Annotated in this window: 162 protein-coding genes, 2 tRNA genes, 3 rRNA genes, 1 other RNA gene, 1 pseudogene and 1 riboswitch; of the genes and pseudogenes, 83 read left to right on the top strand and 86 right to left on the bottom strand. The window is 64.0% G+C overall.

Translation table 11 applies throughout. The features are described 5' to 3' along the window. Positions 1 to 184: 184 nt before the first annotated feature. The 8 genes from B059_RS0108750 to B059_RS0108715 all read left to right on the top strand — a co-directional run bounded on the left by B059_RS0108750 (position 185) and on the right by B059_RS0108715 (position 7,980). Positions 185 to 1,719: ribosomal RNA gene (locus tag B059_RS0108750) — 16S ribosomal RNA — on the top strand. A gap of 77 nt (positions 1,720 to 1,796) precedes the next feature. Continuing rightward, a tRNA-Ile gene (locus tag B059_RS0108745) sits at positions 1,797 to 1,873 on the top strand. Positions 1,874 to 1,955: 82 nt separating this feature from the next. Next, positions 1,956 to 2,031: transfer RNA gene (locus tag B059_RS0108740), tRNA-Ala, on the top strand. A gap of 284 nt (positions 2,032 to 2,315) precedes the next feature. Beyond that, positions 2,316 to 5,201, top strand: a 23S ribosomal RNA gene (locus B059_RS0108735). Positions 5,202 to 5,397: 196 nt separating this feature from the next. Continuing rightward, positions 5,398 to 5,510, top strand: a 5S ribosomal RNA gene (gene rrf, locus B059_RS0108730). Together the 16S, 23S and 5S rRNA genes with 2 tRNA genes alongside form the textbook arrangement of a ribosomal RNA operon. A 96-nt stretch (positions 5,511 to 5,606) precedes the next feature. Then, on the top strand, positions 5,607 to 6,602 hold the full coding sequence (locus B059_RS0108725) for a biotin--[acetyl-CoA-carboxylase] ligase (protein WP_018077866.1): 996 nt from the start codon (positions 5,607 to 5,609) through the stop codon (positions 6,600 to 6,602). Next, entirely contained in the window at positions 6,599 to 7,333 is a 735-nt protein-coding gene (locus B059_RS0108720; protein WP_018077865.1) for a type III pantothenate kinase, read from the top strand. Before B059_RS0108725 ends, B059_RS0108720 begins: the two co-directional genes overlap by 4 nt. Further along, a complete protein-coding gene (locus B059_RS0108715) occupies positions 7,330 to 7,980 on the top strand; it encodes a hypothetical protein (protein WP_018077864.1) in 651 nt (216 codons plus the stop codon). The genes B059_RS0108720 and B059_RS0108715 overlap by 4 nt, the downstream gene beginning before the upstream one ends. Before the next feature lie 6 nt (positions 7,981 to 7,986). Here B059_RS0108715 and ubiA read toward each other — a convergent pair whose 3' ends face one another. From ubiA to B059_RS0108675, 8 genes are all read right to left on the bottom strand, one after another. Next, positions 7,987 to 8,868, bottom strand: coding sequence for a 4-hydroxybenzoate octaprenyltransferase (ubiA, locus tag B059_RS0108710; protein ID WP_018077863.1), 882 nt, complete (start codon positions 8,866 to 8,868; stop codon positions 7,987 to 7,989). Then, a complete protein-coding gene (locus tag B059_RS0108705) occupies positions 8,865 to 9,398 on the bottom strand; it encodes a chorismate--pyruvate lyase family protein (protein ID WP_018077862.1) in 534 nt (177 codons plus the stop codon). The genes ubiA and B059_RS0108705 overlap by 4 nt, the downstream gene beginning before the upstream one ends. A 63-nt stretch (positions 9,399 to 9,461) precedes the next feature. Further along, positions 9,462 to 11,501: an ATP-dependent DNA helicase RecG gene (gene recG, locus B059_RS0108700; RefSeq protein WP_018077861.1), complete on the bottom strand. Its 2,040-nt coding sequence runs from the start codon at positions 11,499 to 11,501 to the stop codon at positions 9,462 to 9,464. A 9-nt stretch (positions 11,502 to 11,510) separates the two neighbouring features. Next, positions 11,511 to 11,891 (bottom strand): Rid family detoxifying hydrolase, encoded by a 381-nt coding sequence (locus B059_RS0108695; RefSeq protein WP_018077860.1) that lies wholly within the window; start codon positions 11,889 to 11,891, stop codon positions 11,511 to 11,513. A 34-nt stretch (positions 11,892 to 11,925) separates the two neighbouring features. Next, positions 11,926 to 14,070, bottom strand: a complete 2,145-nt coding sequence (locus B059_RS0108690; protein WP_157273655.1) for a RelA/SpoT family protein — start codon at positions 14,068 to 14,070, stop codon at positions 11,926 to 11,928. 46 nt (positions 14,071 to 14,116) lie between these two features. Further along, positions 14,117 to 14,320, bottom strand: a complete 204-nt coding sequence (gene rpoZ, locus B059_RS0108685; RefSeq protein WP_018077858.1) for a DNA-directed RNA polymerase subunit omega — start codon at positions 14,318 to 14,320, stop codon at positions 14,117 to 14,119. A 30-nt stretch (positions 14,321 to 14,350) separates the two neighbouring features. Next, positions 14,351 to 14,980, bottom strand: coding sequence for a guanylate kinase (gene gmk / locus B059_RS0108680; protein ID WP_018077857.1), 630 nt, complete (start codon positions 14,978 to 14,980; stop codon positions 14,351 to 14,353). A gap of 88 nt (positions 14,981 to 15,068) precedes the next feature. After that, positions 15,069 to 15,935, bottom strand: coding sequence for a YicC/YloC family endoribonuclease (locus tag B059_RS0108675; RefSeq protein WP_018077856.1), 867 nt, complete (start codon positions 15,933 to 15,935; stop codon positions 15,069 to 15,071). Between the two features lie 102 nt (positions 15,936 to 16,037). Here B059_RS0108675 and B059_RS0108670 point away from each other — a divergent pair, with 102 nt between their 5' ends. The 5 genes from B059_RS0108670 (at position 16,038) to hemW (ending at position 20,743) form a co-directional block, all read left to right on the top strand. Next, entirely contained in the window at positions 16,038 to 16,982 is a 945-nt protein-coding gene (locus B059_RS0108670) for a serine/threonine protein kinase (RefSeq protein ID WP_018077855.1), read from the top strand. 174 nt (positions 16,983 to 17,156) lie between these two features. Further along, complete coding sequence (locus tag B059_RS0108665) at positions 17,157 to 18,065, top strand: PP2C family protein-serine/threonine phosphatase (RefSeq protein ID WP_018077854.1); 909 nt, start codon at positions 17,157 to 17,159, stop codon at positions 18,063 to 18,065. A gap of 73 nt (positions 18,066 to 18,138) precedes the next feature. Continuing rightward, positions 18,139 to 18,870: a ribonuclease PH gene (gene rph, locus B059_RS0108660; RefSeq protein ID WP_018077853.1), complete on the top strand. Its 732-nt coding sequence runs from the start codon at positions 18,139 to 18,141 to the stop codon at positions 18,868 to 18,870. 111 nt (positions 18,871 to 18,981) lie between these two features. Beyond that, positions 18,982 to 19,572 (top strand): RdgB/HAM1 family non-canonical purine NTP pyrophosphatase, encoded by a 591-nt coding sequence (gene rdgB, locus B059_RS0108655; protein WP_018077852.1) that lies wholly within the window; start codon positions 18,982 to 18,984, stop codon positions 19,570 to 19,572. Beyond that, positions 19,565 to 20,743, top strand: coding sequence for a radical SAM family heme chaperone HemW (hemW, locus tag B059_RS0108650; RefSeq protein ID WP_018077851.1), 1,179 nt, complete (start codon positions 19,565 to 19,567; stop codon positions 20,741 to 20,743). Before rdgB ends, hemW begins: the two co-directional genes overlap by 8 nt. Positions 20,744 to 20,821: 78 nt before the next feature. Here the strand turns inward: hemW and B059_RS0108645 are convergent, their stop codons facing one another. Then, complete coding sequence (locus B059_RS0108645) at positions 20,822 to 21,385, bottom strand: MarR family winged helix-turn-helix transcriptional regulator (protein ID WP_245538758.1); 564 nt, start codon at positions 21,383 to 21,385, stop codon at positions 20,822 to 20,824. A 38-nt stretch (positions 21,386 to 21,423) separates the two neighbouring features. On the opposite strand from B059_RS0108645, the gene B059_RS0108640 reads away from it, so the two are divergent. Both B059_RS0108640 and B059_RS0108635 read left to right on the top strand, forming a co-directional pair. Next, positions 21,424 to 21,993, top strand: coding sequence for a YIP1 family protein (locus B059_RS0108640; RefSeq protein ID WP_018077849.1), 570 nt, complete (start codon positions 21,424 to 21,426; stop codon positions 21,991 to 21,993). Between the two features lie 68 nt (positions 21,994 to 22,061). Next, complete coding sequence (locus tag B059_RS0108635; RefSeq protein ID WP_018077848.1) at positions 22,062 to 22,394, top strand: TusE/DsrC/DsvC family sulfur relay protein; 333 nt, start codon at positions 22,062 to 22,064, stop codon at positions 22,392 to 22,394. Between the two features lie 70 nt (positions 22,395 to 22,464). Here B059_RS0108635 and B059_RS0108630 read toward each other — a convergent pair whose 3' ends face one another. Next, positions 22,465 to 23,268, bottom strand: coding sequence for an rRNA pseudouridine synthase (locus tag B059_RS0108630; protein WP_018077847.1), 804 nt, complete (start codon positions 23,266 to 23,268; stop codon positions 22,465 to 22,467). Positions 23,269 to 23,438: 170 nt separating this feature from the next. Here B059_RS0108630 and B059_RS0108625 point away from each other — a divergent pair, with 170 nt between their 5' ends. The 4 genes from B059_RS0108625 to B059_RS0108610 are packed head-to-tail and all read left to right on the top strand — an operon-like array spanning position 23,439 to position 26,430. Then, positions 23,439 to 24,221: a dienelactone hydrolase family protein gene (locus B059_RS0108625; RefSeq protein WP_018077846.1), complete on the top strand. Its 783-nt coding sequence runs from the start codon at positions 23,439 to 23,441 to the stop codon at positions 24,219 to 24,221. A 1-nt stretch (position 24,222) separates the two neighbouring features. Next, on the top strand, positions 24,223 to 24,867 hold the full coding sequence (gene folE, locus B059_RS0108620) for a GTP cyclohydrolase I FolE (RefSeq protein ID WP_018077845.1): 645 nt from the start codon (positions 24,223 to 24,225) through the stop codon (positions 24,865 to 24,867). A gap of 37 nt (positions 24,868 to 24,904) precedes the next feature. Next, positions 24,905 to 25,375: a methyltransferase family protein gene (locus B059_RS0108615; protein WP_018077844.1), complete on the top strand. Its 471-nt coding sequence runs from the start codon at positions 24,905 to 24,907 to the stop codon at positions 25,373 to 25,375. Next, a complete protein-coding gene (locus tag B059_RS0108610) occupies positions 25,372 to 26,430 on the top strand; it encodes an MBL fold metallo-hydrolase (RefSeq protein WP_018077843.1) in 1,059 nt (352 codons plus the stop codon). Before B059_RS0108615 ends, B059_RS0108610 begins: the two co-directional genes overlap by 4 nt. Here the strand turns inward: B059_RS0108610 and B059_RS0108605 are convergent. The 12 genes from B059_RS0108605 to B059_RS0108550 all read right to left on the bottom strand — a co-directional run bounded on the left by B059_RS0108605 (position 26,420) and on the right by B059_RS0108550 (position 37,328). After that, on the bottom strand, positions 26,420 to 27,235 hold the full coding sequence (locus B059_RS0108605; protein WP_018077842.1) for a TatD family hydrolase: 816 nt from the start codon (positions 27,233 to 27,235) through the stop codon (positions 26,420 to 26,422). The genes B059_RS0108610 and B059_RS0108605 overlap by 11 nt on opposite strands. A 6-nt stretch (positions 27,236 to 27,241) precedes the next feature. Further along, complete coding sequence (locus B059_RS0108600; RefSeq protein ID WP_018077841.1) at positions 27,242 to 27,907, bottom strand: Bax inhibitor-1/YccA family protein; 666 nt, start codon at positions 27,905 to 27,907, stop codon at positions 27,242 to 27,244. 173 nt (positions 27,908 to 28,080) lie between these two features. Continuing rightward, entirely contained in the window at positions 28,081 to 28,839 is a 759-nt protein-coding gene (locus tag B059_RS18880; protein WP_018077840.1) for a slipin family protein, read from the bottom strand. Between the two features lie 2 nt (positions 28,840 to 28,841). Further along, positions 28,842 to 30,212: an NfeD family protein gene (locus B059_RS0108590; RefSeq protein ID WP_018077839.1), complete on the bottom strand. Its 1,371-nt coding sequence runs from the start codon at positions 30,210 to 30,212 to the stop codon at positions 28,842 to 28,844. A 155-nt stretch (positions 30,213 to 30,367) separates the two neighbouring features. Continuing rightward, entirely contained in the window at positions 30,368 to 31,045 is a 678-nt protein-coding gene (locus tag B059_RS21635; RefSeq protein ID WP_018077838.1) for a YiaD family glycine zipper/OmpA-like lipoprotein, read from the bottom strand. 95 nt (positions 31,046 to 31,140) lie between these two features. After that, positions 31,141 to 31,476 carry a Na+/H+ antiporter subunit G gene (locus B059_RS0108580; RefSeq protein ID WP_018077837.1) on the bottom strand — a complete coding sequence of 112 codons (336 nt, stop codon included), beginning with the start codon at positions 31,474 to 31,476 and terminating at the stop codon, positions 31,141 to 31,143. A 9-nt stretch (positions 31,477 to 31,485) separates the two neighbouring features. Further along, the gene (locus B059_RS0108575) at positions 31,486 to 31,755 is read right to left on the bottom strand and encodes a K+/H+ antiporter subunit F (protein ID WP_018077836.1); all 270 of its coding nucleotides are present in this window, start codon (positions 31,753 to 31,755) and stop codon (positions 31,486 to 31,488) included. After that, the gene (locus B059_RS0108570) at positions 31,749 to 32,240 is read right to left on the bottom strand and encodes a Na+/H+ antiporter subunit E (RefSeq protein ID WP_018077835.1); all 492 of its coding nucleotides are present in this window, start codon (positions 32,238 to 32,240) and stop codon (positions 31,749 to 31,751) included. Before B059_RS0108570 ends, B059_RS0108575 begins: the two co-directional genes overlap by 7 nt. After that, complete coding sequence (locus tag B059_RS0108565; protein WP_018077834.1) at positions 32,237 to 33,751, bottom strand: monovalent cation/H+ antiporter subunit D; 1,515 nt, start codon at positions 33,749 to 33,751, stop codon at positions 32,237 to 32,239. Before B059_RS0108565 ends, B059_RS0108570 begins: the two co-directional genes overlap by 4 nt. Then, positions 33,748 to 34,092, bottom strand: a complete 345-nt coding sequence (locus B059_RS0108560) for a Na+/H+ antiporter subunit C (RefSeq protein ID WP_018077833.1) — start codon at positions 34,090 to 34,092, stop codon at positions 33,748 to 33,750. The genes B059_RS0108565 and B059_RS0108560 overlap by 4 nt, the downstream gene beginning before the upstream one ends. Beyond that, positions 34,092 to 36,890, bottom strand: a complete 2,799-nt coding sequence (locus B059_RS0108555; protein WP_018077832.1) for a monovalent cation/H+ antiporter subunit A — start codon at positions 36,888 to 36,890, stop codon at positions 34,092 to 34,094. Before B059_RS0108555 ends, B059_RS0108560 begins: the two co-directional genes overlap by 1 nt. Positions 36,891 to 37,142: 252 nt before the next feature. Beyond that, positions 37,143 to 37,328 carry a hypothetical protein gene (locus tag B059_RS0108550; protein ID WP_018077831.1) on the bottom strand — a complete coding sequence of 62 codons (186 nt, stop codon included), beginning with the start codon at positions 37,326 to 37,328 and terminating at the stop codon, positions 37,143 to 37,145. 150 nt (positions 37,329 to 37,478) lie between these two features. Between B059_RS0108550 and B059_RS0108545 the strand changes: the two genes are divergently transcribed. The 4 genes from B059_RS0108545 to B059_RS0108530 are packed head-to-tail and all read left to right on the top strand — an operon-like array spanning position 37,479 to position 43,907. Then, positions 37,479 to 38,453: a carbohydrate kinase family protein gene (locus B059_RS0108545; protein ID WP_245538757.1), complete on the top strand. Its 975-nt coding sequence runs from the start codon at positions 37,479 to 37,481 to the stop codon at positions 38,451 to 38,453. Continuing rightward, the gene (locus B059_RS0108540; protein ID WP_018077829.1) at positions 38,446 to 40,608 is read left to right on the top strand and encodes an HAD-IIB family hydrolase; all 2,163 of its coding nucleotides are present in this window, start codon (positions 38,446 to 38,448) and stop codon (positions 40,606 to 40,608) included. Before B059_RS0108545 ends, B059_RS0108540 begins: the two co-directional genes overlap by 8 nt. Beyond that, the gene (locus tag B059_RS0108535; protein ID WP_018077828.1) at positions 40,605 to 42,995 is read left to right on the top strand and encodes a sucrose synthase; all 2,391 of its coding nucleotides are present in this window, start codon (positions 40,605 to 40,607) and stop codon (positions 42,993 to 42,995) included. The genes B059_RS0108540 and B059_RS0108535 overlap by 4 nt, the downstream gene beginning before the upstream one ends. 12 nt (positions 42,996 to 43,007) lie before the next feature. Beyond that, on the top strand, positions 43,008 to 43,907 hold the full coding sequence (locus B059_RS0108530) for a mechanosensitive ion channel family protein (RefSeq protein WP_018077827.1): 900 nt from the start codon (positions 43,008 to 43,010) through the stop codon (positions 43,905 to 43,907). 18 nt (positions 43,908 to 43,925) lie between these two features. Here the strand turns inward: B059_RS0108530 and B059_RS0108525 are convergent, their stop codons facing one another. The 5 genes from B059_RS0108525 to glnE form a co-directional block, all read right to left on the bottom strand. Then, positions 43,926 to 44,432, bottom strand: a complete 507-nt coding sequence (locus tag B059_RS0108525) for a MarR family winged helix-turn-helix transcriptional regulator (protein ID WP_018077826.1) — start codon at positions 44,430 to 44,432, stop codon at positions 43,926 to 43,928. Between the two features lie 142 nt (positions 44,433 to 44,574). Beyond that, positions 44,575 to 45,651, bottom strand: coding sequence for a thioredoxin family protein (locus B059_RS18875; protein ID WP_018077825.1), 1,077 nt, complete (start codon positions 45,649 to 45,651; stop codon positions 44,575 to 44,577). 53 nt (positions 45,652 to 45,704) lie between these two features. Next, entirely contained in the window at positions 45,705 to 46,601 is an 897-nt protein-coding gene (locus tag B059_RS0108515; protein WP_018077824.1) for a universal stress protein, read from the bottom strand. Beyond that, positions 46,598 to 49,318: a cation-transporting P-type ATPase gene (locus tag B059_RS0108510; RefSeq protein ID WP_018077823.1), complete on the bottom strand. Its 2,721-nt coding sequence runs from the start codon at positions 49,316 to 49,318 to the stop codon at positions 46,598 to 46,600. The genes B059_RS0108515 and B059_RS0108510 overlap by 4 nt, the downstream gene beginning before the upstream one ends. A 185-nt stretch (positions 49,319 to 49,503) precedes the next feature. Beyond that, positions 49,504 to 52,191: a bifunctional [glutamate--ammonia ligase]-adenylyl-L-tyrosine phosphorylase/[glutamate--ammonia-ligase] adenylyltransferase gene (gene glnE, locus B059_RS0108505; protein ID WP_018077822.1), complete on the bottom strand. Its 2,688-nt coding sequence runs from the start codon at positions 52,189 to 52,191 to the stop codon at positions 49,504 to 49,506. A gap of 68 nt (positions 52,192 to 52,259) precedes the next feature. On the opposite strand from glnE, the gene acs reads away from it, so the two are divergent. After that, the gene (acs, locus tag B059_RS0108500; RefSeq protein WP_018077821.1) at positions 52,260 to 54,227 is read left to right on the top strand and encodes an acetate--CoA ligase; all 1,968 of its coding nucleotides are present in this window, start codon (positions 52,260 to 52,262) and stop codon (positions 54,225 to 54,227) included. On the opposite strand, the pseudogene B059_RS18870 reads toward acs, so the two are convergent. Continuing rightward, positions 54,224 to 54,616, bottom strand: a pseudogene (locus B059_RS18870) (integrase core domain-containing protein); the annotation flags it as partial. The gene acs and the pseudogene B059_RS18870 sit on opposite strands and share 4 nt — an antisense overlap. A gap of 570 nt (positions 54,617 to 55,186) precedes the next feature. Here B059_RS18870 and hemP point away from each other — a divergent pair. The 15 genes from hemP to B059_RS0108425 all read left to right on the top strand — a co-directional run bounded on the left by hemP (position 55,187) and on the right by B059_RS0108425 (position 73,072). Next, entirely contained in the window at positions 55,187 to 55,255 is a 69-nt protein-coding gene (hemP, locus tag B059_RS21630) for a hemin uptake protein HemP (RefSeq protein ID WP_081601599.1), read from the top strand. Positions 55,256 to 55,317: 62 nt separating this feature from the next. After that, entirely contained in the window at positions 55,318 to 55,566 is a 249-nt protein-coding gene (locus tag B059_RS0108490; RefSeq protein WP_018077819.1) for a hypothetical protein, read from the top strand. An 11-nt stretch (positions 55,567 to 55,577) separates the two neighbouring features. Beyond that, a complete protein-coding gene (locus tag B059_RS20300) occupies positions 55,578 to 56,090 on the top strand; it encodes a redoxin domain-containing protein (RefSeq protein WP_018077818.1) in 513 nt (170 codons plus the stop codon). Continuing rightward, complete coding sequence (locus B059_RS0108480; RefSeq protein ID WP_026177399.1) at positions 55,975 to 58,044, top strand: TonB-dependent receptor family protein; 2,070 nt, start codon at positions 55,975 to 55,977, stop codon at positions 58,042 to 58,044. The genes B059_RS20300 and B059_RS0108480 overlap by 116 nt, the downstream gene beginning before the upstream one ends. A gap of 11 nt (positions 58,045 to 58,055) precedes the next feature. Continuing rightward, the gene (locus B059_RS0108475; protein ID WP_018077816.1) at positions 58,056 to 59,264 is read left to right on the top strand and encodes an ATP-grasp domain-containing protein; all 1,209 of its coding nucleotides are present in this window, start codon (positions 58,056 to 58,058) and stop codon (positions 59,262 to 59,264) included. Then, positions 59,246 to 61,111 (top strand): IucA/IucC family protein, encoded by a 1,866-nt coding sequence (locus tag B059_RS0108470; protein ID WP_018077815.1) that lies wholly within the window; start codon positions 59,246 to 59,248, stop codon positions 61,109 to 61,111. Before B059_RS0108475 ends, B059_RS0108470 begins: the two co-directional genes overlap by 19 nt. Beyond that, positions 61,108 to 62,283 (top strand): MFS transporter, encoded by a 1,176-nt coding sequence (locus tag B059_RS0108465; protein WP_018077814.1) that lies wholly within the window; start codon positions 61,108 to 61,110, stop codon positions 62,281 to 62,283. The genes B059_RS0108470 and B059_RS0108465 overlap by 4 nt, the downstream gene beginning before the upstream one ends. Before the next feature lie 13 nt (positions 62,284 to 62,296). Further along, entirely contained in the window at positions 62,297 to 64,129 is a 1,833-nt protein-coding gene (locus B059_RS0108460; RefSeq protein ID WP_018077813.1) for an IucA/IucC family protein, read from the top strand. Then, the gene (locus B059_RS0108455; RefSeq protein ID WP_018077812.1) at positions 64,120 to 65,328 is read left to right on the top strand and encodes a type III PLP-dependent enzyme; all 1,209 of its coding nucleotides are present in this window, start codon (positions 64,120 to 64,122) and stop codon (positions 65,326 to 65,328) included. Before B059_RS0108460 ends, B059_RS0108455 begins: the two co-directional genes overlap by 10 nt. Positions 65,329 to 65,334: 6 nt before the next feature. Continuing rightward, positions 65,335 to 66,096: an HpcH/HpaI aldolase family protein gene (locus B059_RS0108450; protein WP_018077811.1), complete on the top strand. Its 762-nt coding sequence runs from the start codon at positions 65,335 to 65,337 to the stop codon at positions 66,094 to 66,096. Positions 66,097 to 66,325: 229 nt separating this feature from the next. Continuing rightward, complete coding sequence (locus B059_RS0108445; RefSeq protein ID WP_018077810.1) at positions 66,326 to 68,422, top strand: TonB-dependent siderophore receptor; 2,097 nt, start codon at positions 66,326 to 66,328, stop codon at positions 68,420 to 68,422. Positions 68,423 to 68,537: 115 nt separating this feature from the next. Next, on the top strand, positions 68,538 to 69,758 hold the full coding sequence (locus tag B059_RS0108440) for a PepSY-associated TM helix domain-containing protein (protein ID WP_018077809.1): 1,221 nt from the start codon (positions 68,538 to 68,540) through the stop codon (positions 69,756 to 69,758). 38 nt (positions 69,759 to 69,796) lie between these two features. Beyond that, the gene (locus tag B059_RS21390; RefSeq protein ID WP_018077808.1) at positions 69,797 to 69,925 is read left to right on the top strand and encodes a leucine zipper domain-containing protein; all 129 of its coding nucleotides are present in this window, start codon (positions 69,797 to 69,799) and stop codon (positions 69,923 to 69,925) included. A gap of 231 nt (positions 69,926 to 70,156) precedes the next feature. Further along, positions 70,157 to 70,233: riboswitch (cyclic di-GMP riboswitch) on the top strand. A gap of 72 nt (positions 70,234 to 70,305) precedes the next feature. After that, positions 70,306 to 72,144, top strand: a complete 1,839-nt coding sequence (locus B059_RS0108430; RefSeq protein WP_026177398.1) for a S8 family serine peptidase — start codon at positions 70,306 to 70,308, stop codon at positions 72,142 to 72,144. Positions 72,145 to 72,346: 202 nt separating this feature from the next. Then, positions 72,347 to 73,072 (top strand): PEP-CTERM sorting domain-containing protein, encoded by a 726-nt coding sequence (locus B059_RS0108425; RefSeq protein WP_018077806.1) that lies wholly within the window; start codon positions 72,347 to 72,349, stop codon positions 73,070 to 73,072. A 43-nt stretch (positions 73,073 to 73,115) separates the two neighbouring features. Here B059_RS0108425 and B059_RS18860 read toward each other — a convergent pair whose 3' ends face one another. Further along, positions 73,116 to 73,685: an NADPH-dependent FMN reductase gene (locus B059_RS18860; RefSeq protein WP_018077805.1), complete on the bottom strand. Its 570-nt coding sequence runs from the start codon at positions 73,683 to 73,685 to the stop codon at positions 73,116 to 73,118. Between the two features lie 41 nt (positions 73,686 to 73,726). Further along, entirely contained in the window at positions 73,727 to 74,425 is a 699-nt protein-coding gene (locus B059_RS0108415; RefSeq protein WP_018077804.1) for a pirin family protein, read from the bottom strand. A 112-nt stretch (positions 74,426 to 74,537) separates the two neighbouring features. Between B059_RS0108415 and B059_RS20775 the strand changes: the two genes are divergently transcribed. From B059_RS20775 to tldD, 5 genes are all read left to right on the top strand, one after another. Beyond that, entirely contained in the window at positions 74,538 to 74,675 is a 138-nt protein-coding gene (locus B059_RS20775) for a hypothetical protein (protein WP_018077803.1), read from the top strand. After that, positions 74,665 to 75,063 carry an RNA-binding S4 domain-containing protein gene (locus tag B059_RS0108405; RefSeq protein WP_018077802.1) on the top strand — a complete coding sequence of 133 codons (399 nt, stop codon included), beginning with the start codon at positions 74,665 to 74,667 and terminating at the stop codon, positions 75,061 to 75,063. Before B059_RS20775 ends, B059_RS0108405 begins: the two co-directional genes overlap by 11 nt. A gap of 80 nt (positions 75,064 to 75,143) precedes the next feature. Beyond that, on the top strand, positions 75,144 to 78,974 hold the full coding sequence (locus B059_RS0108400) for a YhdP family protein (protein ID WP_018077801.1): 3,831 nt from the start codon (positions 75,144 to 75,146) through the stop codon (positions 78,972 to 78,974). Between the two features lie 15 nt (positions 78,975 to 78,989). Beyond that, positions 78,990 to 79,955: a carbon-nitrogen hydrolase family protein gene (locus B059_RS0108395; protein ID WP_018077800.1), complete on the top strand. Its 966-nt coding sequence runs from the start codon at positions 78,990 to 78,992 to the stop codon at positions 79,953 to 79,955. A gap of 17 nt (positions 79,956 to 79,972) precedes the next feature. Next, complete coding sequence (gene tldD / locus B059_RS0108390) at positions 79,973 to 81,445, top strand: metalloprotease TldD (protein ID WP_018077799.1); 1,473 nt, start codon at positions 79,973 to 79,975, stop codon at positions 81,443 to 81,445. A 263-nt stretch (positions 81,446 to 81,708) separates the two neighbouring features. On the opposite strand, the gene B059_RS0108385 is transcribed toward tldD, so the two are convergent. After that, on the bottom strand, positions 81,709 to 85,425 hold the full coding sequence (locus tag B059_RS0108385) for a DUF1631 family protein (protein WP_018077798.1): 3,717 nt from the start codon (positions 85,423 to 85,425) through the stop codon (positions 81,709 to 81,711). Between the two features lie 294 nt (positions 85,426 to 85,719). Here B059_RS0108385 and B059_RS0108380 point away from each other — a divergent pair, with 294 nt between their 5' ends. From B059_RS0108380 to B059_RS0108350, 8 genes are all read left to right on the top strand, one after another. After that, positions 85,720 to 86,796 (top strand): 3-deoxy-7-phosphoheptulonate synthase, encoded by a 1,077-nt coding sequence (locus B059_RS0108380; protein ID WP_018077797.1) that lies wholly within the window; start codon positions 85,720 to 85,722, stop codon positions 86,794 to 86,796. A 26-nt stretch (positions 86,797 to 86,822) separates the two neighbouring features. After that, an RNA gene (gene ffs / locus B059_RS20295) (signal recognition particle sRNA small type) lies at positions 86,823 to 86,919 on the top strand. 37 nt (positions 86,920 to 86,956) lie between these two features. Continuing rightward, complete coding sequence (locus tag B059_RS0108375; protein ID WP_018077796.1) at positions 86,957 to 87,502, top strand: acyloxyacyl hydrolase; 546 nt, start codon at positions 86,957 to 86,959, stop codon at positions 87,500 to 87,502. Positions 87,503 to 87,561: 59 nt separating this feature from the next. Further along, positions 87,562 to 89,298 (top strand): DNA polymerase III subunit gamma/tau, encoded by a 1,737-nt coding sequence (dnaX, locus tag B059_RS0108370; protein WP_018077795.1) that lies wholly within the window; start codon positions 87,562 to 87,564, stop codon positions 89,296 to 89,298. Further along, on the top strand, positions 89,298 to 89,621 hold the full coding sequence (locus B059_RS0108365) for a YbaB/EbfC family nucleoid-associated protein (RefSeq protein ID WP_272867458.1): 324 nt from the start codon (positions 89,298 to 89,300) through the stop codon (positions 89,619 to 89,621). Before dnaX ends, B059_RS0108365 begins: the two co-directional genes overlap by 1 nt. 10 nt (positions 89,622 to 89,631) lie before the next feature. Next, positions 89,632 to 90,225, top strand: a complete 594-nt coding sequence (gene recR, locus B059_RS0108360) for a recombination mediator RecR (protein ID WP_018077793.1) — start codon at positions 89,632 to 89,634, stop codon at positions 90,223 to 90,225. A gap of 54 nt (positions 90,226 to 90,279) precedes the next feature. Beyond that, positions 90,280 to 91,650 (top strand): adenylosuccinate lyase, encoded by a 1,371-nt coding sequence (gene purB, locus B059_RS0108355; protein WP_018077792.1) that lies wholly within the window; start codon positions 90,280 to 90,282, stop codon positions 91,648 to 91,650. Positions 91,651 to 91,703: 53 nt separating this feature from the next. Continuing rightward, positions 91,704 to 92,546 (top strand): thioredoxin family protein, encoded by an 843-nt coding sequence (locus B059_RS0108350; RefSeq protein ID WP_018077791.1) that lies wholly within the window; start codon positions 91,704 to 91,706, stop codon positions 92,544 to 92,546. Positions 92,547 to 92,580: 34 nt separating this feature from the next. Here the strand turns inward: B059_RS0108350 and greB are convergent, their stop codons facing one another. After that, a complete protein-coding gene (gene greB, locus B059_RS0108345) occupies positions 92,581 to 93,141 on the bottom strand; it encodes a transcription elongation factor GreB (protein ID WP_018077790.1) in 561 nt (186 codons plus the stop codon). 34 nt (positions 93,142 to 93,175) lie between these two features. Next, positions 93,176 to 93,376, bottom strand: a complete 201-nt coding sequence (locus tag B059_RS0108340; protein WP_018077789.1) for a DUF2905 domain-containing protein — start codon at positions 93,374 to 93,376, stop codon at positions 93,176 to 93,178. 16 nt (positions 93,377 to 93,392) lie between these two features. On the opposite strand from B059_RS0108340, the gene B059_RS0108335 reads away from it, so the two are divergent. Continuing rightward, complete coding sequence (locus B059_RS0108335) at positions 93,393 to 94,124, top strand: tRNA threonylcarbamoyladenosine dehydratase (RefSeq protein ID WP_018077788.1); 732 nt, start codon at positions 93,393 to 93,395, stop codon at positions 94,122 to 94,124. A gap of 7 nt (positions 94,125 to 94,131) precedes the next feature. Here B059_RS0108335 and B059_RS0108330 read toward each other — a convergent pair whose 3' ends face one another. The 16 genes from B059_RS0108330 to B059_RS0108255 form a co-directional block, all read right to left on the bottom strand. Further along, positions 94,132 to 94,338: a hypothetical protein gene (locus B059_RS0108330; RefSeq protein ID WP_018077787.1), complete on the bottom strand. Its 207-nt coding sequence runs from the start codon at positions 94,336 to 94,338 to the stop codon at positions 94,132 to 94,134. Continuing rightward, a complete protein-coding gene (locus B059_RS0108325) occupies positions 94,335 to 94,883 on the bottom strand; it encodes a pyridoxamine 5'-phosphate oxidase family protein (protein ID WP_018077786.1) in 549 nt (182 codons plus the stop codon). Before B059_RS0108325 ends, B059_RS0108330 begins: the two co-directional genes overlap by 4 nt. Further along, on the bottom strand, positions 94,883 to 95,479 hold the full coding sequence (locus tag B059_RS0108320) for an LON peptidase substrate-binding domain-containing protein (RefSeq protein WP_018077785.1): 597 nt from the start codon (positions 95,477 to 95,479) through the stop codon (positions 94,883 to 94,885). Before B059_RS0108320 ends, B059_RS0108325 begins: the two co-directional genes overlap by 1 nt. Then, entirely contained in the window at positions 95,476 to 96,093 is a 618-nt protein-coding gene (locus B059_RS0108315) for a flavin prenyltransferase UbiX (RefSeq protein WP_018077784.1), read from the bottom strand. Before B059_RS0108315 ends, B059_RS0108320 begins: the two co-directional genes overlap by 4 nt. 70 nt (positions 96,094 to 96,163) lie before the next feature. Then, positions 96,164 to 96,727: a Gx transporter family protein gene (locus tag B059_RS18855; RefSeq protein WP_018077783.1), complete on the bottom strand. Its 564-nt coding sequence runs from the start codon at positions 96,725 to 96,727 to the stop codon at positions 96,164 to 96,166. Beyond that, a complete protein-coding gene (locus tag B059_RS0108305; protein WP_018077782.1) occupies positions 96,708 to 97,070 on the bottom strand; it encodes a NusG domain II-containing protein in 363 nt (120 codons plus the stop codon). Before B059_RS0108305 ends, B059_RS18855 begins: the two co-directional genes overlap by 20 nt. Continuing rightward, complete coding sequence (rapZ, locus tag B059_RS0108300; protein ID WP_018077781.1) at positions 97,070 to 97,906, bottom strand: RNase adapter RapZ; 837 nt, start codon at positions 97,904 to 97,906, stop codon at positions 97,070 to 97,072. The genes B059_RS0108305 and rapZ overlap by 1 nt, the downstream gene beginning before the upstream one ends. Position 97,907: 1 nt before the next feature. Continuing rightward, positions 97,908 to 98,858: an HPr(Ser) kinase/phosphatase gene (gene hprK, locus B059_RS0108295; RefSeq protein WP_018077780.1), complete on the bottom strand. Its 951-nt coding sequence runs from the start codon at positions 98,856 to 98,858 to the stop codon at positions 97,908 to 97,910. Continuing rightward, on the bottom strand, positions 98,846 to 99,301 hold the full coding sequence (locus B059_RS0108290) for a PTS sugar transporter subunit IIA (RefSeq protein ID WP_018077779.1): 456 nt from the start codon (positions 99,299 to 99,301) through the stop codon (positions 98,846 to 98,848). The genes hprK and B059_RS0108290 overlap by 13 nt, the downstream gene beginning before the upstream one ends. Positions 99,302 to 99,404: 103 nt before the next feature. Then, complete coding sequence (gene hpf, locus B059_RS0108285) at positions 99,405 to 99,740, bottom strand: ribosome hibernation-promoting factor, HPF/YfiA family (protein WP_018077778.1); 336 nt, start codon at positions 99,738 to 99,740, stop codon at positions 99,405 to 99,407. A gap of 157 nt (positions 99,741 to 99,897) precedes the next feature. After that, a complete protein-coding gene (locus B059_RS0108280; protein ID WP_018077777.1) occupies positions 99,898 to 101,331 on the bottom strand; it encodes an RNA polymerase factor sigma-54 in 1,434 nt (477 codons plus the stop codon). Between the two features lie 71 nt (positions 101,332 to 101,402). After that, positions 101,403 to 102,125 (bottom strand): LPS export ABC transporter ATP-binding protein, encoded by a 723-nt coding sequence (gene lptB, locus B059_RS0108275; protein ID WP_018077776.1) that lies wholly within the window; start codon positions 102,123 to 102,125, stop codon positions 101,403 to 101,405. Continuing rightward, the gene (gene lptA / locus B059_RS0108270) at positions 102,122 to 102,655 is read right to left on the bottom strand and encodes a lipopolysaccharide transport periplasmic protein LptA (protein WP_018077775.1); all 534 of its coding nucleotides are present in this window, start codon (positions 102,653 to 102,655) and stop codon (positions 102,122 to 102,124) included. The genes lptB and lptA overlap by 4 nt, the downstream gene beginning before the upstream one ends. A gap of 4 nt (positions 102,656 to 102,659) precedes the next feature. Continuing rightward, positions 102,660 to 103,244, bottom strand: a complete 585-nt coding sequence (gene lptC / locus B059_RS0108265; RefSeq protein WP_038058437.1) for an LPS export ABC transporter periplasmic protein LptC — start codon at positions 103,242 to 103,244, stop codon at positions 102,660 to 102,662. Between the two features lie 46 nt (positions 103,245 to 103,290). Then, positions 103,291 to 103,833 (bottom strand): KdsC family phosphatase, encoded by a 543-nt coding sequence (locus B059_RS0108260; protein ID WP_018077773.1) that lies wholly within the window; start codon positions 103,831 to 103,833, stop codon positions 103,291 to 103,293. Continuing rightward, a complete protein-coding gene (locus tag B059_RS0108255) occupies positions 103,833 to 104,819 on the bottom strand; it encodes a KpsF/GutQ family sugar-phosphate isomerase (RefSeq protein WP_018077772.1) in 987 nt (328 codons plus the stop codon). The genes B059_RS0108260 and B059_RS0108255 overlap by 1 nt, the downstream gene beginning before the upstream one ends. A 160-nt stretch (positions 104,820 to 104,979) precedes the next feature. On the opposite strand from B059_RS0108255, the gene B059_RS0108250 reads away from it, so the two are divergent. Then, a complete protein-coding gene (locus B059_RS0108250) occupies positions 104,980 to 106,950 on the top strand; it encodes a monovalent cation:proton antiporter family protein (protein ID WP_018077771.1) in 1,971 nt (656 codons plus the stop codon). 18 nt (positions 106,951 to 106,968) lie between these two features. Here B059_RS0108250 and B059_RS0108245 read toward each other — a convergent pair whose 3' ends face one another. Further along, the gene (locus B059_RS0108245; RefSeq protein ID WP_245538755.1) at positions 106,969 to 107,649 is read right to left on the bottom strand and encodes a prepilin-type N-terminal cleavage/methylation domain-containing protein; all 681 of its coding nucleotides are present in this window, start codon (positions 107,647 to 107,649) and stop codon (positions 106,969 to 106,971) included. Positions 107,650 to 107,895: 246 nt separating this feature from the next. Between B059_RS0108245 and B059_RS0108240 the strand changes: the two genes are divergently transcribed. Further along, the gene (locus B059_RS0108240; protein WP_157273644.1) at positions 107,896 to 109,632 is read left to right on the top strand and encodes a sensor histidine kinase; all 1,737 of its coding nucleotides are present in this window, start codon (positions 107,896 to 107,898) and stop codon (positions 109,630 to 109,632) included. On the opposite strand, the gene B059_RS0108235 is transcribed toward B059_RS0108240, so the two are convergent. The 12 genes from B059_RS0108235 to alaS form a co-directional block, all read right to left on the bottom strand. Next, the gene (locus B059_RS0108235; protein ID WP_018077768.1) at positions 109,607 to 110,323 is read right to left on the bottom strand and encodes a type II secretion system protein; all 717 of its coding nucleotides are present in this window, start codon (positions 110,321 to 110,323) and stop codon (positions 109,607 to 109,609) included. The genes B059_RS0108240 and B059_RS0108235 overlap by 26 nt on opposite strands. Then, positions 110,320 to 110,640, bottom strand: a complete 321-nt coding sequence (locus B059_RS0108230) for a hypothetical protein (RefSeq protein ID WP_018077767.1) — start codon at positions 110,638 to 110,640, stop codon at positions 110,320 to 110,322. The genes B059_RS0108235 and B059_RS0108230 overlap by 4 nt, the downstream gene beginning before the upstream one ends. Before the next feature lie 137 nt (positions 110,641 to 110,777). Then, a complete protein-coding gene (locus B059_RS0108225; protein ID WP_018077766.1) occupies positions 110,778 to 111,377 on the bottom strand; it encodes a hypothetical protein in 600 nt (199 codons plus the stop codon). After that, positions 111,374 to 112,873, bottom strand: a complete 1,500-nt coding sequence (locus B059_RS0108220) for a hypothetical protein (RefSeq protein WP_018077765.1) — start codon at positions 112,871 to 112,873, stop codon at positions 111,374 to 111,376. Before B059_RS0108220 ends, B059_RS0108225 begins: the two co-directional genes overlap by 4 nt. Then, positions 112,873 to 114,078 carry a type II secretion system F family protein gene (locus tag B059_RS0108215; RefSeq protein ID WP_018077764.1) on the bottom strand — a complete coding sequence of 402 codons (1,206 nt, stop codon included), beginning with the start codon at positions 114,076 to 114,078 and terminating at the stop codon, positions 112,873 to 112,875. Before B059_RS0108215 ends, B059_RS0108220 begins: the two co-directional genes overlap by 1 nt. Positions 114,079 to 114,080: 2 nt before the next feature. Then, positions 114,081 to 115,778: a GspE/PulE family protein gene (locus tag B059_RS0108210; RefSeq protein WP_018077763.1), complete on the bottom strand. Its 1,698-nt coding sequence runs from the start codon at positions 115,776 to 115,778 to the stop codon at positions 114,081 to 114,083. Between the two features lie 11 nt (positions 115,779 to 115,789). Further along, positions 115,790 to 116,917: a tetratricopeptide repeat protein gene (locus B059_RS0108205; protein WP_018077762.1), complete on the bottom strand. Its 1,128-nt coding sequence runs from the start codon at positions 116,915 to 116,917 to the stop codon at positions 115,790 to 115,792. Further along, complete coding sequence (mshL, locus tag B059_RS0108200) at positions 116,914 to 118,668, bottom strand: pilus (MSHA type) biogenesis protein MshL (protein ID WP_245538762.1); 1,755 nt, start codon at positions 118,666 to 118,668, stop codon at positions 116,914 to 116,916. The genes B059_RS0108205 and mshL overlap by 4 nt, the downstream gene beginning before the upstream one ends. A gap of 17 nt (positions 118,669 to 118,685) precedes the next feature. After that, on the bottom strand, positions 118,686 to 120,014 hold the full coding sequence (locus B059_RS0108195) for an ExeA family protein (protein ID WP_018077760.1): 1,329 nt from the start codon (positions 120,012 to 120,014) through the stop codon (positions 118,686 to 118,688). 267 nt (positions 120,015 to 120,281) lie between these two features. Then, positions 120,282 to 121,712, bottom strand: a complete 1,431-nt coding sequence (locus B059_RS0108190) for a sigma-54-dependent transcriptional regulator (protein WP_026177396.1) — start codon at positions 121,710 to 121,712, stop codon at positions 120,282 to 120,284. A 190-nt stretch (positions 121,713 to 121,902) separates the two neighbouring features. Continuing rightward, a complete protein-coding gene (locus B059_RS0108185) occupies positions 121,903 to 123,600 on the bottom strand; it encodes a hypothetical protein (RefSeq protein ID WP_018077758.1) in 1,698 nt (565 codons plus the stop codon). Between the two features lie 81 nt (positions 123,601 to 123,681). Continuing rightward, complete coding sequence (gene alaS, locus B059_RS0108180) at positions 123,682 to 126,300, bottom strand: alanine--tRNA ligase (protein WP_026177395.1); 2,619 nt, start codon at positions 126,298 to 126,300, stop codon at positions 123,682 to 123,684. Positions 126,301 to 126,390: 90 nt separating this feature from the next. Between alaS and B059_RS0108175 the strand changes: the two genes are divergently transcribed. Beyond that, the gene (locus B059_RS0108175; protein ID WP_018077757.1) at positions 126,391 to 126,945 is read left to right on the top strand and encodes a DUF1415 domain-containing protein; all 555 of its coding nucleotides are present in this window, start codon (positions 126,391 to 126,393) and stop codon (positions 126,943 to 126,945) included. Positions 126,946 to 126,952: 7 nt separating this feature from the next. On the opposite strand, the gene B059_RS0108170 is transcribed toward B059_RS0108175, so the two are convergent. From B059_RS0108170 to B059_RS0108100, 15 genes are all read right to left on the bottom strand, one after another. Beyond that, positions 126,953 to 127,210: a hypothetical protein gene (locus B059_RS0108170; protein ID WP_018077756.1), complete on the bottom strand. Its 258-nt coding sequence runs from the start codon at positions 127,208 to 127,210 to the stop codon at positions 126,953 to 126,955. Between the two features lie 22 nt (positions 127,211 to 127,232). Continuing rightward, on the bottom strand, positions 127,233 to 129,074 hold the full coding sequence (locus B059_RS0108165) for a nitric oxide reductase activation protein NorD (protein WP_018077755.1): 1,842 nt from the start codon (positions 129,072 to 129,074) through the stop codon (positions 127,233 to 127,235). Between the two features lie 2 nt (positions 129,075 to 129,076). Further along, entirely contained in the window at positions 129,077 to 130,117 is a 1,041-nt protein-coding gene (locus B059_RS18850) for a 4Fe-4S binding protein (RefSeq protein WP_018077754.1), read from the bottom strand. After that, positions 130,111 to 130,491, bottom strand: a complete 381-nt coding sequence (locus B059_RS0108155; protein WP_018077753.1) for a magnetosome magnetite crystal formation protein family — start codon at positions 130,489 to 130,491, stop codon at positions 130,111 to 130,113. Before B059_RS0108155 ends, B059_RS18850 begins: the two co-directional genes overlap by 7 nt. 4 nt (positions 130,492 to 130,495) lie before the next feature. Further along, positions 130,496 to 131,311 (bottom strand): CbbQ/NirQ/NorQ/GpvN family protein, encoded by an 816-nt coding sequence (locus B059_RS0108150; RefSeq protein ID WP_018077752.1) that lies wholly within the window; start codon positions 131,309 to 131,311, stop codon positions 130,496 to 130,498. Positions 131,312 to 131,323: 12 nt separating this feature from the next. Beyond that, a complete protein-coding gene (locus tag B059_RS0108145) occupies positions 131,324 to 131,581 on the bottom strand; it encodes a cytochrome C oxidase subunit IV family protein (RefSeq protein ID WP_018077751.1) in 258 nt (85 codons plus the stop codon). A gap of 2 nt (positions 131,582 to 131,583) precedes the next feature. Further along, positions 131,584 to 132,177, bottom strand: a complete 594-nt coding sequence (locus B059_RS0108140; protein ID WP_018077750.1) for a cytochrome c oxidase subunit 3 family protein — start codon at positions 132,175 to 132,177, stop codon at positions 131,584 to 131,586. A 44-nt stretch (positions 132,178 to 132,221) separates the two neighbouring features. Further along, entirely contained in the window at positions 132,222 to 133,601 is a 1,380-nt protein-coding gene (locus B059_RS0108135; protein ID WP_018077749.1) for a cbb3-type cytochrome c oxidase subunit I, read from the bottom strand. Between the two features lie 38 nt (positions 133,602 to 133,639). Then, on the bottom strand, positions 133,640 to 134,065 hold the full coding sequence (locus tag B059_RS0108130) for a c-type cytochrome (RefSeq protein ID WP_018077748.1): 426 nt from the start codon (positions 134,063 to 134,065) through the stop codon (positions 133,640 to 133,642). A gap of 399 nt (positions 134,066 to 134,464) precedes the next feature. Beyond that, entirely contained in the window at positions 134,465 to 136,207 is a 1,743-nt protein-coding gene (gene soxB / locus B059_RS0108125; RefSeq protein WP_018077747.1) for a thiosulfohydrolase SoxB, read from the bottom strand. 152 nt (positions 136,208 to 136,359) lie between these two features. Continuing rightward, positions 136,360 to 137,205 carry a sulfur oxidation c-type cytochrome SoxA gene (gene soxA, locus B059_RS0108120; RefSeq protein ID WP_026177393.1) on the bottom strand — a complete coding sequence of 282 codons (846 nt, stop codon included), beginning with the start codon at positions 137,203 to 137,205 and terminating at the stop codon, positions 136,360 to 136,362. Positions 137,206 to 137,273: 68 nt separating this feature from the next. Continuing rightward, positions 137,274 to 137,588 carry a thiosulfate oxidation carrier complex protein SoxZ gene (gene soxZ, locus B059_RS0108115; RefSeq protein WP_018077745.1) on the bottom strand — a complete coding sequence of 105 codons (315 nt, stop codon included), beginning with the start codon at positions 137,586 to 137,588 and terminating at the stop codon, positions 137,274 to 137,276. Positions 137,589 to 137,647: 59 nt separating this feature from the next. After that, positions 137,648 to 138,115, bottom strand: coding sequence for a thiosulfate oxidation carrier protein SoxY (gene soxY, locus B059_RS0108110; protein WP_018077744.1), 468 nt, complete (start codon positions 138,113 to 138,115; stop codon positions 137,648 to 137,650). A 33-nt stretch (positions 138,116 to 138,148) separates the two neighbouring features. Next, positions 138,149 to 138,514: a sulfur oxidation c-type cytochrome SoxX gene (gene soxX / locus B059_RS0108105; RefSeq protein WP_018077743.1), complete on the bottom strand. Its 366-nt coding sequence runs from the start codon at positions 138,512 to 138,514 to the stop codon at positions 138,149 to 138,151. 204 nt (positions 138,515 to 138,718) lie between these two features. After that, the gene (locus B059_RS0108100; RefSeq protein ID WP_018077742.1) at positions 138,719 to 140,137 is read right to left on the bottom strand and encodes a M48 family metalloprotease; all 1,419 of its coding nucleotides are present in this window, start codon (positions 140,135 to 140,137) and stop codon (positions 138,719 to 138,721) included. 76 nt (positions 140,138 to 140,213) lie between these two features. On the opposite strand from B059_RS0108100, the gene moaC reads away from it, so the two are divergent. The 10 genes from moaC (at position 140,214) to B059_RS0108050 (ending at position 149,781) form a co-directional block, all read left to right on the top strand. Then, the gene (gene moaC / locus B059_RS0108095) at positions 140,214 to 140,705 is read left to right on the top strand and encodes a cyclic pyranopterin monophosphate synthase MoaC (protein WP_018077741.1); all 492 of its coding nucleotides are present in this window, start codon (positions 140,214 to 140,216) and stop codon (positions 140,703 to 140,705) included. A 68-nt stretch (positions 140,706 to 140,773) separates the two neighbouring features. Then, entirely contained in the window at positions 140,774 to 141,475 is a 702-nt protein-coding gene (locus tag B059_RS0108090) for a hypothetical protein (protein WP_038058432.1), read from the top strand. After that, the gene (locus B059_RS0108085) at positions 141,472 to 141,990 is read left to right on the top strand and encodes a TlpA family protein disulfide reductase (protein WP_245538754.1); all 519 of its coding nucleotides are present in this window, start codon (positions 141,472 to 141,474) and stop codon (positions 141,988 to 141,990) included. The genes B059_RS0108090 and B059_RS0108085 overlap by 4 nt, the downstream gene beginning before the upstream one ends. A 266-nt stretch (positions 141,991 to 142,256) precedes the next feature. Then, complete coding sequence (locus B059_RS0108080) at positions 142,257 to 145,133, top strand: molybdopterin oxidoreductase family protein (RefSeq protein WP_018077738.1); 2,877 nt, start codon at positions 142,257 to 142,259, stop codon at positions 145,131 to 145,133. Between the two features lie 46 nt (positions 145,134 to 145,179). Then, positions 145,180 to 145,875 (top strand): 4Fe-4S dicluster domain-containing protein, encoded by a 696-nt coding sequence (locus B059_RS0108075; protein WP_018077737.1) that lies wholly within the window; start codon positions 145,180 to 145,182, stop codon positions 145,873 to 145,875. A gap of 34 nt (positions 145,876 to 145,909) precedes the next feature. Continuing rightward, positions 145,910 to 146,848, top strand: a complete 939-nt coding sequence (locus tag B059_RS0108070; protein WP_018077736.1) for a dimethyl sulfoxide reductase anchor subunit family protein — start codon at positions 145,910 to 145,912, stop codon at positions 146,846 to 146,848. Between the two features lie 159 nt (positions 146,849 to 147,007). Continuing rightward, the gene (locus tag B059_RS0108065; protein WP_018077735.1) at positions 147,008 to 147,337 is read left to right on the top strand and encodes a rhodanese-like domain-containing protein; all 330 of its coding nucleotides are present in this window, start codon (positions 147,008 to 147,010) and stop codon (positions 147,335 to 147,337) included. Positions 147,338 to 147,476: 139 nt separating this feature from the next. Further along, entirely contained in the window at positions 147,477 to 147,704 is a 228-nt protein-coding gene (locus B059_RS0108060) for a sulfurtransferase TusA family protein (RefSeq protein WP_018077734.1), read from the top strand. A gap of 92 nt (positions 147,705 to 147,796) precedes the next feature. Continuing rightward, the gene (gene dsrE2 / locus B059_RS0108055; RefSeq protein WP_018077733.1) at positions 147,797 to 148,306 is read left to right on the top strand and encodes a sulfur carrier protein DsrE2; all 510 of its coding nucleotides are present in this window, start codon (positions 147,797 to 147,799) and stop codon (positions 148,304 to 148,306) included. 194 nt (positions 148,307 to 148,500) lie between these two features. Next, a complete protein-coding gene (locus B059_RS0108050) occupies positions 148,501 to 149,781 on the top strand; it encodes an OmpP1/FadL family transporter (protein WP_018077732.1) in 1,281 nt (426 codons plus the stop codon). A 124-nt stretch (positions 149,782 to 149,905) separates the two neighbouring features. On the opposite strand, the gene B059_RS0108045 is transcribed toward B059_RS0108050, so the two are convergent. The 4 genes from B059_RS0108045 to B059_RS0108030 form a co-directional block, all read right to left on the bottom strand. Further along, on the bottom strand, positions 149,906 to 152,737 hold the full coding sequence (locus B059_RS0108045) for a valine--tRNA ligase (RefSeq protein WP_018077731.1): 2,832 nt from the start codon (positions 152,735 to 152,737) through the stop codon (positions 149,906 to 149,908). A 111-nt stretch (positions 152,738 to 152,848) separates the two neighbouring features. Further along, on the bottom strand, positions 152,849 to 153,334 hold the full coding sequence (locus tag B059_RS0108040; protein WP_026177392.1) for a hypothetical protein: 486 nt from the start codon (positions 153,332 to 153,334) through the stop codon (positions 152,849 to 152,851). 13 nt (positions 153,335 to 153,347) lie between these two features. Next, on the bottom strand, positions 153,348 to 153,776 hold the full coding sequence (locus B059_RS0108035) for a DNA polymerase III subunit chi (RefSeq protein WP_018077729.1): 429 nt from the start codon (positions 153,774 to 153,776) through the stop codon (positions 153,348 to 153,350). A 10-nt stretch (positions 153,777 to 153,786) separates the two neighbouring features. Further along, complete coding sequence (locus tag B059_RS0108030) at positions 153,787 to 155,298, bottom strand: leucyl aminopeptidase (RefSeq protein WP_018077728.1); 1,512 nt, start codon at positions 155,296 to 155,298, stop codon at positions 153,787 to 153,789. Positions 155,299 to 155,403: 105 nt separating this feature from the next. On the opposite strand from B059_RS0108030, the gene lptF reads away from it, so the two are divergent. The 3 genes from lptF to B059_RS0108015 are packed head-to-tail and all read left to right on the top strand — an operon-like array spanning position 155,404 to position 158,344. Further along, positions 155,404 to 156,483, top strand: coding sequence for an LPS export ABC transporter permease LptF (gene lptF / locus B059_RS0108025; RefSeq protein WP_018077727.1), 1,080 nt, complete (start codon positions 155,404 to 155,406; stop codon positions 156,481 to 156,483). After that, entirely contained in the window at positions 156,480 to 157,553 is a 1,074-nt protein-coding gene (gene lptG, locus B059_RS0108020) for an LPS export ABC transporter permease LptG (protein ID WP_018077726.1), read from the top strand. The genes lptF and lptG overlap by 4 nt, the downstream gene beginning before the upstream one ends. A 5-nt stretch (positions 157,554 to 157,558) precedes the next feature. After that, complete coding sequence (locus B059_RS0108015) at positions 157,559 to 158,344, top strand: ferritin-like domain-containing protein (RefSeq protein ID WP_018077725.1); 786 nt, start codon at positions 157,559 to 157,561, stop codon at positions 158,342 to 158,344. Between the two features lie 5 nt (positions 158,345 to 158,349). Here the strand turns inward: B059_RS0108015 and B059_RS0108010 are convergent, their stop codons facing one another. Further along, positions 158,350 to 158,820, bottom strand: coding sequence for a DUF7931 domain-containing protein (locus B059_RS0108010; RefSeq protein WP_018077724.1), 471 nt, complete (start codon positions 158,818 to 158,820; stop codon positions 158,350 to 158,352). Then, positions 158,817 to 159,935 (bottom strand): cupin domain-containing protein, encoded by a 1,119-nt coding sequence (locus B059_RS0108005; protein WP_018077723.1) that lies wholly within the window; start codon positions 159,933 to 159,935, stop codon positions 158,817 to 158,819. Before B059_RS0108005 ends, B059_RS0108010 begins: the two co-directional genes overlap by 4 nt. A gap of 73 nt (positions 159,936 to 160,008) precedes the next feature. Between B059_RS0108005 and B059_RS0108000 the strand changes: the two genes are divergently transcribed. The 4 genes from B059_RS0108000 (at position 160,009) to tilS (ending at position 163,326) form a co-directional block, all read left to right on the top strand. Continuing rightward, a complete protein-coding gene (locus B059_RS0108000; RefSeq protein WP_018077722.1) occupies positions 160,009 to 160,488 on the top strand; it encodes a peroxiredoxin in 480 nt (159 codons plus the stop codon). Continuing rightward, complete coding sequence (locus B059_RS0107995) at positions 160,485 to 160,967, top strand: FKBP-type peptidyl-prolyl cis-trans isomerase (RefSeq protein WP_018077721.1); 483 nt, start codon at positions 160,485 to 160,487, stop codon at positions 160,965 to 160,967. Before B059_RS0108000 ends, B059_RS0107995 begins: the two co-directional genes overlap by 4 nt. A gap of 81 nt (positions 160,968 to 161,048) precedes the next feature. Next, positions 161,049 to 162,017 carry an acetyl-CoA carboxylase carboxyltransferase subunit alpha gene (locus tag B059_RS0107990; RefSeq protein ID WP_018077720.1) on the top strand — a complete coding sequence of 323 codons (969 nt, stop codon included), beginning with the start codon at positions 161,049 to 161,051 and terminating at the stop codon, positions 162,015 to 162,017. Beyond that, a complete protein-coding gene (tilS, locus tag B059_RS0107985; protein WP_245538753.1) occupies positions 161,986 to 163,326 on the top strand; it encodes a tRNA lysidine(34) synthetase TilS in 1,341 nt (446 codons plus the stop codon). The genes B059_RS0107990 and tilS overlap by 32 nt, the downstream gene beginning before the upstream one ends. Here the strand turns inward: tilS and B059_RS0107980 are convergent. Then, positions 163,323 to 164,081 carry a TerC family protein gene (locus tag B059_RS0107980; RefSeq protein ID WP_018077718.1) on the bottom strand — a complete coding sequence of 253 codons (759 nt, stop codon included), beginning with the start codon at positions 164,079 to 164,081 and terminating at the stop codon, positions 163,323 to 163,325. The genes tilS and B059_RS0107980 overlap by 4 nt on opposite strands. 179 nt (positions 164,082 to 164,260) lie before the next feature. Between B059_RS0107980 and ndk the strand changes: the two genes are divergently transcribed. From ndk to B059_RS19895, 10 genes are all read left to right on the top strand, one after another. Beyond that, positions 164,261 to 164,689: a nucleoside-diphosphate kinase gene (gene ndk, locus B059_RS0107975; protein WP_018077717.1), complete on the top strand. Its 429-nt coding sequence runs from the start codon at positions 164,261 to 164,263 to the stop codon at positions 164,687 to 164,689. A 7-nt stretch (positions 164,690 to 164,696) separates the two neighbouring features. Continuing rightward, positions 164,697 to 165,830, top strand: coding sequence for a dual-specificity RNA methyltransferase RlmN (gene rlmN, locus B059_RS0107970; RefSeq protein WP_018077716.1), 1,134 nt, complete (start codon positions 164,697 to 164,699; stop codon positions 165,828 to 165,830). After that, positions 165,827 to 166,597, top strand: coding sequence for a type IV pilus biogenesis/stability protein PilW (gene pilW, locus B059_RS0107965; RefSeq protein WP_018077715.1), 771 nt, complete (start codon positions 165,827 to 165,829; stop codon positions 166,595 to 166,597). Before rlmN ends, pilW begins: the two co-directional genes overlap by 4 nt. Beyond that, entirely contained in the window at positions 166,594 to 167,418 is an 825-nt protein-coding gene (locus tag B059_RS0107960; RefSeq protein WP_018077714.1) for a RodZ domain-containing protein, read from the top strand. The genes pilW and B059_RS0107960 overlap by 4 nt, the downstream gene beginning before the upstream one ends. A 32-nt stretch (positions 167,419 to 167,450) precedes the next feature. Then, the gene (gene ispG, locus B059_RS0107955; RefSeq protein WP_018077713.1) at positions 167,451 to 168,671 is read left to right on the top strand and encodes a flavodoxin-dependent (E)-4-hydroxy-3-methylbut-2-enyl-diphosphate synthase; all 1,221 of its coding nucleotides are present in this window, start codon (positions 167,451 to 167,453) and stop codon (positions 168,669 to 168,671) included. A gap of 118 nt (positions 168,672 to 168,789) precedes the next feature. Beyond that, on the top strand, positions 168,790 to 170,058 hold the full coding sequence (gene hisS / locus B059_RS0107950; protein WP_018077712.1) for a histidine--tRNA ligase: 1,269 nt from the start codon (positions 168,790 to 168,792) through the stop codon (positions 170,056 to 170,058). Positions 170,059 to 170,071: 13 nt separating this feature from the next. Beyond that, on the top strand, positions 170,072 to 170,713 hold the full coding sequence (locus B059_RS0107945) for a YfgM family protein (protein WP_018077711.1): 642 nt from the start codon (positions 170,072 to 170,074) through the stop codon (positions 170,711 to 170,713). After that, positions 170,713 to 171,870, top strand: coding sequence for an outer membrane protein assembly factor BamB (gene bamB, locus B059_RS0107940; protein ID WP_018077710.1), 1,158 nt, complete (start codon positions 170,713 to 170,715; stop codon positions 171,868 to 171,870). The genes B059_RS0107945 and bamB overlap by 1 nt, the downstream gene beginning before the upstream one ends. A 42-nt stretch (positions 171,871 to 171,912) precedes the next feature. Continuing rightward, complete coding sequence (gene der / locus B059_RS0107935; protein ID WP_018077709.1) at positions 171,913 to 173,322, top strand: ribosome biogenesis GTPase Der; 1,410 nt, start codon at positions 171,913 to 171,915, stop codon at positions 173,320 to 173,322. Positions 173,323 to 173,338: 16 nt separating this feature from the next. Continuing rightward, a complete protein-coding gene (locus B059_RS19895) occupies positions 173,339 to 175,339 on the top strand; it encodes a putative bifunctional diguanylate cyclase/phosphodiesterase (protein ID WP_018077708.1) in 2,001 nt (666 codons plus the stop codon). On the opposite strand, the gene B059_RS0107925 is transcribed toward B059_RS19895, so the two are convergent. Continuing rightward, on the bottom strand, positions 175,305 to 175,556 hold the full coding sequence (locus B059_RS0107925; protein ID WP_018077707.1) for a hypothetical protein: 252 nt from the start codon (positions 175,554 to 175,556) through the stop codon (positions 175,305 to 175,307). The genes B059_RS19895 and B059_RS0107925 overlap by 35 nt on opposite strands. A gap of 2 nt (positions 175,557 to 175,558) precedes the next feature. Then, the gene (locus B059_RS0107920) at positions 175,559 to 175,840 is read right to left on the bottom strand and encodes a hypothetical protein (RefSeq protein WP_018077706.1); all 282 of its coding nucleotides are present in this window, start codon (positions 175,838 to 175,840) and stop codon (positions 175,559 to 175,561) included. Positions 175,841 to 175,924 lie beyond the last annotated feature (84 nt).

The raw sequence follows: 175,924 nt of genomic DNA, 5'->3' as shown, positions 1-175,924 counted from the left end.
TGCTAATCGATTGATCTTTAACAATTTACAGCCGATAGGTGTGGGTGTTGATGCGGTAGTTGGACTGGTTTTTTATGGTCTGGCAACTAGCATAGATGCTCACACTTGAATCAAGCTCTGTTATTTATTTAGCGGAGCGAGTTTGAGTTGAGCGACAGAAGTATTTGAAGTAATAGCAGGTATTGAACTGAAGAGTTTGATCCTGGCTCAGATTGAACGCTGGCGGAATGCTTTACACATGCAAGTCGAACGGCAGCACGGGTGCTTGCACCTGGTGGCGAGTGGCGAACGGGTGAGTAATGCGTCGGAACGTACCGAGTAATGGGGGATAACGCGGCGAAAGTCGCGCTAATACCGCATACGCCCTGAGGGGGAAAGTGGGGGATCGCAAGACCTCACGTTATTCGAGCGGCCGACGTCTGATTAGCTAGTTGGTGGGGTAATGGCTCACCAAGGCGACGATCAGTAGCGGGTCTGAGAGGATGATCCGTCACACTGGGACTGAGACACGGCCCAGACTCCTACGGGAGGCAGCAGTGGGGAATTTTGGACAATGGGCGAAAGCCTGATCCAGCCATTCCGCGTGAGTGAAGAAGGCCTTCGGGTTGTAAAGCTCTTTCAGCTGGAACGAAACGGTACGCGCTAACATCGTGTGCTAATGACGGTACCAGCAGAAGAAGCACCGGCTAACTACGTGCCAGCAGCCGCGGTAATACGTAGGGTGCGAGCGTTAATCGGAATTACTGGGCGTAAAGCGTGCGCAGGCGGATTATTAAGCAAGACGTGAAATCCCCGGGCTTAACCTGGGAATGGCGTTTTGAACTGGTAGTCTAGAGTGCGTCAGAGGGGGGTGGAATTCCACGTGTAGCAGTGAAATGCGTAGAGATGTGGAGGAACACCAATGGCGAAGGCAGCCCCCTGGGATGACACTGACGCTCATGTACGAAAGCGTGGGTAGCAAACAGGATTAGATACCCTGGTAGTCCACGCCCTAAACGATGTCAACTGGTTGTTGGGGGAGTGAAATCCCTTAGTAACGAAGCTAACGCGTGAAGTTGACCGCCTGGGGAGTACGGTCGCAAGATTAAAACTCAAAGGAATTGACGGGGACCCGCACAAGCGGTGGATGATGTGGATTAATTCGATGCAACGCGAAAAACCTTACCTACCCTTGACATGTCCAGAACCCTGCAGAGATGCGGGGGTGCCCGAAAGGGAATTGGAACACAGGTGCTGCATGGCTGTCGTCAGCTCGTGTCGTGAGATGTTGGGTTAAGTCCCGCAACGAGCGCAACCCTTATCATTAGTTGCTACGCAAGGGCACTCTAATGAGACTGCCGGTGACAAACCGGAGGAAGGTGGGGATGACGTCAAGTCCTCATGGCCCTTATGGGTAGGGCTTCACACGTCATACAATGGTCGGTACAGAGGGTTGCCAAGCCGCGAGGTGGAGCCAATCCCAGAAAGCCGATCGTAGTCCGGATTGTTCTCTGCAACTCGAGAGCATGAAGTCGGAATCGCTAGTAATCGCGGATCAGCATGTCGCGGTGAATACGTTCCCGGGTCTTGTACACACCGCCCGTCACACCATGGGAGTGGAATCTGGCAGAAGTAGGTAGCCTAACCGCAAGGGGGGCGCTTACCACGCTGGGTTTCATGACTGGGGTGAAGTCGTAACAAGGTAGCCGTAGGGGAACCTGCGGCTGGATCACCTCCTTTCTAGAGAAAGCCGCGTCAACACTCACACCTATCGGTTGTTGTTTAGAAATCGTTTCGATTGACGAAACGGTGAAGCCGGGCTTGTAGCTCAGTTGGTTAGAGCACACGCTTGATAAGCGTGGGGTCGGAAGTTCAAGTCTTCCCAGGCCCACCAGTTGAGGGAAGCAAGATGCAGGATACAAGATGCAAGAGAGTAGGTTCTTGATTCTTGGGCCTTGGGTCTTGAATCTGAAAACGGGGGATTAGCTCAGCTGGGAGAGCACCTGCTTTGCAAGCAGGGGGTCGTCGGTTCGATCCCGTCATCCTCCACCAGTCACTAGGAGTTAGGGTCTAGGGGCCAGGGCTGGGATTTGTGTAGTACCTATCAGTGTGAATCGTAAGCAGTGAAGTCGATGACTTTAGTGCTTACGCTTTATGCGTAACGGCTGATCTTTAAAAATTTGGAAGAAGGTGATGCATTTGTGATGAATGCATCAACATGGGTTGAAATTGTATCGACCATTCTGTTGGGCGCCGAGCCTGGTGGAGTGGAAAGCAAACACACCTGTAATGCGAGACTTGATGTGCGCAAGCGTATTGAGTTCTCAAAATTATAGGGTCAAGCGACTAAGTGCATGTGGTGGATGCCTTGGCGACTACAGGCGATGAAGGACGCGTAAGCCTGCGATAAGCTTCGGGGAGCTGGCAATAGAGCTTTGATCCGGAGATTTCCGAATGGGGGAACCCACCCGTAAGGGTACTCCTGGCTGAATACATAGGTCAGGTAGAGCGAACCGAGTGAACTGAAACATCTAAGTAGCTCGAGGAAAAGAAATCAACCGAGATTCCCATAGTAGTGGCGAGCGAATTGGGAAGAGCCTTCATGATTTAGCATTCTTGTTAGTGGAACAGTCTGGAAAGTCTGGCCATAGTGGGTGATAGCCCCGTACGCGAAAACAAGAGTGTGGAACTAGGCATGAGACAAGTAGGGCGGGACACGTGAAATCCTGTCTGAACATGGGGGGACCATCCTCCAAGGCTAAATACTCGTAGTCGACCGATAGTGAACCAGTACCGTGAGGGAAAGGCGAAAAGAACCCCGGGAGGGGAGTGAAATAGATCCTGAAACCGCATGCATACAAACAGTGGGAGCCTCGCAAGGGGTGACTGCGTACCTTTTGTATAATGGGTCAGCGACTTACGTTCCGTTGCGAGCTTAACCGAATAGGGGAGGCGAAGCGAAAGCGAGTCTTAATAGGGCGCATAGTAGCGGGGCGTAGACCCGAAACCGGATGATCTATCCATGGCCAGGATGAAGGTGCGGTAACACGCACTGGAGGTCCGAACCCACTAATGTTGAAAAATTAGGGGATGAGCTGTGGATAGGGGTGAAAGGCTAAACAAATCCGGAGATAGCTGGTTCTCCTCGAAAGCTATTTAGGTAGCGCCTCATGTATCACTCACGGGGGTAGAGCACTGTAATGTTAGTGGGGGCCATTGCGGCTTACTGCGGCATAGCAAACTCCGAATACCGTGAAGTGCGAGCATGGGAGACAGACATCGGGTGCTAACGTCCGGTGTCAAGAGGGAAACAACCCAGACCGACAGCTAAGGTCCCAAATGACGTGCTAAGTGGAAAACGATGTGGGAAGGCATAGACAGCTAGGAAGTTGGCTTAGAAGCAGCCATCCTTTAAAGAAAGCGTAATAGCTCACTAGTCGAGTCGTCCTGCGCGGAAGATGTAACGGGGCTAAGCACGTAACCGAAGCTTCGGATATGCACTTTGTGCATATGGTAGAGGAGCGTTCTGTAAGTCTGCGAAGGTGTCTGGTAATGGATGCTGGAGATATCAGAAGTGCGAATGCTGACATGAGTAGCGATAAAGGGGGTGAAAAGCCCCCTCGCCGAAAACCCAAGGTTTCCTGCGCAACGTTCATCGGCGCAGGGTGAGTCGGCCCCTAAGGTGAGGCAGAGATGCGTAGCTGATGGGAAACGGGTCAAAATTCCCGTACTTTCGTTTACTGCGATGTGGGGACGGAGAAGGTTAGGTGAGCCGGGTGTTGGATGTCCCGGTTTAAGTGAGTAGGCAGATCCCTTAGGCAAATCCGGGGGGTTAATGTCGAGACACGATGACGGTGCTCCATTGGAGCCGAAGTCACTGATACCAAGCTTCCAAGAAAAGCCACTAAGCTTCAGGTAAACGAGAACCGTACCGCAAACCGACACAGGTGGGTAGGATGAGAATTCTAAGGCGCTTGAGAGAACTCGGGTGAAGGAACTCGGCAAATTAGCACCGTAACTTCGGGATAAGGTGCGCCCCGGTAGGTTGTAGTGATTTACTCGCGAAGGCCGATGGGGTTGCAGTGAAATGGTGGCTGCGACTGTTTAATAAAAACACAGCACTCTGCAAACACGAAAGTGGACGTATAGGGTGTGACGCCTGCCCGGTGCCGGAAGGTTAATTGATGGGGTGCAAGCTCTTGATCGAAGCCCCGGTAAACGGCGGCCGTAACTATAACGGTCCTAAGGTAGCGAAATTCCTTGTCGGGTAAGTTCCGACCCGCACGAATGGCGTAACGATGGCCACACTGTCTCCACCCGAGACTCAGCGAAGTTGAAATGTTTGTGAAGATGCAATCTCCCCGCGGCTAGACGGAAAGACCCCATGAACCTTTACTGTAGCTTTGCATTGGACTGTGACGGGACTTGTGTAGGATAGCTGGGAGCCTGTGAAGCGAGGACGCTAGTTCTCGTGGAGGCGACGTTGAAATACCAGCCTGGTGTCGTTGCGGTTCTAACCTAGGTCCCTTATCGGGATCGGGGACCGTGCATGGTGGGCAGTTTGACTGGGGCGGTCTCCTCCCAAAGTGTAACGGAGGAGTACGAAGGTCTTCTAGGTACGGTCGGACATCGTACTGATAGTGCAATGGCATAAGAAGGCTTGACTGCGAGACTGACACGTCGAGCAGGTGCGAAAGCAGGTCATAGTGATCCGGTGGTTCTGTATGGAAGGGCCATCGCTCAACGGATAAAAGGTACTCTGGGGATAACAGGCTGATTCCTCCCAAGAGTTCATATCGACGGGGGAGTTTGGCACCTCGATGTCGGCTCATCACATCCTGGGGCTGTAGCCGGTCCCAAGGGTATGGCTGTTCGCCATTTAAAGTGGTACGTGAGCTGGGTTTAAAACGTCGTGAGACAGTTTGGTCCCTATCTGCCGTGGGCGCTGGATATTTGACGGGGGCTGCTCCTAGTACGAGAGGACCGGAGTGGACGTGCCTCTGGTGTACCGGTTATGACGCCAGTCGTATCGCCGGGTAGCTAAGCACGGAAGAGATAAACGCTGAAAGCATCTAAGCGTGAAACTTGCCTGAAGATAAGATATCCCTTGCACCTTGAGTGCACTGAAGGGTCGTTGAAGACCACAACGTTGATAGGCGGGGTGTGGAAGCGCAGTAATGCGTTAAGCTAACCCGTACTAATTGCCCGTGAGGCTTGATCCTATAATTTTGAGAAGCATGCAGCGTGTGTATGCGATGCGGTCTCAACCCAACAAAACCTTCTTCCAGACGCACCGCGTGATTTGATTCAAGTCAGCGCGGTGTGAACAAGACAGTCGGCTGAGCGGTCGAAAGATCGCAAGGCACCCCGGACAATTCGAATGCGGGATCCAGGAAAACCTCGATCCCCACCCCTTTGTCTGACGACCATAGCAGAGTGGAACCACCCCTTCCCATCCCGAACAGGACGGTGAAACGCTCCCGCGCCAATGATAGTAGGCATTCGCCTGCGAAAGTAGGTCATCGTCAGACTCCTTATCCGTACCAAAAAGGTACAATAAAACCCCCTCATTCAGAGGGGGTTTTTTATTGGGAATTCGCCAGCTCAAGCCATGTAAAATCCGGCAGGTGAGCACCCGAACCAACAAAGCCCTGTTCCCGATCCTGCGCCGCCTGTCTGACGGCCGATTCCATTCCGGCCAGGCGCTGGCGCACGAATTCAGGCTTTCGCGAGCCAGTATCTACAACGTGCTTAACCAGTCGGAGTCGATGGGCTTGACGATCCACGCGGTGCGCGGGCGTGGCTACCGATTGCCCGATCCCGTGGAGTGGCTGGACGGCGATGTCGTCGCACGCCACCTGGGAACCGTCTCACCAGCTTATACGGTACGCGTATGCGACAGCGTCGATTCCACCAACACGGTTCTGATGTCTGCCGCCCTGAGCGGGGCTGCGGATGGCACGGTGTTGTGTGCCGAACACCAGCAATCCGGCAAAGGTCGACGCGGCCGGAATTGGTGTTCGGCGCTGGGGGGCAGTCTGACGTTTTCGTTGCTGTGGCGTTTCGACAACGGCCTGCAATCGCTGGCGGGACTGAGCCTCGCGGTGGGGTTGGCGATTGCGCGTGCGGTGAACCGCCACAGCCGCCACCCGGCGCGGCTGAAATGGCCGAACGATGTGCTGGTGGACTACCGCAAGCTGGCCGGGATTCTGGTCGAAGTGCAGGGCGACATGCACGGGGCGGCCTTCGCCGTGGTGGGTATCGGATTGAATGTCCGGCTGAGCGAGACGCAACGCGATGCGATCGATCAGGCGGTAGTCGATCTAGCCGAAATGGGAGTGACGACGGGGCGTAATCAATTGCTGGCAGACTGCCTGCATGAACTGCATGCCGTGGCAACCCTGTTCCGCCAGCGCGGCTTCGCGGCCTTGCGCGAGGATTGGCTGGCGCTGGATGCGTATGCCGGCAAGGCGGTAACGTTGCTGTTGCCGGATACCCGTAGCGTTCAGGGGGTGGCATCGGGCGTGGACGAAACGGGGGCATTCCTGCTGCGCGACAGGCAGGCCAACATGAACGCCTATAGTGGCGGCGAGATCAGCCTGCGACTGGATGCCGGGCGATGAGCGGACGCCGTCTGCTGATCGATGCAGGCAATTCGCGACTGAAGTGGGCGGTGAGCGAAGGCGGGCAGTGGCGCGATCAGGGCAATAACGATTACGCCGATTTGTCGGGCTTCATACAGCGCCTTGCGCCAGGAATCGACTGCATCATCGCCAGCGTGGCGCGCGCCACGCACGAGCGGCAGCTTGCTGCGCTGCTCGGGGCATCCGGCATCGTCCCCCGCTGGCTGATGGCTGAAGCCGGTTTTGCCGATGTGAAAAACACTTACATGGATCCTCGGCAACTGGGCGTAGACCGCTGGATGGGCCTGATCGCTGCGCGCCAGCGTACCCGTTCGCCCGTTCTGGTGGTGTCGGTCGGGACGGCGATGACGGTGGATGCCCTGGCGGCGGACGGGATTTTCCTGGGCGGGCTGATCGTGCCCGGCGTGTCCCTGATGCAACAGGCTCTGCAGCAGGGCACCGCGCGCGTGGCGGCATCGGCGGGGGCGTGCTGCGCATTCCCGCGCAACACGGCCGACGCGGTGCAGAGCGGTATCGTCGCCGCACTGTGCGGCGCGATTCAACATCAGTATGCGCACCTGGCTGACGTCGCCGGAGCGCCGCCGCACTGTCTGCTGACAGGCGGCGATGCAGAGAAGGTTTTGCCGCATTTGAAGATATCTGTCGAACATGTGCCCATGCTGGTACTGGAAGGCATCGATCGCGTTGCCAGGGAGGGTTTGCCACGATGAAATGGATAGTCTGGGCCCTGCTGGCCCTCAACCTTGCGGTGGCGGGATTTTTCATCGGGCGCGCCTATTGGCCGCAGGCGGCATCCGCGCAGAATGCACCGATGAACGTAGACCGCCTCAGCCTGCGCAGCCAGTCGACGCCGGCATCGAGCGTGACGCCGCCACAGCAGGCGGTGCGGGCTGAGGCCTTGTGTGTGGAATGGCGCGGGTTGAGCGGGGGGGAATACCCCCAGGCGCGCGAACAGCTCAAGGCGTTGGCGAACGAACGCGTGATGTCGTTTACCGAGGTGCCGCTGAATACCCGCTATTGGGTGATTTTTCCGCCGCTGCCCAGCGCCGAGTCGGCGGACGCCAAGCTGGGCGAACTGGCGGCGGCGGGCGTGCTGGATGTCTTTGTGGTGAGGGACGGTGTCTGGCGCAATGCCATTTCGCTCGGCCTGTACGCCAACGATGAAGCCGCGCGCCGGAGAGTGCGCGAAGTCGAGGGCAAGGGTGTGCTCGGCACGCGCGTCGAATTGCAGCCGCGCCAGGGCACGGAGTACTACTTCGTGATTCGCAGCGACGATCCGGACGCGCTGAAAAGCCTGGGCGGAATCAAGCAGGCCTATCCGAACAGCCAGCAGTCGCGGGTCGCCTGCCCGTTATAAAAGAGGCTACTGGAACAGGCTCTTGCTGCGCAGCAGGTAGTCCAGCGCAATGCCGCCGAATACCGCGGCACCGAGCCAGGTGTTGTGCAGAAAAGCGCGAAAGCATTGCTGCGGATCGCGTTGCCGGATCAGCTTCATATGATAAAGAGCGATCGCCGCCGCCGCCGCCAGCCCGCCGTAGAACGCCATGCCCATTTCCCGCTGTAGCCCGATCCAGGCGAGCAGTCCCAGCATCACCGCATAGCACACGGCAATGGCGGCCAGATCGTAACGGCCGAAGGTGATCGCCGAGGTCTTGATGCCGATCTTGAGATCGTCCGCACGGTCGACCATTGCGTATTGCGTGTCGTAGGCAATCGCCCAGAAGATATTGGCCGTCAGCAACAGCCCGGCCTCCGGCGGGACTTCTCCCCACAGCGCGGCATAGCTCATCGGGATGCCGAAGCCGAATGCGATACCGAGATAAGCCTGCGGAATCGCAAAGAAACGCTTGGTGAACGGATAGCTGGCGGCCAGAAACAGCGCGACGACCGACAGCCCCAGCACCAGATTGTTCAGCGGCAGGATCAGCAGAAACGCCAGCAGGGACAGGCCGGCCGCCAGCAGCAGGGCCTCCTTGGGCGATATTTTGCCGGTTGCCAGCGGGCGCTCGCGGGTACGCGCCACGTGCGGATCGAAATCGCGATCGGCGTAGTCGTTGATGACGCAGCCGGCCGAGCGCATCAGCACCACACCGATGACGAATATCCACAGGATCAGCCAGTCCGGATCGCCGTTGCTGGCGAGCCACTGCGCCCACAGCGTGGGCCACAGCAGCAGCAGGATGCCGATCGGCTTGTCGAGCCGCATCAGTTTCTCATAGTGGGACAGGCGTTCGGTCAGGGTCATAACGCGTAGATGGCGGGCAGAAAGACTTCGGTTACCAGTAGCGGGTGGCTGTTGAGGCAGAAAACGGAACGGCGCGCCCACAGGCTGCGCGCACTCACCATCTGCTGCCTGGCGGTGGCGCGGTACAGCGGATGATCGCGCCGCACGCGGCGGTAAGCCAGGGGCTGGCGCGCGACGCGATGGTCGCTGAACAGAGCTTCGCCGAGCGACCGGCTGCCCAGCTGCGTGATGCCGCTCCAGCCGCCACGCCGGCCGGCCGGCGGCAGTACGCTGTGGGCAAACACCACCGGCACTTCGTTGCACAGCAGCATGACTTCGCGCACATAGGCGCGGCTGCCCGGCGCCATGCCCAGCAGCGCGTATTCGTCGGCGTGGGCGCGCGCCATCCCGGTGGCAAGCGGCACGACGCGAAACGACGCGCAGCACGATTTGAGGCGCTGGGTGAGCGAACCGTGGTCGCTGAGCCAGCTGCGCAGCGAGCGCGGAAGCGAGTGCGGGTGGGCAAGCCAACCCTGCCGGGAATCGAGCACGGCGTGCGGTTCACAAAGCGGAAAGAGGGCATTATGCCGCAGCCGGCGATGAACGCGCGCTAGCTAGATCGACGACAGCGCCTGTCGCTGGCCGATCCAGCGATCCAGGTGGCGTGCGGCGATGTCAGGATGGCCGGCGAGACAGCGCTGAGCCAGATCGCGTGCGGCTTCCAGCAGCGCGACATCGCGTTCCAGATCGGCAAACCGCAGCATCGGCAGGCCGCTCTGGCGATGGCCGAGCAGTTCGCCCGGGCCGCGCAGCAACAAGTCCTGGCGGGCGATTTCGAAACCGTCGGTCAACTCGAAAATCACCTTGAGCCGGGCACGTGCGAGTTCCGACAGCGGCGTCTGATACAGCAGCACGCACACCGATTCGCGGCTGCCGCGCCCCACCCGTCCGCGCAACTGGTGCAACTGCGCCAGCCCCATGCGCTCGGCATGCTCGATCACCATCAGCGCGGCGTTGGGCACGTCGACGCCGACCTCGATCACAGTGGTGGCGACCAGTAGGTCGATTTCGTGCGACTGGAACGCCGCCATCACCGCCTGTTTCTCGTCCGGCTTCAGCCGTCCGTGCACCAGGCCGATGCGCAACTCCGGAAGCTGTGCCGTCAGCGCGACATAGGTGTCCTGCGCGGTCTGCAATTGCAGCTTCTCGGATTCCTCGATCAGCGGGCACACCCAGTAGGCCTGGCCGCCGGCGAGGCAGGCCTCGCGCACCCGGGCCAGCACATCGCCGCGGCGCGCGGCACTGACCAGTTTGGTGACGACTGGCGTGCGCCCCGGCGGCAGCGCATCGATGACGGATACATCGAGGTCGGCAAAAAAACTCATCGCCAGCGTGCGCGGGATCGGCGTTGCGCTCATCATCAGCTGGTGCGGCTCCGTACCCTTTTGCATCAGCGCCAGGCGCTGGCCGACGCCGAAACGGTGCTGCTCGTCGACTACAGCCAGGCCCAGGCGGGCGAAGCTGCCAGCCTCCTGGAACAGTGCGTGGGTGCCGAATGCCAGATCGACTTTACCTGCGGCAATTGCCTGCCACGCTGCGGCACGCTCGGCTTTGCGCTGGCTGCCCGACACCCAGGCGCAGCGCACGCCGAGCGCGGACAACAACGGCGACAATTTGCGGAAATGCTGTTCGGCGAGAATTTCCGTTGGCGCCATGAAGGCGGCTTGCAAGCCGTTTTCGATCGCCTGCAGGCAGGCCAGTGCCGCCACCACGGTTTTGCCGCTGCCGACATCGCCCTGCAGCAGGCGGCGCATCGGGTGCGGCTCGCCGAGGTCGGCGCTGATTTCCTGCCAGGCGCGTGCCTGCGCCGCCGTCAGCGCGAACGGCAGCGTGCCGATGAAGCCGGCGGTCAGCCGTTGCCGTCCCGGCAACGGCTGGGCCGGGCGTGACTGCCGTTGCCGGCGCGCACTGGCCAGCGAGAGCTGTTGCGCCAGCAGTTCGTCGAAGGCCAGCCGCTGCCACGCGGGATGGCGACGCGATTCGAGTTCGTTCAATGCGCATTCGAGTGGAGGCTGGTGCAGCAGGCGGATGCTGGTTTCCAGCCCGGGCAGATTCAGCGCGGCCAGCCACTCGGCGGGAAGGGTATCGGCAATCGGCGCGCTTAATGCGCGCTCGACCAGCTTGCGCAGCGTGGCCTGGCCGAGCCCGGCGGTGGTCGGATACACCGGCGTCAGCTGGTCCGGCAGCGGCGTGTCGTCGCCGGCCCTGGCGAAGCGCGGGTGCACCATTTCCAGACCGAGAAAACCGCCACGCACTTCGCCGATGAAGCGGAAGCTTTCACCCGGCTGGAACAGCTTGAGGTGGCTCGGATAGAAATTGAGGAAGCGGATGCCGAGCACGTCGCCGGCGGTGTCTGCCACCGACACGGTCAGCATACGGCGCGGGCGGTAGGCGACCCTGGCTTCGCGTACCACCGCTTGCACCTGCGCCGTCTGCCCCGGCAACAGGTCGCGGATCGGCGTCACGCGGGTTTCGTCCTCCCAGCGCAACGGCAGATGCAGCACCAGGTCGGCATCGCGGGCGAGACCCAGCTTGGCGAGTTTGGCGGCGAGCGCAGGACTGACGGGAAAGGAAAACGGCGAAGCCGCTTTCAAGGCGGCAATTTATCCGGTCACCATGACCGCGTCAGCCTCGACCAGTGCGCCGCGCGGCAGCGCGGCCACCCCCACCGCGGCACGTGCCGGGTAGGGCTGGCTGAAATAGCCTGCCATGATTTCGTTGACCTTGGGGAAGTGGCCGAGGTCGGTCAGGAATACGTTCAGCTTCACCACATCCGCCAGCGAGCCGCCCGCCGCCGCGGCCACGGCAGCCAGATTCATGAACACCTGATGAATCTGCGGCTCGATGCCGTCCGCCAACTGCATGGAGGCGGGGGAGAGGCCGATCTGGCCGGACAGGTACACGGTATGGCCGACCCGTACGGCCTGCGAATAGGTGCCGATCGCGGCAGGTGCGTCGGCGGTCTGGATGATGCTTTTGTTCATGCTGGGTTTCCTGGTGCCAGTGGTTGAGATGGGCTTATTGAGGAGGGGCGGCACGACCGTCCTTTTTCCCCTTGATGCGGAAAATCCGCACCACGTCGGGCAACGCGCGCAGGCCGCGCATGACGCGTGCAAGGTGCATGCGATTTTCCACCTGCACGGTGAAGAACAGCACGGTGTAGGGACTACCGTCTTCCTCTTCCATCGAGACGTTGCCGATGTTGGAACCGTGCTCGGCGATCGCGGCCGCGACCTTGGCCAGCACGCCGCGCTGGTTGCCGACGACGACCTTGATCGAGACGTCGAACATGTGCCCCGGTTCGGCTTCCCATTCCACATCCAGCCATTTGTCGGGGTCGGTGCGGAAAGCGCGGATCGAAGGGCAGTCGTGGGTATGGATGATGAGTCCGCGATCCTTGTGGATGAAGCCGAGAATCGGGTCGCCGGGAATCGGATGGCAGCATTGCGCCAGTTCGACCGCGATGCCTTCGGTGCCGCGGATGCTGATGGCGTGGGGGTGCGCCGGCTCGCCGGTTTTCTCGCCCTGCACGTGCAATAGCTGATGCGCCACCACCAGCGGTAGCTTGCGACCCAAACCGATTCCCGCCAGCAATTCCTGCCGGGTTTGCAGGCCATAGTCTTTTACCAGCCGTTCCCATACGGCGAAGTCGGGTACGGCCGCTTCGGGATTGAGTGCGGCGAGCGCATTGTTGAGCAGACGTTCGCCCAGTGCCGCCGCCTCTTCTATCCGCGTATTGCGCAGGTAATTGCGGACGTGCGAACGCGCCTTGCCGGTGACAACGAAATTCAGCCAGGCGGCATTGGGGCTGGCGTTGGCAGCGGTGAGAATTTCGACGTGGTCGCCGTTTCGAAGCTGGGTGCGCAGGGGCATCAGTTCGTAATTGATCTTCACCGCCACGCAGTGGCGGCCGACGTCGGTGTGCACGGCAAACGCAAAATCCACCGCCGTGGCGCCGCGCGGCAATGCCATGATCCTGCCCTTGGGAGTGAATACGTAGACCTCATCCGGGAACAGGTCGACCTTGATGTGCTCCAGGAATTCGGGCGAGTCGCCGTGGTCCGCCTGGATATCGAGCAGCGATTGCAGCCAGCGGTGGGTGCGTGTCTGCACGTCGTTCAGTGCGGTATCGGCGGATTTGTACATCCAGTGAGAAGCGACGCCCGACTCGGCCAGGCGGTTCATGTCGGACGTGCGGATCTGGATTTCGATCGGGGTGCCGTTGGGGCCGAACAGAATGGAATGCAGCGACTGGTAGCCGTTGGCCTTGGGTATCGCGATGTAATCCTTGAACTTGCCGGGGATGGGTTTGTACAGCGCGTGCAGTGCGCCGAGCGCAAGGTAGCAGGAGGGCTGGTCGCGTACCACCACGCGAAAGCCGTAGATGTCGAACACTTCGGAGAACGCCAGGTTTTTTTCCTGCATCTTGCGATAGATGCTGTAGAGGTGTTTCTCGCGCCCGCTGATGGCGGCCTCGACCTTGCATTGTTCGAGTTTTTCCTGCAGCGCAATCTTGACCTTGTCGACCAGTTCGCGGCGGTTGCCGCGTGCCGCCTTGACTGCTTTCGACAGTACCTGATAGCGGTTGGGATGACTGTAGCGGAAACCGAGATCTTCCAGTTCCTGGTATACCGAATGCAAGCCCAGGCGGTTGGCGATCGGCGCGTAAATATCCAGCGTTTCGGCGGCGATACGGCGGCGTTTTTCGGCCGGCATCGCACCCATGGTATGCATGTTGTGCAGGCGGTCGGCCAGTTTGACCAGAATGACCCGCACGTCCTGCGCCATCGCCAGCAGCATTTTGCGGAAATTCTCCGCCTGCGCCTGCTGCTCGGATGCAAACGCCAGTTTGTCGAGCTTGGAGACGCCTTCCACCAGCAGCGCGACCGCCTTGCCGAAGCGCGTCTCGATTTCGCTCGCGGTGGCCGGGGTGTCTTCCACCACGTCATGCAGCAGCGCGGCGGCCAGGGTCTGCGCGTCGAGATGCCAGCCAGCCAGGATGCCGGCAACCGCCAGCGGGTGGGAGATATAGGGCTCGCCGCTTTTGCGGAACTGGCCTTCGTGGGCGTTACGGCTGAATTCGTAGGCTTGTTCGATGGTGCCGATTTCGTCCGGCGGCAGATAAACCAGGGCCGGACGCAGCGATTCAAATTCGCGCATCATCGCCGGCGCACGGTTTGCGTGCGCCAGTTGATGAGTGAGCGGATGCTCAGGCGCGGCCCCGGTTGAGGATTTCACGTCCGACTTTGCCGGCCGCAATCTCGCGCAGCGCGGTGACGATGGGTTTGTCCTTCGATTCGACCATGGACTGCGAACCCTGCGCCAGCTGGCGTGCGCGATAGGTCACGGCGAGCGTCAGTTCGAAACGGTTGGGAAACATGTCGATGCAGTCATCAACGGTGATGCGGGCCATAGGGATACTCCTGCTTCAGGCGGTGCGGGTTCAGATACGTCCGAATTCGTCGAACAGCATAGCGTACCGGTCCAGCTGGCGCGCCGCTTCGAGACGAATGCTGCGGGTAATGGCGACCAGGTCCTGCAAGGCGTGGTCGAAATCATCGTTGACAATTATATAGTCGAACGTGCCGGCATGAGCGACGTCATGCGCCGCGGCGGCGAGCCGGCGCTCGATCACCTCCGCGCTGTCCTGCCCGCGCCCGTTGAGGCGGGTGCGTAGCGCGTTGAACGACGGCGGCAGAATGAAAATCGACGCGGATTGCGGGAAATGCGTCTTTACCTGGGCTGCGCCCTGCCAGTCGATTTCCAGCAGAATGTCGTGGCCGGCGTCGAGATCGCGGGCGATGACGCCTTTCGAGGTGCCATAAAAATTGCCGTACACCTCGGCGTGCTCGAGAAACTCACCCTCGGCCAGCATCGCCTCGAAGCGCTCGCGGCTGACGAAATGGTAGTCGCGGCCGTCGGTCTCTCCAGGCCGCGGGACGCGCGTGGTGTAGGACACCGACAGGCGGATCGCCGGGTCGGCTTTCAGCAGCGCCTTGACCAGGCTGGTCTTGCCCGCGCCGGAGGGGGCGCTGACGATATAAAGCACACCGTTGCTGGAGGGGGGGGTCATGATCGTTCCGGATGTCCTGTCATTTCAAAAAAGCCTGTCCGCGAAGGCGCTTCCTGATGGTTTTCGTCGCGTCCTTCGCGGATAAATGTCATTCGATATTCTGCACCTGTTCGCGCATCTGTTCGATCAGCACCTTGAGCTCGAGCGAGACGCGCGAAGTCTCCACTGCCACCGACTTGGAGCCCAGGGTGTTGGCTTCGCGGTGCAGTTCCTGCATCAGAAAATCCAGCCGTTTGCCGATGGCGCCGGCCTGATCGAGCACGCGGCGGACCTCGGAAAAATGGGTGGCGAGGCGGGAAAGCTCTTCGTCGACATCGGCTTTTTGCGCCGCCAGCGCGACTTCCTGCGCCAGCCGTTCGTGCCCCGTTTCGCCCAGCGCATCGCGCAGGCGTTCCGCCAGCTTGTCGCGCTGCGCCGCGGCCAGCGCCGGCAGCAGGGGCTGCAAGCCGGCCACCTGCGCTTCGGCGGCGTCGAGCCGGTCGAGAATGTGCCGTTTCAGCTTGCCGCCTTCGCGCTGGCGGCTCTCGATCAGTTCGTCCAGCGCCGCCTGCATGCCTTCCAGGGTGGCTTCGTTCAGTGCGTCTTGCGACAGCGTGGCGGTTTGCACCGCGCCGGGCCAGCGCAGGATCTCGTTGACGGAGAGGGGCGCGCTGTTCGGCAGACGCTGCAGCACGTCGGCCTGCCAATGCGAAAGACGCTCAAGAATGGCTGGATTCAGGCCGTTATCTAGCGTAGCAGCAGGCAACAGGTTCAGGCTGACGCGGCACTCCACCTTGCCGCGCGCGAGACGACGATTGATCAGGTCGCGCAGTTGCGGCTCCAGCGAGCGGAACTCATCGGCCAGGCGGAAGTGCAGTTCGAGAAAGCGTTGATTGACGCTGCGTAGATCGATGCCGACGCTGGCATGGTCGAGGGTGAGGCTGTGGGCGGCAAACCCGGTCATGCTGGCGGTCATGGATGGCCTGACGTGTGGGTTATGGAACGATTACCGGCGCGGAGCCGGGATGGATTTTTGTGGCATGGCCGGTTAACAGGCAAAGATAATAGACGTTCGACTATGGCGACTCAACCCAATCAAGCGCTGCCCAATGGTTACCGGCTGAACGAATACACCATCGTGCGCAAGATCGGCGGCGGCGGCTTCAGCATGGTGTACCTGGCGCGCGACGACGCCAACCAGTCGGTGGCGATCAAGGAATACCTGCCGGGCGCGCTGGTGCTGCGTACCGAAGGTTCAGTCATCGTGCAGGCCAATTCGTCCGAAAACAGCAACATCTTCCGCCACGGCATGAAGTGTTTTTTCGAGGAGGGCCGGGCGCTGGCACGCATCGATCATCCCAACGTCATCCGCGTGACCAACTTTTTCCGCGCCAACGAAACCGTCTACATGGTGATGCGCTTCGAGCGCGGCAAAACGCTGCAGCAGCACATCCAGGCCAATCGCGGCAGCATCCGCGAAAGCTTCATCCGGCGCGTGTTCGCCCAATTGCTGAACGGCCTGCGCGAGGTGCACACGCACAAGCTGCTGCATCTCGACATCAAGCCGTCCAATCTGTATGTCCGCCTCGACGGCTCGCCGGTACTGATCGATTTCGGTGCGGCACGGCAGACGCTGACCCAGGAAGAAAGCAAGCTGCAGCCGATGTATACGCCCGGTTTCGCTGCGCCCGAGCAGTATCACAACCGCGAACGGCTGGGGCCGTGGACCGACGTCTACAGCGTGGGCGCCAGCCTGTATGCCTGCCTGGCGGGCTATCCGCCACAGGCGGCGGACGCGCGCCTGCTGAACGACAAGCTGGTGCCGGCGACGACGAACTGGCGCGGCGCCTATTCCGACCAGTTGCTGGAAACCATCGATCATTGCCTCAGGCTCAACTACATGGAACGCCCGCAAAGCGTATTCAGCCTGCAGAAAGTACTGATGGACCGCAGCGCGATGGCGCCGCCGCGTACTTCTTTTCTGGCCAGCCTGAAGCGTTCGCTGAGCAAGGAATTGTTCTAGGGGCCTGTCGGACTTATGATGAACCGCCTGCAAATCCGCCTGGGCGGTCCATATTTCGCCGCTTTCCCGATCAATAGGATGACTGTTGACCGGCAAAATCGGCAAAATCCGTTCTCACCCGGCCGAATTTTCGCTTCGATCCCATAAGTCCGACTGACTCCTAGACTGCGCACCATGAAATTCACCATCTACCAGGCATCCCGTCAGGGCGGGCGCAAAAACAACCAGGACCGGGTTGCCTACTCCTACAGCCGCGATGCGCTGCTGATGGTGGTGGCCGACGGCATGGGCGGCCACATGCATGGCGAGATCGCGGCGCAGATTGCAGTGCAGACGCTGACCGAACAGTTCCAGAAAATGGCCAGGCCGCGCCTGGCCGACCCGATGGCTTTCCTGGCCGAGGTGACCACGCGCGCGCATTTCGCCATCAACGATTACGCAGTCGAACAGGATCTGCTGGAAATCCCCCATACCACCTGCGTTGCTGCCGTGGTGCAGGACAACACCGCGTACTGGGCGCATGTGGGCGATTCGCGGCTGTACCTGTTCAGCGACGGCAGTCTGATCGCGCGCACCGAAGACCACACTGCCGTCGCCCAGCTGGTGCGCGACGGCATCATCAGCGAGGAAGAGGCGGGTAACCATCCGGAGCGCAACAAGGTGTCCAACTGCCTGGGCGGCTATGTCGCGCCGCAGGTGGAGTGCAATGCGCCGGTCCCGCTGCACGACGCCGACAGCATGCTGCTGTGCACCGACGGCATCTGGGGCATGATCAGCATCCCCGAAGTGTCGGCCCTGCTGCATGCCTATACGCTCGAAGACGCGGTGCGTCACCTGATGGACCATGCCGAATTCCGTGGCGGCGCGCACGGCGACAATCTCAGCCTGATCGCCATGACCTGGGGCGAGGCGCGCATGCCGAGCAAGGATTCGATCTCCACCCTGGCGCTGCCGGATGGCGGCGTCACCACGCAGATCAACGCGCTACGCCCCGTGCCCGGCACGCCGGCGGTGTCGGATGACGAGATCGAGCGCGCCATTGCCGAAATCCAGCAGGCCATCCAGAAAATTTCCGCCAAATAGGCGGCGCACGCTCCGGGTGGGCGCGGGCACGCGCGCCGCGGTAAAATTGCGCTTTTCGTCCCGATTGTCCGCCATGCCCCCGATTTCCCGCCCCAGCGGTCGTGCGCCCGATGCGCTGCGAGCCCTTTCCTTCACGCGCCGGTTCACCAAGCACGCCGAAGGCTCGGTGCTCGTCGCCATAGGCGACACCCGCGTCCTGTGCACTGCCAGCGTGCTCGACAAGCTGCCGCCGCATAAAAAAGGCAGCGGCGAGGGCTGGGTGACGGCCGAGTACGGCATGCTGCCGCGTTCCACCCACACCCGCAGCGACCGCGAAGCCGCGCGCGGCAAGCAGTCCGGACGCACCCAGGAAATCCAGCGGCTGATCGGGCGCAGCCTGCGCGCGGTGGTCGACCTGAAGAAGCTAGGCGAACGCACCCTGCATATCGACTGCGATGTATTGCAGGCCGACGGCGGTACCCGCTGCGCCAGCGTCTGTGGCGCCTATGTCGCGGTGGCCGATGCCATCGCCGGCTTGCTGCGCGACGGCAAGCTCGCCGAAACCCCGCTTACCGGCAGCATCGCCGCCGTCTCGGTCGGCGTCTATCAGGGCCAGCCGGTGCTCGATCTCGATTACGAGGAAGACTTCGACTGCGACACCGACATGAACGTGGTGATGACCGGCAGCGGCGGCATCGTCGAAGTGCAGGGTACCGCCGAAGGCACGCCGTTTTCGCGAGCCACCCTCGAGGCGCTGCTCGACCTCGCGACCGCCGGCATCGCCCAGATCAGCGCTTCGCAGCAGGCGGCGTTACAAGCGGATTGATCCGCGAATACCCGAAGGGCATAAAGAACGCGAAGAATCGCGAAGAAGAACCTGGTTTTAACTTCGCGTTCCTTCGCGTTCCTTGGCAGATAAAAAACCCAAAGGAAGCCCATGGAAAAAATCGTCATCGCCTCAGGCAACGCCGGCAAGCTGCGCGAGATCGCGCGCATTCTCGAGCCGCTCGACATTTCCGCCGCGCCACAGTCCGATTTCGGCGTCCCCGAATGCCCCGAGCCGCACGTCACCTTCGTCGAGAACTGCCTCGCCAAGGCGCGCCATGCCAGCGCGCACACCGGCCTGCCTGCGCTGGCCGACGACTCCGGCATCTGCGTCGAGGCGCTCAACGGCGCGCCGGGCGTGTATTCCGCACGCTACGCCGGCGAGCCGAAATCCGATGCGCGCAACAATGAAAAGCTCGTCGCCGCCCTCGCGGGCCAGTCCAACCGCCGCGCGCACTATTATTGCGTGATGGTGCTGGTGCGCTACGCTGACGACCCCGAGCCGCTGATCGCCGAGGGCCGCTGGTTCGGAGAAATCATCGACACGCCGCGCGGCGAGAACGGCTTCGGCTACGACCCTTATTTTCTCGTCCCCCAGTTTGGAAAAACCGGCGCCGAGCTCGGCGAGGACGAGAAGAACGCCATGTCGCATCGCGGCCAGGCCTTGCGCGAACTGGCCGACAAGCTGAAGCGGCTTGGCTGAATCCGTCATCCGGTTTGCCGGCAGCGGCCTGAGGGTCCAGCCGCCGCTGTCGCTCTACATTCATTTGCCATGGTGCGTGAAAAAATGCCCGTATTGCGACTTCAATTCGCACGCGGCGCAAGGCATTCCAGAAACCGCATACATCGACGCGCTGCTGCTTGACCTGGAGCGTGCGCTGCCCGATGTCTGGGGACGCAAAATCCACACGGTGTTCTTCGGCGGCGGCACCCCCAGTCTGTTTTCAGCTGAGGGAATCGACCGCATCCTGACCGCCGTGCGCACGCTGATGCCGCTGCTGCCGAACGCGGAAATCACCCTCGAAGCCAATCCCGGCACGGTGGAAGCGGCTCGGTTCGCTGGGTTTCGCGAGGCCGGCGTGACCCGGGTCTCGCTCGGCATCCAGAGTTTCAATCCGCGCCATCTGCAGGCGCTGGGGCGCATTCACGACGGCGATGACGCCCGCCGCGCCGCCGAGCTGGCCGCCATCCATTTCGACACTTTCAATCTCGATCTGATGTTCGCCCTGCCGGGGCAAACGCTGGCCGAGGCCCGGGCCGATCTCGACATCGCGCTCGCCTTCCGCCCGCCGCATCTGTCGGCCTACCACCTCACACTTGAACCCAACACGCCGTTCGGCCATACGCCGCCGCCGAACCTGCCGGACGACGACCTCGCCGCCGACATGCAGCTGGCGATCGAGGCCAGGCTGAATGAGGCCGGCATGGTGCATTACGAAACCTCGGCCTATGCGCGGCCGCATCACGCCAGCCGCCACAATCTTAATTACTGGCAGTTCGGCGACTACCTCGGCATCGGCGCCGGTGCGCATTCCAAGCTGAGTTTTCACGACCGCATCGTGCGCCAGATGCGCACCAGGCATCCGCAGCAGTACATGGACGCGGTCCGGCAGGACCGCCACATTACCGACGTCCGTTCGCTCACGCGCAGCGACCTGCCATTCGAGTTCATGATGAACGCCCTGCGGCTCAATGATGGCGTCCCGGCTGCGCTGTTTGAAGCGCGCACCGGCTTGCCGCTGTTCATTTGCGCGCCTGCGCTCGAACAGGCGCAAGCGCGGGGCTTGATGGAGACCGCTGCGAGCCACCTCAAACCGACCTTGCAGGGCCAGCGTTTCCTGAACGACCTGCTGGAATTGTTTCTGACCGGGTAGCGGGCGGACAACGGCTGCGCGGCAACACCTTCCTGCGCTGCTCCGGGTTCCGCTGGCGTCGTGTGGACGACCGATAGATCAGCGCTGGCTGTTCCTTTCTCCGGCGTCCAGTTCCTCCGCTCCAGGCACACGGAAGATGCCTTGCAGTTTGAGCAACTCGTCGCGGTGCTGGCCTGCGAGTGCATTCAGCACATCGTTTCCCCTGGCGGTCAAGTGCACCTCCACCGCGCGCCGGTCGTTACGCCCCACCTGGCGCTGTACCAGCCCAAGTTTTTCGCACCGCGAGATCAGCGAAACCACACCATGGTGATGGGCCTGCAGACGCTCCGCCAATTCGCCGACGGTAGCCCACTCGCGATCCGGAAATCCGCGTATGTGCAGCAGCAGCTGGTACTGAAGATGGGTGACGCCATGCCGGCGCGTCGCTTCCTCGCTGAAACGCAGGAAGCGCCGGAGCTGATGACGGAAATGGGAGAGCGTCTCGAAGTCGCTTTTGCTGAGGGGAAGGGGGGACATTGGATTTGATTGTGTCTTAAGTGGATTTTTGTTGGCTTTTATATCATGTTGTGATACAAATAAATCGTGATGGTTGCGCGGCATTGTCGCCACTTTCGTTGCGGCGCCGATCGGGAATCCCGTCATGCATGTCCAGAGGCCGCATTCGAAAAGAGGAGATTCACATGAGTATCCTGCCTGTTCACAAATTATTCGTTTCGTCACCCGAAGGATGGAATGCGTTCGCGCGCATACAGCCCTCCGCCATCAAGCTGTTCGTCCTGCTGGTGGTGCCATTTTCGCTGATCCCGCCATTGATGCTGGAGTATGCCGGTCAGCATCTGGGCGCCGCCCTGTTTCCCGATACCACGGGCCAGGCGTGGAGCATCGCCGCGCTCTTCTTCCTGATCGCCGAGCTGGCCAGCGTTCCGTTCATGGCTTGGGCGATCAAGTCGGTGGCCAACAGCAAGGGGATCGACAGTAATTATCACGATGCCTTCATGCTCGCCGCAGTCGCGCCGGTGCCGCTCTGGCTCTCGTCGCTGGTGCTTTTCTCCGATCAGATCATCTTGATCATGGCGATGGTCGCCCTGGGCGTGGTGGGTTCGGTCGTGCTGATTTTCCGCGGGGCGGGCAGCATTCTCAAGATCGGAGAAGAGCTGGTCGCTTTCGACATCGCCTATACGGTTACGGCGCTCGGTCTTGTCGTGTGGGTGATGCTGGTCATGCTGGGACTCGTCCCTGCGCTTGCCTGAGATTCTGAAATCACCCGTTTTCTGGCCTGCCTGGCTTATTGGCCGGGTATTTCCAAGGAGGTTGAACGATGGAAGCAGCAGCAACACTGAACTTGCCGAATCTGGATGAAGAAGGTTACCTGGTCGAGCCCGGCGAATGGAGCGAAGCCCTCGCTGAATATTTCGCGCAAAAAGAGAATGTCAAGCTCACGGACGCGCATTGGGACGTCATCCGCTTCATGCGCGAATTCTACGAAGAGAACCAGATCGCCCCCGATGCCCGTTATGTGATCAAGCACCTGTCGCAGCGCATGGGGGCCGATGCGCGCAATGCGCTTTTCAGGTTGTTCGCTTACGGCTATGTCCAGCAGGCGTGCAAAATCGCGGGAATGAAGCGTCCGCGCGCCTGGAGTACCGGCTGACGGGTTCGCCGGGACGGCTCGTGCAATCGAGACGCGACGCAGCGGCTGCCCAGGCGCCCGCGCGCCGCTCTCAAAACCGCTCGCCGGGGTACAGATAGCGCCACTGGCCGGGCGGCAGTCGCGCCAACGGTACGCGACCGAGGCGGATACGTTTCATCGACACCACACGCAGTCCAACGGTTTCGCACAGGTGCGCGATTTGCCCGATTTGGGCGCCCTTCAACGCCACCCGCAAGCGGTTCTCGTTTTGCCAGCTGACCTTGATGGCAGGCGGGGTGCGGCCATTGAGCGTGGTTGTTGGCATTTTAGCGTCTTTGCAACCACGACCTGCCCCTTGCGGGTGGAAGGGGATGCCCTGATTCAGTCGCTTGAGCCCGTGCGGGATGAGTTCACCCGCGACTTCGACGATGACTTCGTGTTCCAGCGTGGCGGCATCCTCGGTCAGTTTGCGCGCCACGCGCCAGTCCTGGGTGAAGACGACCAGTCCGCTGGCGGCAGTTTCCAGCGGCACACATAAGCTCAGCCCGGCGAAATGCTTTTTCAGCGGGCGGATGCCGGAGGCGTCTTCGGCCCACCAGGCGGCGGCAGTGAGCAGTTGATGCGCGTGCGATGCCGGCGCGGCTTCATCGTCCGTGCCGTCGACTGGGTGCCGATAGCCGGGCGGTTTGTGCAGCAGCAGGGTGACGGCCTGGGTTTGGGTGAAGTCGGCCTGCGGGTCGATTTCGATGCGCTGATCGGCCACCCGGAATTGCGGCTCTTCGATCACGACGCCGTCCACCCGCACCCAGCCACCGGCGATGATTTGTTCGGCTTCGCGGCGCGAGCAGGCGCGAAGCTCGGCGACGCGTTTGGCAAGGCGGATGGGATCGGTCATGGCGGGGCGGTGAGTGAAGAGCCTGCAAGTTTACCGCTGTGCCTGCGAACCAAACCGCAAACCGCAAACCGCAGGCGCACATGGCCGCTGTTCGTGCGCGGTTGTTATTGCATGCGCGAGCGCGGTATGCTTTTGGGTCGATCAACCCATCCCTCGATCCGGAGACGCCCATGAAAACCGCGCTTGCCCTGTCATTATTGTTTTTCACCTCATCCGCTCTCGCCGCCGTGGTCGGCAAGGATGTCAGCTACAAGGCGGGCGATACCGTCATGAAAGGCTATCTGGCGTTTGACGATGCCAATAAAGGCAGGCGCGCCGGCGTGCTGGTGGTGCCGGAGTGGTGGGGCGCCAACGATTACGCCAGGAAGCGCGCACGCATGCTGGCAGCAGAGGGCTACGTCGCACTGGTGGTCGACATGTACGGCAACGGGCAGATTGCCGACAACCCGCAGGAGGCAGGCGCGCTTGCCGGCAGCGTGAACAAGAATCCGCCGCTGGCGCTGGCCCGGTTTCAGGCGGCCGAGAAATTCCTCGACAAGCAGCCCAATGTGAAGAAGGGCGAACTGGCCGCGCTCGGTTACTGCTTTGGCGGCGGCGTGGTGCTCAACATGGCGCGTGCGGGCGAGCCGCTGAAGGCGGTGGTCAGCTACCACGGCGTGCTGGCGACCGACGTGGCAGTCAAGCCGGGCGACATCAAGGCCAAGCTCCGTATCTTCCACGGCGAGGCCGATCCGATCGTACCGCCCGAGCAGGTCGAGGCGTTCAAGACCGAAATGGACAACGCCAAGGCGGATTACATGCTGGTGACCTATCCTGGCGTGAAGCATACTTTCACCAACCGCGAGGCCGACAGTTACGCCGCGCAATTCGGGCTGCCGCTCAAATACGACAACGCGGCCGACAAAGATTCGTGGACGCGGACGCTGGAGTTCCTGAAGGCGACGCTGAAATAAGATGAGCGACGCCTGCGATCACGACAGCCACGCCCCGCACAGCAGCGGCAGCCTCGGCATTCCGCAAGTCGGCGCATTCGATCCGGCCGCGTTCGAGCGCGCGGTGAACGACATGCTCGTCGCCTGCGGGGTCGAGCCGGATTCGGTGCACACCGGACGCACCGCGCAACGTGTGCGCGAGCTGTGGCAGAAGCGGCTGCTCGGCGGCTACGCGATGATTCCCGCCGAGGCGCTGGGCGAAGGCTTTGCCGACGATCGCAACGACATGGTGGTGGTGCGCGGCATCGCGGTGCACGGCGTGTGCCCGCATCACCTGGTGCCGTTCCGTGGCGTCGCGCACGTGGCCTACATTCCCGGTGGCCGGCTGCACGGCTTCGGGCGCATCGCGCGCCTGGTCGATGCCATCGGCCATCGCTTCACCTATCAGGAATGGATGACGCGCGATATCGCCGAGGCGCTGGTGACGCACGGCCAGGCGCAGGGTGCGGCGTGCATCATCGAAGCGGAACAGTTGTGTCTGCTGCTCGGTGAGGACCGGCGCGGCGACGAGCGCGTCGTCACCCAGGCCTTCACCGGCTGCTTCCAGACCAGCGACCAGATGCGCAACGAATTTCTACGCGCGGTGACGCAGCGGGAGCTGCGTTGATCCGCAACGCAGCCGGCTTGCGATAGGACGGATCCACATGGCCCGCCATGCCGACAAACCTGCCACGCGGATACTGCCCCCCGCACCCTACGCCGCTGCCCTGCTCGGCGGCTGGTGGCTGGACCGCCAGGTGCATGCGCTGCCGCTCGGCGGGGGCGCGGTGACGCACGCGCTCGGCTGGCTGCTGGCCGGCATCGGGCTGGCCCTGTTTATCTGGACACTGTGGACATTCCAGCGCCATCGCACCACGGTCAATCCCTATCGGGGCGCGTCCGAACTCTGCATGGACGGGCCGTTCCGCTTCAGTCGCAATCCGATCTACGTCGGCGACTGGTTCATCTTCGCCGGGGTGGCGCTGCTGCTGGAAACCGGGTGGCCGCTGGCGTTCGCGCCGTTGATCTGGGCGATGCTGCGCTATGGCGTGATCCGCCACGAGGAAGCGCATCTGCAGGCGAAATTCGGCGACGAGTACAGCGCCTATAAAGCCCGGGTGCGGCGCTGGCTATGAGGACACATGCGGCCTGGCTGGCGGTCGGCATGCTGGGGCTCGTCATAGGCTGTGCCGGGCCGCAGCAGAATCCCTATTACGACCCGGCCAAACCGCACCATACGCCTGCCGGCTTCCGCAACCCGGGTTCCGGCGCGCAGCAGGCCGGAGGGTTCTGGCGCTGGCAGTGGGAGCGTCGCCTGGCGGGGCTGCCGAAGCCCCCCGGCCCCGCACACCGAGACTGGCGCGTGCCGCCCGATCTGGCGCTACTGACCGCAGCCGCCGGCAACCCGAGTGTGACCTGGATCGGTCACGCCACGTTGCTGGTGCGGCTGGGCGGGCTCAACGTACTGACCGATCCGCACTTTTCCGAGCGCGCTTCACCGGTGGGCTTCGCCGGGCCGAAGCGCTACCAACCGCCTGGGGTGGCGCTGGAAGATCTGCCGGAGATCCATGCCGTGGTGATTTCGCACAGCCACTATGACCACCTCGATGTCGATAGCGTGCAGCAGTTGCATGCGCGCAGCGGCGGCACGCTGCGATTCTTCGTGCCGCTGGGTTTGAAGCCCTGGTTTGCCGGGCTTGGTATCGACAACGTGACCGAGCTCGATTGGTGGGAACACGCCAAGCTGGGCGGGGTACGCTTCACGCTCACCCCGGCGCAGCACTGGAGCGCGCGCGGCCTGTTCGACCGCAACCGCACGCTGTGGGGCGGCTGGGCGATCCAGGCATCCGATTTCAGTTTCTTCTTTGCCGGCGATACGGGTTATTCGTCAGATTTCGTTCAGATCCGCCGCCGACTCGGGCCTTTCGACCTCGCCGCGATTCCCATCGGCGCCTATGAGCCGCGCTGGTTTATGCGGATACAGCACGTCGATCCGACCGAAGCGCTGCGCATCCACCAGGACCTGGGCGCCCGTCAGTCGCTGGGCGTGCACTGGGGTACCTTCGAAATGTCCGACGAGGCGCTTGACGTGCCGCCGCACGAACTGGCGGCGGCACGTCGCGAGGCAGGCATCGACGCGGAAGAATTCGTCGTGCTGCGGGTGGGCGAAACCCGGCTGATCAGCAACTAGCCGGCGCTGGCAGGCCAAACAGCTCGCGTGCGTTGCGCGTGGTGGCCTGCGCCACCATGCCGACGTCGATGCCACGCAGCTCGGCCAGGATCTGCGCGATACGCGGCAATTCCCCCGGCGCGTTGCGGCCGCGGCCGATCCATACCGGCGGAATGTCCGGGCTGTCGGTCTCCAGCACGATGGCATCGAGCGGCAGGTCGACCGCCAGCCGCCGCAGATTGTTGGCGCGCGGCCAGGTGAAGGCGCCGCCAAAGCCGAGCTTGAATCCCAGCTTGATGAATGCGTCAGCCTGTTGCGGACTGCCGTTGAAGGCGTGGGCGATGCCACCGCGCACGCGGATCCTGCGCAAGTGCTTGAGCAATTCGTCGTTCGCCTTGCGGCAGTGCAGCAGCACCGGCAGATCGTGGTCGCGCGCGATCTTCAGCTGCTCGACGTAGAAAAACTCCTGGCTGGCGTAGTCGAGTCCTTTGACAAACAGGTCGAGTCCGATTTCGCCGATCGCCACCGGCCGCTGCGCCTCGATTTGCGCGCGCAGCTCGGCCAGATGCTCCGGACGGTGCACGTGGATGTACATCGGGTGCAGCCCCCAGGCCGGCAGGCAGCCCGGATAACGCGCGCAGGTGGCGGCGACCGCGGCGAAATTGTCGCGGTTGATGGCGGGGACGATCTGGATGGCCACTCCGGCGGCAACGGCGCGCGCGTACTCGGCATCGCGGTCGGCATTGAACTCGATGGCGTCGAGGTGGCAGTGGGTGTCGATAAAAAACGGCGTCCTTGAAGACGCCGTTTCGCTTGCCAATGACATCGGCGATCAGTCGTTGCTGGCGAAGCCCAGCAGATGCAGCAGGCTGGTGAACAGGTTGAAGATCGACACGAACAGGGTGACGGTGGCCATGATGTAGTTGGTCTCGCCGCCGTGGATGATGTTGCTGGTCTCATACAGGATGAGGCCGGACATCAGCAGCACGAACATCGCGGAGACCGCCAGCGACAGGCCGGGCATCTCGAAGAAGATGGCGCCCAGTCCCGCGAGGAAGGCGACCAGGATGCCGACCATGAGGAAGCCGCCCATGAAGCTGAAGTCCTTGCGTGTGGTCATCACGTAGGCCGACAGGCCGAGGAAGATCGCGGCGGTGCCACCCATCGCCATCATCACCACCTGAGTGCCGTTGGGGAGCGCAAGGTAGGCGTTGAGAATCGGGCCGAGCGTGTAGCCCATGAAACCGGTCAGCGCGAACACGAAAGCGATGCCGAGGCCGCTATCGCGGAACTTGGTGGTAAGGAACAAGAGGCCGAAGTAGCCGACCAGCGTGATGATCATGCCGGGATGCGGCAGGTTGAGCGCCATCGATGCGCCGGCGGTGAGCGCGGCAAACGCCAGCGTCATCGACAGCAGCATGTAGGTGTTGCGGACGACCTTGTTGGTCGACATGGCCGCAGACTGGCTGCGGCCTAGGGTGGTGACTTGTGGGTTCATTCAGGTTCCTCCGTGAATTGTGGATTGCATAACCAGGGTGCCCATACAGAGTCGGTTCGACGGGCACAGGTTCCCGAAGCCGTCCGGGATTTGGGGGTGAGCATACCGTGATGCGCGTCCGCTTGCTACCCGCGCCCTTGCGGGCGCTGGGGTTTTCGGTGGGCATGCCCGCGTCATTCGCCCGATTTCGTATTGCGCATCAGCAGATTCATCAGTTCGCCCGGCATCGGGAAGACGATGGTATTGCTCCGGTCGCCGGCGATGTTGGACAAGGTCTGCAGATAGCGCAGCTGCATCGCCTGTGGCCGGCCGGCGAGGATGTCGGCGGCGGCAAGCAGTTTTTCCGAGGCCTGCAGCTCGCCCTCGGCGTGGATCACCTTGGCGCGCCGCTCGCGCTCGGCCTCGGCCTGCTTGGCTATCGCGCGCACCATCGATTCGTCGATGTCGACGTGCTTGATCTCGACGTTGGAAACCTTGATGCCCCAGGCGTCGGTCTGCGCGTCCAGCAACTGCTGCAGATCCTGGTTGAGGCGCTCGCGCTCGGCCAGCATCTCGTCGAGCTCGTGCTTGCCCAGCACAGCGCGCAGCGTCGTCTGCGCCAGCTGGCTGGTGGCATTGAGGAAATCCTCCACCTGCAGGATGGCCTTGGCCGGGTCGATGACGCGGAAATAGACCACCGCGTTGACCTTGACCGAGACGTTGTCGCGCGAGATCACGTCCTGGCTGGGCACGTCGAACACCATGGTGCGCAGGTCGACGCGCACCATCTGCTGGATACCGGGAATGATGATCACCAGCCCCGGGCCCTTCACCTTCCAGAAGCGGCCGAGCAGGAATACCACGCCGCGTTCGTATTCGCGCAGGATGCGCAGGCTGGATGCCAGCAGCACGACGATGAACAGCACAACGGTCAAACCGCCGAATTCGAACATGATTATTCTCCTTGCCAGGGTTCCACATCGAGTACCAGGTCATGCCGGGCGTGCACCCGGACCAGGGTGCCGCGCGGGATCGGCACGCGGCTGCGTACGCGCCAGAGTTCGCCGTGCACACGCGCCCAGCCTTCGCGTTCGATGTCTTCCAGGACTTCGCCGCGGGCGCCGAGCATCTCTTCGGCACCGGTCACCACGGGCCGGCGGCGTGCGCGCAGCGCCATGCTGGCGATGAAAAAGCTGAACAGGGCGCTGGCGACGGCGACCGGGACGATCAAGGCCCAGGGCAGGCCGTAGCCGGGCAGGTCGGTGTCGATCAGCATCACCGATCCAATGACGAAGGCGATGAGTCCGCCCAGGCCGAGCGCGCCGAAGCTGGGCACGAAAGCTTCCGACGTCATCAGGACGATACCCAGCAGCATCAGCGCCAGCCCGGCGTAACTGATCGGCAAGACCTGCAGCGCAAACAGCGCCAGCAGCAGGCAGATGCCGCCGACCACGCCGGGAAACAGCATGCCCGGATTGGCAAACTCGTAGATGAGGCCATAAATGCCCAGCAGCATCAGGATGTAGGCGATGCCGGGATCGCCGATTACCGCCAGCAGGCGGCTGCGCCAGTCGGGCTGGACACGTTCGACGACGGCATTCGCGGTGTCGAGCGTGAGCGTCTGGCCGTTCATCCTGATGGCGCGGCCGTGGAGCTGCTTCAGCAGATCGCCGAGGTCGGCCGCCACCACGTCGATCACCTTCAATTCCAGCGCTTCGGTCGCCGGCAGGCTCACCGCCTCGCGCACCGCGCGCTCGGCCCAGTCCACGTTGCGCCCGCGCAGTTCGGCCAGCCCGCGGATGTAGGCTGCGGCGTCATGCACCGCCTTGCGCATCCTGGGGTCGCCCGGCGCGGTGTCGGCCGGCTTGGTCGCCCCAGGCTGACTCGATCCGGGCTTGTCCGGCGCGGCCGGCTTGTCGCTGCTGCCGGGAGCGAGTTCGACCGGCGTCGCTGCCCCCAGATTGGTGGCCGGCGCCATCGCCGCGATGTGGCTGGCGTACAGGATGTAGGTGCCGGCACTGGCGGCGCGCGCGCCCTGCGGCGAGACATAGGTGGCGACCGGCACCGGCGAGGCGAGGATGGCCTTGATGATGTCGCGCATCGAGGTGTCGAGCCCGCCCGGCGTGTCCATTTCGATCACGATCAGATGCGCCTTGTCCTCGGCGGCCTTGGCCATGCCGCGCAGCAGGTAATCGGCGCTGGCCGGGCTGATCGCGCCCTGCACCGTCAGTACTCGCACGATCGCCGCGCTGGCCGGGGCGGCCAGCATCAGCATCAGGCAGGCAAACAGGGCGAGGCGGGATAGGAAGCGAAGCAGGTCGGCCATGCTTCACTTTAGACCCTAAAACCTGTCCTGCCCGGGGTGCGTGCGATGACTGGAAAGGCTCATCCGCGAAGGACGCGAAGGCACGCGAAGAAAAACCCTCTATACGGGTTTCTTCGCGTCCTTCGCGGAAAAAGATTTTTGGCGGCTGGCGTCGCTTAGTTCGCCATTACCGGCAGGATCCACAACTCGACCCGACGGTTCAGCGTGCGCCCGGCTTCGGTGCCGTTGTCGGCGCGCGGTTCGGTTTCGCCCTTGCCGTAGGATTCAAGACGCAGCGGGTTGACGTTCTGGCCGGCGAAGTAATCCAGCACCGACTGCGCGCGCCGCTCCGACAGGGCCTGGTTGTAGGTATCCGTTCCGACGCTGTCGGTGTGGCCGATCACGGTCACTGTGGTTTTGCCGTACTGGTTCAGCACCCGGGCGATCTTGTTGAGCGTGGGCGTATAGCCCGGTTTCAGTACCGCGGAATTGGTATCGAATCCGGTGCTGGAGGTCATGCTGACCAGCACCGCATTGTCGCTGGCGCGTTTCTCGACGCTGATTTCGCCACGCTGGATTTCAGGCTGCAACTGTTTCAGCAGGTCCTGCGCCTGTTTGTCCATGTAGTAGCCCACGCCGGCGCCGGTCAGGCCGCCGCCGACTGCGCCGATCAGTGCGCCCTTGCCGCGGTTCTTGTGGTTGATGATGGCGCCCAGCGCGGCGCCGCTCGCGGTGCCGATGATGGCGCCCTTTTGGGTCTTGCTGAGATCACGCGGATCGCCGAGATCGTTGGTTGCGCAGGCGGAGAGCAGGAAGGCGGCAGATAGCGGCAGGGCAATGAGGTGTTTACGCATGGTGGTCCTTTGGTTGGGGGGATTAGATTGAAATGAACTGCGGTCATGCAATCGAAGGTTTGAGTGTTTTCAGCTCGAAGGTTCCGGACTGATTTTCAGGCCGGGTCCGTCGGGGTGTCGGCTTCCTGTACCGGCGTTGTCGCAAGCGATTTTACCTGGATATGCAGTGCCGCCTTGGCCAGCAGGTGCGCGGAGACGGGCGCGGTCATGAACAGGAACAGGGTCACCAGCACTTCGTGCAGGCTGAGGTCGCCGTCGACGCTGAAATGGATAGCCGAGGCGATCAGCAGACAGCCCACACCCAGCGTGGTGGCCTTGGTGGGGCCGTGCAGGCGGGTGTAGAAGTCGCGCAGGCGGGCGAGGCCGAGCGAGCCGATGAAGGTGAAGATCGAGCCGGTGAGGATAAGGATGGACAGCAGGATGTCGAGCATGGTGGGTCCTTATTCGATGATATCGCCGCGCAACAGGTATTTGCACAGTGCGACGGTGCCGGCGAAACCCATCATCGCGATCAGCAGCGCGGCCTCGAAATAGATCGGGTTGCCGAGGTCGATGCCGAGCAGCACCAGCAGTGCGACGGTGTTCACGTACAGGGTGTCGAGGCCGAGGATGCGGTCGGGCGCGTCGGGGCCGACGATCAGCCGAAAAAAACTGAACAGGAAGGCGAACGCAACCAACGCGTAGGCGATCGGGATGACGGTATTCAGCATGATTCGAAAATCGCCTTCAGTGGCGCCTCGTAACGGTGCTTGATCTCGGCCACTATCGCCGCCGCGTCCCCGGTGTCGAGGCTGTGGACGGTGAGGGTACGGTGGTCCGCGCTTACCAGCACCGACACGGTGCCCGGGGTGAGCGAAATGGTGTTGGCCAGCAGGCTGATTGCGAGATCGGTCTTCAGTTCCAGCGGCACGGTGATGAAAGCCGGGCGCAGGCTGGACGGGCGGCCGAGGATCAGCCGCGCCACGCGGAAGCTGCCGACGACGATGTCATGTGTGACCACGACGAGATAGCGCAGCAGCACCGGCACATTGCGGAGGCACACCGACTGCGGCCACAGCGAAGCGGTGGCGAAGGGAATCAGCCAGCCCAATAGCAGGCCCAGCACGACGTGGCCGGCGCTGAAGGTATTGACCAGCAGCAGCCACAGGATGGCGAGCGTCAGTGTCAGCAGCGGATGTGGCAGCAAGTGCTTCACGGGCGTCCTCCCAGCACGGCGTCGATGTAGGCCTGCGGGTGCAGCAGTTGTGCGGCGGTGGCCGTCGCGTAATCGGACACGGGGCCGGCCCAGATCACCATGCCGAGTCCGAACAGCAGCAGGCCGGCGGCGGGCAGCCAGTCAGCCGCGTGCGGCGCGGGCAGACTCTCGCTAGTGGAGTGGGTGCGGTAGAACAGCAGACTGCCGCTTCGCGCCAGCGCAATCACGCCGATAAGCCCGGTGACGAGCACCACGCTCCACAGCCACGCCAGCCAGGGCGATTCGAGCGCGGCGCGCAGCAGCATGAACTTGCCGAGGAAGCCCGACAGCGGCGGCAGGCCGGCCATCGCGATCGCCGCAGCGAAAAACAGTCCGCCGAGGACGGGCGCGCCGGGCATCGCCGAGCCGGCTTCGAAGCGATCGGCGCGCTCGCCGCGCGCGCGTGCGATCGGGTCGGCAAGCAGGAAGATGGCCGCAGCGGCGAGCGTGGTGTGCGGCAGGTAGTAGAGGCCGGCCGCAATGCCGTCGACGCTGTCGAGCGCGAAGGCGGCGAGCAGGGTGCCGACCGAGGCGATCACCAGGTAGGCGATTTGCTGGCGCAGTGCGGTGGCGGCGACGGCGCCGAGCATGCCGGCGACCAGCGTGACGAGCGCGAGCGGCATCAGCCAGTCGGCGAGCAGGTTCGCCACTGCGCCGGCGTCGGCGCCGAACATCAGGCTGGTGACGCGCAGAATGCTGTAGGCACCGACCTTGGTCATGATCGCGAACAGCGCCGCGACCGGGGCACTGGTGTGGGCGTAGGCGGCGGGCAGCCATAGGTGCAGCGGCAGCAGCGCCGCCTTGAGCGCGAACACGCCGAACAGCAGCAGCCCGGCCGTTTCGACCAGCGCCAGGTTCTCGGGGACGGTACGCGCCAGCCTGACTGCGAGGTCGGCCATGTTGAGCGTGCCGTTGACGCCATACAGCGTGCCGACGGCGAACAGGAACAGCGTCGAGCCGATCAGGTTGATCACCACGAAATGCAGCCCGGCCTTGACGCGCAGGCGGCCGCCGCCATGCAGCAGCAGGCCGTAGGAGGCGAGCAGCAGGATCTCGAAAAACACGAACAGGTTGAACAGGTCGCCGGTGAGGAAGGCGCCATTGAGGCCGAACAGCTGCAGCTGGTACAGCACGTGGAAGTGGCGACCTTTGACATCGTCGCCGCGCAGCGCGTGCAGCAGCGCGAACAGCGCCACCAGCGCGGTGGCCATCAGCATCCAGGCGGCGAGGCGGTCGGCGACGAGCACGATGCCGAAGGGCGCCTCCCAGTTGCCGAGCTTGTAGACGAGCTGGGTGCCGTCACTGGCTGTGGCCAGCAGCGCGAACGCCAGCGGCACCAGTGCTGCCGTCGCGACGAGACTGATGCCGCGCTGCAGCGCGAGCGGCGCGTTGCGCAGCACCAGCAGCACGATGCCGGCGACCAGCGGCAGCAGCACCGGCAGGATGGGCAGATGCATGGCCAGGCCGTTCATCGCGCCGCGTCCTCTTCGCTGTGCAGTCCGTCGACGTGGTCGTTGCCGAGCTCGGCGCGCGCCTTCAGCGCGAGCACGATGACGAACGCGGTCATGCCGAAGCTGATGACGATGGCAGTGAGCACCAGCGCCTGCGGCAGCGGATCGGTGTAGCCTTGCGCCGCTGCGTTGATGACGGGTGGCACGCCGATGGCGAGCCGACCCATGACGAACAGGAACAGGTTGACCGCGTAGGACAGGAAGGTAAGGCCGAGCACCACCGGAAAGGTCTGGCCGCGCAACGCGAGGAACACACCGCAGGCAGTGAGGACGCCGACGATGAGGGCGATGAGCGCCTCCATCAGAGATGAGCCTTTCGCGTAATGCGGCTGTCGTGCAGCGTACCGAGATTGACCAGGATCAGCAGGGTGGCGCCGACGACGACGAGGAAGACGCCGAGGTCGAATGCCATCGCCGAGGCGAGTTCGAATTCGCCGACCAGCGGCCAGCGCAGGTGACCGAAGGTCGAGGTGAGGAAAGGATGCTCGAACGCCCAGCTCGCCAGCCCGGTCAGGGTGGCCAGTGCGAGGCCCGCTGCAATCACCGGCTGGGTGGCGCCGGACAGCCGTTCGTGCATCCACGCGCTGCCGTGGGCGAGATACTGCACGATCAGCGCCACCGCCGTCACCAGACCGGCGATGAAGCCGCCACCGGGCTGGTTGTGGCCGCGCAGCAGGATGAACACCGCGACCAGTAGCGCGAGCGGCAGCAGCAGCTGGGTCAGCGTGGCCATGATCACTGGATAGGGGTCGCGGTTCCAGGCGCGCCCGGCGGCGTCGCGGTCGGGCGCGTCGAGGCGTAGGTTCTCCAGCATGGCGTAGATACCGAGGCCGGCGAGCGCCAGCACGGTGATTTCGCCCAGGGTGTCGTAGCCGCGGAAATCGACCAGGATCACATTCACGACATTGGTACCGCCGCCGCCCGGCACGCTGTTGTCGATGAAATAACCGGCGATGGTGTCGTAGGGCCGCGTCAGCACCGCCCACGACAGCAGCGCGGTGCCGCTGCCGGCGGCCAGCGCGATCGCGCCGTCGCGCCAGACACGTCCGGGATCGCGTTCGCGCGCGGCATGTTGCGGCAGAAAATACAATGCCAGCAGCAGCAGGACGATGGTGACGACCTCCACTGACAACTGGGTCAGCGCGAGGTCGGGAGCAGAAAACTTGACGAAAGTGAGCGATACCACCAGCCCAACCACGCCGATGGTGATCAGCGCGACCAGGCGCTGACGATGCAGCCACACGGTGGCGAGCGAGGCGATGATCAGGGTGGCGCCGGCCAGCAGGCTGACCGGGTCGAGGGGCAGGCCGGTGCGGCTGCCGGCGAGCGGTGTGTCACTGTCGAGCCACGGCGTGAAACCCAGCGCCAGCGCGGCCGCCAGAAACAGGAATACCTGCCGCTGCAGTGAGCCGGTGTCGACGAGGCGGGTAGCCCACCCCGACAGCGCAAACAGGGCGCCGAGCAGCGCGTTGTAGACCGCCCGTGCGTCGAGACGGCCGAGGCTGTGTTCATGCAACGCGAACAGCGGGCGGCGCAACGCGTAGATCGCCGCGCCGCCGGTCAGCGCGATCAGGCTCATCGCCAGCGCCTGGTTGAAACCGTGCCATAGCGCCAGACGGTATTCCGGCAGTGGCGCCTGCAGCGTATCCGCCGCCGCTGCCGCCAAGAGCGGCGCGACGGTGAGCGACGGTGCGATACCGACCACCAGGCACAGCACCACCAGGATTTCTACTGGCACCTTCATCCAGCGTGGCGGCTCGTGAGGCATGCGCGGCAGGTCCACCGGTTCGCCGTTGAAGAATACGTCGTGAATGAAGCGGATCGAGTAGGCCACCGCCAGCGCGCCGGCCAGCGTCACCAGTGCGGGCAGCAGCCAGCCGCCGACGAGGCTTTCGGAAATCTGCGCCGCCTCGGCAAAGAACATTTCCTTGGAGAGGAAGCCGTTCAGCAGCGGCACCCCGGCCATCGCCGCCGCCGCCACCATCGCCAGCGTCGCGGTGTAGGGCATGAACTTCCACAGGCCGTGCAAGCGCCGCATGTCGCGGGTGCCGGCCTCGTGGTCGATGATGCCGGCGGCCATGAACAGCGAGGCCTTGAAGGTGGCGTGGTTGATGATGTGGAACACGCCGGCGACTGCCGCGAGCGGGGTCGACAGCCCGAACAGGAGGGTGATCAGACCGAGATGGCTGATGGTCGAGTAGGCCAGCAGCCCCTTCAGGTCATGCTTGAATAAGGCGGCATAGGCGCCGAGCAGCAGCGTCGCCAGTCCCGCGCCGGAGACCAGCCAGAACCACTCCGGCGTGCCGGACAGTGCCGGATATAGCCGCGCCAGCAGGAATACGCCGGCCTTCACCATGGTTGCCGAATGCAGGTAGGCCGATACCGGCGTGGGCGCCGCCATCGCGTGCGGCAACCAGAAATGGAAGGGGAACTGCGCCGACTTGGTGAATGCGCCGAGCAGGATCAGCAGCAGCGTGGGCACATAGAGTGGATGGCCGCGGATCAGGTCGCCCGCGGCGAATACGTCGGACAACGCGTAGCTGCCGACGATGTGACCCAGCAGCAGAAAGCCACCCAGCAGCGCGAAGCCGCCCAGGCCGGTGACCGCCAGCGCCATGCGCGCGCCTTGGCGCGCCTCCTCGCGGTGCTGCCAGTAGCTGATCAGGAGGAAGGACGATAGGCTGGTCAACTCCCAGAACACCAGCAACTGGATCAGGTTTTCCGACAGCACGATGCCGAGCATCGAGCCCATGAACAGCATGAGATAGGAATAGAAGCGCCCCATGCTGTCGCGCTCGGACAGGTAGTAGCGTGCGTACAGCACGATCAGCAGGCCGATGCCGAGGATCAGCCCGGCGAATAGCAGCGCCAGGCCGTCGAGGCGGAAGGCGAGGTTGAGGCCGAGCGCAGGCATCCAGTCGTGCTGCTGGATCAGCAAGGTGCCGTTGAACGGCAGGTGCGCCGACGGCGCCAGCCACAACAGCGCGGCCAGCGTAACTGCGCCCGCCGTCCTGGCGGCATGCGAACGTCCGAGACGGGATGCCAGCGCAACCAGGGCTGCGCCCGCAAAAGGGGTCAGGACAGCGAAGAACAGCGTCATCAATCGGGGATCGGGATGGCCGGCCTGCGGCCGGAAGACGTGGCCATTCTAACGTGAGTTGGTGACGCGCAGAACCTGCGGAAGCACGCCCGCAATGCGCGGCGCGGCGCTTTTCATCGACCGCTCGCCGAGCGCGTGCGGTAATCCCGTCGCCTGATTGTTGAATCGGGCCTGCGGGTTTTCTCGTGGATGATACAAGCGCGTTTTTATAAACGCTCAAATGTAACCATATGATTTTTAGTGGTTATATTTTCAGATCCCATTTTTTCTCATCCGGGCCGTCCAGAAGTTGAGACAGCCTTCATGCGAATAGCCGTTTTCCCGCCCGAGCTTGCGCGGCAAAATAGTTTTGTGCAAATATAAAAATATGTCCACGCAATTCATCCCGCCCTCGGCAGTCCGGTCAATGCGCATCATCGTGCGGTGCGTGTGCCGCATTTCTGCTTCTTCGCCAGCACGCGTCGACCGGGCATCCCGTGCGGCGTGATTTTCAGGCTGGTTTACACGATCCGATCCAACCAGGAGTCTTCGGTTGGCCAGGGTGCCAACTAAAACTATTGTGAAATATATTATTTGTAGGGGCCAAACATGATTACGCCGGGTGAAATGACCGCAATGCGCGCGTCCGACGACGTTATTCGTTCGGCTGATCAGACCGTGATTGCCTTTGGCGAAACCCTGGTCGACCAGTTTCGCGATCGCAATGTGCTGGGGGGGGCGCCGTTCAATGTGGCGTGCCATCTCGGTGCGCTGGGGGCGCACCCGATTTTGGTGACGCGGTCGGGCAAGGATGCGCTGGGCGAGCAGCTGCAGCGGGCGATGATCGAACGCGGCCTCGACCTGCGCGGCGTCCAACGCGATCCGGCCCACCCGACCGGGCGGGTCAAGGTGACCGAGACCGGGAACGGTCATGCATTCGACATCCTGTCGGATCAGGCCTACGACCACATACACGCCAGTCTGGCAAGGATGGTGGGTTTGTCCTCACATCCGCAGCTGGTCTATTTCGGTACGCTTTCTCAACGTAGCCATTCCCGCCGCGCCCTGCATGCCCTGCTCAGCGCAGTTGATGCCCATGCGTTTCTGGATGTCAATCTGCGCGATCCCTGGGTGGATGCCGACACGTTGCGCTGGTCGCTGCAACAGGCCAGCGTCGTCAAGCTCAACGAAGATGAACTGGTCCGTATTGCCGATCTCTTCTCGCTCGACGGCGCCGCCCTGCAGGCTCGGGCCGCCGTGCTGGTATCGGGTTTCGACTTGCAGCGGGTGGTGGTGACTCGCGGCGCGGACGGAGCCTGGACACTAGACGGCGCCGGTCGCATCGAGTCGGTGAGGGGGACGCCACTGGCGAACGTGGTCGACACAGTAGGAGCGGGAGACGGATTCGCTGCCGTCTTCATCCTCGGCATGTTGCGTCGCTGGCCACTGGGACTGCGGCTGGCGCGTGCCGATGCCTTTGCCCGTGCGCTTTGCCAGATTCGGGGCGCAGTGCCGCCGTCGCAGGATTTCTACGTTCCGTTCATTCATGAATGGAAACTCGAATCGGAGAGAGCAAGTGCATGATTTGTATGTGTTGATGGTGAGTGTGCACGGCCTGATGCGCGGACACGATCTGGAGCTGGGGCGGGATGCCGACACCGGTGGCCAGACCTTGTACGTGATCGAACTGGCGAAATCGCTTGGACGGCATCCGCGCGTCGAACAGGTCGACGTGCTGACCCGCCTGGTCGACGACCCGGCCGTATCCACTGACTATGCCGTTCCCATTGAGCCGCTGAGCGAACGTGCCAGACTGGTGCGGCTGCCGTGCGGTCCGCGACGTTACCTGCGCAAGGAAAGTCTCTGGAATCACCTCGACCAGCTGGTCGATCACACCCTGAATTATCTGCGTCAGCAGCCGCGCCTGCCCGACGTCATCCACAGCCATTACGCGGACGCCGGCTACGTCGGCGTGCATCTGTCGCAGCTGTTAGGTATTCCGCTGGTGCACACCGGGCATTCGCTGGGGCGCTGCAAACGCCAACGCCTGCTCGACAATGGTCGCCGCGAACAGTCGATCGACCGCCAGTTCAATTTCGTGCGTCGCATCGCTGCCGAAGAGGCGGTACTGGCGCACGCCGCGCTGGTGGTCACCAGCACCGCACAGGAGAGCAGCGAGCAGTATGGCCTGTACAACAACCATCAGCCCGCACGCATGGTGGTGATTCCGCCCGGGACCGATACGTCACGTTTTGCGCCACCTGGCCGTGACCCGATACCACCGCACGTGCCAGCGCTGGTCGACCGCTTCTTGACGCAGCCGAAAAAACCCCTCGTCCTCGCCATCTGCCGGCCCGAAATACGCAAGAACCTCAATCGCCTGGTCGCCGCCTTCGGCGAATCACCCGAACTGCGTGAACGTACCAACCTCGCCATCATCGCCGGCAACCGCGAGGATATTCGCAGCATGGACGAGGCACAGGCTGAGGTGTTGAAGGATCTGCTGCTCGACATCGACCGCTACGACCTGTGGGGCAGCGTCGCGCTGCCGAAGCAACATCAGCCGGATGACATTCCCGCGTTGTACCGGCTGGCAGCGCAACGGCGCGGCGTGTTCGTCAACCCGGCATTGACCGAACCGTTCGGCCTGACCCTGATCGAGGCGGCGGCGAGTGGTCTGCCGGTGGTGGCCACCCACGACGGCGGACCACGCGACATCCTTGCGCATTGCGAAAACGGCGTGCTGGTCGATCCACTCGATTCTGCCGATATCGCAAGGGGATTGCTCGCCGCGATGTCGGACCCGCGCACCTGGCAGCGCTATGCGCGGCGCGGCATCAGCGGCGTGGCGCACAACTACACCTGGGATGCCCATGTCGCCAAATATCTGAAGGCGGTCGATCACGTGGTCCACCGCACCCGCAAGCAGGTCCGGCGCGAACGGGTGATGCAGCGTCCGGCGGCTAACCCGATGCCGTACGTGCAGCGCATGCTGGTGAGCGACATCGACAATACGTTGATCGGTGACCGCGCAGGACTCGCCACGCTGGTCCGCGTACTGCGCGAGCGGCCGCGCGACTTTGGCTTCGGGGTAGCCACCGGACGCCATTTGCCGGGTGCACTCGAGGTGCTGCGACAGGCGCGGGTGCCGCTCCCCGATGTGCTGATTACCGCAGTCGGGAGTGAAATCCATTACGGCCCCGATATTCGGCCCGATGCAGGCTGGCAGCGCCATATCCAGCACCTGTGGCGACGCGATGCGTTGGCTGCCTTGTTCGAGGACATGCCCGGGCTGACGCTGCAATCGGACGACCAGCAAAGTGAATTCAAACTGAGCTTCAATGCGGACCCGCAAGCCATGCCCAGCCTGCGTGAAATCGACAGACGACTGCGCCAGGTCCGCCTGCACGCCAATCTGGTTTATTCGCATCAGGCCTATCTCGACGTTCTGCCTATCCGTGCGTCCAAAGGCCAGGCCATTCGCTATCTGGCCTATAAATGGGGATTGCCGATGAACGCATTTCTGGTGGCGGGCGATTCGGGCAACGACCTGGAAATGCTCCTCGGCGATACCCAGGCGGTGGTGGTATCCAATCACAGTGCCGAGCTGGACAAGCTGCGCGGGATGGATCAGGTGTATTTCGCCTCGACGCCCTGTGCGTCAGGCATCCTCGAGGGCATGGCGCACTATGGACTGGTATGTGCGCCGAGGCCCGACAGCCACAAGGAGGCCGCATGATCGATGAGCTGAAAACCTGGACGGCAGAGCACCGTGATCCGGTGGATGCCTACCTGCGTCGATGCTTTGCTGAAAACCGGGTGCTGATGCTGCAAAGCGACCTCTGCCAGGTGCTCGACGCCCTGGCTGCCGACCCCGCCAGCCCGCCGCTCGACGGCACCCCCCTGCAGCAGGCGGTGCGGCATTTCCAGGAAGGCGTGTTCCAGACGCCATGGGCCTATTTCGCGCTGCGCGAGGGCGCCGGTCGCTGGCGTTATCTGCGCATGCATCAGGAACAGCTCGTGCCGGAGCGCGTATCGGTGAGCGAATTTCTCGCCTTCAAGGAACAGCTGGTGAGGCCGGTGGGTGACGGCGACAGCACGCTGGAAATCGACTTCGAGCCGTTTGGCCGCCATGTGCCGCGGCTGCAGGAAACGCGCTCGATCGGACAGGGTGTGCTGCATCTCAACCGGGCACTGGCGAGCAGGATGTTCACCCGCCCCGACGTGGGGCAGACCAGGCTCGTGAACTTTCTGCGCATGCACAAGATCGACGGCCAGCAGCTGATGCTTGCGCCGCACATCGGCGACGTGTCGCAGTTGCAGGATGCGTTGCGCGAAGCGCTGCGGCAGCTCGAAGCGCTCGACCCCGAGATGCCGTGGACCGCGTTGGCGGCAATGCTCGGCAGGTTGGGATTCGAGCCCGGCTGGGGTGCCACGGCGGCGCGGACGCGCGAAACCATGGAGATGCTGGTCGACATTCTGGAGGCGCCATCGCCCGCCGTGCTGGAGGCCTTTCTTGCGCGCATTCCGATGATTTCGCGTCTGCTGATCCTGTCGCCGCATGGCTACTTCGGTCAGGACAACGTGCTGGGGCGCCCCGACACGGGCGGCCAGGTGGTCTACATTCTCGACCAGGTGCGCGCGCTGGAACACGAGATGCGCGATCGCATGGCGATCCAGGGGGTGCAGGTCGATCCGCACATCATCGTGGCCACCCGGCTGATTCCCGACGCCGACGGCACCACCTGCAATCAGCCGCTGGAAAAGATTCAGGGTACCGACCATGCCTGGATTGTTCGCGTGCCGTTCCATCATCCCAACGGCGAGATCGTGCGGGAGTGGATTTCGCGCTTCGAGATCTGGCCCTATCTGGAAACGTTCGCGACCCATGTCGAGCGCGAGACGCTGGCAAGGCTCGGCGGACGGCCCGACCTCATCATCGGCAACTATTCCGACGGCAACCTGGTGGCGAGCCTGCTGTCTGCGCGGCTGGGCGTGACCCAGTGCAACATCGCCCATGCGCTGGAACAGACCAAATACCTGCACTCGGCACTGTACTGGGAAGCCAACGATCCGGTCTATCACTTCGCCTGCCAGTACACCGCCGATCTGATCGGAATGAATCACGCAGACTTCATCATCACCAGCACCTATCAGGAGATTGCCGGCACCGCGCACAGCATCGGCCAGTACGAGAGTTATCGTGCGTTCACCCTGCCGGGGCTGTACCGGGTGCTTGACGGCATCGACCTGTTCGATCCCAAGTTCAACATCGTTTCGCCGGGCGCCGATGCCGGCACCTATTTTCCCTATAGCGATACGACGCGACGCATGCATTCGCTGATACCCGAGATCGAACGCCTGCTCTATGCGCCCGATCCCGGGGTGCCGCATCGAGGACAGCTCGACGATCCCGACAAGCCGCTGATCTTCACCATGGCGCGGCTCGATCGCATCAAGAATCTGTCCGGGCTGACCGAATGGTTCGGTGCCTGCGAGCGCCTGGCCGAGTCGGCCAACCTGGTGGTGATCGGTGGCCACATCGATGCGTCTGCCTCCGGAGACGAGGAGGAACGGGCGGAGATCGAGCGCCTGCATGCGCTGATGGACCAGTACCGGCTGGACGGACGGATGCGCTGGCTGGGCGCCCGGCTCGACAAGAATCTGGCGGGCGAGTTCTATCGCCATGTCGCCGACCGCCGTGGCGTATTCGTCCAGCCTGCGCTGTTCGAGGCCTTCGGCCTCACCCTGATCGAGGCGATGGCTTCGGGGCTGCCGGTTTTCGCCACCCGCTACGGCGGGCCGCTCGAGATCATCGAACACGGCAAGTCCGGATTCCACATCGATCCCAACGATGGCGCCGCCGCCGCCGAAGCTATTGCCGATTTCCTGCAGCAGTGCGCGAGCGAGCCGGCCCGCTGGCAGCGCATTTCGGACGCTGCGCTGGCACGCGTGGCAGCGCGCTACACCTGGAAGCTGTATGCCGAACGCATGATGACCTTGTCGCGCATCTACGGCTTCTGGAAGTTCGTCAGCAACCTGGAGCGCGAAGAAGCCGGTCGCTACCTGCAGCTGTTCCATCACCTGCAATTCCGCCCGCTGGCGCGCGCCGTAGGCGGACACTGAAAGGCGTTTCCCATGGAATCCCTGAACCTGAGCCGCTATCTCGGCGAATGGCGCGATCTCGCGGTAGTCACGGCGCATGTCGCCATCATCCTGGGGCTGACCTGGCTGGCGTTGCGGGTGATGCGCAAGCTGCTGGGGCAACTACGCAGGCACATGCAGGAGGATGTCGGCGATCTCGAACGCGTCAAGCGGCTCAACACGCTGGAACGCGTATTCCGTTACGTCGCCACCGTGATCATTATTCTGGTGGGCAGCATGCTCGTTCTTTCCGAGCTCGGCATTTCCATCGCACCCATCCTCGCCACGGCGGGGGTACTCGGCATTGCCATCGGATTCGGGGCGCAAAGCCTGGTCAAGGACTACTTCACGGGTTTTTTCCTGCTGCTGGAAAACCAGGTGCGCGAGGGCGACGTCGTCGAAGTTTCGGGCAAGGGAGGGCTGGTCGAAGAGATGACGCTACGCTATATCCGTCTGCGCGATTACGAGGGCAGCGTGCATTACATTCCGAACGGCACGGTGGACACCGTGACGAACCGCAGCCGGGGTTTCGCCTACGCGGTGATCGACGTGGGCGTGGCATACCGGGAAGAGGTCGATGTCGTCTACGAGGCGATGCGGGAAGTGGCCGCTGAATTGCGTGCCGACCCCGAAATGGCCGGAAAGATCGTCGAAGACCTGGAAATTGCCGGTGTCGACCAGTGGGCCGATTCCGCCGTGGTGATCCGCTGCCGCTTCAAGGTGATGCCGCTGGAACAGTGGGGCGTGCGGCGCGCCTATCTGTACCGCCTGAAAAAGGCGTTCGGCGCCGCCGGCATCGAGATTCCCTACCCGTGCCTGACCGTGTATGCCGGGCAGGACAAACAGGGACACGCCGCGCCCCTGCCCTTGGTCATCGAGCGCAGGACGGCCTGATCGGATTGTTTGCGCTCATCAGTGTTCCGACAGCGGTTTCTGCGCGTCCCGGATATTGATTGCGCCCATGTGGGCGATCAGCACGGCCAGATCCTGGTTCAGGCGCGTCAGTGCATCCTCCGGCAACTGGCCGAGTGCGTGCGTGAGGATGCCGGTCAATGGCTGCGGCGCCCGTTTGAGCGCCTTTTCCCCCGCGGCGGTGAGATAGAGCTGGACCACGCGCTGGTCGGTGTGCTTGCGCTCGCGCCGGATCAGGCCGGCCTTTTCGACCTTGTCGAGCAGGTTGCTGGCGGTGGAGACGTGGATCGACAGGGCCTGCGCCAGTTCCGACACTTTCATGCCCGGGGTCTGGTGCAGCGCGGCCAGCGCCCAGATCTGCGCGCCGCTGACGCCGCAGGCTTTTTCCACCGCCTGAACATGCTGGCGCACCGCGCCGAAAATGACGCGAAACTGGCGCAGGGCTTCGTTGGCGGCGTTGGGGGGGGGCTCAAGATGCGCTCTCCGATGCGTCAAAACGGTAATCATCGCAGATATTTCAGGCCGCCGCGTCCGTTGCCCCGGGAGCGACGGGCAGGGGCATGGGAATCTCGCTGGCCCGTTGCGGCGCGCAGGCTGGGTTTCGACCGCGCAGATCGCCGGTCGGGGCAGCGGGACCTGTGCGTACGGGTTATTGCGGGGGCGCCGCGACCGGCTCGTCGGCGTAGCGCCAGATGTTCACGTCCCGCCCGGCTTCGCGGATGTGCTCGGTCTTGGCGGCGAGAAAACGCTGGAAGCTGGGTTCCTTGCGGTAGGCACCGGATACCAGATAGTCGAACATACCCAGGGTATGGAACACACGGAAGGACGATTCCCAGCGGATGACCTCCTGCCCGGCGGAGTCGAACAGGACGATGCCGGGCGCATAGTTGACGCCGAGCTGACGCACCCAGTCGCGCACCGGCATGCGCTTGCCTTGCGGCGTGGTGATGGTCTCGCGCGACCACATGTCGAGCTGCACGTTGTCGAACTTCGCGATCACGGCGCGGGTTTCCGGGTCGGCCAGCACGCGGCGGTGCAATACCTCGCAGTCGGGGCAGTCCTTCTGCTCGAAGAACACCGCGAGCGGCCGGGCCGCTTTGCCGCGGCGCCGCAGGTCGGTGGCGTTTTGCAGGAATAAATCCTGCTTGATCATGTCGCCGGAGGCCTGCTTCGGCACCTCGCGCGCGGCGACGAAGTCGCGGAAGGCGACCTTGTTTTCATGGCGCCCGCCGACCCAGTCGAGCGCGGCCTGCAGGCGTGCCGGCGGTACGTAGCCATTGAGGCGCAGGACGGTCTTGCCGGCTTCGTCGAAAAACAGCAGGCTGGGGGTGAACTGGATTTTCTGCGCCGCGCTGTAGGTTTTTTCCGTGTAGCGCTTGCCGTCCAGCCCCACGACTTCGCGGTCGCCCCAGATATTGACCGCGATCACGTCGAATTTTTCCTTCATCGTGGACTCGATCTCGCGCTGCGACAGATTGCGCTCCACCAGCGCCGAGCAATACGGGCAGCCGTCCTGGGTGAACATCAGGATGACGCGCTTGCGGTGGATGCGCGCCTCGTCGATATCCTCCTTCAGCTGCAGGAAGCTGTTCTTGAACCAGGCGGGATACTCGGTCGTCCTGGCGCCGTAGTAAGTGCCCATCCTGGCCGACGCAGCCGGCTCGGCGGCGTGCAGCGAGAATGCGGCGAGCAACCCGAGCAAGGCTGGCAGATAGCGGATTGTCATGGCGGTTTCCATCCCTCGTCATCTGTAATGCCGACGCCTATCGTAGCAGGGGATCAGGCAGGCTGGCCGGCAATGAAGACATCGCTGCTGGAATGGGCCAGCACGTGCTTGGTGACGCTGCCGAGCAGCAGTTCTTCCATGACCGAGCGGCCGTGCTTGCCCATGACGATCAAGTCGGCGTCGGTGGTCTGCTCCTGCTCAAGAATCCGCAGCGTGGCCGCACCGTGAACGAACTGGCGCGACAGTTGGCTGGCCGGCACGCGCAGCTTGCCGATGAAGGCTTCCATTTCAGCCTGCGCCGCGCTGCGTGCCTGAATCCGGTATTGATGAATCTGGCTGTCGTCCATGCCGGCGAGGCGGAAAGTGCTTTCCATTTCCACTTCGAACGCATGCAGCAGCACAAAGTCGGCATCGGGCAGCCAGGCATGGGCGGCGTTGATGGCGACGGCGGCATGATCGGAGAAATCGACCGGCGCGAGGATGCGCCGATACGGGGAGTGCGGGCGCTGTTTGACCGCGAGCAGGGGGCGGCGCGATGTGCGCAGCGCGCGTTCGGTGGTCGAACCGAGCAGACGTTCGCGCACGAAATGCATGCCGCGCGCACCCATTACCAGCAAATCGGCGTGGCGTTCTTCGGCGAGCCTGACGAGAGCGGTCTGCGCCGAGCCTTGCGTCAGCACGGCGTCGATCGCGCACGGATGGCCGGCCGCCAGATGTTCCGCCTGTTCGTTCAGGGTGCGCTCCGCGTGTTCCAGCAGGCGGGCCTCCAGCGCGGTGGCGCCCTGGCCGATCAGGCGTCGCAGGCTGTCGAGAGCGGAGCTGCTGACGACATGTGCCAGGATCAGCAGGGTGTCCGGGTGCGCCTTCGCAAGCAGTGCCGCCCGTTCCATTGCATGCCGGGCGGGTGCCGAAAAATCGGTGGCGGCGAGCAGGGTGCGGGATGAAGTCATGGTATCTCCTTGGTAGGGAAAGGGCGTGGCGAATGGGCGCGGATCCAGGCCTTCTCGATCTCGACCAGACCGTAGACGAAGACACCGAACAGGAACACCCGCACCCAGGTCGAGACATCGAGCGCGGCGGTGGCGAACAGCGACTGCAGCAGCGGCAGGAAGGTAAACAGTCCCTGCAGCACGGCCAGCACGCCGATCGCGACCAGCACCGCCCGGTTGCCGACGAAGCCTGACCAGCCGATGACCGGCGCGGTGAGGTGACGGCAGTTGAACAAATAGAAGATCTCGCCCATCACCAGGGCATTGACCGCAGCGGTGCGCGCGACCTCGAGCGGCATGCCGCGCTCGAGCTCCCACAGGTAGAGGCCGAACGAGCCGGCCACCAGGAGCACCATAACGAAGACGATACGCCACAGCATGAAGCGCGTCAGCAGCGGCTCGCCGGGGTCGCGCGGCGGCTCGCGCATGACGTTCGGCTCGGGGCGTTCGAAGGCGATGGCGAGCGCGAGCGTCACCGCGCTGACCATGTTCACCCACAGGATCTGCACCGGAGTGATCGGCAGGGTCAGCCCGAGCAGAATGGCGATGAGCACCATGCCGGCCTGCGCCAGGTTGGTCGGCAGGATGAAAACCAGTGCCTTCTTCAGGTTGCCGTATACCGTGCGGCCTTCCTCGACGGCATGGGCGATCGAGGCGAAATTGTCATCGGCGAGCACCATCTCCGCCGCCTCCTTGGCCGCCTCGGTGCCTTTCCTGCCCATTGCCACGCCGATGTCGGCACGCTTGAGCGCCGGCGCGTCGTTGACGCCGTCGCCGGTCATGGCGGTGATTTCACCCCGGCGCTGCAGGGCCTTGATCAGCCGCAGCTTGTGCTCCGGGCTGGCGCGCGCAAAGACGTTGATCTCGCCCACCACCTCGCGCAGGCGGGTGTCGTCGAGGGCTTCGATTTCGGCGCCGGTCATCGCCTGCACGGATTCATCCAGGCCGAGCTGGCCGCCGATCGCCTGCGCGGTGGCGACATGGTCGCCGGTGATCATCTTCACCCGGATGCCGGCCGCGCGACAGGTGGCGACCGCGCGGATAGCCTCCTCGCGCGGCGGGTCGGTCAGGCCCAGCACTGCCAGCAGGGTGAAGCCGCCGGCCGCGATGTCGTCGAAACTGAGTGCCGTTCCGGCATCGCCGCGGCGCACCGCCAGTGCCAGCAGGCGCATCCCCTGCGCAGCCGCGTCGTACATGCGCGCATGCCACGCCTCGGGGTCGAGCGGGGTGTCGCCGTCGCCGCTGCGCTGCGACGTGCACAAGGCCAGCACCCGCTCCGGCGCGCCTTTGAGATAGATGAAGCCGCGCCCCTCGTGATCGTGGTTGAGCGTGGCCATGAAGCGGTGTTCGGATTCGAACGGAATGACATCGACGCGCGGCAGCGCCTCGCGGCTCTGGCGCAGTTCAAGCCCGGCTTTCAGTGCCAGAGTCAGCAGCGCGCCTTCGGTGGGGTCGCCGGTCAGCTGCCAGCCTTCGCCGGTTTCGCGCAGGTCGGCATCGTTGCAGAGCAGTGCGGCGCGGGCGAGTTCCTGCAGCAGCGGCTGCGATTCGGGCGCCACGTGCGTGCCGTCGCGGCTGAAGCCACCCGCCGGCGCATAGCCGCTGCCCGATACGGCGTAGAGGCCGTCGCCGCCGATGGCCAGCTGCACGGTCATTTCGTTCTTCGTCAGCGTGCCGGTCTTGTCCGAGCAGATGACCGTGACCGCACCCAGTGTTTCCACTGCCGGCAGGCGACGGATGATGGCGTGGCGGCGCGCCATGCGGGTGACGCCGATGGCGAGCGTGATGGTCACGATCGCCGGCAGTCCCTCCGGGATCGCCGCCACGGCAAGGCCGACGGCGGCGAGAAACATCTCGCTTGCGGCGTAATCGCGTATCCATACGCCGAAGCCGAACATGAAACCCGCCAGGACGAGGATCGCCGTCGCCAGTCCGCGGCCGAAATCCGCCATCTGCTTGAGAAGCGGCGTGGTGAGCGGCTCGACCGCCGCCAGCAGGGTGCTAATGCGGCCCAGTTCGGTGGCAACGCCGGTGGCGACCACCACGCCTGCGGCCTGGCCATAGGTGACCAGCGTGCCCGACCACGCCATGCTGTCGCGATCGCCGAGCGCGGCCTCGGCGGCGACGGCGTCCGTCCGCTTGTCGACCGCCAGCGATTCGCCGGTCAGCGCAGCCTCCATGACGCGCAGGTTCCTGACATCGATCAACCGCAGGTCGGCAGGCACGCGGTCGCCGGAAGCCAGGTGCACGATATCGCCCGGCACCAGTTCCTCGGCGTCGATTTCCTGGCGCTCACCGGCACGGGTGACGATGGCGTGCGGCGACAGCAGGTCGCGGATGGCATCGAGGGCCTGCTCGGCGCGGCCTTCCTGGATGAAACCGATCAGTGCGTTGATCGCCACCACGCCGATGATCACTCCGGAATCGAGCGTGTGACCGAGCAGCGCGGTGATGGCACCGGCGGTCAGCAACACGTAGATGAGGACGTTGTGAAACTGCAGCAGGAAGCGTTTCCATGCCGGCGTGCGGGCGGGTTGCGGCAGGCGGTTGGCGCCGAACTGCGCGCGCCGCTGCTCGACGGCGTCCGGGGTGAGGCCTGTGATCTGCGCATCCAGCCGGGTCAGCGTGTCGTCGACACCGAGGCTGTGCCAGCGTGGCGGATGTTCGTTGGCGAGCAAACAGGGGCTCCGGTTGGGTTGGCGACCCTGGAATTCTGGCACACCCCACCGGCCCGGACGGACAGGCGCTGCTTTTTTCCCGCTTGCGCGGACGGACTGGTTCGCAACGGCGTTCGAGGCGGGAGGCGCCAAGTGCGGGGCTGTCAGCGTGCCAGTGCGGAAAATGTCCGATCGCCGCGGGAAATTCAGTTTCCCAGCACCGTATTCCACAAGGCCCGTACCACATCGCGCACGTTTTCCACCGCGGCTGGCGGCACCCGGGCGTACTCGGCACCGGAAAGCTTGATCGCATGCTGCTGGCGGCGCAGTTCGCGATAGGCGTCGGCGGCGGCCTGCGCGGTGTCGGCGGGGATCAGGCCGGCTGTGCCCGCACGTTGCAGGAGCGCAATGTTGCCGGCATTGTCGGCGAGTTCGGGGTGCGTGGCGCAATGCCGCAGTACCAGGTACTGCACGCAGAATTCGGCATCGACGATGCCACCGCTGTCGTGCTTGAGGTCGAATAGCTCGCTGTCGTTGACGTGGCCGGCGCGCATCTTCTCGCGCATTGCCAGCACCTCCTCGCGCAGTTTGGCGGCATCGCGCGGCAGGCGCAGGATCTCGCGGCGCAGGGCCTCGAAGGCCGCGCCGATCGTCGCATCGCCGCAGACGAAGCGGGCGCGGGTCAGCGCCTGGTGTTCCCACACCCATGCGTGGTGCAGCTGATAGTCGCGGAAGGCTTCGGTCGAGCTGACCAGCAGTCCCGACGCGCCATCGGGGCGCAGGCGCAAGTCGGTTTCATACAGGATCCCCGTCGAGGTGAGGGTGCCGAGCCAGGTGTTGATGCGCTGCGCCAGGCGCGCGTAGGTTTCCTGCGCGCGCTCGTCGGTATCGTCGTAGAGGAACACGATGTCGAGGTCGGACGCATAGCCAAGCTCCTTGCCGCCAAGTTTGCCGTAGCCGATGACGGCGAAGCGCGGGGTGTCGCGATGGCGCGTTTTCAGGCCGGCCCAGCAGCGCGCCAGGGTTTCTGCGAGCAGCGTGTCGGCGAGGTACGACAGATGATCCGACAGCGCTTCCAGCGTCAGCCGGCCGGCGACGTCCTGCGCCAGCAGGCGCAGCGTCTGCACCTGCTTGAAGCGGCGCAGCGCATCCATCTGCGCTTCGGTGTCGCCGGGGTGCGCATCGAGCTCGTCATGCAACTGGGCGGCCAGCTGCGCCCAGTCGGGTATGCTCATCAGGTGTTGCGGCGCGATCAGCTCGTCCAGCAATTGCGGCTGCTGCGTGATCATCTGTGCCGCCCATGGGCTCGCCGCCAGCAGGCGTACCAACTGGCGCAAGGCTGCCGGGTATTCGGCCAGCAGCGCGAGATAGGTGGAGCGGCGTGCAATGGCCTGCACCAATGCGGCAAAGCGGTCCAGCGTGGCCTGCGGATCGCGCTGGCTGCCGATGATTTCCAGCGCGGGCGGCAGCAGCGCGTTGAGGATGAGCTGCGTCGATTCGGCCAGCCGCGCGGTATTCTGGCGCAGCGTGTCGAGGCTGGAGAGTACCCGCTCGGGATCGCCGTAACCGGCATTTTCCAGCAGTGCGTGGGTGGCGGCGGCATCCGCCGTGCCGCAGCAGACGACGGTGAGCGGATGACTGTTCTGGTCGGTTTGCGGTGCGGCGAACACTTGCTCGAAATGGCGCGTGACCTTGTTGCGGTGGCGGTCGAGCGCCACCAGCAGGGCCGTATAGCCGGGGAAACCCATCGCCTCGGCGAGCATCGCCTGCGACTCGGCGTCGTCCGGCAGCAGCTGGGTCTGCGCGTCGTCGAGGTACTGGATGCGGTGCTCAAGCTGGCGCAGGAAGTCGTAGGCAGCGGCGAGCTCCTGCTGCGCCTCGGCGGTCATCAGTCCGTTCTTCACCAGTTGGCCCAGCACCGTCAGCGTCGGACGCTGCTGCAGGGCGGCGATCTGACCGCCGCGGATGAGCTGGAACACCTGCGCGGTGAACTCGATTTCGCGGATGCCGCCCGGCCCCAGCTTGACGTCGTGCGCCATCTCGCGGCGCGCGACCTCGCGGCGGATCTGCACGTGCAGGTCGCGGATCGCGGCGAAGGCGCCGAAGTCGAGGTATTTGCGGAACACGAAAGGCCGCACGATGCTGGCCAGCTCGTCGTGGCGGATGCCGGTGAGCGGGCGTGCCTTGATCCAGGCGTAGCGCTCCCACGGCCGTCCCTGCGCCATCAGATAGTCCTCCAGCATGGCGAAGCCCATCGCGAACGGGCCCGAGTCGCCCCACGGGCGCAGCCGCAGGTCGACGCGGAACACGTAACCGTCGGCGGTGTTTTCCCCCAGTGCGGCGGTCAGCTTGCGGCCCAGGCGAACGAAGAATTCGTGATTGCTGATCGGTCTGATCGCGCTGGCGGGATCGTCGGCCGCAGTGTCGCCTTCCTCGGGGTAGAGATAGACGAGGTCGATGTCGGACGACACGTTGAGCTCGCCGCCGCCGAGCTTGCCCATGGCCACGACGACCATCTGCTGTGGCTGGCCGTGTTCGTCGCGCGGTTCGCCGTGGCGCGCGGCGAGTGCGGTGTGGTGGAAATCGAGTGCGGCGGCGATGCATACCTCGGCCAGCGCACTCCAGGTGGCGACGACTTCGGCGAGGTCGGCACTGCCGGCGAGATCGCGCGCAGTGACGGCCAGCCACACTCGCTGGCGCAGCTGTCTTAAACGTTGATGCAAGGCGGCTTCGTCGACGCACGCCGGCTCGGCGAGAAACGCCTGCATCGCCGCGCGGGTGAAGGGGTGGCCGAGTTGTCCGGCCGCAGCGTCGGCCAGCTGCGGCTGTGCCGCCTGCAGGCGGCGGCCGTAGCGGGAACAGCGGGCGACGCGGTCGAGTGCGGGGGTGCTCATGGCTTGGATCAGGGCGCTTTGAATTAGAATCTGGCTGTTATCAAACACTCTATCAGTGGAGGGACCCTATGGCATCCATCGAGTCGATTCTGACCGAAACCCGTGTATTCCCGCCCGCGGACGCTTTCGTCAAGCAGGCCAACGTGTCCGGCATGGACGCGTATCAGGCGCTGTGCAATCAGGCCGCAACCGATTACGAAGGCTTCTGGGCCAATCTCGCGCGCCAGACGATAGACTGGAAGACGCCGTTCACCCGCACACTCGACGAATCGAATCCGCCGTTCTACAAGTGGTTCGGCGACGGCGAACTCAATGTTTCGTACAACTGCCTTGACCGCCACCTGGCGACCAGGGGCGACAAGACGGCGCTGATTTTCGAGGCCGATGACGGCGCGGTGACGAAAGCCACCTACAAGGAACTGCACGCCCGCGTCTGCCGGTTCGCCAACGGCCTGAAGTCGCTCGGCGTGGTGAAAGGCGACCGCGTCATCATCTACATGCCGATGAGCATCGAGGCGGTGGTGGCGATGCAGGCGTGCGCGCGTATCGGCGCCATCCATTCGGTGGTGTTCGGCGGCTTTTCCGCCAAGAGCCTGTTCGAACGCATCGAGGATGCGCAGGCCAAGCTGGTCGTGACCGCCGACGAATCGCTGCGCGGCGGCAAGGCGCTGCCGCTGAAGCGTGCGGTGGACGAGGCGCTGACGATGGGCGACACCTCCTGTGTCGAGCGCGTGGTGGTGTACCGCCGTTCCGGTGGCGAAGTGAACTGGTCGTCGCGCGACCTGTGGTGGCACGAACTGACGCAGACCCAGGCCGATACCTGCGAGCCGGTATGGGTCTCCGCCGAGCACCCGCTGTTCATCCTCTACACCTCCGGCTCCACCGGCAAGCCCAAGGGCGTGCAGCATTCGACCGGCGGCTATCTGCTCGGCGCCATCCTGTCGATGCAGTGGGTATTCGACGCCAAGCCCGATTCCGATGTCTACTGGTGCACTGCCGACATCGGCTGGGTTACCGGCCACACCTACGTCGCCTACGGCCCGCTGGCACTGGGCATGACCGAGATCATTTTCGAGGGCATCCCGACCTATCCGCACGCCGGGCGCTTCTGGGAGACCATCGCCAAGCACAAGGTCACCACCTTCTACACCGCGCCGACCGCGATCCGCAGCCTGATCAAGCTCGGTTCCGAATTGCCGGCGAAGTTCGACCTGTCGTCGCTGCGCCTGCTGGGGACGGTGGGCGAGCCGATCAATCCGGAAGCCTGGATGTGGTACCACCAGGTCATCGGCGGCGGCCGCTGTCCCGTCGTCGACACCTGGTGGCAGACCGAGACCGGCGCCCACATGATCTCCCCGCTGCCAGGCGCCGTGCCGACCAAACCGGGTTCCTGCACCCTGCCGTTGCCCGGCATCATGGCGACGATCACCGACGAGCACGGCCAGCCGGTCGAAAAAGGCCACGGCGGCTATCTGGTGATCCAGCGCCCCTTCCCCTCGCAGCTGCGTACCCTGTGGAACGACCCCGAACGCTTCAGGAAGACGTATTTTCCCGAAGAACTCGGCGGCAGGACCTATCTTGCCGGCGACTCGGCGCACCGCGACAGCGATGGCTATTTCTGGATCATGGGGCGCGTCGACGACTTGCTGAACGTGTCCGGCCATCGCCTGGGCACCATGGAAATCGAATCCGCGCTGGTGGCCAACCTGCGCGTGGCCGAAGCCGCCGTGGTGGGCCGCCCGCACGACATCAAGGGCGAGGCGGTGGTGGCGTATGTGGTGCTCAAAGGCGCGCGCCCCATGGGCGAGGAAGCCCGCAAGATCGCGCTCGAACTGCGCGAGTGGGTGGGCAAGGAAATCGGCCCGATCGCCAAGCCCGACGAAATCCGCTTCGGCGACAACCTGCCCAAGACCCGCTCCGGAAAAATCATGCGGCGCCTGCTGCGGACGATCGCCAAGGGCGAGGAAATCACCCAGGATATTTCCACCCTGGAAAACCCGGCCATCCTGGAGCAACTGAAGGAAGCAGTGAGCTAGCCGTTGAGTTGCAATAGGTTGTTCCCGCCGAGGCGTGAGGCTGGAGGTTTGTAACCGAGCGCCGAGCGAGGGCGCTGGCTGTTGTAGTCAGCGATGAAGGCCGGCAACCAGGAAGCGCGTCCAGCGCTGTGAGCATAGCTTCTGGCGTAGGCCCACTCGCGCAAGCATGCCTGAATGAAACGCTCGGCCTTGCCGTTGGTTTGCGGGCGGTAGAGCCGAGTGAAGCTGTGCTCGATGCGGCCGAGCCTCTTGGTATCCAGGTGCAGTATTTCGCCCGGTGCGGACCGTTCGTGACGCACCACCGGCACCTTGGGTTCCAGCGCTTTCAGGCTGGACCGTCCGATGGCCGCGAGCACACGACGGGTCCCTATGGTCTGGATTCGTTCGATCAGCAATTACGCCTGCAAAGATCGTTCTGACATTCTTATGGCTATTCACCCGATTGGGCTCCTTGGATGGCCGTAGATGAATGATTCATCTGGCTAACAAGATGTCAGGCGTCACTGCCGCGCGTGGCATGCGCGCGTTCGACCATCGAGTGGGGGAGGGTTTCAATAATGTTGGCGAAGTAGCATGCCAGGTAAGTCTCGGAGAGACAGTCTTACATCAAGAGCGGAAAGAGGTAGACGCTGTTTCGGCCTATGGGGAGGAAGCGGCCCTAGGCGGCTGGAGGTTGGTGTGGATAGGTTTTAGTGGCCCAAAGGGAAGACAGACAGTCTTCTAGGGTATCCCGCAGCTTGTCCGTGCGCGTCACGCGCTTTTTTTTTGCGCCCGCACTTGATTTATTATTGAGAATCATTATTATTACCGTATTAGATATAGGACCTGCACCTATGAAATCCAGTCCCCCGATCCCAGTCGTCCTTTCAACCGTATTGCCGCCGAGCCAATGCGCGCGTCCCTATCTGCCGGACCCATTTCCGACAGGCCGCCTGTTCCAGGAGCGACAGGAAATCTAGATCATCCATCGGGACGAAACCTACCGTCTGCGCATCACCAAGAACGGCAAGCTGATTTTGACTAAATAACCCCTCGCATCGCCCGCCCGCGCCCACGCGCCAGCCAGCTACCCAAGCCCAAGGAGGCTGGCATGTCCACAACGTATTTCAACGACACCCCTGATACCGTCATCGCGGCCACGCGATGGTTGATGCGCCGCTACCAGAAAACCGGCTGCCGCAAACTCGTCCGCAGGGTCGAGCAGCATCTGCGCTGGATGGAGTCCCGCGCGTCCAATCCGCAGCTTGCCGACGTCTGCCGGCGCCTGTCGTTCGAATGGCGTGCGGTTTTGCGCACCCCCGAGGTGAACAACGCTGACCCCCGACCCACCTTCCACTGAAGGTGGTTCATATGATATCGATTGGACATGCCGTCCCGGACGTCAGCTGTGAGGCCTGTCTGTCCGACGGCCGCATCGAAACGGTTTCGCTCGCCCACTATCGCGGCAAATGGCTGGTACTGTTTTTCTGGCCGCTTGATTTCACCTTCATCTGCCCGACTGAAATCCGTGCCTACTCGGATCTAGGACACGAATTCGATATCTCCGGCGCGGTGCTGCTCGGCGCCAGCGTCGATTCGGCACGCCCCACTATCCATTTCGGACAGCAAACCGGCAACGCGCGTCAGCGCTACGTCGGCACGGCCGCGCCCGGCATATCCGTCGCATGGGCCCACCGCGCCACCCCCGCAGCATGCGGCACCTGCCGCGCATCCAAATACGATTTCCCCAACCCTGAAAGACGTCAACATGCAATTCCAATTATCCGCGCTGGCCAGCGCCATCTCGCTCGTTTTTTCGGTCTCGCAGGCACACGCCCAGACTGTGTCCGCGCCCGCGCCAAAAGAATCCGCCAACACCCTTGAGGAGGTGAGGGTCAGCGTCGACTGGCTAGGCGCGCCGACGCCCGAAGCGGCAAAAAAACACCCCGGCGCCCGCAGCGTGGTCACATCCCAGGAATTGACCGAAACCGGGGCGCGCACCGTGGAAGATGCGCTGCGCAACGTGCCCGGCGTGCGGGTGCTGGATGAAAGCGGCACCGGCATCCTGCCGAACATCAGTGTTCGCGGCCTAAATCCTCTGCGCAGCGAACAGGTGCTGGTCCTCGTCGACGGCATGCCGATTACGCTGGCGCCTTACGGCCAGACCGGCCTGTCGCTCTTTCCTCTGACGCTCAATTCGGTCGAGGCGATCGACGTCGCACGCGGCGGCGTCGCGGTCCACTACGGTCCGAACAATGTCGGCGGCGTGATCAATTTCGTGACCAAGCGCATTCCGCGCAAGCCCGCGTTCACGGCGAAAGAGACGCTGTCGATCGCGAGCAGCGGTAATCTGCTCAGTGACACCTACCTGCGCGCAGGCGGCTTCGTCGGCGAGCGCCTGGGCCTGCAGGCCCAGGCCAATCTCATCGAAGGCGAGGCCGAGCGGGAGCACTCGAGCACGTCGGTCCAGAACTTGATGCTCGACGCTGACTGGTTCCTGACCGACAGCGCCGACATCCGCGCCGGCCTGCAGTACTACAAGACCGAGAACGATCTGCCCGGAGCGTTGACGCCGGCGTCGTACGAACAGGACCGCGACCAGTCGACTCGCCCGCTCGACCGCTTCGACGGCGACACGCTGCGCGGACACGTCACCTACAGCCAGTATTTCTCCAACGGCGCGGAATTGAGCTGGGCCAATTTCGCCCACCGCAGCAACCGGCAATTCTTCTTCGGCAATTCGACCAACGCCGACACCCCGTCGACCAACGAGATGTCGTCGCCGCGCGAGTTCTGGGTATACGGCAGTGAGCCGCGGCTCACCTTCGATATCGACGCGGGCATCAAGCAAAAAATCTCGCTCGGCGCACGCTACATGCGCGAAGAAGTCGACTATGTCGTCGACTCGCGCACACTGGCAACCAACGCCTACGCTGTGACGCGCGACTGGCGCTTCGAGAACGACGCCGTCGCCGCGTATCTGAGTGACACCTTCTCCCTGCTCGACGACAAGCTCAAGGTCACCCCCGGCATCCGCCATGAAAAGGTCGACCTTTATTACCGCAACAACCTGACCGGCGCGGAGACCCGTGACACGACCAAGGACTGGCTGCCCGGCATCGACGTCGGCTACCAGGCGAGCGATGCGGTCTTCCTGTTCGCGAATTACCACAAGTCCTTGCGGCCCGTGCAGTTCACGCAAATCACTTTCGGCGGCGATCTTGATGCCGAGCGCGCGAAAAACTACGAAGCCGGCATCCGCGTCGCGCCCACTGCGAACGTCGATACGAGCCTCACGGCCTTCCGCTTCGACTTCGACAACAAGCTCGAATTCGTGAGCCAGGCCGTGGGCTTCCGTAACCTCGGCGAAGCGCGCCATCAAGGCGTCGAGGCCGAAGTCGCGTGGCGGCCGGCAGCGGTACGCGGACTCGAATTCAAGACCGCCTACACCTACGTCGACACCGAGCAGCGATCGGGCCAGTTCGAGGGCAACGAGCTGCCGCTCGCCCCGCACCATCAGCTTAACCTGCAGGGCAACTACCGCAGCGGAGGCTGGAACTGGAACCTGAACGGCCTTTACCAGAGCGCGTCCTTCTCCGACGGTGCGAACACGGCCGCCGAGAACGCGACAGGCTCGGTCGGACGCATCCCGGCCTATTCGGTATGGAACGCGCAGGTCACGCGCGACTTCCGTTGGAGCGGCACGAAAATGAAGGCCGCGCTCGCGCTCAACAACCTGTTCGATCGCGACTACTACTTCCGAGGGGTCGACTTCAGCCAGGGCCGCATGCCGGCGCCCGGCCGTGCCGCCTTGCTCACTCTGCAAATGGACATGTAAGGAGAGCGGTCATGCGAGAGATCATCCTTTTGGCCCACGTGCCGACCGATTCGGTCAACGACGGTTTCATTCCGGCGGCGCAGCGACGCGGCCTGTCGGTCGTCCTGCTGACCGACCATGCCGAGGCGCATCGGCAGCATTTCAGCCGGCCCGGCCTTGCCGCCTATCCCCACGAAATCGTCGCCTGCGACGTATTCAATCCGCTCGCGGTCATCGATGCGATCACCTGTCGGGCCGAGGCGCCGACGGCAGTTTTTTCCAACAGCGATCATCTACAGACGAGCGCTGCGATCGCCGCCGAATACTTCGGCCTGCCGCGCAAGGACTGGCACGTCACCTATTGCGCGAAGAATAAGGCGGAAATGCGGGCCAGGCTCAAGGCGCGCGGACTCGACACGCTCTGGCACGCCGTGGTCTGCGACCCGGCAGGGCTCGCGCGTGTCGTCGACGGCGTGCCATTTCCCTGCATCGTCAAGCCGCGCGAAGGCGTCGCCAGCCAGCAGGTCAGTCTCGCCCACGACCGCGCCGAGCTCGCCGCACAATGCGCCGCGGCGTGGAGCAAACAGCCGGGCCAGCCCCTGCTGCTCGAGGAATACATCGCAGGCCCGCTCTATACGCTGGAAACGCTCGGCGATGACAAGGGGCTCTGCGTACTCGGGGGGTTTCGGGTAAAACTGTCGCCGCCGCCGTATTTCGTAGAACTGGAAGCGAGCTGGGGGACAGGCTTGACGCTCGATCAGGAAACTGAAGTAGTCGAAATCATCCGCCGTTTCGGCATCGGATTTGGCGCGTGCCACACAGAGTTCGTAATGACTGGCTCCGGCCCCCGGCTGATCGAGATCAACTATCGCAGCATCGGAGACTACCGCGAGTTCCTGCTGCAGGACACGCTCGGACTGCCTTTATTCGAGATCATTCTCGATCTTTACGCCGGCGAGCCGCTCCCTGAGATCGACGTCGCACCGGGCGCAGCACTGATCCGCTATTTCACGGCACAGTCCGCAGGCCGCTTGACCGGCGCCCCCAACGCATTCGATCGTCACTCGGAAGACGCCCAGATCACGTTCAAACCGCTGCGAGCGGTCGGTGAGACGGTCATCCTGACCCACTCCAACAAGGACTACCTCGGGGTGTTGCGTGGTACCGGCGCTGACCTCCAGCGCCTGGGCCGGGAAATGGACCGGATTAGCAGCGGACTGGCATGGACGATCGCGGCATGAACGCGCCCGCCCCGAAAACCGCTCTCGCCGCCGACCCGTCCCGCGGGGGAGACACGGCGCCGGAGGGTTACATCTGCCAGCGTGTCGTCGACGCCCTGCTGCGCGAAGACGTACGCGCCTGTGTGAGCCGCGCGATGGTACGCGCGGGCGGCACGGTGTCGCCCGCGCTCACGGCGTTCGGCGACGCCGATGCCTGGCTCGAGATCGGCCATTTCGGCAGCAGCGTGCTGTGGATTCCGGTCGTCGCATCCACCTTCATGCAGACCTGGCGCAGTACCGCCCTGCCGCTCGTATGTGACGACGGCCGCCGACTGCAATCGCTCCATACGGTCGAGGACATCCTGGCCTGCTTCGCGCAGGGCCTCGCGGCGCCCGCGGCCGCGCGCTTCGCCGACTTCGCCGAAGAATGCCGCGTCGCGGCTGAACATCGGCGTGCCGGCGAAACCGAGCGCGAACGCTGGTTCGCCGAGTTCCGCGCGGCCTACGGCAGCGCGCCGGGCGCCCGGCTACCGAACTGGCACGCGCGGCTGCTGCACTACGACCGGCTCGGCGCCTTCCTCGATCATCCGTTCTATCCGACCGCGCGCGCCAAACTCGGCTTCGATGCCGCCGCGCTCGCCGCCTACGGTCCCGAGTTCCAGCGCCCTTTCATGCTGCGCTGGCTCGCGGTGCCGCGCGACCTCTATCACCCGAGCGCCGAAGACGGCGTGGCCCCGCCGGCGCCCTGGCCGACCGTCGAAGCCGTCGGCCTGCCGGCGGCGATGGCCACTACCCACGTCCTGCTCCCGGTGCATCCCTTCGTCTGGGCGCATCAACTCGACGCCTTCCTCGACGACGCCGGATTGTGTCAAAGTGTCGTGCGTGCCCCGGACCCCTGGCTCGCGGTGGCGCCGACGCTGTCTGTGCGCACGGTCGTGCTGCTCGACGCGCCGGAATGGCATCTGAAGCTGCCGCTGACGATCCGCACCCTCGGCGCCAAGAACATCCGCACGATCAAGCCGAGCACGATCCACGACGGCCATCGCTTCCAGACGCTGCTCGCCGACATCGCCGCGCGCGAGCCTGCGCTTTCCGGGCGCGTGCTGCTGACCTTCGAGGGCTGCGGCGCGCATGTCGACCACCGCACCTTCCTCGGCCACATCCTGCGCCGCTACCCGGTCGCTGCGCTCGGCGAAAGCACACTGGTCCCGGTCGCGAGCCTGCTCGCCGCGGCGCCCGGCGGCGCCACCGTGGCCGAAGAAATCGCGGCCGAATTCTATGCAGGCGACCTCGCGGCCTTTTTCGACGACTACCTTGACCTGACGCTCAGGCTGCACCTCACGCTGTGGCTGCGCTACGGCGTTGCGCTCGAATCGAACCAGCAGAACTCGGTCCTCGTCCTGAGCCGACAGGCGCCGCGCTTGCGCCTGCTGCTGAAGGACAACGACGCGGGGCGCATCCATTTCGACGCGCTGGCGCGGCGCTGGCCGGATCTCGCAGGCCGCGTCGCCGATCTGCGCGATCGCCGCATCTTCGTCGCCGACGCGCTGCCGCTCGCGCAGATGTTCACGACGATCACGCTGCAGCTCAACATCGCGGTGCTCGCCGAGGTCTACGCGGATCGGCTCGGCGTGCCGGCCGCTGCGCTGCACGACCGGGTGCGCGAGTGCATCGCCGCCATGCTCGACGAGCTGGCGGCCACAGGCGAAGACGTGGCGCCGGCGCGCCGTGTGCTGCTCGACGACGACCGGCTCTATATCAAATATCTGCTGATCGCCGCGACCCTCGCCGAGAAAAGCGAAACCGGGGCGGCCGACGTCAACAAGTTCTACGGCCGCAGCGCGCCCAACTTCCTGAGGCTGGCATGAGCCTCGACACGCGGCGCGCCGTCGCCACGATCATGGTTTGCCATTTCGTCGCCGCGTTCGCGGCGCTCGGGATGCCGCCTTTCTTCGCGCTGATCCTCGAGGACTCGCTGCACAGCGACGCCTCCTACCTGGCCGGCTGGCTCTACATCGTGCCGATCTTCTTCACCGCCGTGAGCAGCCCTTGGTGGGGGCGGCTCGCCGACCGCTATGGCAAGAAACTGCTGCTGATGCGCGCGCAACTGGGCCTCGCGGCCAGTTTCCTGCTGGCCGGCTTCGCACCCAATGTCGCAGTATTCGCCCTGGCCCTCGCGCTGCAAGGCCTGCTGGGCGGCACCTTCGCCGCATCCAACGCCTATCTGGCGACGGTGGTCAGCGGCGCCGCGCTCTCGCGCAGTCTGAATTTGATGCAGTGGTCGGCGCGCGCGGCGCTGGTTGCCGCGCCAGCCGGACTGGGCTTGCTGATGACGGTCGAGTCGCCGCTCGTGCTCTACCGTTACCTGGCGCTGCTGCCGCTCGTTGCCGCGCTGTTGATCGCGCGGCTGCCGTCGGGACACCCGCAGGACGCAGGTGCCCAACCTGCGACCCGCGCCCGGAGCGGCGTGCCCGAAGCGCGCGCGAGCCTGATCTACGCCATGCAGTTCGCGTTCGTATTCGCCACCGTGCTGACGTTTCCCTATTTCATTCCATTCGCCCAGGCGGGTTCCGCGCCGCCGTCGCTGGTCGTGGCCGGGCTGTTGTTCGGCATCCCGCATCTGGTCTATCTGCTGTGTGCGGTGCCGTTGGGCCGCCATCTCGGACAGGGGCGTCTACTCGCCACGTTGTCGCTGTCCTTCCTTGTGCTTGCGGGCGCGCTGGCGGCGCAGGCGCTGCTTCCGACGCTCGCCGGACTGACTGCCGCACGCATCGCGATGGGCCTCGGCATGACGCTCGGCTTCGTGAGCCTGCACATGCTGATCGCGGCGATCGTGACGCGCGAGAACGCCGGCCGTACCTTTGGCTGGTTCGAGAGCAACGCCAAGTGGGGCGCCGTCGGGGCCGGCCTGATCGCCGGCGCGGCCGTCCAGGCACTTGATCTGCGAGCGCCGTTTTTCATCGGGGCGTTCACCTTGTTCGCTGCGGGCGCTTATCTCGCCGGTGTTGCCTTTCATCGTTTGGCCCTACGAAATCCCTGACCCTGGAGAAAGCATGCATTCACATCATCTGGCGGGCGCGATCGCCCCGCTATCCCTGACGCGACAGGAAGCCGGCCGGCGTTCCATGGAAACGCTGCTCAACTGTTATTGCCGCGAGGTCGCGGGGCCCGAGGGACAGCTGAGCGTGGGCCCACTGTTCGGGCAGAGCGACAGCCCCGCATCGGTGCACCTTGCGCTGCGGAGCACCGGCGGCCGCGCTATGCACCTTCGTCTGCCGCTCACCGGCGAGCGCGTGTTGACCGTGGTCGACAGCGCATGCGCCACCGGGAACTACCGCTACCTTTCGCCGATGTATTGCAAGGCGCCGGGTAAACCGTGGGCTCTGCTCGACTGGCAGGCGCTGGCGGGGCTGCTGTTGCGTGAGCTGTCGCTCAAATGCGGCCAACCGGCGAACGACGAACTGATGCAGCAGATCGAGGACAGCGTGGCGGTCACCGCCGCCGTGCTGGGCGCAGCGTGCCCCGGGCCGTTTTCGCCGCGCCCCTTGCAGGCCTTCGTCGAGTCTGAACAGTCGCTGGTGTTCGGCCACCCGTTCCATCCCGCCCCGAAAAGCCGCCAGGGCATTTCCCAGGATGACATGCAACGCTATTCACCGGAGATGGGGACGCGTTTTGCGCTGCATTATTTCGCGGTACGCCGCGAATTCCTGCTGCAGCAATCGGTGCTCGCCCAGCCCTGCGACCGGTTGGTCGCCGAACAGGCGCCGGCGGACATTGCCGTGGATGGGGATTTTTTCCTGCTGCCTGCCCATCCCTGGCAGGCACGCCATCTGCTCGGCCATCCGGACGTCGCCGCAGCGATCGGCAGTGGCCGCATCCGCGATCTTGGACAACGGGGCGCATTGTTTTATCCGACCTCGTCGATACGCACGCTGTTCCATCCCGACAATCCCTATTTCTACAAGTGTTCGCTCAACGTCCGCATCACCAACTGCGTGCGCAAGAACGCGATCTACGAGCTCGAAGGCGCGCTGCAGGTCACCCGCATCATGCGCACCCTCGCGCCGCAGTTGCGGCAGCATTTCCCCGGCGTCGCGATCATGGAGGAGCCCGCGTTTGTTTCGGCCGATCTGAAAACGGGCGACGCCCAATCCGACAAGGCGATCACCGAAGGCTTCGGCCTGATCCTGCGACGCGGTTTCGGTGACGTGTTGCATCCGGGCGTGACGCCGTTGCTCGCGGGCGCGCTGTTCGGCAACCACGTCTACGGCGAAGCTCGGATGGGGGAGTTGCTGGACGCGATGTCGCGACCGTCGCGCGAAGAGGCCGCCGAGGCGTGGTTTTCGCGCTACGTCGGCGAACTCATGTACCCGGTGCTGTACTGCTATTTCGCGCACGGCGTCATTTTCGAGCCGCATCTGCAGAACGTCATGATCGGCGTGGCCGAAGGCGAAGTGCGGCAGGTCTTCCTGCGTGACTTCGAAGGCGTGAAGCTGGTGCAGGAACGCTTCGGCGCCAAGCAACTGGACGGTATCAGCCCGCGCGCCCGTGAAGCGCTCTGGTACAGCGCCGAGCAGGGCTGGAAGCGCATCGCCTATTGTCTATTCGTCAACAATTTCTGCGAGGCGATCAACCAGATCGGCGCGGGCAGCCCGGTATTGCAGAATCGCCTGTGGGCGGTCGTGCGCCACCATCTGCACGCTTATCAGAACCAGTATGGGGACGACGCCTCGGCACGCTGCATCAATGCGCTGCTGGCCGGGGAGCCATTTCCCGGCAAGGCCAACCTGATCAACCGCTTCTTCAAGCGGCCGGATCGCGCTTCCGGCTACCTTCCGGTTAACAACCCGCTTGGCACGCTGGTGGAGAGCCGCGCGTGGAACTGAGACTGGCCGAGGTGTTCACGAGCCTGCGCGCGGCCGAGGAGGAGGCTGGTGCGCCGCTGTGCGCGTATGTCTACGACCTCGCTGCGCTGCGGCTGCACGCGGCGAATCTGGTCCGCAGCCTGCCTGAAGGTTGTGAACTGTATTACGCGATCAAGGCCAATTCCGAACTGCCGATCCTGCAGACGCTCGCATCGCAGGTCGCCGGATTCGAGGTCTCGTCGGGCGGCGAACTCGCCTGGGTGCGCGAACACTTCGCCGAGGTGCCGGTGATTTTCAGCGGCCCGGGCAAGCTCGACCATGAACTCCGGGAAGCGATCGAACAGGACATCGATTGTCTGCATGCGGAAAGCCTGCACGAGCTGCAGCGACTGGCGGACATCGCCGTCCGCGCCGGGCGAACGGTGCCGGTGTCCCTGCGTATCAACCTGACGCTCGACGGGCTCGCCGAGACAAGCCTGATGATGGGCGGCAAGCCGACGCCGTTCGGCATTCCCGCGCAGCAATTGCCTGAATGCCTGGAATGGTTGCGCGCCCGTCCCGAGATCCGCCTGCGCGGCTTTCATTTCCATCTGCTGTCGCACCAGCTCGACGCCGCCGCCCATCTGCAGCTCGTCTCGGCCTATCTGGCCCAGACCCGCCTCTGGTGCGAGGCGCATGATCTCGCCATCGACCACGTCAACGTCGGCGGCGGCATCGGCGTCAATTACCGCCAGCCCGATCGGCAATTCGACTGGCCGGTTTTCAGCGCCGGGCTGGCCGCGCTGCTGAGCGAACGTGGCATGCCCGGCGTCCGCGTGCGCTTCGAACTCGGCCGATACCTGACCGCGGCCTGCGGTTACTATGCGATGCAGGTGATCGACATCAAGCACAGCCACGGCAAGACCTTTGTGGTCGGCCGCGGCGGATCGCATCACTTTCGCACGCCCTACGCGCAAGGCCACAGCCACCCCTTCCACGTGCTACCGGTCGACCAATGGCCATATACGTTCGCGCGCCCGCACGCATCGAATCAAAGCGTCAGCGTCGTCGGCCAGCTCTGCACGCCGAAAGACCTGCTGGCCTTCGACGTCCCGGTCGAATCGGTGCGCTGCAACGACGTGCTGGTCTTCCCCTACGCCGGCGCCTACGCCTGGCACATTTCGCATCACGACTTCCTGCGCCACCCACATCCGGCGCAGTGGTACCTGCCCGTGGACTAAGGCCGCATGCTGCAGACCAATCACCTCAAACGCGCGCTCGCCGAAGGGAAGACCGTATTCGGCCTGCTCAATTCGATTCCGTCGCCGCTGCTCGTCGAAATGATCGGCTACGCCGGATTCGATTTCGTCATCCTCGACATGGAACACGTCTGCGTCAATCCCGAGACACTCGAAAACATGGTGCGGGCCGCCGAATGCGCGGGTGTGACGCCGCTGGTGCGTGTGCCGAGCGCCGCGCCCGACGTCATTCTGCGGGCGCTCGACTGCGGCGCGCAGGGCGTGGTCGTGCCGCACGTACGCACCGCCGCTGATGCCGCACAGGCCGTTGCGGCGAGCCGCTACGCGCCGCTCGGCATGCGCGGCATCAGCGGCGGCCGCACCACCGGCTTCGGCACTATCGACCTGGCGACTTATCTCGCGCGCGCCAACTCGGAAATCATGGTGGTGGCCATGATCGAAGACTGCGCAGGCGTCGACAATCTCGACGCCATTCTGTCCGTCACTGGCATCGACATGGTGCTCGAAGGCGCGATCGACCTGTCGCAGTCCTATGGCGTGTCAGGGCAGGCCCAACATCCGATCGTGCAGGAGGCGATCGAAAGAATCGCGGCGGGATGCGCGGCTCGCGGCATTCCTTTTTGCGCCATTCCGCGCATCGCCGAACAGGCCGCCAGCTGGAAAGCGCGCGGCGTGCAGGCGTATTTGCTGGGCGACGACCGTGGCGTGAGCTTCCGGGCGATCAAGGCCCATCTCGCGACATTCAAATGACTGCCGCGCGAAGCAAAGCCGGGCGGTCGCCCGTTCGGTGCGCAGCCCGGTGTTTTGACATCGATAATAGGAACCATTATTATTCGCATAGTTTTGGTTTCCCGATCATGAACGCCCGGGTATCGAGGCGCCCTGCCAGCCACTGACCGCTCCCTCCGCGGGGATGGATCCCAGCCAGCACTTTGCTTTGCGGCGACTTCCATTCATGCAACGAAAAAAGGTCAGATCCATGAAATTCCACCTCTCCGCGCTGGCAGGCGCACTTTCGATCGCGTTCTCGGCGTCGCCGGCCAACGCCCAGCCTCCCCGGGAAAACCCGCGCGGGGAACTCGACACGGTTACCGTCTGGTCGGAATACGCGGGCAGCTTCAAATCCGATACGGTCCAGGTCGGCACCTTCCGCGAAGCCTCGCCGCTCGACGTGCCGCAAACCAGTAACGTCGTCACGCGCGAAGTGCTTGACGCGCAAGCGGTTTCGACGCTGTTCGGCGCCTTGCGCAACACCGCCGGCGTCACCCGCTCGCAACTCAACGGCTCGACCTACGACAACATCGCGATCCGTGGCATCCTGGTCGAGAACCGCGGCAACTACCGGCTCAACGGTTCCTTGCCGATCATCAACCTGATCGATGTGCCGCTCGAAAACAAGGAGCGCGTCGAAGTGCTCAAGGGCGCCTCGTCACTCTATTACGGTTTTGTGCCGCCGTCGGGCATCGTCAACCTCGTCACCAAGCGCGCGGGCAAGGACCCGGTGTCGAGTCTCGCGCTGTCAGCCAACCACTACGGCGGCGCCAACGTGCACGCCGACGTCGGACGCCGCTTCGGCGACGACCAGCAGTTCGGCGCGCGGGTCAACCTGCTCGCCGGCCGCGAGGATATCGGCGTCGACAATTATTCCGGCGAGCGCGCGCTCGGCGCGGTCGCGTTCGACTGGCAGGCCAGCGATGCGCTGTCGTTCAAGCTCGACGTCGAGCACTATCGCAAGGACGTATCCGAGCAGGCGGCTATCAAGGTCCTGGCTCCCAACTCGGACGGGACGATCACGCTCCCATCCATTCCGGACGCCCGCACCAATCTCGGCGGCGAGTGGCAGACCTACGATGCCGACGCGACCAATGTGCTGTTCCGCACCGACTATGTGCTGAGCGACGACTGGGGGCTCCTGCTCGAAGCCGGCCACGCGCAGACCAACCGCGACCGCCGCTTCTCGCAATTCGAGAACTACAACCTCGCGACCGGCGACGGCACGCTTAAAATCTTCTTCAGCCCGAACCAGGCATACGAGAACAGCAACTACCGCACCGAAATCTTCGGTCACATCCCTGGCGTGTGGGTCAGCCACGATCTGTCGTTCGGCTACACCGCGAACCAGCGCGACCAGAATTCACGGTCGGGCGGAAGCGTCAGCGTCGCACAGAATCTCTACGATCCGACCGAGGTGCCGGAGCAGACCGCTCCCTCGGCTCCCAGCCACAATCCGTCCACGATCGAGGATCGCGGCTGGTATCTGTTCGATCGCATGGCCTTCGGCGAAAAGTGGCAGCTCATGCTCGGCGCGCGGGCCAGCCGTTACGAAAGCGAAACGACGAGCACGCGCTACGAAGCGGACGACGTCAATCCGTCCGTCGCGATCATGTACAAGCCGGTAGCCGGGGTTTCGGTCTATGGCAGCTATCTCGAGGGGCTCGAGGAAAGCGGGCAGGCCCCGGCAAACCGCGCCAATGCCGGCGAGCTGCTGCCGCCCGCGCTGTCGAAGCAAAAGGAAATCGGCGTCAAGGCCGAGATCGCCCAGGGCATCCTGCTGCAGGCCGCGTATTTCGACATCGAACGGCCCTCGACGACGGTCGACGCGTCCAACCGCTTCGTCCTCAACGGCCTCGCCCAGTACCGCGGCGTCGAACTCGCGGCCAGCGGCGAAGTCACGCGCAACCTGGCGCTTGTCGCATCCGCCCTCTTTCTCGACGCCGAGCAGCAGAACGCGGCCAATCCGGCGACCTTCGGCAAGGTGCCCGACAACACCCCCGAGCGCACGGCGAGCCTCTTTGCAGAATACCGGCTGCCCAGTGTGCCAGGGCTCGCGCTGAGCGGCGGCTTGTATTACGTCGGCAAGCGTCCGGTGGACAACGAAAACCGGGCCTTCGTCGACGGCTACACCACGCTTTCGCTCGGCGCCCGCCACACCACGAAATTGAGCGGCAAACGCACGACCTTCCAGGCCGTGATCGACAATGTGACGAATGAAAATTACTGGAGCACGGCCGGTAACGGTCTGCTCGGAGTCGGCGCGCCACGCACGCTGAAGCTGACGGCGAAGGTCGAGCTCTGATCGCCGCTGCATACCGCGCGCAGTCCGGCTCGCGCCGACGCGGCACGGAACCCGCGCCGACGACAACGCGCCACGCCTTTTCTTCGTCGGGGCGCGACTTCGGAGGGCGCCCGCGGTGACGGCGCGCCGTCTGCTCGTCAAGTTCCACCTCTATACCGGCCTCTTCGTCGGACTGCTGCTGGTGGTGACGGGACTCACCGGCAGCGTGCTCGTGTACCGCGAAGAGCTCGAAGCACTCACCCACCCGCAGTTGCTCGTCTCATCGGGATCGGGTGAGCGCGTCGCGGTGGAAGACGTGGTGCAAACGGTGCAGCGCGCATATCCAGCAGAGCGGCTGTTCGCGATCCGCATGCCGCGCTCGCCGCGCGAGACCTACCTCGTCAAGCTCAACAACGCCCACGACCGCTTCGTCTATATCGATCCCTACAGCGGCAGCATCCTCGGCACGCATCGCCAGCGCGAGTCCGTGCTCGGATGGCTCGCGCTGCTGCACACCGAACTGCTGGCCGGCGAGCGCGGCGAAACCGCAGTCGGGTTCGGCGGCCTGCTGCTGCTCGGCCTGTGCGTGTCAGGGCTCGTCGTCTGGTGGCCGCGAAACGGAAAGCTTTCGCAAGGCTTCAAAGTCCAGTGGTCCGCGCGTTGGAAAAGGCTGAATTTCGACCTCCACCGAGCGACCGGGGTCTACGCGGTGCTGTTTCTCTCGGTTACGGCCGCAACCGGCGCCGCCTTCGTGTTCAATGAAACCGCGATCGATCTCGTCGACGCGGTGACGGTGAGCGCACCGCGCCCGCCTGCGCCGCGCATCGGACCCGCCCGATCGGACGCGTCCGTACGGACGATTGACGCGCTGCTGCACGCGGCCGACCGCGCGCTGCCGTTACCCACCACCTGGATCAGCCTGCCGCAAACTCCGACCGCACCGCTTGTCGTGCGCAAGAAACGCCCGAACGAGGCGCACCCGAACGGACGCAACTTCGTCTATCTCGACCCCCGTTCCGGCACGGTGCTGCAGGTCGAACGCGATCTTTTGGCGCTGCGCGGCACACGCGTCTTCAATACCTTTTATCCGCTGCACGTCGGGGCAATCGCCGGCACTCCGACCCGCGTCCTGCAAGTCGTCGTAGGCCTCGCACCGCTCGTGCTGCTCGTGACAGGCGTGGCGATGTGGGCAAACCGCAGCAGGCGCAAGCCCGCACGTCCGGCCGTTCGATGCGCCGCCGGTCCGTTCAATCCGTTAGCACCCGGGGAGACAAGCCGGCCACAATGCCCGTCGTTACTGCACCAGCCTAGGTGTCGTTTCAATAGGTTGTCCACCCGGAAGGTCCTGGGAGACTAGAGTTCTCGACGCTTCAGCCACCCAAGGAAGCCAACCGGATGAACAGCCATAAGAATGCCAGAACGACCTTTGCAGGGCGTAAGTTGTTGATCGAACGAATCCAGACCATAGGCTTGCCCGCGGCCCGCAAGTATTTCGTGGCGAGGGCCGGCATGCTGCCGCAGTAAGTCCGCCTGGGGTCGCCCGGGCTGACTCCCGGTGAGCGGGCGATGAAACCGTGCGTTCATTACGCATCCGGAATGGCAAACGAAAGCCTCGTTCGGAACCCCTGAGCGGGGGCTTTCGTTTTTGCGCGGTAGAGGAGGAGGGGGTGTTTTTTGTAACCCTTTGATAAATATAAGAACAGATTTTTGCGCAAGCGCTCAAGCCTGATGAATAATCGTCGTTATTGTTGATAACCTGTACAAGGGCAAACCCGTTGCGAAGCGGGGACGCAAAGCTTCCGGCCTGTGAGAAAGGCAGCGGGGTCGCCGTAGTGTGAGACCGTTTGGCGTTAGGTGCGTTGTCTGTCCCGATTCAGGCTGTTTTTTTCGATCGAGGACTCATCATGCCGCACCATTGCCCGTTTCCTGTCCAGCTTTCCGACCATCGCCGTTGCTACCGCAGCGGCAGTGCATCGGGTTTTTCATTGAGCCTGTTGCTGCTTGCCCTGTTGGCGGGGTATGCCGGCTTCGGCGAAGCGGCTCCGGCATCGGCGCAGGGCAACAAGCCCCCGGCAGTGGTCGAAAAAGCCGCGCCGTATGTCGGTTGGGCGCGCGGGCGGCTGCTGGTTGCGCCGCGTGCCGGCCTGTCCACGGGCCAGTTCGAGCAGGCGCTGAAATCCGTGAACGGACGCTCGAAGGGCTATATCCGGCAGTTGAACATGCACGTAGTCGAATTGCCCGCGGGAGCCGATGAAGTCGCGGCGATGCGCGAATTGCGCAAGAACCGCAAGCTGAAATATGCCGAGCTCGATATGGCGGTCGCGCCTGCCGCCACCGTATCCGATCCTGCCTATGGCAGCAGCTGGGCTCTGCCCAAGATCCAGGCTCCCGCCGCCTGGGACAGCGCCAATGGCAACGGCGTGACCATCGCCATTCTGGATACCGGTATCGATAGCGCCCATCCCGATCTCGCGCCCAATCTGGTGCCGGGCTGGAACGTGTACGAAAACAACTCGAATACCGCCGATGTCAACGGCCACGGCACCTGGGTGGCCGGCGTGGCGGCGATGGCGGCGAACAACGCCAAGGGCAGCGCGGGGGTGGCCTGGGGCGCGAAGATCATGCCGGTGCGCATTGCCGACGCCAACGCCTATGCCTACTGGAGCACGGTTGCGCAGGGGATCTACTGGGCTGCCGACCATGGCGCCAAGGTGGTGAACGTCAGCTACAACGGCGTGTCCGGGAGCGCCACCGTGCAGTCGGCAGCGCAATACCTGCGCAGCAAGGGCGGCGTGGTGGTGGTGGCCGCCGGCAACAGTGGCGGACTCGAGAGCATTGCGGCCAGCGACGCCCTGCTGAGCGTCGCCGCCACCGACCAGAACGACGCGCGCGCCAGCTTCTCGAGCTATGGCGCCTATGTCGACCTGGCGGCGCCGGGGGTGAGCGTGTACACCACCACCGTCGGCGGCGGCTATTCCAACGCCTCCGGCACCTCGTTTTCCAGCCCCGTGGTTGCCGCCACCGCGGCGCTGATGCTGTCCGCCAACGGCAAGCTGACTCCGGCCGACGTCGACCGCATCCTGAAAACGACTTCGCTCGATCTCGGCGCGGCCGGCCAAGACCCGTACTATGGCTCCGGCCGAGTCAATGCTGCAGCGGCGGTGCTGAACGCCAAGCAGACCGTCGCCGCCGATACCCAGGCTCCCTCCGTCAGCATTGCTTCGCCCACCGGCGGGCGCGTATCCGGTGTGGTGCCGGTCGATGTCAATTATTCCGACAACGTCGGCGTAACCCGTGCCGATTTCTACGTCAACGGCCAGTTGGCCGCCAGCGACAGCCTGGCACCCTTTGCTTTCGCCTGGGACACCGCCGGCAAGGCAGACGGCAGCTACACCCTCAGCGTGCAGGCCTATGACGCGGCGGGCAACCGCGGCACGTCACCGTCGGTTGCGGTTACGGTCGGCAACGACAGTATCGCGCCCATCATCGGCAGCTTCAGCCTGACCGACGGCATGACGATTTCGCCCAGCAAGCAGATGGTCAGTGTGAGCGCTACCGACAATCAGGGTATTGCCAAAATCTCGCTGGTCATCGACGGCAAGGAAGTGGCTCTCGCCTACGGCGGCGCGCTCAGCTACAACTGGAACACCCGCAAGCTGACCAAAGGCGCGCATAGCGTCACCGTGCGCGTTACCGATAACTCGGGCAACGCGACGAGCAGGACGGTGACGGTTTACAAGTAGGCATGCCGTACAGTAAGAAAGCGCCCGTCGAGGCGCTTTTTTTTTGTCGGATTTTTTTACGGAAAAGAAAGCGGGACGGAAATAAAATTTTCAAAATCCAATAAGAAGCTTTTCATTCAATGTGTTGGGGAGTCGTTGTTCATGTGGAACAAAAGATGCTTGCTGAGTAAGTACATACCGATATCCCGTGAAGGAGAAGACCTTGAAAACCGACCGCATTTCCACATCAGTATTTTTTTCCGCCTCCGCACTTGCCTTGGTTTTAATGACGCAAGGCGCACATGCGATCCCGTTTACCATTACCTCCCAATTGACCGGTGATATTCGTCCGGATAGTCCAGACAACCTGTTTATCGATGTCACCATCACGGGAGATACCACATCAAACGTGGCGCTCTGGACCGTCGATATCAACTCGCCGCTCCATCCAAACGCCAAGCTTGACGAGTTTTACTTCAACCTGACTGGGTTGGCTTCCGATTATGTTTTCTCCAACTTCAGCCCCGTTGACTGGGCCATCAGTGCGCCCGCGACTGTGCAGGGGGCAGGAGGGGTGGCCTTTATGTTTGAAGCGCTGGATCCCGCCGGCCCGCCCAATGCGGCTGATGTGACAAACACCGTAAACCTTACCTTCACGATGACGGCGTCCAGTTTGCTTACTGAGGCAGTGTTTTTGGATGCGCCGATCGCACTGTCAAATGATGCAGGCTCCGGCCAGTTGGGCGCACATTTGCAGTCCCTGACGACTGCGGGAAATTGTGGCAATTCGACGAATTGTTCCGACAGCGGTTTTCTATTTGGCAACTATGAGGGTGACGGCGGCGGCGGTGGTGGTGGTGGCGGCAGCATCCCCGAACCTGCCAGCCTTCTGCTGATGGGCGCGGGGCTGGTCGGCTTCGCGCTGGCGCGCCGCCGCAAATTGGCCTGATTCTGCGAGTTTGCGAAAAGGCGCCGGTCAGCCGGCGCCTTTTTCATGCCCGCTTCAGCGCCGCTGTGGTACTGACGAGTTCCAGCACCAGCGTGTGCAGGCGCGCCGGCGATTTCAGCGCGCCGTTCTCCTCGTCGAACGCCCGGTCGGCGTGGGGCAGCGAGAACTGGCCGGGCAGCACCAGCACGCCCAGGGTATTCAGGATCTGCCGCAGGTGCGGCAGCATGCGCATGCCGCCAAACGTGCCCGGCGACGCGGCCATGATGGCGGCGACCTTGTTCTGATAGGGCGCCAGTCCCGATTCACCCTGCCATTCGCGTGATACCCAGTCGATCGTGTTTTTCAGCAGCGGCGGGATCGAGCTGTTGTATTCCGGGCTGGCGATCAGCAGGGCGTCGTGTGCCTTGAATAGCGCTTTCAAACGCTGCGCGTTGTCGGGCAGGCCCTCGCGCGCTTCGAGGTCCTCGTTCATGAGCGGCAGTGGGTAATCCGCCAGGTCGATCAGGGTGACGTCGCCGCCTGCGGCGCGGGCGGCGCCCACCGCGGCCTGGATGAGCTTGCGGTTCCAGGCGTCGCGACGAATGCTGCCGGAAAAAGCGAGAATCTTGGGCATGGATGTCTTTGCGTTCAAAAACGGGTGATTGTATCGGGCCTTCAGGCAAGATCGAACACGACCAGCTCGCTGGCTTCCAATGCTTCGATTTTGGTGCCGGATTCGAAACGGATCGCTACTGCATCGCCGGCTTCCAGCGGATAGCCCTGGACCTTGATCCGTCCGGTTGCGACCTGCAACCAGGCACGCCGCCCCGGTGCCAGCGCCAGACTGACGCGATCGCCTGCCGCCAGTCGGCCCGCATGAATCGTCGCATCCTGATGAATCGTCACCGAACCTTCGCGGCCATCGCTGGAGGCGATCAGCCGCAGCCGGCCCTGCAGGCTTGCGGGTGCGAAAGCGATCTGCTCGTAGCCCGGTTCCAGCCCGTCGGTGTCCGGCTCGATCCAGATCTGCAGCAAATGCACCGGTTCGGTCGCCGATGCGTTGTACTCGCTATGGGCGATGCCGTGCCCGGCGCGCATGCGCTGTACCTCGCCGGGACGGATCACGCCGCCGTTGCCGAGCGAATCCTTGTGTTCGAGCGCGCCGGCGAGCACCCAGGTGACGATTTCCATATCCTGATGGCGGTGGGTGGGGAAGCCGGCACCCGGTGCGATACGGTCTTCGTTGATGACGCGCAGCGCGCCGAACCCCATCCATTCGGGATCGCGGTAGCCGGCAAAGGAAAAGGTATGAAAGCTGTCGAGCCAGCCGTGGTTGGCGTGGCCGCGTTCGGACGATTTGCGCACAGTCAGCATGATGTCTCCTGCGGGTTGGCCTGGCATCCAGGCGATGGACTGACTATAGGCGTGGTTTCCTGCTGGCAAAACCGGCACAATTGGACCGACTCATTCAACGTGATCCGAGACCATGTCTGTGCCCCCGGACGCCATGGCCATTCCCGGCGCCATCGACGGCAACCCGCGCGAAATCCGGCGTCCGGCCTGGCGCGGCGGTGAGGTCGGACGGACCCCCGACAGGCTTGCAGGAGAGTCCGATGCCGGCTGAGAAAGCACCACCCGACAAGATGCGGCTGGACAAGTGGCTGTGGGCGGCGCGCTTTTTCAAGACGCGCAGCCTTGCGACCCAGGCGATTGAGCATGGTCGCGTGAAACTCACCGGCGAGCGCGTCAAGCCTGCGCGCGAAGTCAGGCCGGGCGACCGGCTGGACATCCACACCGGCGAATCTGTCTGGACGCTGACGGTGCGTGCGCTGGCGATGCAGCGCGGCCCGGCGCCGCTGGCGCAGGCCTTGTACGAGGAAGACCCGGACAGCCATGCACGCCGCCAGCAGCAGGCGCGCGACCGCAAGCTGGCAGCCAGCCCGGCAGCGGCGATCAAGGGGCGCCCTACCAAGCGCGACCGGCGGCAGATCCATCGCTTCACCGGCGAATGAAATGCAAGAATTTACCACCGCTCCTTTCGCGCAATACGCGGGCAAACGCATAGAATCGATGGTTCCGAGAACCGCACTTTATGACCGTTTCCCCCGCCCTGTCGTTGTTCCTGCGCCGTGCCGCGCGCTGGCTGGCGGCCCTGGCTGCGCTTGCCGCGCTCGGCTTCGCGACCGCCGCGGCGCTGATGTTTTTCTGGGTGTTGCCCAACATCGCCGAACACCGCGACACGGTGGCGAATCTGATGTCGCGCGCGCTGGGACAGCGCGTGACGCTCGAAGCCGTATCCGGAGTGTGGCAGCAGGCACGCCCCGAGTTCCGGCTGCAGGGCGTGCGCCTGCACAACCAGCAGGGCCACCCGGTACTTTACCTGCCCGAGCTCGAGGCCGCTTTTGCCTGGCGCTCGCTGCTGTTTCTGGAGCCGCGCTTCAACCGGATTGAGCTGCAGGGGCTGGCGCTGGGGGTGAGGCGCGCGCGCGACGGGCACTTTTATGTCGGCGGCATCCCCGTCAACCCGGCCGCACCCGACAGCGGTTTTTCCGACTGGCTGCTGCGGCAGGGGCGGGTGCATGTAGGCAGGGCCACGCTCACCTGGCTGGACGAAGTACGCAATGCGCCGCCGCTGATCCTGACGGCGGTCGACTTTACGCTGACCAATGTGCGCCGCACCCATCACCTGCAATTGCGCGCCACTCCGCCGGCCAGCCTGGCGCGGCCGTTGACGATCGAGGCGAAGCTGAGTGCACGCAATGCGAACGATCTCAAAACCTGGAACGGCATCATCGGCGCCACGGTCGCCGGGGTGTCGTTCCCGCGCCTCGCTGCCTGGCTGGCCTTGCCGTATCAGCCGCAACAGGGCTGGGGCGCGCTGAGCCTGCAGCTCGACGTGGCGCACGGCGCGCTCGCCGGGGTGGCAGCAGGCCTGGATTTGCGCGCGATCGGCGCCGTGCTCGGCGAAGGCCTGCCCGCGTTGCGGCTGGCGCAGCTGCGCGGGCAGGCCAGGTGGCAGCGCAGCCAAGGCGGCCAGCAGGTGACGTTTGAAAATCTGCGCGTGGCGCGGCCGGGTGCGGCCCTGGGTGCGCCGTTCAACGCCGGACTGGCCTGGGATGCCACGTCGCGCGAGATCACCGCGCAAGCCTTTAGCCTGGGCGGCTGGCAGGCACTGTTGCCGAGCCTGCCGATGGCGCCCGAACTGCGCGCGCGCCTGCAAGCCCTGCAGCCGCAAGGGCGCTTCGACACGGTGCGATTCCGCTGGAGCGGAGCGCAGCCGGGGCTGGACAACTTCAGTATTGCCGCCCGTTTTACCGGCCTGGGGGTGACGGCAGCCGGCAATCAGCCCGGACTGGCCAACCTGTCCGGACGCATCGAAGGCGATGCGCGCGCAGGCGCATTCGAGATCGACTCGGACCGGCTGGAACTCGGTTTGCCTGGCCTGTTCCGTGAGCCGCTTTTTGAGTTCGCCAGCCTGCGCGCGCGCGGCAACTGGCAAAAAACGCCACGCGGCCGGCGCTTGACGCTGGACGACATGGCCTTCGCCAACAAGGACATGGCAGGCACCGCCAAGGGGCACTATGAGTTGATCCCGGGGCAGCGCGGCGTGATCGATCTGAGCGCGCATCTGAGCCGTGCCGACGGCACCGCGGTATACCGCTACCTGCCGAAAACAATCGGCGATCACACCGTCGACTGGGTGAAGCAGGGTGTCGTGGCTGGCGAGTCCGATGATGTGCGGATGACCCTGAAAGGCGATCTGGCCCGGTTTCCGTTCGACCAAGGCAATGGCGTGTTCCGCGTCGATGCGCAGGTCAAGAACGCGGTGATCGACTATGTGCCGGACTGGCCGCGCATCGAGGGTATCCAGGCGCGCCTGTTGTTCCACGACAAGACCATGGAAGTGACTTCCAGCCAGGCGCGAATCTACGGTGTGGCGCTGTCGCCAGTGAAAGCCGTCATCCCGGATCTGCTGCATCGGAGTGAGCAGTTGAATATCGAAGGCCAGGCCGATGGTCCGATCCGGGACTTCATCCGCTTTGCCAATTTCAGTCCGGTGGGCGAGCGCCTGCGCGGTTTCACCGACGAGTTGGACGGCAACGGGCCGATGCGGCTCGCCCTGAAGCTGCAGGTGCCGCTGCGCGACAGCCGCAATACCACGCTGGCCGGCACCCTGTCGTTTCTGGGCAATACCCTGCTGACAGCCGGCTTGCCGCAGCTCAATCAAGTGCGCGGCGACATCGATTTCACCGGCGACAGCCTGAGCGCGAAAAGCATCGCCGCTCAGTTTCTGGGCGGGCCGGTACGCATCGATGCCGCCACCCGCAACGGCCAGGTGCAGATTCTGGCGCAGGGACGGGCTACCGCGGCCGGCATGGCGCCGTGGCTCAATGCGGCGTGGAGCAAGCATCTGTCGGGACAGGCCGGGTGGCACGGCCAGATCGACCTTGAACCGGAAGGGGAACGGATCCGCATCGAGTCCGATCTGGCCGGGCTGGGCTCCAGCCTGCCGGTGCCGCTGGCCAAAGCGGCCGCCCAGACGCTGCCGCTGCTGGTGATCCGCCAGCCGCAGGGCGATGCCCTGCTGAACGAGGTCCGGCTGGGCCGAACCCTCAGCGCGCTGTGGCGCAGCACCGCAGCAGGCGGCTTCGCCCGCGGCGAAATCCATTTTGACGGGCAGGCGGTCATGCCGAACGAACCCGGTCTGCGTCTGGCCGGCAGTGGGCGCGGCCTGGATGTCTCCGGCTGGATGGCGTTGTTGCCCGCAGGCGGAAGCGGCGCAAGCTTGCCGCTGTCGTCCATCGATCTCAGGTTCGACGCATTCGACCTGATGGGGCGGCGCTATCAGGATGTGCGCCTGCTGGGGCGTACCCGCAACGGCCTGCTGCGTACCCAGGTGAGCGGACGCGACATGAATGGTGTGCTGACCTATCGTCCGGCCGGCGCATCCGCTTCCACCGGCACTTCAGACCGGGGCGGAGCGGAGCCCTCCCAGCAGCCCGCCCGCGTGTCGGCGCAGTTCAGGCAGCTGACCATCCCCGCCAGAATGCCGGCGAGCGGGGCGACCGATGAAATGAACATGGATGCAGTGGATTTTCCGATGCTGGATCTGACGGTGGAGGATTTCCGTCTGCAGGACCATGCGCTGGGGCGGCTGGAAGCCGTGGCGCGTGGCACACCGCAAGGCCTGATGATCGACACCCTGCAGCTCACGCATCCCGACAGCGTGTTTCGCATGAGCGGCCTGTGGCGCGACAGCGGCCGGGGCGAAACCCGGGCGGAGCTGAGCCTCGATGTGCACGATGCGGGCAAGTTTCTGGCCCGCTTCGGCTACCCCGATACGCTCAAACGCGGCACTGTCACGGTCCAGGGCAATGCCACGTGGGAAGGCTCGCCCGCCGATTTCGCGTTCGGCACACTGGCGGGACAGCTCGATTTCAAGGCCAGAAGCGGGCAGTTCCTCAAGGTTGATCCAGGTGCCGGCAAACTGCTCGGCGTGTTGAGCCTGCAATCGCTGCCGCGCCGGCTGAACTTCGATTTCCGTGATATCTTCAATGAAGGCTATGCCTTCGACGACATCGGCGCCACCCTGCGCATTGCGCGCGGCGTGGTCTACAGCGATGACTTCAGGATGCGCGGGCCGGCCGCCAAGGTCAACATGTCGGGGCTGGCCGATCTCAACCAGGAAACCGTGCAGCTCAGGGTCAAGGTGATTCCGAAACTGTCCGAAGGCGTGGCCGTGGCAGGCGCCCTGCTCGGCGGGCCGCTGGCAGGCGTGGGCGCACTGGCCGCGCAGAAACTGCTGCGCGACCCGTTCGAAGAGGTCATCAGCCAGGAATATATGGTGACCGGGGCGTGGCAGGCCCCCGATGTCAAGCGGCTGCCCAAGGCCAAAGCCGAACCCCAAGTGTCCGAACCCTGATCGTGGAACCCGACCATGCCGACAAAAAAACCCGCAAAAACCACCGTGGCACCCTCCAGGCGTGCACAAGTCAAAAAACCCGCGCCGCAGCCAGGCGCGGTGCGCGTGGCTGCCATCCAGATGGCATCCGGCCCCAACGTGCCGGCCAACCTGGCTGAAGCCGAGCGGCTCATCGAGCTGGCGGTCGAGGGAGGCGCGCGCCTGGTCGTGCTGCCGGAGTTTTTCTGCATCATGGCGATGAAGGATGCCGACGTGGTGAAAGCGCGCGAGGCGGAAGGCCACGGCCCGATCCAGGCCTTTCTGTCGCGCATGGCGAAGAAGCACCACGTCTGGCTGGTCGGCGGTTCGGTGCCGCTGGAGGCCGGCGCGGCGAACAAGGTGCGCAACAGCTGCCTGGTGTACGACGAACGCGGCAAGCTGGTGGCGCGCTACGACAAGATCCACCTGTTCGGACTCGATCTTGGCAACGAGCACTACCAGGAAGCCAAGCTGATCGAGTCGGGCGACAAGGTGGTCGTCCTCAATAGCCCGTTCGGTCGCATCGGCCTGTCGGTCTGTTACGACCTGCGTTTCCCCGAACTGTACCGCAGCATGCCCGACGTCGACATCATCGTGGTGCCGGCGGCGTTCACCGCCACCACCGGGCGCGCGCATTTCGAGACCCTGATTCGCGCGCGCGCGATCGAAAACCTTGCCTACGTGATCGCCCCGGCGCAGGGCGGCTACCATCTGTCGGGCCGCGAGACCCACGGCGACAGCATGATCGTCGATCCCTGGGGCGTGGTGCTCGACCGTCTGCCGCGCGGCTCCGGCGTGGTCATCGCCAACATCAACCCGGCCTATCAGGCCAGCCTGCGCAAGAGCCTGCCGGCGCTCAAGCACCGCCACATCCAGTGCCAGCAGATCGAAGTCGACGTGGTCGAGCGCCGGGTGCCGGCCAAGCGCTTGTCCCCGAACGGGGGCGAGCCTTCCACCAAGTAATCCAGGACATTATCGCCATGAACCCAACCGATGCCTTCGTTCCCATCCAAACCGCCGAACAGCTGTTCCGTTCCGCCGAAGCCACGCTGCTGACCCCGAATGGACTCGGCGCCGACCAGCTGGCACCGGTATTCGGGCGGCTGTTGACGCACGACGTCGACTACGCCGACCTGTATTTCCAGTACTCGCGCTCCGAAGGCTGGAGCCTGGAAGAAGGCCAGGTCAAGTCCGGCAGCTTCAACATCGACCAGGGCGTCGGCGTGCGCGCGATCTCGGGCGAGAAAACCGCGTTCGCCTATTCCGACGACATCAGCCTCGATGCACTCGGCGCTGCGGCCGACGCCACCCGCGCCATCGCGCGCGCCGGACAGAATCGCAGTTTCGGCATGGTGCAGCGCGGCGAAAGCCGCCTGCTGTACAACGCGGTCGATCCCCTCGTCAGCCTCGCGGATGCCGACAAGGTCGCGCTGCTGGAGCGGCTGGAGAAGAAGGCGCGCGCGATGGACCCGCGCGTGATCCAGGTGATGGCGAGCCTTGCCTCCGAATACGAAGTCATTTTTATCGCCCGTTCCGACGGCCATCTCGCCGCCGACGTGCGCCCGCTGGTGCGCCTGTCGCTGCAGGTCATCGCCGAACAGGACGGCCGCCGCGAACAGGGCAGCGGCGGCGGCGGCGGCCGCTTCGACTACAGCTACTTCAGCGACGACATCCTGGAGAAATACGCGCGCCAGGCCGTGCACCAGGCCATGGTCAACCTCGACGCGCGCCCCGCGCCGGCTGGCAGCATGACCGTCGTCCTCGGCTCCGGCTGGCCCGGCATCCTGCTGCACGAAGCGATCGGCCACGGCCTCGAAGGCGACTTCAACCGCAAGGGCAGCTCGGCCTTCTCCGGCCGCATTGGTGAGCGTGTTGCCGCGCCCGGCGTGACGGTGGTCGACGACGGCACCATCCCGCTGCGCCGTGGCTCATTGAACGTCGACGACGAAGGCAACCCCACCCAGCGCACCACCCTGATCGAAGACGGCATCCTCACCGGCTACATGCAGGACATGATGAACGCCCGCCTGATGGGCATGCAGCCCACCGGCAATGCACGGCGCGAATCGTTTGCGCATCTGACCATGCCGCGCATGACCAACACCCTCATGCTCGGCGGCGACAAGCCCCCGCACGAAATCATCGCCTCGGTGAAGAACGGCCTCTACGCCGTCAACTTCGGCGGCGGCCAGGTCGACATCACCAGCGGCAAGTTCGTCTTCTCCGCCGCCGAGGCCTACATGATCGAGGACGGCAAGATCACCTATCCCGTGAAAGGCGCGACGCTCATCGGCAACGGCCCCGAAGTGCTGACCCGCGTCTCCATGATCGGCAACGACATGGAGATGGACTCGGGCGTGGGCACCTGCGGCAAGGAAGGGCAGAGCGTGCCGGTGGGGGTGGGGCAGCCGACGCTGCGGATCGATGGCTTGACGGTGGGCGGGACGGCGTAATTCAAATGTTCTGGCGAGGGCGGCCGCTGCTTGTACGTCCCTGTCATTGCGAAGCGCGCAGCGCCGATGCAATTCAGTTTTTGGCTTGTCGAGGTGCACGACCGAGTAGTTGGGTTCTTCGCAGCGCTGCTGCCCGTTGGCCGGGCTACCCCCGGCCAACGAACCTCCGATCAGCGTAAGTCCAACTACTCAGTCGTGCTTCGCACCTAACCCGCACTGGATTGCTTCGCTCCCTTCGCAATGACGGCCGCATGGGGTGAGACTCAGCCCAGCGTTTCCAGCGGCCTCGGCTCCCCGATCAAATACCCCTGTACGCAATCCACCCCCATCTCCCCCAGCTTCGCTAGTACCTCGGCATCCTCGACAAAGCCTGCCACCGTCTTGATGCCAAGGAAGCTCCCCGTTTCCAGAATCGAGCGCACCAGCGCCTCGTCGATCATGCTGGTGCCGATCTCGCGCACCAGGGCGCGGTCGATCTTCAGGTAATCCAGCTTCATGCTCTTCAGGCGGGTGTAAGAACTGGTGCCGGCGCCGAATTCGTCGAGGGTGAAGCGGCAGCCGTGGCGCTGCAGCTGGCGCATGAAGAGCTGCGCCTGGGCGTGGCCTTCGATGGCGTCGGCTTCGCTGATTTCGAAGATGAGTTTGTCGCCGGGCACGTCACCGCGCGCCAGTTCGGCCAGCAGCAGCTTCAGGAACAGCGGATTGGTAATCGACTGGCCCGAGAGGTTGATCGAGAAGCCTCCCAGCCGGGCGGTCTGGCCGGGATGCTCGCGCATCCACTGCAGAACCGTTTTGACCACCCAGCGGTCGACTTCGGTGATGCGCTGCAGACGTTCGGCAACGGCGATCAGGTCGCGGGTGGCGATGCTGCGTTCGCCGTGGGTGACGGGGTGCAGCAGAATCTCGTAATACAGCGGGGTACGGCTGGCATCGGCAGTGGCGACGACGGGCTGGCAGTCGAGGCTGAGCTGGTTGCCGGAGAAGATGGCCGTCAGTGCGTGCGCCCACTCGGCCAGCGCCAGCACGCCGCTGTCGCCGGCTTCGCTGCCGTACTGCACGATGGGCGCGCCGGATTCGCGGGCGCGGGCGCAGGCAGCGTTGGCGTTGTCGTAATACGCTTCGGGGCTGAGGCAGTCGCGTGCCCACATCAGGCCGGCCGCGGCCTGCACGCGGCAGCGGGTGCCGTCGATTTCCTGCGAATGGTCGGAAATGGCTTGCAGCAGGGCACCCGCCTGCGCCACGGCGGCTGCGCTGTCGGCGGCCTCCGCCCAGAACGCAATGCCGGATTCGCCGGCACGCGCAAACAGTGCGTCGGCCGGCAGGGCTGCGGGCAGCAGCCGGGCGAATTCGCGCAGGACGGGGGTGCGGATTTCGACCCCTGCGGTTTCACCCGCAGGGTTGCTGATGTCGAGCTGGATCACGCCGACGACGTAGCCGCCATCCGCGGTCTCGCTGCGCAGCCAGTTGCGGCGGATGGCGCGGAAGAAGGTCTTGCGGTTGGCGAGTCCGGTGGCGGCGTCGTGCGAGGATTGCCACAAGAGGTCGCGCTGCATTTTCTGGATCATCGCGCTGTAGGAGCGGTCCATCAGTGGCAGTTCCAGATCTTCGGTCCATTGCGCCGTGCCGTCTTCCAGCGATTGCAGCAGGTTCTGGCGCTTGAGGTCGAGCTTCTTGATCCCGCGGTAGTTGGCAAACACGTACACCGGTGGCTGGTCGCCGATCCAGATCAGGTTGAGCGGGGTGTCGAGCGACTTGAACTGCAGCCAGTCGCCCACCCGCAGCCGTTCGGCGAGGGTGTCCTGCGCTTCGCTCAAGGGTTCGCTGGCGGTCTCGTTGAGGCGGGCAGCGACCGAAGTATGCTGGTGCTGCGACTTGTCTTCGTCGAACAGCGCGGCGGCGAGCTGATCGACGATGCGGTCCTGCGCGAATTTGTCGGCGCACACCTGGGTGAGTGCCTGGTCGATGCGCTGCAGCAGGGTCTGGATCTCGGCGGCGTCGGGCGGCGCGGCCAGTTCCGGGTCCAGCCAGGCGCACAGTTGCTGCAGCACCTGCCAGACCGCGCGCGCCTCGTCACTGTCGGCGCCATGGCGCATCTCGGCCAGCAACAGTACGTTGCGCCAGCCGCCGTTCAGGAGCTCGATTACGGCATTGGGTACCGCGCGTTCGTCCAGCTGCGCCAACAGTTCGCGCAGGATGCGCTGCTTGACGACTTCGGCGCGCTGGCGGCCTTCGCACATTTCCTGCAGGCGGAACACCCGTGCGGAACGCTCGTTGAGGAGCGGCTTGACCACGCGTTCCAGCTGGGTGCGCGCTTCTTCGAACACGCCGGGATTCTTGTCGGCCTCGGCGTTGATGCGGTCGGTCCAGCGGCTCATCAGCCGCAGCAGGCGCTGGTCGGTGATCTTGCCGTCGTCGCCGGCCACCATGCTGATGCGGTCGAGCGTGTTCAATACCTTGTGCGCCGGATGGGCAGGCGAAACCAGGAATTGCGGATCGGACATCGCCAGCTTGATGAGGCTGGTTTCCAACTGCTGGAAGAATGGACGCATGCCCTCGCTGACCGATTTCTCGGCGTGCATGGTGTCGAACAGCGCGCCGAACATGTCGACCGAGCGCTGCATTTCGTGGGTAACGGCGGCCGGCAGCGCGCCAGCGGCGGCCAGACGCTGCAGCACCGGCGAGCGGGCCGCGCCAGGCGCGCCCGTCATCGCGGGTTGGCCGCCGGCCACCGCGCCCTGAGCGGCATCACCCGGCATGGCATTGCCTGCCGCGGCGGCGCTGGGCGCCGTACCTGCCGGCGCCGCTGCCGGCTGGCCCCGGAAAAAATCCAGCAGCGAGCCGGTCAGGCGGCCGAGGGCGCCCTGTGGCGCCGCCGCCGCAGGGGCCGGGGGTTCGGCTTGCGCGGGGGCAGTTGCGGCAGGCGCTGCTGCCGGTGGAACGGCGTGCCGGGATTGCGGCGGCGCGAGGGATTGCTGCGTGGCCTCGGCCTGTGAGACCGGCAATAGCGCCAGCAACTCGGCATACAGTGGCGCCAGCTGCTCGGTCAGCACGTCGCGCAACGCGGCATACGCGACCTGTCGTGCGCGTGCCGGTACTGGTACGTCCTGCAGCACGCTGCGGTAGGCATGACCGATGACGGCGGGCCCGAACGGGTTGTTGCTATGGTCGCACGCAAAGCCGAACAATTGGCCGATGCGCGGTTCGATGTCGGCGAGCTGTTCGCGGAACAGCTCTTCCAGCTTGTTGACCTCGGACGAGGTGGCAAGCCAGTCTTCGAAATCCAGTTCGTCGACCAGGGCCAGTCCGCCATCCAGGATGTCGCGTGTGGCATGGGTTTGTACCGGGCCGACCTGCCGCAGCGCATCCAGCACCTGCTGCACAAAGCGGGTTTGCACGGCGGCCGCGTGTTTGCCGAATTCGTGGACCGCACCCAGCAGCCCGCTGTGTTCGGCAATGCCGGAGGCGTGCATTGCCGCCGTGCTCAGCTTGTCGCCCAGCATGCGCATCATCTGGTCGTGTACCTGCAGCAGGGTTTCGCTCAGCAGCGCGGTGCTGGCTTCGCGTAGCTGGGGATGTGCGTGGGACGGGGGCTGGGCAGCGAGCTTTTGCCGGTGCCCGGCCATGCGCAGCTTTTGCAGCGCACGCAGCGCATCGACCGGCTGCCGGACGAATGCGACGCCGACACCGAGCGGGCTCAGGCGTTTGAGTTGCGCCGGCACGCGGAAGGTCTGGGTAGTACTGAGCGAGGCCTGAGTAAAGACGATTTCCACTTCGGCGTCCGCGCGCCTGGCCAGCGATGTGATCGCCGCTTCGGGGTTGGTGAACTTGAGAAACAGCCCGCCCAGGCAGAAATCGCGGATCTCGCAGGCGATTTCGGTATGCCCCGGTTGCGTGACGATGGCGGCCTGCGAGACCTGAAAACGCCTGTCGCGCCGCAATTCCTGCGCGGGATGCTGATTCTCTGTCGCGTTAGCCAACATTTCCACACTATTTCCTTTTGTTTATCCCGTTACTCGATAAGCCGACCGGTCATGGCCTCCCTGTGCCGTCGAAATCCGCCCGACTCGTGGGTGCTTGGCGGGCCCCCTCCAGTTTTGATAGACTGCAATGCATGATTCGTGCCGCAGTGTTCTTTTTTAGCCGCTTCTATCCCACGCCGCAGGCGGTCGGGAGGCGCTGAAACGAACGGCACGCCTCAACGAAACCGCCAGTCCGCTGGCGGTTTTTTTGTTTACGCCGCCGCACGGATCAACCTAAATCAACGGAGTCTGAACATGTCTGCCACCCGAACCGACGATACCCGCATCGAGCAAAGCGGCGAACTGCTCGCTCCGATGCAGGTCATGCGCGAATTGCGCGCCAGCGAAACCGTGCTGGCGCACGTGGCGCAAGCCCGCAGTGCCATCCATGACGTGCTGCGCGGGGCGGACGACCGAATGTTCGTCGTCGTCGGCCCGTGTTCCATCCACGATCCGGCTGCCGCGCTCGACTATGCGCGCAAACTGAAGCCGCTGGCCGACGAGCTGGCGCACGACCTGATCGTCGTCATGCGCGTGTATTTCGAAAAACCGCGCACCACCGTGGGCTGGAAGGGCCTGATCAACGACCCGCACCTGGACGAAAGCTTCGACATCAACGAGGGGCTACGGCTGGCGCGCAAGCTGCTGCTGGAAATCAACGAAATTGGCCTGCCCTGCGCGACCGAGTTCCTCGATCTGATCTCGCCGCAATACATTGCCGACCTGGTGGGCTGGGGCGCCATCGGCGCCCGCACCACCGAATCGCAGTCGCATCGCCAGCTGGCGTCCGGCCTGTCGTGTCCGGTCGGATTCAAGAACGGCACCGACGGCAGCCTGCGCATCGCGGTCGATGCGATCAAGGCGGCCGCTGCGCGCCACCATTTCATCTCCGTCACCAAGTCGGGCCATGTCGGCGTGTTCAGCACTTCCGGCAACGAGGACACGCATGTGATCTTGCGCGGCGGCAAGGCACCCAACTACGATGCGGCGAGCGTCAGCTTGGCGTGTGGCGAGCTGGCATCGGCCGGCTTGCGCCAGCAGCTGATGATCGATTTCTCGCATGCCAATTCGAGCAAGCAGTACCAGCGCCAGATCGACGTCGCCGCCGAAGTCGCAGCGCAGGTGGCAGGGGGCGACAACCGCATCATCGGCGCCATGGTCGAGAGCCATCTGAATCCCGGCCGCCAGGATCTGGTCGCGGGCCAGTCGCTGGAATACGCCAAGTCGATCACCGATGCCTGCATCGGCTGGGACGACACCGTCCCGCTGCTGCGGATGCTGGCCGACGCGGTGAAAAAACGCCGGCTGACCGCGCCGGCGGATGAAGAATAGACACGCTTCCGGGTTAAAATGCGGGTGGCGGGTCTCCCCGCATGGCTAGGTCGTGAATCGGGTCAGGTCCGGAAGGAAGCAGCCCCAGCGGTCGATGCCAGTGCCGGGGTAAGGCTCGCCACTCTATTCATTTATCTACAATTCAGTTGTCTGTTGCTCGGTGGGCATCGAGATGAAAAGGCGCCACATTCTGTTGTTGATTGTTGGCATGGGACTGGCTCCGTCCTGTCAGGCAGCCGATGGAATCGCGATCGAAGGCGGCTGGGGCGATGCCTCGACCGACATGGGCCAGATCAGCCTGACCCGTGAGTGGGACCGCAAATGGTTTACCGACGGAAACTGGTACCTGACCGGCTACTGGGAAGCTTCCCTGGGGTACTGGCATGGCGCCTCGGCCGGTGGCAAGGGCATCTGGGATATCGGTCTGGCCCCGGTGTTCCGGCTGAGAACCAAAGCGCAAAGCGGTTGGCGTCCCTATGTGGAAGGCGCCATCGGCGCCCACTTCATCAGCAATACGCACGTGAATGCAGGCCGGGACTTGGGCAGCGCCTTCCAGTTCGGCGATCATCTGGGCATGGGACTGCTCTTCGGCGACAAGAGCCAGTTTGATCTGGGGTACCGGTTCCAGCACCTGTCCAATGCCGACCTCAAGTCGCCCAACGATGGTATCGATTTCCAGCAAATCCGTTTTGCCTATCGGTTTTAAGCGCTGAATGCTGTGTTCGGTCGGGCAGGGTGGGGCCCCGCTCTGATAAAATCGACCGGATGACTGACCTGTTCGGCGATTCTGCTTCCCCCGCACTGGCGCTGGCGCGCAAATGGCGGCCGCGCGCGTTCGCCGACCTCAAGGGGCAGGAGCATGTGGTGCAGGCGCTCTCCAACGCGCTGACCCAGGGCCGCCTGCATCATGCCTATCTGCTGACCGGCACGCGCGGCGTCGGCAAGACCACGCTGGCGCGCATCCTCGCCAAGTGCCTCAATTGCGAAACCGGCGTCACCGCGACGCCGTGCGGCACCTGTTCGGCGTGCACCCAGATCGACGCCGGCCGTTTCGTCGACCTGCTGGAACTGGACGCGGCCTCTAACACCGGCGTCGACAACATGCGCGAGGTGCTCGACAACGCGCAGTACGCGCCGACGGTGGGACGCTACAAGGTCTACATCATCGACGAAGTGCACATGCTGTCGAAGCCGGCGTTCAACTCCATGCTGAAGACGCTGGAGGAGCCGCCGGCGCACGTCAAGTTCATCCTCGCCACCACCGACCCGCAGAAGATTCCGGTGACGGTGCTCTCCCGCTGCCTGCAGTTCAACCTGAAGCCGATGCCGCCTGCGCTGGTGGCGCAGCATCTGGGCGAGGTGCTGGCGCAGGAACATGTCGCCAGCGAACCGGCTGCGTTGAACCTGCTGGCGCGCGCCGCCGCCGGCAGCATGCGCGACGCGCTGTCGCTGACCGACCAGGCCATCGCCTACGGCGGCGGCACGGTGGAAACGGCCGCAGTCGAGGCCATGCTCGGCACGGTGCGGCGCGATTACCTGTTCGATCTGCTCGATGCGCTGGCGGCGCAAAACGGCGATGCGCTGCTGCAGCAGGCACACCAGCTGGCCGAGCGCGGCATCGCCTTCGACGCGGCCTTGCAGGATCTGGGCAGCCTGCTGACCCAGTTGGCTTTGCTGCTGCACGCGCCGGGCACGGTGGAAGCCGGCATGGATGCCGAGCGGATGCAGGCCGCCGCCGCGCAGCTGGATGCAGAAACCGCGCAGCTGTATTACCAGATCGCGCTGAACGGCCGGCGCGACCTGGCGTATGCGCCGGACGAGTTTTCCGGCTTCTGCATGACGCTGTTGCGCATGCTGGCCTTCGCTCCGGGCGCGGCGCCTGCGGATCACCCCGCTCCCATGCGTGCGGTGTCCGTTGCCGGGGCCGAGCCGGCGCCGCGTGCCGTCGCGCCGGTGGCAGCGCCCGCCAGGTCGACCGTACCCGTGCAGGCAACCGTCCCACGTGTCGGGAGCGTACCGGCTGAACCGGCCGCGCCGCCTGAATTGATCGAGACACCCGCGCCGATTGCGCCTCCCGCGCCTGCGCTGGTCGCCCGCGAACCCACGCCGCACGGAACCTGGGACTGGCTGGCTGTCGTCGCGGAATTGCGCCTCGGCGGCATGGCCAAGATGCTCGCCGACCACTGCGAACTGGTATCGCAGACGGGCAATGCGGTGAGCTTGCGCGTGGGTGAAGCGCACAAGCATTTGCTCGATCGCACCTATCAGGACAGGCTGGTGGGATCGCTGCGCGAAAAGTACGGTGCGGCGCTTGACGTGAGGTTCGAGATCGGCGCCGCCGCCGAGCGGACACCGCAGCAGGTGCGTACCCGCATCAAGGAAGCGCGCCAGGCCGAAGCCGTGGCCGCAATCGAATCGGATCCATTTGTGCGTGAGTTGGTCGACCAGTTCGGTGGCCAGATCGACGCCTCAACCATACAGCCATTAGGAGAATCGACATGATGAAGGGTGGCATCGGCAACATGATGAAGCAGGTTCAGCAGATGCAGGACAACATGGCCAAGATGCAGGCCAAGCTGGCCGAAATCGAGATAGAGGGACAGAGCGGCGCCGGCATGGTCAAGGTGACGATGACCTGCAAATACGACGTGCGCCGCGTCGCCATCGATCCCAGCCTGATGACGGACGACCGCGAAATGCTGGAAGATCTGGTGGCAGCGGCGGTGAACGATGCCGTACGCAAGGTCGAATCGACGGTGCAGGAAAAAATGGCCGGCGTGACCGCCGGTCTGCCGATTCCGCCGGGAATGAAACTGCCTTTCTGAGGCGCTGTCTGTGCAGCCCGCCGCACTGGAACACCTGATCACCGCCCTGCGCGTACTGCCCGGGGTCGGGCCCAAGTCGGCGGCACGCATGGCCTATCACCTGCTGCAGCGCGACCGGCGCGGCGCCGAAATGCTGGCGGAGGCGTTGCAGCATGCGCTGACCCACCTGCATCATTGCCGCCTGTGCAACAATTTTTCCGAAGCGGAGGTGTGCGAAGTCTGCGCCAGCCCACGGCGCGACAAGCGGCAGCTGGCGGTTGTGGAAATGCCGGCCGACTTCAACATGATGGAAGCCACACAAAGCTATGGCGGCCTGTATTTCGTGCTGATGGGACGCTTGAGCCCGCTCGACGGCATCGGCCCGCGCGAAATCCACCTCGAGCGGCTGATCAATCGTGCGCTCGACGGCGTGGTCGAGGAAGTGATCCTGGCGACCAATTTCACGCCGGAAGGCGAAGCCACCGCGCACACGATAGGTGAACTGCTGAAAGCGCGCGGTCTCAAGGTCAGCCGCCTGGCGCGCGGGGTGCCGGCCGGCGGCGAACTGGAATATGTGGACAGCGGCACGCTGGCCCAGGCCGTCCGCGACAGGCGGACCGTTTAGCATGGCGCGCCGCATGGACCAATCACTGAATAACTGATAACACGGGATGACACGATGGAACTCAATGCACTGACCGCACTTTCTCCGCTTGATGGCCGCTATGGCGGCAAGACCGCGCCGCTGCGCGATTTCTTCAGCGAGTATGCCCTGATCAAATACCGCGTCATCGTCGAGATCGAATGGCTGAAGGCGCTCGCCGCCGAGCCTGCCATCGCCGAGGTGCCGGTGTTTTCTGCCGCGGCCATCGCGCTGCTCGACGGCATCGCCGACACTTTTTCGGTAGCCGATGCCGAGCGCGTCAAAACCATCGAAGCGATCACCAACCACGACGTCAAGGCGGTGGAATATTTCCTCAAGGAAAAAACCGCGGCCAGCGCGGAAATCGCTGCGGTAGCCGAGTTCATCCATTTCGCCTGCACCTCGGAAGACATCAACAACCTGTCGCATGCCTTGATGCTCAAGGGCGCGCGCGATGCCGTGCTGCTGCCCGCGCTGGAAAAACTGATTGCGCGTCTGACCGATCTGGCGCACGAACTGGCCGAGTTGCCGATGCTGTCGCGCACCCACGGCCAGCCCGCCTCGCCCACCACCGTCGGCAAGGAACTTGCGAATGTCGTCTACCGTCTGCGCCGGACGTGGGACACCATCGGCTCGGTCGAGTTGCTGGGCAAGATCAACGGTGCAGTCGGCAACTACAACGCGCACCTGTCGGCCTATCCCGACCTCGACTGGGAGCACTTCGCACGCAGCTTCGTCATGGAGCTGGGACTGAGCTTCAATCCCTACACCATTCAGATCGAGCCGCACGACGCCATGGCCGAGCTGTACGACGCGATCGCGCGCGCCAACACCATCCTGATCGACCTCAACCGCGACGTCTGGGGCTACATCTCGGTCGGCTACTTCAAGCAGAAGGTCAAGGCAGGCGAGGTGGGGTCTTCGACCATGCCGCACAAGGTCAACCCGATCGATTTCGAGAACAGCGAAGGCAACCTGGGGCTGGCCAACGCAGTGCTGCGGCATCTGACTGAAAAGCTGCCGGTCTCACGCTGGCAGCGCGATCTTTCCGATTCCACCGTGCTGCGCAACATGGGCGTCGGCTTCGGCTACAGCCTGCTCGCCTACGAATCCTGCCTGCGCGGACTCGGCAAGCTCGAAGCCAATCCGGCTGCGCTGGCGGCCGATCTCGACGCCAATTGGGAAGTGCTGGCCGAACCGATCCAGACCGTGATGCGGCGTTACGGCGTCGCCCATCCCTACGAGCAGTTGAAGGAGCTGACGCGCGGCAAGGCGGGCATGACGCGCGACACGCTGCATGGTTTCATCGACGGCCTGGCGATTCCGGGTGCCGAGAAGACGCGCCTGAAAACGCTGACGCCGGCGTCCTATACCGGAATGGCGGCCGAGCTGGCCAGGCAGATTTAAGGCAGTCTGATTTGAGCCGGATTGAGCAATCCGGCGATTGAAGCGGAGTCCCCATGTCCGAACACGCACTCGACGTCGACCTTGCCGACTTTCAGCAACACGTCCTCGAAGAATCGAGGCACCGCCCGGTGGTGGTCGATTTCTGGGCGCCCTGGTGCGGCCCGTGCAAGTCGTTGAAACCCATCCTGGAAAAACTCGCTGCGGAATACGGCGGCAAGTTCCTGCTCGCCAAGATCAACTCCGACGACAACCAGGAACTCGCTGCGCGTTACGCGGTGCGCGGCATTCCCAGCGTCAAGGCCTTCATCGACGGCGAACCGGTCGACGAGTTTTCCGGCGCACTGCCGGAGGGCGAGGTGCGCGCCTTTCTCGACCGCCTCATCCCGGGTCCGGCGGACGAACTGCGTGCACAGGCCGCCGAACTGCATCTTGCGGGCGATGCCTCGGCCGCGCTGCAGCGGCTGGCCGATGCGTCAAGAATCGCCCCTGCTCATGTCGGCATACGGCTCGATGCCGCCGAAATCATGCTCGATCTGGGTGAGGCCGACGAAGCCCGCCGCCTGCTCGCGAGCGTGCCGGACGACGCCGACCCGCGTGCGCCGCAACTCAAGGCCCGGCTACAGTTCGTCGGCACGGCCGATGCGGACGAGGCTGCGCTGACCGCGCGGGTCGCGGCGGATGGAAACGATCTGGAGGCGCGGCTGCAACTCGCCAACCTGTATGTGGCGGCCGGCCAATTCGAACCCGGCATGGCGCAGCTGCTGGAAATCGTCCGCCGTGACCGCGGTTTCGAGGACGACATAGGCCGCAAAACCCTGCTGTCGGTGTTCACCCTGCTGGGTGGCGGCGAACTGGTGAGCCGTTACCGGCGCCTGCTGGCAAGCGCGTTGAACTGATCGCAGGGGTCACAGTTCACTGTGACCCCTGACCCTAGTCCAGCGCGACGTAGCGCACCGCGACGATGTCAACCTCGCGCCGCCCATCCGGGGTCTGCACGCTGACGCTGTCGCCCTCGCGCGCTTTCAGCAGCGCGCGTGCCATCGGTGAAATCCACGCAATGCGGCCGCGTCCGGCGTCGGCCTCGTCGATGCCGACGATGGCATAGGTGGATTCGCTGCCGTCGTGATCGGCGACGGTGACGGTGGCGCCGAAAAATACCTGATCGGTGTCCTCGCGGGAGGCTGGGTCGACAACCTCGGCGTGCTCCAGCCGCTTGGACAGGAAACGGATGCGGCGGTCGACTTCGCGCAGCCGCTTCTTGCCGTAGATATAGTCGCCGTTTTCCGAGCGGTCGCCGTTGCTTGCCGCCCAGGAGATGGTTTCCACCAGTCTGGGCCGCTCGACCTTCCATAGCTGGTTGAACTCGGCGTCCAGCTGTGCGTAACCTGCGGGCGTCATGTAGTTTTTCGACCCGGCAGGCAGCGCCGGCGCGATGAGATCGTCCTCATCGGCATCCGGGGCATCGGTTTCTTTTACGAATGCCTTGTTCATTTCGGTGGAGGCAACATGGGGGCGGGCGTTTGATTCACCGGCCCAGCAGGTAGACCAGCAGGGAGAGCGCCAGCGACATGAGAATGACACTGGTAAATGGGAAGTAGAATACGCCCCGCTTGTGCTTGACCTGGACGTCGCCGGGCAGCCGGCCCAGCCCTAGGCGGTTGAGCCAGGGGGTGAGCAGCCCCAAAACCAGTAATGCCAGAACGAGTGTGACCAGCCATTTGACCATGAAGGAATTTTAACCGATGGATGCAGTCTTGCCGCCGCAATTTGAACGTACCCGGATTCTGCTTGATGCCGGCGAGCAGGCGCGGCTTGCCAATGCGCACGTGCTGGTGGCCGGTTTGGGCGGCGTCGGCTCGTATTGTGCCGAGGCGCTGGCGCGTGCGGGGGTGGGGCGGTTGACTCTGATCGATCACGACGTCGTTGCGACATCGAACATCAATCGCCAGCTGCCCGCGCTGTTGTCCACGGTTGGGCAGTCGAAAGCCGGGCTGATGGCGGCGCGCATCCGTGACATCAACCCGGCCTGCGAACTCAGCGTGATCCGTGAATTCCTGATTCCCGAAACCGTGGCCGACGTCGTGCCGGGCGATGTCGATTTCGTCATCGATTGCATCGATTCGCTCAACTGCAAGGTCGCGCTGGTCGCCAGCAGCGTCGAGCGCGGGTTGCGCGTGGCGTCCAGCATGGGGGCCGGCAACAAGCTCGACCCCACCCGCATCCAGATCGCCGATATTTCAAAAACCAGCATGTGCCCGCTCGCCTCGGTGATGCGCAAGCGCCTGCGCAAGCGCGGCATTCCCAGGGGCGTGCTTACCGTGTTTTCCGACGAAGCTGGACGTGCCCCGTTGCCGCCGCAGCCGGTCGAGGGGCGCGGTCGCGCCCGCGCGGTCAACGGCACCATCAGCTACATGCCGCCGCTGTTCGGCCTGATGCTGGCGGGAGCGGTGGTGCAACGGCTGCTGGCCGCGTGACGCCTGCTTACGGCGGCGCCGCGCCTTCCGTCTGCGCGCGCTGTGCCGCCGCCGCATCCATCAGTCGGGCTTCCACCGCGCGCGCTTTTTCCAGCGCCTGAACCTGTGTTTCGAAAGCCGGGCTGAGCGTGCGTCCGGTTTCCGGGTGTGGCGGCGGGGTGGGATCGCAGCCCGCCAGGATCAATATGAGCGGAATCAGGATCGCTTTCATCATGCGTCCTCCAGTAAGCCGGTGGGCAGGCCGTCGATGCTGAGTTGATTCTTTTCGCGCCAGTAATCCAGGAGACCGAGCGGGCCTTTCTTGTCGACCCAGCGCGCCAGCGTGTCGCGTTCACCTGCGTAGGTATACCTCGGCACGGCGTAACCGCACGAGGTCTGTACCGATTCGACGTCGAGGACGATGAGCTGGCGCTCGCCGGGAAGGACAGGGAAATGACGGCGCAATTCGGCCCATCCGGAATCCTGCCGGCGCACCACGCGGCCGCGCCCATACAGCCGCAGTATCAGCGGGTCGGCGTCGAAGCTGCAGAACATCAGCGTCATGCGGCCATCGTGCAGCAGATGGGCGGCGGTTTCGTTGCCGCTGCCGGTGAGGTCGAGATAGGCGACACGGGTATCGGAAAGCACGCGCAGGCTGTCCATTCCCTTGGGCGACAGGTTGATGCGGCTGACGGCGGTGCCGGTGGCGGTGAAGAACAGTTTCTGTGCGGCGATGAAAGCACGGTGTCTGGCTTCGAGTACGGGATAGAAGCGTGCCATTAGTTGATCTGCTTTCTGAGGAATTCGGTGAGGATGCGCAGGCGGGTCACGCTGTCATTCATTTCCAGCAGATTCTGTTTGATGGACAGCGTGAGCGGCAGCATTTCGGACAGCCGGTAGCCCACCCATACGGCGTTGTCGAATTGGTGCGGCACGGGGAAATGCGTGTCGCCGTATTCGTCGACGATGTGGCGCAGTATCTCGACGGCAAGCTCAAGTTCTTCCGGGACCGCGATGGCGGCCTCGCTGCTGACGGCTTCCACGCTGCCGACCAGCAGGCCGCCGGGCTCGGTATGAGTGCTGCGGATGACGAAGCGTTCCTGCGCCTGGGTGCCGATATGCAGGATGCCGGGTTGCGGCATGTCCCAGTCGGTGACGCGTACCAGCGTGCCGACGGGGTAGGGAACGGCAGGGGGGCCGCTCTCGGTGCCCTCGCGAATGGCGCAGATGCCGAACGGCGTACTGTCGGCGATGGCCTGCTTGACCATGCCGAGATAGCGCTGCTCGAAAATCCGCAGCGGTAACTGCCCACCGGGAAAGATCACGGTATTGAGCGGGAATAGCGGCAACCTGGCCTGCTTGGGCGTGGTGTTCAATGCTTGTCGCCCCACCGCGCCATCAGCGCGTGCTGGATGCCCAGTTGATCGAGGATGCGCGCGACGATGAAGTCGACGATATCCTCGACGCTTTGCGGCCGGTGATAGAAGCCGGGGTTGGCGGGCAGGATGACGGCGTTCATCCTCGACAGCGTCAGCATGTTTTCCAGGTGCAGGGTGGAAAACGGCGCTTCGCGTGGAACGAGGATCAGCTTCTTCTGTTCCTTCAGCATGACGTCGGCTGCGCGCTCGATCAGGTTGTCCGAGAGACCGTGCGCGATCGCGGCCAGCGTGCCCATCGAGCACGGGCACACCACCATCGCATCGGCGGGGTTGGAGCCGGACGCGAGCGGCGCATTCCAGTCTTCGCGGCCAAACACGCGCAACTGGCCGTCGCCTGCATGGAGGCCTGCGGACAACTGCTGCTCGAGATCACAGGCGCGTGCGGGCAGCGTCACGCCAAGCTCCTGCTTGGCGACGAGGTGAGCGGCCTGCGATACCAGCAGATAAACATTCAGATCGGCAGCCAGCAGGCATTCGAGCAGACGCAGGCCATAGGCCATGCCGGAAGCGCCGGAAAGCGCGAGGGTGACGGTATTAAGGGGTGGATGCATGGCGCGAATTGTCGCTTGGATGCCGCCAATAATCTACTCTGCCGCCTCGATCGGGCTATTCAGGTCACATCTAGCGCTTGCGGGCGCCCGTTGCGATGCCGGGCGGCGTTTGTCGGTCCGTTTCCGGAGCGGCAAGCAGGCGCGCCACGATGACGCCGTTGACTGCGCCGAAAACCAGGGCGGCGGCGGCAAACACGGGCAGTAGTTTGATGAGCGCTGCGCCCGGCAGCAGCCATGCCCCCGCCAGTGCAAGCTGTCCGCCGATGTGCCCCCACGCCGCCAGCACCGACAGGCTGACCGGGCCGAATGCGCGCGCGGGCAGGTGACGCGCCAGTGCCAGCACCGCCAGACTGGCGAGCGCGCCGGCCGCCGACAGCCAGAAACCCGGCGCAAACAGGCTGCCCAGCAGCAGACCGCCGGCCAGCACGCGCAAACCCGATACCCAGGCCGCCGCGCGCCAGCCGTGTTGCAACAGCACCAGCAGGACGACGATGTTGGCGAGCCCGGGTTTCACCCCGGGGATGGGACTGGGGATCGCCGCTTCGGCCAGCGTCAGGCCGATCGCCAATGCCGCCAGCCGCGCGATGCGGCGGTCGTCCGCGGTAACGGGCAGATCAATAGCCGAGTGTGTCATAGGCCGAGGCATGCCCGCGGATTTCGAGGCTGACCTGATTCGGCAGGCACAGGGCCGCCTGCCCCGATTGCGTGAGCCAGCCCTGCTTCACGCACAGCTGACGCGGCGAGGGATCGGCCGCCACGCGGGCGCGACCGGGTTCGATTTCTATCCGCGTGGTGCCGAGCGGACCGTCAACGGCAATGCTTTGCGCGTGGGTGAGCGCTGTGGTCTCCACTACCTGCCCGGCGGCGCGGATGACGACGGTGTCGCCACGTCCCCCGCTCCAGGCAAACACCGCCAGCGCGACGACGATACCGCCGCCCGCCAGCAGTACGCCGATATCGCCGGCACGCAGCAGCATCAGCTCAGTTCGCGGTGCCGCACCAGCACCTGCTCGCGTTCGCGGAAGGCGGCGGCCAGCGTTTCGGCGAAGTAGACGCTGCGGTGCTGGCCGCCGGTGCAGCCGATGGCCACGGTCAGGTAGGCACGGTGGTCGCGGATGAAGCACGGCAGCCAGTTTTCGACAAAGCCGCGGATGTCGGCCAGCAGCGCCATGGCGTTGGGACTGGCTTCGAGAAAATCCTGCACCGGCCGGTCGCGACCGGTGAGCGGCCGCAATTCGGCGACGTAGTGCGGATTGGGCAGACAGCGTATGTCGAACACCAGATCGGCGTCGAGCGGAATGCCGTGCTTGAAGCCGAAGGATTCGAACAGCAGGGTGATGCGCGAACGGTCCTGGCCGATCAGGTCCTTGATCCATAATCGCAGCGCCGAGGCGGAGAGATCGCTGGTGTCGATGCGGTGCGCCAGCGGCGCGATGTCGGCGAGCATTTCGCGTTCGAGCTGGATGGCTTCCTGCAGCGAAACGCTGTCACCGGACAGCGGGTGCCGCCGCCGCGTTTCGGAAAAGCGTTTGACCAGCGACAGGGTTTTCGCTTCGAGAAAGATCACCCGCAGGTCGGCGCCCTGGTTGCGCAGCGCTTCGGCGATCAGCGGCAGCTGCGTGAAGCTTGCGCCACTGCGCGCATCGATGGCGATGGCGATGCGGTCGTGGCCTTCGCGCTTCAGGTAGTCGACCAGAGGCTGTAGCATGGCGAGCGGCAAGTTGTCGACACAGTAGTAGCCGACATCTTCCAGTACCGCGATAGCGATGCTTTTGCCCGAGCCCGACAAGCCTGAAACCAGCACGATCTGCATTTCAGCCCCCCCCGTCGATGGCTGCCTGCTGGCGCTGAATGAACTGCTCGACCGGATTGATGCCGCGGCTTTTTAGAATGTGATTGCGCACCGCCACTTCGACCAGCACCGCCAGGTTGCGGCCAGCCGCGACCGGGATGCGTACCTTGGGAATGGCGACGTCGAGGATGGTTTCGGTGGATGCCACCATGTCGAGGCGGTTGAGGCCGACTTCGCCGATTTCCTGCGGATGCACCAGCTCGACGACGAGCTTGAGGTTCTTCTGCAGCTTGACCGCCGTTTCCCCAAACAGGTAGCGGATGTTGAGGATGCCAAGTCCGCGCACTTCCAGAAAGTCGCGGATCAGCGGCGGACAATTGCCTTCCAGCGTTTCCGGCGCGACATGCCTCAATTCGACCACGTCATCGGCGACCAGCCGGTGTCCGCGCGTGATGAGTTCCAGTGCCAGTTCGCTTTTGCCGACCCCGGCGTCGCCCTTGATAAGCACGCCGGTGCCGAGGACTTCGAGAAATACGCCGTGGATTGATGTGGCGTCGGCCAGGTGTTGCGTCAGGTAATGTCCCAGATAGGACATCAGGATCGGGCTGGCGAGGTTCGAGGTGAATAACGGCGTTTCGGTGCGTTCTGCGCTATCGCTCAAGAGGGGCGGCACGGTTTCGCCGTTGGAGACGACGATGGCTGCGAGTTCGGTCGAAAACAGGTGGTCGATGGCCTCCTGCAAGCCGGACACGGACAGGCCGCGCAGGTAATCCATTTCGGCCGGCCCCAGTACCTGCACCCGGTTCGGATGTACGAAATTCAGATGGCCGATGAGGGCCAGAGTCGGTTTCTGGATGGTTTCGGAAGATAGGGTGCGCTGCCCGCCGTTGCGTCCGGCCACCCACTGCAGGCCAAGCTGTTCCGCCATATCGCGGAACAGGGTGGCAACCGAAACACAGCTTAGCTCGTCCATGCGCCGAGTAGCGCAATGAGGTCGTGCGGGGCGGCGGCGGCCAGCATTTTCGCGCGCATGGCGTCGTCGCCGAACAGCTGCGCCAGCTCCCCGAGGATTTGCAGGTGGCGTTCGTTGGCGTCTTGGGGAACCAGCAAGATGAAGCACAGGGAAACCGGCAGGTTGTCGGGGGCGTCGAATTCCAGCGGGGTCTTCAGCCGGTAAAATGCGCCGCTGGCGTCCTTCAGGCCCTTGATGCGGCCGTGCGGAATGGCGATTCCGTGGCCGAGCGCGGTCGACCCGAGGCGTTCACGCTCGAACAGGCTGGTGAAAATATCCGGGGCCTTGAGCGCGTGGGTTCTGGCGAACAGTTCGGCTGCGTGTTCGAACAGCTTTTTCTTGCTGGTAAAGCTCATATCCAGCAAGGTGGTGTCGGGGGTGATGAGGGGGGCGATTAGGTTCATGCCGGTTGCGAAGCCGGTTGAAATATCCGGCACTTGCGGATTATACGCCCGGAGGCGGCAAACTGCCCCCGGTATGCGTGGCCTCAATTCAGGCGGTTTGACCTCAGGCGGCGCTTTCCGTCGGTTGATGCTTCAAGCTGCCGCCGTCCTGATGGACGTCCGAGATTTTTTCCTTGTGCTTGACGATCTGGCGGTCCAGTTTGTCGGCCAGCAGGTCGATCGCAGCGTACATGTTGTCGTCTTCGCTGCTGGCATGGAAATCATGGCCCTTGACGTGCAAGGTGGCCTCCGCCTTGTGTACCAGCTTTTCCACCTGCATGATGACGTTCAGGTTGATGACGTGGTCGAAATGGCGCTTGACGCGGTCGAGCTTCTCGGAAACATAGTCGCGGATGGCTGGGGTCACTTCCAGGTGATGACCGGAAATCTTCAAATTCATAGGGCCTCCTAGAGTCTGCTGAAAAATGCTGAGAGCCGGTGTTCTGTTCCGGTTTCAGGAGCGATTCGTCACGCTCGATTTCATTGTGGAGCGAAAGCCGGACACATTCAAGCGCGGGGCGCCTTATTCGGCGAGGATTGCCCGAAAGGCCTTGCGATTAAAGTGCGCGGCGCATGTTGGCAGGCGGGATCTGCAGCGATTCGCGATACTTGGCAACCGTGCGGCGGGCCACCACGATGCCCTGCTGGCCGAGCACCTCGGCCAGCTGACCGTCGGACAGCGGTTTCTTGCCGTTTTCGGCGGCGATCAGCTGCTTGATGAGCGCGCGAATGGCGGTCGACGAGCAGGCACCGCCACTATCGGTGGCGACGTGGCTGCCGAAGAAATACTTCAGTTCGTACAGCCCGCGTGGCGTCATCATGAATTTTTGCGTGGTGACGCGCGAAATGGTCGATTCGTGCAGCTCCACCACGTCGGCGATTTCACGCAGCACCAGTGGCCGCATTGCCACCTCGCCGTGCTCGAAGAAGTGCTTCTGACGGTCGACGATGGCCTGCGAAACGCGCAGGATGGTGTCGAAGCGCTGCTGCACGTTCTTGATCAGCCAGCGCGCCTCCTGCAGCTGGCTGGCCAGCTGGCTGCCACCGGACTCGCGGTGGCGCGCCAGGATGTCGGCATAGACGCGGTTGACGCGCAGCTTGGGCATGGCGTCGGCGTTGAGGCTGGCGATCCACATGCCCTTGACCTTGCGCACATACACGTCCGGGATGACGTAGTGCGTTTCGTCGGCGCCGAAGGCCGAGCCCGGACGCGGGTTGAGGGAAAGAATCAGGGAACGTGCGGTGCGCAGCGTGAGGTCGTCGATACCGAGCATTTTCTTCAGCTTGCCGACATCGCGTGCGGCCAGCAGGTCGAGATAATGCGTGGTCAGCCGCATGGCCGCATCGCGCGCCGGGATGTCGGGCGGCAGGGTGCGCAGTTGCAGGGTCAGGCATTCGGCCAGATTGCGCGCGCCGACCCCGGTCGGGTCCATGTTTTGCAGATGCTTGAGCGCGGTCTCGACTTCTTCGGGCTCAAGCTCTTCGAGTTCGGCTTGCAGGCTGGCAACGATGTCCGCCAGCGGCTGGGTGAGAAAGCCGGCTTCGTCGAGATCGTCGATCAGTGCGGCGACCAGGGTGCGGTCGCGCAGGGTGAGCGGACTGACGATCAGCTGGTTCAGCAGATGTTCGCGCAAGGTCGCGCCCGAAACCGAGCCCTGCGCATAGTCATTGTCTTCGTCATCGCCGCTCGCTGCGCTGTAGTCGTTCCAGTCGGCATCGTCCAGTGCGGTGGACGGTTCGGATTCGACATTTTCCGGCGCAGGCGTTTCCGTGCTTTGCGCTTCGGCTTCGGCGGTATGCGCCGGTGCGTCGGCAACGGCGTAGCTGGTTTCGTCTTCGTCCTCGCGTTCCAGCAGCGGGTTGTCCTGCAGAATCTGCTCCAGCTCCTGGTTCAATTCCAGCGTCGACAGCTGCAGCAGCCGGATCGACTGCTGTAATTGGGGTGTCAGGGCAAGGTGTTGACCGAGCTTGAGTTGAAGGCTGTGTTTCATGAGTCTCGACTACGGCAAAAATCGTGCCGACTTGAGCCGAGTGTACCGCGATTCCGCCGCGCAGGTCGTACCTACAGGCGGAAATTTTCACCCAGATAGACCTTGCGCGCGTTGTCGTCCTGGATGAGAAGGTCGGGCGTGCCGGCGATCAGCACGCGGCCTTCGTTGATGATGTAGGCACGGTCGCAGATACCGAGGGTTTCGCGCACGTTATGGTCGGTGATGAGGACGCCGATGTTGCGCTCGATCAGGAAATGCACCAGCTTCTGGATATCGATCACGGCGATGGGGTCGACCCCGGCGAAAGGCTCGTCGAGAAGAACGAAGCGCGGGTTGATCGCCAGTGCGCGGGCGATTTCGACGCGGCGGCGCTCGCCGCCGGACAGGCTGACAGCGGCAGCGTCGCGCAGGTGTTCGATGTGCAGATCCTCGAGCAGGTTGTTGAGATGCTCGTCGCGCTCGTCCTTGCTGTAAGGCTTGAGTTCCAGAATGGCGCGGATATTTTCCTCCACCGTCATCTTGCGGAATATCGACGGCTCCTGCGGCAGGTAGGACAACCCCAGCCGTGCGCGCTGGTGGATCGCCATATGGGTGAGGTCGTGGGTGTCCATCTGCACGCTGCCGCCATCGGCCGCGACCAGCCCGACCACCATGTAGAAGCAGGTGGTCTTGCCGGCGCCGTTGGGGCCGAGCAGGCCGACCACTTCGCCGCTTTCGACCTCGAAGGAGACGTCATGCACTACGGTGCGTTTGCCATACGTCTTGCGCAGGCCCTGGGCGGAAATCCGGCTCATGGCTTGACGGCGGGCTGCCCGGCGCGCGGTTTCGGGCGGATCACGGCGCGTACGCGGCCGCCCGGGGTCTGCGCGTTGGGCTGGCCGACGACCTTGTAGAACTCGGTGTCGGCGTTATAGGAGATCTGTGCGCCGCGCAGTTCGTCGCCGTCGCGCCGCAGGCGGGCCTGGCCGATCAGTTCGAGCTGGCTGTTGGCGCTGTCGAACTCGATGCGGTCGGAAAACCCCTCGATGAATTCATCGCGGCCATCGAGCTTCTGGCGGAATGCCACGGGACGGCCGACGGCGCTGATCCTGTCGAGGCCGCCGGCATTCTGCGTCACTTGCACACGGTCGGCTCGCAGCATCAGCGTGCCCTGGCTCAGGATCACATTGCCCTGGTAGACGCTGATTTTCTTGATGTCGTCGAGGGTGACCGTGTCCGCCTCGAGGTTGACCGGCTTGTCGCGGTCGGCCTTCTCGGCGTGGGCGGGCGAGAGCAGCAGGGCGGCGCACAGAACCGCATAAATTCCTGTTTTCAATGTTTGCATGGTGTTAACTGGGCCCCTGGACTTTTCCGGAAATATAACGGGCCTGCACCCGTCCTGTCAGTTTGATGACGCGTTGCCTGGCGTCGTATTCCATGGCGCTTGCACGCAAATTCGAGGTGGCGTCGCGAATGTTCACCGCGCCCGGCGCACGCAGCTGGTCGCGTTCGGGAAAAACCAGCAGCCGTTCGGTGCGCAGCAACATGGCGGATTGTCCCGGGCGGGCGGCGCGCTCAACGATGACGTTGCCGCGCAGATCCACCTCGTGGCCGTCGGGCGAGACCGTGGCCTCGCGCGCCTCCGCGCTCACTTCGCCGGCCTCCACGCCCAGCTGGAGGAAGCGGGGCGACTCCAGTTCGGTGCGTTTGCTGCCGGAATAATGCTTGAGCTTCTTGGCGGACAAGCGATAGTGAGGGTTGCCTGCCGGATCGGTGCGCAGCGCATCGAAGTTTTCCATGATGCCTTCCGGATCGGTCCGGGCGGACGGGCTGTCGTTGGCCGGCAGCTCCACCGACCGCTCGATCCAGAAACTGAGCGCAGCCAGCAGCAGCAACATGGCCAGCGGAAGCCATAACGAGCCGCGCGCGATCATGCCGCCCTCGAACCCGCAGCGCACGCTGCGGCCAGTGCATGCTGCGTCATTTCAGATAAGGCGCCAGCACCGTGTCCAGCGTGCCCTGCGCGCGCATCAGGAATTCGCAGGCTTCGCGCACCGCGCCGCGCCCGGCTTCGCGGGTGGTGATCAGGTGGCTGTGCGCCTTGACCAGATCGGGTGCCGCGGGCACGGTGATCGCCAAGCCGGCGCGCCGCATCACCGGCAGATCGACGACGTCGTCGCCCATGTAAGCGGTGGTTTCGCAGGCAATGCCGAGTTCGCGGCACAGTGTTTCATAGACTGCCAGCTTGTCGTGCGCGCCCTGGTGGACGATCTCGATGCCGAGATTCCTGGCGCGGTGTTCCACCACCCGCGAACTGCGTCCGGTGATGATGGCAAGCTCGACGCCGCTGCTCTTGAGCATTTTCAGACCGTGGCCGTCGAGCGAATTGAAGCCTTTGTATTCCTGTCCGTCGTCGGCCAGGTACAGGGTGCCGTCGGTCATCACGCCATCGACGTCGAATGCGACCAGCCTGATTTTCCGTGCGCGGGAAATCAGTGCCGCATTCATTCCGTCGGCAGCCATCAAACCACCCCTGCTTTCAGCAGGTCGTGCATGTTGAGCGCGCCCACCAGCGTGTTGTCGGCATCGACCACCAGCAGGCCGTTGATTTTCAGCGTTTCCATTTTTTCTACCGCCGCCACGGCGAGTTCGTCCGCGCGGATTGTTTTGGGGTTCTGGGTCATCAGGTCGATCACCTGCGCCTGTTGCAGGTCGAGCGCGTGCTCCAGGGCCCGCCGCAGGTCGCCATCGGTGAACACCCCCGCCACTTTGCCGGCGGTGTCGACCACGGCGGTCATGCCGAGCCCTTTTTGCGTCATTTCGAGCAGGGCGAGCTTGAGCGAGGCGGTGCTGTCGATTTTCGGCAGCGCGTCCCCCGTGTGCATGACGTCGTGCACATGGATGAGCAGCCGCCGCCCCAGGCTGCCGCCGGGATGGGTGCGCGCAAAATCGTCGGCCGAGAAGCCGCGCGCGTCGAGCAATGCCACCGCCAGTGCGTCGCCCAGTGCCAGCGCCGCGGTGGTGCTGGCGGTGGGCGCCAGATTGAGCGGACAGGCTTCCTTGTCGACGCCGGCATTGAGGTGCACGTCGGCTTCGCGCGCCATGGTCGAGCCGGGATTGCCGGTCATCGCAATGAGTTTGGCGCCACGTCGCTTGATGAGCGGCACGATGCTGACGATTTCGCTGCTCTCGCCCGAGTTCGACAGCGCCAGCACTACGTCATTGGGCGCGATCATGCCGAGGTCGCCGTGGCTGGCTTCGCCCGGGTGCATGAAAAAGGCAGGGGTGCCGGTGGACGCCAGGGTGGCGGCGATCTTGCTGCCGATGTGCCCCGACTTACCCATCCCCGACACCACCACGCGGCCGCTGCACGCCAGGATCAGCTGCACGGCGTCGGCAAAACCGGCGTCGAGGCGGGCGGACAGGGCACGTAGGGCATCGGCTTCGATGTCGAGCACCTGGCGCGCCAGCACGAGCAAATGTTCGGGGGAAGTGGATTGGGGCTGCATGGTCGGCAAGTATACTAAAGCCTGTCTTTCCAGCCGCGCTTTCCTTGATGCCCCACCAAGAGGGATTCCGATTTTACCAATGGTTCAAAGCCCGGAAGGACTTCGATCCGTTGCGCCCCGAAGCGCGTGCGGAATCGCGCGCCCATGAAAGATCGATCGTATGCATGGCAGCCTCCAGCTTGTCCTGATCCTGCTCGCGGCCGCCGTGCTGGTAGTGGCGGCGGCACGTGCCCTGCGGCTGCCGACCATGCTCGGCTATCTGGTGACCGGAATCGCCATCGGCCCGTTCGCGCTGGGATGGATTCCGGACAGCGAGGAAGAGCGATACCTGGCCGAATTCGGCGTGGTGTTCCTGATGTTTTCCATCGGCCTGGAATTCAGCCTGTCGCGCCTGATGACCATGCGCATGACGGTATTCGGCTTCGGCGGCGCGCAGGTGGTGCTGACCATTGCATGTGCCGCACTCATCGCCTGGCTGCTCGATTTGCCGCCGCTGGCCGCGGCTGCGCTGGGCGGCATCATGTCAATGTCGTCCACCGCCATCGTGTCGAAGCTGCTGGCCGAACGGCTGGAAATCCAGACACCGCACGGGCGGCAGATTTTCGGTGCGCTGCTGTTCCAGGATCTGGCGGTGGTGCCGCTGCTGATCCTGATCCCGGCGTTTGCCAAGGATGCCGACGACATGGGCATGGTGCTGGGGCTGGCGGTGTTGAAGGCGGTGGCGGTGCTGGGTTTTCTGCTGTTCGTCGGCCAGCGCGTGATGCGTCCGTGGTTCCAGTGGGTGGCGGGGCGCAAGTCGCCCGAACTGTTCACGCTCAACCTGCTGCTGTTCACCCTGGGGCTGGCCTTCCTGACCGAGAGAGCGGGCCTGTCGCTGGCGCTGGGCGCCTTTCTGGCGGGCATGCTGATCTCCGAAACCGAATACCGCTACCAGGTGGAAGACGACATCAAGCCTTTCCGCGACGTCCTGCTCGGCCTCTTCTTCGTCACCATCGGGATGCGGCTCGACCCGGCCCAGGTGATGCTGAACTGGGACAAGGTGCTGCTGCTGGTGACGGCAATCATCATCGGCAAAGGCTTGCTGGTCGCCGGGCTGGCCACGGCCTTCGGCAGCACCCGCTCCAACGCCGTGCGAACCGCGCTGGGGTTGGCGCAGGCGGGTGAATTCGGCTTCGTGCTGCTGGCGCAGGCGGCAGACCTCAAGCTGCTGGGCGCCGACATCACCCAGCCGGTGCTGGCGGCGATGGTGGTATCGATGCTGATCGCACCGTTGCTGATCAATCGCATGGACACCCTCACCCGCCTGCTTGCCGGCAGCGAATGGGCCGGGCGGGCGAAGGAGGTGCATGACATCGCGGTCAAGACCTTCGGCAAGAGCCAGCATGTGATCGTCTGCGGTTACGGTCGCAGCGGGCAGAAACTGGCTCGCCTGCTGGAGGCCGAAGGCATCGGTTTCGTCGCGCTCGATGCCGACCTCGAGCGCATCCGCGCGGTGGCGGCATCCGGCGTCAGCGTGGTCTACGGCGACGCCAGCCGCCGCGAGGTGCTGGTGGCGGCCGGCCTCAGCCGCGCGCAGGCCGTGGTGGTGACCTATTCCGATGTCCATTCGAGCATGGCCATCCTGCGCCATGTACGCGAACTGCGGCCGGAATTGCCAGTGGTGGTGCGTACCATCGACGACACCCATATCGATGCGCTGAAAGCGGCGGGCGCGGCCGAGGTGGTGTCCGAGGTGATGGAGGGTTCGCTGATGCTTGCCTCGCATGCGCTGATGCTGGTGGGGGTGCCGTTGTCCCGGGTGCTGAAACGCGTTCGCGATGTGCGCGAGACGCGTTACGCCATGATGCGCGGTTTTTTCCACGGCGCAAGCGACGCCGACGCCGAACTCGACCAGCAAGCCCAGCCGCGTCTGCATACCATGCTGGTTACGCCTGGCGCAGCCGCGGTGGGGCGCAGCCTGGAAGAACTGGCGCTGGACGAATTGCTGGTGGACGTGGTGGTGATCCGGCGCGAGGGGGGCAAGGGGGTGGAACCCCGGTCCGACACCCGCATCGAGTCGGGCGACGTGCTGGTGCTGCGCGGCGCCGCCGATGGACTGGCGGCGGCGGAGTTCAGGGTGTTGCGGGGGTAAGCCTGCAACGGTTTTATATCAGGGGGCTTTGCAGACGACGTAAAATTTGGCGCCATCGTCGACGTAGTTGACGGTGGGAACTGCGGTGCCGGCTGCCGTGCCATCGGTGCCGCGCACAGTACCGGTTGTGGCGTTCCCGTCGTCAAACTGCGTATCAATCGCCTGAGCGATCTTGGCAGGCAGATTGTTTGAGCAAATGACAATACCTTTGATGCCAAACGCGCCGTTTTGTACTCCGGTCACGCCTGACGCAGCGTTGGGTGGATTCGCGGTGCCAACTGCGCCGGTGGTGGTTGCGCCACCGACTAGCCCGGCGAGGCGCAGGTGCTGCCAGAACAGGCGGGATTCGTCGGAATCCGTTGTGGAATTATAGGCGGGTGAGGCTTCCGTGCCGGTACCGATCATGCCGTCGCCGTTGCCACTGGTTGTTGTGCTGCCGGTTGCGGTCCAGCGGGTGGCGGCGCCCAGATCGTCCCCGGGCAGCGCACGATAGCGATCCTGATACAGGTTGATGGCGGCCGTCATCGATTGGAAGTCGTTGGCGACGTTGCGAATGCGGGCCTGGGTGATCAGTTCCTGCCCCTTTAGAATGCCGCCGAGCAGCAGGCCGATGATGACCAGCACGATGGCGATCTCGATCAGGGTGAAACCCGACTGACGCTGCGGGAAGTGAGGGTGGGGCATGGTAGAAGGTTCCATTGTGTTATTGCCTGACGTGCTTTTTTGCAAAATGCGTGCCACAAGAGCTGTGTTTATAGCCGATTGATTTACAATGAAAAAATGAGAATAAACGTGTATCGCCCGGGCCTGGATTGATGAAAACACGACGCGCCCGTCGGAATTCCGTCAAGTTTTTCGCTGCGCACGGTCGCAGTCGGGCTGCATTTCCCCGCGGGAGTGCCGATAGCAGTGTCATGCTGAATTTCCCGCGCGCCGTGTCCGGATATGACAGAGTCCGCTGAGAACATGCCGCGGCAGGCCGGGCTGGCCGCGCTGGTCAGCTTTTTCACGCGGGTGGCGCCCGGGCGCTGGCTGGCGCTGATGCTGCTAGCGCTGCATGCCGCCGTGGTGTTCGACGCCGATGTGGCGGTGACGCGCGCCTTCCTGCTGGCGCATTATGGGCTGTTCCTGCTGTGGCAGCCGCTGGTGCGCAGCGAGGCGCGCATCGAGCCGCGCCTCGCGCTGCCGGTGTTCGCCATGGCGGCGCTGCTGGTGCTGGTCGACAGCACCTGGGTGATGGCGCTGTGGCTGGCGATTCTGGCGGGGCTGGTGGGCGCGGTGGCGGCTTCGCAGAACGCGCGCAGCCAGCGGCTGGCCTACCTGCTCGCGCTGGCCTATCTGCTGGCGCTGCTGCTGGCCTGGGTGCTGCCGCAAAGCCTGGGCGGTGCCGGGCTGCCCGATGCGCTGCAAGCTGCGGTGCGCTACGGCCTGCCGCTGCTTCCACTCACGATCCTGTTCCTGCCTGTCAGCCGCCAGCGCGGCGCCTCGTCGACGCTCGATTTCATCTACGGCCTGATGCTGTCGCTGCTCATCATGGTGATGGCACTGGGCGCGTTTGCCGTGGTGGCGGTGGCCGGGGTGAGCTATGCCTGGGCGCTGGTGCAGACCCTGTTGGGGATGGCGGCGCTGCTGCTGACCTTGTCGTGGCTGTGGAATCCGCGTGCCGGGTTTGCCGGACTGGGGCAGCTGACTTCGCGCTATCTGCTGTCGGTGGGCTTGCCGTTCGAAGGCTGGGCGCAGCGCCTGGCGACGCTGGCCGAGCGCGAGCGCGATCCGGAATCCTTCGTGCGCGACGCGCTGGCCGACCTGCACGAACTGACCTGGATCCATGGCGGAAGCTGGCAGGCGGCACGCGGCGAAGGCCGTTTCGGCGAACCCGCCGAACACGCCATCACCCATGCGTTTCATGGCTTGAGCCTCACCTGGCAATCCGCGCGCCCACTCACCCCGGCGCTGGCGCTGCATGTGCGGCTGCTGTCGCAACTGCTGGGCTATTTCTACGCCGCCAAGGTGCGCGAGCAGACCCTGCGCGAGCAGGCCTACAGCCAGGCCATCCATGACACCGGCGCGCGGCTGACGCACGACGTGAAGAATATCCTGCAGTCGCTGAAAACCCTGCTCGCCGCCGCCGACATGTCCACGCCCGAGGACAGCGAGCGTCTGCTGGAACTGATGAAGCGGCAGCTGCCGCAGCTGGCGACGCGGCTGTCGCAGACAGTCGACAAGCTGAAGCAGCCGGCCGAGATGGACGTCGCGCACATGCCGGCGCAGGCGTGGTGGACGGCGCTGCAGGCGCGCTACGAGCACGACGATGTGCAGTTCTTCGCCGGAGCGCTCGACGACGCGTTGTTGCCGCAGGACCTGTTCGACAGCGTGGCCGATAACCTGCTGACCAATGCGCTGCGCAAGCGCCAGGCCGAGCCCGGGGTGGCGGTGGAGGTGCGGCTGGCACTGCATCCGCTGGTCAGCCTGACGGTGACCGACAGCGGCGCGCCAGCCCCCGAGCACGTGGCGCGCAACCTGTTCCTGAGCCCGGTGGCCTCGGATTTCGGATTGGGGGTGGGCTTGTACCAGGCGGCGCGACAGGCGGCACGCACCGGCTATCGGCTGGAACTGCCGGACAATCAGGCGGGACGGGTGGGCTTCCGCTTGCAGGCTACGGAGCGCAGTCCGAGCCCGTAGGGCACACCTTGGCGACCAGTTGGTAATATGAAAGCCAGACTAGGAGATCGTCGAATTCACCGTCAGTGGCGTCCGCCTTGGTGGCGGAGCGGCTGACGTAAATCAGATCGTTATCGTCGACGACGTTGTCTTTTTCGTCATCTCCACTTGGTGGGGCCAGGGTTTTACCGTTTATGTTGAGTGCGCCCCAGCCGTTGGGGCCATGGGAAATCAGTACGAATGCCAGGTCGGTCGCGACGGTGACGCCGCAGCTATGCGTCTGGCAGATGGTGAGTGCGGGAAATGCGGTGCTGACTGCTGTGGCGAACCCCTTGTTGGGGTCGGCGAGGTCGCGGTCAACTTCGTAGCGCAAGCGGTTTCCCCAGGCGTCCTGGTTTGCTACGCCAAGGTCTACCCAAGGCAGGAAACCGCGTGAACTCGCGCATCTGGTGCCTAAATTGCCCAGGCTTTCGGTTCCGTCGCCCTCGATGTCTGGGCAGGGCAAGCGACGGTTTGTCGCGGAAGAGCCGTTGTTGGTCATCGCGAATCCGAGGATCGCCTCGCGCGCCTCCTCGAGTATTTTCTTGGTCTCGGCAATCCGCCTCGCCTGGATCTGCGCCGACAGCGGCATCGCCAGTCCGCCGATCAGGATGGTGATGATGACCAGCACGATGGCCAGTTCGATCAGGGTGAAGCCGCGTGTCCGCTTCATGGAACGGGTTCCTCGGCGACAGGCGTGGCGGGACCGGGGCGCAGCACCTGATAGGGTTCATACACGTGGCCGTCGGCGCGAATCTGGCCCGGTCTCAGGCCCGCTACGCCGGAGGTGCCAGCCTGCGGCCTGCCGTTGACCCAGCGCGTGGTTTTTCCGTCGGAGCGGATCAGCATGCCGTCATAGCGTGTAGGGGGCGGGACGCCTGCGTCTGGCGCCGCCGTCTGCCCGGCGTGGGTGGCGTTGCGGATACGCGCGGCTTCGAGCTGGGCGCGCTGCTTGGGCGTGTAGAACAGGCGCCCGGGCGCGTCGGGCAAGGATGTCGCTGCAAGTCCTGAACCGCAGAGGCACAGAGACAGGGAAAAAATCCAGACTGATGAACCGTAACGCCCCGTTCCGCGCCGGACGGGCCGGCCGTTCTCCGTGCCGCGGTGCCGTTGTGGTGTATCGGTTTTCATTTCGAAGCCCCTGATTCTGCCGCAACGGTAAACCACAGCAGTTCGCATTCGGCCAGCAGGCGCGGCTGGTTGACGGGCTCGAACGGCGCATCGCCGGGGTGGGACAGCTGGCAGCCCCGCACCCGGTAGACCCCGGGCGCGCGCGCTTTGAGCGCGTTCAGGAAGCGCTCGAGATCGGTCTCTACCAGCAGCGGTAGGGTGAGGGTCATGGTTGTCTGCCCCAGCGGCAAGCCCTGGGCAAGCGCGGGAAGCGAAGCGGTGCGCGGCGTTAGCTGATAATCCAGGCTGTAAAGCCCGGCATCGCGGTTGGCCAGTTGTGCCGCTTCGATCCAGGCCAGCCGGTCTTCTGTGCCAATAAAGCCACGTGCGGCGAGTGCCTGATAATCGGCCAGATGGGTGGCGATGAGTTGCTGCTGATGGCGGCTGCGGTCGAGTTGCTGCCGCGCGCCGTTGAGCGCGCTGCGTTGCTGCTGCAGGGCGACGCCGGCGTCTTGCGCCTGGCCGCGGCTCCACAGTATGCCGCCTCCAGCCAGCAGCAGTGCCGCCAGCACCAGCAGCAGCGACAGCTTGAGCGTAGCGAACGGCGGGTGTTTCATGGCCGGGCCTCGCGATAGCTCAGGCTGAGGCTGAAGTGTGCGGCGGGGGATGCGTTCGCGCCGGCATCGAGCGTTCGGCCTGACAGGGTGCTGGCGGAATCGGCATTCACCGGACTGCGGTGCAAGCGTATGTCATGCAGGGCGGGCACGGCCTGCAGGGTATGCATGAAACGATCGATGCGCCGCATGGCCGCGCGGTAATTGCCGTCGAATGGAACCAGCGAGGCGTCGAGGCCGACCCGCGTTCCGCCGCCGGCCGTGAATGGGTCGTCGACCCACTCCAGTTTGTCGAGCGTGATATCGGGCACCGCATCGATGGCCTGACCGATGGCAGCAAGCAGCGCGCCGGTATCGGGCTGGCCGCCGTCGAGCTGGCGCGCCAGCGCCACCGTCTGGGCCAGTTGTTCGGGCGCGGCCGACTGGATGGGAAACGTGCGTGCGACGGCCCGATAGCGGGCGTCGAGCTGCTGCTGTTGCTGCAGCATCTGGCGGGTCTGGTCGTTCAGGTCTTGCGTGTGCAGCCAGTAGCCGGCGGTGATGGCTGTCCCGAGCAGCGCAATGATGCCCGCTGCCGCGTGCAGGCCACGCCGCCAGCGGAATTCGGTATGGCGTTGCAGCAGTTCGGGAGGGGCCAGGTTCAGCTGCATGGCCTCGCCCGCAATCGCTGCCAGCGGCGCGACTTCCGGCGTGGCGGCGAGAAAATCGTCAGGGATGCGCAGGGCACGCGCGAGGCTGGCCATGTCGATCAGTCGCGTGCTGAACGCGGGATCGGCGTTGAGCGGCGCCTGCGCGCTATCCAGTTGGCCGCCAGGGTCGAGCAGCAGCACATGCAGGCGCGCTTCGCGCGGCAGGATGCGCTGGCCGGTCAGGTAAAGCTGGGTCTTGGCAATTTCGTCGGCCGCGCTGCCCGGCAGCTGGGTCGGGGTGTCGCCCCCGATCAGGCGCGAAAAACGCAATAAGCCGTGATGGTAGTAAGACAGCCGCAGACTGTTGTTGAGGCGGCATGCCAGTAGCGTATGAGGCTCTCGTATCCGCAGCCTGTCCAGCAGGTGCTGGCACGCCAGCGCCAGCGGGACGATGCCGGTCAGCGGCACGCGTTCGCGGTGCAGCACGCCGAGCCACGGCGTCAGCCAGTCGGCGTCGGGCAGGGCGGCCAGTAGATAACGGTCGTCGCGGCGCCCGGTCGTTTCGCGCGCCTGCCGCCACGCACCGGTGAAGCGCGCATTGCGGAACACCTGTTTGAGCTTGCGCGCCAGCAGTTCGTCGCGCGCGCGTCCCTGCACGTGCGGCAGGATTTCGCTGCGGTAATCCTCGTCCACCGTGTCGACCACCAGCAGCACCGGCAGCTGCGCATGCCTGACCACGATCCTGTGGAATGCGGCCAGCCCTTCGGCACTAGCGGAAAATTCGCCCAGCCAGTGCAGATGCCCGGGACGCCAGTCGAGCACGCCGATCTGGCGGGGGGTGGCGAGCAGAATCAGGCGGTGGTCGAGCATCACAGCGGCAGATTCCCGATCAGGTCGTAAATCGGCAGCAGCACCGATACCAGGATGCCGCCGAGCAGCAGGCCGAGGATGGCGGTCAATAGCGGCTCCAGAACCCGGAGGCCGTTTTCGATCGAGTCGAGTACTTCGCGGTTATAGAAAAATGTCACGTTGTCGAGCGCTTCGTCGAGCGCGCCGGTGGTCTCGCCCACGCGCAGCATGCGGATTACCAGCGGCGGAAACAGCGCCAGCGACTGGAAACTCTCCGACAGGCCGCGGCCATCAGCAATCTGCTGCGCGGCGCGGCGGATGCCGCCGGCGATCACCCGGTTGCCGGCGACCATTTCGCCCGCGCGCAATGCGTCGAGCACCGTCACCCCCGAGCGATACATCATCGCCAGGGTGTTGGTGAAGCGCGACAGCACGATCTTCTGCACGATCGGCCCGACGATGGGCAGCCGCAACTGGGTGCGGTCCCACCAGTCGCGCCCTGCCTCGCTCCTGCGTGCCCATAGCGGCAGCCCGGCTCCCAGCGCCAGCGCCAGCAGCAGCACGACCAGCCAGTACGAACGCAGCGCACTCGATACCGCCATCAGGATCAGCGTCGGCAGCGGCAGCTCGACACCCATGGTCTCGACCAGCGAGAGCACCTGCGGCACCAGATAGACCAGCAAAAACAGGATGGCGGCACCGACCACTGCCAGCACCAGCGCCGGATAGATCATCAGCCGCTTGGCCTTGGCGGTGACTTCTTCCTGCCACTTCAGCGATTCGGCCAGGCGCTCGAACACCGCATCCAGCAGGCCGGTCTGCTCGCCTGCGCGTACGCTGTGGACGAACACCGCGCCAAACACCGCCGGGTGCGCGGCCAGCGCCTGCGACAGCACCTTGCCGCCTTCCAGGTCTTCCAGCAATGCGGTCAGCACATCGCGAAAGCCGCGCTTGTCCATGGTGTCGCGCAGGTCGCGCAAGCCTTCGAGCAGGGGAATCCCGGCGCGGGTGATGTAGCGCATGTGGATGCAGAACGTCACCAGATCGCGCCGCGTCACCCGCTCGCGGCCTTGCGGCGCGTATTGCCGCGACAGTTCGGCCAGCGTGACGAGGTCCAGCCCCATGCGCTTCAGGCGCAGTTCGAGGTCGACGTCGTTGACCGCCGACAGCGTGCCGCGGACGGAGCGGCCGGTCTGGTCGATGGCGCGGTAGTCGAAGAAGGGCATGGTTACACCCGCCCCGTCAAATCCACCACCCGCGCCACTTCCGCCAGCGAGGTGATGCCATCCAGTACCCGCTTGACGCCGTCTTCGGCGAGCGGGTGATAGCCATGCTCGAGCGCGGCGTGGCGGATTTCGTGCAGTGGCGCATGGTTGGCCACCAGTTCGTCGAGCTCGGGGTCCATCCGCAGCAGCTCGATCAGGGCGAGGCGGCCGCGGTAGCCTTTGTGGCTGCATGCCGGACAGCCGGTGGCACGATAAATCTGCGGCAGTTGGGCAAGGTCGGTGCCGAGGATGCGCGCTTCATCGGCGTCCGGCGTGTAGGCTTCCTTGCAGTGTGGGCACAGCTTGCGCACCAGCCGCTGCGCGATGACGCCGATGATGTTGCCGGACAGGATGCCGGGCTGGATGCCGATGTCCATCAGGCGCGGAAACACGCCGAGGGCGGAGTTGGTGTGCAGGGTGGTGAACACCTGGTGGCCGGTCATCGCCGCGCGGAAGGCCATCTCGGCGGTGTCCTTGTCGCGGATTTCGCCGACCAGGATGATGTCCGGGTCCTGCCGCATGATCGAGCGGATGCCGTTGGCGAAATCGAGCTTGAGCGTTTCGTTGACCGAGCTCTGGCGCATCAGCGTGACCGGGTATTCGACCGGATCTTCCAGCGTCATGATGTTGACGGTCTCGTTGTTGAGGTGCGACAGCATCGAATACAGGGTGGTGGTCTTGCCGGAGCCGGTCGGCCCGGTGACCACCAGGATGCCTTCAGGACGCGCCATCATCAGTTGCAGTTCGCGCAGTGCATCGCTGGTGAAGCCCATCTGCTCCAGCGGCATGATGGATTTCTCGCGGTCGAGGATGCGCAGCACCACGTTTTCGCCATGGATACCGGGTTGCGAGGAGACGCGAAAATCGATCGGGCGGCCGTTCAGCGTCAGCGACATGCGGCCGTCCTGCGGCGCGCGCGTCTCCGCGATGTTCATCCCCGACAGCACCTTCAGCCGCACCAGGATGCCGGGCCAGTAGGTCTTGTGGAGGCTGCGGATCTGTTCCAGCACGCCGTCGATGCGATAGCGGATGCGCAGGAAGGCGTGCTCGGGCTCGAAGTGGATGTCGGACGATTCGCGCTTCACCGCATCGGTCAGGAGCGCGCCGACCAGCCGTACCACCGGCTGGGTGTATTCCTCGGTGTCGGGGTTGAGGCTGGCGTAATCGACTTCGCCGGTCTCGATCTCGCGCAGGATGCCGTCGAGCGAGAGATCGAAGCCGTAGAACTTGTCGATGCATTCGAGCAGTTGCGCTTCGCCCGCCAGCAGCGTGTCGATTTCGAGCTGGCCGCCGAGCGCGGCTTTCAGCTGGTCGAGCGCGACCACGTTGAACATGTCGGTGGTGGCCAGCGTCAGCACGTTGCGGGCGGCGTCGTGTGCGATCGGCAGCAGGTGGTGGCGGCGGGCGAATTCCTCGGGCACCAGTTGCAGCGCTTCGGGGTCGGCCACCACCTGCGACAGGTCGATGCCCTGGCTGCCGAGCGCGTTGGCGAGCTGGTCGCGCAGCACCGCCTCGGTGATGAAACCCAAAGCGACCAGCTGGCGACCGATCGGCAGGCCGGTCGCCTTCTGCTCCTTGAGGCCGATGCGCAGCTGGTCGAGGGTGATGAGGCCTTGCGAAACCAGGGTTTCGCCCATGCGGAGTTTCTTGCGTCTTTCCATGGCAGGAAAATTCAGCGGACCGACTTCAGTTGCTGCACGCGCGCTTCGGCCTGGGCGCGGTCGAAGCGGTGCGCGCCGCCGCCAGCCAGCGCCTTCTCGTAATACGTCAGCGCGGCCGGATATTGCTGCAGTTGGTCGAGGCTGACCGCGAGGTTGTAGGCGTAATCGGCGTTGCCGGGCGCGCCGCGATACGCCTCGAAGTAGGCGGCCTGCGCGTCGTTCCAGCGTGCCTGCCCGGCGTAGAGGTTGCCGAGGGTCTGGTGGAGATGCGGGCTGGGGTCGCGCTCGATCAGCATTTTCAGGCGGCTTTCGGCGGCATTGCTGTCGGTGTTGCCGAGCAGGTCGAGCAGTGCACCCTGGGCGGCGGCATTGCGCGGATCGAGATCGAGCACCTCGCGATACAGGCGTTGCGCATCGGTGTCGTGGTCCTGTGCGCTGGCAATGGCCGCCAGCCCCAGCAACGCGTCCACGCTGCGTCCGTGGGCGGCGGCCTGGGTGTAGAGCCGTTGTGCCTCGGCCAGCGCCCCACGCTGATAGGCCGCGTAGGCCTGGCTGAGCAAGGTCGTTTGCGTGTCGGGCTGGAACAGCAGCGGTGCTGCTGCCGGTGGAGCCGGGGCGCGTGCCGGATTGGTGGCGGGGCGCGTGCCGGGGGCACGGGTCGCGACAGGCTGGGTCGCGACGGCAGCGGATATTGCGGCAGGCCTGGGAGCGGACGGGGGCGGCGACACGCCGGGCAGCGCGGCGGAGGCGGGTTCCGCTTCGGGTTCGGGCGGGGCGGGGTCGACCGGCGCGGCGGCGGGTGCCGCGACGTTTTCCGGCACGAGGCTGGACGCGGCGGGCGGCTGCAGGGCGAAGTAGAGATACAAGCCGTAGCCGAGTGCGATCAGCACGGCCAGCAGGGCGGTGAGCGGCACCAGCGAGAGTTGCGGCCAGCGGAAATTACGCACATGGCGCGGCTTGGGCGCGCCGGCGCTGCCGCCGAACAGCAGGCCGGGTGGTTCCACCCATTCGCGCGCCTGGGCTGTGCCGGGTGGGGTCAGGGGCTCCAGTTCAAGGTCGCCCTCGATCCGGTTGCCGGAGTCGGGCTTGACCCCGTTGGCAACTTCGGCCTGTTTCAGCGCTTTGAGCAGAAGGCTCAAGGGCTGCTCCGTGCGCTGGGCAACAGACGCTGGAACTGGCGCAGTTCGTCGCTTTCCAGCGTGGGGTTGGATACCACGATGGGGCGCAGAAAAATCACCAGCTCGGTCTGGCTGTTCATCCGCTCATGCTGGCCGAATACGGCGCCGATGCCTTCGGGGCGCGACAGGACGGGCAGGCCGTCGCGCGCATTGTTGCTGTCGTCCTGGATCAGCCCACCGAGAATCACGGTCTGGCCGCTCCTTACCTGCAGCAGCGATTCCATCTCGCGCACCTGGATGACCGGGATCTTGTTGCTGATCTGGGCGTTTTTCAGGTCCGGGTTGGGGTCGTCCACATCCCCCACCTTGCGCGTGATGGTCGGACGCACGGTGAGCGATACCAGGCCATTTTCGTTGATTTGCGGCAGCACCGACATGACCACCCCGACCGGTACGGTCTGCGGGGTGGTGGTGAAGGTGGTGGTCGCCCCCACGTTGGCGGTTGAAACCGTGTCCGCCTTGACGGTGAAATACACCAGATTGTTCACTACCTTCAGCAGCGCCGTCTGGTTGTTCAGCGCCATCAGCTTGGGGCTGGAAAGCACCTTGGTGTTGCCGTAGGACTCCAGCAGATCGATGGCCGCCTTGAACCCGTTGCCGCCGCTGTAGGTCGCTTGAATGAAAGGCGCCAGCGAACCTGCGAGCGCATTGGAACTGCTGCCGCCGACCGCGCCGATGGTGTCGATTTTCCACCCCACCGATCCTTGCAAGGCGCGCGACCAGTCGATTCCCGCGCGGTATTGATCCTTGAGCGTGACCTCGACGATGGTGGCTTCGATCAATACCTGGCGCTGCGCCGACTGCATCACGCGGTCGAGATATTGCTGCACCAGTTCCTGCTGCTTGGCGGTGCCCAGCACGCTGACGGTGCCGGCCACCGGGTTGACCGCGACATCGTTTTTGCCATCGCCGGTCGGCTGATCGGCAAACGCGGCGGTGAACAGGCTGGCCGCGCCGGCGCCGGCCTTGCTGGCGGCCTCGGCCTGCGATACCCGCTCGGCACGCTCGGCTTTTTCGGCGTCCAGCCGAGCGGCGCGTTCTGCGTTGCTTTGCGTGACTGCGCGCGTGCCGGCGAGAATGGTGCGGATGTTGTCGGCCAGGATCGTCCACAGGTCGTTGTTGGACTGGCTGGCCACCGTGGTGGTGGAGGAATTGCCACTGGCAGCGCTGGTCGTGCCGCCTGTCGCCGTGCCGATGCCGCCGCCGGTGCTGGCAATGTGCGCCGCCACCCCGACGCTGGAAGTGGTGTTGCGGGTGACGTTCACATAATTGACGCTGTAGGTCTTGACGTAAGGCGTATCGGGCATGATCGACACGGTGCGGCCGTTCATTTCGTAACGCAGGCCGGCCTGTCGCGCGATGCGGTCGAGAATGGCCGGCAGCGGCTCCTGCACCGCGTTGAGCGAGACGCGCCCGGCGATGCCCGGATGCAGATCGATGTTGTACTGGGTGTCGCGCGCGATGGAGAACAGCAGATCCTTCACCGGTACGTCGTTGACCACGACGGTATAGGTCGGTATCGGCGCAACCAGCCTGGGCGGGGCCAGGGCGGGGGTGGCCTTGACGGGTGCGGGCGGCGGTCCGGCTGGGGCGGCGGTCGGGCTGGGGTGGGTGATATGGCCGGGCGAGGTGTCGAATGCCCGCGGGGGGACGCAACCCGCCAGCACGAGGCTGGACAGGGCCAGGCCCGTCAATACGGAGCGTTTCAACACTGCATTCATCACGACCTTTATCCCGTTGGCAAGACCACGCTGCGCATTTTGCCAACCGTGCGCAGAAACGGCGCACCCTGAAGGGCATGAACGCCAGTTGACGTGGCGGACAAGGTGCGCATGACCGCCATGGCTGCGTCCCGGTCAGGGAATTCGCCCGCCAGGATCATCCAGGCAGGCGCACCCTGACTCATGCCATGCAGCACCCTAACCGGTTGCAGCGTAACGGCGTTCAAATCCCCCAATAATACGGCTGCCTGCGCCGCTTCTTTAGCCGAGGCGACCTGGATCACATGAATGCCGGGCGCGGCGGTGGCAAGCCAGCGCTGGGTTTGCCGTGCCAGTTCGGTTACGCGGCTGACCGTAACGGGAGGGGGCAGTCGAGACGTTACAGCTAACTGGGGCGACGCGGCAGGTGGCTGGACAGCAGGCGCGCGCATCTGCCAGGCGACGAACGCAAGCAGGCCAAGCCCGGCGGCCAGGCCGGCGCTCAGCCACGCCCAGCGTGGCAGGCGTACAGAACGCGCGATTTGGGTAGGTGGCTGGATTTCGGCGTCGCCTGCCGCGGCGTCCAGATGCGTCGCGGTGAGCGTGTGGGTTTGACCGGCATAGGCGGCGAGCAGCGACTTGTCGGCCAGCACGTTGATGCGGCGCGACAGGCCGCCGGAAAGGCGCGTCAACTGCGCGATCAGGGCCGATGAAAACAGGTCGGGACCGCGATAACCGGCCACTGCGAGCCGTGCCCGCAGATATTCGGCGACCTCGGGCTCGGTCAGCGGAGACAGGTTCAGGCTGAGGGTGATGCGGTCCTTCAGCTGGCGGATGCGCGGATCGGCCAGTTGCACATCGAGTTCGGGCTGACCGAACAGCACGATCTGCAGCAGCTTGTCGGTGGCGGTTTCCAGATTGGTCAGCAGCCGCAGGAACTCCAGGTTGTCGAGCGCGATGCCTTGCGCTTCTTCGACGAAGACCACCACGCGGCGCCCCGCCGCATGACGTGCCAGCAGCGCGGCATTCAACTGCGCCAGACGGGCCTGGCGGCCGTCTTCGGGGATTTCGATTCCGAGATCGGCCAGGATCGCCGCCAGCATGTCGTCCGGCGCAAGCGTAGGGTTGCCGAGATAAACGCTGTCGACGCTGTCGGGCAACTGCGCTGCCAGCTTGCGGCACAGCATGGTCTTGCCGCTGCCGACTTCGCCCACCACCTTGATGATGCCCTCGCCCTGACCGATGGCGTAGAGCAAGGCGGCGAGCATTTCCCCGCGCTGGCCGCCGGCGTACCAGTATTCGGTATTCGGCGTGATGCGGAAGGGCGCTTCTTTCAGGCCGAAATAGTCAAAATACACGGGAGGGCGTGCTGATGCTCATTTCGCGTCTGCGTTTCCGCGAGAAAGCGATGGATGCAAGGCGTGCCGCGCAGGCAAGGGCCATCCCTTGCCAAGCGGCGCAACGCCGCAGACGCGCTTTCTCGCGGAAACCCGGAGGGACGAATTCAATTTGGGCGCATTCCTTTGTCGCGAGCCGCTTGCAGTGATCGCACTGCGGCGCGTCACGCTTCGCGGACTGTACCCAAATTGAACTCGGCACAGGCGTGAAATGAGCATTAGCACGCCCTATTCGGTCCCGTAGGTCTGCATGCGGCTGTATAGCGTGGTGCGGTTGATGCCGAGCAGCTTGGCCGCCTGCGACAGGTTGCCATGGGTCATGTTGAGCGCGGCTTCGACGTAGGCTTTTTCCCACTGGCGCAGGGTGACGTCGAGGTTGAAGTTGGCCAGCGTCTGCAGCTGCTTGCGTGCCAGTTCGATCAGCGCCTTGCTGTCGCTGGCAAGCGGGATTTCCTGCGGATAGGCCTGGTCGGTGTCGAGTTCGGCTTCCAGCTGCGGGGCATTGACCGCCATGCCGGGGTATTTGGTAGTGAGCCGGATGGTGATGTTGCGCAGTTCACGCACGTTGCCGGGGAAATGGTAATCCTCCCACATCTGCTGCGCGCGCGCGTCGAGCGAGAACGGCTGGGTCTTGGCCTCGCGGGCGTAGAAATCGCGGAAGTGATTGAGCAGGGTGAGCTTGTCCTGCCCCATGTCGCGCAGCGGCGGCACCGCGATGGAGAACACCGACAGCCGGTGGTAGAGGTCGGCACGGAAGTGACCGGCCTTGATCTCGGTGCGCAGGTCGCGGTTGGTGGCGGTGACCACGCGGGCGTTGGAAAAGCGCGGCTGGGTTTCGCCTACGCGCTGGTATTCGCCGTTTTCCAGTACGCGCAGGAGCTTGGCCTGCAGTTCCAGCGGCAGCTCGCCGATCTCGTCGAGGAACAGGGTGCCGTTTTCGGCTTCCTCGAAATAGCCGGCGCGCGCGCTGGTGGCGCCGGTGAAGGCGCCTTTGGCGTAGCCGAACAGGGTGGGCTCGACCAGTGTCGGCGAAATCGCCGCACAGTTGAGGGCAAGATAAGGCTTGGCCGCGCGCGGCGACAACTGGTGCAGGCTGGAGGCGACGCGTTCCTTGCCGCTACCGGACTCGCCCTCGATCAGCACCGGGAACGGCGCAGTGGCGTACTGCTTGATCTGCTGGCGCAGCTTGTCCATCGCCGGGCTGTCGCCGACGATGCCGGAATCCTTGGCCGGGGCAGGCGCCTTGTCGGCGCTGCGCTCGGCATCCTGCACCAGCAGCGCGTTGAACAGCAGGGATTTCAGCCGTTCGGGCTCGCACGGCTTGGCGACGAAATCGATCGCGCCGAGCGCGCGCGCGTGGCGTGCGTTGGCTTCGTCGCTCTGGCCGGAAAGCACCAGAATCTTGATGCTGGGCGAGATCCCGAGCAGGTCGGCGATCAGGGCAAAGCCTTCGTCGGGCTTGTGCGGCTGCGGCGGCAGGCCAAGATCCACCAGCGCCAGTTGCGGCGGCTCGTCCAGTTGCATTAGCAGGCTTTTCACCTGGGCGCGCGATTCGGCGGCAGAGATGTCGAAGTCCTTGCTCAGGACATAGGTGAGCGTATCGGAAATCAGTGGATCGTCGTCGACGATCAGCAAGCTGGGTTTGTTGGTTCGGGGCACATATCCTCCAGGGCCAATGGTGCCGCGACCGCGTCTGCTCCTGATGGAGAAGGGGATTATTGTGCGCGTGTCGGGTTTTCGGCGATTGTGCCAGAGACCCGTTGAAAGTTAAACCGCGGCAGGACCGGCGGGGCCGTACATGCGGCAAGCGGGATGATCGTTTGCATCCCGGCAGGGACGGGTTGGGGGATCAGCTTTTTACCGGCTCGACGGCAACGCGTATCCAGCCTTCGCTGCGCTCGATCGGGCTGCCCAGCGCAACGGGTTTGCGCTCCGGCGCGCCATGGAACTGCACTACCTTGCCGGGCGTGAAATGGACGGGATCGATAATCACGCTGTCGGCACCGGCGCTGTCTGTCAGCCACAGGCTGGAATGCGGCAGGCTGGCGCCGCTGTTATCGAGTCCGTTCACCGTGTAACCGGCGGGTGTGGCGTTATTCAACATGACCAGCACGGGCGTTTCGGTCAGGGTTTCGATGCCGACCGAGCTGGTGTCGTCGCTGAGACGCGACAGGCGGCGCACGACGCCCAGCTGCCATGTGGCAGCGTCATGCGATTTGATGCCGATCAATGTACCCACGCGCAGCCAGTCCTTGTCGCGGGATTCGACCGTGGCGCCATAGCCGCATGTGCTTTCGTCCTGCATCACCCAGCGCTCGACGTCGGGCACGCTCGGGATGGCGGGGGCCTGCATGTGCGAGATGCGTTCGCGTGTGCGATCGGTGATGAACCCGTATACCTGCACATCGTCGACCTCGTTGTAGTTGAATCCCGTGCCGTACGGCGACACGTTGGCGGGCGCTTCGGACGCCTTGACCTGATTGACGATGGCGTCGAGTCCATGCGCGACATCGACCAGGCGCTTGATCGATTCGCGCGGCGCGCGCCGCTGTTCGCGGGTGGCCAGCGAAGACCACTGGCGCTGCAGGTGCTCGAGTAATTCAAGACTTTCGCTGGTGCGGGTGCTTTCCGTCAGGCCCAGTTGCGCGGGCGCGCTGCCTTCACGCAGGGCAATCTGGATTTCCTGCAGCTTTTGCAGCAGATCGGCCGTCGCCCAGAAATACAGCGGTTTGTCGGTATCGGGCTTGCGCACGCGGCGGGGGCCATGATCGGACGACAGGTCGATCACGAAATTGTGGATATGGGTATCCAGGCGGTTGTCCAGCCGCATCATTCCGTGCCAGCCACACAGCCAGTGGTCGAGCAGATCCAGCTGTCTGGGGTAGAGCGTGCCGGAATTGGCCAGATTCAACATCAGGATATGCAGATACGCCGTTTCGCTGCTGCAGTCGGACATGTCTTCAGCGTAAGCCCGCAGCGGCTGCCGATGGAAACCTTCGCTTGCGGCGACACGGTACAGATTGTGCAGACGCAGCCAGAGCTTTTCGCCTGCGGGCTGGTAGCGAATGGTGTGCCATTTCAGCAACTGGCCAAAGGCGCGAATGGCACGCAGGGTGATCAACGGAATCCGGCTTTCGTGCGAACTTTTCCCCGCCTCGCGCACGAAGTGCAGCACGAAGGTGTGATAGCCGCGCGCAATTTCCCAGTACAGGCCGTACACGGCATGCCAGAGCTGGCTTTCCACCGGACGCGACATGCGCGGATTGCGCAGGTATTGGCGCACCAGCGTGTCCTGCAGGTCGCGCGACTTATCGTCCAGCAGCATCAGCACGGCCAGACGATCTTTCGTATAGTGCGTCGAGTTTTCGTTGAAGCGCTTGAGCTCACCGAGAATGGCCTGCTGGCATTTGAACGCGTCTCCGATTGGCAGGCCCTCAATCCAGCGCGCGGCCACCTTGGTGTTGGTCAACGGGTCGTCGACCCGTTTGCCGAAAGAAGGCGAAAAGCGAGCGAGTTGCGACGCGAATCTATTTGCCAGCGAGTTCATGGTGTGCGAGCTGTCCCGTGATGACGAGTGATGTTTCCAGGCACTAATTACAGTTAACTGAGCAAATTCTGTACCCGCTGCTCAGGTCAGCCTGGCTTGCGTCCAGGCCTGCACCGCCGCCAGTGCTGCCGGCAGCCGGGCCGGTTCGCTGCCGCCCGCCATCGCCATGTCCGGCTTGCCGCCACCTTTGCCACCGACCTGGGTGGCGACGAAGTTGACCAGTTCGCCGGCCTTGATGCGTCCGGTCACGTCGGGCGTCACCGCGGCGATCAGGCTGACCTTGCCGTCGGCGACCGTGCCCAGCACCAGCGCGCAGGATTTCAGCTTGTCGCGCAGCTTGTCGGCGGTTTCGCGCAGGCCCTTGGCGTCGACGCCGTCGAGTTGCGCCGCCAGCACGCGCACGCCGCCGACGTCGACGGCCTGCTGCACCAGTTCGTCGCCGGTGCTCGCGGCGAGTTTCGATTTCAGGCGATCGAGTTCCTTTTCCAGGGATTTAACGTGCTCCTGAATCGAAATGACCTTGTGGTTGATGTCATCAGGATGTGTTTTCAGCAGTGTCGCGATACCGTTTCGCTGGGTGTCCAGATATTGAAAGTAATTCAGTGCGCTGTCGCCAGTGACCGCCTCAACGCGGCGCACCCCGGCAGCGACGCCGGATTCGCCGACGATCTTGAACAGGCCGATGTCCCCGGTACGGGCGACATGGGTGCCGCCGCACAGCTCGCGCGAACTGCCGATGTCGAGCACCCGCACCTCGTCGCCATACTTCTCGCCGAACAGCATCATCGCGCCGGTCTTCTGCGCGTCCTCAATTCCCATCACGCGCGCCTGGGTCGCGGAGTTGGCGAGGATCTCTGCGTTGACGCGCGCTTCCACCTCGCGGATCTGCGCATCGGTCATCGGCGCCGGCTGAACGAAGTCGAAGCGGGTTTTCTCGGAATCCACCAGCGAGCCCTTCTGCTGCACGTGCTCGCCGAGCACCTCGCGCAGCGCCTTGTGCATCAGGTGGGTGACCGAGTGGTTGCGCATGGTGCGGGCGCGCGCGACCTCGTCGACACGCGCCAGCACGGCGTCGCCGACGACCAGCGAGCCGGTCTTGACCATGCCGTGGTGGCCGAACACCTGTGCCTGGATCTTCAGCGTATCCTCGACCTCGAACTGGCCCTGGGTGCTCTGCAGCACGCCGCGGTCGCCGGCCTGGCCGCCGGATTCGGCGTAGAACGGGGTGTGGTCGAGCACGACGACGCCGAGCTCGCCTTCCTTCAGTTCGCTGACCAGGCTGCCGTCCTTGTACAGCGCGAGCACGGTGGCATCGTGCGTCAGCGTGTCGTAGCCGTGGAAGACGGTCGCTTCACCGGCGTAGTCCAGTCCGGCGCCAAGCCTGAATTTGCCGGCGGCGCGCGCCTGCGCTTTCTGCCGCGCCATCGCGGTATCGAAGGCTGCGGTATCGACGTTCACATTCGCCTCGCGGCAGATGTCGGCAGTGAGGTCGAGCGGAAATCCATAGGTGTCATGCAGCTTGAACGCCAGTTCGCCGTCGAAAGTGCCGCCGGCGGGCAGCGTCTTCAGCGTGGCTTCGAGGATGCCCATGCCGTGCTCGATGGTCTCGAAGAAGCGTTCCTCCTCCTGCCGCAGGATGTCCGTCACGCGGGTTTGCGCGGCCACCAGTTCGGGATAGGCCTCGCCCATCGCCGCCGCCAGATCGGGCACGAGGCGGTGGAAGAAGGCGGCGCGCGCGCCCAGCTTATAACCATGGCGGATGGCGCGGCGGATGATGCGGCGCAGCACGTAGCCGCGCCCCTCGTTGCCGGGGATGACGCCGTCGACGATGAGAAAGGCGCAGGCGCGGATGTGGTCGGCGATGACCTTGAGCGAGTTGTTGCTCGAGTCTGCGGTATCCGTCTCGCGCGCCGCCGCGGCGATCAGCGCCTGGAACAGGTCGATCTCGTAGTTGGAATGCACGTGCTGCATCACTGCCGAAATGCGCTCCAGCCCCATGCCGGTGTCGACCGAGGGCTTGGGCAGAGGGTGCATGGTGCCGGCCTCGTCGCGGTTGAACTGCATGAACACGTTGTTCCAGATCTCGATGTAGCGGTCGCCGTCCTCGTCGGGCGAGCCGGGCGGGCCGCCCGCGACCTCGGGGCCGTGGTCGTAGAAGATCTCGGTGCAGGGACCGCAGGGGCCGGTGTCGCCCATCGCCCAGAAGTTGTCGGAAGCGTAGCGCCCCCCTTTGTTGTCGCCGATGCGGACGATGCGCTCTTTCGGCACGCCGATGTCGTTATGCCAGATGCCGTAGGCCTCGTCGTCATCAAAGTAGACCGTGACCCACAGCTTGTCGGCCGGCAGCTTCAGCACGTCGGTGAGGAATTCCCAGGCGTACTTGATCGCCTCCTGCTTGAAGTAGTCGCCGAAGCTGAAATTACCCAGCATCTCGAAGAAGGTATGGTGGCGCGCGGTGTAGCCGACGTTTTCCAGGTCGTTGTGCTTGCCGCCCGCGCGCACGCAGCGCTGCGACGACACCGCCCGGGTGTAGGGGCGCGTGTCGTGGCCGGTGAACACGTCCTTGAACTGCACCATGCCGGCGTTGGTGAACAGCAGGGTGGGGTCGTTGCCGGGCACCAGCGGACTGGAGGCGACGACGGTGTGGCCCTTGGAAGCGAAGAAATCGAGGAAATTCTGGCGGATGGCGCTGCTTTTCATGGTGTTGTGATGTCGTCGTGCGTGAACGTCGGGCAATAAAGCATTGTATCCGTTAAAGTTCCCCCCTTACAGGCGGCCGGAGCAGGGAAGATGGACAGCGAGACGGTGATCGCGGCAACGCGGGAATGGGTCGAAAAGGCGGTGATCGGGCTCAATCTGTGCCCCTTCGCCAAGGCGGTCTATGTGAAGAACCAGGTGCGTTTCGTGGTGAGTACGGCCAGACATCTGGATGGCCTGCTGGAAGACCTGGATCGCGAACTGGATTTCCTGGCGGCGGCCGATCCCGAGGCCGTCGACACCACGCTGCTGATCCACCCGGCGCTGCTGGCGGATTTTCTCGATTTCAACGATTTCATGCAGCTCGCCGAGGCGGCCGTGGACGAGCACGGGCTGGAAGGCGTGATCCAGATCGCCAGCTTTCATCCGGCATTCCAGTTCGCCGGTACGGCGCCCGACGACATCGGCAATTACACCAATCGCGCGCCGTATCCCACCCTGCACCTGCTGCGCGAGGCGAGTATCGCGCGGGCGGTGGCGGCTTTCCCGGAAGCGGAAACGATTTATGAACGCAACATCGAAACGCTGAAGGCGCTGGGGCACGCCGGCTGGGATGCCTTGTGGGCGGAGCCTCCCCGCGGCGGGTAAAGCGACCCTAGCTGCCGCAGCCGCCGCAGCAACTGCCGCTTGCATGGGCAGGGCGTTCCACTTCGACCTGCACGCCGACCCTGGCCAGCTCCGCCACCATTTCCGCCCGCGCCGGCGCATCGGAACCGATGCGGACGTGCAGGCTTGCCGGGGCGTCGAAATACGACACCTCGTGCACGCCGGGCATCGTCTTCAGGATGGCGCCGGCCCGTTCCGCCGTCGCGGCATTGATGGGGGTGGCGATATTGAGAATCTCGATTTTCATATTTGCTCCTTGCGTGAAAAAATCAGACGTTTTCGGTCAGTCTTGCATACAGGTCCGGCAGCACCCGCGGCAGCATCGCCGCATCGCGCACCACCACATAGCCTGCCGCGCCGAACAGGTGCGGCAGGTAATCCCCGGCCGTTTCGTCGATGGTCACGCAAAACGGCGTGAGCCCCAGACGACGCGCTTCGATGATCGCCATGCGGGTGTCCTCGATTCCGTAACGGCCTTCGTACCTGTCGAGATCGTTCGGCTTGCCGTCGGTCAGGATCAGCAACAGGCGCCGCGCAGTTCTTCGCGTCGAGAGGATCGCGGCCGCGTGGCGGATCGCGGCGCCCATGCGCGTATAGAAGCCGGGCTTCAATGCCGCCAGGCGGCCGCGAATCTGGTCGTCATAGCGCTCATCAAAACCCTTGAGCAGATGAAAACGCACGTTGTCGCGGCGCACCGACGAAAATCCATACAGTGCAAAGCGATCGCCGGTGGCCGCCAGCGCCTCGCCGAACAGCAGCAGGCTGTCGCGGATCACCTCGATCACGCGCGCCGTGTTGTTGACCCAGGCGTCGGTCGACAGTGACAGGTCGGCCAGCAGCAGGCAGGACAGGTCGCGCTGCTGCCGGCGGCTGTCGAGATACAGCCCGGGCTCGCTTGCGCGCATGCCGCCGGTCTTGTCGGCGGCAAAGCGCACACAGGCGTCGATGTCGAGATCGCTGCCGGTAAGCTGACCGCGCAGGCGCGTGCGCTGCGTGGTCAGGGCCTGAAACTGCTGGCGCAGCCGCTTGGCCGGTGCGCGCAAGGCCTGCGGCAGCGTGCACGGTTCGGCGTCGCGCGCGAGCAGCATCTGCAGGCGGCAATGCGCGGGCTGCAGGCGTTGCTTGCGGCAATCCCATTCCGGCAGCAGGATGCCGTCGGCCAGCATCAGGTCGTCGTCGGCCTCGGCCGGCAGATCGAGGTCGAAGCGCACCCGGCTGGCGGTGCTGTTGTCGTCGTCGGCGATGCTGAGGATGTCGAGGTCGTTGGCGGCTTTGGCTGCATGCTCGTTCTCGTCCTCGTCGAGCGGGCGGTCGACCTTGATGAATTCGGCCCAGGAAAACAGGCTTTCGGCTCGAAACAGCAGCATGAACGGGTTCTTCGCCTGCGGCATCTCGACCCGCTCGGCGCGCCGCTTGCGTCCTTCCTGGTCGGCTGTGGATTGGGTGCTCACCGGCGACGGCGTTTTCGCGCTGCCAGCCTGGCGCTGTTGCCCCGGGTTGTGAGGTGGCTGCGGGTGCAGCCACAGCGGCACCGGCAGCGGCGCCTGCCTGCCGGGCTCGAATTGCCCGACCGAGCCCGGCTCGTCCAGCGCCGCGCGAATTGCGGCTTCGGCCACGCGTTCCTGACCGCTCAAGGTGTCCGGATGCGGACGCAATGCGAACAAGGCCCCGACCAGCTTGCGATAACGCGGTGCCAGACCGGGCAGCGCCTCCAGAGTGGCGCGCGTCGCCTGCTGGTTGCGTACGATCCACGGCGCATGCGGCGCAACATCGTGCGCGGCGAGCGCGAGCAGCCACAGATACAGTTCGCGGTTCTGCGCGCGCTCCGGAAAGACGTCGAGCGCGGCCGGCAGGTGCAGCGTGGTGTCGTCGCTCCAGGTCAGCTCCACCTTGTCGCCGATGCCTGCCACGCGTTCCATCCAGCTGCGGCGCGCGCCATGCGTCGTCGCAGTGCCGGCGCGCAGCGTCAGGCCGGCATCGCCGCCCAACGCGCGAAAATAGATCGGCGCAATGCGCTCGATCTGCTTGAGTTCCACGCGCGCCTTGGGAAAGCCGCGATATGCGGTACGGGTGATCAGTTTGTCCCACAAACCGCCGACGAATTCTTCCATGCCTAGCGCCTGTCCTGGGTCAGGGAGCCGGTGGCCGGCTTGATCGGTATGGTGCGGGCGGCCCTGACATTGAAGGCGGCTTCGGATTCGGCATGCAGGTCGTGCACCCAGTTCAGCAATGGGCCGTTCGGGTTGCCGGCCTGCGTCTGGTCGCAGGCATCCACGCACTGGCCGCACTGCACGCAAGCGAACATCATGCGCTTGACGTTGCGCGGGTTCAGGCGCATCGGGCAGACATGGTCGCAGGCCGAATAGCAGGTGGAACAATCCTTGGCGCGTTCGCGCGTGAAGCCGACCACCATCGCCTTGTCGTTGCTCATCCAGGCCAGGCTCTGGAACAGGCCGACCGCGCAGGCATAGCGGCAAAACAGGTGGCGCGCGAACATGAACTCGACGAAGAACGCGATGCTGGCGGCGCTGAGGAAAATCGTTTGATTGCGCGTCAGGGTGCCGTGCCAGATGTTGCCGTATATCTCGGCCGGCGGCAGCAGGTAGGTCAGCAGCACCACGGCCCAGAGGACCGCGCAAGCGATGACCAGCGGAACCACGGCGAACCACCAGAGCGCGTCGTGGCGGGTTTCGCTGCCGTCAGGGTTGCGGGCCGGCAGCGGCTTCCTGTCCCACAGGCTTTGCTTGCCGATCGCGCGCCGCAGCGTCTGGTTGATGGTTTCGACGATCGAGAAATGCGGGCAGAGCCAGCCGCAATACAGCCGCCCCCATTTCAGGCTGACATAGATCAGCGTGCCGCCGACCGCCAGCAGCGGCAGAAAACCGCGCAATACGATGTTCAGCGAGGCCTGCGCGGTGGAAGCGCGGCCGGCCAGGAAGTCGTCCATCCCCAGCGTCCAGTCGAAGCCGAACAGGATCAAGTGCTTGAGATTCAGATCGAGCCGAAAGATATCGAAGACCGGCGCGAACACGAACAGCAGGAAAAATCCCGCCTGGGTCAGCTGACGCCAACGCTGTACCGGCAATCCAAGCCAGCCGCGCGTGCTGCGAGCGATGCTGGCACGGATTGCGGAAGCCGCCTGGAGGCCTACCATGTGCGGCTCCCGGGCAGGGGATAGACGAAGGTCTGCCCGGCGATCGCGCGCGACAGGCCGAGCACGCCCAGCAGCACCAGCGTCGCATGGCAGCACAGGACATACAGCAGCAGCAGTATCCAGGCTGCCGGCCGGTCGAGGTCGACGGTCAGCACGAACAGGGCGGGTACGGCGATCAGCAACAGGCCCGCCCAGAGACTTGCCGTGACCGTCTGGCGCAGATGGCAGCGCGTGAGCGGATTGGCGCTTGCGCGATGCCGGTGAGCGAGCCACAGCAGCAGCAGGAATGCCAGGCCGGGCGCCAGCAGCAGATTGATCAGGTAGAGCGCTTCTGCCTGCATGGCCTGTTCGCGCGGGGCGGGGGGGGCGTCCATGCGATTATTGGCCGAAGCTTGCCTTGATCACTTCCAGCAAGGCCTCGGCGGTATCTGCATCGTCGGTCAGCGACTGGACCAGCGCAGCTTCGCAGGCGGCGACCGGATCGCAGCCTGCGCCGATGAGGCTGGCTGCGTATACCAGCAGGCGTGTCGAAGCCGCTTCCTCCAGATCGTGGTCCTTGAGCTGGCGGAAGTGGCGGGCCAGTGTGACGAGTTGCTTTGCCAGCATCGGCGCGACGCCGGTTTCGGCGATCACGATTTTCTCTTCCAGCGCGGCCGGCGGAAAATCGAAGTTGATCGCGATAAAGCGCTGGCGCGTCGACGGCTTCAGGCTTTTCAGCAGGTTCTGGTAGCCAGGGTTGTAGGAAACCACCAGCATGAACTCGTCGGGCGCATGCAATTCCTCGCCGGTGCGCTCGATCGGCAGGATGCGCCGGTCGTCGGTCAGCGGATGCAGCACCACGGTGGTGTCCTTGCGCGCTTCCACCACTTCGTCCAGGTAGCAGATGCCGCCTTGCCGCACTGCGCGCGTCAGCGGGCCGTCCGACCAGACGGTCTGGCCGTCGCCGATCAGATGGCGGCCGACCAGATCGGCGCTGGTCAGGTCGTCGTGGCAGGCCACCGTGATCAGCGGCCGCGCCAGGCGTGCTGCCATGTGCGCGACGAAGCGCGTCTTGCCGCAGCCGGTCGGCCCCTTGATCAGCAGCGGCAGGCGCTTGCGGAAGGCGTATTCGAACAGTTCGCACTCGTTGCCGACCGGCTGGTAGAACGGAACATTCAGGGTGGCCTCCAGGCCGGGAGCGGTCAGGTCGTTCATGGGGTTCTCCGGTTAAGTCTGTGCCATGTGGAAGGCATACCCGATCAGGCCCAACACCAGCACCAGCCAGCCCAGCACGATCCAGCGCCACGGTGCGATCGCGCCTTGCAGGGCCATGAAGCGGTCAATCACGATGCGGCCCTTGATCAGCGTCGTCAGCAGCACCGGGGCCAGGATGGCATTGTCGGAGAGCGTGGCTTGCGACAGGCCGACGGCCACCGCCGTCATTGCAAGCAGAACCAGCCATTGAAAAGTCGCCGCTTTCATCATGGTCAGTGCAGTACGTAAATCAGGGGAAACAGGATGATCCACACCAGGTCGACCATGTGCCAGTAAGCGGCACCGGTTTCAACGCCACTGTAGCTGGCCGCGCTGTAGCCCCCTTTCCATGCCTTGAGCGTCACGGCGCCGAGGATGACCATGCCGAGCACGACATGCATGAAGTGGAAAAAGCCGAGGCCGAGGTAAAACATGAAAAACGTATTGGTCGACATGGTGATGCCGGCCTCGATCTTGGCGCCGAATTCGGCCAGCTTGAGCACCAGGAATGCACCGCCGCAGGTCATCGCGGCGAGCAGCCAGTAGGTACAGGAACGGGATCGGCCATGCCGGATTTGATCGACGGCACGTACCACGAAATAACTGCTGGAAATCAGCAGGACGGTATTGATGGCGCCGCTGAGCTGATCCAGCTCCAGTTGCGACGCATTGAACAATTCGACATTGCGCGTGCGGGCAAATGCATACGCCAGAAAAAAGACGCCGAATACCAGCAATTCGGCAAGAATGAAAAACCACATGGCAAGATCGCCCGGTAGCTCGCGGCGATCGTCATGTGGTGCAGAGGAAGTGATTGCCAGGTTCAAGTCGGTATCCTTGTCCGCCCGGCAAGCCGGGCGGATTGTCAGGCTCAGGTCGTGGCGGCCTCACTCTTCCCCTTGATGAAGAAGCTGCCGATGTACAGCAGGACACCGATCAGGAAGATCAGGCCGGAGACTTCACGCATCCAGTAGAACAGGGAGACCTGTTCCTGTGCCGCCATGAACGACATCGGTTCAGCCGCAACGCGCTGCAGCCATATCTGCAGGATGCCGGCGGCGGTCAGGAACAGCGTGATAAAGACCATCGCGACCGTCATCAGCCAGAACGACCACATTTCGACCATTTGCGCGACCCTGCCGTTGGCGGCACGGCCGCGCATCAGCGGCATGGTGTAGCTGATCATGGTCAGCACGACCATCACATACGCGCCATAGAACGCCATGTGGCCGTGCGCCGCGGTGATCTGGCTGCCATGGGTGTAGAAGTTCACCGGTGCAAGTGTGTGCAGGAAGCCCCAGACGCCGGCGCCCAGGAAAGCCATCACGCCGGTACCGAGTGCCCACAACACGGCCGCCTTGTTCGGGTGTTCACGCCGCCTGCGGTTGACCATGTTGAACGCGAACACCGTCATCATGAAGAACGGAATCGGCTCCAGGGCGGAGAACACGCTACCCCACCACTGCCAGTATTCCGGCGCACCGATCCAGTAATAGTGGTGTCCAGTGCCGATGAGTCCGCTAATCAGCGCCATCGCAATGATCACGTACAGCCATTTCTCGATCACCTCGCGGTCCACGCCGGTCACCTTGATCAGCACGAACGCCAGCATCGCACCCATGATCAGTTCCCACACGCCTTCCACCCACAGGTGCACGACCCACCACCAGTAGTACTTGTCCTTGACGAGGTTGCCAGGGTTGTAGAACGAGAACAGGAAGAAAATCGCGAGTCCCCACAGGCCGACCAGCATCACCAGGTTGATCGCCGTCTTGCGTCCGCGCAGCACCGTCATCGACAGGTTGTACAGCATCGCCAGCGCCACCACCACGATGCCGATCTTGGTCGGCAGCGGCTGTTCGAGGAACTCCCGTCCCATTGTGGCCAGCAGGTCGTTGCCGGTCCATTTGGCCAGCGATGCATAGGGCACCAGAAGGTAGCTGAGGATGGTCGCCGCCCCGGCGACGAGGAATATCCAGAACATCGCCAAGGCGAGTTTTGGACTATGCAGCTCGCGTTCCGACTCTTCCGGGATCAGATAATAGGCCGCACCCATGAAGCCGAACAGGAGCCACACGATCAGCAGATTGGTGTGTACCATGCGCGCCACGTTGAACGGGATGGCCGGAAACAGGAAATCCCCGACCACATACTGCAAGCCCATGATCAGGCCGAATACGATCTGGCCGAGAAAGAGGCCGATTGCCGCGATGAAATAGGGCTTCGCGACCGCCTGTGATTTGTATTTCATAAAGTTCCCCGTTTGTTGCATTGCGTTTGATGACGTGATTAGCCCTCAATATTGGGCGGCCATTTGGCTGTATTGATCTCCGAGGCATATTTGAGAAAGCTCACCAGGTCGTCAAGCTGCTGCTCGTCCAGTTGGAACTGGGGCATCTGGCGCCGCCCGGGGGCACCGCTGGGCTGGATCTTCATCCAGGTCTTGATGAAATCCGGCCCGCGCCGGACATAGACGTTTCCCAGTTCCGGCGCGAAATAGGCGCCTTCACCCAGCAGGGTATGGCAGCCGATGCAATTGCGCGTCTCCCATATGTGCTTGCCGCGCAAGGCCGATTCGGTCAGGTTCGCACGGTTGTCGCGTTTGGGTAGTGTGTTCATGGTATCGAACGTGAGGCCGAGTAACAGCAGGAAGAAGAACACTGCGCCGCCGTAAAAAATGTTGCGGGCTGCGGATTTCGTGAATGCCGAGCTCATTTGGTTGGGTCCCTTTCGTTTGCTGGGTTGGATACGAATCGCGTGCTAAGGTGCATCTTCCACTTACCCGCACCAAGCTAGGCTATCGAGGTCTTAATATATATTTAAAATACATGTTAGGTAAAGCAGAAAATTTGCTTGTTGCTTTAGTGAGACAGTTCGGTGGGCGGCGGCCACGCAAGCGCCGCCTTCCGGGCCATGGCGCGTCGGCCCGTGCCGGACGAATCGCCTGCGACGCCGGTCCGTGTATTTTTAGGTAAGGAGAATGGCCGGACGGGTGGGCGGCGCAAGCTTGCTCACGCACCCGGTTGCGCTGTCAAGCACTACTGCGCGCACGCGCTCCGGGAGCGTAAAAAAAAGGGGCTTGCGCCCCTTTCGGATTTTTTGCGAACGATGGGGTCAGGACAGGCCGCCGCGGTAGTCTGCGATACCGAGGTTGGATTTGCCGATGCCGACGATTCTGGGCTCGTTCAGCTTCAGCCCCTTGATGACTTTCTTGTCGCGCAGGTAGGCCGCGACGACATCCCATACCGGCTCGCCCTGTGCGCCTTCGCCCACCGGCGCCCAGCCGGCGACCTTGTAGACCGTGTTGGCATCGACTGGCTTGCCTTTCAGCGTCATGTTGCTGATGCGCTGGCCGATTTTCTTGGTCGGGTTGATGGTGTATTCGATGCCGCCGACGCGCACCATGTCGCCGCCCTGCTGATAGTAGGGGTCGGTATTGAACAGGTTGTCGGCGACATCTTCCATGATGCTCTTGATGGTCTCGCCGGTCATCTCGGTCAGTGTGGTTTGCGGATAGGTGATCGCGGTCTGGTCCATCAGGCGTTCCATGGTGATGGCGTCGCCCGGCAGCAGCGTGGTGCCCCAGCGGAAGCCGGGCGAGAACGCGGCATCCGCGCCTTTGACTTCCATCAGCGCGTCGACCAGCAGCTGATCCCAGGTGCCGTTGAAGTTGCCGCGGCGATAGAGGAAGTCGTCGGTGACGGCGAGCTTCTCGCTGAGCTTATCTTCATAGGGTGCACGTACTTTCGTGATCAGCGCGTCCATCGCCGGGTCGGCCGGCAGCAGGTTGGAGAACACCGGCAGCAGGCGGTATTGGTAGCTTTGAATCTTGCCGCCGCGAACGTCGAAGTCCATGACGCCGAGGAACTTGCCGTTGGAACCCGCATTGGTCACCAGCGTGACGCCTTTTGCGTTTCTGATTTTGACCGGTTGCGGCACGCCGTCGTGGGTGTGGCCGCCGAAGATGGCATCGATGCCGGTGACGCGGCCTGCCATTTTAAGGTCGACGTCCATGCCGTTGTGCGAGAGCACGATCACGACTTTGGCGCCATTGGCGCGCGCGTCGTCCACCCATTTCTGCATGCCATCGTCGCGGATGCCGAAGCTCCAGTCCGGCACCATCCAGCGCGGGTTGGCGATCGGCGTGTAGGGGAAGGCCTGGCCGATGATGGCGACTTTTACGCCGTTCATCTCCTTCATGACGTAGGGCTTGAAAACCTGGTCGCCGAAGTCGTTGGTGACAACGTTCTGTGCGACGAAATCGATACCGGCTTTCTTGAAGTCGCCGTTGACGATCTCCATCACCCGCTCGGCGCCGAAAGTCGATTCCCAGTGCGGCGTCATGATGTTGACGCCGAGCGCGATGCAGGCGTCGACCATGTCCTGCGCATTGGTCCACAGAGACGTGGCCGAGCCTTGCCAGGTATCTCCGCCATCGAGCAGCAGGGCACCGGGGCGCTGCGCACGGATTTTGTCTACCAGGGTTTTCAGGTGGGCGAAGCCACCGACCTTGCCGTAGACCTTGGCCGCTTCGGTGAAATCAAGGTAAGTGAAGGCGTGGGCCTCGGCACTACCGGGCTTGATGCCGAATTTTTTCAGCAGATGCCGGCCGACCAGATGAGGGGCCTTGCCGTTGGCCGAGCCGATTCCCAGATTGACGTTGGGCTCGCGAAACCACACCGGCATCAGCTGGGCGTGGCAGTCGGTAAAGTGCATGAACGAGACGTTGCCGTGGCGTGGCACATCATAGAAATTGGCGGGCGCCTTGCCGGCCAGTGCGGACTTGCTGTCCAGTGCCATGCCGGAGGCTGCGGCGACGGCAAGTAATTGCAGGAACTCACGGCGGTTCATGTGCATGGAACGCTCCTCGAAAATAATGTAATGATATTTTTGATATTGTCAGTTGATAAGGTGCAACGGGTAAATAGTAGCTCCAGCCCATGCGCAAGTATCGGTTCTGCAAAATGAAAAAGCCCGGCTGCCCGGGCTTTTTCGCACCACGCGGCCGCTTATTTGCGGAATACGGAAGCCTTCATCGGCAGACCATTCGACAGCGAGGAATGGAAATACTCCAGGTTGTTCATGGTGGCACTGCCTTGTGCCGCCGGCACGCTGCGCACCATCCTGAAACAACCGCTATAGCGCTGTTGCAGGGTGGTCAGGTTGTCACCGCCACGGAACACCGGCCAGTGCACGGTATGGCCGATCGCGGGGGAGATCAGTTCGGAGCGCAGACGGACGCCGGCGTTCTGCACGTGGCAGCTGGCACAGGCGAAGTTGAGCTGCCCCCTGCGGCCGAAGAAGGTCGTCTTGCCATCCTGGTAGGCGGTCATGGCCTTGGGGCCTTCGACCTTGATGTTCACCAGCATGCCGTCGGACAAGGTGCGCATATAGGACGTCAGGACCCCCATGGTTTTCATGTCGTCGACCTTGTAGGCAGCTTCGCCATTGGCGGTACGGCAGTCGTTGATCGCATCGTGCAGTGTGACGACCTTGCCCTTGGCTTCGTCAAACATGGGGTAGTTGCCGGCGATCTGCTTGCCGCCGCCGGGCAGGCAGTCGGCGTAGGTTTTGCCGTTCTTGAACGGGGTTTCCCACATCTTGCGGCCGGCTTCGATGGTGGCTTCGTAGGGCGGGAATTCCATGATGGCGTCGTATTGCGCCTTGCTGTCGGCATCGAATGCCAGCGCGCCGTAGACGTAGTCTTCAACGTTGACGTTGGGATTCTTGGATGTGTAGTACTTGATGAGTTCCTGCCGGTCCTGCTCGGGCGAAGCGTGTACCGTGGCAGCGCCCAGAGCAATACTCAACCCCGCCATGCCTGCCAGCAATTTCAAGATGTTTTTTTGTTTCATGCCGTCCTCCTCAAACCTGATGATAAAACGCGAGCGGGGCATGCCGCCCCGCTCGGATATTGCCTGATTTAGCCGATGGTGGCTTCGGCGGAGTTCTTGTCGCCCTTGTTGTCGACCCAGTTGACGACGACCTTGTCGCCTTTCTTGGGGCCTTTGACCTTGAATCCCAGGTAGGGGTTCTTGGAGATGCCGGTGCCGAAATCGGCGTTCAGCACCGCGGCGCCGTTGATGGTGGCCGTCACGTCCTGAATGAAGTGGGCGGGCACCAGCTGGCCGGTTTTGGCGTCTTTGCGCAGGCCGGTTTCCATCGGGTGGTTCATCAACACTTTGACGTCGGCGACGTCGCCTGCCATGGTGGCACGGATACGCATGGGTTCAGCCATTTGGCTTTCCTTTCTAATAAAGAATTCAGTTCAACGAATGATATCTGGCCAGGCCGGAATTAGCCGCCGCAGCCACCGATGGTGACTTTGACTTCCTTGGCCGCGGTGTAGGACTTGCCGCCGGCATTGACAACCGCACGAACCAGCGAAGTCTGGCCCATCTTGATGCGGGTGGAAATGTAGCCCTGGGTGCCGCCCGCCATGTTGTAGGTGCCGACCAGGGGGGTGGCGTTCTTTTCGGCAAGGATGGCGATGCTGGTCGTGCCGGCGATGCTGCTGGTGACTTCCACCGGGACCACCGCACCGTTTTCGGCGATGTCCGGAGCCTTGATGGTGATCTCCTTGCTGTCGGCCGGGCCGGCAACGCCGAGACCCTTCATCGCGTCACCGACGTTCTTCGCCTCGAAGGCGGACTTGTTCCAGGCGGCCATCGCCTGGGTGGGCTTCAACAGGCCGGCGGCCACGGCGATGGCCACGGTGCCCGCGCCTGCGGCGCCTTTCAGTACATTTCTACGAAGTGCATTCATTTGCATATCTCCTTGTTGATAATCTGCGGGTAATTACAGACCGTAAATGAAATCGGTCACTTTATCGATTTCGGCTTCCGTCAGCACGCCGTGCTTGCCGAATGGGATCATGGTGGTGGAGGGGTTGGCGACGGTCGCATCCCAGATCTGGGCACGCAGCTTGGCCTTGTCGGGAAAGCGTGCGCTCATGGCGATCAGGGGCGGGCCATACAGGCCGGTGGATTCCGCGTCGGGCACGGTCGGCATGCCGTGGCAGGCCAGGCAGTTGCCCTTGGCGCGGTTGAACGCGATGTCCTTGCCGGTTTCCTCCTTGGGGGCGGCCGCCTGAGCCAGCACCGTACCCGACAACATGATGGCGCTGAGCGCGCAGACCGTTGCTATTTGGTGCAACTTACGCATAGTCATCCTCCTAATTTATTGACATGGTTATGAAAGCGCTTGCCGCCTGGGGCTACCCTGCAGTGAACGCTATCCAGTTACGGATGGGACAAAGCATAGTGGAATTTGTTTTTGGCATGCAAGGCCGGACACGAATCTTTACGTGCAAATCGCAGGGTAATTTTCTACCAGCCCAGTCCGAATATGGCGGCTGCGCGCGCGGCGCTAGTTTTTCCGCTGTGATTTTTCGATCTCCTGCCATTCGCGCCGCCGCGCTTCGGCCACCGACATTTCGTGGAAATTGCCGTCGCCGGCCTTGATGCCGAGAGTGATCTGTTCGATGGCGACAACCAGGTTGCCGCTCAATGCCGCCGCTTCGGCCTGGGCGCGATGGCCGAGCAGGCGGTGCCCCAGCTGGGCGTGAGTCTGGGCGGCCAGCCGCCACAGGCGGCGGTCGAGCGGATACAGCGCAAGTTGCCCCTCGACCTGTGCCTGTGCATCGTTGTTGCGGCCTGACGCCAGCAATGCACTGATGTAGCCGTACTGCAAGGGGCGGTAGCCGGGGTAGGCGCGGCTGCCGGTCTGGTAGCGCTGCAAGGCAAGCACCTGGTTGCCCGCAGCCAGTGCGGTGCGGGCAACCAGTAGCTGAATCATCGGGCTGCCGGTTTTGCCGGATGGCAGTTTCTGCGCTTCGGTCTCGGCGTCCTTGAACTGACGCGCGCGGATCAGCGCGGTCACGAGACCATAGCGAGCGGCGGTTTCGCTGTTGTAACGTTTTTCATTGAGTATCTTGCGCGCAGCCAGCACGGCATCTTGCGCGCTGTCTTCCTGCGCGCGCAGGCGGGCGCGCACCAGCTGGAAATCGAGACTGTCCTCAACCTGCTGGTAAGGCGCGGTTTCGCTGCGCGATTCCATGTCGGCGATACGATCGGTGGTAAGCGGATGGGTGCGCAGATAGGCCGGGGCGCTGGTATCGTAAAACCGGTTGGCGCGCTGCAGGCGACTGAAGAAACCGCTCATGCCGCGTACGTCGTAGCCGCTGCGGTTCAGCATGTCGTAACCCAGGCGGTCCGCCTCGCGTTCGTAATCGCGGCTGTAGTTGAGTTGATTCTGGATGGAATAGGCCTGGGTGGTGGCGATGGCTGCGCCCGCCACGTTGGGATTGGAGCGCGATGCCAGCAGCGCCAGCGCCAACGCGGCCATGGTCGGCCAGTAGCTCTGGCTTTGCGAGGCGACCATGCGCGCGATATGGTCCTGGGTGACGTGGGCGATTTCGTGCGCGACCACGCCCGCCAGTTCGGATTCGCTTTGCGCGGCCAGCAGCAGGCCCGTATGCACGCCGATGTTGCCGCCCGGCATGGCAAAGGCGTTGATGGAAGGGTCGTTGACGACGAAGAAAGTGAATTCGCGCTGGTTGCGGGTGCTGACGGAGACCAGCTTGTAGCCCAGCTGGTTGAGATAGCTCTCGATCACAGGGTCGTCGAGATAGCGCGGATCGGCGTAGACGTCGCGCATGATGGCGCGTCCCAGCGCCTGTTCTTCCTGGTCGGAAAAATATTGCCGCGACACTTCGCCCAGGTCGGGCAGGTCGGCGGCAATGACCGGCTGAACGGCCAGCGCTAGTGCGAGCAGGGTGCGCAGCATCAGCAGGAAAGAAGGATGAGTGCGGTGAACGGCATTTCGTTTACGATGCGCAGATTGTCAACAAGGTTCCTGTGCCATGAGTGAATTCACCCATTTTGATGAGCGGGGGCGCGCCGTCATGGTCGACGTGGCGGGCAAGGACGACACGCGGCGCGTCGCCGTGGCGGGCGGCCGGATTCATATGTTACCCGATACCCTGGCCCGTATTCTGGGCGGACAGGCGGCCAAGGGCGATGTACTGGGCATTGCGCGCATCGCGGCGATCCAGGCGACCAAGCGCACTGCCGAACTGATCCCGCTGTGCCACCCGATCGCCCTGACCCGGGTGAGCGTGGAGTTCAGCCACGACCAGGCCGAATCATGGATCGCCTGCACGGTGACTGCGGAAACCGTCGGCAAGACCGGGGTGGAAATGGAGGCGCTGACCGGCGTCAGCGTCGCGCTGCTGACGATCTACGACATGTGCAAGGCGGTGGATCGCGGCATGCGCATGGACGCCATCAGCCTGCTGGAAAAACAGGGTGGACGCTCCGGCCATTGGCGCGCGTCCCTTGCGGCGGGCGCCTAGTCATAACGTCATCTTGCGCCCACATCGCGCCGCGGCATGATGTCGGGGTGGAAAAATCGAACCGTCGCATGCGTTTTTTCGGCTTCCTGTTGTTCGGGGTATGGGCATGTTCGTTCGCCGCGCGGGCGGATCTGCTGGACCATCTGAGGTTCCCGGCCACGGGAACGCAGTTGCTGCTGTGGGTGGCATCCGAGCGCGGGCGCGCCGAGCCCGAGGTACAGGCCGCGCAGCAACTGGCCGCGCAAGGCGTGGAGGCCTGGTCGCTCGACCTCACCAGCGCCTATTTCCTGCCGCAGTTGCCGAGTAGCATGGACGACGTGCCGGTACGGGATATGGCCGACTGGCTGCGCGCCGCACAGGCCGGCGGCAAGCAGGTGACGGCCGTTGCCGTGGCACGCGCTGCGGTTCCGTTATTGCGTGCCGTGGCCTCGCTTGAGCCAGCCGAGCGGCAGCGACTCTGCGTGCTGCTGCTGTATCCGAATCTCTACATGACGGCGGAGCCGCTGGCCGCGCCGGATTACCTCGACCTGGAAATCTTGACCGGCTTGCGGGTGCACGTGCTGCAGCCGCGCCGTTCCGCGGCGACGCCCTGGTTGCCCGGACTGCTGGATCATCTGGCGCTGCATGGTGCGACGGCCAGTGCGACCGTTCTGGAAGGCCTGCGCGAAGGCTACTGGGAGCGCGAATCGCCGACTGAGTTTGAAATCGCCGAGAGCCGCCGCATGGACGCCATGCTGCTGCGTGAATTGAATGCCTGGGGGTGCAAATGAAACGATTGCTGACGACGTGTGCGATGAGTCTGCTGCTGGCGGCTGGCGCGCAAGCTGCCGGATTCGAGGCGCGTGCCAGCGAGCCGGCACCGGAACTGAAGGCGCGCGACCTGAACGGAGCGCCCAGGACGCTGGCCGACTATCGAGGCAAGGTGGTGCTGCTCAATTTCTGGGCGTCATGGTGCCCGCCCTGTCTGCGCGAAATGCCGTCAATGGAGCGGCTGCGGGTGAAAATGACCGGGCGGCCGCTGACGATCGTCGCGCTGGACAGCGCCGAGACGCCCGAAGAAGTGAAGGCTTATTTGTCCAGAATGAAACTGGGCTTCCCGATTCTGCTTGATCCCGATGGCAGCAACACCCGGCGCTGGAAAGTGTTTGCGTTGCCCACCACATTCCTGCTGGACGCCGATGGCCGTGTGCGCTACGTCCTGACCGGCCCCACCGAATGGGATGAGGGGGAGGCCCTGCGGGTGATCGAGTCGCTGCTGACGGAGTTGCCGGCGCATGCAGGATAGGCGAAATAAGGATGTTTAAGTCCGTAATAAATAAGGGTTTTTCATCAGGTGGCCTTATACGAGCATCAGCCATTTTGCTTGCCATGCCTGGGGCTTGAAGTGCAAAATAACGGCATATTCGGAATGTTTAATATTTAGCCATCCCCGCAGCATCCAGTGCCGATGCGCTGGCACTGCTTCCAGCAGTCACCTAGTGTGTATATCCGGGCAGGAAAAATGCGGCTCCATCGTGGAGCCGCGGGGACGTTTTTGAATCTAGAGACCGCATGAACGCCAAGATAAAACTCGAAAATCACGACGCGCAGGAAATCAAGTACACCACCTGTTACATGTGTGCCTGCCGCTGCGGCATCAAAGTGACGCTGGAGGACAACAAGGTCCGTTTCATCCAGGGTAACCGCAACCATCCTACCAACCAGGGCGTGCTGTGCGCCAAAGGGTCGGCCGGGATCATGAAGCAGTATTCCACCGCCAAGCTGACCCAGCCGTTGATGCGCAAGCCGGGTACCGAGCGCGGCGAGGGGATTTACGAGGCGATTTCCTGGGATCAGGCGCTCGACGTGCTGAGCGACCGTCTGGAAGAAATCCGCGCCACCGACCCCTCCAAGCTGGGCTATTTCACCGGGCGCGACCAGATGCAGGCCCTCACCGGCCTGTGGGCGCAGCAGTTCGGCACCCCCAACTGGTCGGCACACGGTGGCTTCTGCTCGGTCAACATGGCGGCGGCGGGCCTGTATTCCATCGGTTTCTCATTCTGGGAATTCGGCGCGCCGGACTGGGATTACGCCAAGTATTTCCTGATGTGGGGCGTGGCGGAAGACCACTCGTCCAATCCGATCAAGATCGGCCTGGAGAAGCTCAAGCGCAAAGGCGGCAAGTTCGTCACCGTCAACCCGGTGCGTACCGGCTATTCGGCGATTGCCGACGAATGGCTGCCGATCAAGCCTGGCATGGACGGTCTGCTGGCGATGTCGATGGTCCATGTGCTGTTGAAGCACGAAAAGTTCGACTACGAATTCCTGGTTCGCTACACCAACGCCTCCTGGCTGGTGGTGCAGGCCCCCGGCCAGAAGGGCGACGGCCTGTTCCTGCGCGACGAGAACGACCAGCCGTTGATCTGGGATATCGACAAGGAAGCCTTCAGGAACGGCATGGACGGCGACATCGCCCCCGCGCTGTTCGGCGAATACGTCGCGCCCGACGGCCGCCGCGTCAAGACCGTGATGTCGCTGATGACCGAGCGCTACCTCGACGAGCGCTATGCACCGAAGAACGTCGCGCTGGAATGCGGCCTGCCGGCCGAGAGCATCGAGCGCATCGCGCTGGAAATGGCGCACGTCGCGTTCAAGGAAACCGTCGAGTTGCCGATCGAATGGACCGACGTGTGGGGCCGCAAGCATGACAAGGTGGTCGGCCGCCCGGTGGCGATGTACGCGATGCGCGGCATCGCGGCGCACTCCAACGGCTTCCATTCCTGCCGCGCCATCCACATGATCCAGATGCTGCTGGGCGCGCTCGATGCGCCGGGCAACTTCCGCGCCCGCGCGCCGTATCCGAAGCCGATTCCGCCGCACCAGCTGCCGGAAAACAACATCGATATCATCAACGCGCCGAACACGCCGCTGTCACGTCCGCCGCTCGGCTTCCCGACGCGCCCGGAAGATCTGGTGATCGACGAATTCGGCAACCCGCTGCGCATCGACAAGGCCTATTCGTGGGAGGTGCCGATCGCCTCGCACGGCCTGATGCACATGGTCATCACTAACGCGACCAACCACGATCCCTACGCGCTCGACACGCTGATCCTGTTCATGGCCAACATGGCGTGGAACTCGACCATGAACACGGCCAACATTCAGGACATGCTGCGCGCGAAAGATCCGGAAGAGCCGGGCGAATACAAGATCCCGTTCCTGGTGGTGATCGACGCCTTCCACTCGGAAATGACCAACTTCGCCGACCTGATCCTGCCGGACACGACGTATCTGGAGCGTCACGACACCATCTCGTTGCTCGATCGCCCGATTTCCGAGCCGGATGCGGCGGCCGACGCGATCCGATATCCGTTGGTCAAACCCGACCGCGACGTGCGCCCGTGGCAGGAAGTCATGGTCGAGCTGGCTTCGCGGCTGAAATTCCCCGCCTTCACCAAGCCCGACGGCACCCCCAAGTTCAGCGGCTACCAGGACTTCATCGTCAACTACGAGCGTTCGCCCGGCATCGGCTTCCTTGCCGGCTGGCGCGGCAAGGACGGCACGAAGTCGCTGAAGGGCGAACCCAACCCCAATCAGTGGGAAAAGTACATCGAGAACCAGAGCTTCTATGCCCACCACTGGCCCGACAACCAGAAATACATGCGCTACGCCAACAAGGACTACCTCGACGTGGCGGCGGACGTCGGCTTCGTCGGCAAGGCCGAACCCATCATCATGCAGTTCTATTCCGAGCCACTGCAGAAATTCCGCCTCGCCGGGCAGGGCCTGTACGACGGTCCGCAACCCAACAACCTGGTCGACCGCGAACGTCTGGTGAAGTACTTCGACCCGCTGCCGATGTGGTACGAACCGCTCGAACAGCAACGCGTCAACGCGGACGAATATCCCTTCTTCGCGCTCACCCAGCGCCCGATGTTCATGTACCACTCGTGGGATTCGCAGAACGTGTGGCTGCGTCAGATCATGGCGCAGAACTTCATGTACATGAACGCGCGCAAGGCGGCGGAAATGGGCATCAAGGACTTCGACTGGATCTGGGTCGAGTCGCACAACGGCAAGATCCGCTGCCAGGTCAAGACCATGGAAGGCACCCAGGAAAACACCATCTGGACTTGGAACGCCATCGGCAAGCAGAAGGGCGCCTGGGGCCTGAAGGACAATGCCTCCGAAGCGACCAAGGGCTTCCTGCTCAATCACCTGATTTCGGAGCTGCTGCCGGAAAAAGCCGGCGAGCGTCGTGTCACCAACTCCGACCCGGTGACCGGCCAGGCGGCATGGTTCGACCTGCGGGTGAAGGTATGGAAGGCCGCGCCGGGCGAGACCGGGGCGTGGCCGCAATTCGATACGCTGAAGCCGCTACCGGGCGACGAGCGCTACGAGCGCCCCGAGGTGCTGCGCTACGACGCCCGCAGCCATGAGAAGAACTGAGAGCAGCAGAACTAAGCAGCATCCGTAAATATAAAGCGAGCACAACATGAGACTTGGATTGGTCATCGACCTCGACGTGTGCGTGGGCTGCCATGCCTGCGCCATCGCCTGCAAGGAATGGAACGCCTCCGGCACCATCGGCCCGTTGTCCGACTACCAGCCCTACGGCGCCGAGCCATCGGGCGTGTGGTTCAACCGGATTCGCCATTACGAGATGGACGAGTATCCGAACAACAAGACGGTCAACTTCCCGATGTCGTGCATGCACTGCGAGGACGCCGACTGCGTCACCGTGTGCCCGACCGGCGCGTCGTACAAGCGTGCCGAAGACGGTATCGTGCTGATCGACCAGGACAAGTGCATGGGCTGCAACTACTGCTCGTGGGCCTGTCCCTACGGCGCGCGCGAGCTCGATCGCTCCAGCGGCACGATGAAGAAGTGCACCCTGTGCGTCGACCGCATCTACGACCAGGAACTGCCGGTCGAGGAGCGCCAGCCCTCGTGCGTGCTGACCTGCCCGGCGCACGCCCGCATGTTCGGCGACTTCGACGACCCTGATTCGGCGGTGTCGCGCACGGTGCGCGAGCGCGGCGGCTTCCCGCTGATGCCCGAACTCAATTACAACCCGACCAACCAATACCTGCCACCGCGCCGCAAGCCGGTGATTCCGGTCGACCCCCAGCCCCGTGGCGGCCTCAAGGAAAGCATCAAGCAGTTCGCCAACAAGCTGGTGCGCCGCTAAACCGCGTAGCCCTTAATTTGCGCCAGGAGTATCCATGCATCCCGCTTTCTCAGTCATTTTCTTTACCGTCGCATCGGGCGCCGGCTTCGGCCTGATTTCGCTGCTGTTCATCGCCGACACGTTCAAGCTCGGCGGTGGCTTCAGCCGCGAGCAGCTGGTCATCGGCGGACTCGTCGCGATGGCCCTGATCGTGTTCGGCCTGCTGTCGTCCACCTTCCACCTCGCCAATCCGAAAAACGCCTGGCGCGCGTTCAGCCGCTTCCGTACCTCGTGGCTGTCGCGCGAAGGCGTGTTTGCCGTGGTGTTCATGCCGCTGGCGCTGATCTACCTCGTCTGCATCTGGTTCGACGCACCGCTGTGGCTGCGTGAAACCTTCGGTTTCCTGACCGCCATGCTGGCCTGGATCACGGTGTTTTCCACCGGCATGATCTACGCCTGTCTGAAGACCATCCGCCAGTGGAACACCCCGCTGGTGCCTGCCAACTATCTGGCGCTGGGTTATGCCAGCGGCAGTCTGCTGCTGCTGCTGGGCGCGGTCTATGCTGGCCTCGATACCACGCCCTATATTGCGATGTCGGCGCTGATCGTCTCGATCGCCGCAGTGCTGAAGGCAATCTACTATTTCTGGATTCGCAGCCCCGGCTTGACGCCCACCATCAATACCGCCACCGGCCTGACTCGTGCCAAGGTCAAGCTGCTCGACACCGGCCATACCCATGGCACCTTCCTGACCCAGGAATTCGGCTTCCAGATCGCGCGGCAGAAAGCGGGCCTGCTCAAGGCCGTGGTTTTTGTGCTGGGCTTCGCGTTGCCCGGCCTGATGCTGGTATGGGTCTTCAATCAGCATGGCGGACAAACCGCCGCCATCGTCGCGGCCTTCGCGGGCATCGCCGGTGCCGCGGTCGAGCGCTGGCTGTTTTTCGCCGAGGCTCGCCACGTGGTCAACCTGTATCACGGCGCCCAGCGCTGTTGAGCAAGCCCGAAACGCCGCAGAAGCTCGCCGGATGTGAACGATTCGGGGCGAGCCGCAGAGGGCGGGCATCGTTCCTGCAGCGGGCGGGCGCTTGGCGTGCCGCCTGCTTTAATGTATATTAGAGAACTCTAATTTATCCATTTCAGGAGTGTGGCATCTATGTTCGGACTGTCAGGTTTCAAGGAAGTCGATCCCGGCTATGTCGCGGAAATCGCAGCCCAGGGCGCGCATCTGATCGATGTGCGCACCGAGGCCGAAGTGGCGCAAGGCGTGATCGATGGCGCCATCCACATCCCGCTGCACCTGCTACCGCTGCGCGCGGCCGATGTTCCCCAGGACAAGCCCGTGGTGATCTACTGCCGCTCCGGCGCGCGATCGGCTCAGGCGTGTGCGTTCTTGGCTTCCCAAGGCTACGGCAACATGCACAATCTGGCTGGCGGCATCATGGCGTGGGCACGCTCCGGCAATACCCTCTGTCGGCCCCGCTAAAGCCCCGGTTCAAGACCGATTTGAAGGAGATAGCCAGTTTTTCCGGCAGCGCTGCAATTTCGGTTGCAATGGGAAAATTTCTGGTTTAAGGTACCGCAGCGTTTTTTAGTACATAATTATTTAATGTAAGGAGAACCAAATGAATTTCGATAAAGAACTCGATGCCCGTGGCCTGAACTGTCCCCTGCCCATTCTGCGCGCCAAGAAGGCCCTGGCTGATGTCGGAAGCGGACAAGTGCTGAAAATCCTGTCCACCGACCCGGGTTCGGTCAAGGACTTCGCCGCTTTCGCCAAGCAGACCGGCAATGAACTGCTGTCTACCGCCGAAGCGGGCGGCGAATTTACCTTCTTCATGAAGAAAAAATAAATACAAAAACCAAACCAGCGCCGTCCGTTCCGGGAGCACACAGCCAGGAATCTACGGCGCTGTTTTTCAACCGGCAGAGGAGAGACTTGAGCATGGATACCAAAAAAATGGCCATTATCGCCACCAAAGGCACGCTGGACTGGGCTTACCCCCCGTTCATCCTGGCTTCGACGGCGGCGGCGCTGGGTTATGAAACCCAGATTTTCTTCACTTTCTACGGTCTCCAGCTCGTCCGCAAGGACCTGTCTGTCCTCAAAGTGAGCCCGCTGGGTAACCCCGGCATGCCGATGAAAATGCCATTCGGCCCCAAGTGGTTCAAGAACATCAACTGGAACATGCCCAACGCCATCCAGGCCATCATCCCGGGCTATGAAAACGTGGCGACGGCCCTGATGAAACAGACCATCGCCAACAACGGCGTGGCGACCATTCCCGACCTGCGCGAATTGTGCCAGGAAGCCGAGGTCAAGTTCATCGCCTGCCAGATGACGGTCGAACTGTTCGGCTTCGAGCATTCCGACTTCATCGACGGTCTCGAGTACGGCGGCGCCGCCACCTTTTTCGAGTTCGCCGGCGAGACCGATATCTGCCTGTTCATCTAGAACAGATTGCCGTTTGATGAAAAAAGAGCCGAAGCGATTCGGCTCTTTTTTTGTGTCTTTTGTACCACACCATGCTTTGTTTATCCGGGGGGATGAAGAGCTCCGCTTGTCTAAGCGCTAGCTCGGGCGTAGCCTTCGCTCAGGTCATCAAAAAAAACTGTCTGTCGTAATTTTACCAACAAGAGGAGATACCAATGAAGTTCACGCGCGTATTCGCATTCATGGCACTGGCGGGTCTGGCCGGCAGTGCCTACGCTACCAACGGCTATTTTTCGCACGGCTACGGCATGAAAGCCAAGGGGATGGCTGGTGCGGCCACTGCCAGCTCGGATGATGCCTTTGGCGGCGCCAACAACCCCGCCTCGATGGCGTTTGCCGGCAACCGCCTTGACCTGGGCGCGGATCTGTTCAGCCCGCGACGTGAAGCCAGCCGTACTGGACTGGGCCCTTTTGATGGCTCGGTCGATAGCGATTCCAAGTATTTCCTGATTCCGGAGTTCGGCTATACCCGTCAGATGAACAGCAATCTGGCGCTGGGCGTGACGGTGTATGGCAATGGTGGGATGAACACGAATTACCCGGGTGGTCAGATTGCCGCAGGCAACTGCGGTGCAACCGCAGCTAATCTACTGTGTGGCGACGGTAAACTGGGTGTTAACTTGGTGCAACTGATTGTTGCGCCGACTGCTGCATATAAAATTGCGCCCAACCATTCTCTGGGTATTTCTCCACTGATCGGCTATCAGCGTTTCAAGGCAGATGGCCTTCAGGCTTTTAGTGGGGCTTCTTCTGATCCTGCAAATCTTACCAACCGTGGTACTGACGACTCGTTTGGTTATGGCGTGCGGATCGGCTACATGGGCAAAATTTCTCCGACAGTAACCATCGGTGCGGCTTACGCATCGAAGATGAAATTCGACGAGTTTTCCAAGTACAAGGGCCTGTTTGCTGAACAGGGGGGCTTCGACATTCCGGAGAACTATAATCTCGGCGTGGCATGGCAAGCGACCCCCGCAGTCAAGCTGGCGCTGGATTATCAGCGCATTAGCTATTCCGACGTGAACTCGATCAACAACCCCAGCACCAATGCTTTTATTCCGGCACCCCTTGGCGCTGACAACGGTCCTGGTTTTGGTTGGGACGATATCGATGTGTGGAAGTTGGGTGTCGAATATAAATACAGCCAGCAGTTGACCCTGCGTGCGGGCTACAACCACGGCGACAATCCGATTCAGGCGCGTGATGTGACCTTCAACATTCTGGCGCCGGGCGTGGTCAAGGATCATGCAACCCTTGGCTTCACCTATACGCTGGCATCGGGTAATGAACTGACCATGAGCTATATGCATGCCTTCAAGCATGATGTGAGCGGAACCTCGATTCTTCCTGCATTTATGATGAACCCCCCCGCAGGGACGGAGAAAATCGAGATGTACCAGAACTCGCTGGGTATCCAGTACAGCTGGAAAATGTAATCAGCAGTGGGTTGGCTGATCAAAGCCGGGGTTACGATCCCGGCTTTTTTATGGTCCGAGTGAACGAATCGAAACAGCGACAAGCGCCGACGAATCCGCGCTTATTGCTGTCATAGGGTAACAATCAGTCCAGCCGCGCGTGCTGGGCCTGCAGCTTCTGCAGCATGGCAGCAAAATCGGTCAGCCGGCCCCTTTCCTGCTCGACGACGGCGGGGGGGGCCTTGTCGACGAAGCTGGCGTTGGCGAGCTTGGCTTCGGCCTTCTTGATCTCGCCCTGGATGCGGGCGATTTCCTTGGCCAGGCGTGCGCGTTCGGCGTCCTTGTCGATTTCCACCACCAGCATCATCCGCATCTCGCCGACCAGGGCAACCGGGGCGTCGGCGTCTGCAAGCGCAGCGACGGCGCTGACGTCGGAGAGCTTGCCGAGCGCGGCGATGTAGGGCGCCAGCGAGCCGATGACGGCGGCATCGCCCTCGATTACCAGCGGCACGCGCTGCGCGGGCGACAGGTTCATTTCGCCGCGCAGGGTGCGGCAGGCGTTGACCAGTTCCTTCAGCAACTGGATGCGGACGACGCTGTCGGGATGGCGCTGCGCTTCATTCACCTGCGGATAGGCGGCGAGCATGATGCTGTCGTCGCCATTGCCGGAGGGCGATGCCTTATGAGCGGCGTCGGCGAGTGGAGCAACTTTCTGCCACAGCTCCTCGGTGATGAAAGGAATGATGGGGTGGGCGAGGCGCAGCGTGGCTTCCAGCACCGTGGCCAGGGTACGACGGGTGGCGCGCTGCTGTTCCGGCGTGCCGCCGTTGAGCTGCACCTTGGCGAGTTCCAGGTACCAGTCGCAGTACTCGTCCCACACGAATTCGTAGACCGCGCGCGCGGCTTGGTCGAAACGGTAGGCGGCGAAGGCCTCGTGCACCTCGGCGACGGCCTGCTGCAGGCGAGAGGCGATCCAGCGGTCGGCGTCCGAATAGTCGAACGCCGCGCCGGCGTCGAGGCCGCAATCGTGGCCTTCCAGGTTCATCAGCGCGAAGCGGGTGGCATTCCACAGCTTGTTGCAGAAATTGCGGTAGCCTTCGGCGCGTTGAAGATCAAATTTGATGTCGCGGCCGTGCGTGGCGAGGCTGGCGAAGGTGAAACGCAGCGCATCGGTGCCGTAGGCGGCGATGCCGTCGGGGAATTCGCGGCGGGTGCGCTTCTCGATGCCGGCGGCCTGCTTCGGGTTCATCAGGCCCTGGGTGCGCTTGGCGACCAGGTCGTCCACGGCAATGCCATCAATCAGATCAATCGGGTCGAGCACGTTGCCCTTCGACTTGCTCATCTTCTGGCCTTCGGAGTCGCGCACCAGGCCGGTGACGTAGACCTCGCGGAACGGCAGCTTACCGGTGAAATGGAGCGACATCATCACCATGCGAGCGACCCAGAAGAAGATGATGTCGAAGCCGGTGACGAGTACCGAGGTCGGAAGGTAGCGTTCGAGTTCCGGCGTCTGTTCCGGCCAGCCGAGCGTTGAGAACGGCCACAGCGCGGACGAGAACCAGGTGTCGAGCACGTCGTTGTCCTGCGTCAGTTCGCGGCCGCCGGCCTGCTTCCTGGCTTCTTCCTCGCTGTACGCGACGTAGAAATTGCCGTCGGCGTCGTACCAGGCGGGGATGCGATGGCCCCACCACAGCTGGCGCGACACGCACCAATCCTGGATGTTTTCCAGCCACTGGCGATAGGTGGTGGTCCAGTTCTCCGGCACGAATTTCAGCTCGCCGGAATCGACCGCGGCGAGCCCCTGTTTCGCCAGGCCTTCCATGCTCATGAACCACTGGTCGGTGAGCATCGGCTCGATCACTGCGTGGGTGCGGTCGCCACGCGGGATCGTCAGCTTGTGCGGCCTGGCCGAGACCAGCAGGCCCTTGGCCTGCAGTTCGTCGAGCAGCTTCTGGCGCGCGTCGTAACGGTCCAGGCCCTGGTATTCGGTCGGGCACAGCTCGTTCATTTTCGCGTCGAGCGTCAGCACGCTGATCGCCACCAGCTTGTGGCGCTGGCCTACCTGCCAGTCGTTGAAGTCGTGCGCCGGGGTGATCTTGACCACGCCGGTGCCAAACTCGCGGTCGACGTAATCGTCGGCGATGATGGGGATGCTGCGCTCGGCGATCGGCAGGCGCACCTGCTTGCCGATCAGGTGCGCGTAGCGTTCGTCTGCCGGATGGACCGCGACGGCGCTGTCGCCGAGCAGCGTTTCCGGGCGGGTGGTGGCGACGGTGAGAAAGCCTGAGCCATCCTCCAGCGGGTAGCTGATCTCCCACATGAAGCCGTCCTCCTCGGTGGGAACGACCTCGAGGTCGGATACCGCGGTCTGCAGCACGGGGTCCCAGTTCACCAGTCGCTTGCCGCGGTAGATGAGGCCCTCGCGATAGAGCCGCACGAACACCTCGGTGACGGCTTTCGACAGGCCGGCGTCCATGGTGAAGCGCTCGCGGCTCCAGTCGGGGCTGGTGCCGAGCCGGCGCATCTGGCGGGTGATGGTGGAGCCGGAGTGCTCCTTCCATTCCCAGACTTTTTCGAGGAATTTTTCGCGGCCGAGATCGTGGCGCGAAACGCCCTGCGCGTCGAGCTGGCGTTCCACCACGATCTGCGTCGCGATGCCGGCGTGGTCGGTGCCCGGCTGCCACAGCGTATCGTCACCCGCCATGCGGTGATAGCGGGTCAGCGCGTCCATCAGGGTGTGCTGGAAAGCGTGTCCCATGTGCAGCGTGCCGGTGACGTTGGGCGGCGGCAGCATGATGCAGTAGGCGGGGGGCGTGTCCTCACAAGGGGACTCCGATCCACTACGTGCTCTTGTGCCCTTCAGGGTAGAAGCGCGTGTGGGGTCGTATGCGCCTGCCTTGAAATAACCGGCGCTTTCCCACTGGGCGTACCAGCGTTTCTCGATGTCAGCCGGTTCGAAGGATTTGGCGAGTTCCATGGCGTGCGCGCAAAACCGCCATTATCCCAAAAATACCTGGGACACGTCCCAAAAAAGCCAGGGATATGTCCCAAAAAAGCAGCTGGAAACGCGCGCTGTGCCGATGTCGCGTCAGGCAGCGGGATCGCGCGGCTGCTTGAGTTTCTCGGCGACGGCATCGCGCACGATCTCGCGCACGTTGACGTCGAGCTGATTGAGCAGGCTGGCCACGGTTTCGTCGAGGTTTTTGCGCAGTTCGGCGGCGACCTGCTTTTCCATGACTTCGGACAGGCGGGGTGCCAGTTCGTTCATCAGCTGCTCGGTCAGGGTGTCGTTGACGGCGGGCGCGGAGGTTTCGGGCGGTGGCGGGAGCGATGGAGACGCCGTGGGGGAAGCCGCGGCAGGGGGCGGGGGTGCGGCGGTTACCGCGGGCGGCGTGCCGCGCTCGATCACCTGGGTCAGCACCGGCAGCCAGGCGCCGGGCGGTGCTGGCTGTGCGGATGACGCCTGCCCGGACGGCGCATCGCGACCGTCCTCGATGCCGCCGCGATGCTTTTTCAGCAGCGCGTCCATTTTGCTCAATGTGTCCGATTGTCCTGGCGGGGGGCTGTCGCTCATGTCGGCCTCGTATTTATCCGCTGTGCTGGCGCAGGTCGTGCGTTTGCAGGGCGTAGCCGCGGGACTGGTAAAAACGGTAGCGCGCGCGCCCCTGCTCGCGCCCGGCTTCGTCCTGGCCGATGATTTCGACCAGGCGTTCGAAGCGGGCAAAGGCGGGCGGCTGTTCGCGGTGCAGGTTGATCATCACGTCTGCCTGGTGCAGGGCGTTGGCATCGGTGCCGATCAACACAGGTGTCTCGCTTGCCAGCGGGTCGCCATCGCGGCAGTGCGGCACGAAGCTCAGCGCGGGCGTGGTCCACAGTAGACGGTCGATGGCGTCGGCAGTCGCCGGGTCGGGCGCGTAGATCATCACCTGCTTGCCCTGGCCGTGTGCCTTGGCGGCGACGCGGCGGGCGACGTCGAGCGGGTTGTCGGCAAAGGTGTAGAAGGTGATTTCGGTCACTGCCGGCGGATTATTTCTGGGCGCGGTTCAGGAGGAAGTGCACCAGCAGCGACACCGGGCGGCCGGTCGATCCCTTTTCGCGGCCGCCCTGGTAGGCGGTACCGGCGATGTCGAGGTGCGCCCAGTGGTATTTTTTGGCGAAGCGCGACAGGAAGCAGGCCGCGGTGATCGAGCCGGCCGGACGGCCGCCGATGTTGGCCATGTCGGCGAGGCTGCTCTTCAGCTGCTCCTGGTAGTCGTCCCACAGCGGCATGCGCCAGACGCGGTCCCAGGCATGGTCGGCGGCGTGCTCGATTTCGCGCGCCAGCGGGTCGTGGTTGCTGTAGAGCGCGCTGGGGTGGGCGCCGAGCGCGATCACGCAGGCGCCGGTCAGGGTCGCCAGGTCGATCACCGCCTCGGGCGCGAAGCGCTCGGCGTAGGTCAGTGCGTCGCACAGAATGAGACGGCCTTCGGCGTCGGTGTTGAGGATTTCGATGGTCTGGCCGGACATCGAGGTGACGATGTCGCCCGGCTTGTTGGCATTCGCATCCGGCATGTTCTCGCAGGCGGGGATGAGGCCGACGACGTTGAGCGGCAGGCCCAGTTCGCCGATGGCGCGAAAGGTGCCGATGACCGCGCCGCCGCCGCTCATGTCGTAGTTCATCTCGTCCATTTCGGCCGGGGGTTTGAGCGAGATGCCGCCGGCATCGAAGGTGACTGCCTTGCCGACCAGCACCACCGGCTTTTCGCCCTTGGCGCCGCCTTCATGCTTCAGCACGATGAAGCGCGGCGGCTTGTCGCTGCCCTTGCCGACCGACAGGAAGGAACCCATGCCGAGCTTGTCGCAGGCGGCATAGTCGAGAATCTCGCTACGGAAGCCGTAGGCCTTGGCCAGCTTTTGCGCCTGGCCGGCCAGGTATTCGGGGGTGCATATGTTGGACGGCGTATTGCCCAGGTCCTTGGCCAGGCCGATGCCACGGGCAATCGCCAGTCCGTGCGCCAGTCCGACCTCGCCATACTTGAGCTCGCCGCGGCGCGAAACGGCAAAGATCACGCGCTTGAGCGGACGGCGTGTCTCGTTCGGCTTGCTCTTCAAATGGTCGAAGCGGTACAACGCTGCGTGGGCGCTGATGACAGCCTGCTCGACATTCCAGGTGACGTCGCGTTTCCGGACCGGGATCTCGCTCAGCGTGATCGCGGCTTCCATCGAGCCGGTGTCGCGCAGGGTCTTCACCGCGCTGGCGATGGCGTCGCAGTAGGCCTTTTCGTGGAACTCGCGTTCCTTGCCGAGGCCGACCAGCAGGATGCGGTCGGCCAGAATGTTGGGTACCTTGTGCAACAGCAGAGTGCTGCCGGCCTTGCCTTCCATGTCGCCGCCGCGCAGGATGTCCGACAGATAGCCGTCGCTGGCGCGGTCGATGTCGATTGCCGGGGCCGACAGCTTGCGGCTCTCGAACACGCCGACGACGACGCAGGCGGTGCGCTGCTTTTCGGGTGCGCCGCTTTTTATGCTAAATTCGAGTTCGATTTCCTTGTTTTCCATGTCTGTGCTCAAAAAAATACGATTTGCCGGTCGGGCGATTATTGGCGCAGCCGCAGTGGAATGTCAAAAGCATATTCGTGTCCCGAATGACCCCCGGATAGCCGCATGCTCTATCGCCGTGCACTGACCCGCGAAATGGGCCTTGCCACCGGCGCCGTGCTGACGGTGCTGATCGCGATTGCGCTGGTGATCCTGTTCATCCGCCTGCTCGGCGATGTGGCGCGGGGCGAGCTTGCCAACCAGGCGGTATTTGCTTTTCTTGGCTTTTCGCTGCTGTATTTTCTGCCGGTATTGATGACGATCGCACTGTTCGCCGGCGTGTTGCTGCCCTTGTCGCGCATGTGGCGCGACAGCGAAATGGTCATCTGGCTCAATGCCGGGCTGTCGCTCACGCAATGGATGCGGCCGGTGCTGACGTTCGCCGTGCCGTTTTCGCTGGTGATCCTGTTGCTGACGCTGATGCTCAATCCGTGGGCGCAGACCAAGAAAAGCGAATACCGCCAGGATTTGCGTAGCCGCAGCGAAAGTGCCCTGATTGCGCCCGGACTGTTTGCCGAATCCAGCGCTGGCCAGCGCGTTTATTACGTCGAATCGCTCAACCCACTGACCGGTATCGTGCGCAACGTGTTCATGCAGTCGCGCATCGACGGTCAGCTCGGCCTGGTGGTGGCGCGCGAAGGCAACCACACCCAGCTGCCCGACGGCTCGCGCTACCTGGTATTCAAGGATGGGCGCCGCTACGAAGGCATCCCCGGCCAGCTCGATTACCGCATCGTGCAGTTTGAACGCTACTGGATGCGGCTCGACCCGGCGGCTGCCGGTGGCAAGGAAACCGGCATTCGCCAGGCGCCGCCGGGCGAGCTGATCGGCGATGCGTCGCCATCGGCGCGCGCCGAGCTGTTGTGGCGGCTGGGGGTTCCGCTCAGCGCGCTGATTCTTGCCGTGATGGCGATTCCCCTCAGTTTCGTCAACACGCGCGCGCGCCGCTCCTACGGGCTGGTGATCGCGCTGCTGCTGTATTTCGTCTACAACAACCTGCTGTCGCTGTCACAGGCCTGGGTGGCGCAGGACAGACTCAATCCGTGGCTGGGAATGCTGTCGCCGCATCTGTTGATGCTGCTTGCCGTGGCAGCCCTGTTTTACGTGCGTGCGCGCCAGTATGGTACGCGCCGGAGACGGTCATGAGGCTGCTGGCGCGCTACCTCGCGCAGCAGGTGCTGGTGGCAACCGGATTCCTGCTGCTCGCGCTGCTGGTGCTGTTTGCCTTCTTCGACGTGATGGAGGAACTCGGCAGCCTGGGCCGTAACAACTATGGCCTGGGGCAGGCGGCCGTGGTGGTGGTGCTCAGCATGCCCGGGCATCTGTATGAAATCCTGCCGGTAGCGGCGCTGATCGGAACGCTGTTTGCGCTGTCGCGCCTGGTGGGCAATTCGGAATACGCGGTAATGCGCGTGTCGGGCCTGTCCAACTGGCGGGTGGCGGGATACTTCGCGGTGATCGGCGCGATGCTCTCCCTGCTGGCGCTGCTGATCGGCGAATATGTGACCCCGTGGTCGGATCAGACCGCGCAGCGCTACAAGCTGTCTGCCACCCGTTCGGTGGTGGCGCAGCAGTTCCGCTCCGGGCTGTGGGTCAAGGATGGCACGGCGTTCATCAATGTGCGCGAAGTGATGCCCGACAATACCCTGCGCGGCATCGAAATTTACGGCTTCGATGGCGGCGGCCGCCTTGACTGGATCCGCGCCGCCGCCGAGGCCAGCTGGCGCGGCAACCAGACCTGGAGCCTGCAGCAGGTGGTGGAAACGCGTTTCGATGCCGACGGTATCCACGCTACCCGCAACGCGCGCCAGGACTGGCAGTCAGTGCTGACGCCCGACATCCTCAGCGTGCTGCTGGTCGCGCCGGAGAAAATGTCGGCGCGCACCCTGTGGCGCTATGTGGCGCATCTCAAGGAAAACGGCCAGAAGGCCACGCGTTACGAACTCGCCCTGTGGACAAAGTTTCTCAGCCCGCTGGTCATCCCGATCATGATGCTGATCGCCATGCCGTTTGCCATCCAGGGACCGCGTTCCGGCGGCACCAGCAGCAAGATTTTCATCGGCATTCTGGCCGGTCTCGGCTTTCATCTGCTGAGCCGACTGTTCGGCCACCTCGGCCTGTTGAACGACTGGCCGGCGGTCGTGGTGTCGATCCTGCCGCTGCTGATCTTCCTGGCCATTGCGCTGATGGGCATCCGGTGGGTGGAACGGCGCTAGATTCGTTGCCCGGGCGGCTCGCTGTTTGCCTTCAGGCGGGCGAGCCGGCGGCCAAGCTCGCCTGCGTGCATGCGTTGCAGGCGGACTGGCAAGCGGGGCGCGTGGACCCCGCGGCGCACACGACACGCGTCCCCATCGGACAGCCGGGGCATCCCGAGAAACCGCTGCAGGTTCCGCCGCAGAAGGTGCCGCGCCGCCGTGCCGACACGCTGCCCGGCCGCGCAGCGCTCATCCATGCGCTGGCGCATATCGAATTCAACGCGATCAACCTGGCGCTCGACGCCGCCCACCGGTTCGCCGGCATGCCGTCCGCTTACTACGCCGACTGGCTGCGCGTGGCGGATGAGGAGGCGCTGCATTTCGCGCTGCTGAACGCGCATCTGGCTACGCTGGGATATGCCTACGGCGATTTTCCGGCGCACAACGGCCTGTGGGACATGGCGCTGAAAACCGCGCATGATCCGCTGGTGCGCATGGCGCTGGTGCCGCGTGTGCTGGAAGCGCGCGGGCTCGATGCCACGCCGCTGATCGTCGACAAGCTCAGCGCTGCGAACGACACACGCATGGTCGAGATCCTCGCCGTCATCGAGCGCGACGAGATCGGCCATGTCGCCATCGGCAGCCACTGGTTCGGCTGGCTGTGCGCGGCGCGCGGTCTGCAGCCCGAAACGACGTTCCGCCAGCTGCTGGTCGATTACGACGCGCCGCCGCTGAAACCGCCGTTCAATCTGGCGGCGCGCCGCCAGGCCGGCTTTAGCGAGCCCGAGCTGGACTGGCTAAGTACGCTCTAGTTTGCTTACAAGCCCAGCGTGGTCGCCGACATGGCGGCCGGCGCGCGTTGCCACATGCCTTCGAAATCCTGATGCAGCGCCACGGCGCTGCCGCGGTCGTCCGGATGCAGGATGCCGTGCACCGCCGCCTTGTCGGCGCGCAGCAGCACGCCGTGGCGGTCGGCCAGCACGAATGCCTGGCCGGGGCGCGGCGCGTCGGGGTCGGCCAGGCGGATTTCGAGGATATGGCCGAAATCGCGCAGCAGCTGCATCAGGCGGGGATGGTCGCCTGCAACGCGGTCGATGTCGTCGAGCAGTAGCTCGATGCGGCGTCCGCCGCCAGCCACGCACAGCGCGCGCAGAGCCGCGTGGCGGGGGGCGTGGTCGAGGTCGAACAGGCTGAGGTCGTAGTCGTACAGGCGCAGCCGGCGCTGCGTGGCGGCGAGCAGCGCGTCGAACGCGGCGCGGAGTTCAGCCGGGGTTTCGAGGGCATTCATTCGGCGCCGATCTCCAACCAGCCGGCCCGGTACCAGTCATACAGGCGCTTGCGCAGCGTGGCCGGCAGCGGCGCAGGGTGGCGGCGCCGGTCGGCCAGCTGCCGCAGTGTGGCGGCTTCGCCGACCTGCGGCGTGAACGCCTCGCCATTGATGAAAAAGCGTTTGCCCGCAAACAGCAGGCGCGACCTGGGATCGAGCGCCACGCCGGCCTTGCCTGCCTGTCTGTCGAAGGCGGCTTGTCCGAGCGGCGTGTCCGGCGGGTCGAAAAACACATTTGGCTTGGGTTCGGACAGGTAGCGCCCGGCAAACTCGGCGATGTCGCGTTTAGTCCATTCGATGCGGGCGATCATGCCTTCGATTTGCGTCAGCATCGCCCGGCCGATTTCGCCGGGGTGGGTTTGCCGGCGCAGGTCGGGGTCGGCGTAGCGGCCTTCCAGCGCGAGGGTGTCCTGCAGGTGCATCAGGAAGCCGTGCGCCAGTTCTTCGGCGGTGGGAGCGCGGAAGCCGATCGAATATGTCATGCAGGCATCCACGGCGACACCGTAGTGCGCGACGTGCGGCGGCAGGTAGAGCATGTCGCCGGGGCCGAGCACCCATTCGTCCTCGGCCTTGAAGCGGCGCAGGATCTTCAGCGGCGCATCGTCCAGCAATGCCAGGTCGCTTTGTGTGCCGACCTGCCAGCGGCGGTGCCCCTGGCCCTGCAGCAGAAAAACGTCGTACGAATCGAAATGCGGGCCGACGCTGCCGCCGGGCACGGCGTAGCTCACCATCAAATCGTCGAGGCGGGCGTGCGGAATGAAATCGAAACGCGCCAGCAGGGCGTCGGCTTCGGGCAGAAAGTGATTGAGCGATTGCACCAGCAGGGTCCACCCGGTTTCCGGCAGGCGCCTGAAATCGCTTTTCCGGAACGGGCCATGATCGAGCTGCCAGTCGTTGCCGCTGCCCTGGATCAGGCGCGATTCGACGTCGTCGCGACAGGCCAGCTGCCGCATCTCGGCGGGCGACAACAGGCCGGCAAAGTCAGGTACGGCGTTGCGGATCAGCAGCGGGCGTTTGTGCCATATCTCACGCAGGAAGCGGGCGGGGCTGAGGCCGCCAAGCAGGGGGGGCGTCATGGGCGGAATTATAACGGCGCGATTGGATGCCCCCTGTTAGAATGCTGCCGAAAAATACGTGGCGGAGCCGCCCATGTTGAATGCTGGAGATCGCGCGCCGGATTTTTCCAACCCGGATGCGGACATGAACATCGTCGAGCTGTCCCAATTCCGGGGTAAAACCCTGGTGCTGTATTTCTACATGCGTGACGACACCCCGGGGTGCACCACCGAAGCGATCGAGTTTTCCGAGCTGGAGGATGATTTCACCAAGCTGGGGGCCAGCGTGCTCGGCGTGTCGCGCGACGACTGCATCAAGCATGGCGAGTTTCGCGACAAGCACGGCATCAGTGTGCGCTTGCTGGCCGACAAGGAACAAACGACCTGCGCAGCCTATGGCGTGCTGCAGGACAAGGAGGTGGACGGCGTCATGCGCAAGAGCATGACGCGCTCCACCTTCGTCATCGACAAACAGGGCGTCATCCGTCACGCACTGTACGGCGTTTCCAGCCGCGGGCACGCGGCGGAAGTGCTGCAACTGGTTGCTTTAATGAGCAAAGGGGAACTCAATTGAATATCGGCAAAGATACCGTCGTCACCATCACCTACGTCGTCCGCGATATGGAGGGCGCACTGCTGGAGGAGAGCGACGAACCGGTCAGCTACCTGCACGGCGGCTACGACAACATCTTTCCGCTGGTGGAGCAGGCGCTGGAAGGCAAGGTGGTGGGCGACCAAATCGACCTCAAGCTGCAGCCGGCCGACGCCTTCGGTGAATACGAGGAAGAGCTGGTGCGGCTGGAGCCGCGCGACGCTTTCCCCGATGACATCGAGGTAGGCATGCAGTTCGTCGGCTCGCCGGTCGACGGCAGCGAGGAAATGCTCTACACCGTGACCGAGATCGCCGAAGACAAGGTGGTGGTCGACGGCAATCATCCCTATTCCGGGCAGTCGGTGCATTTCCAGTGCGTGGTGGCCGAAGTGCGTGCCGCCTCGCCGGACGAGGTTGCGCACCGCCACGCGCATGGCGCCCACGGCCATCATCATCATTGAGCAAACTGCACGGCAAATGATGCCGGGCTGCTAAAATGCCCGGCTAACCTGTGTTCTGTGACAGCTTGATGAAGACCGCCGATGAAAACCACTTTCCTCGATTTTGAACAGCCGATTGCCGAACTCGAAGCCAAGATTGAAGAACTGCGCTTCGTGCAGGACGACTCCGCGCTGGACATCTCGGAGGAAATCCGCCGCCTGCAGAAGAAGAGCCAGACGCTGACCAAGGACATCTATGCCAAGCTCAATGCCTGGCAGGTGTCGCAGGTGGCACGCCATCCACAACGGCCGTACACGCTCGATTATGCGCAGGGCCTGTTCACCGGTTTTGCCGAGTTGCACGGCGACCGCGCCTTTGCCGACGATGCCGCGATCGTCGGCGGCATCGCCCGCTTCAATGGCGAACCGGTGATGGTGATCGGCCACCAGAAAGGCCGCGACACCAAGGAAAAAATCTACCGCAATTTTGGCATGCCGCGCCCGGAGGGCTACCGCAAGGCACTGCGCCTGATGCGTCTGGCGGAGAAATTCGGCTTACCGATTTTCACCTTCATCGACACCCCCGGCGCCTACCCGGGCATCGGCGCGGAGGAACGCGGTCAGTCCGAGGCCATCGCACGCAATCTCTACGTGATGTCCGAGCTGCAGACACCGGTCATCTGCACCATCGTCGGCGAAGGCGGTTCCGGCGGCGCACTGGCGATCGGCGTCGGCGACCGCACGCTGATCCTGCAGTACTCGACCTATTCGGTGATCTCGCCCGAAGGCTGCGCTTCGATCCTGTGGAAGAGCGCCGACAAGGCGTCGGTCGCCGCCGAGACCCTGGGCATCACCGCCGACCGCCTGAAGGCGAACGGGCTGGTCGACCGCATCATCGAAGAGCCGCTGGGCGGCGCGCAGCGCGACTGGGATGTCATGTTCCAGTCGATGCGCCGCGCACTGACAGATACCCTCGCCGAGTTGCGCAAGCAGCCGGCCGATGTGCTGCTGGCTGCGCGCTACCAGCGCCTGCGGGCGTATGGCAGCTTCAAGGAAGTCCCTGTCAAATAAGGCCGCCGCCGCGGTGGCGGACAGCCTTGCCCGCCACGTTCCTCCCCGTGCACGTCTGACGCTGGCGTTGTCGGGCGGGCTCGACTCGGTGGTGCTGCTCCACCTTTTGCTGGCGCAGCGCCGTCAACATCCTTTTGATCTGCAGGCGGTACATGTGCATCACGGCCTGTCGCCGCATGCCGACCGTTGGGCGGATTTCTGCGCGCAGCTGTGCGCAGCGCGCGAGCTTGAATTAAGCATTCATCGCGTACGGATCGCGCGCGACGATGCGGCTGGCATCGAGGCGGCTGCACGGCGCGAACGTCAGCGCATTTTTGCGGTACTGGACACCGACTTCCTGCTCACCGCGCATCAGCAGGACGACCAGGCCGAAACGCTTCTGCTGCAGCTGTTGCGTGGCGCAGGGCCGAAAGGCCTGGCGGCGATGGCCGAGGCGCAAGGCCGGCCTGGGTGGCGGGCCGCGCATCTCCGTCCGCTGCTGGGCGTGCCGCGCGCCGTGCTGCTGGATTACGCGCAGGCGCATGGCATGGCGTGGGTCGACGACGAGAGCAATCAGGATACCCGCTACCGCCGCAATGCCTTGCGCCAGCAGGTGATGCCGCTGCTGGCCACGCATTTCCCCGGCGCCGCTGCCACCCTCGCGCGCGCTGCCGCGCTGCAGGCCGATGCGGCCGAATTGCTGGACGACCTGGCGCAGCTCGATGCCGCGACGGCCGTTGCCGGCGATCGCCTCGATTGCGCGGCGCTGGCCGGTTTGAGCCGGCCGCGCGCGCGCAATCTGCTGCGCTATTTTATCGAGCGGCACGGCCAGCCCATGCCGTGTGCGCGGCAGTTGAACGAGGCGCTGCACCAGCTGCTGGATGCGCGGCACGATGCGCGCGTGTGCGTCCGGCTGGGGCAGGTGGAGGTATGGCGCTTTCGAGGCGGAGCCTATCTCGCAGCGGTGGCGCCGGCTCCGGCTGCCCCGGTGCGCTGGCAGGGAGAAACGACGCTGGCGGTGCCCTCCGCGGGGGTGAGCGTGCGCATGGATGCCGAACTGGGCGCCGGCTTGAAACACGCCATGCTGGCGGCGGGAGAGGTCGCGCTCGGCGTGCGCCAAGGCGGTGAGCGCCTGCGTCTGCATGCGGGCGGACCTCGCCGCAGCCTCAAGAACCTGTTGCAGGAACGTGCTGTCCCGCCTTGGGAGCGCGATCGCCTGCCGCTGTTGTGGTGCGACGGACGCCTGCTGTGGGCGGCCGGCATCGGCTTCGATGCCGACGCGCGGGCGGCGCCCGGCGAGTCCGGCATCGTCCCGCGCGTGGTGGCTTAATCGCTGCGCTTTTCGGGCGTGTAGGCGGTGTGCAGGTGCACTGCAGCGACGCGCCGCTGGTGCATGCGGATATTGAGCATTTCCACCGTCAGCGAGAAGGCCATGGCGAAGTAGATGTAGCCTTTGGGCACGTGGTGGCCAAAGCCCTCGGCGATCAGCACCACACCCACCGCCACCAGGAAGGACAGCGCCAGCATCTTGATGCTGGGGTGATTCGACACGAAGCGGCCGATTGCACCGGCAAACAGCATCATCAGTCCGACCGAGACGACCACCGCCGCGATCATCACGGCGATGCTCTCCACCATGCCGACGGCGGTGATGATGGAATCCAGCGAAAATACGAGGTCGACCACCATGATCTGCAGGATGACGGCAGTGAAAGTGGCCTTGACCACGCTGGAACTGTGACCGTCCTCGCCTTCCAGCGATTGATGGATTTCGCTGGTGCTTTTCCACAGCAGGAACAGCCCGCCGCCGATCAGGATCAGGTCGCGCCCCGAGATATCCTGATCCAGTACGGTAAACAACGGCGCCGTCAGGCCGATGATCCACGCCAGTACCAGCAACAGGCCGATGCGCATGAACATGGCCATGCCCAGGCCCAGACGGCGCGCCAGTTCACGCTGCTTTTCCGGCAGCTTGTCGACCAGGATGGAAATGAAAATGATGTTGTCGATGCCCAGCACCAGTTCCAGTGCGGTGAGCGTGGCAAAGGCGATCCAGGCATTGGGATCGGTCAGGAGTTCGAGCATGGGGCGCGGTTCGGCGGATACGTAGACAGCCGCCACTATACGCAGGCGCGCGTTTGCGCGCCACGCCGGGCGGCAAAAACTGGCGGCGGGGTCAAGACAGGGAGGGGCGGCCGTGCTATTCTAGCGGGCTGATTTTCATGGTTTTTTGAACTATTTTCTCATTCGTCTGGAGCATTCGCATGGCCGTTCAGCGCACTTTTTCCATCATCAAACCCGACGCCGTCAAAAAGAACGTGATCGGCAAGATCGTCAGCCGCTTCGAGACCAACGGCCTCAAGGTCGTGGCCTCGAAAATGAAGCATCTGTCGCGTCAGGAAGCCGAGGGCTTCTATGCCGTGCACCGTGAGCGTCCCTTCTTCAAGGACCTGGTCGAGTTCATGATTTCCGGCCCGGTCGTGCTGCAGGTGCTGGAAGGCGAGGACGCCATTGCCAAGAACCGTGCACTGATGGGCGCGACCGACCCGAAGAAGGCCGAGCCCGGCACCATCCGCGCTGACTTTGCCGAGAGTATCGACGCCAATGCGGTGCACGGCTCCGACGCGCCGGAAACCGCGGCGGTCGAAATCGCCTACTTCTTCCCCGGCTGCGAAGTCTACGCCGGCCGTTAAGCCACGCATGCCGCAGAATCTGCTCGATCTCGATCTCGCAGGGCTGACCGCCTGGTTCGGCGAGCTCGGCGAAAAGCCGTTCCGCGCCCGCCAGGTGTTCCACTGGGTACACCAGTCGGGGGTGGCGGATTTTGCGCAGATGACCGACATCGCCAAGAGCCTGCGCGAAAAACTGCAGCAGCAGGCGGAGGTGAAGGCGCCGGTGGTCAATTACGCGCACACTTCGGCCGACGGCACGCGCAAGTGGCTGTTCGACGTCGGTCCGGGCGGCGGAGCCGCCAGCGATCAAACCTGGCGAAATGGCATCGAAACCGTGTTCATTCCGGAAGACGACCGCGGCACCCTGTGCGTGTCGTCGCAGGTCGGCTGCGCGCTGGAGTGCACCTTCTGCTCGACTGGGCGGCAGGGCTTCAATCGCAACCTGACGGTGGCCGAGATCATCGGCCAGCTGTGGGTAGCGCAGCACAGCCTGAAGACCGAACCCAACCGCACCACGGGTGAAACCGCCGGGCGGCCGGTGTCCAACGTAGTGATGATGGGCATGGGCGAGCCGCTGGCGAACTTCGAGAACGTGGTGACTGCGCTCGGCATCATGCTCGACGACCACGCCTACGGCCTGTCGCGGCGGCGCGTCACGGTGTCGACCTCGGGCCTGGTGCCGGCGATGGACCGGCTCGCCGAGCGTTGCCCAGTGGCGCTGGCGGTGAGCCTGCACGCGCCCAGCGACGCGCTGCGCGACCAGATCGTGCCGATCAACAGGAAGTATCCGTTGCGTGAGTTGATGGCGGCGTGCCGGCGTTATCTGGTGCATGCGCCGCGTGACTTCATTACTTTCGAATACGTCATGCTGGCCGGGGTGAACGATACGCCCGGGCATGCGCGTCAGCTGATCGAGCTGACGCGCGAGGTGTCGTGCAAGTTCAACCTCATCCCGTTCAATCCCTTCCCGGATTCCGGTTATGAAAAACCGCGTGCCGACGCCATGCGCGTATTCCGCGAGATTCTGCAGGATGCGGGCTACGTGGTTACCACACGCAAGACACGCGGCGACGATATCGACGCCGCCTGTGGCCAGCTGGCGGGCAAGGTGGCCGACAAGAGCGGGCGCGTGATGAAGCGGATGCACAAGGAGGCAGCGTGAAGAAATGGATCGTGATCGGGGCAGCCTTGCTCGCGGGCTGCGCGGGCCACTCTGCCGGGGGGGGCGGGGGCATCGCCAACACGGAAGCCGACAGCGGAAGCCGCCAGCGCGCCAGCGCGTTCACCGACCTGGCCGGCGCCTACTTCTCCCGTGCCCAGTACAAGATCGCGCTTGACGAACTGCGCAAGGCGATTACCGCCGATAGCCGGTTTGGCCCGGCCTACAATATCTACGGCCTGATCTACATGGAACTGGCCGAAGACAAACTGGCCGAGGAAAACTTCCGCCGCGCCATCGAACTGGATCGCAGCGATTCCGAAGCACGCAACAATTTCGGCTGGTTTCTCTGCTCACGTGGCCGCTACGACGAAGGTCTCGAACAGTTCAGCGCCGCCCTGCGCAATCCGCTGTATGCAAGGCCCGAGCAGGCGATGGCCAACGCCGGTCTGTGTGCGGAAAAGAAGGGTGATCTCGCGCTGGCCGAAGCCAATCTGGTGAAGTCGCTCAAGCTGCAACCCGACAATCCCAATACCATCCTGAAGCTCGCGGGACTGCATTTCCGCCAGGGCCGGCTGATGGAGACGCAGCGCTTGCTGGGCCGTCATGCCGAACTGGCGCCGCCGACCGCGGAAAGCCTGTGGCTGGGTGTGCGGCTGGAACGCAAGCTGGGCGACCGTACGCAGGAAGCAGCCTACGGCCTGCAACTGCGCAAACGCTTTCCCGATTCGGACGAAGCGCGCCTGCTGCTGGCGGGACAATACGAATGAGCGAGAACAGCCAGGCATCGGTCGGGCAGATCCTGCGCGACGCCCGCGAAGCGCAAGGGATTGCGCTTGACGACGTGGCGGTGCGCCTGCGCCTGATGCATCGCCAGATCGAGGCGATGGAGACGGATGATTTCGACAGCCTGGGTCAGTCCGTGTTCGCGCGCGGGTTTGTGCGCAACTATGCGCGCCTGCTGGGGCTCGCGCCCGAAGCCCTGCTGGCACGCATGCAGGGTGCGCCAGCCGAGCCTGCTGCGGTCAGCCCTGCTGGTCAGTCCGTGTCGCATTCCTGGCTGACTTCGCCCTGGCTGATACTGTCGCTGCTGGGCGTGCTGGTGGCGGTGGCGGTGCCGGTGGTGCTGTATTTGTGGCTGAACAGCGAGGTGGAGGAGGACTCGACCCAGCGGGGGGCCGTTGCCATGCAAACCCAGGTCGCCCCCGCTGCGGTGCCGGTACCTGTAGTGGAACCGGCAGAGTCCGTCTCCTCCGTCGTTCAGGCTGCTCTCGTCCCGGCTGATGCGCCTGCCGCCGCACCCGCTGAACCGGCCGGGGCCGGCACGCCAGCAACTCCGGCTCCAGCGGCCGGCAGTGTGCTGCATCTCGAATTTGGCGACGAGGCCTGGACCGAGATCAAGGATGCCAGCGGGCGCATGCTGCACCGCCAGCTCAACCCCGCGGGCGGCAGCGTGGATGTCAACGGTCAGCCGCCGTTCGATGTGGTGATCGGCAATGCAGCCCAGGCGCGGATGACATACAACGGCCGTCCCATCGATCTGTCGCCCTTTATCGACGCGACGGTCGCACGCTTCACGCTTGAAGAATAACCACCCTTGAAGAACAGCCCCCTGGAAGAATAATGATGTCTCAGATAGCCCGTCGCCCCAGCCGCCAGGTGCGGATCGGCCCTGTGCTGGTCGGCGGCGATGCGCCGGTGGTGGTGCAGTCGATGACCAATACCGATACCGTCGATATTGCGGCCACCGTGCGCCAGGTGCAGGCGCTGGCCGAGGCCGGCTCGGAACTGGTGCGACTCACCGTCAACACCCTGGAAGCCGCCGCCGCGGTGCCGCTCATCCGTGAGCGCCTCGACGTGCTGGGCTGCCGCGTGCCGCTGATCGGCGACTTTCACTTCAACGGTCACAAGCTGCTGACCCAGGTGCCGGAATGCGCGCAGGCGCTGGCGAAGCTGCGCATCAATCCGGGCAATATCGGACGCGGCAACAAGCGCGACGAACAGTTTGCCACCTTGATCGAGGTGGCGTGCCGTTACGACAAGCCGGTGCGCATCGGCGTCAACTGGGGCAGCCTCGACCAGGCGCTGGCGGCACGCATGATGGACGACAATGCGCGCCTCGCGCAGCCGGAAGACGCTGAGGTGGTGATGCGCCGTGCGATGGTGGCGTCGGCGCTGGAATCGGCGAAAAAGGCCGAGGAGTTGGGCCTCGGCGGCGACAGGATCATTTTGTCGTGCAAGATGAGCCGGGTGCAGGATCTGATCGCGGTGTACCGCGACCTCGCCGCGCAGTGCGACTATCCGCTGCATCTCGGGCTGACCGAGGCCGGCATGGGCAGCAAGGGCATCGTCGCCTCGACTGCCGCGCTGGCGGTGCTGCTGCAGGAAGGCATCGGCGACACCATCCGCATTTCGCTGACCCCCGAGCCGGGCGGCGACCGCACCCAGGAGGTTCGCGTCGGCCAGGAAATCCTGCAGGCACTCGGCCTGCGCGCCTTCACCCCGCAGGTCACCGCCTGCCCCGGCTGCGGGCGCACCACCTCGACCGTGTTCCAGGAACTGGCGCAGGACATCGAAGTCTACCTGCGCACCCAGATGCCGCTGTGGCGCAACCAGTATCCCGGCGTCGAAACCATGCAGGTGGCGGTGATGGGCTGCGTGGTCAACGGCCCCGGCGAATCCAAGCACGCCAACATCGGCATCTCGCTGCCTGGCACCGGCGAAGTGCCGGTCGCGCCGGTGTACGTCGACGGAGAGAAAACCGTGACGCTGAAGGGGGATCGCATCGCGGCTGACTTCCAGGCGATCGTCGAGGACTACGTGCAGCGTCGTTATGGCCATTGAAAAATCTTTATCCGCGAAGGACGCGAAGAAGCGCGAAGTAAAAACCTGGAAAAAACAGGTTTGGGGTTTCTTCGCGTCCCTTAGCGTCCTTCGCGGATAAAAAATTGATTCCCACAACATGAGCAACAACAACATTCAATCCGTGCGTGGCATGAACGACTGCCTGCCCGATGCCACCGATATCTGGCAGGGCTTCGAGGCGATCGTGCGTGACTGGCTGCGGCGCTATGGCTACCGCGAGATGCGCACGCCGATCCTTGAGCACACCGGCCTGTTCAAACGCGCCATCGGCGAGGTGACCGACATCGTCGAGAAGGAGATGTACACCTTCGTCGACGAGCTGAACGGCGAATCGCTGACGCTGCGCCCGGAGGGTACGGCGTCCTCGGTGCGCGCGGTGATCCAGCACAACCTGCTGTACGACGGCGGCAAGCGCCTCTGGTACACCGGCCCGATGTTTCGCCACGAGCGCCCGCAGAAGGGGCGCTACCGGCAGTTTCATCAGGTCGGCGTCGAGGCGCTTGGCTTTGCCGGGCCCGACACCGATGCCGAGCTGATCGTGATGTGCGCCGATCTCTGGCGCGAGCTCGGCATCGCCCCGACGCTGCAGCTCAATACTCTGGGCGATCATGCCGCACGGCAGCGCCACCGGCAGAAACTGATCGCCTATTTCGAGGCGCATCAGGATGCGCTCGACGAGGATGCGAAGCGCCGTCTGCACAGCAATCCGCTGCGCATTCTCGACAGCAAGAACCCGGCAATGCAGGCGCTGAACGATGCCGCACCAAAATTGATGGACGAGCTCGAGAACGAGGCGCTGGCGCACTTCGACGCCGTGCAGGCCCTGTTGCGCGCGAACGGCATCGCATTCGAGATCAATCCGCGTCTGGTGCGCGGACTGGATTACTACAATCGCACCGTGTTCGAATGGGTGACCGACCAGCTCGGCGCGCAGGGAACGGTGTGTGCCGGCGGCCGCTACGACGGTCTGATCGAACAGCTCGGCGGCAAACCCGCGCCGGCTGCCGGCTTCGCCATGGGAATCGAGCGGCTGCTGGCGCTGATCGAAGCCGGCGGGCGGGCCATTGCGACGCCGGTGCCGGACGCCTACATCGTCCACGCTGGCGACGCGGCGCAGGCGTATGCGTGGCAGGTGGCGTCCGCGCTGCGCGGCGCGGGGCTTGCCGGCGTGCTGCATTGCGGCGGCGGCAGCTTCAAGTCGCAGATGAAAAAGGCCGATGCCAGCCGTGCGCGCTATGCGGTGATCATCGGCGACGACGAAGCGGCGGCGCAGCAGGTGACGCTGAAGCCGCTGCGCAGCAGCGCCGGGCAGACCCGAGTCGAGATGACGCTGGCGATCGAATTTCTGAAACAGGCAACAATTTAAAAGGTATAGCACGATGGCAACCTACGACCTCGACGAGCAGGAACGGCTGGACGAACTGAAAGCCTGGTGGAAACGCTGGGGCAGCCTGGTGATGATCGGCCTGGCCGTGGTGATCGCCGCGTCGGCGGGCTGGCGTTACTGGCAGCACCGCACGCTGACGCAAAGCCTGGAAGCGGCCGCCGTGTACGAAAAACTGACGCAGTCGCTGGCAGCCAACGATGCCAAGGCTGCGCGCGAGGCCGGCTCGATGCTGATCGATCAGTACAAGGGCACGGCCTACGCCCCACGCGCCGCGATGCTGCTGGCCAAGCTCAACGTCCTTGGCAAGGACCTGAAAAGCGCGCAGACCCAACTGGAATGGGCGGCGGCCAACAGCAAGGAACCTGCCGTCAGGGATCTGGCGCGTCTGCGCCTGGCCGGCGTGCAACTCGACCAGAAGCAATATGACGCCGCGCTGAAAACTCTGTCGGCTACGCACAGCGATGCCTTCGCCTTCCGCTTCCACGATACGAAGGGCGACGTGCTGCTGGCGCAGGGCAAGCAGGCCGAGGCGCGCGCGGCCTATCAGACGGCGTTCGGCAAAATGCAGGAGGACGACCCCTACCGCACTATCGTCGAACTGAAACTCGATGCGCTGGGAGGAGAGGTCAAGTGATGATGCGTTTGATTGCCGCCGGTTTGGCGCTGTCGCTGTCGGGGTGCGGCGCGGTCGGCTCGATGACCAGCACGGTGGGCGGCTGGTTCGGTTCCGGCCCGGCCAAGGCCAAACCCGCCGAACTGGTCGAGTTCAAACCAAGCGCCAGTCTCGGCGAGGCCTGGAAAGGCGAAACCGGCGACGCGGATGGGCGCCTGTTCCGCCCGCAAGCCGAAGGCGACGATGTGCTGGCCGCCGGCGGCAGTCGGGTGGTGCGCATCGCCGTGGCCAACGGCAACATGGTGTGGCGTACCGATACCGGCGTGAAACTTTCGGCCGGGGCCGGCGCGGGCCAGGGCCTGGTGCTGGCCGGCGGCGGCAAGGGCGAGCTGCTGGCGCTCGATTTTGGCAGCGGGCAGGTGCGCTGGAAAGTGCCGCTGTCGAGCGAGGTGACCGGACAACTGCTGGCGGTGGCTGATATGGTGATCGCGCGTACCGGCGATGGCCGCGTGCACGGCCTGGCCGCCGCGGACGGCAGCCGCAAATGGCTGTACAGCCGCAACCTGCCGGCATTGAGCCTGCGCGGATCGGGCGGCATGACTGTGCGCGACGACGTGCTCTACGCCGGATTCCCCGGCGGCAAGCTGGTTGCGCTCAACGTCGCCAACGGCGCGCAGCTGTGGGAAGCCACGGTGGCGCTGCCACGCGGGGCGACCGAACTCGAACGGGTGGCCGACGTGATGGGCAATCCCGTGGTGGATGAACGGCAGGTGTGTGCCGTCACCTATCAGGGGCGGGTGGCCTGCTTCGATCGCCGCAACGGCGCACCGTTGTGGGCACGCGACGCCTCCAGCAACAGCGGGCTGGCGATGGACGAGCGCAATGTCTACGTCACCGACGACAAGGATGCCGTGACCGCCTACGACAAGACCAGTGGCCGTGCCGGCTGGCGGCAGGACAAGCTGGCGCGCCGTCAGGTCACCGCGCCGCTGGCGCTGGGCGCCTGGGTGGTGGTGGCCGACGGCGAAGGCGTCGTGCATGTGCTGTCGGCCGAAGACGGCAGTTTCGTTGCGCGTGCCAAGGTCGACAGCAACGTGCGCACGGCGCCGGTCGACATCGGGCCCGGCTTCGCCGTGCAGACGGCCAAGGGCAATGTCGTCGCTTTCAGGCTCAAATAAACACAGCGCGCCGGCTTTGCCGACGCGTCAGCAAGGATAGCCATGCTTCCCACTCTGGTTCTTGTCGGGCGTCCCAACGTCGGCAAGTCCACCCTGTTCAACCGCCTTACCGGCACGCGCGACGCCCTGGTGCACGACCTGCCGGGGATGACGCGCGACCGCCATTACGGGCGTGGCCGCATCGGCGGCAAGCCCTATCTGGTGGTCGATACCGGCGGTCTCGAGCCGGTGGCCAAGGAAGGCATCATGGCCGAGATGGCACGCCAGACGCTGCAGGCCATCGACGAGGCCGATGCCATCATTTTCATGGTCGATGCGCGCAGCGGCCTGACACCGCAGGACAAGGTGATCGCCGACCGCTTGCGCCGCGCGGCGTGCCCGGTGCTGCTCGCAGTCAACAAGGCCGAAGGCATGAACCGCGCCGTGGTCACCGCCGAGTTCCACGAGCTGGGATTGGGCGAGCCGCTGGCGATTTCGGGCGCGCATGGCGACGGCATCGCCGACCTGGTGGACGAGGCGCTGGCGCCGTTTCCCGCAGAGGAAGAAAAACCCGATGAATTCGGCATCCCCAAGATCGCGCTGGTGGGCCGTCCTAACGTCGGCAAATCCACCTTGGTCAACGCGCTGGTCGGCGAGGAACGCGTGATCGCGTTCGACCAGCCGGGCACCACGCGTGACTCGATCTACGTCGAGTTCGAGCGCGACGGCAAGCCCTACATCCTGATCGACACCGCCGGCGTGCGGCGCCGCGGCAAGGTGTTCGAGACGGTGGAGAAATTCTCCGTCATCAAGACCCTGCAGGCGATCGAGGATGCCAACGTGGTGGTGCTGGTGCTCGACGCGCGCGAGAATATTTCCGAGCAGGACGCGCATCTCGCGGGCTTCGTGCTGGAAACCGGGCGCGCGCTGGTGGTCGCGATCAACAAGTGGGATGGCCTCAGCCCCGAGCAGCGCGACGACATCAAGCGCGACATCGGCCGCAAACTCGCCTTCCTCGACTTTGCCCGCTTCAACTACATCTCGGCGCTGAAGGGCAAAGGCCTCGAAAACCTGCTGAAGGATGTGGAAGCGGCGCATGCTGCCGCCTTCCTCAAGATGTCGACCCCCAAGCTGACGCGGGTGCTGGAGATGGCGGTGGAACAGCACGCGCCACCCAAGAACGGTCTGTTCCGTCCCAAGCCGCGCTACGCCCACCAGGGTGGCAAGAACCCGCCGGTCATCATCCTGCACGGCAACGCGCTGGAAGGCCTGCGCGACGATTACAAGCGCTATCTGGAAAGCAGTTTCCGCAAGGCCTTCAAGCTGCAGGGCACGCCGCTGCGCATCCAGGTCAAGGAAGACAGCGGCAAGAACCCTTTTGAAGGCAAGGCGCGCGCGCCGCTGAGCGAAAGCGAGGCGACGCGGATGCGGCGCAAGAAGCGGGTGCGGCGCAAGGTCTACGGCGCGGATTGAGCGCTTGGATCGGCGCTTGATACGCAAGATCTGGCCATGGCTGCTGGTGCTGGGCGGTGTGCTGGCGGGGCTGATCCTCACCCTGCAGGTGGTGCGCTCGGCCGATGCGGGAATGCGTGTGCAGTTCCTGACCGAAGCGCGCCTGATGCAGCGTTCACTCGATTGGGCGGCGGTGAAGGCGCTGCGCGGCGAGGCAAATGACGCCACGCGCGAGGAATATGCCCGCCTCAAGCAGCAGCTCGAGGCGCTGCGGAGCGTCAGCCCGCAGTACCGTTTCGTGTATCTGCTGGGATGGCATGACGAGGGCGGGGTCCGTTTCCTGGTGGACTCCGAGCCTGCCGATTCATCCGATTTTTCACCCTCCGGCATGGCCTACGGCGAGGCGAGCGAGCAGCTGGTCGCCCTGTTTTCCGGCAACCGGCCGATGACCGAAGGTCCGCTGAGTGATAGCTGGGGGGTATGGGTCAGCGCACTGGTGCCGCAGGTCGACCCGCAGACCGGTCAAACCATCGCGGTGCTGGGGCTGGATGTTGACGCCAACCTATGGCGGCGAACGCTGCTGCATGCGGCGATGCTGCCGCTCGGTGCAACGCTGGTGTTCGTGCTGACCTCAAGCCTGCTGTTTTATATACGGGCGCGCATCCGCAGGGAGCACGCGCGGCTCATGACGTCGGAAGGCAGACTGTACGAACAGGCCTATCACGACAGCCTGACCGGCTTGCCCAATCAGCGTCTGCTAGCCGACCACATGACCCAGGCGTTGTCGCATGCCCACCGGATGGGAAGCCGGGCGGCGATCCTGTTCCTCGACCTGGACCGTTTCAAGAACGTCAACGATTCGCTCGGCCATGCCATGGGCGATGCACTGCTGTGCGCGGTGGCCGGCCGATTGTGTGCGCTGGTGCGGGAGGACGATACGGTGGCCCGGTTGGGCGGCGACGAGTTCGTGATCCTGCTGCTTGAAATCCGGGACGATGACGACGCGCGTCATGTCGCCGAAAAAATCATCGCCGAACTCGCCAAACCCATCACGGTCGGCGATCAGAGCGTGTCGGTGGGAGTCAGTGTCGGCATCGCGCTGTATCCCGACGACGCGCTGGATGCGGAGGGCTGGCTGGCCTGCGCGGACCGCGCCATGTATGCGGCCAAGGACGGTGGCCGCAATACCTTTCAGTTCGCCGACCCGCTGCAGAATGCACGCGCAAGGGAGCGCCTGTCCACCGAAACCGGCTTGCGCCAAGGGCTGGAACGCGGCGAATTCGAACTGTTCTACCAGCCGGTGTTTTCGCTTGCGCACGGTGCGCTCGTCGGGATCGAGGCATTGGTGCGCTGGCGTCACCCCGAATGGGAGTGGGTGGAGCCGGCGCGCTTCATTCCCGTTGCCGAAGATTCCGGGCTGATCGTTCCGCTCGGCGACTGGATTCTCGCCGAGGCCTGCCGGGCGGCACGGCGCTGGCACCAGCAGGGGGCGCCGGCCGTGCCGGTCATGGTCAACGTCTCGGCGCTGCAGTTGCGCCGCCCGAGCTTTGAGGAACGGCTGAGCGCGGTGCTGCAGGAAACGGAGCTTCCGCCGGCGCTGCTGGAACTGGAGCTGACCGAGTCGGCCATCATGCAGGAGACGCTCGCCGGGTCAGCGTTGCTGCATCGCCTGGCGGAAGAGGGGGTAGGGCTGGCGATCGACGATTTCGGCACCGGTTATTCCAGCCTGGCTTATCTGCGGAAACTGGACGCCACGCGCCTGAAAATCGACCGCAGCTTTGTCGCGGACATGGTCGAGGATGCCGAGGCCCGCGCCATTGTCGCCAGCATGGTGGGGATGGCGCGGGCGCTGGGCCTGAAAGTGACGGCAGAAGGCGTGGAGACCGCAGCCCAGGTCGAATTGTTGCGGGACCTGGGGTGTGACGATGTCCAGGGGTATTACTTTGCGCCGCCGTTCGCCGAAGTCGCGTTTCGGTCCCGCTTGCCCGAGTGGCAGAACGGGTTCAGTCCAGCCAGCGCACCAGATAGTACAGTTTGAAGCCTTCCGACGAGCGCGCCGGGCCGCTGGCAATCGCGGCGTGGCGATTTTTTGCGGGATCGGCGTGCGCCAGCGCCTCGGCTTCGCTGGTGTAGACCTCGACCACGCCCTCGGGAAAGCGCTTGCGGTTCTTGCCGGAAGGCGAATAGATCACGACCGCCGAGGTGCCGACGACACTGGATTCGACATCGGTGAACAGGCTGGTGGCTTGCGGCATGCTCAGTGCGTTTTTTTTGGGATGCTGCTGATCTTGACGGCGTGGGTGTTGGGTGTCTCGTCACTGAAGTGCGGGCGCTCTTCAAGGGTACGGCCGGTGAGCTGGGCAAGTTCGGTTTCGCGGCCGGAGATCACCAGTAGGCAATCCTTGATGCCGAGCACGGTGGCTTCGGAGAGCGGGCTGGGGTTGCCGTCACGCGGCGCGGTATCGCGCACGATGGAAGTGAGCGTTTTGCGCATCATGCGCATAAGGCGCTGCTCGTCGTGCAGGGCTTTTTCGTCCATGGGGAATACTCCGAGAATACGGCAAAGGTTCGGTATTGTCGGCGCCGGCCGGGGCTTCGTCAACGCAAGGCCCTGGTGAAAGCG

Origin of the sequence: Thiobacillus denitrificans DSM 12475, assembly GCF_000376425.1 — a bacterium.
Lineage (GTDB): Bacteria > Pseudomonadota > Gammaproteobacteria > Burkholderiales > Thiobacillaceae > Thiobacillus > Thiobacillus denitrificans.
Note: the sequence above shows the minus strand (reverse complement) of the source record. Positions and strands in the feature narration are given on the sequence as shown.

Bases quoted from the DNA above. Each gene is read 5' to 3' on its own strand.
- B059_RS0107980 (WP_018077718.1), bottom strand. From the start codon at position 164,081: ATGCTCGAACTCCTGACCGATCCCAATGCCTGGATCGCCTTTGCCACG.
- lptF (WP_018077727.1), top strand. From the start codon at position 155,404: ATGCTCTATCGCCGTGCACTGACCCGCGAAATGGGCCTTGCCACCGGC.
- B059_RS0108305 (WP_018077782.1), bottom strand. From the start codon at position 97,070: ATGCTGCTGCGTGCCGGCGATATCGGCGTACTGCTGGCGGGCGGCGGT.
- B059_RS18855 (WP_018077783.1), bottom strand. From the start codon at position 96,727: ATGACACACTCGGCTATTGATCTGCCCGTTACCGCGGACGACCGCCGC.
- greB (WP_018077790.1), bottom strand. From the start codon at position 93,141: ATGAACAAGGCATTCGTAAAAGAAACCGATGCCCCGGATGCCGATGAG.
- folE (WP_018077845.1), top strand. From the start codon at position 24,223: ATGAGCGACGCCTGCGATCACGACAGCCACGCCCCGCACAGCAGCGGC.
- dsrE2 (WP_018077733.1), top strand. From the start codon at position 147,797: ATGGATACCAAAAAAATGGCCATTATCGCCACCAAAGGCACGCTGGAC.
- B059_RS0108235 (WP_018077768.1), bottom strand. From the start codon at position 110,323: ATGAAGCGGACACGCGGCTTCACCCTGATCGAACTGGCCATCGTGCTG.
- B059_RS21635 (WP_018077838.1), bottom strand. From the start codon at position 31,045: ATGCGTAAACACCTCATTGCCCTGCCGCTATCTGCCGCCTTCCTGCTC.
- soxY (WP_018077744.1), bottom strand. From the start codon at position 138,115: ATGAATGCACTTCGTAGAAATGTACTGAAAGGCGCCGCAGGCGCGGGC.
- B059_RS0107920 (WP_018077706.1), bottom strand. From the start codon at position 175,840: ATGGACGAAAAAGCCCTGCACGACGAGCAGCGCCTTATGCGCATGATG.
- B059_RS0108465 (WP_018077814.1), top strand. From the start codon at position 61,108: ATGAGCCTCGACACGCGGCGCGCCGTCGCCACGATCATGGTTTGCCAT.
- B059_RS0108325 (WP_018077786.1), bottom strand. From the start codon at position 94,883: ATGGCACGCTTCTATCCCGTACTCGAAGCCAGACACCGTGCTTTCATC.
- B059_RS0108080 (WP_018077738.1), top strand. From the start codon at position 142,257: ATGAACGCCAAGATAAAACTCGAAAATCACGACGCGCAGGAAATCAAG.
- B059_RS0108470 (WP_018077815.1), top strand. From the start codon at position 59,246: ATGGACGATCGCGGCATGAACGCGCCCGCCCCGAAAACCGCTCTCGCC.
- B059_RS0108610 (WP_018077843.1), top strand. From the start codon at position 25,372: ATGAGGACACATGCGGCCTGGCTGGCGGTCGGCATGCTGGGGCTCGTC.
- B059_RS0108385 (WP_018077798.1), bottom strand. From the start codon at position 85,425: ATGTTGGCTAACGCGACAGAGAATCAGCATCCCGCGCAGGAATTGCGG.
- B059_RS0108530 (WP_018077827.1), top strand. From the start codon at position 43,008: ATGGAATCCCTGAACCTGAGCCGCTATCTCGGCGAATGGCGCGATCTC.
- B059_RS0108670 (WP_018077855.1), top strand. From the start codon at position 16,038: ATGGCGACTCAACCCAATCAAGCGCTGCCCAATGGTTACCGGCTGAAC.
- B059_RS0108330 (WP_018077787.1), bottom strand. From the start codon at position 94,338: ATGATGAAAGCGATCCTGATTCCGCTCATATTGATCCTGGCGGGCTGC.
- B059_RS0108405 (WP_018077802.1), top strand. From the start codon at position 74,665: ATGCCGGCTGAGAAAGCACCACCCGACAAGATGCGGCTGGACAAGTGG.
- dnaX (WP_018077795.1), top strand. From the start codon at position 87,562: ATGACTGACCTGTTCGGCGATTCTGCTTCCCCCGCACTGGCGCTGGCG.
- B059_RS0108240 (WP_157273644.1), top strand. From the start codon at position 107,896: ATGACAGAGTCCGCTGAGAACATGCCGCGGCAGGCCGGGCTGGCCGCG.
- B059_RS21390 (WP_018077808.1), top strand. From the start codon at position 69,797: ATGAACAGCCATAAGAATGCCAGAACGACCTTTGCAGGGCGTAAGTTG.
- B059_RS0108630 (WP_018077847.1), bottom strand. From the start codon at position 23,268: ATGACCGATCCCATCCGCCTTGCCAAACGCGTCGCCGAGCTTCGCGCC.
- B059_RS0108340 (WP_018077789.1), bottom strand. From the start codon at position 93,376: ATGGTCAAATGGCTGGTCACACTCGTTCTGGCATTACTGGTTTTGGGG.
- B059_RS0108260 (WP_018077773.1), bottom strand. From the start codon at position 103,833: ATGGCTGCCGACGGAATGAATGCGGCACTGATTTCCCGCGCACGGAAA.
- gmk (WP_018077857.1), bottom strand. From the start codon at position 14,980: ATGACCCCCCCCTCCAGCAACGGTGTGCTTTATATCGTCAGCGCCCCC.
- B059_RS0108580 (WP_018077837.1), bottom strand. From the start codon at position 31,476: ATGCTCGACATCCTGCTGTCCATCCTTATCCTCACCGGCTCGATCTTC.
- B059_RS0108475 (WP_018077816.1), top strand. From the start codon at position 58,056: ATGCGAGAGATCATCCTTTTGGCCCACGTGCCGACCGATTCGGTCAAC.
- B059_RS0108555 (WP_018077832.1), bottom strand. From the start codon at position 36,890: ATGACGCTGTTCTTCGCTGTCCTGACCCCTTTTGCGGGCGCAGCCCTG.
- B059_RS0108575 (WP_018077836.1), bottom strand. From the start codon at position 31,755: ATGCTGAATACCGTCATCCCGATCGCCTACGCGTTGGTTGCGTTCGCC.
- B059_RS0108010 (WP_018077724.1), bottom strand. From the start codon at position 158,820: ATGAATGCCCTCGAAACCCCGGCTGAACTCCGCGCCGCGTTCGACGCG.
- B059_RS0108545 (WP_245538757.1), top strand. From the start codon at position 37,479: ATGATTACGCCGGGTGAAATGACCGCAATGCGCGCGTCCGACGACGTT.
- B059_RS0108715 (WP_018077864.1), top strand. From the start codon at position 7,330: ATGAAATGGATAGTCTGGGCCCTGCTGGCCCTCAACCTTGCGGTGGCG.
- B059_RS0108675 (WP_018077856.1), bottom strand. From the start codon at position 15,935: ATGACCGCCAGCATGACCGGGTTTGCCGCCCACAGCCTCACCCTCGAC.
- tldD (WP_018077799.1), top strand. From the start codon at position 79,973: ATGAACCCAACCGATGCCTTCGTTCCCATCCAAACCGCCGAACAGCTG.
- lptG (WP_018077726.1), top strand. From the start codon at position 156,480: ATGAGGCTGCTGGCGCGCTACCTCGCGCAGCAGGTGCTGGTGGCAACC.
- B059_RS0108030 (WP_018077728.1), bottom strand. From the start codon at position 155,298: ATGGAAAACAAGGAAATCGAACTCGAATTTAGCATAAAAAGCGGCGCA.
- B059_RS0108450 (WP_018077811.1), top strand. From the start codon at position 65,335: ATGCTGCAGACCAATCACCTCAAACGCGCGCTCGCCGAAGGGAAGACC.
- B059_RS0108565 (WP_018077834.1), bottom strand. From the start codon at position 33,751: ATGAACGGCCTGGCCATGCATCTGCCCATCCTGCCGGTGCTGCTGCCG.
- rpoZ (WP_018077858.1), bottom strand. From the start codon at position 14,320: ATGGCCCGCATCACCGTTGATGACTGCATCGACATGTTTCCCAACCGT.
- B059_RS0108690 (WP_157273655.1), bottom strand. From the start codon at position 14,070: ATGATGCGCGAATTTGAATCGCTGCGTCCGGCCCTGGTTTATCTGCCG.
- B059_RS0108170 (WP_018077756.1), bottom strand. From the start codon at position 127,210: ATGAAAATCGAGATTCTCAATATCGCCACCCCCATCAATGCCGCGACG.
- ubiA (WP_018077863.1), bottom strand. From the start codon at position 8,868: ATGACCCTGACCGAACGCCTGTCCCACTATGAGAAACTGATGCGGCTC.
- B059_RS0108590 (WP_018077839.1), bottom strand. From the start codon at position 30,212: ATGGCCGACCTGCTTCGCTTCCTATCCCGCCTCGCCCTGTTTGCCTGC.
- rlmN (WP_018077716.1), top strand. From the start codon at position 164,697: ATGCCGCAGAATCTGCTCGATCTCGATCTCGCAGGGCTGACCGCCTGG.
- B059_RS0108220 (WP_018077765.1), bottom strand. From the start codon at position 112,873: ATGCTCGACCACCGCCTGATTCTGCTCGCCACCCCCCGCCAGATCGGC.
- B059_RS0108280 (WP_018077777.1), bottom strand. From the start codon at position 101,331: ATGAAACACAGCCTTCAACTCAAGCTCGGTCAACACCTTGCCCTGACA.
- B059_RS0108695 (WP_018077860.1), bottom strand. From the start codon at position 11,891: ATGAACAAAAGCATCATCCAGACCGCCGACGCACCTGCCGCGATCGGC.
- rph (WP_018077853.1), top strand. From the start codon at position 18,139: ATGCCCCCGATTTCCCGCCCCAGCGGTCGTGCGCCCGATGCGCTGCGA.
- B059_RS0108000 (WP_018077722.1), top strand. From the start codon at position 160,009: ATGTTGAATGCTGGAGATCGCGCGCCGGATTTTTCCAACCCGGATGCG.
- hpf (WP_018077778.1), bottom strand. From the start codon at position 99,740: ATGAATTTGAAGATTTCCGGTCATCACCTGGAAGTGACCCCAGCCATC.
- B059_RS0108085 (WP_245538754.1), top strand. From the start codon at position 141,472: ATGAAACGATTGCTGACGACGTGTGCGATGAGTCTGCTGCTGGCGGCT.
- B059_RS0108155 (WP_018077753.1), bottom strand. From the start codon at position 130,491: ATGGACGCCCCCCCCGCCCCGCGCGAACAGGCCATGCAGGCAGAAGCG.
- soxZ (WP_018077745.1), bottom strand. From the start codon at position 137,588: ATGGCTGAACCCATGCGTATCCGTGCCACCATGGCAGGCGACGTCGCC.
- soxX (WP_018077743.1), bottom strand. From the start codon at position 138,514: ATGCGTAAGTTGCACCAAATAGCAACGGTCTGCGCGCTCAGCGCCATC.
- bamB (WP_018077710.1), top strand. From the start codon at position 170,713: ATGATGCGTTTGATTGCCGCCGGTTTGGCGCTGTCGCTGTCGGGGTGC.
- soxB (WP_018077747.1), bottom strand. From the start codon at position 136,207: ATGCACATGAACCGCCGTGAGTTCCTGCAATTACTTGCCGTCGCCGCA.
- B059_RS0108215 (WP_018077764.1), bottom strand. From the start codon at position 114,078: ATGCCCTTCTTCGACTACCGCGCCATCGACCAGACCGGCCGCTCCGTC.
- B059_RS0108050 (WP_018077732.1), top strand. From the start codon at position 148,501: ATGAAGTTCACGCGCGTATTCGCATTCATGGCACTGGCGGGTCTGGCC.
- B059_RS0108665 (WP_018077854.1), top strand. From the start codon at position 17,157: ATGAAATTCACCATCTACCAGGCATCCCGTCAGGGCGGGCGCAAAAAC.
- B059_RS0108720 (WP_018077865.1), top strand. From the start codon at position 6,599: ATGAGCGGACGCCGTCTGCTGATCGATGCAGGCAATTCGCGACTGAAG.
- rapZ (WP_018077781.1), bottom strand. From the start codon at position 97,906: ATGCAGATCGTGCTGGTTTCAGGCTTGTCGGGCTCGGGCAAAAGCATC.
- acs (WP_018077821.1), top strand. From the start codon at position 52,260: ATGGCATCCATCGAGTCGATTCTGACCGAAACCCGTGTATTCCCGCCC.
- hprK (WP_018077780.1), bottom strand. From the start codon at position 98,858: ATGGACGAGCTAAGCTGTGTTTCGGTTGCCACCCTGTTCCGCGATATG.
- B059_RS18850 (WP_018077754.1), bottom strand. From the start codon at position 130,117: ATGGTAGGCCTCCAGGCGGCTTCCGCAATCCGTGCCAGCATCGCTCGC.
- B059_RS0107925 (WP_018077707.1), bottom strand. From the start codon at position 175,556: ATGCCGCAAGCCACCAGCCTGTTCACCGATGTCGAATCCAGTGTCGTC.
- B059_RS0108255 (WP_018077772.1), bottom strand. From the start codon at position 104,819: ATGCAGCCCCAATCCACTTCCCCCGAACATTTGCTCGTGCTGGCGCGC.
- B059_RS0108380 (WP_018077797.1), top strand. From the start codon at position 85,720: ATGTCTGCCACCCGAACCGACGATACCCGCATCGAGCAAAGCGGCGAA.
- B059_RS0108445 (WP_018077810.1), top strand. From the start codon at position 66,326: ATGAAATTCCACCTCTCCGCGCTGGCAGGCGCACTTTCGATCGCGTTC.
- B059_RS0108640 (WP_018077849.1), top strand. From the start codon at position 21,424: ATGAGTATCCTGCCTGTTCACAAATTATTCGTTTCGTCACCCGAAGGA.
- B059_RS0108130 (WP_018077748.1), bottom strand. From the start codon at position 134,065: ATGAGCTCGGCATTCACGAAATCCGCAGCCCGCAACATTTTTTACGGC.
- B059_RS0108060 (WP_018077734.1), top strand. From the start codon at position 147,477: ATGAATTTCGATAAAGAACTCGATGCCCGTGGCCTGAACTGTCCCCTG.
- alaS (WP_026177395.1), bottom strand. From the start codon at position 126,300: ATGAAAAGCAGCGCCATCCGCCAGAATTTCCTCGATTTCTTCGCTTCC.
- B059_RS0108515 (WP_018077824.1), bottom strand. From the start codon at position 46,601: ATGACTTCATCCCGCACCCTGCTCGCCGCCACCGATTTTTCGGCACCC.
- B059_RS0108225 (WP_018077766.1), bottom strand. From the start codon at position 111,377: ATGAAACACCCGCCGTTCGCTACGCTCAAGCTGTCGCTGCTGCTGGTG.
- B059_RS0108090 (WP_038058432.1), top strand. From the start codon at position 140,774: ATGCGTTTTTTCGGCTTCCTGTTGTTCGGGGTATGGGCATGTTCGTTC.
- B059_RS0108415 (WP_018077804.1), bottom strand. From the start codon at position 74,425: ATGCTGACTGTGCGCAAATCGTCCGAACGCGGCCACGCCAACCACGGC.
- B059_RS0108460 (WP_018077813.1), top strand. From the start codon at position 62,297: ATGCATTCACATCATCTGGCGGGCGCGATCGCCCCGCTATCCCTGACG.
- B059_RS0108135 (WP_018077749.1), bottom strand. From the start codon at position 133,601: ATGAAATACAAATCACAGGCGGTCGCGAAGCCCTATTTCATCGCGGCA.
- B059_RS0108335 (WP_018077788.1), top strand. From the start codon at position 93,393: ATGGATGCAGTCTTGCCGCCGCAATTTGAACGTACCCGGATTCTGCTT.
- B059_RS0108600 (WP_018077841.1), bottom strand. From the start codon at position 27,907: ATGAACCCACAAGTCACCACCCTAGGCCGCAGCCAGTCTGCGGCCATG.
- B059_RS20300 (WP_018077818.1), top strand. From the start codon at position 55,578: ATGATATCGATTGGACATGCCGTCCCGGACGTCAGCTGTGAGGCCTGT.
- lptB (WP_018077776.1), bottom strand. From the start codon at position 102,125: ATGAGCCGGATTTCCGCCCAGGGCCTGCGCAAGACGTATGGCAAACGC.
- glnE (WP_018077822.1), bottom strand. From the start codon at position 52,191: ATGAGCACCCCCGCACTCGACCGCGTCGCCCGCTGTTCCCGCTACGGC.
- B059_RS0108605 (WP_018077842.1), bottom strand. From the start codon at position 27,235: ATGTCATTGGCAAGCGAAACGGCGTCTTCAAGGACGCCGTTTTTTATC.
- B059_RS0108005 (WP_018077723.1), bottom strand. From the start codon at position 159,935: ATGACGCCCCCCCTGCTTGGCGGCCTCAGCCCCGCCCGCTTCCTGCGT.
- B059_RS0108395 (WP_018077800.1), top strand. From the start codon at position 78,990: ATGCCGACAAAAAAACCCGCAAAAACCACCGTGGCACCCTCCAGGCGT.
- lptC (WP_038058437.1), bottom strand. From the start codon at position 103,244: ATGATCGCGCGCGGCTCGTTATGGCTTCCGCTGGCCATGTTGCTGCTG.
- B059_RS0107945 (WP_018077711.1), top strand. From the start codon at position 170,072: ATGGCAACCTACGACCTCGACGAGCAGGAACGGCTGGACGAACTGAAA.
- B059_RS0108315 (WP_018077784.1), bottom strand. From the start codon at position 96,093: ATGCATCCACCCCTTAATACCGTCACCCTCGCGCTTTCCGGCGCTTCC.
- B059_RS0108100 (WP_018077742.1), bottom strand. From the start codon at position 140,137: ATGCTGCGCACCCTGCTCGCACTAGCGCTGGCCGTTCAGCCGGTCATT.
- B059_RS0108145 (WP_018077751.1), bottom strand. From the start codon at position 131,581: ATGATGAAAGCGGCGACTTTTCAATGGCTGGTTCTGCTTGCAATGACG.
- moaC (WP_018077741.1), top strand. From the start codon at position 140,214: ATGAGTGAATTCACCCATTTTGATGAGCGGGGGCGCGCCGTCATGGTC.
- B059_RS0107960 (WP_018077714.1), top strand. From the start codon at position 166,594: ATGAGCGAGAACAGCCAGGCATCGGTCGGGCAGATCCTGCGCGACGCC.
- hisS (WP_018077712.1), top strand. From the start codon at position 168,790: ATGAGCAACAACAACATTCAATCCGTGCGTGGCATGAACGACTGCCTG.
- B059_RS0108290 (WP_018077779.1), bottom strand. From the start codon at position 99,301: ATGAACCTAATCGCCCCCCTCATCACCCCCGACACCACCTTGCTGGAT.
- lptA (WP_018077775.1), bottom strand. From the start codon at position 102,655: ATGCAAACATTGAAAACAGGAATTTATGCGGTTCTGTGCGCCGCCCTG.
- B059_RS18880 (WP_018077840.1), bottom strand. From the start codon at position 28,839: ATGTTCGAATTCGGCGGTTTGACCGTTGTGCTGTTCATCGTCGTGCTG.
- B059_RS0108150 (WP_018077752.1), bottom strand. From the start codon at position 131,311: ATGAACGACCTGACCGCTCCCGGCCTGGAGGCCACCCTGAATGTTCCG.
- der (WP_018077709.1), top strand. From the start codon at position 171,913: ATGCTTCCCACTCTGGTTCTTGTCGGGCGTCCCAACGTCGGCAAGTCC.
- B059_RS0108625 (WP_018077846.1), top strand. From the start codon at position 23,439: ATGAAAACCGCGCTTGCCCTGTCATTATTGTTTTTCACCTCATCCGCT.
- B059_RS0108250 (WP_018077771.1), top strand. From the start codon at position 104,980: ATGCATGGCAGCCTCCAGCTTGTCCTGATCCTGCTCGCGGCCGCCGTG.
- B059_RS0108245 (WP_245538755.1), bottom strand. From the start codon at position 107,649: ATGGAACCTTCTACCATGCCCCACCCTCACTTCCCGCAGCGTCAGTCG.
- B059_RS0108165 (WP_018077755.1), bottom strand. From the start codon at position 129,074: ATGGAAGAATTCGTCGGCGGTTTGTGGGACAAACTGATCACCCGTACC.
- ndk (WP_018077717.1), top strand. From the start codon at position 164,261: ATGGCCGTTCAGCGCACTTTTTCCATCATCAAACCCGACGCCGTCAAA.
- B059_RS0108430 (WP_026177398.1), top strand. From the start codon at position 70,306: ATGCCGCACCATTGCCCGTTTCCTGTCCAGCTTTCCGACCATCGCCGT.
- purB (WP_018077792.1), top strand. From the start codon at position 90,280: ATGGAACTCAATGCACTGACCGCACTTTCTCCGCTTGATGGCCGCTAT.
- ispG (WP_018077713.1), top strand. From the start codon at position 167,451: ATGATGTCTCAGATAGCCCGTCGCCCCAGCCGCCAGGTGCGGATCGGC.
- soxA (WP_026177393.1), bottom strand. From the start codon at position 137,205: ATGAAACAAAAAAACATCTTGAAATTGCTGGCAGGCATGGCGGGGTTG.
- B059_RS0107990 (WP_018077720.1), top strand. From the start codon at position 161,049: ATGAAAACCACTTTCCTCGATTTTGAACAGCCGATTGCCGAACTCGAA.
- B059_RS0108480 (WP_026177399.1), top strand. From the start codon at position 55,975: ATGCAATTCCAATTATCCGCGCTGGCCAGCGCCATCTCGCTCGTTTTT.
- B059_RS0108210 (WP_018077763.1), bottom strand. From the start codon at position 115,778: ATGGAAAGACGCAAGAAACTCCGCATGGGCGAAACCCTGGTTTCGCAA.
- B059_RS0108635 (WP_018077848.1), top strand. From the start codon at position 22,062: ATGGAAGCAGCAGCAACACTGAACTTGCCGAATCTGGATGAAGAAGGT.
- B059_RS0108040 (WP_026177392.1), bottom strand. From the start codon at position 153,334: ATGAGCGACAGCCCCCCGCCAGGACAATCGGACACATTGAGCAAAATG.
- B059_RS0108560 (WP_018077833.1), bottom strand. From the start codon at position 34,092: ATGGAGGCGCTCATCGCCCTCATCGTCGGCGTCCTCACTGCCTGCGGT.
- B059_RS0108065 (WP_018077735.1), top strand. From the start codon at position 147,008: ATGTTCGGACTGTCAGGTTTCAAGGAAGTCGATCCCGGCTATGTCGCG.
- B059_RS0108645 (WP_245538758.1), bottom strand. From the start codon at position 21,385: ATGACGGGATTCCCGATCGGCGCCGCAACGAAAGTGGCGACAATGCCG.
- B059_RS0108615 (WP_018077844.1), top strand. From the start codon at position 24,905: ATGGCCCGCCATGCCGACAAACCTGCCACGCGGATACTGCCCCCCGCA.
- B059_RS20775 (WP_018077803.1), top strand. From the start codon at position 74,538: ATGTCTGTGCCCCCGGACGCCATGGCCATTCCCGGCGCCATCGACGGC.
- B059_RS0108400 (WP_018077801.1), top strand. From the start codon at position 75,144: ATGACCGTTTCCCCCGCCCTGTCGTTGTTCCTGCGCCGTGCCGCGCGC.
- B059_RS0108175 (WP_018077757.1), top strand. From the start codon at position 126,391: ATGGACAGCGAGACGGTGATCGCGGCAACGCGGGAATGGGTCGAAAAG.
- B059_RS0108070 (WP_018077736.1), top strand. From the start codon at position 145,910: ATGCATCCCGCTTTCTCAGTCATTTTCTTTACCGTCGCATCGGGCGCC.
- tilS (WP_245538753.1), top strand. From the start codon at position 161,986: ATGGCAGCTTCAAGGAAGTCCCTGTCAAATAAGGCCGCCGCCGCGGTG.
- B059_RS0108075 (WP_018077737.1), top strand. From the start codon at position 145,180: ATGAGACTTGGATTGGTCATCGACCTCGACGTGTGCGTGGGCTGCCAT.
- B059_RS0108365 (WP_272867458.1), top strand. From the start codon at position 89,298: ATGAAGGGTGGCATCGGCAACATGATGAAGCAGGTTCAGCAGATGCAG.
- B059_RS0108490 (WP_018077819.1), top strand. From the start codon at position 55,318: ATGTCCACAACGTATTTCAACGACACCCCTGATACCGTCATCGCGGCC.
- B059_RS0108185 (WP_018077758.1), bottom strand. From the start codon at position 123,600: ATGAACTCGCTGGCAAATAGATTCGCGTCGCAACTCGCTCGCTTTTCG.
- B059_RS18860 (WP_018077805.1), bottom strand. From the start codon at position 73,685: ATGCCCAAGATTCTCGCTTTTTCCGGCAGCATTCGTCGCGACGCCTGG.
- B059_RS0108550 (WP_018077831.1), bottom strand. From the start codon at position 37,328: ATGCGGCACACGCACCGCACGATGATGCGCATTGACCGGACTGCCGAG.
- rdgB (WP_018077852.1), top strand. From the start codon at position 18,982: ATGGAAAAAATCGTCATCGCCTCAGGCAACGCCGGCAAGCTGCGCGAG.
- B059_RS0108525 (WP_018077826.1), bottom strand. From the start codon at position 44,432: ATGATTACCGTTTTGACGCATCGGAGAGCGCATCTTGAGCCCCCCCCC.
- B059_RS0108535 (WP_018077828.1), top strand. From the start codon at position 40,605: ATGATCGATGAGCTGAAAACCTGGACGGCAGAGCACCGTGATCCGGTG.
- B059_RS0108350 (WP_018077791.1), top strand. From the start codon at position 91,704: ATGTCCGAACACGCACTCGACGTCGACCTTGCCGACTTTCAGCAACAC.
- B059_RS0108045 (WP_018077731.1), bottom strand. From the start codon at position 152,737: ATGGAACTCGCCAAATCCTTCGAACCGGCTGACATCGAGAAACGCTGG.
- B059_RS18875 (WP_018077825.1), bottom strand. From the start codon at position 45,651: ATGACAATCCGCTATCTGCCAGCCTTGCTCGGGTTGCTCGCCGCATTC.